At 73.2% G+C, this 226,955-nt stretch carries 202 protein-coding genes, 7 tRNA genes, 1 other RNA gene and 1 riboswitch (2 of these 211 cut by a window edge); of the genes, 113 read left to right on the plus strand and 97 right to left on the minus strand.

The genetic code is table 11. From position 1 onward, the window contains the following. Positions 1 to 172, plus strand: the 3' end of a protein-coding gene (locus SHK17_RS00210) for a 1-acyl-sn-glycerol-3-phosphate acyltransferase (protein WP_322920673.1). 851 nt of this gene lie to the left of the window's left edge; only the last 172 of its 1,023 coding nucleotides appear in the window; the start codon falls outside the window, past its left edge; its stop codon occupies positions 170 to 172. A gap of 100 nt (positions 173 to 272) precedes the next feature. Here the strand turns inward: SHK17_RS00210 and SHK17_RS00215 are convergent, their stop codons facing one another. Further along, complete coding sequence (locus SHK17_RS00215) at positions 273 to 1,121, minus strand: hypothetical protein (RefSeq protein WP_322920674.1); 849 nt, start codon at positions 1,119 to 1,121, stop codon at positions 273 to 275. A 241-nt stretch (positions 1,122 to 1,362) separates the two neighbouring features. On the opposite strand from SHK17_RS00215, the gene SHK17_RS00220 reads away from it, so the two are divergent. Together SHK17_RS00220 and SHK17_RS00225 are read left to right on the plus strand one after the other, a co-directional pair. Beyond that, a complete protein-coding gene (locus SHK17_RS00220) occupies positions 1,363 to 1,875 on the plus strand; it encodes a peptidylprolyl isomerase (RefSeq protein WP_322920675.1) in 513 nt (170 codons plus the stop codon). A gap of 48 nt (positions 1,876 to 1,923) precedes the next feature. Continuing rightward, positions 1,924 to 2,871, plus strand: coding sequence for a rhomboid family intramembrane serine protease (locus SHK17_RS00225; RefSeq protein WP_172268400.1), 948 nt, complete (start codon positions 1,924 to 1,926; stop codon positions 2,869 to 2,871). A gap of 411 nt (positions 2,872 to 3,282) precedes the next feature. Here SHK17_RS00225 and SHK17_RS00230 read toward each other — a convergent pair whose 3' ends face one another. Continuing rightward, entirely contained in the window at positions 3,283 to 3,894 is a 612-nt protein-coding gene (locus SHK17_RS00230; protein WP_322423702.1) for a cell division protein CrgA, read from the minus strand. On the opposite strand from SHK17_RS00230, the gene SHK17_RS00235 reads away from it, so the two are divergent. Next, positions 3,830 to 4,582 carry a DUF881 domain-containing protein gene (locus tag SHK17_RS00235; protein ID WP_172268406.1) on the plus strand — a complete coding sequence of 251 codons (753 nt, stop codon included), beginning with the start codon at positions 3,830 to 3,832 and terminating at the stop codon, positions 4,580 to 4,582. The genes SHK17_RS00230 and SHK17_RS00235 overlap by 65 nt on opposite strands. Here the strand turns inward: SHK17_RS00235 and pknB are convergent. From pknB to SHK17_RS00270, 7 genes are read right to left on the minus strand one after another with little or no spacing between them, the layout of a single operon-like run. After that, complete coding sequence (gene pknB, locus SHK17_RS00240; RefSeq protein ID WP_172268409.1) at positions 4,554 to 6,392, minus strand: Stk1 family PASTA domain-containing Ser/Thr kinase; 1,839 nt, start codon at positions 6,390 to 6,392, stop codon at positions 4,554 to 4,556. The two genes, SHK17_RS00235 and pknB, sit on opposite strands and share 29 nt — an antisense overlap. Next, positions 6,389 to 7,927 (minus strand): serine/threonine protein kinase, encoded by a 1,539-nt coding sequence (locus SHK17_RS00245; RefSeq protein ID WP_322920677.1) that lies wholly within the window; start codon positions 7,925 to 7,927, stop codon positions 6,389 to 6,391. Before SHK17_RS00245 ends, pknB begins: the two co-directional genes overlap by 4 nt. Beyond that, positions 7,924 to 9,384 carry a peptidoglycan D,D-transpeptidase FtsI family protein gene (locus SHK17_RS00250; RefSeq protein ID WP_322920679.1) on the minus strand — a complete coding sequence of 487 codons (1,461 nt, stop codon included), beginning with the start codon at positions 9,382 to 9,384 and terminating at the stop codon, positions 7,924 to 7,926. The genes SHK17_RS00245 and SHK17_RS00250 overlap by 4 nt, the downstream gene beginning before the upstream one ends. After that, positions 9,381 to 10,787 (minus strand): FtsW/RodA/SpoVE family cell cycle protein, encoded by a 1,407-nt coding sequence (locus tag SHK17_RS00255; RefSeq protein WP_322423707.1) that lies wholly within the window; start codon positions 10,785 to 10,787, stop codon positions 9,381 to 9,383. The genes SHK17_RS00250 and SHK17_RS00255 overlap by 4 nt, the downstream gene beginning before the upstream one ends. A 13-nt stretch (positions 10,788 to 10,800) precedes the next feature. Beyond that, on the minus strand, positions 10,801 to 12,048 hold the full coding sequence (locus SHK17_RS00260; RefSeq protein ID WP_322920680.1) for a PP2C family protein-serine/threonine phosphatase: 1,248 nt from the start codon (positions 12,046 to 12,048) through the stop codon (positions 10,801 to 10,803). Then, entirely contained in the window at positions 12,048 to 12,533 is a 486-nt protein-coding gene (locus SHK17_RS00265; protein ID WP_322920682.1) for an FHA domain-containing protein FhaB/FipA, read from the minus strand. The genes SHK17_RS00260 and SHK17_RS00265 overlap by 1 nt, the downstream gene beginning before the upstream one ends. Next, complete coding sequence (locus SHK17_RS00270) at positions 12,526 to 13,242, minus strand: FhaA domain-containing protein (RefSeq protein WP_172268427.1); 717 nt, start codon at positions 13,240 to 13,242, stop codon at positions 12,526 to 12,528. The genes SHK17_RS00265 and SHK17_RS00270 overlap by 8 nt, the downstream gene beginning before the upstream one ends. A 221-nt stretch (positions 13,243 to 13,463) precedes the next feature. On the opposite strand from SHK17_RS00270, the gene SHK17_RS00275 reads away from it, so the two are divergent. Both SHK17_RS00275 and SHK17_RS00280 read left to right on the plus strand, forming a co-directional pair. Continuing rightward, positions 13,464 to 13,549: transfer RNA gene (locus SHK17_RS00275), tRNA-Leu, on the plus strand. Positions 13,550 to 13,660: 111 nt separating this feature from the next. Next, positions 13,661 to 14,338, plus strand: a complete 678-nt coding sequence (locus SHK17_RS00280) for an NUDIX domain-containing protein (RefSeq protein WP_322920684.1) — start codon at positions 13,661 to 13,663, stop codon at positions 14,336 to 14,338. 24 nt (positions 14,339 to 14,362) lie between these two features. On the opposite strand, the gene SHK17_RS00285 is transcribed toward SHK17_RS00280, so the two are convergent. After that, entirely contained in the window at positions 14,363 to 15,133 is a 771-nt protein-coding gene (locus tag SHK17_RS00285) for a DeoR/GlpR family DNA-binding transcription regulator (protein ID WP_322920685.1), read from the minus strand. Between the two features lie 195 nt (positions 15,134 to 15,328). Continuing rightward, the gene (locus SHK17_RS00290) at positions 15,329 to 17,521 is read right to left on the minus strand and encodes a glycoside hydrolase family 15 protein (RefSeq protein WP_322920686.1); all 2,193 of its coding nucleotides are present in this window, start codon (positions 17,519 to 17,521) and stop codon (positions 15,329 to 15,331) included. Between the two features lie 106 nt (positions 17,522 to 17,627). On the opposite strand from SHK17_RS00290, the gene SHK17_RS00295 reads away from it, so the two are divergent. The 4 genes from SHK17_RS00295 to SHK17_RS00310 are packed head-to-tail and all read left to right on the plus strand — an operon-like array spanning position 17,628 to position 20,093. After that, a complete protein-coding gene (locus tag SHK17_RS00295; RefSeq protein ID WP_322920687.1) occupies positions 17,628 to 17,924 on the plus strand; it encodes a hypothetical protein in 297 nt (98 codons plus the stop codon). 26 nt (positions 17,925 to 17,950) lie between these two features. Further along, the gene (locus SHK17_RS00300) at positions 17,951 to 18,586 is read left to right on the plus strand and encodes a nitroreductase family protein (protein WP_322920688.1); all 636 of its coding nucleotides are present in this window, start codon (positions 17,951 to 17,953) and stop codon (positions 18,584 to 18,586) included. Beyond that, positions 18,583 to 19,071, plus strand: a complete 489-nt coding sequence (locus SHK17_RS00305; RefSeq protein ID WP_172268445.1) for a glutathione peroxidase — start codon at positions 18,583 to 18,585, stop codon at positions 19,069 to 19,071. Before SHK17_RS00300 ends, SHK17_RS00305 begins: the two co-directional genes overlap by 4 nt. Next, positions 19,068 to 20,093 (plus strand): hypothetical protein, encoded by a 1,026-nt coding sequence (locus SHK17_RS00310; protein WP_322920689.1) that lies wholly within the window; start codon positions 19,068 to 19,070, stop codon positions 20,091 to 20,093. Before SHK17_RS00305 ends, SHK17_RS00310 begins: the two co-directional genes overlap by 4 nt. Here SHK17_RS00310 and SHK17_RS00315 read toward each other — a convergent pair. From SHK17_RS00315 to SHK17_RS00330, 4 genes are all read right to left on the minus strand, one after another. Then, positions 20,090 to 21,367 carry a glutathionylspermidine synthase family protein gene (locus SHK17_RS00315; protein ID WP_322423716.1) on the minus strand — a complete coding sequence of 426 codons (1,278 nt, stop codon included), beginning with the start codon at positions 21,365 to 21,367 and terminating at the stop codon, positions 20,090 to 20,092. The two genes, SHK17_RS00310 and SHK17_RS00315, sit on opposite strands and share 4 nt — an antisense overlap. A 58-nt stretch (positions 21,368 to 21,425) precedes the next feature. Continuing rightward, positions 21,426 to 21,884, minus strand: a complete 459-nt coding sequence (locus SHK17_RS00320) for a DUF350 domain-containing protein (RefSeq protein WP_172268454.1) — start codon at positions 21,882 to 21,884, stop codon at positions 21,426 to 21,428. A 79-nt stretch (positions 21,885 to 21,963) separates the two neighbouring features. Next, positions 21,964 to 22,368, minus strand: coding sequence for a hypothetical protein (locus tag SHK17_RS00325; RefSeq protein ID WP_253943033.1), 405 nt, complete (start codon positions 22,366 to 22,368; stop codon positions 21,964 to 21,966). Further along, positions 22,365 to 22,931: a potassium channel family protein gene (locus tag SHK17_RS00330; RefSeq protein WP_322920690.1), complete on the minus strand. Its 567-nt coding sequence runs from the start codon at positions 22,929 to 22,931 to the stop codon at positions 22,365 to 22,367. The genes SHK17_RS00325 and SHK17_RS00330 overlap by 4 nt, the downstream gene beginning before the upstream one ends. Positions 22,932 to 23,070: 139 nt before the next feature. Between SHK17_RS00330 and SHK17_RS00335 the strand changes: the two genes are divergently transcribed. Continuing rightward, entirely contained in the window at positions 23,071 to 24,450 is a 1,380-nt protein-coding gene (locus tag SHK17_RS00335; protein ID WP_322423719.1) for an NAD-dependent malic enzyme, read from the plus strand. A 308-nt stretch (positions 24,451 to 24,758) separates the two neighbouring features. Here the strand turns inward: SHK17_RS00335 and SHK17_RS00340 are convergent, their stop codons facing one another. Continuing rightward, a complete protein-coding gene (locus SHK17_RS00340; protein WP_322920691.1) occupies positions 24,759 to 26,879 on the minus strand; it encodes an MMPL family transporter in 2,121 nt (706 codons plus the stop codon). Positions 26,880 to 26,984: 105 nt separating this feature from the next. Here SHK17_RS00340 and SHK17_RS00345 point away from each other — a divergent pair, with 105 nt between their 5' ends. Beyond that, the gene (locus tag SHK17_RS00345) at positions 26,985 to 27,443 is read left to right on the plus strand and encodes a MarR family winged helix-turn-helix transcriptional regulator (protein ID WP_322920692.1); all 459 of its coding nucleotides are present in this window, start codon (positions 26,985 to 26,987) and stop codon (positions 27,441 to 27,443) included. Positions 27,444 to 27,452: 9 nt separating this feature from the next. Here SHK17_RS00345 and ppgK read toward each other — a convergent pair whose 3' ends face one another. From ppgK to SHK17_RS00365, 4 genes are all read right to left on the minus strand, one after another. Further along, complete coding sequence (gene ppgK, locus SHK17_RS00350) at positions 27,453 to 28,208, minus strand: polyphosphate--glucose phosphotransferase (RefSeq protein ID WP_322920693.1); 756 nt, start codon at positions 28,206 to 28,208, stop codon at positions 27,453 to 27,455. A gap of 111 nt (positions 28,209 to 28,319) precedes the next feature. After that, positions 28,320 to 30,056 (minus strand): selenocysteine-specific translation elongation factor, encoded by a 1,737-nt coding sequence (gene selB, locus SHK17_RS00355; RefSeq protein WP_322920694.1) that lies wholly within the window; start codon positions 30,054 to 30,056, stop codon positions 28,320 to 28,322. Next, positions 30,056 to 31,357, minus strand: coding sequence for an L-seryl-tRNA(Sec) selenium transferase (gene selA, locus SHK17_RS00360; protein ID WP_322920696.1), 1,302 nt, complete (start codon positions 31,355 to 31,357; stop codon positions 30,056 to 30,058). Before selA ends, selB begins: the two co-directional genes overlap by 1 nt. 21 nt (positions 31,358 to 31,378) lie before the next feature. After that, a tRNA-Sec gene (locus tag SHK17_RS00365) sits at positions 31,379 to 31,473 on the minus strand. A gap of 83 nt (positions 31,474 to 31,556) precedes the next feature. On the opposite strand from SHK17_RS00365, the gene SHK17_RS00370 reads away from it, so the two are divergent. The 6 genes from SHK17_RS00370 to SHK17_RS00395 all read left to right on the plus strand — a co-directional run bounded on the left by SHK17_RS00370 (position 31,557) and on the right by SHK17_RS00395 (position 40,185). Further along, complete coding sequence (locus tag SHK17_RS00370; RefSeq protein ID WP_322920698.1) at positions 31,557 to 32,324, plus strand: SDR family NAD(P)-dependent oxidoreductase; 768 nt, start codon at positions 31,557 to 31,559, stop codon at positions 32,322 to 32,324. Between the two features lie 36 nt (positions 32,325 to 32,360). Further along, positions 32,361 to 33,401, plus strand: a complete 1,041-nt coding sequence (selD, locus tag SHK17_RS00375; RefSeq protein WP_322920700.1) for a selenide, water dikinase SelD — start codon at positions 32,361 to 32,363, stop codon at positions 33,399 to 33,401. Between the two features lie 85 nt (positions 33,402 to 33,486). Then, complete coding sequence (gene fdh / locus SHK17_RS00380) at positions 33,487 to 36,867, plus strand: formate dehydrogenase (RefSeq protein WP_322920702.1); 3,381 nt, start codon at positions 33,487 to 33,489, stop codon at positions 36,865 to 36,867. Further along, positions 36,864 to 37,793: a 4Fe-4S dicluster domain-containing protein gene (locus SHK17_RS00385; protein ID WP_322920704.1), complete on the plus strand. Its 930-nt coding sequence runs from the start codon at positions 36,864 to 36,866 to the stop codon at positions 37,791 to 37,793. Before fdh ends, SHK17_RS00385 begins: the two co-directional genes overlap by 4 nt. Further along, positions 37,790 to 38,851 (plus strand): NrfD/PsrC family molybdoenzyme membrane anchor subunit, encoded by a 1,062-nt coding sequence (gene nrfD, locus SHK17_RS00390; RefSeq protein ID WP_322423729.1) that lies wholly within the window; start codon positions 37,790 to 37,792, stop codon positions 38,849 to 38,851. The genes SHK17_RS00385 and nrfD overlap by 4 nt, the downstream gene beginning before the upstream one ends. Positions 38,852 to 38,892: 41 nt before the next feature. Continuing rightward, entirely contained in the window at positions 38,893 to 40,185 is a 1,293-nt protein-coding gene (locus SHK17_RS00395) for an L-lactate MFS transporter (protein ID WP_322920705.1), read from the plus strand. A 35-nt stretch (positions 40,186 to 40,220) separates the two neighbouring features. Here SHK17_RS00395 and SHK17_RS00400 read toward each other — a convergent pair whose 3' ends face one another. Continuing rightward, positions 40,221 to 41,153 (minus strand): GTP-binding protein LepA, encoded by a 933-nt coding sequence (locus SHK17_RS00400; RefSeq protein ID WP_322920706.1) that lies wholly within the window; start codon positions 41,151 to 41,153, stop codon positions 40,221 to 40,223. A gap of 57 nt (positions 41,154 to 41,210) precedes the next feature. Here SHK17_RS00400 and SHK17_RS00405 point away from each other — a divergent pair, with 57 nt between their 5' ends. The 3 genes from SHK17_RS00405 to SHK17_RS00415 all read left to right on the plus strand — a co-directional run bounded on the left by SHK17_RS00405 (position 41,211) and on the right by SHK17_RS00415 (position 45,074). Beyond that, a complete protein-coding gene (locus SHK17_RS00405; protein WP_322920707.1) occupies positions 41,211 to 42,611 on the plus strand; it encodes an MFS transporter in 1,401 nt (466 codons plus the stop codon). A gap of 9 nt (positions 42,612 to 42,620) precedes the next feature. Further along, positions 42,621 to 43,919, plus strand: a complete 1,299-nt coding sequence (locus tag SHK17_RS00410) for a M15 family metallopeptidase (RefSeq protein ID WP_322920709.1) — start codon at positions 42,621 to 42,623, stop codon at positions 43,917 to 43,919. Positions 43,920 to 44,096: 177 nt separating this feature from the next. Beyond that, the gene (locus SHK17_RS00415; RefSeq protein WP_322920710.1) at positions 44,097 to 45,074 is read left to right on the plus strand and encodes an NADPH:quinone oxidoreductase family protein; all 978 of its coding nucleotides are present in this window, start codon (positions 44,097 to 44,099) and stop codon (positions 45,072 to 45,074) included. A 23-nt stretch (positions 45,075 to 45,097) separates the two neighbouring features. Here SHK17_RS00415 and SHK17_RS00420 read toward each other — a convergent pair whose 3' ends face one another. After that, positions 45,098 to 46,579, minus strand: coding sequence for a hypothetical protein (locus SHK17_RS00420; protein WP_322920711.1), 1,482 nt, complete (start codon positions 46,577 to 46,579; stop codon positions 45,098 to 45,100). Between the two features lie 147 nt (positions 46,580 to 46,726). On the opposite strand from SHK17_RS00420, the gene SHK17_RS00425 reads away from it, so the two are divergent. From SHK17_RS00425 to SHK17_RS00440, 4 genes are all read left to right on the plus strand, one after another. Continuing rightward, the gene (locus tag SHK17_RS00425) at positions 46,727 to 48,670 is read left to right on the plus strand and encodes a M13 family metallopeptidase (RefSeq protein ID WP_322920712.1); all 1,944 of its coding nucleotides are present in this window, start codon (positions 46,727 to 46,729) and stop codon (positions 48,668 to 48,670) included. A 73-nt stretch (positions 48,671 to 48,743) separates the two neighbouring features. Beyond that, on the plus strand, positions 48,744 to 49,538 hold the full coding sequence (locus SHK17_RS00430) for a 2-phosphosulfolactate phosphatase (protein ID WP_322920713.1): 795 nt from the start codon (positions 48,744 to 48,746) through the stop codon (positions 49,536 to 49,538). 119 nt (positions 49,539 to 49,657) lie between these two features. Then, on the plus strand, positions 49,658 to 50,668 hold the full coding sequence (locus SHK17_RS00435; protein WP_322920714.1) for an SGNH/GDSL hydrolase family protein: 1,011 nt from the start codon (positions 49,658 to 49,660) through the stop codon (positions 50,666 to 50,668). A 65-nt stretch (positions 50,669 to 50,733) separates the two neighbouring features. Next, positions 50,734 to 52,881 carry a RecQ family ATP-dependent DNA helicase gene (locus tag SHK17_RS00440; protein ID WP_172268512.1) on the plus strand — a complete coding sequence of 716 codons (2,148 nt, stop codon included), beginning with the start codon at positions 50,734 to 50,736 and terminating at the stop codon, positions 52,879 to 52,881. Between the two features lie 191 nt (positions 52,882 to 53,072). Here the strand turns inward: SHK17_RS00440 and SHK17_RS00445 are convergent, their stop codons facing one another. Both SHK17_RS00445 and SHK17_RS00450 read right to left on the minus strand, forming a co-directional pair. Continuing rightward, positions 53,073 to 54,575: a DHA2 family efflux MFS transporter permease subunit gene (locus SHK17_RS00445; RefSeq protein WP_253943271.1), complete on the minus strand. Its 1,503-nt coding sequence runs from the start codon at positions 54,573 to 54,575 to the stop codon at positions 53,073 to 53,075. Between the two features lie 131 nt (positions 54,576 to 54,706). Then, positions 54,707 to 55,897: a dipeptidase gene (locus SHK17_RS00450; protein WP_322920715.1), complete on the minus strand. Its 1,191-nt coding sequence runs from the start codon at positions 55,895 to 55,897 to the stop codon at positions 54,707 to 54,709. Between the two features lie 87 nt (positions 55,898 to 55,984). On the opposite strand from SHK17_RS00450, the gene SHK17_RS00455 reads away from it, so the two are divergent. Together SHK17_RS00455 and SHK17_RS00460 are read left to right on the plus strand one after the other, a co-directional pair. Next, complete coding sequence (locus SHK17_RS00455; RefSeq protein ID WP_322920716.1) at positions 55,985 to 58,687, plus strand: DEAD/DEAH box helicase; 2,703 nt, start codon at positions 55,985 to 55,987, stop codon at positions 58,685 to 58,687. Next, a complete protein-coding gene (locus tag SHK17_RS00460; RefSeq protein ID WP_322920717.1) occupies positions 58,684 to 59,406 on the plus strand; it encodes an SWIM zinc finger family protein in 723 nt (240 codons plus the stop codon). The genes SHK17_RS00455 and SHK17_RS00460 overlap by 4 nt, the downstream gene beginning before the upstream one ends. 126 nt (positions 59,407 to 59,532) lie before the next feature. On the opposite strand, the gene SHK17_RS00465 is transcribed toward SHK17_RS00460, so the two are convergent. Together SHK17_RS00465 and SHK17_RS00470 are read right to left on the minus strand one after the other, a co-directional pair. Then, complete coding sequence (locus SHK17_RS00465) at positions 59,533 to 60,048, minus strand: ferritin (RefSeq protein ID WP_322920718.1); 516 nt, start codon at positions 60,046 to 60,048, stop codon at positions 59,533 to 59,535. Between the two features lie 114 nt (positions 60,049 to 60,162). Beyond that, positions 60,163 to 60,714 carry a TetR/AcrR family transcriptional regulator gene (locus SHK17_RS00470; RefSeq protein ID WP_322920719.1) on the minus strand — a complete coding sequence of 184 codons (552 nt, stop codon included), beginning with the start codon at positions 60,712 to 60,714 and terminating at the stop codon, positions 60,163 to 60,165. Between the two features lie 139 nt (positions 60,715 to 60,853). On the opposite strand from SHK17_RS00470, the gene SHK17_RS00475 reads away from it, so the two are divergent. The 7 genes from SHK17_RS00475 (at position 60,854) to SHK17_RS00505 (ending at position 69,267) form a co-directional block, all read left to right on the plus strand. Beyond that, positions 60,854 to 62,416 carry a carboxyl transferase domain-containing protein gene (locus tag SHK17_RS00475; RefSeq protein ID WP_322922064.1) on the plus strand — a complete coding sequence of 521 codons (1,563 nt, stop codon included), beginning with the start codon at positions 60,854 to 60,856 and terminating at the stop codon, positions 62,414 to 62,416. 5 nt (positions 62,417 to 62,421) lie between these two features. Then, positions 62,422 to 64,326, plus strand: a complete 1,905-nt coding sequence (locus SHK17_RS00480) for an ATP-binding protein (RefSeq protein ID WP_322920720.1) — start codon at positions 62,422 to 62,424, stop codon at positions 64,324 to 64,326. Beyond that, positions 64,323 to 65,255 (plus strand): hydroxymethylglutaryl-CoA lyase, encoded by a 933-nt coding sequence (locus SHK17_RS00485; protein WP_322920721.1) that lies wholly within the window; start codon positions 64,323 to 64,325, stop codon positions 65,253 to 65,255. The genes SHK17_RS00480 and SHK17_RS00485 overlap by 4 nt, the downstream gene beginning before the upstream one ends. Before the next feature lie 81 nt (positions 65,256 to 65,336). After that, on the plus strand, positions 65,337 to 66,422 hold the full coding sequence (locus tag SHK17_RS00490) for a hypothetical protein (protein ID WP_322920722.1): 1,086 nt from the start codon (positions 65,337 to 65,339) through the stop codon (positions 66,420 to 66,422). Continuing rightward, the gene (locus SHK17_RS00495; RefSeq protein ID WP_322920723.1) at positions 66,419 to 67,636 is read left to right on the plus strand and encodes a hypothetical protein; all 1,218 of its coding nucleotides are present in this window, start codon (positions 66,419 to 66,421) and stop codon (positions 67,634 to 67,636) included. Before SHK17_RS00490 ends, SHK17_RS00495 begins: the two co-directional genes overlap by 4 nt. Then, on the plus strand, positions 67,633 to 68,823 hold the full coding sequence (locus SHK17_RS00500; protein WP_172268537.1) for a hypothetical protein: 1,191 nt from the start codon (positions 67,633 to 67,635) through the stop codon (positions 68,821 to 68,823). Before SHK17_RS00495 ends, SHK17_RS00500 begins: the two co-directional genes overlap by 4 nt. Before the next feature lie 54 nt (positions 68,824 to 68,877). Next, positions 68,878 to 68,942, plus strand: a riboswitch (guanidine-III (ykkC-III) riboswitch). A gap of 10 nt (positions 68,943 to 68,952) precedes the next feature. Continuing rightward, positions 68,953 to 69,267: a DMT family transporter gene (locus SHK17_RS00505; RefSeq protein WP_172268540.1), complete on the plus strand. Its 315-nt coding sequence runs from the start codon at positions 68,953 to 68,955 to the stop codon at positions 69,265 to 69,267. Positions 69,268 to 69,277: 10 nt separating this feature from the next. On the opposite strand, the gene SHK17_RS00510 is transcribed toward SHK17_RS00505, so the two are convergent. Next, a complete protein-coding gene (locus SHK17_RS00510; RefSeq protein ID WP_172268543.1) occupies positions 69,278 to 69,955 on the minus strand; it encodes an EcsC family protein in 678 nt (225 codons plus the stop codon). Positions 69,956 to 70,019: 64 nt separating this feature from the next. Between SHK17_RS00510 and aat the strand changes: the two genes are divergently transcribed. The 3 genes from aat (at position 70,020) to SHK17_RS00525 (ending at position 71,808) form a co-directional block, all read left to right on the plus strand. Next, on the plus strand, positions 70,020 to 70,736 hold the full coding sequence (gene aat, locus SHK17_RS00515; protein ID WP_322423749.1) for a leucyl/phenylalanyl-tRNA--protein transferase: 717 nt from the start codon (positions 70,020 to 70,022) through the stop codon (positions 70,734 to 70,736). A 34-nt stretch (positions 70,737 to 70,770) separates the two neighbouring features. Further along, positions 70,771 to 71,325, plus strand: a complete 555-nt coding sequence (locus SHK17_RS00520) for a hypothetical protein (RefSeq protein WP_322920724.1) — start codon at positions 70,771 to 70,773, stop codon at positions 71,323 to 71,325. Between the two features lie 93 nt (positions 71,326 to 71,418). Further along, positions 71,419 to 71,808 (plus strand): hypothetical protein, encoded by a 390-nt coding sequence (locus SHK17_RS00525; protein ID WP_172268550.1) that lies wholly within the window; start codon positions 71,419 to 71,421, stop codon positions 71,806 to 71,808. Positions 71,809 to 71,916: 108 nt separating this feature from the next. On the opposite strand, the gene SHK17_RS00530 is transcribed toward SHK17_RS00525, so the two are convergent. Further along, complete coding sequence (locus SHK17_RS00530) at positions 71,917 to 72,798, minus strand: Fpg/Nei family DNA glycosylase (protein ID WP_322920725.1); 882 nt, start codon at positions 72,796 to 72,798, stop codon at positions 71,917 to 71,919. 61 nt (positions 72,799 to 72,859) lie between these two features. Here SHK17_RS00530 and SHK17_RS00535 point away from each other — a divergent pair, with 61 nt between their 5' ends. Next, positions 72,860 to 73,123 (plus strand): hypothetical protein, encoded by a 264-nt coding sequence (locus SHK17_RS00535; RefSeq protein ID WP_172268554.1) that lies wholly within the window; start codon positions 72,860 to 72,862, stop codon positions 73,121 to 73,123. A gap of 62 nt (positions 73,124 to 73,185) precedes the next feature. After that, positions 73,186 to 74,391, plus strand: coding sequence for an ATP-binding protein (locus SHK17_RS00540; RefSeq protein WP_322920726.1), 1,206 nt, complete (start codon positions 73,186 to 73,188; stop codon positions 74,389 to 74,391). Between the two features lie 307 nt (positions 74,392 to 74,698). Here SHK17_RS00540 and SHK17_RS00545 read toward each other — a convergent pair whose 3' ends face one another. Then, positions 74,699 to 76,111, minus strand: a complete 1,413-nt coding sequence (locus tag SHK17_RS00545; RefSeq protein WP_322920728.1) for a dihydrolipoyl dehydrogenase family protein — start codon at positions 76,109 to 76,111, stop codon at positions 74,699 to 74,701. 178 nt (positions 76,112 to 76,289) lie between these two features. Between SHK17_RS00545 and SHK17_RS00550 the strand changes: the two genes are divergently transcribed. Next, on the plus strand, positions 76,290 to 77,324 hold the full coding sequence (locus SHK17_RS00550; protein ID WP_322920729.1) for a TerC family protein: 1,035 nt from the start codon (positions 76,290 to 76,292) through the stop codon (positions 77,322 to 77,324). Positions 77,325 to 77,346: 22 nt separating this feature from the next. Here the strand turns inward: SHK17_RS00550 and SHK17_RS00555 are convergent, their stop codons facing one another. Further along, on the minus strand, positions 77,347 to 78,108 hold the full coding sequence (locus SHK17_RS00555) for an endo alpha-1,4 polygalactosaminidase (RefSeq protein ID WP_322920730.1): 762 nt from the start codon (positions 78,106 to 78,108) through the stop codon (positions 77,347 to 77,349). Then, entirely contained in the window at positions 78,105 to 78,728 is a 624-nt protein-coding gene (locus SHK17_RS00560; RefSeq protein ID WP_322920731.1) for a LysE family translocator, read from the minus strand. Before SHK17_RS00560 ends, SHK17_RS00555 begins: the two co-directional genes overlap by 4 nt. A gap of 250 nt (positions 78,729 to 78,978) precedes the next feature. Between SHK17_RS00560 and SHK17_RS00565 the strand changes: the two genes are divergently transcribed. The 4 genes from SHK17_RS00565 to SHK17_RS00580 all read left to right on the plus strand — a co-directional run bounded on the left by SHK17_RS00565 (position 78,979) and on the right by SHK17_RS00580 (position 81,927). Next, entirely contained in the window at positions 78,979 to 79,458 is a 480-nt protein-coding gene (locus tag SHK17_RS00565; RefSeq protein ID WP_322920732.1) for a DUF2087 domain-containing protein, read from the plus strand. Between the two features lie 17 nt (positions 79,459 to 79,475). Beyond that, a complete protein-coding gene (locus SHK17_RS00570) occupies positions 79,476 to 79,829 on the plus strand; it encodes a UBP-type zinc finger domain-containing protein (RefSeq protein WP_172268568.1) in 354 nt (117 codons plus the stop codon). A gap of 333 nt (positions 79,830 to 80,162) precedes the next feature. After that, positions 80,163 to 80,984 (plus strand): glycerophosphodiester phosphodiesterase family protein, encoded by an 822-nt coding sequence (locus SHK17_RS00575; RefSeq protein ID WP_322920733.1) that lies wholly within the window; start codon positions 80,163 to 80,165, stop codon positions 80,982 to 80,984. Between the two features lie 10 nt (positions 80,985 to 80,994). Further along, positions 80,995 to 81,927, plus strand: a complete 933-nt coding sequence (locus tag SHK17_RS00580) for a DUF5926 family protein (RefSeq protein ID WP_322920734.1) — start codon at positions 80,995 to 80,997, stop codon at positions 81,925 to 81,927. Positions 81,928 to 82,149: 222 nt separating this feature from the next. Here SHK17_RS00580 and SHK17_RS00585 read toward each other — a convergent pair whose 3' ends face one another. From SHK17_RS00585 to SHK17_RS00605, 5 genes are all read right to left on the minus strand, one after another. Next, the gene (locus SHK17_RS00585; protein WP_172268577.1) at positions 82,150 to 83,376 is read right to left on the minus strand and encodes an arginine deiminase; all 1,227 of its coding nucleotides are present in this window, start codon (positions 83,374 to 83,376) and stop codon (positions 82,150 to 82,152) included. A 154-nt stretch (positions 83,377 to 83,530) separates the two neighbouring features. Then, entirely contained in the window at positions 83,531 to 84,457 is a 927-nt protein-coding gene (locus tag SHK17_RS00590; RefSeq protein ID WP_322920735.1) for a hypothetical protein, read from the minus strand. A 167-nt stretch (positions 84,458 to 84,624) separates the two neighbouring features. Then, on the minus strand, positions 84,625 to 85,776 hold the full coding sequence (locus SHK17_RS00595; protein ID WP_322920736.1) for a GNAT family N-acetyltransferase: 1,152 nt from the start codon (positions 85,774 to 85,776) through the stop codon (positions 84,625 to 84,627). Further along, positions 85,758 to 86,363, minus strand: coding sequence for a TMEM165/GDT1 family protein (locus SHK17_RS00600; RefSeq protein ID WP_172268583.1), 606 nt, complete (start codon positions 86,361 to 86,363; stop codon positions 85,758 to 85,760). Before SHK17_RS00600 ends, SHK17_RS00595 begins: the two co-directional genes overlap by 19 nt. 119 nt (positions 86,364 to 86,482) lie before the next feature. Beyond that, positions 86,483 to 87,355: a prephenate dehydratase gene (locus tag SHK17_RS00605; RefSeq protein WP_322920737.1), complete on the minus strand. Its 873-nt coding sequence runs from the start codon at positions 87,353 to 87,355 to the stop codon at positions 86,483 to 86,485. Between the two features lie 69 nt (positions 87,356 to 87,424). On the opposite strand from SHK17_RS00605, the gene SHK17_RS00610 reads away from it, so the two are divergent. Both SHK17_RS00610 and SHK17_RS00615 read left to right on the plus strand, forming a co-directional pair. Further along, entirely contained in the window at positions 87,425 to 87,829 is a 405-nt protein-coding gene (locus tag SHK17_RS00610; RefSeq protein WP_322920738.1) for a DUF4446 family protein, read from the plus strand. An 82-nt stretch (positions 87,830 to 87,911) separates the two neighbouring features. Continuing rightward, positions 87,912 to 88,985 carry an NADH:flavin oxidoreductase/NADH oxidase gene (locus tag SHK17_RS00615; protein ID WP_405030387.1) on the plus strand — a complete coding sequence of 358 codons (1,074 nt, stop codon included), beginning with the start codon at positions 87,912 to 87,914 and terminating at the stop codon, positions 88,983 to 88,985. 33 nt (positions 88,986 to 89,018) lie between these two features. Here the strand turns inward: SHK17_RS00615 and SHK17_RS00620 are convergent, their stop codons facing one another. After that, positions 89,019 to 90,593 (minus strand): YegS/Rv2252/BmrU family lipid kinase, encoded by a 1,575-nt coding sequence (locus SHK17_RS00620; protein ID WP_322920739.1) that lies wholly within the window; start codon positions 90,591 to 90,593, stop codon positions 89,019 to 89,021. Between the two features lie 34 nt (positions 90,594 to 90,627). Between SHK17_RS00620 and serS the strand changes: the two genes are divergently transcribed. The 5 genes from serS to SHK17_RS00645 all read left to right on the plus strand — a co-directional run bounded on the left by serS (position 90,628) and on the right by SHK17_RS00645 (position 94,550). Next, positions 90,628 to 91,893, plus strand: coding sequence for a serine--tRNA ligase (gene serS / locus SHK17_RS00625; RefSeq protein ID WP_322920740.1), 1,266 nt, complete (start codon positions 90,628 to 90,630; stop codon positions 91,891 to 91,893). Further along, positions 91,886 to 92,725 (plus strand): HAD family hydrolase, encoded by an 840-nt coding sequence (locus tag SHK17_RS00630; RefSeq protein ID WP_322920741.1) that lies wholly within the window; start codon positions 91,886 to 91,888, stop codon positions 92,723 to 92,725. The genes serS and SHK17_RS00630 overlap by 8 nt, the downstream gene beginning before the upstream one ends. 3 nt (positions 92,726 to 92,728) lie before the next feature. After that, positions 92,729 to 93,058 (plus strand): DUF1905 domain-containing protein, encoded by a 330-nt coding sequence (locus SHK17_RS00635; RefSeq protein WP_322920742.1) that lies wholly within the window; start codon positions 92,729 to 92,731, stop codon positions 93,056 to 93,058. Further along, positions 93,051 to 93,854: a Cof-type HAD-IIB family hydrolase gene (locus SHK17_RS00640; protein ID WP_322920743.1), complete on the plus strand. Its 804-nt coding sequence runs from the start codon at positions 93,051 to 93,053 to the stop codon at positions 93,852 to 93,854. Before SHK17_RS00635 ends, SHK17_RS00640 begins: the two co-directional genes overlap by 8 nt. 90 nt (positions 93,855 to 93,944) lie before the next feature. Next, positions 93,945 to 94,550, plus strand: a complete 606-nt coding sequence (locus SHK17_RS00645; protein ID WP_322920744.1) for a hypothetical protein — start codon at positions 93,945 to 93,947, stop codon at positions 94,548 to 94,550. Positions 94,551 to 94,687: 137 nt separating this feature from the next. On the opposite strand, the gene SHK17_RS00650 is transcribed toward SHK17_RS00645, so the two are convergent. The 4 genes from SHK17_RS00650 to mobA form a co-directional block, all read right to left on the minus strand. Further along, positions 94,688 to 95,317 (minus strand): bacterial proteasome activator family protein, encoded by a 630-nt coding sequence (locus SHK17_RS00650; RefSeq protein ID WP_172268604.1) that lies wholly within the window; start codon positions 95,315 to 95,317, stop codon positions 94,688 to 94,690. 41 nt (positions 95,318 to 95,358) lie between these two features. After that, entirely contained in the window at positions 95,359 to 96,327 is a 969-nt protein-coding gene (locus SHK17_RS00655; protein ID WP_322920745.1) for an NAD(P)H-quinone oxidoreductase, read from the minus strand. Positions 96,328 to 96,331: 4 nt separating this feature from the next. Then, positions 96,332 to 96,655: a DUF6457 domain-containing protein gene (locus SHK17_RS00660; RefSeq protein ID WP_172268611.1), complete on the minus strand. Its 324-nt coding sequence runs from the start codon at positions 96,653 to 96,655 to the stop codon at positions 96,332 to 96,334. A 61-nt stretch (positions 96,656 to 96,716) separates the two neighbouring features. Continuing rightward, complete coding sequence (gene mobA / locus SHK17_RS00665) at positions 96,717 to 97,292, minus strand: molybdenum cofactor guanylyltransferase (protein ID WP_322920746.1); 576 nt, start codon at positions 97,290 to 97,292, stop codon at positions 96,717 to 96,719. Between the two features lie 68 nt (positions 97,293 to 97,360). Here mobA and SHK17_RS00670 point away from each other — a divergent pair, with 68 nt between their 5' ends. From SHK17_RS00670 to SHK17_RS00690, 5 genes are all read left to right on the plus strand, one after another. After that, positions 97,361 to 98,128 carry a carbon-nitrogen hydrolase family protein gene (locus SHK17_RS00670; protein WP_322423771.1) on the plus strand — a complete coding sequence of 256 codons (768 nt, stop codon included), beginning with the start codon at positions 97,361 to 97,363 and terminating at the stop codon, positions 98,126 to 98,128. Between the two features lie 11 nt (positions 98,129 to 98,139). Next, positions 98,140 to 99,345: a hypothetical protein gene (locus tag SHK17_RS00675; RefSeq protein ID WP_322920747.1), complete on the plus strand. Its 1,206-nt coding sequence runs from the start codon at positions 98,140 to 98,142 to the stop codon at positions 99,343 to 99,345. Positions 99,346 to 99,415: 70 nt separating this feature from the next. Further along, complete coding sequence (locus SHK17_RS00680; protein WP_172268623.1) at positions 99,416 to 99,643, plus strand: biotin/lipoyl-binding carrier protein; 228 nt, start codon at positions 99,416 to 99,418, stop codon at positions 99,641 to 99,643. A gap of 34 nt (positions 99,644 to 99,677) precedes the next feature. Continuing rightward, on the plus strand, positions 99,678 to 100,322 hold the full coding sequence (locus SHK17_RS00685) for a Pr6Pr family membrane protein (RefSeq protein ID WP_322920748.1): 645 nt from the start codon (positions 99,678 to 99,680) through the stop codon (positions 100,320 to 100,322). A 9-nt stretch (positions 100,323 to 100,331) separates the two neighbouring features. After that, positions 100,332 to 101,342, plus strand: a complete 1,011-nt coding sequence (locus SHK17_RS00690) for an aldo/keto reductase family protein (RefSeq protein ID WP_172268629.1) — start codon at positions 100,332 to 100,334, stop codon at positions 101,340 to 101,342. A gap of 305 nt (positions 101,343 to 101,647) precedes the next feature. Here the strand turns inward: SHK17_RS00690 and SHK17_RS00695 are convergent, their stop codons facing one another. Together SHK17_RS00695 and SHK17_RS00700 are read right to left on the minus strand one after the other, a co-directional pair. After that, on the minus strand, positions 101,648 to 102,505 hold the full coding sequence (locus SHK17_RS00695) for a hypothetical protein (protein ID WP_322920749.1): 858 nt from the start codon (positions 102,503 to 102,505) through the stop codon (positions 101,648 to 101,650). A 78-nt stretch (positions 102,506 to 102,583) separates the two neighbouring features. After that, the gene (locus SHK17_RS00700) at positions 102,584 to 103,849 is read right to left on the minus strand and encodes an MFS transporter (RefSeq protein ID WP_322423776.1); all 1,266 of its coding nucleotides are present in this window, start codon (positions 103,847 to 103,849) and stop codon (positions 102,584 to 102,586) included. A gap of 133 nt (positions 103,850 to 103,982) precedes the next feature. Here SHK17_RS00700 and SHK17_RS00705 point away from each other — a divergent pair, with 133 nt between their 5' ends. Further along, on the plus strand, positions 103,983 to 104,336 hold the full coding sequence (locus tag SHK17_RS00705; protein ID WP_172271449.1) for an ArsR/SmtB family transcription factor: 354 nt from the start codon (positions 103,983 to 103,985) through the stop codon (positions 104,334 to 104,336). Between the two features lie 37 nt (positions 104,337 to 104,373). Here SHK17_RS00705 and SHK17_RS00710 read toward each other — a convergent pair whose 3' ends face one another. Beyond that, complete coding sequence (locus SHK17_RS00710) at positions 104,374 to 104,985, minus strand: vitamin K epoxide reductase family protein (protein WP_322920750.1); 612 nt, start codon at positions 104,983 to 104,985, stop codon at positions 104,374 to 104,376. Between the two features lie 136 nt (positions 104,986 to 105,121). Here SHK17_RS00710 and SHK17_RS00715 point away from each other — a divergent pair, with 136 nt between their 5' ends. Together SHK17_RS00715 and SHK17_RS00720 are read left to right on the plus strand one after the other, a co-directional pair. After that, positions 105,122 to 106,021, plus strand: coding sequence for a cation diffusion facilitator family transporter (locus SHK17_RS00715; protein WP_322920751.1), 900 nt, complete (start codon positions 105,122 to 105,124; stop codon positions 106,019 to 106,021). Between the two features lie 148 nt (positions 106,022 to 106,169). Next, positions 106,170 to 107,663 carry a gamma-aminobutyraldehyde dehydrogenase gene (locus tag SHK17_RS00720; RefSeq protein WP_322920752.1) on the plus strand — a complete coding sequence of 498 codons (1,494 nt, stop codon included), beginning with the start codon at positions 106,170 to 106,172 and terminating at the stop codon, positions 107,661 to 107,663. Positions 107,664 to 107,682: 19 nt separating this feature from the next. On the opposite strand, the gene SHK17_RS00725 is transcribed toward SHK17_RS00720, so the two are convergent. Further along, positions 107,683 to 109,284, minus strand: coding sequence for a PucR family transcriptional regulator (locus tag SHK17_RS00725; RefSeq protein ID WP_322920753.1), 1,602 nt, complete (start codon positions 109,282 to 109,284; stop codon positions 107,683 to 107,685). Positions 109,285 to 109,392: 108 nt separating this feature from the next. Here SHK17_RS00725 and SHK17_RS00730 point away from each other — a divergent pair, with 108 nt between their 5' ends. The 4 genes from SHK17_RS00730 (at position 109,393) to SHK17_RS00745 (ending at position 114,513) form a co-directional block, all read left to right on the plus strand. Continuing rightward, on the plus strand, positions 109,393 to 110,919 hold the full coding sequence (locus tag SHK17_RS00730; RefSeq protein ID WP_322920754.1) for a CoA-acylating methylmalonate-semialdehyde dehydrogenase: 1,527 nt from the start codon (positions 109,393 to 109,395) through the stop codon (positions 110,917 to 110,919). After that, positions 110,912 to 112,279, plus strand: coding sequence for an aspartate aminotransferase family protein (locus tag SHK17_RS00735; protein WP_322920755.1), 1,368 nt, complete (start codon positions 110,912 to 110,914; stop codon positions 112,277 to 112,279). The genes SHK17_RS00730 and SHK17_RS00735 overlap by 8 nt, the downstream gene beginning before the upstream one ends. A gap of 78 nt (positions 112,280 to 112,357) precedes the next feature. Continuing rightward, complete coding sequence (chrA, locus tag SHK17_RS00740; RefSeq protein WP_322920756.1) at positions 112,358 to 113,722, plus strand: chromate efflux transporter; 1,365 nt, start codon at positions 112,358 to 112,360, stop codon at positions 113,720 to 113,722. A 221-nt stretch (positions 113,723 to 113,943) separates the two neighbouring features. Next, positions 113,944 to 114,513 (plus strand): hypothetical protein, encoded by a 570-nt coding sequence (locus SHK17_RS00745; RefSeq protein WP_322920757.1) that lies wholly within the window; start codon positions 113,944 to 113,946, stop codon positions 114,511 to 114,513. A gap of 68 nt (positions 114,514 to 114,581) precedes the next feature. On the opposite strand, the gene SHK17_RS00750 is transcribed toward SHK17_RS00745, so the two are convergent. The 3 genes from SHK17_RS00750 to SHK17_RS00760 all read right to left on the minus strand — a co-directional run bounded on the left by SHK17_RS00750 (position 114,582) and on the right by SHK17_RS00760 (position 118,705). Then, entirely contained in the window at positions 114,582 to 115,409 is an 828-nt protein-coding gene (locus SHK17_RS00750; RefSeq protein ID WP_322920758.1) for an HAD-IIA family hydrolase, read from the minus strand. A gap of 11 nt (positions 115,410 to 115,420) precedes the next feature. Next, positions 115,421 to 117,976: an MMPL family transporter gene (locus SHK17_RS00755; protein WP_322920759.1), complete on the minus strand. Its 2,556-nt coding sequence runs from the start codon at positions 117,974 to 117,976 to the stop codon at positions 115,421 to 115,423. A 63-nt stretch (positions 117,977 to 118,039) separates the two neighbouring features. Next, positions 118,040 to 118,705, minus strand: coding sequence for a TetR family transcriptional regulator (locus SHK17_RS00760; RefSeq protein ID WP_172268656.1), 666 nt, complete (start codon positions 118,703 to 118,705; stop codon positions 118,040 to 118,042). Positions 118,706 to 118,847: 142 nt separating this feature from the next. Here SHK17_RS00760 and SHK17_RS00765 point away from each other — a divergent pair, with 142 nt between their 5' ends. Next, complete coding sequence (locus SHK17_RS00765) at positions 118,848 to 120,338, plus strand: fused MFS/spermidine synthase (RefSeq protein WP_322920760.1); 1,491 nt, start codon at positions 118,848 to 118,850, stop codon at positions 120,336 to 120,338. 17 nt (positions 120,339 to 120,355) lie between these two features. Here SHK17_RS00765 and SHK17_RS00770 read toward each other — a convergent pair whose 3' ends face one another. Next, on the minus strand, positions 120,356 to 121,393 hold the full coding sequence (locus SHK17_RS00770; protein WP_172268661.1) for a zinc-binding dehydrogenase: 1,038 nt from the start codon (positions 121,391 to 121,393) through the stop codon (positions 120,356 to 120,358). Between the two features lie 108 nt (positions 121,394 to 121,501). Between SHK17_RS00770 and SHK17_RS00775 the strand changes: the two genes are divergently transcribed. Then, positions 121,502 to 122,191, plus strand: coding sequence for a DUF4396 domain-containing protein (locus SHK17_RS00775; protein ID WP_322920761.1), 690 nt, complete (start codon positions 121,502 to 121,504; stop codon positions 122,189 to 122,191). Positions 122,192 to 122,207: 16 nt separating this feature from the next. Here the strand turns inward: SHK17_RS00775 and SHK17_RS00780 are convergent, their stop codons facing one another. Next, on the minus strand, positions 122,208 to 123,011 hold the full coding sequence (locus SHK17_RS00780; RefSeq protein ID WP_216652084.1) for a class II glutamine amidotransferase: 804 nt from the start codon (positions 123,009 to 123,011) through the stop codon (positions 122,208 to 122,210). A 163-nt stretch (positions 123,012 to 123,174) separates the two neighbouring features. After that, positions 123,175 to 123,264 (minus strand) — tRNA-Ser (locus tag SHK17_RS00785). 162 nt (positions 123,265 to 123,426) lie between these two features. On the opposite strand from SHK17_RS00785, the gene SHK17_RS00790 reads away from it, so the two are divergent. From SHK17_RS00790 to SHK17_RS00800, 3 genes are read left to right on the plus strand one after another with little or no spacing between them, the layout of a single operon-like run. Next, positions 123,427 to 125,364 (plus strand): lysophospholipid acyltransferase, encoded by a 1,938-nt coding sequence (locus SHK17_RS00790; protein WP_322920762.1) that lies wholly within the window; start codon positions 123,427 to 123,429, stop codon positions 125,362 to 125,364. Continuing rightward, positions 125,361 to 126,806 (plus strand): HAD-IB family hydrolase, encoded by a 1,446-nt coding sequence (locus SHK17_RS00795; protein ID WP_322423789.1) that lies wholly within the window; start codon positions 125,361 to 125,363, stop codon positions 126,804 to 126,806. The genes SHK17_RS00790 and SHK17_RS00795 overlap by 4 nt, the downstream gene beginning before the upstream one ends. After that, positions 126,803 to 128,233 carry a wax ester/triacylglycerol synthase domain-containing protein gene (locus tag SHK17_RS00800; protein WP_322423790.1) on the plus strand — a complete coding sequence of 477 codons (1,431 nt, stop codon included), beginning with the start codon at positions 126,803 to 126,805 and terminating at the stop codon, positions 128,231 to 128,233. Before SHK17_RS00795 ends, SHK17_RS00800 begins: the two co-directional genes overlap by 4 nt. Here the strand turns inward: SHK17_RS00800 and SHK17_RS00805 are convergent. Genes SHK17_RS00805 through SHK17_RS00815 form a run of 3 tightly spaced genes read right to left on the minus strand, consistent with a single transcriptional unit; the run spans position 128,212 to position 129,667 of the window. Next, entirely contained in the window at positions 128,212 to 128,676 is a 465-nt protein-coding gene (locus SHK17_RS00805) for a GNAT family N-acetyltransferase (protein ID WP_322423791.1), read from the minus strand. The genes SHK17_RS00800 and SHK17_RS00805 overlap by 22 nt on opposite strands. Beyond that, positions 128,673 to 129,185, minus strand: a complete 513-nt coding sequence (locus tag SHK17_RS00810) for a nucleoside deaminase (RefSeq protein ID WP_322920763.1) — start codon at positions 129,183 to 129,185, stop codon at positions 128,673 to 128,675. Before SHK17_RS00810 ends, SHK17_RS00805 begins: the two co-directional genes overlap by 4 nt. Further along, positions 129,182 to 129,667, minus strand: a complete 486-nt coding sequence (locus tag SHK17_RS00815; protein WP_322423793.1) for a tRNA adenosine deaminase-associated protein — start codon at positions 129,665 to 129,667, stop codon at positions 129,182 to 129,184. Before SHK17_RS00815 ends, SHK17_RS00810 begins: the two co-directional genes overlap by 4 nt. Before the next feature lie 123 nt (positions 129,668 to 129,790). On the opposite strand from SHK17_RS00815, the gene upp reads away from it, so the two are divergent. After that, complete coding sequence (gene upp, locus SHK17_RS00820) at positions 129,791 to 130,432, plus strand: uracil phosphoribosyltransferase (RefSeq protein ID WP_172268682.1); 642 nt, start codon at positions 129,791 to 129,793, stop codon at positions 130,430 to 130,432. A gap of 197 nt (positions 130,433 to 130,629) precedes the next feature. Here the strand turns inward: upp and SHK17_RS00825 are convergent, their stop codons facing one another. The 12 genes from SHK17_RS00825 to SHK17_RS00880 form a co-directional block, all read right to left on the minus strand. Beyond that, the gene (locus SHK17_RS00825) at positions 130,630 to 131,214 is read right to left on the minus strand and encodes an LUD domain-containing protein (protein ID WP_172268685.1); all 585 of its coding nucleotides are present in this window, start codon (positions 131,212 to 131,214) and stop codon (positions 130,630 to 130,632) included. After that, complete coding sequence (locus SHK17_RS00830; protein WP_322920764.1) at positions 131,211 to 132,701, minus strand: lactate utilization protein B; 1,491 nt, start codon at positions 132,699 to 132,701, stop codon at positions 131,211 to 131,213. Before SHK17_RS00830 ends, SHK17_RS00825 begins: the two co-directional genes overlap by 4 nt. Beyond that, a complete protein-coding gene (locus tag SHK17_RS00835; protein WP_405030388.1) occupies positions 132,698 to 133,492 on the minus strand; it encodes a (Fe-S)-binding protein in 795 nt (264 codons plus the stop codon). The genes SHK17_RS00830 and SHK17_RS00835 overlap by 4 nt, the downstream gene beginning before the upstream one ends. A 56-nt stretch (positions 133,493 to 133,548) precedes the next feature. Beyond that, on the minus strand, positions 133,549 to 133,758 hold the full coding sequence (locus SHK17_RS00840; RefSeq protein ID WP_216652085.1) for a LuxR C-terminal-related transcriptional regulator: 210 nt from the start codon (positions 133,756 to 133,758) through the stop codon (positions 133,549 to 133,551). Next, positions 133,755 to 135,203 carry a rhamnulokinase gene (locus SHK17_RS00845; protein ID WP_322920765.1) on the minus strand — a complete coding sequence of 483 codons (1,449 nt, stop codon included), beginning with the start codon at positions 135,201 to 135,203 and terminating at the stop codon, positions 133,755 to 133,757. The genes SHK17_RS00840 and SHK17_RS00845 overlap by 4 nt, the downstream gene beginning before the upstream one ends. Before the next feature lie 21 nt (positions 135,204 to 135,224). Next, positions 135,225 to 137,267 carry a bifunctional aldolase/short-chain dehydrogenase gene (locus SHK17_RS00850; RefSeq protein WP_322920766.1) on the minus strand — a complete coding sequence of 681 codons (2,043 nt, stop codon included), beginning with the start codon at positions 137,265 to 137,267 and terminating at the stop codon, positions 135,225 to 135,227. A gap of 31 nt (positions 137,268 to 137,298) precedes the next feature. Further along, positions 137,299 to 138,477 (minus strand): L-rhamnose isomerase, encoded by a 1,179-nt coding sequence (gene rhaI / locus SHK17_RS00855; RefSeq protein WP_322920767.1) that lies wholly within the window; start codon positions 138,475 to 138,477, stop codon positions 137,299 to 137,301. Beyond that, positions 138,477 to 138,902 carry an L-rhamnose mutarotase gene (locus tag SHK17_RS00860; protein WP_322920768.1) on the minus strand — a complete coding sequence of 142 codons (426 nt, stop codon included), beginning with the start codon at positions 138,900 to 138,902 and terminating at the stop codon, positions 138,477 to 138,479. The genes rhaI and SHK17_RS00860 overlap by 1 nt, the downstream gene beginning before the upstream one ends. 137 nt (positions 138,903 to 139,039) lie before the next feature. Then, complete coding sequence (gene rhaS, locus SHK17_RS00865) at positions 139,040 to 140,083, minus strand: rhamnose ABC transporter substrate-binding protein (protein WP_322920769.1); 1,044 nt, start codon at positions 140,081 to 140,083, stop codon at positions 139,040 to 139,042. Further along, positions 140,080 to 141,189, minus strand: a complete 1,110-nt coding sequence (locus SHK17_RS00870) for an ABC transporter permease (RefSeq protein ID WP_322920770.1) — start codon at positions 141,187 to 141,189, stop codon at positions 140,080 to 140,082. The genes rhaS and SHK17_RS00870 overlap by 4 nt, the downstream gene beginning before the upstream one ends. Further along, positions 141,186 to 142,271 carry an ABC transporter permease gene (locus tag SHK17_RS00875; protein WP_322920771.1) on the minus strand — a complete coding sequence of 362 codons (1,086 nt, stop codon included), beginning with the start codon at positions 142,269 to 142,271 and terminating at the stop codon, positions 141,186 to 141,188. The genes SHK17_RS00870 and SHK17_RS00875 overlap by 4 nt, the downstream gene beginning before the upstream one ends. After that, entirely contained in the window at positions 142,268 to 143,785 is a 1,518-nt protein-coding gene (locus SHK17_RS00880; protein WP_322423803.1) for a sugar ABC transporter ATP-binding protein, read from the minus strand. Before SHK17_RS00880 ends, SHK17_RS00875 begins: the two co-directional genes overlap by 4 nt. A gap of 287 nt (positions 143,786 to 144,072) precedes the next feature. Between SHK17_RS00880 and SHK17_RS00885 the strand changes: the two genes are divergently transcribed. Continuing rightward, on the plus strand, positions 144,073 to 145,086 hold the full coding sequence (locus SHK17_RS00885; protein ID WP_322920773.1) for a LacI family DNA-binding transcriptional regulator: 1,014 nt from the start codon (positions 144,073 to 144,075) through the stop codon (positions 145,084 to 145,086). Between the two features lie 10 nt (positions 145,087 to 145,096). Here the strand turns inward: SHK17_RS00885 and SHK17_RS00890 are convergent, their stop codons facing one another. After that, positions 145,097 to 145,714 (minus strand): endonuclease/exonuclease/phosphatase family protein, encoded by a 618-nt coding sequence (locus SHK17_RS00890; RefSeq protein WP_322920774.1) that lies wholly within the window; start codon positions 145,712 to 145,714, stop codon positions 145,097 to 145,099. Here SHK17_RS00890 and SHK17_RS00895 point away from each other — a divergent pair. From SHK17_RS00895 to pntB, 3 genes are all read left to right on the plus strand, one after another. After that, entirely contained in the window at positions 145,708 to 146,286 is a 579-nt protein-coding gene (locus tag SHK17_RS00895) for a nucleotidyltransferase family protein (protein WP_322920775.1), read from the plus strand. The two genes, SHK17_RS00890 and SHK17_RS00895, sit on opposite strands and share 7 nt — an antisense overlap. 100 nt (positions 146,287 to 146,386) lie before the next feature. Further along, positions 146,387 to 147,916: a Re/Si-specific NAD(P)(+) transhydrogenase subunit alpha gene (locus SHK17_RS00900; protein WP_322423808.1), complete on the plus strand. Its 1,530-nt coding sequence runs from the start codon at positions 146,387 to 146,389 to the stop codon at positions 147,914 to 147,916. A gap of 1 nt (position 147,917) precedes the next feature. Continuing rightward, positions 147,918 to 149,357 (plus strand): Re/Si-specific NAD(P)(+) transhydrogenase subunit beta, encoded by a 1,440-nt coding sequence (gene pntB, locus SHK17_RS00905; RefSeq protein WP_322423809.1) that lies wholly within the window; start codon positions 147,918 to 147,920, stop codon positions 149,355 to 149,357. A gap of 27 nt (positions 149,358 to 149,384) precedes the next feature. Here the strand turns inward: pntB and SHK17_RS00910 are convergent, their stop codons facing one another. The 3 genes from SHK17_RS00910 to SHK17_RS00920 all read right to left on the minus strand — a co-directional run bounded on the left by SHK17_RS00910 (position 149,385) and on the right by SHK17_RS00920 (position 152,702). Further along, positions 149,385 to 150,305: a sugar ABC transporter permease gene (locus SHK17_RS00910; protein WP_172268721.1), complete on the minus strand. Its 921-nt coding sequence runs from the start codon at positions 150,303 to 150,305 to the stop codon at positions 149,385 to 149,387. Further along, positions 150,305 to 151,252, minus strand: coding sequence for a carbohydrate ABC transporter permease (locus SHK17_RS00915; protein ID WP_216652086.1), 948 nt, complete (start codon positions 151,250 to 151,252; stop codon positions 150,305 to 150,307). The genes SHK17_RS00910 and SHK17_RS00915 overlap by 1 nt, the downstream gene beginning before the upstream one ends. 142 nt (positions 151,253 to 151,394) lie before the next feature. Continuing rightward, the gene (locus SHK17_RS00920; protein ID WP_172268724.1) at positions 151,395 to 152,702 is read right to left on the minus strand and encodes an extracellular solute-binding protein; all 1,308 of its coding nucleotides are present in this window, start codon (positions 152,700 to 152,702) and stop codon (positions 151,395 to 151,397) included. A gap of 126 nt (positions 152,703 to 152,828) precedes the next feature. Here SHK17_RS00920 and SHK17_RS00925 point away from each other — a divergent pair, with 126 nt between their 5' ends. Then, positions 152,829 to 153,842 (plus strand): LacI family DNA-binding transcriptional regulator, encoded by a 1,014-nt coding sequence (locus SHK17_RS00925; RefSeq protein ID WP_172268727.1) that lies wholly within the window; start codon positions 152,829 to 152,831, stop codon positions 153,840 to 153,842. A gap of 21 nt (positions 153,843 to 153,863) precedes the next feature. Here the strand turns inward: SHK17_RS00925 and thpR are convergent, their stop codons facing one another. Both thpR and SHK17_RS00935 read right to left on the minus strand, forming a co-directional pair. Beyond that, complete coding sequence (gene thpR / locus SHK17_RS00930; RefSeq protein WP_322423810.1) at positions 153,864 to 154,427, minus strand: RNA 2',3'-cyclic phosphodiesterase; 564 nt, start codon at positions 154,425 to 154,427, stop codon at positions 153,864 to 153,866. A gap of 14 nt (positions 154,428 to 154,441) precedes the next feature. After that, the gene (locus tag SHK17_RS00935) at positions 154,442 to 155,587 is read right to left on the minus strand and encodes an acyl-CoA dehydrogenase family protein (protein WP_322423811.1); all 1,146 of its coding nucleotides are present in this window, start codon (positions 155,585 to 155,587) and stop codon (positions 154,442 to 154,444) included. 118 nt (positions 155,588 to 155,705) lie between these two features. On the opposite strand from SHK17_RS00935, the gene SHK17_RS00940 reads away from it, so the two are divergent. The 3 genes from SHK17_RS00940 to SHK17_RS00950 all read left to right on the plus strand — a co-directional run bounded on the left by SHK17_RS00940 (position 155,706) and on the right by SHK17_RS00950 (position 160,269). After that, positions 155,706 to 157,481 carry a sensor histidine kinase gene (locus SHK17_RS00940; protein ID WP_322423812.1) on the plus strand — a complete coding sequence of 592 codons (1,776 nt, stop codon included), beginning with the start codon at positions 155,706 to 155,708 and terminating at the stop codon, positions 157,479 to 157,481. A 4-nt stretch (positions 157,482 to 157,485) separates the two neighbouring features. Further along, positions 157,486 to 158,343, plus strand: a complete 858-nt coding sequence (locus SHK17_RS00945; protein WP_322920776.1) for a M15 family metallopeptidase — start codon at positions 157,486 to 157,488, stop codon at positions 158,341 to 158,343. Between the two features lie 177 nt (positions 158,344 to 158,520). Beyond that, a complete protein-coding gene (locus SHK17_RS00950; protein ID WP_322920777.1) occupies positions 158,521 to 160,269 on the plus strand; it encodes a sensor histidine kinase in 1,749 nt (582 codons plus the stop codon). Here SHK17_RS00950 and SHK17_RS00955 read toward each other — a convergent pair. Further along, positions 160,266 to 160,991 (minus strand): NAD-dependent deacylase, encoded by a 726-nt coding sequence (locus SHK17_RS00955; protein WP_322423815.1) that lies wholly within the window; start codon positions 160,989 to 160,991, stop codon positions 160,266 to 160,268. The two genes, SHK17_RS00950 and SHK17_RS00955, sit on opposite strands and share 4 nt — an antisense overlap. A gap of 79 nt (positions 160,992 to 161,070) precedes the next feature. Between SHK17_RS00955 and SHK17_RS00960 the strand changes: the two genes are divergently transcribed. Genes SHK17_RS00960 through SHK17_RS00970 form a run of 3 tightly spaced genes read left to right on the plus strand, consistent with a single transcriptional unit; the run spans position 161,071 to position 164,086 of the window. Further along, positions 161,071 to 161,874 carry an N-formylglutamate amidohydrolase gene (locus SHK17_RS00960; RefSeq protein WP_322423816.1) on the plus strand — a complete coding sequence of 268 codons (804 nt, stop codon included), beginning with the start codon at positions 161,071 to 161,073 and terminating at the stop codon, positions 161,872 to 161,874. Beyond that, positions 161,871 to 163,049: a flavohemoglobin expression-modulating QEGLA motif protein gene (locus SHK17_RS00965; protein WP_322920778.1), complete on the plus strand. Its 1,179-nt coding sequence runs from the start codon at positions 161,871 to 161,873 to the stop codon at positions 163,047 to 163,049. Before SHK17_RS00960 ends, SHK17_RS00965 begins: the two co-directional genes overlap by 4 nt. Next, positions 163,046 to 164,086: a glutathione synthetase gene (locus SHK17_RS00970; protein ID WP_172268748.1), complete on the plus strand. Its 1,041-nt coding sequence runs from the start codon at positions 163,046 to 163,048 to the stop codon at positions 164,084 to 164,086. Before SHK17_RS00965 ends, SHK17_RS00970 begins: the two co-directional genes overlap by 4 nt. Positions 164,087 to 164,134: 48 nt before the next feature. Here SHK17_RS00970 and SHK17_RS00975 read toward each other — a convergent pair whose 3' ends face one another. Further along, positions 164,135 to 164,827, minus strand: a complete 693-nt coding sequence (locus tag SHK17_RS00975) for an NUDIX hydrolase (RefSeq protein ID WP_322920780.1) — start codon at positions 164,825 to 164,827, stop codon at positions 164,135 to 164,137. Positions 164,828 to 164,919: 92 nt separating this feature from the next. Here SHK17_RS00975 and SHK17_RS00980 point away from each other — a divergent pair, with 92 nt between their 5' ends. Next, positions 164,920 to 165,930 (plus strand): SPFH domain-containing protein, encoded by a 1,011-nt coding sequence (locus SHK17_RS00980; RefSeq protein WP_322920781.1) that lies wholly within the window; start codon positions 164,920 to 164,922, stop codon positions 165,928 to 165,930. Beyond that, positions 165,927 to 166,805 (plus strand): diacylglycerol kinase catalytic domain-containing protein, encoded by an 879-nt coding sequence (locus SHK17_RS00985; RefSeq protein ID WP_322920782.1) that lies wholly within the window; start codon positions 165,927 to 165,929, stop codon positions 166,803 to 166,805. The genes SHK17_RS00980 and SHK17_RS00985 overlap by 4 nt, the downstream gene beginning before the upstream one ends. A 9-nt stretch (positions 166,806 to 166,814) precedes the next feature. On the opposite strand, the gene SHK17_RS00990 is transcribed toward SHK17_RS00985, so the two are convergent. Beyond that, positions 166,815 to 167,765 (minus strand): 1,4-dihydroxy-2-naphthoyl-CoA synthase, encoded by a 951-nt coding sequence (locus tag SHK17_RS00990; RefSeq protein ID WP_322423822.1) that lies wholly within the window; start codon positions 167,763 to 167,765, stop codon positions 166,815 to 166,817. A 59-nt stretch (positions 167,766 to 167,824) separates the two neighbouring features. Here SHK17_RS00990 and SHK17_RS00995 point away from each other — a divergent pair, with 59 nt between their 5' ends. Beyond that, positions 167,825 to 168,265 (plus strand): nitroreductase family deazaflavin-dependent oxidoreductase, encoded by a 441-nt coding sequence (locus tag SHK17_RS00995; protein ID WP_322920783.1) that lies wholly within the window; start codon positions 167,825 to 167,827, stop codon positions 168,263 to 168,265. Between the two features lie 4 nt (positions 168,266 to 168,269). On the opposite strand, the gene SHK17_RS01000 is transcribed toward SHK17_RS00995, so the two are convergent. The 7 genes from SHK17_RS01000 to SHK17_RS01030 form a co-directional block, all read right to left on the minus strand. Beyond that, positions 168,270 to 168,464 carry a hypothetical protein gene (locus SHK17_RS01000; protein WP_172268766.1) on the minus strand — a complete coding sequence of 65 codons (195 nt, stop codon included), beginning with the start codon at positions 168,462 to 168,464 and terminating at the stop codon, positions 168,270 to 168,272. Positions 168,465 to 168,644: 180 nt separating this feature from the next. Next, on the minus strand, positions 168,645 to 169,250 hold the full coding sequence (locus tag SHK17_RS01005) for an ACT domain-containing protein (RefSeq protein WP_322920784.1): 606 nt from the start codon (positions 169,248 to 169,250) through the stop codon (positions 168,645 to 168,647). Positions 169,251 to 169,286: 36 nt separating this feature from the next. Beyond that, positions 169,287 to 171,038 (minus strand): exodeoxyribonuclease V subunit alpha, encoded by a 1,752-nt coding sequence (gene recD / locus SHK17_RS01010; RefSeq protein ID WP_322920785.1) that lies wholly within the window; start codon positions 171,036 to 171,038, stop codon positions 169,287 to 169,289. Continuing rightward, positions 171,035 to 174,385: a UvrD-helicase domain-containing protein gene (locus SHK17_RS01015; protein ID WP_322920786.1), complete on the minus strand. Its 3,351-nt coding sequence runs from the start codon at positions 174,383 to 174,385 to the stop codon at positions 171,035 to 171,037. Before SHK17_RS01015 ends, recD begins: the two co-directional genes overlap by 4 nt. 2 nt (positions 174,386 to 174,387) lie before the next feature. Further along, the gene (gene recC / locus SHK17_RS01020) at positions 174,388 to 177,753 is read right to left on the minus strand and encodes an exodeoxyribonuclease V subunit gamma (RefSeq protein ID WP_322920787.1); all 3,366 of its coding nucleotides are present in this window, start codon (positions 177,751 to 177,753) and stop codon (positions 174,388 to 174,390) included. A 42-nt stretch (positions 177,754 to 177,795) separates the two neighbouring features. Continuing rightward, positions 177,796 to 182,181 (minus strand): LamG-like jellyroll fold domain-containing protein, encoded by a 4,386-nt coding sequence (locus tag SHK17_RS01025; RefSeq protein WP_322920788.1) that lies wholly within the window; start codon positions 182,179 to 182,181, stop codon positions 177,796 to 177,798. 136 nt (positions 182,182 to 182,317) lie between these two features. Further along, entirely contained in the window at positions 182,318 to 182,449 is a 132-nt protein-coding gene (locus tag SHK17_RS01030) for a hypothetical protein (RefSeq protein WP_301539406.1), read from the minus strand. A 97-nt stretch (positions 182,450 to 182,546) separates the two neighbouring features. On the opposite strand from SHK17_RS01030, the gene SHK17_RS01035 reads away from it, so the two are divergent. After that, on the plus strand, positions 182,547 to 183,728 hold the full coding sequence (locus SHK17_RS01035; protein WP_322920789.1) for a hypothetical protein: 1,182 nt from the start codon (positions 182,547 to 182,549) through the stop codon (positions 183,726 to 183,728). Here SHK17_RS01035 and SHK17_RS01040 read toward each other — a convergent pair. After that, positions 183,718 to 183,891 (minus strand): CsbD family protein, encoded by a 174-nt coding sequence (locus tag SHK17_RS01040; RefSeq protein WP_172268787.1) that lies wholly within the window; start codon positions 183,889 to 183,891, stop codon positions 183,718 to 183,720. The two genes, SHK17_RS01035 and SHK17_RS01040, sit on opposite strands and share 11 nt — an antisense overlap. A 145-nt stretch (positions 183,892 to 184,036) precedes the next feature. After that, a complete protein-coding gene (locus SHK17_RS01045; RefSeq protein ID WP_322920790.1) occupies positions 184,037 to 184,228 on the minus strand; it encodes a hypothetical protein in 192 nt (63 codons plus the stop codon). A 100-nt stretch (positions 184,229 to 184,328) separates the two neighbouring features. Between SHK17_RS01045 and SHK17_RS01050 the strand changes: the two genes are divergently transcribed. The 6 genes from SHK17_RS01050 (at position 184,329) to SHK17_RS01075 (ending at position 189,744) form a co-directional block, all read left to right on the plus strand. Beyond that, positions 184,329 to 185,174, plus strand: a complete 846-nt coding sequence (locus SHK17_RS01050; protein WP_172268793.1) for a DICT sensory domain-containing protein — start codon at positions 184,329 to 184,331, stop codon at positions 185,172 to 185,174. Between the two features lie 96 nt (positions 185,175 to 185,270). After that, positions 185,271 to 185,834: a TetR/AcrR family transcriptional regulator gene (locus SHK17_RS01055; RefSeq protein ID WP_322920791.1), complete on the plus strand. Its 564-nt coding sequence runs from the start codon at positions 185,271 to 185,273 to the stop codon at positions 185,832 to 185,834. Next, on the plus strand, positions 185,831 to 187,312 hold the full coding sequence (locus SHK17_RS01060; protein ID WP_322920792.1) for an MFS transporter: 1,482 nt from the start codon (positions 185,831 to 185,833) through the stop codon (positions 187,310 to 187,312). Before SHK17_RS01055 ends, SHK17_RS01060 begins: the two co-directional genes overlap by 4 nt. A 104-nt stretch (positions 187,313 to 187,416) precedes the next feature. Next, positions 187,417 to 188,427 (plus strand): agmatinase, encoded by a 1,011-nt coding sequence (speB, locus tag SHK17_RS01065; RefSeq protein ID WP_322423832.1) that lies wholly within the window; start codon positions 187,417 to 187,419, stop codon positions 188,425 to 188,427. A 103-nt stretch (positions 188,428 to 188,530) separates the two neighbouring features. Further along, positions 188,531 to 189,145 (plus strand): ClpP family protease, encoded by a 615-nt coding sequence (locus tag SHK17_RS01070; RefSeq protein WP_172268799.1) that lies wholly within the window; start codon positions 188,531 to 188,533, stop codon positions 189,143 to 189,145. Next, positions 189,142 to 189,744 (plus strand): ClpP family protease, encoded by a 603-nt coding sequence (locus SHK17_RS01075; RefSeq protein WP_172268801.1) that lies wholly within the window; start codon positions 189,142 to 189,144, stop codon positions 189,742 to 189,744. Before SHK17_RS01070 ends, SHK17_RS01075 begins: the two co-directional genes overlap by 4 nt. Positions 189,745 to 189,772: 28 nt before the next feature. Here the strand turns inward: SHK17_RS01075 and SHK17_RS01080 are convergent, their stop codons facing one another. The 4 genes from SHK17_RS01080 to SHK17_RS01095 all read right to left on the minus strand — a co-directional run bounded on the left by SHK17_RS01080 (position 189,773) and on the right by SHK17_RS01095 (position 191,730). Further along, complete coding sequence (locus SHK17_RS01080) at positions 189,773 to 190,072, minus strand: helix-turn-helix domain-containing protein (protein ID WP_172268803.1); 300 nt, start codon at positions 190,070 to 190,072, stop codon at positions 189,773 to 189,775. A 45-nt stretch (positions 190,073 to 190,117) separates the two neighbouring features. Next, positions 190,118 to 191,005 carry a nucleoside hydrolase gene (locus SHK17_RS01085; protein WP_322920794.1) on the minus strand — a complete coding sequence of 296 codons (888 nt, stop codon included), beginning with the start codon at positions 191,003 to 191,005 and terminating at the stop codon, positions 190,118 to 190,120. Positions 191,006 to 191,016: 11 nt separating this feature from the next. After that, on the minus strand, positions 191,017 to 191,556 hold the full coding sequence (locus SHK17_RS01090) for a hemerythrin domain-containing protein (protein WP_322920795.1): 540 nt from the start codon (positions 191,554 to 191,556) through the stop codon (positions 191,017 to 191,019). A gap of 101 nt (positions 191,557 to 191,657) precedes the next feature. Further along, a tRNA-Arg gene (locus SHK17_RS01095) sits at positions 191,658 to 191,730 on the minus strand. Positions 191,731 to 191,905: 175 nt separating this feature from the next. On the opposite strand from SHK17_RS01095, the gene SHK17_RS01100 reads away from it, so the two are divergent. From SHK17_RS01100 to SHK17_RS01115, 4 genes are all read left to right on the plus strand, one after another. Next, complete coding sequence (locus SHK17_RS01100; RefSeq protein WP_322920796.1) at positions 191,906 to 193,744, plus strand: phosphoenolpyruvate carboxykinase (GTP); 1,839 nt, start codon at positions 191,906 to 191,908, stop codon at positions 193,742 to 193,744. 218 nt (positions 193,745 to 193,962) lie between these two features. Beyond that, entirely contained in the window at positions 193,963 to 194,874 is a 912-nt protein-coding gene (locus tag SHK17_RS01105; protein ID WP_322423837.1) for a sulfite exporter TauE/SafE family protein, read from the plus strand. A gap of 209 nt (positions 194,875 to 195,083) precedes the next feature. Then, a complete protein-coding gene (locus tag SHK17_RS01110) occupies positions 195,084 to 196,943 on the plus strand; it encodes a phosphoenolpyruvate carboxykinase (GTP) (protein WP_322920797.1) in 1,860 nt (619 codons plus the stop codon). A 129-nt stretch (positions 196,944 to 197,072) separates the two neighbouring features. Further along, positions 197,073 to 198,077, plus strand: a complete 1,005-nt coding sequence (locus SHK17_RS01115) for a TrmB family transcriptional regulator (RefSeq protein ID WP_172268819.1) — start codon at positions 197,073 to 197,075, stop codon at positions 198,075 to 198,077. A 461-nt stretch (positions 198,078 to 198,538) separates the two neighbouring features. Here the strand turns inward: SHK17_RS01115 and SHK17_RS01120 are convergent. Then, positions 198,539 to 198,629 (minus strand) — tRNA-Ser (locus SHK17_RS01120). 63 nt (positions 198,630 to 198,692) lie between these two features. Continuing rightward, entirely contained in the window at positions 198,693 to 199,151 is a 459-nt protein-coding gene (locus SHK17_RS01125; protein WP_322920798.1) for a hypothetical protein, read from the minus strand. Between the two features lie 103 nt (positions 199,152 to 199,254). Here SHK17_RS01125 and SHK17_RS01130 point away from each other — a divergent pair. The 3 genes from SHK17_RS01130 to SHK17_RS01140 all read left to right on the plus strand — a co-directional run bounded on the left by SHK17_RS01130 (position 199,255) and on the right by SHK17_RS01140 (position 201,698). After that, positions 199,255 to 199,342, plus strand: a tRNA-Ser gene (locus SHK17_RS01130). An 86-nt stretch (positions 199,343 to 199,428) separates the two neighbouring features. Further along, the gene (locus tag SHK17_RS01135) at positions 199,429 to 200,310 is read left to right on the plus strand and encodes an AAA family ATPase (protein ID WP_322920799.1); all 882 of its coding nucleotides are present in this window, start codon (positions 199,429 to 199,431) and stop codon (positions 200,308 to 200,310) included. Next, positions 200,307 to 201,698, plus strand: coding sequence for a VWA domain-containing protein (locus SHK17_RS01140; protein WP_322920800.1), 1,392 nt, complete (start codon positions 200,307 to 200,309; stop codon positions 201,696 to 201,698). Before SHK17_RS01135 ends, SHK17_RS01140 begins: the two co-directional genes overlap by 4 nt. Here SHK17_RS01140 and SHK17_RS01145 read toward each other — a convergent pair. From SHK17_RS01145 to SHK17_RS01155, 3 genes are read right to left on the minus strand one after another with little or no spacing between them, the layout of a single operon-like run. Beyond that, positions 201,695 to 203,020: a hypothetical protein gene (locus SHK17_RS01145; protein ID WP_322920801.1), complete on the minus strand. Its 1,326-nt coding sequence runs from the start codon at positions 203,018 to 203,020 to the stop codon at positions 201,695 to 201,697. The genes SHK17_RS01140 and SHK17_RS01145 overlap by 4 nt on opposite strands. Then, on the minus strand, positions 203,020 to 203,967 hold the full coding sequence (locus SHK17_RS01150; protein WP_172268834.1) for a hypothetical protein: 948 nt from the start codon (positions 203,965 to 203,967) through the stop codon (positions 203,020 to 203,022). The genes SHK17_RS01145 and SHK17_RS01150 overlap by 1 nt, the downstream gene beginning before the upstream one ends. 1 nt (position 203,968) lies before the next feature. Further along, positions 203,969 to 204,406: a hypothetical protein gene (locus SHK17_RS01155; protein ID WP_322920802.1), complete on the minus strand. Its 438-nt coding sequence runs from the start codon at positions 204,404 to 204,406 to the stop codon at positions 203,969 to 203,971. A 256-nt stretch (positions 204,407 to 204,662) separates the two neighbouring features. Here SHK17_RS01155 and SHK17_RS01160 point away from each other — a divergent pair, with 256 nt between their 5' ends. After that, positions 204,663 to 206,186, plus strand: a complete 1,524-nt coding sequence (locus SHK17_RS01160) for a potassium/proton antiporter (protein WP_322920803.1) — start codon at positions 204,663 to 204,665, stop codon at positions 206,184 to 206,186. Positions 206,187 to 206,210: 24 nt separating this feature from the next. On the opposite strand, the gene SHK17_RS01165 is transcribed toward SHK17_RS01160, so the two are convergent. Then, on the minus strand, positions 206,211 to 206,714 hold the full coding sequence (locus tag SHK17_RS01165) for a LytR C-terminal domain-containing protein (protein ID WP_322423844.1): 504 nt from the start codon (positions 206,712 to 206,714) through the stop codon (positions 206,211 to 206,213). A 7-nt stretch (positions 206,715 to 206,721) separates the two neighbouring features. Then, positions 206,722 to 207,021 (minus strand): type II toxin-antitoxin system VapB family antitoxin, encoded by a 300-nt coding sequence (locus SHK17_RS01170; protein WP_322423845.1) that lies wholly within the window; start codon positions 207,019 to 207,021, stop codon positions 206,722 to 206,724. 57 nt (positions 207,022 to 207,078) lie between these two features. On the opposite strand from SHK17_RS01170, the gene SHK17_RS01175 reads away from it, so the two are divergent. Continuing rightward, positions 207,079 to 208,707: a helicase HerA-like domain-containing protein gene (locus SHK17_RS01175; RefSeq protein ID WP_322920804.1), complete on the plus strand. Its 1,629-nt coding sequence runs from the start codon at positions 207,079 to 207,081 to the stop codon at positions 208,705 to 208,707. 399 nt (positions 208,708 to 209,106) lie between these two features. Here SHK17_RS01175 and eccCa read toward each other — a convergent pair whose 3' ends face one another. After that, a complete protein-coding gene (gene eccCa / locus SHK17_RS01180) occupies positions 209,107 to 213,111 on the minus strand; it encodes a type VII secretion protein EccCa (protein ID WP_322920805.1) in 4,005 nt (1,334 codons plus the stop codon). A gap of 173 nt (positions 213,112 to 213,284) precedes the next feature. Between eccCa and SHK17_RS01185 the strand changes: the two genes are divergently transcribed. The 8 genes from SHK17_RS01185 to SHK17_RS01220 all read left to right on the plus strand — a co-directional run bounded on the left by SHK17_RS01185 (position 213,285) and on the right by SHK17_RS01220 (position 222,071). Beyond that, complete coding sequence (locus tag SHK17_RS01185; protein ID WP_322920806.1) at positions 213,285 to 214,664, plus strand: ubiquitin family protein; 1,380 nt, start codon at positions 213,285 to 213,287, stop codon at positions 214,662 to 214,664. A gap of 137 nt (positions 214,665 to 214,801) precedes the next feature. Further along, positions 214,802 to 215,113 (plus strand): WXG100 family type VII secretion target, encoded by a 312-nt coding sequence (locus SHK17_RS01190; protein WP_172268855.1) that lies wholly within the window; start codon positions 214,802 to 214,804, stop codon positions 215,111 to 215,113. A gap of 33 nt (positions 215,114 to 215,146) precedes the next feature. Next, positions 215,147 to 215,437, plus strand: a complete 291-nt coding sequence (locus SHK17_RS01195; protein WP_172257656.1) for a WXG100 family type VII secretion target — start codon at positions 215,147 to 215,149, stop codon at positions 215,435 to 215,437. Positions 215,438 to 215,582: 145 nt separating this feature from the next. Next, positions 215,583 to 216,965, plus strand: a complete 1,383-nt coding sequence (eccD, locus tag SHK17_RS01200) for a type VII secretion integral membrane protein EccD (protein ID WP_322920807.1) — start codon at positions 215,583 to 215,585, stop codon at positions 216,963 to 216,965. A 4-nt stretch (positions 216,966 to 216,969) separates the two neighbouring features. Next, a complete protein-coding gene (locus SHK17_RS01205; protein WP_172268861.1) occupies positions 216,970 to 218,394 on the plus strand; it encodes a type VII secretion protein EccB in 1,425 nt (474 codons plus the stop codon). Further along, positions 218,394 to 219,638, plus strand: a complete 1,245-nt coding sequence (locus SHK17_RS01210) for a S8 family serine peptidase (RefSeq protein WP_322920808.1) — start codon at positions 218,394 to 218,396, stop codon at positions 219,636 to 219,638. The genes SHK17_RS01205 and SHK17_RS01210 overlap by 1 nt, the downstream gene beginning before the upstream one ends. A 34-nt stretch (positions 219,639 to 219,672) precedes the next feature. Beyond that, on the plus strand, positions 219,673 to 220,740 hold the full coding sequence (locus SHK17_RS01215; protein WP_172268867.1) for a sugar phosphate nucleotidyltransferase: 1,068 nt from the start codon (positions 219,673 to 219,675) through the stop codon (positions 220,738 to 220,740). 29 nt (positions 220,741 to 220,769) lie between these two features. Further along, positions 220,770 to 222,071, plus strand: a complete 1,302-nt coding sequence (locus SHK17_RS01220; RefSeq protein ID WP_172268870.1) for a UDP-N-acetyl glucosamine 2-epimerase — start codon at positions 220,770 to 220,772, stop codon at positions 222,069 to 222,071. 51 nt (positions 222,072 to 222,122) lie between these two features. Here the strand turns inward: SHK17_RS01220 and SHK17_RS01225 are convergent. After that, positions 222,123 to 222,207 (minus strand) — tRNA-Ser (locus SHK17_RS01225). 104 nt (positions 222,208 to 222,311) lie between these two features. On the opposite strand from SHK17_RS01225, the gene ffs reads away from it, so the two are divergent. The 6 genes from ffs to SHK17_RS01255 all read left to right on the plus strand — a co-directional run. Continuing rightward, positions 222,312 to 222,401: signal recognition particle sRNA small type (gene ffs / locus SHK17_RS01230), an RNA gene on the plus strand. Positions 222,402 to 222,493: 92 nt separating this feature from the next. Beyond that, on the plus strand, positions 222,494 to 224,743 hold the full coding sequence (locus tag SHK17_RS01235; protein ID WP_322920809.1) for a DNA polymerase III subunit gamma and tau: 2,250 nt from the start codon (positions 222,494 to 222,496) through the stop codon (positions 224,741 to 224,743). A 64-nt stretch (positions 224,744 to 224,807) separates the two neighbouring features. Next, positions 224,808 to 225,194 (plus strand): YbaB/EbfC family nucleoid-associated protein, encoded by a 387-nt coding sequence (locus SHK17_RS01240; RefSeq protein ID WP_172268876.1) that lies wholly within the window; start codon positions 224,808 to 224,810, stop codon positions 225,192 to 225,194. 10 nt (positions 225,195 to 225,204) lie between these two features. Beyond that, complete coding sequence (gene recR / locus SHK17_RS01245) at positions 225,205 to 225,801, plus strand: recombination mediator RecR (RefSeq protein ID WP_172268879.1); 597 nt, start codon at positions 225,205 to 225,207, stop codon at positions 225,799 to 225,801. Next, complete coding sequence (locus SHK17_RS01250; protein ID WP_322920810.1) at positions 225,798 to 226,376, plus strand: DUF5063 domain-containing protein; 579 nt, start codon at positions 225,798 to 225,800, stop codon at positions 226,374 to 226,376. The genes recR and SHK17_RS01250 overlap by 4 nt, the downstream gene beginning before the upstream one ends. Positions 226,377 to 226,465: 89 nt before the next feature. Next, positions 226,466 to 226,955: the beginning of an aspartate kinase gene (locus tag SHK17_RS01255; RefSeq protein ID WP_322920811.1), read on the plus strand. It continues 809 nt past the right edge of the window; only the first 490 of its 1,299 coding nucleotides appear in the window; it begins with the start codon at positions 226,466 to 226,468; its stop codon lies beyond the right edge, outside the window.

Genomic DNA, 226,955 nt, shown 5'->3' on the forward strand with positions numbered 1-226,955 from the left:
CGACCTGTGGCGCGAGCTGCCGATGGACAAGCAGCTCACCATGCGCTGGTGGCAGGTGCCGCGCGCGGAGATCCCCGAGGACCGCGAGGCGCGGATCGAGTGGCTCTACGGCTGGTGGGAGCGGATCGACGACTGGGTCGAGGAGCACCGGCCGGTCGACCTCGCCCGCTGAGCGGTGCGACTCCTCCCGGAACGACCGCGGGCGGTGTCCCAGCCACGTCCCGAGGATCAGGAGCGTGGGTGGCACACCGCCCGGGGCGGGGCAAGCCGGACTACGTGTGGCGCGGCACGTCCTCGATGTCGATGATCTCCGCGGGGGCGTCGGGCGTGGTGGCGTCGTGCGCCTCCTCGGCCGAGTCGCTGATCGCCTCGCCGGGGGCGCCGCCGCCGACGTCCACCGACGCGGGGGGCTCCGCGGTGACGACGTCGTCCGCGGTGACCTCCCCGATCGGGTCGGTGAGGGGGTCGCCCACGGGGTCGGCCAGGGCGGTCGTCGCCGGGGTCACCGGGGTCACCGGGGTCACCGGCGCGGCCGCCGCGGCGGCCGTCGAGGTCGTCGAGGTCGACGAGGTCGAGGACGCGGGCGGTGCCGGGGGGACGTAGGTCGACTGCCAGTTGGCCTCCGCGTCCTGCTTGCCGCGCAGCTTGCTGAAGATCACGCCGCCGATGGCCAGCAGGCCGCCGAGGAGCAGCAGCTTCTTGAGCTTGCCGCCGCCCTGCGGCTCGGGCTCGATGCCGCGCAGCTCGTTGACCTTGGCGGTCGCGAGGTCGCGGCCCTCGGCGGCACGGGCCGCGGCGACGGCGGCGGCCAGGGACGCGGTCTCGGCGGCACGGGCGCGCGCCTCCTCGAGCAGCGGCGCTGCCTTCTCGCGGGCCTCCGCGGCGCGCTCGGCGGCGATCGCGGCTCCGGCGGCCGCCTTCTCGGCAGCGACGGTGCGACCCTCGGCGAGCAACGGCTGGGCCTTGTCACGCGCGTCGGCGATGGCGGGCCCGGCCTTGTCGACGGCCTGCTCCCACGCCTGCTCCAGCTGGGGGATGACGGACTCGGTGACGGTCTCCGAGAGCTGCTCGACGTAGTCGTGGGCGCGGTCCATGAGGGACTTCTTGCGGCCGAAAGGCATGCGTGACCTCCTCTGTCTGTGTCCGTCCATCTCACCATGCCCTCCCTGACGCGGCCAGCCCCGTCCGGGTGTGCGAGACGCGCGGCACGTGGGTGGCCGGGCGGGCAGGGCGCCGCGCGTGGGCCCAGGCGTGGGCTGCCGGTCCGGGCTGCGTGGGTCGGGCGTGGGACCCGCGTGGCAGGATCGGGTCGCACGCACGACAACGAGACGTCACACGTACCCACAGCTGAGAGGCACTCCCATGGCCGACCCCCAGGCGACCTTCACGACCAACCGGGGCGACATCGTCGTCAACCTGTTCCCGAACCACGCTCCCGAGACCGTCGACAACTTCGTCGGCCTCGCCGAGGGCACCAAGGACTACCGCGACGACGCCGGGCGCACCGGGGAGAAGTACTACGACGGCCTCGGCTTCCACCGGGTCATCGAGGGCTTCATGATCCAGGGCGGCTGCCCGCTCGGCACCGGCACCGGCGGCCCGGGCTACACGTTCAAGGACGAGATCCACCCCGAGCTCGTCTTCGACAAGCCCTACCTGCTCGCCATGGCCAACGCCGGCCCCGGCACCAACGGCTCGCAGTTCTTCATCACCCTCGGCGCCACCCCGTGGCTCAACGGTAAGCACACCATCTTCGGCGAGGTGGCCGACCAGGCCAGCCGCGACGTCGTCGACGCGATCGGCAGCACCAAGACGGGCGCGATGGACCGCCCGGTGGAGTCGGTCGTCATCGAGACGCTCGCGATCAAGCGCTGACGTCGACCTCACCACGTTCCTGATCACCCTGCCGAGCTCCACCTCCTGATGACCCAGCCGTCCGACGGCCCGGCCGCGACCGGGGTGCCCACCTGCTACCGGCACCCCGGTCGCGAGACCTGGATCCGCTGCCAGCGCTGCGACCGGCCGATCTGCCCCGACTGCATGCGCGACGCCGCCGTGGGCTTCCAGTGCCCCGACTGCGTCAAGGAGGCCGCCAAGGGCTCGCGCCAGAACCGCGCGCTCTACGGCGGCGAGCGCAGCGCCGACCCGCGCCTGACGTCGTACGTCCTCATCGCGATCAACGCGCTGGTCTGGCTGGCGATCACGGCGACCGGCGGCAGCGGCTCGCGGCTGACCGCGCTGCTGGCGCTCAGCCCGCGCGGCCGGTGCGAGCTCACGGACGGGTCGGGTCGCTACTACCCCTCCGTCGGCGATGCGGAGCTGTGCTCCACCCTGCCGATCACCGGCTGGCAGTCCGGCGTCTCCGACGGCGCCTGGTGGCAGATGGTCACCAGCATGTTCACCCACGTGGACGTGTGGCACATCGCGCTCAACATGATGGCGCTCTACATCCTCGGCCCGGCGCTGGAGCGGATCATGGGACGGGCGCGCTTCCTGCTCGTCTACCTCGTCGGGGGACTGGCCGGCAGCGTCATGGTGCTCTGGCTCTCCGACCCGACCGGCTACACCCTCGGCGCCTCGGGAGCGATCTACGCCCTGCTGGGCGGCCTGCTCGTGACGTTCCGCAAGGCCCGCCTCGACACCTCGTGGCTCATGCAGAACCTCGCCCTCGGTGTCGTGATCACCGTCGTCGGATGGCGCTACATCTCCTGGCAGGGTCACCTCGGCGGGCTGCTCGGCGGGATGGCGGTCGCGGCGATCATCGCGTACGCCCCGAAGGCCCACCGCTCGCTGTTCCAGTGGGGCGGCACCGCACTGCTGACGGTCGTGCTGCTCGCGCTTGCCGTCGTACGCGTGGGCGCGCTGGGCTGAGGGTCGGCGGCCCGCCGCTCACCTCTGGCGGGCTGCGTCATACGGACCGGCACGCATGCGTACGCCTTCGTCTGGCGCTGAGGGAGCACCCGGGGGTCAGGGCCCACTGTTCCCACAGGTGTGCACACACCTGTGGACAACTACACCGGTGTAATTCCTCCACAGGAGTTCTCCACAGTGTGGATATCTCTGCGCCGAGGAGCGGTGAGCCACGCAGGTTCGCCGTACCCCGAACCTGCCTCACTCACCGCTCCACAGCCGATCGATCCCGCGCGAGTCGACGGACGGCCCCCGAAATGACTCGAGCGGTGAGAGAGACGCCTTCCCTTCCCCAGGAAGGCGCCTCACTCACCGCTCGAGGCGCTGGTGCAGTCGTGCCGGCCGGTCAGTGACGACCAGCCGAGGGAGAACCTACTCCCACTTGGTGGCAAAGCTGAAGCCCACCGCCATGAAGGCGATGCCGACGACGAGGTTCCACTGCCCGAGGTCGTTGAAGACCCACAGGTTGGAGAGGTCGTCGGAGAAGACGTAGAAGGTGCAGATCCAGATCAGGCCGATCAGGAAGCAGGCCAGCATGCCCACCACGACGCCGCGGCCGCGGCCCAGCGGGGTGGAGGGGTGGGCGGACACGATCAGACCCAACATGAGCAGGCCGAAGCCGATGGCGTAGTTCCAGTCGCCGAGGTCGGAGACGGCCTTCGGGCTGCCGGGGACCGGCGGGACCGCCAGCGGGTTGCCGCGGCCCTGGACGTAGTAGAAGACCAGCCAGGCGATGCCGGCCACCATGAGCAGCAGGGCGATCATGAACCTGACGGTGAAGAGCGTGCTCCTCGCGTCGGGGGTGACCGTCTGGGACTTCGACACTGCTGCTCCTGTGGCTCGGCGGGAGGTTCTCCGGCGCTCGGCGGCACCGGTCGCAAGGCGGCGCGGCGCCCGACGGGGGGTTAGCGTAGTCGTCATGCCCCCTGAGTCCCACGATCGCCCCGGACGCCGCAGCGTCTGGCGCGTGGCGACGCCGGTCATCGTGCTGGTCAGCGGGGTGCTCTTCGGCGTCAGCGCCCAGCAGAGCGACGGCCTCGACCTCCGGGCCGGGCGGCTGACCGACCTCGCGTCGGTGGTGCGTGCCGAGCGCGACGAGGCCGGTGACCTCACCGCGCAGGCCGCTGCGCTCAACGCGGAGGTCGAGGCGCTCAGCGCCCAGCTCGGGGACCGCTCCGTCGGCCGGGTGCAGGACGAGATCGCGACCATCGTCGACCCCGCGGGCCTCACCGACATGGCCGGCCCGGCCGTGCAGGTGACCCTCGACGACGCCCCGCTCGAGGCCCGCCTGGCCTACGAGGGGGAGCCCAACGACCTCGTCGTGCACCAGCAGGACATCCAGGCCGTCGCCAACGCCATGTGGAACGCCGGCGCGGCGGCCGTCACCATCCAGGGCCAGCGACTCATCTCGACGACCGGCATCAAGTGCGAGGGCAACCAGGTGACGCTCAACGGGCTGCCGTACTCCCCGCCCTACGTCATCGTCGGCATCGGCGACCCGGACGCCATCCAGGCCGAGCTCACCACCGACCCGATCCTCGCGACCTACCGCGACTACACGCTCGTGCCGGGCGGCGGCGTCTCGTGGGACATGACCCCGCTCGAGACGGCGACGGCCCCGTCCTACACCGGCCTGCTCGACCTCACCTACGCGACGCCGATCCCGGAGTAGTCCCGGGAGCGACCCGCGGTGGCGTCGGCGTGGTCGGCGTCTCCGTCGGGAGCGTCGGCGTCTCGGTCGGCGTGGTGGGGGTCTCGGTCGGCGTCTCGGTCGGGGTGGTCGGCGTCTCGGTCGGTGTCTCGGTGGGCTCGACGAAGGCGGAGACGAAGATCGTCACCGTGCTGCCCTGGTCGGCGGTGCCGCCCACCGGGATCTGGTCCACGACCGTGCCCCGCGGCTCGACCGACGCCGCGTCGACGCGTACGTCGGGCACGAAGCCGGCCTCGCGGATGGTCCGCTCCGCCTCGCCCTGGCGCAGCCCGCGCACGTCCGGCACCTGCGCGGGGCCGTCGGAGTAGACGATCGTGATCGTGGTGCCGTCGGCGACGGAGGTGCCGGCGGGCGGCGCGGTGCTGAGCACCTGGTTGCGCGGCTCGTCGGAGTCCTCCTCCTCGAAGCGCACCTTGAGGCCCTGCTCGATCATCGCGGCGCGCGCGTCCTTGCGGAGGGTGCCGACGACGTAGGGCACCTCGACCTCGGGCCTGCCGAGCGAGAGCACGAAGTCGACTGACGAGTCCGGGTCGGCGAACACGTCGCGGTTGGGGTCCTGCGAGATCACCAGGTCGGCCTCGACCGTCTCCGACGGCTCGCGGTCGACCTCGCCGACCCGGAGTCCGGCGTCGACGATCTTCAGCCGCGCCTCCTGCTCGGTCAGCCCGACCAGGTTGGGCACCGGCAGGCGCTCCGGCGAGTCCTCGAACAGTAGCCCGTTGAGCGCCCACGCGCCCGCGCCGAGCAGCAGCACGGCCAGCAGTCCGCCGAGGATCCACCAGGCCGTACGACCGCGCGACTCCTGCGGCTCGCGCGGCGGCGGGCCGGAGGTCATCGTCGTGGTCGCGTCGGCCGGCGGGACCGCGGCGACGTACGCCGTCTCCGCCGCCGGCACGACCGCCGGCGCCTGGATCGGGTGGCCGGAGAGGTAGCGCTCGATGTCGGCCTTCATGGCTGCCGAGCTCTGGTAGCGGTCCTCGACGCGCTTGGCGAGGGACTTCATCACGATCGCGTCGATCTCGGGGTCGAGCTGGTCGTCGAGGTCGGACGGCGGGGCGGCCTGCTCGCGCACGTGCTGGTAGGCCACGGCGACCGGGCTGTCGCCGACGAAGGGCGGCCGGCCGGTCAGCAGCTCGTAGAGCATGCAGCCGGTCGAGTAGACGTCGGAGCGGGAGTCCACGGTCTCGCCGCGGGCCTGCTCGGGGGAGAGGTACTGCGCGGTGCCGACGACGGCCGCGGTCTGCGTCATCGTGGAGGACGCGTCGGAGATGGCGCGCGCGATGCCGAAGTCCATGACCTTGACGTCGCCCGTCGGCGTGAGCATCACGTTGCCGGGCTTGATGTCGCGGTGGATGATCCCGGCGCGGTGGCTGTAGTCGAGCGCGGACAGGACGCCGGCGGTGATCTCCAGGGCGCGCTCGGGCAGGATCTTGCGGCCCTCGCGGAGGATGTCGCGCAGCGTGCGGCCCTCGACGCACTCCATGACGATGTAGGGCTGGGCGACGCCGGACCCGTCGGTGGCCATCTCCTCACCGGTGTCGTAGGTCGACACGATGGCGGGGTGGTTGAGCGACGCCGAGGACTGGGCCTCGCGGCGGAACCGGGCCTGGAAGGTGGCGTCGCTCGCGAGGTCGGTGCGCAGCCGCTTGACCGCCACGGTGCGCCCGAGGCGCAGGTCCTTGCCCTTGCGGACCTCCGCCATCCCGCCCCGGCCGAGCAGCTCCCCGAGCTCGTAGCGGCCGCCGATCAGCGTCGGATCGGACTGCGTCATTCCTCGTCGCCCTCTTCCTCGTCCTTCTGCTGACCCGGTGGCACCTTGGCCCAGTAGCTCACCGTCACCGTGTCACCCTCCTGGAGCGCCCCACTGGGCTCGACCGACACGACGACGCCCTCCGGCTGGTCACCGGGATTCGCCACCTCCACGCGCTCGGGGGTCAGCCCGAGGTCGCGCAGCTCCTTCTCGACGTCCTTGGCGTCCCGCCCGACGAACGCGGCCGGGTCGACCTCGACGGTGGCCGGCTCGGTCTCGGTCGGCGTCTCCGTGGGTGTCTCTGTGGGTGTCTCGGTCGGTGTCTCGGTCGGTGTCTCGGTGGGCGTCTCGGTGGGCGTCTCGCTCGGGGTGTCCGACGGCGTGTCGGTCGGTGTCCCGGTGGGCGTCCCGCTCGGGGTGTTCCCGGGCGTCTGGGACGGAGCCGGGTCCTGCGACGCCGGGTCCGTGGGCTCGTCGGAGTCGCGCGTGCCGAGCCAGAAGGCCAGCAGCACGGCGGCCAGGACGGCCACGAGGCCGAGGACGAGCGGCCACGGCGTCGTACGCCGCTCGCGCTCGGGCGGCGGCGCGGCGACCGCCGCGGGCTCGGTCGCACCAGTGGCAGCGGCGGGGGCAGCGGCGGGGGCAGCGGCGGGGATGACCTGGGTGGCGGGGGCGACGGCGGGGGTCGCGGCGACGGTGGCCGTGCCGTCCACCGAGGCGGGGTCGCGCAGGGCGGCGGCGAAGGCGGAGCCGTCGGCGAACCGGTCCTCCGGCGCCTTGGCGAGCGAGCGGCGTACGACGCGCACGAGGTCGGCGGGCACCGTGTCGGGCAGCTCGGGCACCGGGTTGCGGAGGTGGGCGATCGCGGTGGCGACCGGGGTGTCGGCGACGAAGGGCTTGCGGCCGACGAGGCACTCGAAGGCGACGACGCCGAGGGAGTAGACGTCGGAGGCCGCGCTTGCGGTGCGGCCCTCGGCCTGCTCCGGTGAGATGTAGGCCGGGGTGCCGAGGACCTGGCCGGTCTCGGTGAGCGCCATCCCCTCGGCTGCCCGGGCGATGCCGAAGTCGGTCACCTTGACGCGCCGGTCCGGGGTGACGATGAGGTTGGCCGGCTTGACGTCGCGGTGCACGATGCCGGCGGCGTGGGCGACCCCGAGCGCGTCGGCGGCCTGGGCGAGGAGGTCCTGCGTGGCCGCGGCGTCGAGCGGCGCGCCCGGTCGCAGCAGCGCCGAGAGCGGCTGGCCCTCGACGAGCTCCATCACGAGGTAGGGACGCGGGGTGCCGGACCCGTCGGGGGCGGAGCCGGCGCCGTAGTCGAAGACGGCGGCGATGCCGGGGTGGTGGAGCGCGGCGGCGTGGCGGGCCTCGGTCTCGAAGCGCGTGCGGAACAGCGCGTCGTCGGCGTACTCCGGCTTGAGGACCTTGACCGCGACCGCGCGCCCGAGGACGGTGTCGCGCGCCGCCCAGACCTCGCCCATGCCGCCGGTGGCGATGCGGGACTCGAGGACGTAGCGGCCGGCGCCGTCGACGTGGCCGCCGGGGGAGAGGGTGCTCACTGGCTGATCACCGCCTCCATGACCGCCTTGGCGATCGGGCCGCCGAGCCGGCCGCCGGCGATCTCGCTGCGGGAGGTGTCGCTGGACTGCACCAGCACGGCGACGGCGACCTGCGGCTCGTCGGCCGGGGCGAAGGAGACGAACCAGGCGTACGGCGGGCGGTCCGGCGTGGACTGGGCGGTGCCGGTCTTGCCGGCGACCTCGACACCCGGGATCTGCGCCGGCGTGGCGGTGCCGGAGCTGACGGTCTCCACCATCATCCGGGTCAGCTCGTCGGCTGTCGTGCTGGAGATGGCCTTGCTGATCGTCTCGGGGTCGGTGCGGTCGAGCACCGAGAGGTTCGGCGCGCGCACCTCGTCGACGACGTAGGGGCGCATCACGTCGCCGTCGTTGGCGATGGCGGCGACGACCATCGCCATCTGCAGCGGGGTCGCCGTCACGTTGGACTGGCCGATGCCGGACAGCGCGGTCTGCGGCGGGTCCATGTCGCGGGGGTAGAGCGACGTGGCCTGGCCCCCGAGGTCCTCGAGCGAGGTGGAGTTGAAGCCGAACGCCTCCGCCTGGTCGGCCATCGCCTCGACGCCCAGCTCGTTGGCCAGGCTGAGGAAGGTCACGTTGCACGAGACCTGGAGGGCCTGGGTGAGGGTGATCCGGCGCCCGCCGCAGTCGCCGCCGTCGTAGTTGCCGACCGACGTGGTGGACTGCGGCAGCTGGAACCGGAACCCGCCGGGCACCATCGAGTCGGCGTCGTAGTCGCCCGACTCGATCGCGGCCGCGGCGGTGACCAGCTTGAACGTCGACCCCGGCGGCAGCGTCGTGCCGATGCCGCGGTTGATGAGCGGCTGCCGCGGGTCGTTGTTGAGCTCGACGCTCAGGTCGCGCACCGCCCCGAAGTCGTGCGAGGCGAGGTTGTTGGGGTCGAAGGTCGGAGTCGAGGCCATCGCCAGCACGCGTCCGGTCGTCGGCTCGAGCGCCACGACCGCGCCCTGGGCGTCGCCCGGCAGGTTCTCCAGGCCCTCCCACGCGGCGTCCTGCGCGGCGGCGTCGATCGTCAGCTGGACGTTGCCGCCCTGGGGGTCGCTGTTGCTGAGCATGTCGACCAGCCGCGTGACGAACAGCCGCGAGTCGTCGCCGGACAGCACGGCGTTCTGCGACCGCTCGATGCCGGTCTGGCCGTAGAAGGAGAAGTAGCCGGTGACGGGGGCGTACTTGAGCGGCTGGGTGTAGGTGCGCTGGAACTCGTACCTGTCGTCGGACGGCACGCTGCGCGCGATCGCGTCGTTGCCGACGAGGATCGCGCCGCGCTCGCGCGAGTAGGCCGCGGTGATGACCCGGCGGTTGCGCGGATCGTCGGACAGGTCGTCGGCGCGGACGTACATCAGGTAGGTCGAGTTGACCAGGAGTGCGAGGAAGAGCACCAGGCAGAAGACCGACACGACGCGGATGGGCTTGTTCACCGCAGCTTCACCACCTGGGTGCTCTCGCTGTCGGCCACCGAGTCGTCGACCGGGTCCAGGCGCGGAGCGGGGCGCCGGGCCTGGTCGGAGATGCGCAGCAGCAGGGCGACGACCACCCAGTTGGCCACCAGCGAGGAGCCGCCGTAGGAGAGGAACGGGGTGGTCAGGCCGGTCAGCGGGATGAGCCCGGTGACGCCGCCGATCACGACGAACACCTGCAGCGCGATGATCGCGCCCAGCCCCAGCGCCATCAGCTTGCCGAAGCCGTCGCGCGAGATCAGCGCGATGCGCAGCGCCCGCTCCACGATGAGGCCGTAGCAGAGCACGATCGCCATGACCGCGGTCAGCCCGAGCTCCTCGCCGACGGTGGAGAGGATGAAGTCGGAGTAGGCGAACGGCACCCGCTCCGGGAAGCCGTTGCCCAGACCGCGGCCGATCAGCCCGCCCCAGCCCATGCCGAACATCGCCTCGACGAGCTGGCCGCTGCCGGGGGACGCCTCGTAGTAGTCCATCGGGTGCAGCCAGAAGTTGAAGCGGTTCTGCACGTTGCCGACGAAGGTGTACGCCGCCAGCGCGCCGGCGGCGAACAGCAGTCCGCCGACGACCAGCCAGCCGGGCCGCTCGGTGGCGACGTAGAGCATGGCGAGGAACAGCCCGAAGAACAGCAGCGACGACCCGAGGTCGTTCTGCAGGACCAGGATCATCATCGAGACGCCGAACATCGCCAGGATCGGGCCGAGGTCGCGACCCCGGGGCAGGTCGACGAAGACCACCCGCCGCCCCGCGAGCGCCAGGGCGTCGCGGTGCAGCACGAGGTAGCCGGAGAAGGCGACGACGAGCAGCACCTTGGCGACCTCGCCGGGCTGGAAGCTGAAGCCGGCGACGTTGATCCAGATCCGGGCGCCGTTGATCTCGCCGCCGATGACGGGCAGGAACGGCAGGATGAGCAGCAGGATGCCGGCCAGGCCGGAGGTGTAGGTGAGCCGCTGCAGGGAGCGGTGGTCGCGCAGCAGGACGAGGGTGGCGACGAAGAGGATCACGCCGAGCGTCATCCACGTCAGCTGCTGGCGGGCGAACGTGTGCTGGTCGAGCCCGTTGGCCTCGTAGGTGAGGTCGAGGCGGCGCAGGATGGCGAGGCCGAGGCCGTTGAGCGCCGCGACGAGCGGCAGCAGCACGGGGTCGGCGTAGGGCGCGACGATGCGCACGGTCACGTGGGCCACCACGATGAGGGCGGTCAGCCACCCGCCGTAGCCGGCCAGGTCGGCCGGGACCACTCCCTCGACGCCGAGGCCGACGGCGGCGTACGCCCCGATCCCGACGGCCAGCGCCAGGACGAGCAGGAACAGCTCCGCGCCCCGGCGGCGCCGGTGCACGAAGCCCATGAGGGCACCGTTCTGGCTCATCGACTCACCCCCGTCACTCCGAGCTGACGTCCTGGCGCGCCGCGTAGTTGTCCACGGTCAGCCGGGCGTCGTCGAGGTCGTCGGACTCGATGCCGTCACGCACCGCTTCGGCGTCGATCTCGCTGAGCAGGTCGAGGTCGACGTCGGTGAGCTCGTAGGGGTGGGACAGCGAGAGGCCGGGCAGGTCGGCGTCGATGCCGCGGAAGATCGCGACCCGGCCGTCGTGCTCGGCGACGTAGAACTGCTGCTGGCTCCACGACCAGCCCGCTGCGAGGACGACCCAGGCCAGGCCGAGCAGGATGGCGGCGACCAGCAGCCGGCGCAGCCACGCGTAGCGGCCCGGGGGCCGCGGGGCGTAGCGGGCGGCCTCGGGGTCGATCGGGTCGGCGGCGAAGGCTCCAGCCGGCACGTCGGCCGGCACGGGCGGGATCTCGCCGGTGTCGCCGGAGCGGTGCCCGCGGAACAGGCCGCCGACGGCGCCGCCGAGCGGCATCCGCCGCGGCAGGTCGGCCGCCGCCCCCACCAGCAGCGGCTGGAGGTCCGCGTCGGGTGCCTCCTCGGCGACGTCGGCCACGATGCAGGTCACGTTGTCGGTGCTGCCGGCCTCGAGGCTGGCGCGCACCATCTCGACGGCGGCGAAGTCGGGGGTGCCGGTCGAGAGGATGTCAGCCATCCGCTCCGGGCTCAGCGTGCCGCAGGCGCCGTCGCTGCAGATGAAGATGCGGTCGCCGGGCTCGGCCGGGACCTCGAACAGGTCGGGCTCCTCGTGGCGGATGCCGTCGAGCGCCTTGAGGATGAGGTTGCGGTGCGGGTGGCTCCGCGACTGCTCCTCGGTGATGCGGCCCTCGTCGATGAGGGACTGGACGAAGGTGTGGTCGTGGGTGAGCTGGCGCAGCTCGCCGTGGCGGTAGAGGTAGGCCCGGCTGTCGCCGATGTGGCCGATCCCGAAGCGGCGGCCGTCGAAGAGCGCGATGGTCGCGGTGGTCGAGGTGCCGTTGAGGGCGGGGTCCTCCTCCACCAGCTCCGCGATCCGGTCGTCGGCACGGTGCACGCCGCCGGCGACCTGGCCGAGGATGTCGTCGTCGGGCTCCTGGTCGAGCTTGCGCAGCGCCTGGACGGCGGTGCTCGAGGCGAGGTCACCGCGTACGGCGCCGCCGACGCCGTCGCAGACGGTGAGGAGCCAGGGCCCGGCGTAGCCGCTGTCCTGGTTCTCGCGGCGTACGCGCCCGACGTCCGAGATCGCCGAGTAGTGGAGGTACATCACTTGCGCAGCTCCAGGATCGTCTTGCCGACGCGGACCTGGGTGCCGATGCCGATGGTGGTCGGCTGCGTGATCCGGACGGGGCCGACGTAGGTGCCGTTGGTCGAGCCGAGGTCCTCCACGAACCACTCGTCGCCGCTGGCCACCACCCGGGCGTGGCGGGTGGAGACGTAGTCGTCGTCGAGCTTGATCGCTGCATCGCTGCCCCGACCGATGAGGAGGGGCGCGTCGGCCAGCTCGGCGCGGATGCCGCTGTTCTCGCCGTCGACCACGAGGAGGTGGGTGGGGGCGCCGCGGCGGGGCTTCCGAACCTTGGGGGCCTTGCCGGACTTGCGACCGGAGGGCGCGGGCGCGCCACCGCGCGCGGTCTCGGGCACCCGGGCGCCGAACATGTCGGAGCGGATCACCGAGATCGCCGAGAGGACGAAGATCCAGAGGATGGCCAGGAAGGCCAGGCGGACGAGGAACAGGGTCAGCTCAGACATTCCATCCCCCGGCCTCGTCGCGTCCGCCGTCGATGCGAACCGTCATCTCGGTGTGCCCGATCTTGATCGTCGAGCCGTCGCGCAGGCGGGCGCGGGCGACCTTGGTGCCGTCGACCAGGATGCCGTTGGTCGAGCCGAGGTCGACCGCCTCGACGCCGTCGATGCTGACCTCCAGCTCGAGGTGGCGCCGGCTGACGCCAGGGTCGTTGATGCGCAGGTCGGCCTCGGTGCCGCGGCCGATCACCAGGCCGGGCGGGCGCAGCGGGTGGCGGGTCCCGTTGACCTCGAGCGTGGCGTGGGAGGACCGGGTGCGCGTGCGGTGGTCGTTGTCGGTCACGCTCGCCTGCGCCTTGCTGCGGATCCGGAAGCGACCGGTGGTGAGGTCCTCGGCGGGCTCGAAGGCGATCGAGATCGGGCCGGTGAAGACGTAGCCCTGGGCGTCCGCGTGGTCCTGCAGCTGGTCGACGAGGTCCTGCTCGAGCGCCCGGCCCAGGCCGACGATGCGCTCGAGGTCTGTGGCCGACAGCTCGACGTGGAAGTCGTTGGGCACCAGGCGTCGCTGGCGGCTGAGCACCTGGGCGTTGTTGTCGCACTCGCGCTGCAGCGCGGCGGCGATCTCCACCGGCTGCACGGCGCTGCGGAAGGCGCGGGCGAAGACCCCGGAGATGGCGGACTCCAGCCGCTGCTCGAAGCGTTGCAGGGGGTTCATCCTCAGGCCTCCTCTCCTCGCGGTGACGTCTCGTCGTGGTGGGCAGGCATCAGCCACCGCCCGGTCGGTGCGGCCAACCGTACCGGCCGCGTACGGGCAGGTGCGGGCACCGCCCCGCCGTGGGGATGGCCGTGTGGGCGGCCGTACGGGTGGCTCCGTCGACGCCCGCCAGCCGATTGGGAGCGTCCCGCGGGCTTGGGGTAACCTGAGCCCCGCTTCACGCGCGAGTGGCGGAACGGCAGACGCGCTGCGTTCAGGTCGCAGTGTCCGAAAGGGCGTGGGGGTTCAAATCCCCCCTCGCGCACCACCACGAAGGCCCCGGGTCACCCCGGGGCCTTCGTCGTTCTCCGGGGTGGTGCGCCGACATCGCCGATCAATGCTGATGCGCGTTTGTCCACGTTTCTGTACACTTCCGACCATGGAGCAGACAGACGTGAGGGGCCGGCCCGGGATCGACGTCCCCGACGCGCGTGGCCGCACCGGCCTCGACCAGGTCGGGCGCGACCTCGGCGGCAACCCCGACGTGGTGGTCCGCGACGTCGAGCTGCTGGCCGCCGGGTGGCACGTGCTGCGGCGCACGACGTTCGACTACCGCGACTCGCGCGGAGGATGGAGCACGCAGCAGCGGGAGACGTACGACCGGGGCAACGGCGCCACGATCCTCCTGCACGACCGCGACCGGCGCACGGTGCTGCTGACCCGGCAGTTCCGGTTCCCGGTCTACGTCAACGGGCACCCCGACGGCATGTTCGTCGAGACCGCGGCGGGCCTGCTCGACGACGACGACCCGCTGACGGCGATCCGCCGCGAGACCGCGGAGGAGCTCGGGGTCACGGTCGGGGAGGTGACACCCGTGTTCGACCTCTGGATGAGCCCCGGGTCGGTCACCGAGCGCCTGCACTTCTACGCCGCTCCCTACACGCCGGCCGACCGCACCGGCGCCGGCGGCGGGCTGGCCGACGAGGGGGAGGACATCGAGGTGCTCGAGCTCGACGTCGACGACGCGCTCGCCCGGCTGGGCGGCGAGATCGCCGACGCCAAGACCGTGCTGCTGCTGCAGTGGGCGGTCCTGTCGGGGCCCTTCGCTCGGCGCTGACCGCCCATTAGGCGGAACCGGCCATCAGCCGGAGCCGGCCCGGGCGTCGACCACCGGCACCCCGAGGGCCGCCAGCTCCCGCACGGTGCGGGAGTCCGCCGGCGCGTCGGTGATGACGCCGGCGACCCGGTCCAGGGCCAGCACGCCGAACGGGGAGGCGGCACCCATCTTCTCCACGCTCGCCAGCACGTAGGTCTCGGCCGCGCGGTCGGCGAGCAGCCGCTTCATCGCGGCCTCGTCGGCATCGCCCGTGGTCAGCCCGGCCTCGGGGTGCACGCCCGTGACGCCGAGGAAGAACAGGTCGGCGGACACCGCCGCCGCGGCCTCGGCAGCCGCGGCCCCGGACGTGACGGCGGAGTGCTTGAAGAGCCGGCCACCCAGCACGACCACCTCGGCGGTGGGGTGCTCGACCAGCGCCGCCGCGACGGTGACGCTGTGGGTCACCACGGTCACAGCGAGGTCCGCGGGGAGCGCCCGGGCCACCTCCAGCGCGGTCGTGCCGCCGTCGAGGAGCACGGTCGACCCGGACGGCACCAGGGCCACGGCGGCGGCCGCGACGCGCCGCTTGCTGTCGGTCGCCACGCTGCCCCGGGCGGCGTAGTCGCCGACCGCCGGCGAGACGGGCAGCGCGCCGCCGTAGACCCGCTGGCACAGCCCGGCCGCGGCCAGCTCGCGCAGGTCGCGTCGTACGGCGTCCTCGGTGACGCCGAGCTCCGCGGCGACGTCCTTGGCGACGACCCGCCCCTCGTCCCGCAGGCGGGCGAGCAGGAAGTCCCGCCGTTGTGCGACCAGCATGCGTTGCCTTCCATCCGTGCCCGGCGCCGTGCCTCGCGGGTCAGTCTCCCGCACGGGCGGCCGGTGGCGCGCGGTGGCGGGACGGGGCGGGGGCTCCGGTGTCTGGAGTCACCGGATATCCGGGGACCGCCGGGACAACACGGAAGATCCGAGCCACCGGGTGACTCGGATCTTCCGCGTTCCCGCGAACGGTCGTCAGCGCAGGTAGCGCCTCGCCACCACGTCCGGCTGGTCCACCGGCGTGCCGCGCTCCATCGTCCAGGCCAGCCGCACCAGCCCGGCGTGCGACCAGGTGAGCGGGGTCGCGGCGCGGGTGCCCTCGCCGGCGGGGCAGCACGCCTCGCCGGTGGGCGCCCGACCGTCCCAGACCTGCTCGGAGATCATGTCGCTGGTGCCGGCGGCCGCGGCCATGGCGGCGAGGTGGACCGTCGCGTCCTGGCCGGCGGTGACGGCGTACTCGCCGCGCTCGCCGTTGAGCAGCGGCCACGCGCGACCCAGCGTGGTGCCGGTGTCGTCCTCGGTGATCTCCCACTGCCCGCCGTCGAGGGTCTCGCCGTAGCCGTCGAAGCTGAAGCGGTGCCAGTAGGGGCCGTTGGGCGTCTCGACGCGCAGGTCGGCGTCGACGACGGCGAGGGTGGAGGCGACGTCGCGGTCGTCCGGAGGGAGCAGGCCCAGGCGCACCAGGTCGAGGAAGCTGGGGTCGACCACGCGGCGCTGGTCGACCTCGGACGGCCCGCCGTCGCCGATCGCGTACTCCGTGCCCCGGTCCGGGCGGCCGTCCTTGGTGATGCGCAGGAAGTACGGCGCCTCGCTCAGCGGGCCGGTCGTGGTGACCGTCCAGTCCTTGACCTTCGCGTGCCACCGGTCGGCGAGCCGGAGCCAGCGCCGCGCCGAGGCCCGGTCGCCGTTGCGGCGGGCGATGTCGGCGGCGCAGACGAGGCCGGCGACCTGGGTGGCGATCGAGTTGGGCGAGTAGCCCGACTGGTTCTCCCAGCGCTCCTGCGGGGAGTACGGCGCCCGGCGGCCGGTCTCCTCGTCGCGGAAGCGCACCAGGAAGTTCGCCGCCCTCTTGACGCCCCGGTAGGTGCGGGGGCCGTCGCGGCCGACGAGGTGGGCCAGCACGATCGGCAGCGCGACCTCGTCGAGCTGGAGCTCCGACCACACCGGCGTGCCCTCGACGTCGGAGTTCTGCGGGAAGGAGCCGTCGGGCTGCTGCTGGACGTCGAAGAGCCAGTCGACCGACCGACGCGCGGCCGCCGTGTCGCCCATCGCCCACAGCGCGGTGCCGAACTGGTAGGAGTCGCGCGACCAGACCAGGTGGTAGGCGCCCGACGGCGAGGAGAGGTCCTTGACCTCGTCGCCCCAGACCCACGGGGCCGACGGCGACGCGACCAGTGCGCCCGGGTTGAGCTTGTCCTCCGCCGCGGCGAGGACGAGCGCGGAGGCGAGGTACTGCGCCCGCACGCCGGCCGCGCTGTCGGGGATCCGCTTCAGCGAGCGGACGTAGCGGTGCCAGCCGCGGTCGTAGCGCGCGGCGGTCGCGCGGGCCCCGGAGCGCACGGTCGCCGTGGCGGTGCGCAGCGCGTCGCGCCCGTCGGTGCCGTAGCCGAGGACCAGCGTCGCGCGCTGCTCACCCGGCAGGCCGGTGATGCCGCTGACCCGGCCGGTCTGCACGACGTTGCCGGGACCGGCGCGGCGCCCGCCGTCGTCGAGGCGGTGGTCGCCCTCGAGGTCGGTCCAGCCGTCGTCGCGGCCGAGGACACCGGTGCTGGTGCGGCCGAACCGCGGCCGGGACACGAGGGCGGAGGCGACCGGCTCGGAGCGGTCCGTCGCCACCAGTCCGTCCCGCCCCGAGCGGCCCGAGTCGTTCATGCCGGAGTTGGCCAGCGCCGGGTCGTGGACGGCGTACAGGCGGTAGCGGCCGCCGTCGAGGGACTCCAGGCGGACGCGTACGACGAGCGCGTCCCGCCGCGGGTCGGTGACGAAGGTCTTCGTGATCCGGTAGCGGCCGGACGTCGCGGTGCCGACCTGCCGGAAGCGGAGGCTCCGCTCGTCGGGGCGGGTCGTGATGACGTCGACGTCCTCGGTCTCCAGGTCGGTGAACGAGCGCCCGTCGGTGACCACGAGCTCGAGGCTGCGGGTGCTCGGCGTGGAGAGGTCGGGGTGGAAGACCTCGCTCACCCGGCCGTCCTGGAGCGTGAACCAGACGTTGCTCCGCCGGGTCCGGGCGGTGCCGAACCCCGCCTTGTCGGCCTCCGTCCACTGGCTCTTCGCCCCGCGCGCCGGCGCGTCGTCCACGGCAGGACCAGCAGCAGCGGAGGACGGAGCGACCAGGGCGGTGGCCACCAGGGCGAGGGCGGTCGGGCCGGTGAGGATGCGCAGGGGCATGGGGGGCCTCCGGGAGTCGGTTCCTCCCGTCGTACTCGCCCCGGGACGCCGCAGCCACACCCCGGCGGGTGCCCAGCCGGACGCGGCGCGGCAGCAGACTGGTGGCGTGGAGGAGCCGACCGAGGACGAGAAGTGGCTGGTGGTCGACGGCCGGCGCTGGCGGCGCACGGATCCCTCGATCCCCGACGACGATCTGGCCCGGCTCAAGTCGCACCTCGGGCGCGGACGCTCAGGGGTCCGCACGGCCGCTGACGACGCGGAGCTGGCGGCCACCCGGCACCGCACCCAGCTGGCCAAGGTCGGCCTCGGCGAGCGCGGCACCGCCTGGTGGGAGCAGAGCGACGCCGAGCGCCGCGAGCGCTGGGAGTCCGCGCTGGCCGAGCTGGACGCCCTCGACGAGTGATCACGGGCGGCGGGGATACTCGCCGGGTGACCCCCCAAGCCCCCCAGCCCGGCGCCGAGAACCTCGCCGAGCCGCTGCGGTCGCGCTTCAGCGTGAGCGTGTACGACGACTCCCACCGGCTGACCCCGGAGGAGGTCGAGACCCTGCTGCGCGCCGCCCAGTGGGCGCCGAGCGCGGGCAACAGCCAGCCGTGGCTGTTCTTCGTGTGCGTGCCCGGCACGGCCAACCACGACCGGCTCGTCGCCGCGCTCAGCCGGGGCAACTCAGGCTGGGTGCCGCGGGCCTCGGTGGTCTTCGTGACGGCGGCCCACGTCCGCACCGGCGCCGAGCCGGACGCCCCGGCCTACAGCGACTACGCCCTGCACGACGTCGGCCAGGCCGCGGCCCACCTCACCCTCCAGGCACGCGCGATGGGGCTGCACGCCCACCAGTTCGCCGGCTTCGACCACGACGCGCTCGCCGACGCGCTCGGCGTACCCCCCACCCACCGGCTGCTCACCGGCATCGCCGTCGGCGTGCAGGGCGACCCCGCCGACGTCGACGAGCGCACCGCGGCGCGCGACCACCGCGACCGGGTGCGGCGCCCGCTGGGTGAGTGGGCCTTCCGCGGCCGCTTCGGCGAGCTGCCGATCCCGGACGGACTGGCAGACTCGGCGTCATGACTACTCTCTCCGACTTCTCGGCGGTCGCCATCGACGGGACTGACGCGGACCTCTCGCAGTACGCCGGCAAGGTCGTGCTGGTGGTCAACACCGCCTCGCAGTGCGGGTTCACCGGGCAGTACAAGGGGCTCCAGCAGCTCTGCGACACCTACGCGGAGCGCGGCCTGGTGGTCCTCGGCTTCCCGTGCGACCAGTTCGGCGGCCAGGAGCCCGGCGACGAGGCGGAGATCTCGGACTTCTGCGAGCGCAACTTCGGGGTCACCTTCCCGCTCTTCGCCAAGGTCGAGGTCAACGGCTCGGGCCAGCACCCCCTGTTCGGCTGGCTGAAGGACTCCAAGGGCGGCATGCTCGGCAGCAAGATCAAGTGGAACTTCACCAAGTTCCTCGTCGGTCGCGACGGGCAGGTCATCGAGCGCTACGCGCCGACGACGGAGCCGGAGAAGCTGGCCGACGACATCGAGAAGGCGCTCGGGGCGGGGCAGTGACCCGGGCCGGAGCCGTCGCCGCTGCGGTCCTGGCCGCGGTCGCGGGCCTGGTTGCTCCTGCGACGGCGAGCGCCGTCGAGACCCGTGTCGAGACCCGCGCCGGGGTCGACGCCCCGGCCACCCGGCGGGCCGACACGGTGGTCGGCTCCGGCACCCCCGCCTCCTGCACCTCGCGGGCCGTGGTCCGCGCCGTCGCGAAGGGCGGCGTGGTCGCCTTCGACTGCGGACCCCAGCCGGTCACGATCGCGATGAAGAAGACCGCGAAGGTGGTCAACACCTCCGCAAAGGTCGTGCTCGACGGCGGCGGCCTGGTCACCCTGAGCGGCCAGGGCCAGCGCCGCATCCTCTACATGAACACCTGCGACCGCGCGCAGGTGTGGACGACGTCGCACTGCAACGACCAGGCCGAGCCCCGGCTGGTGGTCAGGCGGATGCGCTTCGTCGACGGCGACGCGACCGGTGAGACCACCGACGGCGGGGGCGGCGGCGCGATCTTCGTCCGCGGCGGCCGGCTGCGCATCGTCGACTCGCAGTTCGCCGGCAACCGCTGCGACCCCACCGGCCCCGACCTCGGCGGCGGCGCCGTCCGGGTGCTCGACCAGCACCGCGACCGCCCCGTCGTCGTACGCCGCTCGAGCTTCACCGGCGGCCGGTGCAGCAACGGCTCCGCGCTGAGCAGCATCGGCGTCTCGTGGCGCGTCGTGTCCTCGACGTTCTCCGACAACCGCGCCGTCGGACGCGGGGCCAACCCGGCGCGACCCGGGACGCCCGGCGGCGGGTCGGGCGGTGCCATCTACCTCGACGGCGACGCCATCCACCTCACGGTCGAGGACTCCACGATCACCGGCAACCACGCCCGCGAGGGCGGCGGCGCGATCTTCTTCGTCTCCAACGACCGCACCGGCACCCTGACGGTGCGCGGCTCGATGCTGACCGACAACCCGAGCGAGGGCTTCGAGACGATCCCGGGGATCTTCTTCCTCGGCGCGAGCCGGACGATCACCGACTCGGTCGTGCGCTAGCGCCCCTGCCCAGGCAGGGTGGGTGCGTCCGGGCCGACCCGCTCGGCGAGCCACTGCGCGACCTGCGCCTCGGTGGGGGCGAGGCCGTCGCTGATGACGTGCGGTGCGACCCGGGAGAAGTAGTCGGTCACCATCCCGTCGGACTCGCGCACCAGCATCCCGGCCGCCTCGCCGTCGACGATCCACGACCCGAGCACCACGCGGTTGCCCTCGAAGCTCGGCAGGTCGGTGTACTGCTGGTAGACGAAGCCCTCGGCGCCGTAGTCGCCGGGCATCACCACGTCCTCGAGCATGTCGTCGAGGTGGATCCGGATGTTGTCGCCCTCGCGGCCGTGGAGCGGCTTGGCCACCCAGCGCTCGAGCTCGCGCGGCTCGTCGAAGTACGCCGGCAGCAGCAGGCGGTGGCGCGGGTAGAGCTCCCAGAGCACCGGCAGCAGCGCCTTGGTGCTGAGCAGCACCTTCCAGGCCGGCTCGATCCACTTCGTCGGGATCCGCTCGGCCCGGTCCACGATGAAGCGGCCGAACGGCTCGGCCAGCATCTGCTCCCAGGCGTAGAGCTTGAAGGCGGTGCGGACCGGGTCGTCGTGGACGTCGCGGTACTCGCGCGCGTCGGGGTTCCAGCCGACCTCCGCCATCGGGTGCGCGAGCGCGATCCACCCGGCCTGGACCGCGGTGTCCATGAGGTAGCCGACGGTCATCTCCATCTCGCCGCCGTCGTAGCTGTCCTCCTCGCCGAGGTCGTAGAGCAGGTGCAGCTGCTGGCCCGGGAAGTGGCCCGAGCGGCGCAGCTTGCGCCAGCCGGCGACGAGGCGGTCGTGGACGGAGTTCCACTGGTCCATCTCCGGCATCACGTCCTCCATCCAGCGCCACTGGATGACGCCGGTCTCCACGAGGCCGGTGGGGGTGTCGCCGTTGATCTCGAGCATCTTGACCGAGCCGTCAGCGCCGTAGGCGAGGTCGAAGCGCGCGTAGAGCGCGGGATCACCGTCGGCGATGGAGCGTCGCACCACGTCGAGCGTGCCGGCGGGCAGGCCGAGGCGCTGGTCGGTCATCGTCGTGGCCATGTGCGAGACGGCCTGGAGGCACATCTCCCACAGCTCCTCGGTGGCGGCCTCGAGGAGCTCGACCTCCTCCATCGTCAGCTCGTACCACGCCTCCTCGTTCCAGTAGGGCAGCTCCGAGCCGTCGGGCCGGGGCGTGGTCGGGAAGACCAGGCCCTGCTCGACGACGGTGGTGCGCCAGTCCGGGCGGGGGCGGGAGCGGTGCCGCCACATCAGGCGGCCCTCCGCACGCGGGACGTCATGGCGGGGGACCACATGGCGGGGGACCCGCTCACGCGATGCTGGCGCAGACGATGGCGCCGACCGACAGCGCGACGGACGCGGCGACGTAGGCCAGCGGACGGACCGGGCCGGGCTCGGTGACGATCCGGCGCAGGTTGCCCGGCGTGATCGCCTCGACGGCGAAGAACATCACCGTGTTGAGCACGATGCCCAGGACCGCGAAGGACACCGTCCAGCCCAGCGCCCACCCGAGCGAGGTCTCGCCATTGGTCCAGATCGCGGTGAAGATGACCAGCGCGTTGGAGACCAGCCAGGCAGACGTGACGACGCCCGCCGAGCGGGAGTGGGCGTGCACCGACTCGACACCGTTCTCGTCGACCCCGCGCAGGTGGGTGCCGAGGTGGCCGGGGGTGGCCAGGTCGAGCACGTAGTAGGCGACGACGAGCATCGCGCCGCCCACGAGGGCGTACGCGACGGCGTGCAGCAGGGCGGTGATCAGGTCGGACACGGGTTCTCCTGGTGGGCGGTGGTGGCCGGAGGGCGTACGTCGGGCGTGCGGGGCGTCGGGGTGGCTGGGCGGCGGCGGGTCAGCCGCCGAAGCCGCGGCTGCTGCCGCCGAACCCGCCCTTGGTGGTGCTGGACCTCACGGTCGAGCCGCCGGTCGTCGGGAGGCCGCCGCGCTGCACGGTCCCGTTGAGGGTGCTGCCGCGGAAGGTGCCGCCCGTCGCGGTCTGGCCGATCGACGGGACGAGCGCGCGGGCGCCGAGGTAGTACCAGAAGAAGCCGGTGCCGGCCCCGTTGTAGTCCCGGTCGTCGTCGCACTGGTCGTCGTCGACGCGCTCCTGGGTCTCCGGGTCGACGCACACCGCGGCGTAGTCGGCGCTGGAGGAGGAGCACCCGGTCAGGTTCGACGCCATCACCGCCGTGATCCCGAGCGCGACGCTCGTGGACCTCATGCGGCGGCGTACGGGCCGGCGTGCTGCGGTGGTCATCGTGGTCCTCCGGAAGGGTCCATGGGGTCGTTCTTGCGGGCGAACATGGCGAGCATCTCCTCGGCGACGTCGGTGCGTGCCGCGTCGGCGGCGTCGTAGGCCGCGAGCTGCTGCTCGAGCCACTCGCGGCCGTGCTGGGACTCCAGCGAGGCGAGGGTGAGGTGCTCGAGGCGGTCGATGCGCTCGTGCACGTCCTCGAGCACGGTCGCCACCGCGAGCGACTCCTTGTCGTGCACCAGGTTGGCGATGACGTGGCCGATGGCGATCGGCACGAAGACGAGCATCGACACGATGAGGACGGCGCCGACCGCGCGGCCCGCCGTGGTCGCGGGGTAGAAGTCGCCGTAGCCGACGGTCGAGCCGGTCACGATGCCCCACCACAGCCCCTCGACCGGGCCCTTGTCCTCGAGCGCGGAGTAGGTGAGCGAGCAGCCGACCCAGATCGCGAGGACCAGCACGACCAGCAGGTGCGGCGCGTTGACCAGCGCCCGCAGGGGTCGGGTGACGAAGCCCACGCGTCGCGCGACGACGGCGTCCGCCTCGTCGACGTCTGTCTCTGCCACGGCACCCTCCGTTCGCTTCCGGGCCGGACTACGGGTTCCCCGGAGGGAGCGTCGGCACACGTGCCGACTCCGAGCCTACTGACCGGCCGTGCGCGACGTGACTTGTGCGTAACCCCGCCGGAGGGGGAGGGTCTGGGGCATGGCAGCAACCGCATCGTCGTACTCGATCACCATGCGGTTGTACACCGCTCCCGACCACAGCGTCGTCGGCGCCGTCGCGACGACCATCGCGCGCAACGGCGGGGTGGTGACCGCGATCGACGTCGCCGACTCGCGCCACGACCGCCTGACCGTCGACGTGACCTGCTCCGCGGCGGACGCCACGCACAGCCAGGAGCTCGTCGCCTCGGTCGCCGAGGTGGAGGGCGTGACCGTCCACAAGGTCAGCGACCGGACGTTCCTGCTGCACCTCGGCGGCAAGATCGAGGTCACCTCCAAGGTGCCGCTGCGCACCCGTGACGACCTCTCGATGGCCTACACGCCGGGCGTCGGCCGGGTGTCCATGGCGATCCACGACAACCCCGAGGACGTCCGCAAGCTCACCATCAAGGGCAACTCCGTCGCCGTCGTCACCGACGGCTCGGCGGTGCTCGGCCTCGGCAACATCGGCCCGGGCGCCGCGATGCCGGTGATGGAGGGCAAGGCCGCGCTGTTCAAGCGCTTCGCCGACATCGACGCGTGGCCCATCTGCCTGGCCAGCCAGGACACCGACGAGATCGTCCGGGCGGTCGAGATGATCGCCCCGGGCTTCGGCGGCATCAACCTCGAGGACATCGCCGCGCCCCGTTGCTTCGAGATCGAGGCCCGGCTGCGCGAGTCGCTCGACATCCCGGTCTTCCACGACGACCAGCACGGCACCGCGATCGTGGTGCTGGCGGCCCTCACCAACGCGCTGCGCTGCGTCGACAAGCAGCTGACCGACGTGCGGATCGTGGTCTCGGGCGCCGGTGCCGCTGGTACGGCGATCGTGACGCTGCTGCTCGCCGCGGGCGCCCAGGACGTCGTGGTCGTCGACCGCGAGGGGGCGCTGGCCGAGGGCGACGGGTCGCTGTCCGCCGCCCACACCGAGCTGGCCTCCGCCACCAACCCGCGCCGCGCCACCGGCTCGCTGCAGGACGTGCTCGTCGGTGCCGACGTCTTCGTCGGCGTCTCCGCACCGGGCATCCTCGACCCCGAGTGGCTGCCGACGATGGCGGACAAGCCGGTGGTCTTCGCCCTGGCCAACCCCGACCCGGAGATCGACCCGGCCGAGGCCGACAAGTACGCCGCCGTCGTGGCCTCGGGGCGCTCGGACTACCCCAACCAGATCAACAACGTCCTCGCCTTCCCCGGCGTCTTCCGCGGCCTGCTCGACGCCGGCGCCGACGAGGTGACGATCGACATGCTGCTCCGCGCGGCCCAGGCCATCGCCGACACGGTGAAGCCCGAGGAGCTGCACCCGTCCTTCATCATCCCCAGCGTCTTCCACCCCGACGTGACCAAGCGGGTGGCGTCGGCGATCAGCGGCCGGGAGGGCTGAGGGCTCTCTGCTGAGGGCGCTTGCTGCTGAGCGACGTCATGGGCGGCGGTCGCCCGGGCCGCCGCCCGCCTTGACGTCGTACCGGGACGTCATGGGTGCTGGTCGCCGGGGCAGCCCTCCGCCATGACGTCCCCGCGGATCGCCGCAAGCGTGGTGGCTGGTCCGGGAGAGCCGCTGGGGCCGAACTCCTCGAGGCGTTTGCGAGCTTGTGGGGGTGTGTACGCCCCCAGAAGTTCGGGTTTCCCCGCATATGCGGGGAAACCGCAGCCGGTCGCCCGAGCCGCCCGCCGCCATGACGTCCGCGCGTCTCAGCCCGCCGTGTCGCTCCGTACCTTCCGGGGCCACCAGAACGTCTCGCCGAGGGTCAGCGCGAGCGCCGGGACGAGCACGGTGCGGACCACGAGGGTGTCGAGCAGCACGCCGACGAAGATGATCGCGCCGAGCTGGGCGAGCACGACGAGCGGCAGCACGCCGAGCACCGCGAAGACCGCCGCGAGCAGGATGCCGGCGCTGGTGATCACCCCGCCGGTGGCGGTCAGGGCGCGCAGCATGCCGGTGCGGGTGCCGTGCTCGGCCGCCTCCTCGCGGGCCCGGGTGACGAGGAAGATGTTGTAGTCGACGCCCAGCGCGACGAGGAACAGGAACGCCAGCAGCGGCACGCCGGTGTCCATCGCCTCGAAGCCGAACACCGTCTGGAACAGCCACCACGACGCGCCCATGCTCGCGGCGTACGTCCCGACGACGGTGGCGACCAGGAGCAGCGGCGCCACGATCGAGCGGAGCAGCAGCAGGAGCGCACCCAGCACCAGCAGCAGGATGAGCGGGAGGATCGTGAGCCGGTCGCTCGCGGCGTAGTCCTTGGCGTCGAGGGCCTCCGCGTCACCGCCGCCGACGTGGGTGTCGGTGAAGTCGGCCACGGCCGCGCGGACGTCCACGACGACGTCCTGCGCGGAGTCGCTGCCGGGCGCCGCGTCGGGTACGGCGTCGATGCGGGCGATGCCGTCGCCGCTGGTCGTCACGCGGGCGGAGTCGACGCCGTCGACGCCCTCGACAACGCCGAGCACCTGCTCGGGGTCGTCCCGGGTGACCACCTGGACCGGGTCGCTGGTGCCGGCGGGGAAGGACTCGCCGAGCCGCTCGGCCGCCGAGATGGCCTCGGGGCGCTGCAGGAACTGGTCGGCCGGGTCGAGGCCGGTCGTGATGGACGTCGTGCCGACGGCCAGCAGTGCCAGCCCGGCGACGGTGCCGACGACGAAGGTGCGCGGACGTCGTGCCACGGCGTCGCCCACCCGGCGCCACACGCCGCGCGAGTCGACGAGGACGGCGTCGCCGACGTGGGGCACGCGCGGCCAGAACACCCAGCGCCCGAAGAGCACGAGGGCGGCAGGCAGCACGACCAGGGCGAAGGTCGCCGCCACGACGATGCCGACCGCGCAGGCGGCGCCGAGCCCGCGGGTCGTCGGGATGGCCGAGAGGAGGAGCGTCAGCACGCCGAGCACGACCGTCGTGGCGCTCGAGAGGACCGCCTCGGTGGTGCGGGTGAGGGCGTGCGCCATCGCGACGTGGCGGGACTCGGTGGTCTTCAGCTCGTCGCGGTAGCGCGAGATGAGCAGCAGGGCGTAGTCGGTGCCCGCGCCGAACACCAGGACGCTGAGGATCCCGACCGTCGACTCGTCCCAGGCGAGGCCGGTCAGCTCCAGCACGTTGGTGGCGGCGATCGCGGCGAAGCGGTCGGCCACGGCGACGACGGTCAACGGCACCAGCCACAGCACCGGGCTGCGGTAGGTGATGATCAGCAGGATCGCCACCACGGCCGCCGTGGCGCCGAGCAGCCGGATGTCGGCACCGTCGAAGACCTGGCCGATGTCGGCCTGGATCCCGGCCGGCCCGGTGACCTCCACCGTGACACCCTCGGGCGCGTCGTCGCGCAGCTGCTCACGCAGCTCCTCGACCCGGTCGATGTTGTCGGTGGCCGAGGACGACGTGACCGGCACCGCGACGAAGGCGGCGGTGCCGTCCTCGGCGACGACGAGGGGGGACTGCTGGCCTGCGCCACCCTGCTGCCCGCCCGGTGCCTCGCCCTGGCCGCCGCCCTCGGGCGCGCCCTGGCCGCCGCCGGCCTCCGACAGCAGCCGGACCGCCTGCTGGGTCAGGTCTCCCTGCGCGCCCTGGTCGAGCTCACCGGAGTCGGCGGTCCAGAGCACGATGGCGACCTGGCCCTCGTCGTCCGGCAGCTGCTCGGCGAGCTCGACCGCCAGCGTGCTGTCGGCGCCGGCCGGCAGCGTGTCGGTGGCCGTGGTCTCGCGCTCGCCCTCGGGCACGAAGAGGATCGCGGCGATGGCCAGGAACAGCGGGACGAGGGCCACGACCCACGCCGTACGACGCCCCGCGATGACGCGGGCGGGAGCAGGGGACTGGTGACCGGGCACGAGAGGTCCTTACGATCAGGTGGTTCACGAGGTAGATTGCTAAGTAAGTTAGCGATCTTCCTGCGGACTCGCAAGCCCTGACGCATCGCCCGAGGAGGACCAGCCGTGACCGCACCCCAGGAGCCCCGCCCCGGCTGGGACGAGTCCGGTGCGCTCACCGCCCTGCGCGACCTGGTCAGCACGGGCGCCCGGGTCAACCACGTGGTCGCCCGGCGGGCCGGCATCACCGACACGGAGCTGGTGACGCTCGAGCACCTGAGCCGCGAGCAGATCGGGCCGGCCGAGGTCGCCCGCCGGCTCGAGGTGTCCACGGCCGCGGCGACCGGCATCGTGGACCGCCTGGTCTCGCGCGGGCACGTCGAGCGGCGCCCGCACGCCGCGGACCGCCGGCGCACGGAGCTGGTGCTGACCGACTCCGGCCGGCGCGAGGTGGTCTCCCACCTGCTGCCGATGTTCGTCTCCCTCGACCGGCTCGACCGGGGGTTCACCGACGAGGAGCGCGCGGTCGTCGAGCGCTACCTGCGGGGAGCCGTCAAGGCGTTCGAGCAGGTGCTGGAGGGCTGACCCGACCGGTCAGTCCTCCTGGCCGGCCTTGCGGTGCGCGACGAGCGCGGCGCCGACGATGCCGGCCCGGTTCTGCAGGGTGGCCGGCACCATCTCGGTGTCGACCTGGATGAGGTGGCCGAACTTCTCCCACGACTTGCTCACCCCACCGCCGACCACGAACAGGTCGGGGGTGAAGAGGCGCTCGAGGTGGCGGAAGTAGGTGGTGAGCCGCACGGACCAGTCCTGCCAGGACAGCCCCTCGCGCTCGCGGGCGCTCGTCGCGGCGCGGACCTCCGCGACCTCCCCGTCGATCTCGAGGTGGCCCATCTCGGAGTTGGGCACGAGCTGGCCGTCCCAGATCAGCGCGGAGCCGATGCCGGTGCCGAGCGTGATGACCATGACCAGGCCCTTGCGGCCCTTCGCGGCGCCGTACTCCGCCTCGGCCAGACCGGCGGCGTCCGCGTCGTTGACGACGTGGACCTCGCGGCCGAGGGCCTCGGTGAAGATCGCGTCGGCGTCCTCGCCGATCCAGGACTTGTCGATGTTGGCGGCCGACATCACCACGCCGCGGCGCACGATGCCCGGCACCGTCACCCCGACCGGGGTCGTCGCCGCCTCGAAGTTGCCGATGATCTGGCCGAACACCCCGGCCACGGCCTGCGGGGTGGCCGGCTTGGGCGTGTCGATGCGGACCCGGCCGTGTGCGAAGTCGCCGATCGCGAGGTCGACGGGCGCGCCCTTGATGCCGGTGCCGCCGAAGTCGATGCCGAAGGGGTGCTCCATGGCGCACAACCTATCGGCAGCCCAGCGCAGGTGTGACGGGGGCGACACGCCGGTGAGATCCGGCACCTGACCGAGAGAGCCTCCGTGTCGACCGACGCGGCCCGGTGCGGGTCAGCCGACGACCTCACGCCGGTCGTCCGGCAGCCGTCGGGTGCGGCCGGCGCGGTCGAGGTGCTCGAGCAGCGGCAGGACGACGCGGCGCGTGGTGCCCAGCCGCTCGCGTGCCGCGCTGGTGGTGAACGGCTGGTCGAGCGTCCCCAGCAGGTGCACCGCCCGGTCGGGGGCGTCCGGCAGCAGCACGATCCCGCTGCCGAGGCGCCGCAGGAGCCCGGCCCGCTCCGCCGCGCCGAGGACCCGCTCGTCGAGGCCGAGCTCGCGCAACCGGTCGGCGGTCGGCGCCGCGAACGCCGCGGACGCCAGGTCGCGTCGTACGGCGTCGACGCCGCGCTGCACGGCCTCGGGCAGGCCGCCGCCACCCGGGGCGACCACCCGCCCGTCGGTGATGCGCAGCGGCGCCCGCACCACCGCGCGGACGAGCTCGGGCGAGGGCAGCCGCAGCCGCGTGGCGAGCACGGCCAGCGGGACGCCGGGGTCGAGCGGGTGGGCGCGGGCGTGCTCCTCCACCAGCGACGGCACCCGCTCGGCGAGGGCCCGCGCCAGCGCGGGGGAGACCAGCCAGGGGCCGACCTCGAGCTGGCCGGCGTCCTCGCGGGCGATCCCCAGGCGACGCAGCCGGTCGGCGTGCACCAGCCCACGGCGCTCGAGCTCGCCGGCCAGCCCGGGCGAGCCGGTGGCCAGCTGCCGCGCGCGTCGTACGGCGGCCCCACGGCGCCGCAGCCGCGGCGGGTCGGGGTCCAGCACGTCGGCGCCCCACAGCAGCCGGCGGCCCGGGTCGCGCAGCACCGCCCGGTCGCCGACGCGGAGCGGCAGCGCGCGGTCGAGGGTGAGCCGCACGAAGGAGTCGCCGAGCGGGCGGCAGTGGGTCGTCACGTCGGCCGCTCCCACGTGCAGCATCGGGGCGGTGGGCGGCTCGCCGAAGCCGGTCAGGCGTACGTCGACCACGCGGGTGTGGTGCCAGGCGTCGGGCGTGACGAGCGCGCTGCCGCGCTCGAGCGCGTCGGTGCGGCCGGAGACGTTGAGGGCGACGCGGGCGACCCCGCTGACCTCGGCCCGGTCGCGGCCCAGCGCTTGCACGCCGCGGACCCGCAGCACCTCCTCGCCCACGGCCAGGGAGTCGCCGGGCCGGACCGTGCCGGCGGGCAGGGTGCCGGTGACCACGGTGCCGCTGCCGCGGACCGCGAACCGGCGGTCGACCCACAGCCGCACGTCGGAGGCCGGGTCGGGTGCGGGCAGCGCGGCCACCATCGCCGCGAGCGCGGAGCGGAGGTCGTCGAGGCCCTGGCCGGTGCGGGCGCTCACCGGCAGGACCGGCGCGCCCGCGAGCCCGGTCCGCGCGACCTCGGCGGACGCCCGCGCGAGCGCCGCGGTGGGGTCGGCGAGGTCGGAGCGGGTGACCGCCACGACGGCGTGCCGCACGCCCAGCGCGTCGAGCGCCGCGAGGTGCTCGGCCGCCTGCGGCATCCACGGGTCGTCCGCCGCGACGACGAGCAGCGCCGCCGGCACCGGGCCCACGCCCGCGAGCATGGTGGTGAGGAAGCGCTCGTGGCCGGGCACGTCGACGAAGGCCACCTCGCCGACGTCGGCCCACTCGGTCCAGCAGTAGCCCAGCTCGATCGTGAGGCCGCGGCGCCGCTCCTCGTCGAGGCGGTCGGGGTGGGTCCCGGTGAGCGCCTCGACCAGGGTGGACTTCCCGTGGTCGACGTGGCCGGCGGTGGCGACGACGTGCATCAGACCGGCTCGCCGGCCACGCGTCGCACGGCGTCGGCGAGGTCGTCGTCCTCCTCGGGCGGGACGGCGAGCAGGTCGAGGAGCAGCCGGCCGCGCTCGACCCGGCCCACCACGGGCGGCTCGCCGGTGCGCAGCGGCAGCGCGAGCTCCTCGGGGAGCGCGACCGCGACGCTGGGCAGCACCACGTCGGGGGCACCGCCGCCACCGACGGCGGCGCGGGTGTCGACGACCGCCGCTCCCAGCCCGGCAGGGAGCCCGGCCACGACCGCCTCCGCACGCTGCCGCAGGACCGCCACGTCCCGCGCCAGCGCGGCCGGGACGGGCGGCACCGGTCCGGCCAGCGTCGCCTCCAGCGCGGCGAGGGTCAGCTTGTCCACCCGCAGCGCGCGGGCGAACGGGTCGCGCCGGAGTCGCTCCACGAGGTCGGCGCGGCCCAGCAGCAGTCCGGCCTGCGGCCCGCCCAGGAGCTTGTCGCCCGAGGCGGTGACGAGGTCGGCGCCGGCCCGCAGCGCGGTGGCGGCGTCCGGCTCGTCGGGCAGGCGGGGGTGCGGCGCGAGCAGGCCGGAGCCGATGTCGGCGACCACGGTCGCCCCGAGGGTCGCCAGCTCGCGCACGTCCACCGACGAGGTGAAGCCCCGGACGGTGAAGTTGGACGGGTGCACTTTGAGCACGAACGCGGTGTCGTCGTCGACCGCGGCGGCGTAGTCGGCCAGGCGCACCCGGTTGGTGGTCCCGACCTCGCGCAGCCGGGCCCCGACGGACTCCATCAGCTCGGGGATCCGGAAGCCGTCGCCGATCTCGACCAGCTCGCCGCGCGCGATGACGACGCTGCCGCCGTCGCGGCACAGGACGCGGGTGACCAGCGCCAGTGCGGCCGCGCCGTTGTTGACCACGTGCACGCCACCGGCCGCCGGGACCCGGGCGGCCAGCGCCGCGAGAGCGCCGCGCCCCCGTCGCCCGCGCCGGCCGGTCGCCAGGTCGAGCTCGACGTCGGTGGGGCCGGCGGCCGTGCGCACCGCCTCGACCGCCGCCGCGGAGAGCGGTGCCCGGCCGAGGTTGGTGTGGACCAGGACGCCCGTCGCGTTGAGCACCCGGCGCATCGACGCGGCACCGGCCGGGAGGGACGCCACGGCCGCGTCGGCCACGTCGTCGGGAGCGACCTCACCGGCGCGGCACCGGTCCTGGGCGGCCACGACCGCGGCCTTGACGAGGTCGGGCCCGAGCCGGTCGGCCGCCTCGCGCAGCCGCGGATCGGCGAGGAGCAGGTCGGTGCGCGGAACGGCCCGTCTCGGATCCGCCACACACCCTCCCGTGCTCACGACTGGCGGAGGCGGACGGGAATCGAACCCGCCTGGCCCAGGTGCTGGGCCACAACGGTTTTGAGGACCGCGTCCGTCACCAGACGAGAACCGCCTCCACGCCCACCCTAACCATGGGGAGCCGAACGCGATGTCCGATGCCCGCCGGAACCCGGTGGCCGTTGCGCCCACGATGAGGGGCATGGACACCGAGCACGACCACACGCACCTGAGCCCCCGTCCCCTCGTCCTCGTCACCGGCGCCAACCGCGGTCTGGGTCGCGCCGTGGCGACCGCCCTGGCCCAGCGTGGGTATGGCGTGCTGGTCGCCGCCCGTCGGTCGCGCGACGCCGAGGACGCCTGCCGCGACCTCCGGGCGGCCGGTCACTGGGCCGACCCCGTCGTCCTCGACGTGACGTCGCAGGACAGCGTCACCGAGGCCGCGGAGGAGGTACGCCGCAGCCACGGGCGCCTCGACGTCCTCGTCAACAACGCCGGCATCCTGCCGGAGGCGACCGCGCCGGACGCGGCGCAGCCCATGGACGCGGACCTGTTCCGACACACGTTCGACGTGAACCTGTTCGGCGCCGTGCGCACGACGCAGGCGTTCCTGCCGCTGCTCCGCGTGTCGGCCGACGCCCGCATCGTCAACGTGTCGAGCAGGATGGGATCGCTCACGGACCAGGGCGATCCTCGATCGCCGTACCACTCGATGGTGCTGCCGGCCTACCAGACGTCGAAGGCCGCCCTGAACGGGGTCACCGTCGCGATGGCCAAGGCGCTGAGGGGCGACGGGATCCGCGTCAGCTCGGTGTGCCCCGGCTGGGTCCGCACCGACCTCGGCGGAGCGGCCAACAGGGCAGCCGCACCCACGTCCGCGGCAGAAGCCGCCGAGGTGGTCGCCGACGTCGTGACCGGCGACCTCGAGACGGGCGGGTTCCACGACGCCTCCGGGACGATCGCCTGGTAGCCGCCCACGCCCCAGCCGACACTGCGGCGTCGTACCGTGGCTCGCATGAACGCCACGGTCCGACTCACCCAGTACGCCGCGGGCGGCGGCTGCGCCTGCAAGGTCCCGCCCGGCGAGCTCGAGCGGGTCCTGGGCGGCCTGACCGGCGGCCGCGCGACCGGGCCCGTGCCGGACGCCGGCGAGCGGGAGGGCGATCTCGTCGTCGGCGTCGAGCACGGTGACGACGCCGCGGCCGTGCGCATCCACCCGGCTGCGGACGGCACGGGCCGGGTCGTCATCCTCACCACCGACTTCTTCACGCCGGTCGTCGACCACCCCTACGACTGGGGCAGGATCGCCGCGACCAACGCGCTGTCCGACGTCTACGCGATGGGTGGCACGCCGGTGGTCGCGGTCAACCTGCTCGGCTGGCCGCGTGACCGATTGCCGTTCGAGCTCGCCGCCGAGGTGATGCGGGGCGGCGCGGAGGCGTGCGCGGCGGCCGGCACCCACCTCGCCGGCGGTCACAGCATCGACGACCCGGAGCCGAAGTACGGCCTGGCGGTCACCGGCCTGGGCGACCCCGACAGGCTGCTCCGCAACGACGCGGCGCGTCCCGGGCTGCCGCTCACCCTCACCAAGCCGCTCGGGCTCGGTGTGCTCAACAACCGGCACAAGGCGACGGGAGAGCGCTTCGAGGAGGCGGTCGCCGTGATGAGCGCGCTCAACCGCGAGGCGTCGGAGCAGGCGCTCGCCGCCGGCGTCCGGGCCGCGACGGACGTGACCGGGTTCGGGCTGCTCGGCCACCTGATGAAGATGATGCGGGCCAGCGGCACCTCCGCCGTGGTGGACGCCGCGGCGGTTCCCTACGTCGCGGGGGCGCGTGAGTCGCTCGCCGAGGGCTTCGTGCCGGGCGGCAGCCGGCGCAACCTCGACTGGGTCCGCGAGCACCTCGACGCCTCCGTCGACGAGGACGAGCTGGTGCTCCTCGCCGACGCCCAGACGTCGGGCGGGCTCCTGGTGGTCGGGGAGCTCCCGGGTCATCCGGTGATCGGCGAGGTCGTGCCGGCGCGCGACGCGCTGCTCACGGTCCGCTGACCCACCCCGGGGGGCGGTGCACGGGGTCGCCGGCAGTCGTAGGGTCGGCCGCAGGCACCGGACGACGGTCCACCAGGAGGCTCGGGTGACGACGGAGAAGGCAGGACGCACCAAGCGGTCGCTGCTGCCGTGGCCGGTCCTGCGCCAGCTCGCCGACGGCGACATCCTCGGCCGCGGCCGCTCGGTGCGCTCGAAGCGCACCGACGAGGTGGTGCCGCGCACCACGAGCGCCGACCGGGTGGCGCACAGCGTGTGTCCCTACTGCGCCGTGGGCTGTGCCCAGAAGGTCTTCGTCAAGGACGAGAAGGTCGTCCAGATCGAGGGCAACCCCGACAGCCCGGTCAACCGCGGGCGGCTGTGCCCCAAGGGCTCGGCGAGCAAGAACCTCGTCACCAGCGACCTGCGGCAGACGACGGTCCGCTACCGGGCGCCGTACGCCACGGAGTGGCAGGACCTCGAGCTCCACACGGCGATGGAGATGGTCGCCGACCGCGTGCTGAGGTCGCGCAAGGACAGCTGGCAGGACATCGACGAGCACGGCCGCAAGGTCCGGCGCACGATGGGCATCGCCAGCCTCGGCGGCGCCACGCTGGACAACGAGGAGAACTACCTCATCAAGAAGCTCTTCACGGCGATGGGCGCCATCCAGATCGAGAACCAGGCGCGCATTTGACACTCCGCCACCGTCCCCGGTCTGGGGACCAGCTTCGGACGCGGCGGCGCCACCGGGTTCCAGCAGGACCTGGCGGAGGCTGACTGCATCGTCATCCAGGGCTCCAACATGGCCGAGGCCCACCCGGTGGGCTTCCAGTGGGTCATGGAGGCCAAGAAGCGCGGCGCGCGGATTATCCACGTCGACCCGCGGTTCACCCGGACCAGCGCCGTGGCGCACCAGCACGTCCCGATCCGGGTCGGCAGCGACATCGCGTTCCTCGGCGGGATCATCAACCACGTCCTGCAGAACGAGCTCGACTTCCGCGAGTACGTCGTCAGCTACACCAACGCGGCCAACATCGTCAGCGACGCGTTCGAGGACGTCGACGACCTCGACGGGCTGTTCTCCGGGTTCGACGCCGAGTCGCGCACCTACGACCCGACGAGCTGGCAGTTCGCGCAGGAGGACGAGGACGGCGAGCTGGGCCCGGCCCAGGCCGACGACGCCGGGGACACCGCAGAGCAGCGCAACACCGCCGCCGGCATGCAGAACGAGTCGCACGGCATGCAGGTCGGCAGCCACCCGCCCCGCGACGAGACGCTGCAGCACCCGATGTGCGTCTTCCAGGTGCTGAAGCGTCACTACGCCCGCTACACCCCCGAGGTCGTCGAGCAGATCTGCGGCGTCTCGCAGGAGGACTTCCTCGAGGTGTGCCGGGCCTGGACGGAGAACTCCGGCCGCGAGCGGACCACCGCGCTCGTCTACAGCGTCGGCTGGACGCAGCACAGCGTCGGCGTGCAGTACATCCGGGCGGGTGCGATCCTCCAGCTGCTCCTGGGCAACATGGGCCGCCCCGGCGGTGGGATCATGGCGCTCCGCGGCCACGCCAGCATCCAGGGCTCCACCGACATCCCGACGCTCTTCAACATCCTCCCCGGCTACCTGCCCATGCCGAACGCGGAGAGCCACCAGACGCTCACCGACTGGATCGACAGCGTCCGCAACCCCGGCAGCAAGGGCTTCTGGTCCAACGCGGGCGCCTACGGCGTCAACCTGCTCAAGGCCTACTGGGGGGACGCGGCGACGCCCGAGAACGACTTCTGCTTCGACTACGTCCCCAAGATCACCGGCGACCACGGCACCTACCGGACGGTGCTCGACATGATCGACGGCAAGGTGCAGGGCTACTTCCTCCTCGGGCAGAACCCGGCCGTCGGCTCGGCCCACGGCCGCGCGCAGCGACTCGGCATGGCCAACCTCGACTGGGTGGTGGTCCGCGACCTCTTCGAGATCGAGAGCGCGACGTTCTGGAAGGACTCGCCGGAGGTCGCCACCGGCGAGATCGTGCCGGAGGAGTGCCGCACCGAGGTGTTCCTCTTCCCCGCCGCCTCCCACGTGGAGAAGGAGGGCACCTTCACGCAGACCCAGCGGATGCTGCAGTGGCGGGAGAAGGCCGTCGAGCCGCCGGGCGACGCCCGCTCGGAGCTGTGGTTCTTCTACCACCTCGGCCGGATGATGCGGGAGCGGCTGGCGGAGTCCACCGACGAGCGCGACCGACCGCTGCTGGACCTCAACTGGGACTACCCCGTGCACGGCGAGGAGGCCTCGTCCGGCTGGGGCGAGCCCAGCGCCGAGGCCGTCCTCAAGGAGATCAACGGCTACGAGATCGCCACCGGTCGGCCGCTGTCGGGCTTCGCGGAGATGAAGGACGACGGCTCCACCATGGGTGGCTGCTGGATCTACAGCGGCGTCTACGCCGACGGCGTCAACCAGGCCGCGCGCCGCACGTCGCGCCACGACCAGTCCTACGTCGCCCCGGAGTGGGGCTGGGCCTGGCCGATGAACCGGCGGCTGCTCTACAACCGCGCCTCGGCCGACCCCGAGGGCAGGCCGTGGAGCGAGCGCAAGGCCTATGTCTGGTGGGACGAGGAGAACGGCGAGTGGACCGGCAAGGACGTGCCGGACTTCGAGAAGAAGAAGCCGCCGTCCTACCGCGCCCCGGAGGGATCCGACGGCGTCGCGGCCATCGAGGGCATCGACCCGTTCATCATGCAGGGCGACGGGAAGGGTGCGCTCTACGCGCCGCAGGGACTGATCGACGGGCCGATGCCCACCCACTACGAGCCGGTCGAGTCGCCGTTCCGCAACCTCCTCCACGGCCAGCAGGGCAACCCGACGCGCAAGGAGTACCGCCGCGCCGACAACCCGCTGAACCCGGACCCCCGGGAGCCGGGGGCGGCCGAGGTCTTCCCCTACGTCTTCACCACCAGCAGGCTCACCGAGCACCACACGGCCGGTGCGATGAGCCGCTACGTCCAGCACCTCGCCGAGCTGCAGCCGGAGATGTTCATCGAGGTGTCCCCGGAGCTGGCCCGCGAGCGCGGGCTCGAGCACATGGGCTGGTGCCACGTGGTGACGGCCCGTTCGGCGGTCGAGGGCCGGGTCATGGTCACCGAGCGGCTGCGGCCGCTGCGCGTGGAGGACCGGACCGTGCACCAGGTGTGGCTGCCCTACCACTGGGGTCAGGGCGGCCTGGTCAGCGGCGACTCGGCCAACGACCTGTTCGGCATCTCGCTCGACCCCAACGTGCTGATCCAGGAGAGCAAGGTCGGCACCTGCGACGTCCGTCCCGGACGTCGTCCCACCGGTCCCGAGCTGCGCGAGTACGTCGAGGGGTACGCCCGCCGGGCGGGCGTCCTCGACATCGGCGGCAACGTCGTGGTCACCGCCTCCGCCGACGCCCAGGAGCGGTCGGCGGCCGCCCAGGACGGCGAGGACCAGCACTCACCGCAGCAGCAGGAGGACCAGTGACCGGCCCCAACAGCCTCTTCGGCCCACTCGACCCCGCACCGGACGCCGGCTACGTCGACGCGCCGAAGCGCAAGGGCTTCTTCACCGACACCAGCGTGTGCATCGGCTGCAAGGCCTGCGAGGTCGCCTGCAAGGAGTGGAACGACGTCCCGGAGAACCTCTACGAGATGCTCGGGACGAGCTACGACAACAGCCACTCGCTCAACGCCAACCAGTGGCGGCACGTGGCGTTCATCGAGCAGCCCGCGGGCCGCCCGCAGCGCCCCGCCCGCGAGCAGGTCGACCTCGGCATGCCGACGGTCGGCGCCGCCCCGACCGGGGTGGCGGAGGAGGAGAAGCCGGACTTCCGCTGGCTGATGTCGTCGGACGTCTGCAAGCACTGCACCCACGCCGCCTGCCTGGACGTGTGCCCGACCGGCTCGCTGTTCCGCTCGGAGTTCGGCACCGTCGTGGTGCAGGACGACATCTGCAACGGCTGCGGCTACTGCGTGGCGGCCTGCCCCTACGGCGTGATCGACCGGCGCAGGGGACCGGAGGGGGACCCCAAGGTCGGGATCGCCCAGAAGTGCACCCTCTGCTACGACCGACTCACCGACGACCAGCGGCCGGCGTGCGCCCAGGCGTGCCCGACGGAGTCCATCCAGTACGGCGACGTGGAGGAGCTGCGGGAGCGGGCGAGCGCGCGGGTCGCGACGCTGCACGAGCAGGGCGTCATGGACGCGCGCCTCTACGGCAACGACCCCGACGACGGCGTCGGCGGCACGGGGGCGATGTTCCTGCTGCTCGACGAGCCGGAGGTCTACGGGCTCCCGCCGGACCCGGTCGTCACCACCAAGGACCTGCCCGCCATGTACAAGAAGGCCGGGATGGCCGCGGTCGCGATGATCGGCGGCGCCGCGCTGTCGTTCTTGGGGCGACGGCGATGACGCGGCCGACGTCCGAGCCGACGGTCGAGGTCACCCACGGTGGCAGCCCGGGGCGGGAGCGCGACCACCGGCGCGGGAAGCGTCGCGGACGCGGTGGCGGCGCGGAGCAGTCGATGGTGCCCGACGCCGACTTCACGTCCTACTACGGTCGACCGATCGTCAAGGCGGCTCCGTGGGAGCACGACATCGCCTACTACCTCTTCACCGGCGGCGTCGCGGCCGGCAGCTCGCTGCTCGCAGCCGGCGCGGACCTCACGGGCCGCCCGGGCCTGCGTCGCGTGGCCCGGCTCGGCTCGCTCGGCGGCCTGCTGGCCAGCATCGGCTTCCTCGTCCACGACCTGGGCCGGCCGAGCCGCTTCCTCAACATGCTGCGGGTCGCCAAGCTGACCTCCCCGATGTCGGTCGGCACCTGGATCCTCTCGATCCACGGGCCGTTCGCCGCGCTGGCGTCGGCGGCCGAGCTGGCCGGGATGCTGCCGAGCCGGTGGCAGGGCGGACCGGTCCGCCTGCTGCTGGCCGCCGGCCGACCGGCCGGCCTGGCGGGCGCGCTCACCGCGCCCCCGGTCGCGGCGTACACCGCGGTGCTGCTGGCCGACACCGCGACGCCGGCGTGGCACGCGGCCCACGAGGACCTGCCCTTCGTCTTCTGCGGGTCGGCCGCGGCGGCGTCGGGCGGCCTGGGCCTCCTCGGGTCGCCGCTCGCCGAGGCCGGACCGGCGCGCGCCTTCGCCGTCGGCGGCGCCCTCGTCGAGCTCGCGGCCGAGCGCCGGATGGAGCGGGCGATGGGCCTGTCGGCCGAGACCCTCCACCACGGGGTCGCCGGCCGCTGGGTCCGCGCCAGCATCACCCTGACCGTCGCCGGCGCCGTCGGCGCCGTGGCGGGCCGGCGCAGCCGCGCGCTGTCGGCCGTGTCGGGGGCGGCGCTGATGGCCGGCTCGCTGTGCACGCGGATGGGGGTCTTCGAGGCGGGCATCGCCTCGGCGCGCGACCCGAAGTACACCGTCGTACCCCAGCGTGAGCGGCTCGAGCGCGGGGAACCGGTGCGGCACCACGAGTGATCCCCTGGGGGAGAGCCGAGGGGACGGGCGAAGGAGACGACATGGCACACACCCACACGGCAGGGACCGGCGTGTCGGAGCCCTCCGCGCGCACGGGCAACCGCTGGCTGCTCGTCGCCGGCGCGCTGCTGCTGCAGCTGGCCATCGGCGGCGTCTACGCCTGGTCGGTGATCGGCGGGGCGCTCGGTGAGGCGGACTCCTGGCAGCTGGGGAAGGTGCAGGCGGCACTGCCCTTCACCGTCAGCGTCGGGATGATCTTCATCGGCAGCTTCCTCGGCGGCCGGATCCAGGACGACCACGGACCGCGGCTGGTCGCCCTCGCCGGCGGCACGATCTACGCCGGCGGGATCCTGCTCGCCTCCCTGGCCAACACCTCCGACGACTACTGGCTGCTCATCGTCGGCTACGGCGTGGTCAGCGGGTTCGGCCTCGGCTTCGCCTACATCGTGCCGATCGCCATGCTGCAGAAGTGGTTCCCCGACAAGAAGGGCCTCATCACCGGCCTCGCCGTCGGCGGGTTCGGCTTCGGCGCGGTGATCACCGCGCCCGTCGCGCAGTGGCTCATCGACCGCGACCCGCAGGACCCGACCAGCGCGTTCCTGCCACTGGGGCTGGCCTACCTCGTGATGGCGCTGGCCGGGGCGTCGGTCTTCCGCAACCCGCCCGAGGGCTACACCGTCCCGGGCCACGAGCCACCGGCCGCGACCGCGACCGGCGACGGCAGTGGGGACTACAGCACCAGCGAGGCGCTGCGCACGCCCCAGTGGTACCTCCTGACCGCCATCCTCACCCTCAGCGTCAGCGCCGGCATCTCGCTGATCTCGCAGGCCAAGGCCAGCGCCACGGACATCGCGGGCTTCAGCGTGACGGGCGCGGCCGCGGTGGTCGGCGTGCTCGCGATCTTCAACGGCGCCGGCCGCATCGTGTGGGCCGGCATCTCCGACCGGATCGGCCGGATGCGCACCTTCGCCGCGATCCTCGTCCTGCAGGGTGTGTGCCTCATCGCGCTGCCGCACGCCGGGAGCGCGCTGCTGTTCACCGTCCTGGCCGCGATCATCTACCTCTGCTACGGCGGCGCCTTCGGCACGATGCCCGCGACCGCGGGCGACTACTTCGGCCTCCGTGACGCCGGCGCCATCTACGGGCTGATGCTCATCGGGTGGAGCCTCGGCGGCATCCTCGGACCGGTCGTCGCGTCCGCCCTGATCGGCGAGGACAAGGCCTACACGGTGGCCTACACGACGGTGGGCGTCATCGCGCTGGCGTCGGTGGCGCTCACCTTCGTGACCAAGGTGCCCGCCGGACGCCGGGTGGGCGACGCGGGCCACGCGTAGGGCCCCGGCACACCGCTGGGGCCCGGCACGACGGGCTAGGCAGCGCGCCTGGCGTGCGCCGCCTCGACGGCCTCGCGGAAGGCGCGCACGACGTAGGCCGGCACCGGCATGCCCTGCCCGCGTGCCCACAGCAGCTCGCGCTCGACCCGGGCGATCGACTCGGTGAAGGCGTCGACGTCGCGGTCGATCCCGAGGGTGATCATCACCTCGCCGAAGTCGGCGCGCTGGGCGTCGTCGTTGACCCCGACCGGGCCGTAGCTCAGCGCGCGCAGGCGCCGCACCAGCCAGCGCTGCCACCCGGCCAGCTCGGTGGCCAGGCCCTGCGCGGACATCTTGTAGAACGCGTAGTGGCCGGGCTCCTGGCGCCGGATCGGCGCGATGACGGTGTCGGCGACCGCGTGCTCGCCCAGCTCGCGCACGCCGTCGTGCAGCAGGTTGTAGGCCAGGACCGCCGACCGCTCGGTGGACATGCCGGTCAGGTAGTAGAGCATCCGGCTCACGTCCTGCACCGCCTCGAGCCGGCCGAGCGCGCCCAGGACGCGCAGCTTCGCCGACACGTGGTCGCGCTCCGGCGCCGCCGGAGGCCGGCCGATGCGCACCTGCAGCTCGTCGAGGATCTGCCCGTGCCGCACCTCCTGGGGCTGCCACACGTCGGCGTAGAAGTGGCGGTCCACCTCCGGCGGGTCGGGCAGCAGGGTCAGCAGCTCGAGCACGTTGCGGTCGACCTCCAGCTCGACGCGCGCCATGTAGTCCAGGACGTGGCCGAAGCGCCGGGACAGGCCGGCCGGGTCGCGGACGGTGAAGTCGACGCTCGCCAGGTCGATCGGCGGGTGCTGGTCGCCGAGGCGCTCGACGTGCTCGGCCAGCCGCTGCGCGGGCGTCGTACGACGGGCGGACGGGCGCGCGGACAGGCTCGCGGACGGGCCGTCGCTGGGAGGGCGGAGGACGGTCACGGCGGTGTTCGGCACGGACGCCCGCACGGATGGTTCATGCGATGGGCTGTGCATGGGCCCTAGTCTCTCCTCGTGAGTGGAGTCGCGTGGGGCACGCCGAGCGCGCGGGGCATCGTGGCGGCCGCGACCCTCGGGTCCGGGCTCACCCTGCTGGACGGCACCGTCGTCAACGTCGCGCTGCGCTCGATGGGCGAGGACCTCGACGCCTCCCTGGAGCAGCTGCAGTGGATCACCAACGGCTACTTCCTCTCCCTCGCCTCGCTGATCCTGCTGGGCGGGGCGCTCGGCGACCGGCTCGGGCGCCGGCGGGTGTTCGTCATCGGCACGGTCTGGTTCGCGCTCGCCTCGCTGCTGTGCGGCATCGCCCCCACCGCGGAGGTGCTGATCATCGCGCGGGTGCTGCAGGGCGTCGGAGGCGCGCTGCTGACGCCCGGGAGCCTCGCGATGATCCAGGGCGCCTTCCGGGCCGAGGACCGCAGCCGCGCCATCGGCGCGTGGTCCGGCCTCGGCGGGATCGCCGCGGCCCTGGGCCCCCTGGTCGGCGGGCTGCTCATCGACCACGCGTCGTGGCGCTGGATCTTCCTCATCAACCTCCCCCTCGCGGCCCTGACCGTCTGGCTCGCGCAGACGTGGGTGCCCGAGACGCGCGACCCCCGCGCGCAGGGACGCTTCGACGTCACGGGCGCGGCGCTGGCGTCGCTCTCGCTGGCCGGCGTCACCTGGGCGCTCACCGACGCCGGCGGTCCCATGACGTGGTGGGCGGCCGCGGTCGGCCTGCTCGCGGCGGTGGCGTTCGTGGTCGTGGAGCGCCGGACGCGGGGACCGATGGTGCCGCTCGGGCTGTTCGGGGACCGCACCTTCAGCGCGGCCAACCTGATGACGCTGCTGGTCTACGCAGCGCTCGGCGCGATCCTGTTCTTCCTCGTGCTGCAGCTGCAGACCGTCGGGGGCTACAACGCCCTCGAGGCCGGCCTCGCGACCCTGCCGATCACCGCCTGCATGCTGCTGCTCGCCGCCCGCGGGGGCGCCCTCGCCGAGCGGATCGGCCCGCGGATCCCGATGACGTTCGGCCCGCTGGTGATGGCCGCCGGGACGCTCCTGCTCCTGTCCGTCGGCCCCGACGTGGTGTGGTGGCGCGACGTGGCGCCCGGCCTCACGGTGTTCGGCCTGGGCCTGGCGCTGATGGTCGCGCCGCTCACGGCCACGGTGCTGGCGGCGGCGCCCGACGAGGTGGCCGGCATCGCCAGCGGCATCAACAACGCCGTCGCGCGCGCCGGCTCCCTGCTCGCGGTCGCCGCGCTGCCGACGGCCGTCGGGCTCGCCGGTGACGACTACCGCGACGCGGCGCAGCTCGACCCGGCGTACGGCACGGCGATGGTGGCCTGCGCGGCGCTGCTCGCCATCGGCGGGGTGATCTCCTGGTTCGCGATCCCGCACCGGGTGCGACCGCTGCCCGCTTCGGAGACTGCCTAGGCTCGTCGCATGCGCGTACGACGCCGAGCCGGGCGGGCCGGGCGGGCCGGGCGGGCCGGGGTGGCAGCTGCTGCCCTGACCCTGCTGCTCGGCGCGTGCAGCGGGACCGGCGCCTCCGACGGGTCGGCCGGGTCCGACGGGTCCGACGGGTCGGACCCCGGCTCGGCGTCGGGGTCGGCGTCGGGCTCGGCGTCCCCGTCCCCGACGGGCGAGGCGACCGCGACCTCCTCGACGCCCGTGGTGCCCGTGGCCGACCCCGAGCACGCGGTCGACCCGCCGGGCGAGCGCGAGGGCCGGCTGTGGAGCGCCGACGTCCTGGTCCAGTGGGACAAGCCCCTCGACGACGCGCTCGTGAGGCGGATCAACCGGCTCCGGGGCGTGGCCCGCACCGAGCGCATCGGCCTCGGGCAGGTGAGCCTGGAGAACCGGGTGCTCACGGTGGCCGCGGTGGACCCCGGCGACTACCGTCACTTCACCCGCGCCGAGGTCGCCGACCTCCAGGAGGCGTGGGACCGCGTCGCCGGTGGCGAGATGGCGATCGACGAGTCGGTGGCCAAGCGGCTCGCCGACCGCGACGGGATGATCCGGCTGGGCACCGACGCCGACGCGCCCCGCCTGCACGTGGGCGCGTACACGCCGCAGATCCCCACCATCGACATGGTGGTCAACACCGCGTGGGCCGAGGACATCGAGATGGCCTCCGGCAACGGCCTGCTGATCTCCACCGACGGCGCCGCGCCGGCCACCATCCGGACGCCCCTGCAGCGGCTCGTGGGCAAGGACGCGTCGGTGCAGATGCTCGACGTGGCGTCGCGCATCGGGCTCGACCCCGACGCCCGGCTGACGGCGGTCCCGACCGGCGACACCCTCGGCAGCCTGGTCGGCACCTACCGCTACCGCGTGCTCGGCGGCGGTCGGATCGCGCCGGAGGAGTCGTGGGTGGCGGCCAACATCCGCACCGAGGCGGTGCCGATCCTCGGCACCGTGACCTGCCACAGGGACCTGTTCCCGCAGCTGCGCGCGGCGCTGCTCGAGGTGCAGCAGCGCGGGCTCGCCGACGAGATCGACCCCGGCCAGTACGCCGGCTGCTTCTACCCCCGCTTCATCGCCGACACCACGACGCTCTCCAACCACGCCTTCGGCCTCGCCCTCGACCTCAACGTGTCGGGCAACCAGCGCGGCTCCGTCGGCGAGATCGACCGCGACGTGGTGGCGATCTTCAAGACCTGGGGCTTCGCGTGGGGCGGCGACTGGCGCTGGACCGACCCCATGCACTTCGAGCTGAGCGAGGTCCGGGCCGTCCGCTGAGGCGGTGCTTCGCACCCGAGTTGCGTACTTCGAGGTGGAGATCTCCACCTGCAAGCCCGGTGGTCCCCGGATATCCGGTGACTCCAGCCACCCGCCAGCCGCCCGCCAGCCGCCCTCCAGCCACCCGCCAGCCGGACTCCAGCACCCCCGACCCCACCGCCTCACTACCCTCACCCCATGCGCGCAGTCCAGGTCGTCACGCCCACCGGTCCCGCCGACGTCGAGGTCCGCGAGGTCGACGCGCCCGTCCCCGGCCACGGCGACGTGCTCGTCGAGGTGCACAGCGTCGGGGTGGCGTTCCCCGACCTGCTGCTCAGCCGCGGGGAGTACCAGCTCAAGCCCGAGCCGCCCTTCACCCTCGGCGTCGACTTCGCCGGCGTGGTCCTCGACCCCGGCTCGCCGGAGTCGAGCGGCTTCACCGTCGGCCAGCGCGTGGCGGGCGTCAACCTCCACGGCGGCGCGGCCGAGCAGGTCGCCAACCCGGCGATCTTCACCTTCGCGCTGCCCGACGAGCTGTCGTACGACGAGGGCGCGGCGCTGCCGATGAACTACCTCACCGCCCTCTTCGCGCTCGAGGAGCGCGGGGGCCTGCGCAGTCGCGAGACGGTCCTCGTGCACGGCGCGGCGGGCGGTGTCGGGACCGCGACCCTCCAGGTGGCCAAGGGCCTCGGCGCGCGCACCATCGCCGTGGTCAGCACCGAGGAGAAGGCGGACTTCGCCCGGGCGGCCGGCGCCGACGAGACGATCGTCGGCCCCGACTTCAAGGACGCGGTCAAGGAGCTGACCGGCGGCAAGGGCGTCGACGTCGTGCTGGACGTGGTCGGCGGCGCCGCGTTCACCGACTCGCTGCGCTGCCTGGCCGAGCAGGGCCGCGTGCTCGTCGTCGGCTTCGCCGCCGGCCAGGGCATCCCCGAGGTCAAGGTCAACCGGCTGCTGCTGGGCAACACCGACGTCCGCGGCGTCGGCTGGGGTGCCTACGCGATGACCCGCCCCGGCTACATGCAGCGGCAGTGGCACCGCCTCGCGCCGATGATCGAGGCCGGCACGGTCCGGCCGCCGATCGGCGCGACGTACGAGCTCGCCGACTTCGGGCGGGCGCTCGTCGACATGGACGAGCGCCGCACCCTCGGCAAGTCGGTCGTGCGCGTGCGCTGAGCCCGGCCGGCCCGGGCGCCTGCCTACCGCTTGACCTTCACCACGTCCCTGCCGCTGCCGTAGCCGTCCTCGACGGCGACGAAGGACACCTTGCCCGCCCTGCGGGGCGTCACCCGCATGGTGCACCGGCCCCTGGCGTTCGTCGTGCACGAGTCCCCGCCGCCCGTCACCCTGGCACCCTTCACCGCGTCACCGGCGTCGGTCACCTTCACCCTGACCGATCCCGTCCGGCTCCGCCGGAGCCCGCCCGAGGCAGACAGCGAGAGGCCCGGCTCGACCGTCCGCAGCGAGACCCGCCGCGTGGTGACGTCGTTGACCAGCACGGTGCCCTGGTCCAACGAGGCGTCCACGGCGATCCGCCAGAGGTCCGCGCCCGAGCCGGGTCGGCCGAGGCTCTGCACCGCACCGAAGCCGAGGCCGCTGGGACCCGAGCGAGCGGCGTGGACCTCGTCGGACCCGTCCACCCACGCGAGCCAGAGGCGCCCGGTGCTTCCCGTGTCGAGCGCGACCTGGTCGACGTCGTCCGACCGGATCCTCCGGACGCCGCCACCGACCTGCCACACCGAGACAGCGTCGGCGGTGGGATAGCCGGTCTTGTAGGCGACGACGACGCCGCCACCGGGCCGGGCCACCGCCGCGACCGTCTGGTCGGGGTTGAGCGAGCTGCCGCCGGTCGTCGATCCCGGCGCCTTCAGCACCGGCCCGGGCGTGGGGTGGACCTGCTGGGCGAAGATCCCCTCGGACGCCTCGCTGGCACCGTCGACGTACGTCACCATCCACACGGTGTCGCCGCTGTTCACGAGCTGGGTGTGCCAGTAGTAGCCGCCCGCACCGGCGCTCGCGACGCCGTCCGGCGCCGCGGCCGAGGCGGTGGCCGGGTCGGTCGTGTCGATCGTGCCGACGCGGTAGTGGGTCTCTCTGTTGAGCGACGCCGCGGTCACCGCGGTGCCGTCGGACAGCGTCGTGGCGCCGGTGCCGTAGCCGGAGTAGGCGTAGTCGAAGCGGGTCAGCGCGCGCGGCTGCAGGCTCCAGGCGGACCCGGACGCGTCGCTCACCGTGTCGTAGGCGTGGCCCTGCGAGTAGAAGTTGGCGGTGTCGGTGTCCTGCAGGCCGCTGAACACCAGTCGCAGGCCCCCCGTCGGCGTCCGCAGCAGCTTGGGGTTGTGCACGAGCGTCGCCCAGGTACCCACCGGCTTGCTGCGGGCGAGGACCGACCCGGAGGCGGCGATCGCGGCGTGCTCGAGCTCGTCGGCCGACCCCACGTCCTGCTGGTAGACCGCGTGCAGCACCCCGTCCGCGGTGCGCGCGAGGGTGATCTCGGAGAGCGTGTCGACCGCGCCCGAGGAGACGGTCCGCCAGCCGCCCGTCACCCTCGCATCGGGCGTACGACGGTCGGCTGCCGCGTCGGCGGCCCCGAGGGCGGGTGACAGGGCGGCGGGTGACAGGGCGGCGGCTGCGAGCCCGCCGGAGGTGAGCAGCGCGAGCGCGCGGGTGCGTGTGGACATGGGTTCCTCCCCCGATGAGTGGTGGTCCTGAGTCCACCCTCGCCGCGCCGCTCGGGCTTGCCACGGGTGCAGGCTCCCGGTCTGGACGGGACACTGCCCCGGGTGCGTGGGTGAAGGGGCTGGGCGGACGGGGTTAGGGTCGGGCGCGTGACGATCCTCGACGCCGCCCGCGAGGGCATGAACCCCGACATCCGCCCCCAGGACGACCTCTTCGGCCACGTCAACGGCCACTGGCTGGACGAGACCGAGATTCCGTCCGACAAGTCGAGCTGGGGCGCGTTCATCGCGCTCGCGGACGCTGCCGAGGAGCACGTGCGCGACATCATCACCGAGCTCGCCGACCGTCCCGCCGACGGGCTCGACGAGGACGAGCGCAAGATCGGCGACCTGTTCGCCTCCTTCATGGACACCGAGACCATCGCCGCCAAGGGCCTGGACCCCGTCCGCGGCCTGCTCGACCGAGCGCACCGCATCAGCGACCTCACCGACCTCGCGGCCTTCTTCGGCATGTTCGAGCGCATCGGCGGCGGCGGCCTGTTCGGGTCCTACATCACCCCCGACCGCGTCGACGCCTCGCGCAACATCGTCTACCTCGCCCAGGGCGGGCTCGGGCTGCCCGACGAGTCCTACTACCGCGACGACAAGTTCGCCGACATCCGCGCCAAGTACGTCGACTACCTGACGACGCTGCTCACCCTCAGCGAGCACCCCGACCCGTCGACCGCGGCGGCCGCCGTCCTGGCCTACGAGACCCGGCTGGCCGAGGGCCACTGGGAGGCCGCCGAGACGCGCGACGTCCAGAAGACCACCAACCACAAGAGCCTCGACGAGCTCCGCGAGCTGTGCCCCGCCTTCGACTGGGTCACCTACGTCACCGGCCTCGGCGGCACCGAGGAGACGCTGCGGACCTCGATCGTGATGCAGCCCGACTTCTTCTCCCACCTGTCCACGGTGCTCGAGGAGACCCCGATCGAGACGTGGCGCGACATCGTCCACGTCCGCGTCGTGCGCAGCTCCGCGGCCTACCTCCCCGACGAGTTCGTGCAGGCCAACTTCGACTTCTACGGCCGCACCCTCAACGGCACCCCGGAGCTGCGCGCCCGCTGGAAGCGCGGCGTCGACTTCGTGGAGGGCGCCATCGGCGAGGCCGTCGGCCGCGTCTACGTCGAGCGCCACTTCCCGCCCCGCTCGAAGCAGATGATGGACGAGCTCGTCGCCAACCTCGTCACCGCCTACCGCCGCTCCATCGAGGCGCTGGACTGGATGGGCGAGGACACCAAGCAGAAGGCGTACGACAAGCTCGACCGCTTCTACCCCAAGATCGGCTACCCGACGGAGTTCCGCGACTACTCCGCCCTCGTGATCAGTGCCGACGACCTGCTCGGCAACGTGGCGTCCGCGTCGGCGTTCGAGACCGACCGGCAGCTCGAGAAGGTCGGCCAGCCCGTCGACCGCGACGAGTGGCTGATGCTGCCCCAGACGGTCAACGCCTACTACCACCCGGGCACCAACGAGATCTGCTTCCCCGCCGCGATCCTGCAGCCGCCGTTCTTCAGCCCCGACGCCGAGGAGGCCGAGAACTACGGCGGCATCGGCGCGGTCATCGGCCACGAGATCGGCCACGGTTTCGACGACCAGGGCGCGCAGTACGACGGCGACGGCAACCTGCACGACTGGTGGACCGCCGACGACAAGTCGGCCTTCGAGGCCAAGTCGCAGGCGCTGATCGCGCAGTACGACGCCTTCGAGCCGCGCAACCTGCCCGGCGAGCACGTCAACGGCAGCCTCACCGTCGGCGAGAACATCGGCGACCTCGGCGGCCTGACCATCGCCCACAAGGCGTTCATGATCAGCCGGGGCGGCGAGGCCTCGGTCGAGGACCGCCGCACGCTGTTCCTCAACTGGGCCCACGTGTGGCGCACCAAGCGCCGCAAGGAGCAGGAGCTGCAGTACCTCACCATCGACCCCCACAGCCCGGCCGAGTTCCGCGCCAACATCGTGCGCAACCTCGACGAGTACCACGAGGTGTTCGAGACCCAGCCCGGCGACGGGCTGTGGCTGGAGCCGGAGGGGCGCGTCCGGATCTGGTGACGGAGGGCGGCGCCACCGCCCGTCGCGGCGCCGATTTCCGCCAACCGGCGCCACAGGCGGTTGAATGGGCGCCGTGACGCTGCCGGGGCACGACCAGTCCAGCTATCGGCTCCGCCTGGAGTGGGGACCGACGGGCGCGGAGGCGGTCCCGGCCGACTATGCCGTCGTGGTCGACGTGCTGTCGTTCACCACCACGCTCAACGTCGCGGTCGAGCGGGGCATCGAGGTGTTCCCGTTCCGGTGGCGCGACTCCCGCGCCGCGGAGCACGCCGTACGACACGGCGCGACTCTCGCGGTCGGCCGGTTCGAGGCGCTGTCGCGCGGCGACGCGCGCCACGTCTCGCTCTCCCCGGCCAGCCTGTCGGAGGTCGAGGGCGTCCAGCGCCTGGTCCTGCCCTCGCCCAACGGCTCGAGCATCGCCTTCGCCCTCGCGGCCTCCGGTGCGCAGGTCGTGGGCGCGTGCCTGCGCAACGCCGGCGCGGTGGCCCGGTGGCTGGCGCCCAAGGTGTCCGACGGCGCCAGCGTGGTCGTCGTACCCGCGGGCGAGCGGTGGTACGACGACACGCTCCGGCCCGCGGTGGAGGACCTGTGGGGAGCGGGTGCGGTCCTCGCGGCGCTCGACGCGGAGGCCGAGGCCGGTGCCAGCCCCGAGGCGCGGATGGCCATGGCGGCCTGGGAGGCCGCGCTGCTGCCGCTGGACCTGCTGCAGTGCGCGAGCGGACGGGAGCTCGCCGAGGCCGGCTTCGAGGCCGACGTCGAGATCGCGGCGCAGCACGACGCCAGCGAGGTCGTGCCCGTGCTGGTCGGCGAGTCGTTCCGCGACGCCACCGAGCTGGACCCGCCCACCCCGCGCCTGCGCCGGATCTAGCCTCAGACGGCGCCTTCCCGTCACGGAGGGCCGCACGTCGGGAGGGTGTCGACCGTCGGTGGGGAGCCCTAGTGTGACGGTGACCACACTCGGGTGGTCACCTGTCTCGGAGGTCCTCGATGAAGCGCACGTCCTCCCGGCTCGCGGTGCTCGGTGCCGCACTCGCCGGTCTGCTCACCCCGCTCCTGGCCACACCCGCCCAAGCGGCGGCCCCCGTCTACGTCGCCCTCGGCGACTCCTACGCCTCGGGCACCGGCACCCGGTCCTACATCGGCGACGGCACCACCTGCCAGCGCTCCACCCGCGCCTACCCGAGCCTGATCGCCGCGGCCCGCGGCTACGCGCTCAACTTCCGTGCCTGCTCGGGCGCCCGGATCGCGGACGTCACCGCGACCCAGCTCAGCGCGCTCACCCCGGCGACGACCTACGTCACGATCTCCGTCGGCGGCAACGACGCGGGCTTCGCCGACGTGCTGACCACCTGCGCGCTGCCCGGCTGGATGAGCAACTGCACCGGTGCCATCAACACCGCGCAGTCCTACATCAGCTCCACGCTCCCGACGCAGCTCGCCGGCCTCTACGCCGACATCCGCGGCCGGGCGCCCGCCGCCAAGGTCGTCGTGGTCGGCTACCCCCGCGTGTTCATGGGGGAGGACTGCAACGCCTTCACGTGGTTCTCGCCCACCGAGCAGGCGCGGCTCAACCAGACCGCCGACCTGCTCAACAGCAGGACGGCGGCGGCCGCGGCCGCCAGTGGCTTCTCCTTCGCCGACCCGACCGTTGCCTTCACCGGGCACGCGGTCTGCGACGACCCGGAATACCTCAACGGTCTCTCCAGCCCGGTCACGGAGAGCTACCACCCCAACACGCTCGGGCACTCCGCCGGCTACACGCCCGTGGTCAGCTCCGTCGTCGGCCCGGCGCTCGCCGTGACCGGCCGGGTGCGCGCGGCGTCCGACGCCTCCGCCGCCGACCAGGCCGCCCTCCAGCGTCAGTACGCCGCCGCGGACCGTCGCATCGAGCCCGAGCGCTTCGTCCGTCCCGACCTCACCACCCCGGAGGCCCGTCGGGCCGCGCGCCGGGCCGGCATCGACCTCGACCGGTTCCTCGCTCGCAGCAGGGGTCGCTGACCCCGGCGGCACCCGCCTGTGGATGCGGCCCGCACGTCGTCGGTGCCGGTTGGTAGACAGGGGGCATGACCACCGCCCCTGCCGTCACCGACGACGTACGCCGCACCGCCCGCGAGGACGCCGAGCGCCACCTGCGTGCCCTGGTGGGCCGAGACGACGCGGTGCTCCGCGAGGACCAGTGGGACGCCATCGAGGCCCTCGCCGTCGACCGCCGTCGCGCGCTGGTCGTGCAGCGCACCGGCTGGGGCAAGTCGGCGGTCTACTTCGTGGCCACCAAGCTGCTGCGCCAGGGCGGCGCCGGCCCGACGGTCATCGTGAGCCCGCTCCTGGCGCTGATGCGCAACCAGATCGCCGCCGCCGAGCGCGCCGGCATCCGGGCGGTCACCATCAACTCGACCAACATCGACCAGTGGCAGCCGATCAACGACCAGATCAACGCCGGCGACGTCGACGTCCTGCTCGTCAGCCCGGAGCGGCTCAACAATCCCGGCTTCCGCGACGAGGTGCTGCCGCGCCTCGCCGCCACCTGCGGCCTGCTGGTGGTCGACGAGGCCCACTGCATCTCCGACTGGGGCCACGACTTCCGCCCCGACTACCGCCGCTTGCGCACGCTCCTGGCCGAGCTGCCGTCGGGCATCCCGGTGCTCGCCACGACCGCGACCGCCAACGCCCGCGTCACCGACGACGTCGCCGAGCAGCTGGGGGTGCACGCCGACGGCGTGGGTGACTCCGACGCCAGCGTGCTGGTCCAGCGCGGCACCCTCGACCGCGAGTCGCTGCGCCTCGGCGTCGTACGCCTCTCGGCGCCGCAGCAGCGCCTCGCCTGGCTCGCCGACCACCTCGCGGAGCAGCCCGGCTCCGGCATCGTCTACTGCCTCACCGTCGCCGCGACGCAGGAGGTCGCGGGCTACCTCCGCGACCGTGGCCTCGAGGTCGCGGCCTACTCCGGTCAGACCGAGGCCGACGAGCGGCACGCCCTCGAGCAGGCGCTGGTCGAGGGCCGGGTCAAGGCGCTCGTCGCGACCAGCGCCCTGGGCATGGGCTTCGACGCCAGCCTCGGCTTCGTGGTCAACCTCGGCGCACCGGCGTCGCCGGTGGCCTACTACCAGCAGGTCGGCCGAGCCGGTCGCGGCACCGACGAGGCGACTGTCGTCCTGCTGCCGCAGGTGGAGGACCGCGACATCTGGGCCTACTTCGCCTCCCTCGGCTTCCCCCGCGAGGAGCAGGTGCGCGAGACGCTGGCCGCCCTCGCCGAGTCCGACCGCCCGCTGTCGACGGCCACCATCGAGACCCGCGTCGAGCTCGGCCGCAACCGGCTCGAGTCGATGCTCAAGGTGCTCGACGTCGACGGGGCCGTGCAGCGCGTGCAGGGCGGCTGGGTGGCGACCGGCAGGCCCTGGGCCTACGACGCCGAGCGCTACGCCCGGGTGGCCGAGGCCCGCGAGCGCGAGCAGCAGGCGATGCTCGGCTACCTCTCGACCACCGAGTGCCGCATGCGCTACCTCCGCGAGCAGCTCGACGACCCCGACGCCGCCGACTGCGGGCGATGCGACAACTGCGGGGGCCTGTCCCTCTCGACCGAGGTCAGCGAGGCGGCCGTCGCCGAGGCGGACGCCCGCCTCGCGCGACCCGGGGTCGTCGTCGAGCCGCGGCGCATGTGGCCGACCGCCCTCGCCAACCTCGGCCTCGACCTCAAGGGCAAGATCGCCGCGGGTGCCGAGCCCGGCAGGGCCGTCGCCCGGCTGACCGACCTCGGTCACGGCCAGGCCCTCCGGGCGCTCTTCCGCGAGGACACCCCCGACGGGCCCGTGCCGCCGGGCCTCGCGCAGGCCGTCATGGACGTGATGAAGGACTGGTCGCCCGAGTGGCGCTCGCGCCCCGACGCGATCGTCGTCGTCGAGTCCGCGACCCGCCCCACGCTCACCCGCGACCTCGCCGACGGCCTCGCGCGCGTCATGCAGATCCCGGTCGTCGGCACGTGGGCGATCCGCGACGGCTCCGTCCCGCCGAGGGCAGGCCAGTCCAACTCCGCCCAGCGCGTGGCAGCCGTACGCCGTCGCGGCGGCCTCGACGCCCAGGTGCCGCCGGGCGCCACCGTGCTGCTCGTCGACGACCAGGTCGCCAGCGGGTGGACGCTGACGGTCGCCGCTGCCGCGATCCGCGACGCCGGCGCCGCCGCCGTGCTGCCGCTCGTCCTGGCGACGCAGGGCTGACCGCCGGGCGCTGGTCGGCTCCGCGGCGCGCGGGAGGGTCGTCGTACCAGGCTTCCGCCTGCTGCGTCATGCGCAGGAGCGGCGGCCGGGCAGCAGGGGGGCGGGAGCGGCACGACCCCGCCCCACGTACGACGACGGCCCGCCCCCCGGAAGGAGGACGGGCCGGTCGTACGACGGGTGGTGCCGGTGGCTCAGTGACCCATCATCGCGGTCGGGTCGACGGGCGCGACCTTCTTGCGGGGCAGGAAGGCGGCCGGGATGAGGCAGCACGCGACCAGGACCGTGGCGACGATGAAGACCGTCGCGAACGCGTCGGCCATGTCGGTCGGCACCTGGGCGAGCACGGCGTCGAGCTGGCCGGGCGTGAGCCCGAACTGCTCCAGCACCGCGGCGACCGCGGTCTGGTCCTCACCCGCCTCACGCACCGCGCCGGCGACGGCGACGGACTCCTTGCCTTTGAGCTCGTTGGTGAGGATCACCGAGAAGAGCGCGGTGCCCATCGAGGCGGCGACCTGCTGGGTGATGTTGAGCAGCGTCGAGCCGCGGGCCACGTTGTGCGCGGTCAGCGTCGCGAGCGCGGCGGTCATGATCGGCATCATCGTGCCGCCCATGCCGAGGCCCATGATGAAGAGGGCGCCGAGGATGAAGGTGTAGGACGTGTCGGCGCTGATCTGGGTGAACATCGCCATGCCGATGGTGATCACGGTGATGCCGGTCATCACGATCTTCCCGGGGCCGATCTTGTCGGCCAGGATGCCGGCGATCGGCATGGTGATCATCGCGCCGATGCCCTGCGGGGCGAGCAGCAGACCGGCGCCGAGGGCGTCCTCGCCGCGGACCTGGATGAAGTAGAGCGGGAAGAGCAGCGAGGCGCCGAAGAAGGCGATCGCGAACAGCATCATCGCCAGCACCGCGACCGTCATGTTGCGGTTCTTGAACAGGCGCAGCTCGACGAGCGGGTGGATGTTGCGGCGGTTGAGCGCCCACGGGACGAACGCGGCGATGAGCAGGATGCCGAGGACCATCGGGACGAGCACCCGGGCGGCCATGGCGGTGCCCTCCTCCGGGATGGAGCTGATGCCGTAGAGGAAGGCGGCGAGGCCGGGGGACAGCAGCAGCATGCCCAGCCAGTCGAACGTCTCGGACGGCTCGACCGAGTCCTTCGGCAGGACGATCCAGGCGTAGACGATCGCGGCGATGCCGATCGGCAGGTTGATGAGGAAGATCCAGTGCCACGAGGCGCTGTCGATCAGGGCGCCGCCGAGGATGGGACCGAAGATCGGGCCGAGCAGCATCGGGATGCCGAGGACGGCCATCACGCGACCGACCCGCTCGGGACCGGCGGCGCGGGTCAGGATCGTCATGCCGAGCGGCATCAGCATGCCGCCGCCGAGGCCCTGGAGGACGCGGTAGAGGACGAGCAGCTCGAGCGAGGTGGCCGTCGCGCACAGCACGGAGCCGGCGGTGAAGAGCAGCACGGCCAGCAGGTAGAGGCGCTTGGTGCCGAAGCGGTCGGCGGCCCAGCCGGTCAGCGGGATGACGCTGGCGAGGGCCAGGGTGTAGCCGGTCATCGTCCATGCGACCTCGGCCGCCGTGGCGTCGAACTCGCGCTGGAAGGTCTCCAGCGCGACCGAGACGACGGTGATGTCGAGGATCGACATGATGGCGCCGAGGACGACGACGCCGGCCACCATCAGCACGCTCTTGTCGAGCTTGTCGGAGCTGTCGGGCTGGATCCCGCCGGACTGGATCTGGGTGTCTGTCACGGGGACAACGGTATTGGTTGCGTGCGACAACGACGCAATTGTTTTCGCGGTGGCCTGCATCACCCCTGGGTGGGCGTGGCGGGGGTCCCGTCGAGGTCCTCGATGCGGGCGAGGCTGGGTCCGCGGCGCTCCTGGAGGTCGTCGGCGCGGTCCTCGACCTCGCGCATCACCCGCAGCGTGTTGCGGCACGTCAGCCGGGCCAGGTCGCCCTCCGACCAGCCGCGGTCGGCGAGCCCGGACAGCAGCGCGGGGTAGGTGGAGACGTCCTCCAGGCCGACCGGCAGCTCATCGCACCCGTCGTAGTCGCCGCCGAGGCCGACGTGGTCGATGCCGGCCACCTCGCGCACGTGCTCGCAGTGCGCCACGACGTCGGCGAGCGTGGCCGTCGGCCGCGGGTGCTCGAGGGCCCACCCGTCCTCGAAGGCGGTGAACCGGGTGCCGTCGGACTCCGGGATCCCCTCGGCCGCCGCCGCCGCGACGAGCTCCCGGTGGGCGTCCGCGCAGGCGGCGTTCACGAACCGCGGCACGAAGGTCACCATGCACACGCCGCCGCCGCGGGCCATCGCCTCGAGCACGTCGTCGGGGACGTTGCGCGGGCTGTCGGTGACCGCACGCGCCGAGCTGTGGCTGAACACGACCGGCGCCTCCGCCACCTCCAGCGCCGCGCGCATCGTGTCGGCCGAGACGTGGGAGAGGTCGACCATGATCCCGATCCGGTTCATCTCCCGCACGACCTCGCGGCCGAAGGCGGTCAGGCCTCCGGCGACCGGGGCGTCGGTGGCCGAGTCGGCCCACGGCGTGTTGGCGTTGTGGGTGAGCGTCAGGTAGCGCACGCCGAGCGTGTGCAGCGCCCGCAGGGTGCCGAGCGAGGAGGCGATCGAGTGCCCGCCCTCGACGCCGACCAGGGAGGCGATCCGGTCCGTCGCCCACGCCTGCTCGACCTCGTCGGCGGTCGTCGCCCACGCGAGCTGGTCGGCGTACGTGCTGGTGAGGAGGCGGGCGGCGTCGACCTGCTCGAGCGTGGCGCTGACGGCCGCGTCGCCGGTGAGCCGGCAGGGGACGTACGCCGACCAGAACTGCGCGCCGACGCCACCGGCGCGCATCCGCGGGAGGTCGGTGTGGGTGGGGGTGCCGCCGGCGCCGACGTCGAGGCGGGTGAAGTCGTACGCCGTCGCCTCGCGCGCCGCCCAGAGGAGGTCGTTGTGCCCGTCGATGACCGGGTGGGCGGCCAGCAGGCCCGAGACGTCCATGGGCCGACCGTAGCGGGAACTCCCTGTCGGTCCGGGGCGTTAGCCTGCTGACCGTCCTGCGAGAGGTGCCTGCATGAGGAACACCGGATGAGTGTCGTCCCGGTCACCGGCCCCGCCAGGCTGCTGGTGGGCGAGCCGCCCCGCGAGGGGTCGGTCGAGTTCACCGACGACCGCCGCACGATCGTCATGCCGATCCGCGGTGCGCTGCCGGTGCTGGGCAAGGTCCGCGACCGGGCCGACATCCACCCCTCGGTCGCGCTGCTGGCCGGCGCCGCGCTGATGGGCCTGCAGCTCGTCGCGTCCGGCCGCTTCGCACCGGACCCGGAGGGCCGGCACTGGCAGGTCGCCGGGCTCGACACCGCCGACGAGCGCCGCATCGGCGAGCTCGCCCGGGCCCGGGCCTCCGACGGCTTCGACGAGGCGACCGCCGAGGGCATGGTGCGCGGGCTCCTCGACGCCGTGGTCGACACGATGCCCCGCACGACTCCCGGCCGGTCGCGGCACCGGGCCCCGGCCGCGACCGTGCGCACCCCGCCGCCGTCGAGCCCCGACGACTTCAGCGACCGGCTCCAGCAGCGCATCGCCCGCATCCGGGCGCGCGGCCGCGACGACCGACCCCACCTCGTCTCGATCTCCTTCCGCATCGAGGCCGACGAGGAGGAGCTGGTCGCCGGCGCCGTGCGGCTGGTGATGCAGGTGCACGCGGTCGACAACGCCGCCCACGTCGCCGACGCCTCCGAGCTGTGGGCCGACGCCGGCCCCGACGCCGCCCACGGGTTCGGCGAGCGGGCCCGCACCCACGCCGCGATCGCGTTGCGCTCGGCGGCCGACGCGTGGTCGGTGCTCGACCGGCTGCTCGACCTCCGCATCCCCGACGAGATCACCCTCGACTCCGACGAGATCCTCTCCCTCCTCGACGGCGGCGCCGCTGCGCTGACCGAGGCGGGCCACCCGGTGATGTGGCCGAAGTACCTCGACCGCGAGGTGACCCAGCGCGTCGAGCTCGGGCACCAGAAGGCCGCCGGCCGACGCGAGGAGCCGCTGCAGGACGGGCTCTTCGGACCGCAGGCGCTCTTCGGGTTCGAGTGGCAGCTCTCCCTCCACGGCGAGGAGCTCACCGCCGACGAGATGGACGAGCTGGCGCGCACGACCAGCCCGATCATCAAGCTCCGCGACAACTGGGTCGCGGTCGACTCGGCGGTCATCAAGCGCGCCCGCAAGCGGCTGATCCGCACGGTGACGCCCGTGCAGGCCCTCGCCGCCACCCTCACCGGCGTCGTCGACATCGAGGACGCTCCCTACGAGGCCGTGGTCGGCGCGAGCCTGCTCGAGGTCCGCGACCGGGTCCGGGAGGCGGTGACCGGCGACCTCGTGGCCGTCCCGGCCGCGCTGGACGCCGAGCTCCGCGACTACCAGCGCCGTGGGCTGTCCTGGCTGGCCGAGCTCACCTCGCTCGGGCTCGGTGCCTGCCTGGCCGACGACATGGGGCTCGGCAAGACGATCACCCTCATCGCGCTGCACCTCCACCGGGCGGGGGAGGGCGGTGGCGCCCCGACGCTCGTGGTCTGCCCGGCGTCGCTGCTCGGCAACTGGGAGGCCGAGATCCGCCGCTTCGCGCCCGGGGTCGCCGTACGCCGCCACCACGGCAGCGCGCGCGACCTCGACGGCGTCAGCGGCGGTTTCGTCCTGACGACGTACGGCACGATGCGCAACGACGCCGAGCTGCTGGCGGAGGTGCCGTGGGACCTCGTCGTCGCCGACGAGGCACAGCACGTCAAGAACTCGCGGTCCGCCGCCGCCCGCGCGCTGCGCACCATCCCGAGCACCGCGCGGGTCGCCCTGACCGGCACGCCGGTCGAGAACGACCTCACCGAGCTGTGGTCGATCCTCGACTGGGCGATCCCGGGGCTGCTGGGCAGCCGCAACGCCTTCCGCAAGGTGTGGGCGGGGCCGATCGAGTCGGGCCTCGAGCCCACCAAGGCGCGCCAGTTCGCCGACCTCATCGGTCCCTTCCTGCTGCGGCGGCGCAAGTCCGACCCCGGCGTCGCCCCCGAGCTGCCGCCCAAGACCGAGACCGACCACCTGCTCGGGCTCACCCGCGAGCAGGTCGTCCTCTACGAGACGCTCGTGCGCGAGTCGATGCGCCGCATCGAGGAGGCCGACGAGGAGACCCGCCGCGGCCTCGTGCTCAAGCTGCTGACCGGCCTCAAGCAGATCTGCAACCACCCGGCCCACTTCTTGCGCCAGCCCAACCCCAAGATGCGCGGCCGCTCGGAGAAGATCGAGCTCCTGGACGAGCTGGTCGGCACCGTGATCGCCGAGGACGGGGCCGTGCTCGTCTTCACCCAGTACGTCGCGATGGCCCGGTTGCTCGAGCGCCACCTCGCCGCGGCCGGCGTGCCCCACCAGCTGCTCCACGGCGGCACGCCGGTGCGCGAGCGCGACGCGATGGTGGCAAGGTTCCAGGCCGGGGGCACGCCGGTCTTCCTGCTGTCGCTGAAGGCGGGCGGCACGGGCCTCAACCTCACCCGCGCCGACCACGTCATCCACCTCGACCGCTGGTGGAACCCGGCCGTCGAGGACCAGGCCACCGACCGGGCCTACCGCATCGGGCAGACCAAGCCGGTGCAGGTGCACCGCTTCATCACGCAGGGCACCATCGAGGAGAAGATCGCCGAGCTGCTGGCACGCAAGCGCTCGCTGGCCGACTCGGTGCTGGCCGGTGGCGAGACCGCGCTCACGGAGCTGTCCGACGCCGAGCTGCGCGAGCTCGTGGAGCTGCGCCGGTGACCACCCCGGCCAGCGGCACGACCTACCCCCGGCTGGCCGCGCGCCGCGGCGCCGGGGCCGGCACCTGGTGGAGCAAGGCGGTGCTGCGTGCCGTCGAGGAGGCGGCCTTCAGCGCCCAGGACCTGCGGAAGGGGCGCGCGCTGGCTCGCGCCGGCTCGGTCGGCTCCATCACCGTCGCCGAGGGCGGGGCGGTCGCCGCGGTCACCGACGGCCAGGACGCGTGGACCGTCGAGGTGACCGTCCCGGTGCTCGACGAGTCCGACGCGGCGGCGTTCACCGAGCTGGTGGCGGCGGAGTCCGGCCGCATCGGGGCCCTGATGACCGGCCAGCTGCCGCACTCCCTGGTCGAGGCGGTGGAGGAGGCGGGGGTCGAGCTGCTGCCCTACGGCGGCGAGCTGGGTTCGGCGTGCGCCTGCGACGCCTGGCTGGACCCGTGCCCCCACGCGCTCGCGGTGCTGACGCAGCTGGCCTGGCTCATCCAGGCGGATCCGTTCGTGCTGACCCACCTGCGCGGGCTCTCACGTGAGCGGGTGCTGCGCGACCTGCACCGGATCACGACGCCACACGTGGCCGTGGGCGACGACGGCGGTCCGGGCGGCGCGGACGCGACGGAGCCAGCCGGAGGGCCGGACCAGCTCGACGACCTCGTCGTGGCCGAGGACGCGGCGGTGCGGGCCGCTCGGCTGCTCCAGCTGGAGCACCCGTTCGACGCCTGGTGACGCGGGCTCCGGCTCAGCGGGGGGCGTACGGCGCGGGGTGGCGGCGGATCGCACGCTGGAGGGGCCCCGCGGTGCGATGTGCCGCCACCACGGGGGGTCGTACGGCAACAAACGAGCCCCGCGGCGTCAGCGCGGCTCGGCCGGCGCGACGGGCAGCCGGGCGCCGAGCTCCTCGTCGAGGCGGAGCAGGCCCGGGCCGTCCTCGTTGATCATCTTGACCCGGCCGACGATCTCGCTGACCGTCGCCTCCTCCTCGATCTGCTCCTCGAGGAACCAGTTGAGCAGCGGGCGGGAGTCGAGGTCGCCCTCGGCCTCGGCCTGGCGGTAGAGGCTGCGGATCGACTCCGAGACCTTCTGCTCGTGGGCGAACGCCGCCTCGAAGGCGTCGAGCACGCTCCCGACCTCGGCGACCGGGGCCTGGACGGCACCGATGCGCGGGTGGTTGTCGCGGTCGGAGACGTGGTCGATGAACTTGTGCGCGTGCAGGATCTCCTCGTCGGCCTGCGCGCGGAACCACCGCGCGATGCCGGACAGGTCCATCAGATCGAGCTCGATCGCGAGCTGGCGGTAGACCAGCGACGCCTGGAACTCCAGCGTGATCTGGGCGTTGAAGGCGTGCTCGAGGTTCTCGCTGAGCTTCATGACCTCACCCTATCGGGCGTGCTGGGCCCCATTCGCCACCTCACGGGACGCCGGACGAGACGCCGGACGAGACGCCGCACGGGGCGCCCGGACGGGATGCCGGGAGGGACCGGCTCAGCCGAGCCCGAGCGCGCCGTGGGCCATGTCGCGCAGCACGTCGTGCATCTGCGGGTCGGGCAACCGGCCGCTGTGCGGCGTGGAGTTGAGCAGCCCGAACAGCACGTGGGCCCGGGTGCGCGAAGCCTCCGGGCTGAGGTCGCCGTCGAAGCGGCGTACCTCGGTGGCCCACACGTCGACGTAGGCCCGCTGCAGCGCGCGCACGCGCTCGCGCGCCTCGTCGGGCAGGCTGCTCCAGTCGCGGTTGTGGACGACGATGAGGGCGCGGTGATCGAGCGCGAACTCGATGTGCCACTCGACGAGCGCGACGAGCGCCTCGCGGGCCCCGTCGGCCTTGGCCACCCGCGCCCGCCCCTCGGTGAGCAGCGTCTCGCTGATGCGGACCAGCATCTCGGCGAGCATCGCGTCCTTGGACTCGAAGTGCTTGTAGAGCGCGGGCCCCGAGATCCCGCAGGCCGAGCCGAGCTCGGCGACCGAGACGCCGTGGAACCCGCGCGCGGCGAAGAGCTCGGCCGCGATGTCGAGGATCTGCTGGCGACGGGGGGTCACGGAGGCGAGGTTAGTGGCTGCTAACCGGGAGGGGCGACGTAGGACGCCGGGGTGGACGCGTGAGGTTAACGATCGCTAACCTGACCGGGTGTCCGAGCCCCTGAGCGCCACCCCGGCCCCTCCACCGGTCCCCGCCACGATGCGTGAGCTCGTCGACGACCTGCGTGCCCGGCTCGCGCGGGTCCGCCTCGGCGGCTCGGAGAGCGCCCGCCGCAAGCACACCGACCGCGGCAAGCTGCTGGCCCGCGACCGGGTCGACCGGCTGCTCGACCCCGGCAGCCCGTTCCTCGAGCTGGCGCCGCTGGCGGCGTACGGCATGTACGGCGCCGGAGCGGGCGGCGAGGCCGAGGACCACGCCGTCCCGTCCGCCGGCGTGGTCGCTGGGATCGGCCGCGTGTCCGGCCGGGAGTGCGTCGTGGTCGCCAACGACGCCACCGTCAAGGGCGGCACCTACTACCCGATGACGGTCAAGAAGCACCTGCGCGCCCAGACCATCGCCGCGGAGAACCACCTGCCCTGCATCTACCTCGTCGACTCCGGCGGGGCCTTCCTGCCCATGCAGGACGAGGTGTTCCCCGACCGCGAGCACTTCGGCCGGATCTTCTTCAACCAGGCGAACCTGTCCGCGCAGGGGATCCCCCAGATCGCCAGCGTCATGGGCTCGTGCACGGCCGGCGGCGCCTACGTGCCGGCGATGTCGGACGAGACGGTCATCGTGCGCAACCAGGGCACGATCTTCCTCGGCGGCCCGCCGCTGGTGAAGGCTGCCACCGGCGAGGTCGTGACGGCCGAGGACCTCGGCGGCGGCGACGTGCACGCCCGGACGTCCGGGGTGGTCGACCACCTCGCCGAGGACGACGCCCACGCGCTCGCCATCGTCCGCTCGATCGTCGACACCCTGCCCGCCGTCCGCCCGGCCCGCGAGCCGGCCGCCGACGTCGAGGAGCCGCACGAGCCGCCGGAGTCGCTCTACGACGTCGTGCCGACCGACACCCGCACGCCGTACGACGTGCGCGAGGTCGTGCGGCGCGTGGTCGACGGCAGCCGGTTCCACGAGTTCAAGAAGCTCTACGGCGACACGCTGGTGTGCGGCTTCGCCCGGATCCACGGCTACGAGGTCGGCATCGTCGCCAACAACGGCATCCTGTTCAGCGAGTCGGCCCTCAAGGGCGCGCACTTCATCGAGCTGTGCAACCAGCGCGGGATCCCGCTGGTCTTCCTCCAGAACATCACCGGCTTCATGGTCGGGCGCGAGTACGAGAACAAGGGCATCGCCCGCGACGGCGCCAAGCTCGTCACCGCGGTCGCCTGCAGCGTCGTCCCGAAGTTCACCGTCGTCATCGGCGGCTCCTTCGGAGCCGGCAACTACGGCATGTGCGGGCGCGCCTACGACCCGCGCTTCCTGTGGATGTGGCCCAACGCGCGCATCTCGGTGATGGGCGGGGAGCAGGCCGCGTCTGTGCTGGCGACCGTCCGCAACGACACCCGCGGCGACCTCGAGGACGAGGCGGCCGTCGAGGCCTTCAAGGCCCCGATCCGCGAGCAGTACGAAACCCAGGGCTCGCCCTACTACGCCAGCGCGCGGCTGTGGGACGACGGGATCATCGACCCCGCCGACACCCGCCGGGTGCTGGGCATGGCGCTGGCGGCGACGTCGTACGTGCCCATCCCCGAGCCCCGCTACGGCATCTTCCGGATGTGAGGACCATGAACACCGTCCTGATCGCCAACCGCGGCGAGATCGCGCTGCGGGTCATGCGCACCGCGCGCCGCCTCGGGTGGCGCACCGTCGCCATCCACACCGACCTCGACGCCGGCGCTCCGCACGTGCGGGCCGCCGACCTCGCGGTGCGGGTGGGGTCCTACCTCGACGTCAACGCGGTCGTCGCCGCGGCGCGGGACAGCGGCGCCGGCTACGTCCACCCCGGCTACGGCTTCCTCTCCGAGCGGGCGCCGTTCGCCCGCGCGCTCGCCGAGGCCGGCATCACGCTGGTCGGCCCGTCCGCCGACGTGATGGACGCGATGGGCCGCAAGGACGCCGCCCGCGAGGTCGCGACCGCGGCCGGGGTGCCGGTCGTGCCGTCGTACGCGCTCGAGGACGACCCCGCGACGTTCACCTACCCCGTCCTGGTCAAGGCCGCGGCCGGCGGTGGCGGCAAGGGCATGCGGATCGTGCGGTCGGCGGCCGACTACGACGAGGCGTTCGCCGCCGCGCAGCGCGAGGCCCGCTCGTCCTTCGGCGACGACACCATCTTGGTGGAGACCTACGTCGAGTCCGGGCGCCACATCGAGGTGCAGGTGATGGGCGACGGCCACGGACACGTCCTTCACTTCTTCGAGCGCGACTGCTCGACCCAGCGCCGCCACCAGAAGGTGCTGGAGGAGGCGCCCGCACCGACCATCAGCGACGAGCAGCGGGCCGCCATCACGTCCTCGGCCGTCGCGCTCGCTGCGCAGTGCGGCTACACCGGCGCCGGCACGGTCGAGTTCCTGCTCGACGACGCGACCGGCGAGTTCTACTTCCTCGAGATGAACACCCGGCTCCAGGTCGAGCACCCGGTCACCGAGGAGGTCGTCAGGGTGGCGGGCGAGCGGGTGGACCTCGTCGAGCTCCAGCTGCTCGTGGCGACCGGCGAGCCGCTGCCCTTCGGGCAGGACGAGATCAGCCTCGACGGCCACGCCGTCGAGGCCCGCGTCTACGCCGAGGACTCCTTCCACGGCTTCCTGCCGCAGGCCGGGCGCACGTCGATCGTGCGGTGGGCGTCCGGCGAGGGCGTCCGCGTCGACCACGCCCTCGAGCCCGAGCAGGAGGTCAGCACCTCCTACGACCCGATGCTCGGCAAGGTGATCGCCTGGGGCGCCGACCGCGAGGCCGCCCGCTCCACCCTCGTCGCCGCCCTCGAGGACACCGCCGTCCTCGGCATCACCACCAACACCGGCTTCCTGCGCACGCTCGCCGCCTCCGACGAGTTCCGCGACGCCTCGATCGACACCGCCTGGCTCGACCGGCACGAGGTCCCAGCGCCCGACGACGAGCTCGCCGTGGTGTTCGCGGCCTTCACCGAGGTGCTGCTCGACACGATGGGGCAGCAGGGGCCGTGGCAGGCCGACGGCTGGCGGATGGGAGCCGACCCCGCACCCGACACGGTCGTCCTGGGCGACGAGCCGGTGCTGGTCGACCGGCACCGCGACCGGGTGACGCGCGCCGGTCGCGAGCACGACGTACGCCTGGTGTCGGCGGCCGACCACACCGTCCACCTGCTCGTCGACGGCCGCGCCGAGCGCGCCGTGCTCAACGTGCAGCGCGACGTCGTCGAGGTCGTGCACCGGGGCCAGCGCTGGGTGTGGGTGCGGCCCGACCCGTTCGGCGACCACGCCGCCGCGGCCGGGGACGGCACCCTGCTCGCGCCCATGCCCGGCACCGTCCTCGCGGTGGGCGTCGCCGAGGGCCAGGCCGTGGCGGAGGGTGAGACGCTGGGGGTGATGGAGGCGATGAAGATGGAGCTCGCGCTCAAGGCGCCCTTCGCCGGCACCGTGACCACGGTCGGCGCCTCCGCCGGAGACCTCGTGAAGCTCGGCGCCGTCCTCTTCACGGTCGAGGCGGACGCATGAGCGACCTCCCCATGACCGTGCGCGCCGACGGGCTCCCCGAGCGGGTCACGATCTACGAGGTCGGCCCCCGCGACGGCCTCCAGAACGAGCAGTCGGTCGTCCCGGTCGAGGTCAAGGCCGAGTTCGTACGACGCCTCGTCGCCGCCGGGCTGCCGATCGTCGAGGCCACCTCGTTCGTCCACCCGCGGTGGGTGCCGCAGCTCGCCGACGCCGCCGAGCTGATGGCCGACCTCGGCGAGGAGGGCCGGCACCTCCCCGTCCTCGTGCCCAACGAGCGTGGCCTCGACCGGGCCCTCGGGCTCGGGCTGGAGCACATCGCGATCTTCGGCAGCGCCACCGAGACCTTCGCGTCCAAGAACCTCAACCGCACCTTCGACGAGCAGTTCGCGATGTTCGAGCCGACGGTCGCGCGGGCCCGCGAGGCCGGGATGGACGTCCGGGCCTACGTCTCGATGTGCTTCGGCGACCCCTGGGAGGGCGCGGTGCCGATCGAGCAGGTCGTCACGGCCGGGACGCGGCTGCTCGACCTCGGCGCGAGCCAGCTCAGCCTCGGTGACACGATCGGCGTCGCGACCGCCGGGCACGTGCGGGCCCTCGTGGCCGCCTTCGCCGACGCCGGCGTCGGCACTGACCGGTTGGCGATGCACTTCCACGACACCTACGGCCAGGCGCTCGCCAACACGTTCTCGGCGCTGCAGGCCGGCATCACGACCTTCGACGCCAGCGCGGGCGGGCTCGGCGGCTGCCCCTACGCCAAGTCGGCCACCGGCAACCTCGCGACCGAGGACCTGGTGTGGATGCTCACCGGGCTCGGGATCGAGCACGGGGTCGACCTCGACGCCGTCGTCGCCACCAGCGTGTGGATGGCCGGCCGCCTGGGTCGCCCCAGCCCCAGCGCCGTCGTACGAGCCCTCGGGTCCGCGGGGTAGTCCGGTGGCGAACGGTCGCCCGAGGCGCCAGTCGACGACCGGTTCCCACTGGACGACCCCGACTCGGGCACAATCAGCGCCATGAGCCGCGTCGTCCACCTCCACATCGGCGCCCCCAAGACCGGCACGACCTACCTGCAGGACCGCCTGATGCTCAACGCGGCCTCGCTCGCGCGGCACGGCATCGTCATCCCGTCGCCGCGCGCCGGCCGGTCCGACATGTTCCACTTCCGCGCCGCGCTCGACCTGCTCGACCAGGACTGGGGCGGCGCCCCCGGGCACGCCAAGGGCTCGTGGGACGCGATGGTGAAGCGGGTCAACCGCTCCGACGGCAACGTGGTGATCAGCCACGAGATCCTGGCCGGCGCCAAGCCCGACAAGATCGCGAAGGCGATGAACGACCTGGCCGGCAACGAGGTCCACGTCGTCTACTCCGCGCGCGACCTGGGCCGCCAGCTGCCGGCGGCGTGGCAGGAGTCGATCAAGCAGGGCCGCAAGTGGCCCTTCCGCCGCTTCCTCACCAAGGTCGAGCGCGGGCAGACGTGGTTCTTCAACGCCATGGACCTGCCGCGGGTGCTGTCGCAGTGGGGCGCCAAGCTGCCGCCCGAGCGCCTCCACGTCGTCACCGTCCCCCACGACCGCGGCCCCAACGGCGACGAGCTCTGGCTGCGCTTCTGCCGGGCCTTCGGCATCGACCCGGCCTGGGCGCCGCTCGACTCCGAGCGCGACAACCGCTCCCTCGGCATCGCCGAGACCTCCCTGCTGCGCAAGCTCAACCGCCGCCTCGAGCTGGGCGTGTGGCGCGAGCCGGCCTACGACAACCTCATCCGCGAGGTCCTCGCGCAGGAGGTGCTGGTCTCCCGCACGGCCATCCCGGTGCGGCTGCCCCCCGAGCGCTACGACTTCGCCGAGGAGCGCGCCCAGGTGTGGATCGACTGGATCAAGGGCAGCGGCGTCGACGTGGTCGGCGACGTCGAGGACCTGCGCCCGCGCCGTCCCGATGAGGACGAGAAGTGGCGCAACCCCGATCGCGTGCGCGCCAAGCTCGAGCTCGGCGCGGCGCTCGACGCGCTCACCGTGATGACGCAGGAGGCCGCCAACCGCGCCTCCGCCGACACGGTGGGCGGCCGGCTCCGCGAGACCGCGCGTCGGCTGCGCGACCGTTGACCACGTCGACCGCGCCCGCACACGGCTGGGTCGCCCACCTGCGCGCCGGCGGTACGACGCCGTGGCTGGCGTGGCCCGGACGTGCGGACGCGGCCGGCCCGGACCGCGGCGGCCCGGAGGGGGCTCGGCTCCCGGGCGCCCAGCAGCTCGAGCTGCTGCGCCGCGTCAACCTCGCCGTGGCATCGGGCGTCCCGGCCCGGCGTGACGACGCCTTCCGCGCCCGCCTCGCGGACCGGGTCCTCACCACGACCGCGGCGGGCCGGGGCAAGGCGGACCTCCCGCTCGTCGGCCTCCCGGTGTCCTCGTTCGGCGCGCAGCCGGTCGACCCCGCGACGGTCAGCGCGCACGAGCTGCTCCGCGTCGCGAGCGTGCTGGTCGCCGACGACCTGGTGGCCCTCGGTCCCGACCCGGTCCGCACGCGGTGGGCGCGGCCGTGGCGGCGGAGGTTCCGGCTGGTCGGGGACCCCCTGGTCACCACGGCGGCCCGTGAGCACCTGGTGGGGCGAGGCCGCCCGGAGGGTGGGCCGCGACCGTTCGTCGTCGCGGTCGGCGCCCCCCTCGACGTGATGCTGGCGCACGCCTGGGCGCAACGGTGCTTCGAGCACGGCTCCCGGCCCTGGGGCGACTGGCTGCGCTACTGGCGGGAGCGCGACCAGCTCCCGCCGCGGGTGGACCTCGACGACTCCGTGCACCGCTGGGGCGGGCGCCGGCCCTACGTGCGGGTCGTCACCGACCTCGAGCAGCTGCCCCGCCAGCTCGGCGTACGCCACCTGCCCCAGGTCCGCGTGCCGGGGGCCGAGCAGGCCGAGCTCGGACGGCGGGTGGCCTCCGTGGTGGGACTGCGGGCGCCGGTCGCCGAGCGTCCCGCCCTCATGCGGACCCTCCAGCGCCGGATCCCGGACACCGGCGCCGCACCGGTCGGCCTGCCCGATCGTGAGCGCGCATGGGTCGCGTCGTCCGCGGCCCGGCTGACCCGCCGGCTGACCCGCGCTGGCTACCCTGTCGTCGGCGACCTCGCCGACCTCGCGCCCCGCGCGGTGCCGTCCGCCACCCCGAGCGGCGTCGTCGACGACGACCGGGTCCTCGACCTGGCGATCAGGATGGTCGTCGACCCGACGTGGCGCGAGCGGGCCGCACGACAGGCGACGAGCCAGGCAGAGGGCACGGCAGAGGACACGGCAGAGGGCACGGCAGAGAGGCAGGTGGAGCGGTGAGCAGGCGAGTGCTGCTGCACGTGGGCTGCCCCAAGACCGGCACGTCCTACCTGCAGGACGTGCTGTTCCGCAACCAGTCCGTGCTGCGCGAGCACGACATCCTCTATCCCGCCGACCGCTTCGACGCGCACTTCCTCGCCGCGCTGGACCTGATGACGCTGCCGTGGGGCGGCATCGAGACCGAGGCGGTCGGCGCGTGGGACCGGCTCGCCGACGAGGTGCGTGCGTGGCACGGCACCTCGATCATCAGCCACGAGATCTTCGCGCGGGCCACCCCGACGCAGGTCGAGCGCGCGCTCGCCTCGCTGGGGGACGCCGAGGTCCACCTCGTCCTGTCGGTGCGCGACCTGGTCCGCCAGATCCCCGCCGAGTGGCAGGAGAACGTCAAGCACCGCAGCCACATCACCTACGCCAAGTTCCTCCGCACCATCCGCGACCCGGCCCGCGAGTCCCGCATCGGGTCGTGGTTCTGGGCAGTGCAGGAGATCCCGGACATCCTGGAACGCTGGGGCGGCTCGCTCCCCCCGGAGCGGGTGCACCTGGTCACCCTGCCGCCCTCGGGCTCGGACCGCGGTGAGCTGTGGCGCCGCTTCTCGCGCACCTTCGGCCTCGACGACCTCCCGCTCGACCTCACCGCCGAGCGGGAGAACCCGTCCCTCGGCGTGCCGGAGATCTCGCTGCTGCGCAGCATCAACGAGCGGGTCACCTCGGTCATCGCGCCGCCGGACTACCGCCCGCTGGTGCGCGAGCTCCTCGCCCACCAGACCTTGTCCCGCAGCATGTCGTCGGCGCGGCTGGGTCTCTCGCCCGACGACCACGCGTGGGCCCAGCAGCTCTCGCGCGAGTGGGTGGCCGTGCTGGCGGAGCGGGGCTACGACGTCGTGGGCTCGCTCGACGACCTCGCCGGTCCCGACCCCGGCACGTTCGCCGACCCCGACACCGCGACGGCCGAGGAGCTGCTGGGGCCCGCCCTCGACGCCATCAGCGCCCTGCTGGTCGAGGGCGCGCGGCTGCGCGCGGTGGAGGAGCGCCTCCACGCCGAGGTCCGCGAGGCCCACGAGGAGCGCGACCGGGCCCGGATGACGCCGTCCTTCCGGGTCCGCCGCAAGGTCGTCACCACCCTCGAGGAGTCCCCGGCCGGCCGCGGGACGCTCGACGCCTACCGGCGCATGCGGGGCCGTACGTAGCGAGCGCCGTCCGTCCTCCGGCGGGCCGCTGACGGCGACTGGCTACGGTGGCCCCGTCAGCCGGGAACCCCGGCTGCCGGACGAGGGAGCCGTACCCGGACCGCGACAAGACGGCCACGAGGAGTCGTCATGGCATGGTTCGTGCTGGTCCTGGCAGGTGCGCTCGAGGCGGTGTGGGCGGTCGCGCTCGGCCGGAGCGAGGGGTTCAGCCGCCTCGCCCCGAGCCTGGTGTTCCTCGTCGCGATCGCGGCCAGCATGGCCGGGCTCGGCTACGCCATGCGCACGCTGCCCATCGGGACGGCGTACGCCGTCTGGGTCGGGATCGGTGCCGCGCTCACCGTGGCCTGGGGCATGGTCACCGGCGACGAGCCGGCCAGCCTGACCAGGGTGCTGCTGCTGTGCGGGCTCGTCGGCTGCGTCGTGGGCCTCAAGCTCGCCCACTGAGCCCGCCTGCTCAGCGCTTGCGGGGCAGCAGCTCCCGGTCGGCGTAGCGGCCGATCTTCCAGGTGAGGAAGCCGTCGGCCCCGGCGCCGACCACGCCGCCGACCACGGGCACGCGGCGCGCGACGGTCGTCGCGAGCCGCTTGCCGGCGATGCGGGCGATGATGTCGGTGGCGACGACGGCGGAGATCATGCCGTCGATCGACGGGTCGTGGGCCGGGGCGGTGGCCAGCGCCATCGGGGTGGTGGGGAGCTTCTTCTTCTTGACGAGGGTCTTGACCTGCTCCTCACCGAGCAGGAGCGCGAGGATCGCGTTGCGCACCCGCGGGTCCGAGAGGTCGTGACCGCGCAGGTGGGCGATCCCGGCGACCATGCGGCACTGGAGCAGCGCCAGGCCGGCGACGTTGGCTGGGATGGTGACGGCCATCGTCACGAGCCCGCCGACGTTGGTGACGAAGCCCTGCGCGCCGGCCATGCGGACGTTGTTCTCGATGACCTCGTGGATCGCCCGGTCGACGTCGCCCTTCTGCTCGGCGAGCTGCTTGTCGGCCGCCGCCGCGGCCGGGGCCAGCGGGCCGACACCCCGGATGGCGCGGTCGAGCGCGACGCGCACGAACGTGGTCGTGAGACCCGGGGCGAGCTCGGGGATCTTCGGCGCCAGCTGGCGGCTCACGGTCTGCTTGAGGCCCATGCCCCGATCGTACGGCGAGCGCGAAGGCGCTCGTCCTGCCGACCGGGTCGCTAGCGTGGGGACCGTGCCGATCGCCCCTGCTCCGACGCCGTGGGCGTTCCCGCCGCAGGCGAGCTGGGACCCCGACGACGACCTCGTCGCGCTGGGCGCGGACCTCGAGCCGGGCACGCTCGTCGCCGCCTACGCCCGGGGCCTGTTCCCGATGCCGGTCAGCCTCGCGGGCGAGGAGCACCTCGGCTGGTTCTCGCCCGTCGAGCGCGGGGTCCTGCCGCTCGACGGCGTCCGCGTCAGCCGTTCGCTGCGGCGCTCGGCCCGCGACTTCGAGATCCGCGTCGACACGGCCTTCGACGAGGTGCTGGCCGCCTGCGGCAGCCCGGACCGCGCCGACGGCTGGATCACCTCCGACTTCGTGCACGCCTACGGCCGGCTGCACCGGCTGGGCTGGGCGCACTCCGTGGAGGCGTGGCGCGACGGCCGGCTCGCTGGCGGGCTCTACGGCGTCGGCATCGGCGGCCTCTTCGCCGGCGAGTCGATGTTCCACCGCGAGACCGACGCCTCCAAGGTCGCCCTGCTCGGCCTCGTGGAGCTGATGCGCGACCACCACGCCGAGCACCGGCTCCTCGACGTGCAGTGGCAGACCCCCCACCTGGCCTCGCTGGGCGTCGTACGACGTCCGCGCGCGGAGTACCTCGAGCAGCTCGAGCGCACCCTGCGCGTCCCGCTGCCGGAGGCCCTCGGGTTGGACGACGGGTCCGATGGGCGCGAGGCTGGACCCCGTTGACGGGACGCGACCGCGTCCCAGCGAAGGGGAACCGATGACTGCCCGTGCCCGTGTCCGCCTCACCGTGACCAGCGCCGTGCTGCTCGTCGGCGTCGTCACCGCGTCCTGCGGGGGCGACGGCGGGAGCGACGGCGGCGCCGCGGGTGGCGGCGGGAACGGCGCCGAGGACAGGGGAGCCCCCACCGGCGCGACCACGACGGAGTTCTGCGCGACGCAGACCGACTTCCTCACCGGCCTCGTGCCCCGCGACACCACCCGTCCTGAGGTGCCGAGCGACGAGGAGATGGCGCAAGCGGTCAAGGCCTGGGGCGCCGACCTCGCGGAGGTCGGGACGCCCGAGGGCATCCCGGACGACGCGCGCGCCGGCTTCGAGGCGCTCGTCGAGCAGGCCGCGCAGGTCGACGCGTCGGACTTCTCGATCGAGGAGCTCGAGGAGCTCCAGGCGGGGGGCGCCGACGCGTCGGAGGAGGCGCGGAAGCAGGCCGACGCGTTCGCGACGTACCTCACCGAGACGTGCGGCAACCCCCTCGACGACATCGAGCTGCCCCAGCTGCCCCAGCTGCCGGAGACGTCCGGGTCCACCGGGTGACGACCCCCCACAGCCGTGTGTCGGCCCCCGGCCCGCGCGACGCGGCCACCCGGCCGGCGCGGGGCGAGTAGGATCTCGGCGGGAGGCAGGGACATGGCGATCACGCGCGCGGGGAGGATCTGCTCCTTCTGTGGCACGCCCGGCGGCCCCGGCACCGACCTCCCGCTGATCGGCGGGCTCGGTGCGCAGGTGTGCGGGGTCTGCATCGACGACTTCCACGCGACCATCCACGACGAGGAGGCGTTGGCCGCGGCTCGCGGCAGCTTCCCGTGGGACACCATGACCGACGCGGAGGTGCTGGCCACGCTGCCGCAGATCCTCGCCTCGGCGGAGCAGAACGTCGGCTTCGCCCAGGAGTGGGTCGACCTCCTGCGTGAGCGCAACGTCTCGTGGGCGGAGATCGGCCGCACCCTGGGCGTGTCCCGCCAGGCCGTCTGGGAGAGGTTCGCCCGCAAGTCCGGGGACAAGGGCGCGTCCGCGTGAGACGATCGGTGCGTCGTCAGGGTAACCTTGACGACGCGGGTGCCGGTCGGTCTTCACGGGGGTGAGTCCGACCGGCTCCCCCCCCTCGTCCTGACGGCCGCCCGTCGACTACTTGAGCAGCTTGGACAGCCGGCGGTCCGCGAGCGGCTTGCCGCCGGTCTGGCACGTCGGGCAGTACTGCAGGCTCGAGTCGGCGAAGGACACCTCGCGCACCACGTCGCCGCACACCGGGCACTTCTGGCCCGTCCGGCCGTGGACCGCGAGGTTCGACTTCTTCTCGCCCTTGAGCTCGCTCGCCGCGAGCCCGCTGGCACGGCGGACGGCGTCGCCCAACGTGCCGCGGATGGCGCCGTACAAGGTCTGGAGGTCGTCGTCCTCGAGGCTGTTGGCCGGCTTGAACGGCGACATCCGGGCCGCGTGCAGGATCTCGTCGGAGTAGGCGTTGCCGATCCCGGCCACGATGGACTGCATCCGCAGCACGCCCTTGATCTGCTTGCGGCCCTCCGCCTCGAGGATGCCCCGCAGCACGTCGATGGTGAAGGCGTCGTCGAGCGGGTCGGGCCCGAGGCGGGAGATGCCCTCGACCTCCTGCGGGTCGCGGACGACGTAGATCGCGAGGCCCTTGCGGGTGCCGGCCTCGGTGATGTCGAGGCCGGGCTGGACGTCGAGGTCGGGGTCGTCGATGACGACGCGCGCGGCGAGCGGGTTCTTGCTGTTGGGCCGCGCCGGCAGTGCGGGGACCTCGTCGCGCCAGCGGATCCACCCGGCGCGGGCGAGGTGGATCACCAGGTGCACGCCGCTGGCGTCGACGTCGAGGAACTTGCCGTGGCGGGTGACGTCGTCCACGAGCGTGCCGTGGAGGGCGTGGAGGGGCGGGTCGAAGGTCTTGAGGGCGCTGAACGCGGCCAGGTCGACGCGGCTGATCGCCCGCCCGACGAGGCGGCCGCGCAGGTCCTGGACGAGGGCTTCGACCTCGGGCAGCTCGGGCACGGCTCCGAGTCTAGGCAGGAACCGCTCTGGTGAAAGCCCGTGTCGCGGGTCACAATGTCCCATGGCCCCGCAGCGCACCCCCCGGACCGGGACGGTCTTCCTCGACCCCCGCGGTGACGGGCGCTCGCTGCGCGCGACCTGGCACCAGGAGCAGCAGGTCGTCGTGCTGTCGCTGTGGCGCGACAACGTCTGCGCCGGGACGTTCCGGCTTGCGGCCGACGAGGTGCCCGACCTCATCACCGTGCTGCGCCAGGGACTCGACGAGGCCTACGACGCCGCCCGCGAGCGGGTGGAGCGCCTCGAGCGGCCCTCGCAGGCGGGCTGACCCGACTCGCGCACTATCCGGACGTCTACGAATGATCGTAGACAGCCGGATACGGTGACATCGTGGACCCGATCCGGAACCCGTACGCCCCCGGCGCGGGCCAGCGCCCGCCCGAGCTCGCCGGCCGCGACGAGCAGCTCGCCGCTTTCGAGGTCGTCCTCGAGCGCGTCGCCAAGGGGCGCCCAGAGCGCAGCCTCGTGCTCACCGGTCTGCGCGGCGTCGGCAAGACCGTGCTCCTCAACGCGCTGCGCGGCGCGGCGGTGCGCAAGGGCTGGGGCACCGGCAAGCTCGAGGCCCGGCCGGGACAGGGGCTGCGGCGGCCGCTGAGCAGCGCGCTGCACCAGGCCGTGCGCGAGCTGGGTCGCTCGGACGAGGACTCCGTCGACCACGTCCTCGGCGTCATCAAGTCGTTCGCCCACCGCGACGCCGGGACGGGCGCGCGGCTCAAGGACCAGTGGAGCCCCGGCATCGACGCGCCGGCCGTGCGGGGGCGCGCCGACTCGGGCGACGTCGAGATCGACCTCGTCGAGCTGTTCACCGACGTGGGCGGACTCGCCGCCGACGCGGGCAAGGGCGTCGCCGTCTTCATCGACGAGATGCAGGACCTCGGCGCCGAGGACGTCTCCGCCCTCTGCGCGGCGTGCCACGAGCTGAGCCAGTCCGGCCTCCCGGTCATCGTGGTCGGCGCGGGCCTGCCGCACCTGCCGGCCGTGCTGAGCGCCAGCAAGTCCTACAGCGAGCGGCTCTTCCGCTACCAGCGCATCGACCGGCTGGCCCGCGACGCCGCCGACCGCGCGCTGGAGGCGCCCGCTGCCGACGAGGACGCGGCGTACGACCCTGACGCGCTCGCCGCGATGTACGACGCCACGGGCGGCTACCCCTACTTCATCCAGGCCTACGGCAAGGCGGTGTGGGACCTGGCGCCGGGCTCGCCCATCACCGCCGCGGACGTCGCGGTCGCCGCCCCCGAGGCGGAGTCCGAGCTCGCGGTCGGCTTCTTCGGCTCACGCTACGAGCGGGCCACGCCGGGGGAGCGCGACTACCTCATGGCCATGGCCGACGTGGCCGCCGACCAGGCCGCGGCCGGCGAGGTCGAGGGGGACGCCGTGCTGAGCTCCGACGTCGCCGCCCGGCTCGGCAAGAAGCCGCAGTCGCTCTCGCCGGCTCGCGACTCGCTGCTCAAGAAGGGGCTCGTCTACTCCGGCGAGCGGGGCCGGATCGCCTTCACGGTGCCCCACTTCGGGAGGTACCTGCGCGAGCGCGGGTGAAGGGCTGTGTGTGATGGCTCGCTACGCTCGCGTGTCCGCGGCTGGAGGCCCGCTCGTTCGTCGTCGCGCCCGCGGCCTCCGCCGCTTCGCTCCTCCGGCCTTGGCGCTCCTCCTGCACTCCCGGGCGCGCCGCGGACATGCCCCCGCCGGCCGATGGGGTTCTCAGCGGTGAGTGACGCAGGTTCTGACGCTCGAGAACCTGTCTCACTCACCGCTGCGGGCCGATGGGTGCGTCGAGCGGTGAGTGACGCAGGTTGTGACGCTCGAGAACCTGTCTCACTCACCGCTGCGGGCCGGGGATCACGGTCTATGCAGGCGGCTGGCGGAAGTCCCGCGGCAGCTCCTCCAGCAGCCTCAGCCAGAGCTCGGAGGCGGTCGGGTAGGACGCGACGGCGTGGCGGAGCACGTGGACGGGTACGTCGCCGGTGATAGCCACCGTCGCGGCGTGCACCAGCTCGCCGGCCTCCGGGCCCACGAAGGTCGCGCCGAGCAGCAGGCGGGTGCTCGCGTCGACCACGAGCTGCGACTCGCCGGCGACGTGGTCGCGCAGGAGCCCGGTGCCGGCGGCGGCGGAGGTGGGCACCCGGGTGACGACGACGTCGTGGCCCGCGTCGCGGGCCTCGGCCTCGGTCATCCCGACGCTGCCCACCTCGGGGTCGCTGAACACGACCTGCGGGACGGGTGCCTCGCGGTCGGGCTCCCAGGCGACCTCGCCGGAGGCGGCGGCAGCGATGCGCGCGCCCACGACGCGGGCCTGGTGCTTGCCCCAGTGGGTGAGCGGCGGCCCGCCGCTGGCGTCGCCGACGGCGTGCAGCCACTCGGGCAGCCGCCCGGAGGTGACGTCGTCCGCCGACAGCCCGACCGTGTCCAGCCCGAGGTCGTCGAGCCGCGGCATGCGGCCGATGGCGAGCAGCAGCTCGTCGGCCTCGAGCTCGCCGTCCGAGGTGGTGAGGGTGACCGCGCCGCCGTGGATGCGGCCGGTGCCGGTCGCGGCCGGGTCGGCGCGGCGTACGTCGTCCACGGACGTCCCGAGCCGCACGGTCACGCCGCGCTCGCGCAGGCCCTTCAGCACGGCCTCGCCGGCGAAGGGCTCGGTGCGGCCGAGCAGGCGGTGGTCGCGCACGACGAGGGTCACCTCGGAGCCGAGGGCGGCCATCCAGATCGCGGCCTCGCAGGCGACGACGCCACCGCCGACGACGACCAGCCGGTCGGGGACCTCGACCACGCCGGTGGCGTCGCGGGAGTCCCAGGGCAGGGCGTCGGCGTACATGTCCGGCACGTGGGCGGCGCTGCCGGTGGCGATCACCACCGCGTGGCGGGCCCGCACCAGGCGCTCGCCCTCGGCCGAGGTGACCACGACGGTGCGCTCGCCGGCCAGTCGGCCGTGGCCGCGCACGACCGCGAGGCCCGCACCCTCGGCCCAGCCGACCTGACCGGAGTCGTCGTAGCTCGAGACCCAGTAGTCGCGCCGCGCGAGGAGCTCGGAGGGGACGACCGTCGCGGTGGTGACGCCCTGCAGGTCGGCGGTGATGTCGGCGACGGCGACGGGTCGCAGCAGCGCCTTGCTCGGCATGCACGCCCAATAGCTGCACTCGCCGCCGAGGAGCTCGCGCTCGATGATCGCTGCCGTCATGTCAGTGCCCTCGACGGCGTACTGCGCCGCGTTCTCGCCGGCCGGCCCACCGCCGATGACCACCACGTCGTGCTCGAGCTCGTCCATGCAGGGGAGCCTACGCAGGCGGGTTGGCGTGGACCTTGGCGGTTCGCCTAGGATCGGACCCGAGGGGAGTACCCCACCAACGCTCGTCGGTCACTACGGCGCCTCCGCAGGCGCCCCGGCGAACGGCCGTCCTCCGGGCGGCGGGGGAGACCTCAGGACATCCATCCTGAGGAGACCCATGTCGTCCATCGCGTCCCCCACCCTGTGGCTCGTCACCATCGGCGTGGTGCTCGCCCTGCTCGTCGTCGACTTCATCGCCACCCGCCGACCGCACGAGGTCTCGATGAGGGAGGCCCTCGCCTGGTCGGCGTTCTACGTCGCGCTGCCGCTGGCGTTCGGCCTCTACGTCTGGAACGTCCACGGCGGCGACCGCGGGCTGGAGTACTACACCGGCTACCTCGTCGAGAAGACGTTGAGCGTCGACAACCTCTTCGTCTTCATGTTGCTCCTGGCGGCCTTCGCCGTGCCCGAGGTGCTCAAGCAGCGGGTGCTGCTCTACGGCATCATCGGCGCGCTCGTGCTGCGCGCGATCTTCATCGCGCTGGGCGCCGCCGCCCTGTCCCGCTTCGACTGGGTGTTCCTGGTCTTCGGCGCCGTCCTGCTCGTCACCGGCGTCAAGATGCTCCGCGACGCCGTGCGGGGCGAGGAGCACCACGTCGACGTCGGCGAGATGCGCCTGGTCAGGCTGATGCGCCGGGTCATGCCGGTGAGCGACGAGTACGACGGCGCGAGGCTCACCGTCGTGCGTGACGGCGTGCGGGCCCTGACGCCCTTCGCGCTGGTGACGGTCGCCGTGCTCGGCACCGACATCGTCTTCGCCGTCGACTCGGTGCCGGCCGTCTACGGCATCACCGGCGACCCCTACCTCGTGTTCGTCACCAACGCCTTCGCCCTCCTGGGCCTGCGCGCGCTCTACTTCGTGCTCGAGGGTGCGCTGAGCGCGCTGGTCCACCTCAGCTACGGCCTGGCGGCGATCCTGGGCTTCATCGGCTTCAAGCTGGTGCTGCACTGGGCGCACCTGGTGTGGCCGTCGGTCCCCGACGTGCCGACCCTCACCTCGCTGTTCGTCATCGTCGGGATCCTTGCCACGACCGTCACCACCAGCCTGCTCGCCAACCGGCGGCAGCGCTCGGCGGGAGGCACGAGTGGCGCAGGCAGCACGGGTGAGGTCGACGACGCGGACGGCGTGGAGGACGAGGTCGGCGTCCGCTGACCCTGCGCCCGGGCGGCGTGCGTCAGCACCAGCGGCGTACGCCGTCCGGCGTGACGTCCCGGTCGCGCAGCACCACGGGCAGCAGGTCGGCGTGGGCCGCGCAGGTGCGGGCGAAGTCGCGTGCGCGGTACTCGACGACGAGCACCTGGTCGCCGTAGGAGTCGACGTAGGCGCCGCACTCGTCGTAGCGGCCGCACTCCTCGGCGACCGCGAAGTCGAACCCGGCGGCGGTGCCGTCCCAGGTCGCCCAGTTCTTCTGCCCGGCGGCGAGGCCGACCCGGTGCGCGCGGTCGACGAGCAGGCGGGCGAAGGCCCGCGCGTGCCGGGGCTCGATGAGCCCCCGGCTGCGCGAGAACGAGTCGAGGTTGTCGAGCTCCACGGCGTCGAAGCCGTCCCGCGCGCAGCCCGCCACCCACCGGCCGACGATCCCGGCGAGGCGCTCGCGCCTGGCCGGCGTGCGGATGTCGAGGAGCCACTCGCCCCAGGCCTCGTCGACCACCAGCCCGTCGCGGTCGGCGAGCAGGAGATGGCGCTGCTGGAGCCAGGAGCGGCGGGCGTCCGGCTGGGTCTGGAAGCCGTTGACGTAGCAGACGTTGTAGCGCCCGGGCACGGGGTCCTCGGTGCGGTCGCGCACCACGATCCCGACCCGGTCCGGCACGTCCGCGGGACCGCCGAGCTGGTAGTCGAGGTCCGTCCCGGCCGGCAGGGGCGGCGGGTCGGCCGACGCCGGCGCCGCGAGCGCCAGCACGAGCAGGAGCGGGGCGAGCAGGCGCACCGGGCTCACTCGCTGGCCAGCATCGTGGCGCCGAGGCCGATCATCATCGTCCCGCCGGTCGCGCTCAGGGCGTCGAGCCGGGTCGGGCGGCGGGCGAACCAGGTGCGCGCGGTGCCGGCCGCGACCGCCCAGGCGCTGTCGGACGCGACCGCGAGCACGCCGAAGACCAGCCCGAGCAGCATCGTCTGGAGGGCGACCGGACCGGCCGGGTCGGTGAACTGCGGGAGGAAGGCGACGAAGAAGACGACGGTCTTGGGGTTGGTCGCACCGACGGTGAACCCGATGCGCACCGGGTGGCCGCGGCGCACCGGGGCGCCCGCGTCCATCGCCCGCCGGGCGTCGCCGCGGTGCCGGATCGCCTGCACGCCGAGCCAGATGACGTACGCCGCGCCGGCCACCTTGACGGCGGTGTAGGCCGTCGCGCTGGCGGCGACCACGGCGCCGAGGCCGACGGCCACGAGCACCACTTGGGCCACGAGCCCGAGCGCGTTGCCGACCACCGACAGGAGCGCCTCGCGGCGACCGACCGTCAGCGCGCGGCCGATGGTGAACAGCAGGCTCGGGCCCGGGACCTGGATGAACAGGATCGAGGCGACGAGGAAGGCGACCCACTGGCTGGACGACGGCATGGTCCCAGTGTGGCGCCCCGCCGCAGCCCGTGTCGCACCGTTTCGCGCCACGCAAAGGCGTTGCCCGGGCGCGCCGGGGTCTGGGAGACTCCGGCGCAGGGCGCCGTCCAACGCCCAGCCGACCGCGTGGCCCCAGTCCGCGCGAGGTGGCGAAGGGGAGCGGATCCTCGGGCGGTGGAGGTCCAGACCACGTCGTTCACGCCTGCTGCAGCGGCGCACTGGGGGCGCAGCGCAGTCGAAGGTGATGACGATGACCAAGGACAGTGACTTCAAACAGGTCGTGCGGGCCCGGATGGCCGAGACCGGTGAGGGCTACGCCGCCGCCCGCGCGGCGCTCGAGGCGACGCCGCCGCCCCGCGACCCGGCGTACGACCCGGCGTACGAGGCGGCGCGCGCCGAGCAGGAGCGCCTGGTCGGGCGGCTGTTCACCGCCGGGCGCATCGAGCGCGTGCCGGCCAGGCGCAAGGTCCGCGTGGCCGTGCTGCTCGAGGTGCTGGCACGGTTCGAGCCGGGGCGGGACTACTCCGAGCCCGAGGTCAACGAGGTGCTGCTCGCGGTGCACGAGGACTTCGCCTACCTGCGCCGCGAGCTGGTGAACTACCACTACCTGCAGCGGGAGTCGGGTCGCTACCGCACGGTCGGCGCGGCGCCGGTGCGGTCGGTCGTCGAGCAGCAGGAGATCCCAGCCTGGGAGGCGCACTGGCTGCCGGGCTTCCTTGCCGGGCGCTGACGCGGCAGGCTGGGCCCATGACCAGTGGCAGCCCAGAAGGCATCGATCCCGCAGTGGCACCGTCCGGCCCCGGGTGCGTGGAGTGCGACGCGGACGGCGGCTGGTGGGTGCATCTGCGCCGCTGCGCGCAGTGCGGCCACGTCGGGTGCTGCGACAGCAGCCCGGCACAGCACGCGACCGCGCACCACGAGGCGACCGGTCACCCGGTGATGCAGAGCTACGAGCCCGGTGAGGACTGGTTCTGGGACTTCACGCGCTCGATCGGTGTGACCGGTCCCCGCCTGGCCGACCCGCAGAGCCACCCCGACGACCAGCCGGCCCCCGGTCCGGCCGGCCGGGTGCCGGAGGACTGGCGGGAGCACATCCACTGACGCTGCCCCCCAGCAGCCGTTGGCAGCTCAGCACCGTGGCCCCCCGTGGGCCGCGGTGCTGACGACGTCGGTGCCCGCAGGCATGCCTGTGTCCATGGTTCTCCACTTCGAGCGGCACCCCGGCGCATCCCCACGCGCCGAGAGCGAGTACCGCTGCTTCCGTGGAGGCTAACCAGGTCGCCGACGGAAACGACAGTGGGATGACGCGATCTACGGGAAACCCACGGGATAGCGGGCGGCCGGTCCCGGCATCGGTCTGGACCAGTGCCCCGCCCGGGCGGGTGCTCGCGTGGGTGAGGCGCGCGTCGCCTGCGCCGTGCGATGCTTCCGCGCATGCGTCGTACGCCGCGCGGCCGCCGCGCTCGTGAGGACCGCACCGTGCCGCAGGTGGTCGCTCACCGCGGCAGCAGCCACGACGCCGCCGAGCACACGCTCGCGGCCTACGTCCGGGCCCTCGACGAGGGGGCCGAGGGCCTCGAGTGCGACGTCCGGCTCACCGCCGACGGGCACCTCGTCTGCGTGCACGACCGCGACCTCCGCCGTACGGCGTCCACCGCCGGACTGGTGTCCACGATGAACCTGGCCGAGCTGGACGAGCTCGACTTCTCGTCGTGGAAGAGCCCGTGGTCGGCCCTCGACGACGAGGCCCCCGACCGCGACCCCGAGGACGGCAAGGTGCTCACGCTGCGCAAGCTGCTCGAGACCGTCGCCGACTACGACCGGCGCGTCGACCTGGCGATCGAGACCAAGCACCCGACGCGCTTCGGCGGCCTGGTCGAGCGGCGGCTGGTGGAGACGCTCAGCGACTTCGGGTGGGACGGACCCGGGTCGCCGGCCCGGGTGATGAGCTTCTCTCTCAACGCCGTCACGCGCGTGCGCCGGCTCGCCCCCGACCTCGAGGTCGTGCTGCTCGTCGACAAGGCACACCACTGGCCGGTGCTCCGGCCGGTCGCCGGCGCCGACTGGGTGATCGGTCCAGGCATCCAGGCGCTGCGCGACCACCCCGGCCTCGGCAAGCACCTGGTCAAGGAGGGCCGGGAGATCCACGTGTGGACCGTTAACACCGCTGACGAGCTGCAGGTGTGCCTCGACCTCGGCGTCACCGCCGTCATCAGCGACCGGCCGGCCTACATGCTGGAGCTGCTCGGCGGATAGGTTGCCGGGTATGGCCAAGAAGTCCCGCAACCGCACCCCGTCCGCCGCCACCGCTCCCGGCGAGGTCGGCCCCCGTCAGCCCTGCCCCTGCGGGTCGGGCAAGCGCTACAAGGCCTGCCACGGTGCCGCCGGTGGCGCCGCGCCGACCTTCGTGGCCCGGCCCTTCGAGGGCATGCCGGGCGAGTGCGACGTGATCGCGCTGCGCGAGCTCGTGCCCGCGGCCACCGCCCCGCTCACGCTCAAGGAAAGCGACCGCACCGTCCGCCTGGCCACGCTCCTGCCTGGCGCGGCGCCCGCGATGGTCCGCGACTCCGGCGACATCTGGCTGGGCCTGCAGGTGCAGCACTCCTACGGCAACCCGGCGCGCGACCTCGGCGCCGTGCTCGAGGCGGCGCTGGCCACCGAGGAGGCCGGGATCGTCGGCCTGATGAGCGCCCCGGGCGAGGGTCCGACCCTGCAGGACCTGATCAGCGACGAGACCCTGGACATCACCGTCCACGACGGCTTCGACTACTGGATCGACGACATCCCCGAGCGCGACGCCACCATGGAGGCCGCCCTCGAGCAGGCCAACGGCGGGGTGATGCCCACCAGGCGGCTCACGTCGGTCGAGGCGGCCTACTGGACCAACGTCGGCACCAAGGAGCACCTGCGCTGGGTCATGCCGCACCCCGAGGACCGGCTCCTCGACGCGCTCGCCCGCCTCCACGCCGCCGGGCAGGACTCGGTGGCCGAGGGGTCGCGCTTCGTCGGCATGTTCCGCGCCCACGGCCTGCTCGCCCCGGTGTGGGACCTCCCGGTGGGCACGGGCGCCGAGGTCCTGGAGGAGCCCGCGAAGAAGTTCGCCGCCGACCTCGAGCAGGCCATGCAGGGCGACGAGCTCACTACCGCCGAGCGCTCCGCCCGCGCCGGGCTCGCCAACCGCCAGGTGACCATCCGGTAAGGATCGGCCCACGACTCCACCACGTGTCGAACACAACCGGGCCAACCATTGTGGATGCGCTCGCGAGCGGAGTAGTTTGGTCATTGCCCGGTCGTTGTTGTTTCCCCCGTCAACAACGACCGGGCTCTCACATGCCCGGACGCTGCCGGCTCGGCTCGAACGGCGGCGTCGACCGCAGCGCCGACCGGGCGGGCGCCCGGTGCGGCGCCCGACCGGCGGGGGTCAGTCCTCGGTGAGCGGCTCGCGGGCGACCGGGCAGCTCATGCAGCGCGGCCCGCCGCGACCGGAGCCGAGCTCGGAGCCGGCGATCCGGACGACCTCGATGCCGGCGTCCTCGAGCCGGTCGTTGGTCTCGTCGTTGCGCTCGTAGGCCACCGCGACGCGCGGGGCGAGGGCGAGGGTGTTGTTGCCGTCGTCCCACTGCTCGCGCTCGGCGGTCACCGGGTCGAGGCCGGTGTCGATCTGGTGCAGCGTGTCGATCTGCATCGCCTTGGCGGCCGCGACGAGGAAGGGCTCGGAGTCGCTCACGCTCAGCGTCAGGTCGGACTCGCCCGATCCGGGGTCGGCCATCGTCACGGTCACCGCGCGGAGCGTGTCGGCGACGTTGGGGTACATCACGACCTTGTCGACGTCGACCATCGTGCAGACGGTGTCGAGGTGCATGGTCGCCCGCTCCTGGGCGATCGGCACAGCCAGCACCGTGTGCGCGAGGTCGGCGTGGAAGACCTGGCGGGCCAGCCGCTCCACGCCCGCGGGCGTCGTACGCTCGCCGACGCCGACCGCGATCACGCCGGGGGCGAGCAGGAGGACGTCGCCGCCCTCGACGTGCTCGTTGTGCCAGCCGTGGATCTTGCGGGTGCCGGCGAAGCGCGGGTGCTCGGTGTAGATCAGCTCGGTCAGCTGCGTCTCGCGCTTGCGCGCGGGCATCGCGAGGCTGGTCACGGCGACGCGGTCGCGGACCCACACGCTGGAGTCGCGGGTGAAGAGCAGGTTGGGCAGCGGGTCGACGAGGAAGTCGTGCGGGTCGAGCAGGCTGGTGACCAGGCCGTGGCCGCCCCTGACCTCGTCGTTGCGGATGCCCGAGGTGAGCACGTCGGTCAGCTCGGCGGGGCTGAGGTCACGCAGGGCCTGGGCGAGGTAGCGGCGCATCGTGTCGCCGAGGTGCAGCCCGGACAGCGCGCTGGTGATGGCGTGGTTGCGGGCCAGCTCGCTCTCGAGGGTCTCGGTGAGCAGCTCGGTCAGGTAGAGGACCTCGACGCCGCGGTTGCGCAGCGTCTCGGCGAACGCGTCGTGCTCCTCCTGCGCTCGGCTGACCCACGGGATGCCGTCGAAGAGCAGCCGGTCGTTGTTGCGCGGGGTCAGGCGCTTGAGCTCGTTGCCGGGGCGGTGCAGCATCACGGTGGCCAGGCGGCCGACCTCGCTGTCCGCGCCGTGGGGGGTGGAGACCATAGGCCGGACTCTAGCGCTGCTCATCGGGACACGTGTCCGCGAACCTGCCCCGGGAGGTGGGGTGGCGGGGCGGCGCGCCGGACACGTGTCCGAGAAGCTGCCCTCGGCGGGCCGATGGCGGGGCAGCATCCCGGACACGGGTGCGTACGACGTCTCACGCGGCGTCCGAGAACCCCGGGAAGTGCGGCCGCCAGTCGTCCCTCAGCCGCAGCGGGACACCGGGCATGCGCCGGGCGAGCAGCGCGCGGTGCACCCGGCGCAGCGTCCGCAGCGGGTCCTGGAAGATGCCGGCACCGGTGACGACGACCAGCCGCCAGCCGTCCTCGTCCATGTCGGCCCGGCGCTCGAGGTCGTCGTCGTACTGGGCGACCAGCTCGGCGTGGAGCCTGCCGTTGTACTCCACCGCCACCCGTACGACGAGGTAGGACAGGTCGTAGCGACGGATCACCTCGCCGGTCGCGTCGCGCACGACGGCGTTGACCACGGGCTCCGGCAGGCCCGCGAGCACGAGCAACATCCGCAGGCGGGTCTCCATCGGCGAGTCGACGTCGGCGCGCACGAACCTGGCGGCGGCCAGCGCCTTGCGCGCGTCCTTGTGCCGGCTGCGCTCACAGGCCGCCACCAGCTTGTTCGTGTCGATCCCGCGCCGGCGGACCAACCAGTCACCGACCACGACCAGGTCGACCAGCCCGAGCTGTCCGCCGAGCTCGATGAACATCGGTACGTCGCCCGAGACCCGCACGCCGCGCTCGACGACCACCCCGGACGGGTCCCCGACGTGGCAGCGCAGCCCGCGGTGGTGTCGCCGCATCTTCTGGTGCGCGACGCTCACGTGCTCGTCGGCGATCGTCGGGATCGGCGCGCCCTTGAGGCGGGCGGCCGAGGCGTGGCTCGCCCAGGCGTCCTCGTGCTGGAGCGCGAGCGCGCCCTGCACGCGCTGCACGGCGGTGGGCGGTGTCGCCGCCGAGACCAGGACGTTGCGGAACAGCCGCCGGTAGCCGGGCCCGCGCATCACCTTCTCGGTGAGCCCGTTCTCCAGCCCGACGGCCCGGAGGAACGGCTGCTGCGGGTCGAAGGCCATGCCGCCAGCGTCGAGGATCCGGCGCTCGGGCGTCGGGCGTCGTCCACAGGCCCGCGCCGCGCGGCGTACACGTGTCCGAGATGTCGCCCTCGGAACGGGCGGCGGAGGGCAAGAACTCGGACACGTGTCCCCGGCCAGCCCCCGCCCCGACCAGCCCTGCGCCCCGGTCACCCCCGGGCGGCCGCCCACTCCTCGCGCAGCACCGCGTACTCGTACGAGCTCGTCCACCTGCCCTTGGACCAGAAGTCGCCGACCCGGTGCACCTCGCGGCGCATCCCGAGGCGCTCGCAGAGGGCGGCGGATCGGTCGTTGCGGGCGTCGAGGTTGGCCACGATGCGGCGCAGTCCGTAGTGCTCGAACCCGAGGCGCAGCACCGCCTCGGCCGCCTCGGTGGCGTAGCCCCGCCCGCCCTGCCCGGGGACGACCGTCCAGCCGATCTCGCCCTCGCTGAGGCCGGTGCCCTGCAGGTGCAGCATCGAGTCCCCGACGACCGTGCCCTCGTGCGTCACCACGGCCAGGCCGACGAACCGCCCGTCGCCGGGCTCGGTCCGGCGACGGACCATCTCCTCCACCTCGGCGCGGTTCATCGGACGGCTCAGCAGCAGGCTCGTCCACTCCTCTGAGGCCCACGCCTCCACGAAGCCGTCGGCGTCGCCGGGCTCGAACGGGCGCAGCACCAGGCGCTCGGTGACGAGCGGCCACACCGGCGGGACGGGCGTGAGGAACTCCGCGCGCGGCCCGTCGACCCAGGTGTCGCGCGACGTCGGGCCGCCGAAGCGGAGCCGGTCGTACGCCGTCATCGGCAGCAGCAGCGAGTCGAGGCCGGGCACGGCGAGGACCCCGTCGACGGCCTCGCCGATCATCCCGCGGGCGACCGGGTCGTGCGGGTCGCGCCGCAGCAGCTCGACCGCGGCCGCGGCCTCGGCGACGCGCTCGGTCTTCTGCTTCATCCGCACCGGGGTGACCTCGCGCAGGCAGACGTACTGCCCCGACAGGTAGCTCGCCCACTCCTGCTCGCCCGTGGCGGGGTCGTCCTCCCAGAACCTCACGAACCAGTCGTGCAGCCCGTCGAGCCCGCCGGCCACGTCGGCGAGCCGGCCGTGCGCCTCGGGCACCATCGGCGTGCCGTCGGAGAGGACGTACGACGGCAGCGGGAGGCGGCCCGCGACCATGTCGGTCATCGCCTCGGGGGTCGCCGGCACGAAGTGCTCGCGGACGTACGCGTCGTCCTCGGCGGTCATCAGGTGCTCGCCGTTGACGGCGACGTAGCGGTCCCGGAGCTCGGCCAGGACCCGGCCGCTCAGCGTGTCATCTCCCACACGGTCAACACTGCCATCAGGACGCAGACCGTCGCACCCACGTAGTGGAGGACCGAGAGGCGTACGCGCTGCAGCAGCAGCCGCCCGACGATGACCGCCAGTCCGGAGACCGCCAGCAGCGCGCCCCAGGCGCCGATGAAGACGGAGACCGGGTCGTCGTACTTCGCGACGAGGGAGATCGTGAGCAGCTGGGACAAGTCGCCCCACTCGGCGGCGAACAGCACGAGGAACGAGGTGACCACGACCCGCAGGCCGTGGGCGCCGGCATCGGCGCGGGCGGCGTACTCGTCCTCCTGCTCGGACTCCTCGGTGTCGGCGGAGCGGGCCGCGCGGAACAGGATGATCGCGCCGACCACGAACATCAGCGCAGCGACCGTGTGGATGAGCTGCTCGGGCAGGAAGGACGCGGCCTTGCCGACGCCGACCGCGACGCCGGTCTGGACGAGGAACGCCAGCCCGACGCCGATCCAGACGAGGAGCGGGCGCATCTTCGTCGACATCACCAGGGTGGCGATGAAGGTCTTGTCGGGGAGCTCGACGACGAAGATGGCGCCGAAGGCGAGGGCGACGACGAGCAGGTCGATCATGCGGGGAGTGTCGCACTGGCTGGGCGGTCACCGGATATCCGGGGACCGCCGGGGTTCCAGGTGGAGATCTCCACCACGAAGTACGGAACTCGGGTGCGAAGCACCCGCCGAGCCCGGGCTCACGCCCCCCGGAACGCGTCCGCGGGGTAGACCCCGAGCACCTTCACCTCGGTGGTGAAGAAGGCCAGCTCCTCGAGGGCGTTGCGCACGGGTGGGTCGTCGGGGTGGCCGTCGACCTCGGCGAGGAACTGGGTGGCGGTGAAGTGCCCGCCGACCATGTAGCTCTCGAGCTTGGTCATGTTGACGCCGTTGGTCGCGAACCCGCCGAGCGCCTTGTAGAGCGCGGCGGGGAGGTTGCGGACGTTGAAGATGAACGTCGTCACGACCGGGCCCTCGCCGTGCGGCGCCTTCTCGAAGTCGCGCGACAGCACCACGAAGCGGGTGGTGTTGTGGTCCTCGTCCTCGATCTCCTCGCGCAGCACCTGCAGGCCGTAGATGTCCGCGGCCAGCGGCGGGGCGATCGCGGCCTGGGTCGGGTCGCCGGACTCGGCCACCTCGCGCGCGGCGCCGGCGGTGTCGCCCGCCACGACCGGGGTCAGGCCGAGCTCACGGATCACGCCGCGGCACTGGCCGAGCGCGTGGACGTGGCTGTGCACGGTGCGCAGCGTGGAGATGCGCGCCTCCGGCAGCGCCATGAGGGAGAACTGGATGCGCAGGAAGCGCTCCCCCACGATCTTCAGCGACGACGTCGGCAGGAAGTGGTGGATGTCGGCGACCCGGCCGGCGATCGAGTTGTCGATGGGGATCATCGCGAGGTCGGCCTCGCCACCCTCGACGGCCGCGAAGGCGTCCTCGAACGACGCGCACGGCAGCGGCTCCCACCCGGGGTAGGCCTGCCGGCAGACGAGGTGGGAGTTGGCGCCCGGCTCGCCCTGGTAGGCGATCCGTCGGGTCGCCACCGGCACGTCGGGCTCCGTCACGTGGCGAGTCACGCCGGCGAGTCTGGCACGCCCGGCCGTGTCCGACCGGCCGTGCCCGGCACCCGAACATAGGGTGCGGGTGTGCTCGCCGAGATCCTCGCAGTGCTCACCGTCGTCCTCGCCGCCCTGGCCTGCGTCCTCGCCGGGCTAGCCCTCCGTCGTACGCCCTCGCGCTCCACCGGCGACGGGGTCGAGGCGCTGCCCGAGGACGTGCACGGCCTGCGGCAGGAGGTCGCGGCCCTCAAGGCGGAGAACGCCGACGCGCTGCGCCACCTCTCGGTCGTGCGCTACGACGCCTTCGGCGACGTCGGCGGCCACCTCAGCTGGAGCCTCGCCGTGCTCGACGACGCCGGCAACGGCGTCGTGCTGACCTCCATCCACGGTCGCAGCGAGGCCCGCACCTACGCCAAGTCGGTGGCCGGCTGGACCTGCGAGCAGCAGCTCTCCCCGGAGGAGGAGGAGGCGATCGAGCACGCCCGTCCCTGACGGGCGGGAGGAACAAAGCGCCACGCGCCCCGGTTGCGGACCACGGAACGTCCCCGACCAGCAGCACCCAGGAGCACCCACCGTGAGCCGTCTGTTCAGCCCCGTCACCCTCCGCGACCTGACCCTCCGCAACCGCGTCTGGGTCGCGCCGATGTGCCAGTACTCCGCGGCCGACGGGGTCCCCGACGAGTGGCACCTGGTGCACCTCGGCTCCTTCGCGCGCGGCGGCGCCGGGCTGGTGCTCACCGAGGCGACCGCAGTCGTGCCGGAGGGGCGGATCTCGCCCGAGGACACCGGGCTGTGGAACGACGAGCAGCAGGCCGCGTGGTCGCGGATCGTGGACTTCGTGCACGCCCAGGGCGCGGCGGCGGGCGTCCAGCTGGCCCACGCCGGCCGCAAGGCGTCGACCTACAGCGGCTTCACCGGCGAGCGCGGTGGCGTGCCCGACGCCGACGGCGGCTGGCGGCCCGTCGGCCCCTCGGCCGAGCCCTTCGAGGGGCTGCGCCCCGACCCGGAGCCGCTGGACGCAGCCGGGATCGCCCGCGTCGTGACCGCTTTCGGTGACGCGGCCGAGTGCGCCGTCGCGGCCGGCTTCGACGTCATCGAGCTGCACGGCGCCCACGGTTACCTCCTCCACGAGTTCCTCTCCCCGCTGTCCAACCACCGCGAGGACGGCTACGGCGGATCGTTCGAGGGCCGCGTACGCCTGGTGCTGGAGGTCGTGCGCGAGGTGCGGCGCCGCGTGCCTGCCGGGATGCCCCTGCTGCTGCGGGTGTCCGCGACCGACTGGGTCGAGGGCGGCTGGACCGCCGACGAGACCGTGCGGCTCGCCGAGCTCGTGCGCGAGGCGGGCGTCGACCTCGTCGACACCTCCACGGGCGGCAACGTGCCGCGCGCCGACATCCCCGTCGAGCCGGGCTACCAGGTGCCCTTCGCCCGGCGCCTCCGCACCGAGGCCGGTGTCCCGACCGGTGCCGTCGGCCTCATCACCGAGCCGAAGCAGGCCGAGGAGATCCTGGCCGACGGGTCCGCGGACGTCGTGCTCCTCGGCCGCGAGCTGCTGCGCGACCCGCACTGGCCGCTGCGGGCGGCGTACGAGCTGGGCGAGACCGGCACCGACCTGTGGCCGGTGCAGTACCGCCGCGCCGCCCCCTGACCCCCGGGCCACTCACAGCGGCCGGGCGGTGGCTCAGCGCGGGACGCGCACCAGCAGTCGCCCGTGCACGCACTCCATCCACAGCTCGCGGCCCTCGCCGATCGAGTCGCCGTCGAGCTGGCGCGGGGTGTCGGACGAGGCCTTGATCCGGACCCGCGTGCCGGTGCGGCGGTCGAGCGTCTCGTCGACGACCGGGCTCTTGCGCAGCACGCGCAGCGCGACGGTGATCCACGACAGGAACTGCCGCGGGTGGATGATCACCACGTCGAGGATGCCGTCGTCGATGGTGGCGTCCGGCAGCAGTGGCATCCCCGCCTGGAGGAAGCCGACGTTGCCGACGACGACGGTGCGCGCGCGGTGGACCGTGGGCTCCTGGTCGTCGATCTGGATCTCCACCTTGACCGCGGGGAACATCAGCGACCGCATGCCGGAGATGACGTAGGCCACCCAGCCGATCCTCTTCTTGATGTCCTCGTTGACGCCCTCCATGATCGCGGCGTCGAAGCCCATGCCGGCCATCACCATGAAGTGGGTGTCGTCGATGGCGTCCCCGCCGACCTTGACCAGGTCGATCGCCCGGTCCTGGCCGTTGAGCGCGACGTCGACGGCGGAGCGGAGGTAGAGCGGGATGCCGAGGTTGCGGGCCAGGAGGTTGCCCGTGCCCGCCGGGATGATGCCCACCGGGATGCCGGTGCCGGCCAGCTCGGCGCAGACCTCGCGGACGGTGCCGTCGCCGCCGCAGACCATGACGAGGTCGGCACCGCTGACGGCGGCCTGCTCGGCCATCCCCCTGCCCGGGTCCTCGACGGTCGTGTACTGCCAGGCGGGCTCGGACCAGCCGGACTCCTCGGCCATCGTGGCGACGAGCGAGCGGAACTGGCCGACGTCCTCGACCTTGATCGGGTTGAGGATCACCGCCAGCCGCCGCTGGGAGGCGTACACCTCGGGCAGCGGGTCGGCCTTGGCCGCGGTCGAGCGCGGTCGCGGGTTGATGACCGCGATGGTGAGGAGCACGACGGCGGCGCCCAGCAGCGTGCCGGCCGCCACGTCGGTGGGGTAGTGGCGGCCGAGGAAGACGCGGTCGGCGCAGACCAGCAGCCACCACGCGAGGGCGACGGCGACCGCGGCGCGCCGCAAGTTGGTCTTGCGGACGAACAGCGTCGACAGGGTGATGAGGATGCCGGCGAACGCGGCGGCGGAGGACGCGTGCCCCGACGGGAAGCTGTGCGTCTCGAGGAGTCCGAGGGTGTCCTGCCACTCCGGGCGGTCGCGGGCCAGCACGAGCTTGAGCCCGGTGGTGGCGAGCGCGGTGACGAGCATGACCACCACGGCGAAGAGCGCCGCCCGGCGCTGCCCGCGCAGGAAGAGCCACGCGGCCGCCACGGTGGTGAGGACCGTCATGCCGATCGTGTTGAACCCCAGCTCCACCACCCGCAGCACCTGCACGAACGGCCCGAAGTCGTCGGCCCAGTCCTCACCCGTCCGGCCCCACTGGTCGACCTGGTCGAGCGGGGACCGGTCCCCGGTGACCGCCCACGCGAGAGCGGCGAAGCCGAGCAGGCACACTGCCGCCCACGTCAGGGGAACTCGGGGAGGGGCGTCCAGCACGCTGTGCAGTATGCCTTCCCGATAGCCTGACCCCATGATCGATCCCCGCCTCCTCCGTGACGATCCCGACCGCGTCAGAGCCGGTCAGGTGAAGCGCGGACTGTCCACCGAACTGGTCGACCGGGCGCTCGAGGCCGACTCCGCCCGGCGGCAGGCGATCGCGGAGTTCGAGGCCAGGCGGGCCGAGCAGAAGTCCAGCGGCGCGCTCGTCGCGAAGGCACAGGGCGAGGAGAAGCAGGCGCTGCTCGCGCAGGTGAAGGAGCTCGCCGCCGGGGTCAAGCAGGCCGAGGCCGCCCGCAACGCGGCCGAGGCCGCGTGGGACGAGGCCATCAAGGCAATCCCCAACCCCGCGGCCGACGAGGCGCCCGCCGGTGGCGAGGACGACTTCGTCGTGCTCGAGCACGTCGGCACCCCGCGCGAGTTCGACTTCGAGCCGCGCGACCACATCGAGCTCGGCCGGATGCTCGGCGCGATCGACCTCGAGCGCGGCGCGAAGGTCAGCGGCTCACGCTTCTACTTCCTCACCGGCATCGGCGCGCAGCTGGAGCTGGCGCTGGTCAACATGGCGATGGACCAGGCCCGCAACGCCGGCTTCACGCAGGTGATCGCCCCGTCGCTCGTCAAGCCGCGCGCCATGGAGGGCACCGGGTTCCTCGGCCAGGCGGCCGACGACGTCTACCGCATCGAGGGCGAGGACCTCTACCTCGTCGGCACCAGCGAGGTCGCGATGGCGGCCTACCACTCCGACGAGATCCTCGACGGCGCCTCGCTGCCGCGACGCTACGCCGCCTTCAGCCCGTGCTTCCGCAAGGAGGCCGGCTCGCACGGCAAGGACACCAAGGGCATCATCCGGGTGCACTGGTTCGACAAGGTCGAGATGTTCGTCTACACGACCGTCGAGGAGTCGTACGCCGAGCACGCGCGGCTGCTGGCCTGGGAGAAGGAGTTCCTCGACAAGCTCGAGCTCGCCTACCGGGTCATCGACGTGGCCGCCGGCGACCTGGGGCTGAGCGCGCAGCGCAAGTTCGACTGCGAGGCCTGGATCCCGACCCAGGGCAAGTACCGCGAGCTGACGTCGGCCTCCAACTGCACCGACTTCCAGTCGCGGCGCCTCGACATCCGCACCCGCGAGGGCGACCGGACGGTGCCGGTCGCCACCCTCAACGGCACGCTGACCGCCATCACCCGTGCGATCGTCGCGATCCTCGAGACGCACCAGAACGCCGACGGCTCGGTCACCGTCCCGCAGGCGCTGCGCCCCTACCTGGGTGGCCTCGAGGTGATCAAGCCCCTTGGCTGACTGGACGCCCCGGGTCGTCGCGCTCGACATCGACGGCACGCTGCTCAAGTGGGTCGACGGGCAGAGCGAGGACTACGAGACCATCACCGCGCCGGTCCACGACGCGGTGCACCGCGCGCTGGACGCCGGCGCCCACATCGTGCTCAGCAGCGGCCGCTCGCCGCACGGCATGACCCGGATCGCTGACCTGCTGCACATCCCGCGCGAGGACGCCGACCAGCTGTGGGTCGTCGCGTCCAACGGCGCCGTGGTCTTCCGCTACCCGCCCATGGAGGTCGTCCACGAGGAGACCTTCGACGCCGCGCCGGCCGTGGCCGCGGTGCTCGAGCACCACCCCGACGCCCTGGTCGCGGTCGAGGAGCGCGGCGTGGGCGGCTACCGCGTCAACCGCGTCTTCCCCGAGGGCGAGCTCTCCGGCGAGCAGCTCATCACCGAGGTCGGCGACATCGTCGGCGAGCCGGTCAGCCGCGTGATCATCCGTGACCCCGCGGCCACCGCCGACGACTTCATCGAGCTCGCGGCCCGGCTCGGCCTGCACGGCACCGACTACGTCGTCGGGTGGACCGCCTGGATGGACCTGTCCCCGGTCGGCGTCTCGAAGGCGTCGGGCCTGCAGCACGTCTGCGACGCGCTCGGCCTCGGCGCCGCCGACGTCCTGGCGATCGGCGACGGGCGCAACGACATCGAGATGCTGCGGTGGGCCGGTCGCGGGGTGGCGATGGGCCAGTCCGTCGAGGAGGTGAAGGCCGCCGCCGACGACGTGACGGCCTCCGTCCACGACGAGGGCGCCGCCGTCGAGATGTCGCGGTGGTTCCCTCCCCGTGAGGACTGATCCGTGGCCGACCGGTTCACCTTCACCGCACCTCTGTGGCGGTGGACCGCGCGCGAGGACACCGGCGACACGGGGGGGTGGTGCTTCGTGACGCTGCCCCTCGACGTCGCCGACGAGGTCCGCCAGCGCGCGGGTGAGCCGCGGGGCTTCGGGTCCGTGCGCGTGCGCGTCGAGGTGGGCGACACCACCTGGGACACGAGCGTGTTCCCCGACGCGGCGAGCGGCAGCTTCGCGCTCCCGGTGAAGAAGGCCGTGCGTGCGGCTGCCGGCGTCGAGGAGGGCGACCTCCTCACGGTGACGCTGTCGGTGCGGGCGGACACCACCGGTGGCTGAGTCCCGACCGCGCTTGGTCGCCACCGACCTCGACGGCACCCTGCTGCACCCCGACGGGACCGTCACCGCGCGGACCCGGGCGGTGCTCGACGAGCTCGACGACCTCGGCGTGCCCGTCGTCTTCACGACCGGCCGGCCGGTGCGGTGGATGGAGGACCTCTGGGACGCGGTCGGCGGCCACGGGCTCGCGATCTGCAGCAACGGCGGCATCGTCTACGACGTCGCCGCCCGCAAGGTCCGCGACTTCAGCGCCGTGCCGCGCACGGTCGGGCTCGAGGTCGCCGAGCTGGTGCGCGCCGCCGTACCGGGGACGACGTTCGCCGTCGAGCACACCTCCGGCTGGGCGAGCGAGGCGGCGTTCCCGCGCCACCCGGACGACCAGGGATCGCACCAGGGGGAGTGGGAGTCGATCTACACCGACGACGTGGTGAAGGTCCTGGCCGTGCACCGCGAGCTCGACCCCGAGGACTTCTGGCACCGCGTCGCCGAGGCCGTCGGCGACCTGGTGACGACGACCTGGTCCTCGACCTTCGCGCTGGTGGAGATCAGCGCGGCGGGCGTCACCAAGGCCACCACGCTCGCGACGATCGCCGCCGAGATGGGCATCGACGCCGCCGAGGTCGTCGCCTTCGGCGACATGCCCAACGACCTGCCGATGCTCGAGTGGGCCGGCACGTCCTACGCGATGGCCAACGGCCACCAGTCGGTGCGCGACCTCGCGGAGCACCTCGCCCCCGCCAACCACGAGGACGGGGTGGCCACGGTGCTCGCCGACCTCTTCTCGCTGGAGGGCTGAGTGCCGGTCCGGGTGCGCCCACGGCAGCCGCCGCCACGGGCACGCGCGCTCGACTCGGGTCGCCGGCCGCGCATGGCTAGGCTGGCGCGCATGCTCGGTGCCGTACGTCCTGCTGCCACCATGCTGCTCGCGTGCCTCGGCCTGCTGGCCGGCCTCGTCGTGGGTGTCGCCGGCCCGGCCCTCGCGGCCGCCGCGCCAGCGCCCGCCGCCTGCACCTGCAAGCAGGGCCAGCTCGAGCAGCAGGTGCAGCGCGCCGACGTCGTCTTCATCGGCACGGTCGACAACGTCGAGCTCGCCGGCGACGACCACACCTACGACATCACCGCCTCCCGGGCCTACCAGGGCACCCCGGAGCGCTCGACCCAGATCGTGTCCGTCGGCGGCCGCAACGCGTGCGGCCTCGGCGAGCTCGGCGTCGGCACGACCTACGTCTTCCTCGCGACCGGCGACGCCGCGCCCTACGACGCCGACAGCTGCGGCGGCACCAGCGTCGCCAACCCCGCCAAGGTCGACAAGATCGAGGCGCTGCTCGGCGAGGGCACCTCGGTCGAGCCGCCCCCGCCGCCGACGGCGGAGCTGACCCGGGTCGAGGACTCGCCGCCCGCGGGGTTCGCGCGCACCGCCGCTCCCGGTGCCGCGGCCGCGCTGATCGGCCTGCTCGGCCTCGTCGTCGTACGCCGCCTCGCGCGCCGCTGAGCCCGGCGCCGGCGCTGAGCCCGGCGCCGGCGTAGTCCCCATCAATCGGGCGGTCGGAGCGGGTCCGCGGCAGCCCGTTTGATGGGGACTACCGGGCGGAACGGGCTCCGGAGTCCGATGAGCGGTGGCTCAGCGGGTCAGAGGTACATGCCGCCCGAGGGATTGCCGGACTCCTCGCCCGGCCCGCCCGTCGGCATGGTCGGCATGCCCGTGGGCTGCGGCTGCGGCTGGCCGCCCTGGCCCATCGGGAGGGCGCGGCGCATCTGCTCGAGCTGGGCGCGCGAGGCCATCTGCTGGGCGTAGATCGCGGTCTGGATGCCGTGGAAGAGCCCCTCGAGCCAGCCGACCAGCTGGGCCTGCGCGATGCGGAGCTCGCCCTCGGACGGCGTGCCCTCCTCGGTGAACGGCAGGGAGAGCCGCTCGAGCTCCTCGACCAGCTCGGGTGCGAGCCCGGACTCGAGCTCCTTGATCGACGCGGCGTGGATCTCCTTGAGCCGCTGGCGGCTCGCCTCGTCGAGCGGTGCGGCCTTCACCTCGTCGAGGAGCTGGCGGATCATGCTGCCGATCCGCATCACCTTGGCCGGCTGCTCGACCAGCTCGGTGATGTGGCGCTCGCCGTCACCGTCGCCGTCCGCGCCGGAGCGGGCCATCTCCGGCAGGGCGCTCGCGGGGATGGTGCCGATGGGCTGGCCGTCGGGACCGACGACCACGACCTGGTCCTCGCCTCCCGCGCTCGACTCGGGACGGGGCTCCTGGTGCTCGGTCATGGGCCCCAGACTATGACGCCGGGCATGACGGCCCGGACCCCTCAGAGGGTGAGCACGAGCTTGCCGGCGTGGCCGCCCGCCTCCATGAGCTCGTGCGCCCGGCCGGCCTCCTCCAGCGGCAGCGTCGCCTCGACGATCGGCCGGACCGCGCCGGAGGCGACCAGCGGCCACACGTTCTCCACCACGCCGCAGCAGATGGCCGCCTTCTCCGCGAGCGGCCGGGCCCGCAGCGACGTGGCGGTCACCGACGCGCGCTTGCGCAGCAGCGCGTTGATGTCGAGCTCGCCCTTGCTGCCGCCCTGCATGCCGATGATGACGAGGCGCCCGCCCGTGGCGAGGGCGGAGACGTTGCGGCCGAGGTACGACGCGCCCATGTTGTCGAGGATGACGTCGGCGCCGCCGGCGTCGGCCAGCACCTCGACGAAGTCGTCCTCGCGGTAGTCGATCGCGTGGGCCGCGCCCAGCGAGCGGCACAGCTCGAGCTTCTCCGGCGAGCCCGCGGTGGTGAAGACCTCCGCACCGCGGGCGGCGGCGAGCTGGATGGCCATGGTGCCGATGCCGCCGGCCCCGCCGTGGACGAGGAAGCGCTCGCCCTTCTGCAGGTGGGCGGTCATGAAGACGTTGGACCACACCGTGGCGGCCACCTCGGGGAGGCAGGCCGCCTCGACGAGGGGTACGCCGGCCGGCACCGGCATGACCTGTCCGACCGGCACCGCCACGCGGGCGGCGTACCCGCCACCGGCCAGGAGCGCGCAGACCTCGTCGCCGACCGACCAGCCCTCGACGCCCTCACCGAGGGCGGCGACGCGGCCGCTGCACTCGAGGCCGATCGTGTCGGACGCGCCGGGCGGGGGCGGGTAGAAGCCCTGCCGCTGCAGGGTGTCGGCGCGGTTGACGGCCGTCGCGACGACCTCGAGGAGCACCTCGCCGGCGCCCGGGCGCGGTTCCTCGACGTCGCCGACGGACAGGACCTCGGGGCCACCGGCGCCGGTGGTCACGACAGCGCGCACGCGATCAGTCCTCGTAGAGGTCGTCGGAGTGGTCGACGGTCGAGTCGTCCGGCACGTCGTCGTCGATGTCGTCGGGGTCGGCAGCGTCCGCAGGGCGGTCCCAGCTCTCCGCGAGCTGCTGCGCGCGGGCGGCCAGCCGCTCGACGGTCTCCGGGTCGGCGCTGCCGGACCCGGCGGCGAGGCCGAGGAGGTAGGTGGTGACCGGCGCCGCGGTCTTCTGCACGTTCTGGGCGGCTGTCCGCGCGAGGTCGAGGATCAGCCCCTCGTCGACCTCGGCCTCGACGTCGAGGACGTCGCTCAGCTCGTCGATCCAGTCGTGGAGGTTCACGAGCCCAATGTCTCGCAACGGACCCGGGCTGGGCAAGAGATCCCGACCCCGCGGGCGGTGCTCAGCCGCCGAGCTCGCGCAGGTCGGACCAGGAGTCCACGTCGAGCGCCTCGTCCCCCGTCGCCGGCACCTCCGCGAGGTCGAGCGGCGCGAGCAGCCGGTGCAGCGCCATGCCGTGCTGCCCGTCCGCGTCGGGGCGTACGCCGCCCAGCCGGGCCGCGTCCAGCACGCCCGCCAGCTGCCGACGACCGTCGGCGCCCACCAGGAACGCGCCGTCCCGGCCGGCCGCCGCCTCACGCAGGCGCCGCATCGTCACCGCGGTCACCCGCGGCATGTCGACCGCCAGGACCCCGACCAGCGTGGGCCGGTGGCGGAGGGCGTCGACGCCGGTGAGCAGCCCGGCGACCGGTCCGCCGCGCGGCGGGTCCTCGAGGACGGTGGTCACCGGGCGCTCGGTGGGGACGGCGGTGGGCGCGACGACCACGACCTCGACGGCGTCGACGAGGGCGTCGAGCGCGTGGGCGAGCAGCGTCCGGCCGTCGAGCTCGATGCTCGCCTTGTCGACCCCGTCCATGCGTGCGGCGGTCCCGCCCGCGAGGACCACGCCGCAGAAGCCGCCGGCCGGGTGGAGGTCCATGTCGCCATCCTCGCAGCGGCGGGGTCGTCGGCGGCTCGGAGAGCCCCCACCTCTGGCACTCTGGAGCCATGAGCACCCGGCTGCGCGTCCGCGTCCAGCAGTGGGCCAGCGGCCTCGACCCGGAGGCCAACCGGGTCCGCCTCGCGCAGGGCACCACGTCGGGCGCGGACCTGGTCGTCTTCCCCGAGGCGTTTGCCCGCGACTTCGGCGAGGCCGGCTCCGACGTGAGCGCGTACGCCGAGCCGCTCGACGGCCCGTTCGCCCACGAGCTGTCCCACGTCGCCGACGCGGCGGCGTGCACCGTGGTGGCGGGGATGTTCGAGTCCTCGGCGGACCCCGACCGGCCCTACAACACGCTCGTGGTCGGCGGCGCGAGCCGGGCGGCGTACCGCAAGATCCACCTCTACGACTCCTTCGGCTACCGCGAGTCCGACCGGCTGACCGGCGGCCCGCTCGAGCCGGTCGTCGTCGACGTCGCGGGGTGGGCGGTCGGGCTGATGACCTGCTACGACCTGCGGTTCCCCGAGCTGGCCCGCCGGCTCGTCGATGCCGGCGCCGAGGTGATCGTCGTCCCCGCCGCGTGGCTGCCGGGGGAGCGCAAGGTCGAGCACTGGCGCACGCTCCTCGCGGCGCGCGCGATCGAGAACACCTGCTTCGTCGTCGGCGCCGCCCAGCCCGGACCGCGCTACTGCGGCCACTCCGCGGTCGTCGGGCCGCTCGGCGACACCCTCGCGGCGGCCGGCGCGGAGGAGGAGACGCTCGAGGCGGTCCTCGACCGGGCGGACCTCGACGCAGCCCGGCGCACCAATCCGTCCCTGGCCAATCGACGGCTGTAACCTCCTCCGACGTGCCTGCCCCCTCCTCCGACAGCCCCCGCGGGACCCCCCGTGGCAAGCGGGCTGCCGAGCGGCCGCCGTCGCGGCTGCGGCGGGTCGACCGGCCTCGCCGGACCGCAGGCGCCGGGTCCACGGCGGCACCGACGCCTGCTCCGCAGCGGGCCGGGACCGACGAGTCGGCCGCGCTCCCGGACGCGTCCCCGGCCGCTGCCGGACCGCGCCGCTCGCTGCTCGCCCTGTGCTTCGGCCTGCTCGCCGTCGGCACCGCCGCCCTCGCGTGGTCGGCGGCGCAGGGGATCTTCGCCGACAGCCAGCTGCTGAGGGACCTCGGGCCGGGGCCGTCGTGGCTCGACGGCGCGGGAGCGGTGGCGGTGGTGACCGCGCTGGCGTGGCTGCTGGCGACCCGCACCGCGGGCCGTCCCCTGATCTCCGCCGGGCTGGCGCTCGCGCTGGGGGTGGCGAGCCTGCTCGTGGGCGGACGCGTGCTGCCCACCGGTGCCGCGGTGATGACCTGCGTCGTCGGGAGCGTCTACGCCGTGATGGTGACCGTGCCGGCGGTCACGTGGTGGAAGGCCGGTCGCGAGGCGGTGATCGCCACCCTCGTCGCCGCGGTGACCGCGTTCGCGGCCGTCGGCTTCGAGCCCACGGTCGCGACGGAGCGCTTCGACCTCGCCGCGCTGTTCCTGGCGCTCGTCCTCGCGTTCGGGATCGTGTACCGGCTGGGCGCGGGGCTCCACGGCCTCGGCCGGCGCGGCCTCATCGTCGTCTCGATCGGGCTGGCCGTCCTCGCGCTGACCCTGGCGTACGCCGAGCTGCTGCGCCGCTACGGCGCCCAGACCTTCGTGTCGTCCGTCCTCTACTTCGCCGACTGGACCGCCGCCCGGATCGGCGCCTTCCCGCGTCCGCTCGTGGTCCTCCTCGGCATCCCCGCGATCGTGTGGGGCACGCACGTGCGCGCCCGCCGCCGGCAGGGCTGGTGGGTGTGCGCCTTCGGCGTCGCGGCGACGGTGCCGCTGGCGACCGCCCTGGTCGCGCCGGAGAGCTCGTACGCCGAGGCCGGCCTGCGGGCGGTCTACTCCCTCGTGCTCGGGCTGCCCCTCGGCTACCTGGTGATCCGCGCCGACCTCGCCCTCACCGGGCCGAAGGGCCGCCGCGGCCGCCGCGCCGAGGAGGCCGGGCCGCACCGCCCCGAGCCGCGCCGCTTCGCCGAGCTCTGAGCCGCGCGGCACGCTGCACCGGGTCGACCCGGTCCGGCGGTACGCCCGAGTAACCGCTAGCGTCGGCCGCATGGCCCGCCCCACGTCCCTCGAGATCGTCTCCGAGCTGGTCGCCAACGTCCTCACCATCGAGGTCGCCGAGGGCGACCGCGTCGAGGCCGGCGACACCGTCGTCCTGCTGGAGTCGATGAAGATGGAGATCCCGATGCTCGCCGAGCGCGGCGGCACCGTGACCTCCATCAAGGTCACCGAGGGCGACGTCGTGCAGGACGGCGACGTCCTCGTCGTGCTCGACTGATCCCACGCGGCGGGCAGGGCCCTACGCTCCTGCCATGGCCCCCGCGCGCGCCCGGAGCGTGCACCTCGTCGTCGCCGCCGTCGCGTGGTTCTCCCTGGCCTTCCAGCTCGTGCTGACGCTCACCGGCGAGGCCGTCCTCGTCGACACGGACCCACCGGGCCTGGCGGCTCGGGTCTACCGCTTCCTCGCCTACTTCACCATCCAGAGCAACCTCCTCGTTGCGGTCACGTCGACGGCGCTGGCCCTCGACCCCTCGCTGGACCGCCGCGGGTGGCGGGTGGCGCGGGTGGCGGCGCTGGTGGGGATCACGGTGACGGGGCTGGTGCACTTCTTCCTGCTGCGACCGCTCCTCGACCTCGAGGGCCCGAGCTGGGCCGTCGACAAGCTGCTGCACATGGTGGTGCCGGCGCTCGCCGTCGCCGCCTGGGCCTGGGCCGGGCCCCGTCCGCGGATCACCGCGCGCGAGGCGGCGTACGCCCTCGTCTGGCCGGTGCTCTGGCTGGCGTGGACGCTGGTGGTCGGCCGGGTCGACGGCTGGGTGCCCTACCCGTTCCTCGACCCGGACGAGGACGGCTGGGGGGCGGTCGGCTCCGCATGCGTGGGGATCACGATTCTCTTCATCCTGCTGTTCGCGCTGTACGGGTGGCTCGACCGCAGGCTGCGACCGACCCCTCGCTAGGTTGGAGGCATGGAGTTTCGATACCTCGGCAACAGCGGACTGAAGATCTCTGAGATCACCTACGGCAACTGGTTGACCCACGGCTCCCAGGTCGAGAACGACGTCGCCACGCAGTGCGTGCGCGCCGCGCTCGACGAGGGCATCTCGACGTTCGACACCGCCGACGTCTACGCCAACACGGCCGCGGAGACGGTGCTCGGCGAGGCCCTCAAGGGCGAGCGTCGCGAGTCGCTGGAGATCTTCACCAAGGTCTACTGGCCCACCGGCCCCAAGGGCAAGAACGACACCGGCCTCTCGCGCAAGCACATCATGGAGGCGATCGACGGGTCGCTGCAGCGGCTGCAGACCGACTACGTCGACCTCTACCAGGCCCACCGCTACGACACCGAGACGCCGCTCGAGGAGACGATGCAGGCCTTCGCCGACGTCGTACGGCAGGGCAAGGCGCTCTACATCGGCGTCAGCGAGTGGACCGCCGACCAGATCCGCGCCGGCGTGGAGCTGTCGAAGGAGCTCGGCTTCCAGCTCATCTCGAGCCAGCCGCAGTACTCCATGCTCTGGCGCGTCATCGAGGACGAGGTCGTCCCGACCTCCCGCGAGCTCGGCGTCTCCCAGATCGTGTGGAGCCCCATCGCGCAGGGCGTCCTCTCGGGCAAGTACCTCCCCGGCCAGGCGCCGCCGGAGGGCACCCGCGCCACCGACACCAAGGGCGGCTCGGACATGATCGCGCGCTGGATGAAGGACGACGTGCTCACCGCGGTGCAGGACCTCAAGCCGGTCGCGGACGACCTCGGCCTGACGATGGCCCAGCTCGCCATCGCGTGGGTGCTGCAGAACGACAACGTCGCCGCCGCCCTCGTCGGTGCCTCGCGCCCCGAGCAGGTCGCCGACAACGTCAAGGCCGCCGGCGTGACGCTCGACGCCGACGTCATGAAGCGCATCGACGACGCCCTCGGCTCGGTGGTCGTCCGCGACCCCGCGAAGACCGCCGAGGGTGCGCCGAAGACCCGCGTCGTCTGAGGCTCGCGGCCGGCGTGCCCGGCTTGTGCCCGCCCGCCGCTCGGGCGGTGGGTGAGGCAGGTTCTGGAGGTGCGGAACCTGCGTCACTCACCGCTGGTGCGCGGGCGGCGTACGCGGGCTCGACACGTGTCCGAGCACCTGCCCCCGGCCGGCCCGAATGGGGGCAGCATCTCGGACACGTGTCCCCGACCGCACTCCGCCGTAGTCCAGTGTCGCGTCGTTCCCACGACGCACGTCTGACGACGGCTCGTCACTGGACTACCCAGGGTGGGGGCAGCATCTCGGACACGTGTCCGACCGGCGGGTCAGTCCTCGATGCCGGTGCAGTAGAACGCGCCGTCGGCCACCATCGGGTAGGACCTGACCTTGTCGGCCGAGGTGTTCGTCGCCGACATGCCGAACCGGTACGGCGCGGCCAGGTCGAGCGCGACGGGCACGGTCATGCCCGGGACGAGCGACGGGGACTGGTAGACGGTCGTGGCCTCGTCGGAGGTGAAGGACACGACCCCGGACGACCCGTCGTCGGAGCCGTCCGACAGGCCGAGGACCGCGCGGAACTTCGTGCAGTTGCGCCCGGGCGTCACCCGGGCCTCCCAGGACCGGGCCGTGCTCCCGTAGCCGCCCCAGACGGCGTAGCTCGTGCCGTTGATGTCCGCCTCGGTGTAGGTCGCGGTCGACGACTGGAGGTAGGGCTCGAACTCCTGCAGGGCGATCCACCGCCACACGGTGACCGTGACGGGGCGTGACGCGACCGGCTTCTCGCGGCCGCGGTAGGTGACGGTCACCCGGTAGGTCGCCTCGTTCTGCGCCGTGACCGTCGTCGCGAACGCCAGCCGCGCCTTGGCCCGCGTGCCGTCGATCCGGTCCCACGTGGGGTCGCCGAAGACGTCGTCGCGGCGCTCCTCGAGCACCACCTTCTTCGCATCCTTGGACGTCGGCACCTTTACCCGCAGCGTGAGGCTGTCGCCCTCCGTCACCTGCTCGGCCGACGCGGTGACGACCGCCTTGGCGGCGGCGGCGGCCCGGTCAGCGGCCCGGTCAGCGGCCCGGTCAGCGGCCCGGTCAGCTGATCGGCCGGGGACCCCGGCGTCGGTGGGTACGGCGGCGGCGGGCACGGAGGTGAGCGCGACCACGGTCGCGGCGAGCGAGATGACGAGCTTCACGGGGACTCCGATGCGCGGTGGGGGTGACATCGGAACGCTAGGGGTCGGGCCCCGGCTCCACACGACGTTCGGGGAATCTCACCCCCGGCGCGTCACCCGGTAGCGCACGAAGGCGGGCACGGCGAGCGCGGCGACGACCGTCAGCACCACGACCAGCACGCCGCCTCCCGCCGCCGCGACGGCGGCACCGGTGACGGCCGCGGTGGCGCCGTGGGCCACGTCCGCGACGCGCGGCCCGCCGGCGACCACGACGATGAAGATGCCCTGGAGCCGGCCGCGCACCGAGTCGTCCGTGGCCGCCTGGAGCATCGACATCCGGAAGGCCGACGACGCCATGTCGGCGGCACCGCCGATCGCGAGCATCAGCACGGCCACGCCCAGCATGGCCGCCGGCGCCCGGGGCGCCAGCATCGCCGAGACGCCGAAGCCGACCATCGCGAAGCCCCAGACCAGGATCGCGACGACGACGGCGAGTCCCTGGCGCTCGACCCGCGAGACCCACCCGGACAGCACGCCGCCGACGACCGCGCCGGCCGGGATGGCGGCGAAGAGCAGCGCGAAGGCGAGCCCGCCCTCGCTGGGACCGCCGAAGTCGAGGTGCGCCATCTCGGGGAACAGCGCCCGGGGCATCCCGAACACCATCGCGATGATGTCGACGACGAAGGACATCATCAGCACCGGCTGCTGCCGCAGGTAGCGGAAGCCGTCGACGACGGCGCGGATGCCCGGCGTCACCGTCGCGCCGATGACCGGCAGCGGGGGCAGGCGTACGACGGCACCGAGGGTCGCGAAGAGGGTGATCGTGTCCAGCAGGTAGAGCCACGAGTAGCCGATCAACGGGATCAGCGCGCCGCCGACGAGCGGCCCGGCGATGCCACCGGCCTGCATGACGGTGGTGTTGAGGGAGTTCGCCGCGGGCAGCAGGTCGTCGTCGAGCAGCCGCGGGAGCAGCGCGGACCGCGTCGGCTGGTTGACGGCGAAGAAGGCCTGCTGCACCGCGAAGAGGGTCAGCAGCAGCCACACGTCCTCCCCGCCGAACGCCGCCTGCAGCCAGAAGCAGGCGCTGGTGGCGATCAGCCCGGTGGTCGTGACGAGGAGGAGCGTCCGTCGGTCGAAGGCGTCGGCCAGCGCGCCGCCCCACAGGCCGAACACCACGAGCGGGACGAGACCGAAGACGCCGGTCAGCCCGACGTACGCCGACGAGCCGGTCATCGCGTAGATCTGCGCGGGCACCGCCACGACGGTCAGCTGCGCGCCGATGACCGTGACGATGTTGGCGCGCCAGAGCCGTCGGAAGTGTGGGTTGGCGAGCGGGCGGGTGTCCGCCAGCAGTCGCCTCTCCACGTCGGCAGGCTAGGTCACCGGATGGGCGCCTCCGTCGGCAGCCCGGCTCGTCCGGCGTCGTCACCTCAGTCGTCACCCCAGTCGTCACCTCGGGTCGTCACCTCGGGTCGTCGCCTAGCATCGTCGTGTGGCGATGCGGGAGAGCGGGACCGACGAGCGCGCCGAGGACCTCGCGGTGACGGCGGCCCTGTTCCACGGGCTGTCGGACCCGTCGCGGCTGCTCATCGTGCGGCACCTCGCGCTCGGCGAGCACCGCGTCGTCGACCTGACCGCCCACCTCGGACTCGCGCAGAGCACGGTGTCGAAGCACCTGGCGTGCCTCAAGGACTGCGGGCTGGTGACGTCGCGCCCCGAGGGCCGGGCCTCGATGTGGTCGCTCAACCACCGCGAGCCCGTGCTGGAGGTCCTCGCCACCGCCGAGCGGCTGCTCGCGCTGACCGGCGACGACGTCACCCCCGGCCACGACTACGAGGAGCGGCATCCCTGACGGCTGCACCCCCGACGGGTGCACCGCCTGACGCGGGTCAGAGCAGGGTCGACCAGTAGTACCAGAACCGCTCGAGGATCAGCAGCACGACGACGAGGTAGGCGCCGAAGAGCAGCGGTGCCTGCCAGTCCCGCAGGACGGCCGTCGCCCGGCTGTCCGCGGCGCCTGCGCCGAGGACGCCGGCGGCGAGGTTGCGGAGCGTGACGTACCAGAACAGCGGGATCACCACCGCCCACACGACCATGCAGTAGGGGCAGAGCGCGCCGATCCGGTAGAGGCTCTGGAAGACCAGCCACGAGACCAGCACCAGCGCGACGCTGACGCCGACCTGCAGGCCGAGCCAGTACCACCGTGCGAGCCGGCCGCCCGCCAGCAGCGCCATCCCGGTCGCGATGACGACCGGGAACGCCGCCACGCCGATGATCGGGTTGGGGAAGCCGAGGAGCGCGGCCTGGGCGGACTCCATCACGTTGCCGCAGCTCAGGACCGGGTTGATGCTGCACGAGGGGACGTAGCTGCTGTCCTCGGCCAGCCGGATCCGCTCGATCAGCAGCACGGCCGACGCGACCAGGCCGACCAGTCCGCCGACGACCAGGCCGATGGCCAGCGGACGCTCCTGCGGCTCACCGTCGACGGCGCGCTGGCTCATGGTGGAGGGATCTCCTCGTCGGACGGGGGCGGGACGCGTACATCCTGCGGCATGGGACAACCGTCGACCAAGCGGGACGCATCGGCTAGCATCGACGTACGGCGATGACACAGGCGTCCGGCGATGGAGGAGTGACATGGGATCGGGGCACGGCCACACCCACGCCGGCGCGCGCCACCGCTGGCGCCTCGCCGTGGCCTTCGGCCTGGTCGCTGCCTTCTTCGTGGTCGAGCTCGTCGCCGGCCTGCTGAGCGGCTCCCTCGCGCTGCTCTCCGACGCCGGCCACATGGCGGCGGACGTCGTGGCCCTGGGCGCTGCGCTGGTGGCGACGTCGATCGCCACCCGGCCCGACACCACCGGCCGGCGGACCTACGGCTCCTACCGGGCCGAGGTCCTCGCCTCCGGCTTCACCGTCCTGCTCATGCTGGGGGTCTCCGCCTACGTCGTGGTCGAGGCCGTACGCCGCGCCGGCACGGCCGTCGAGGTGTCGTCCGGGCCGATGCTGGTCGTCGGTGCCGTCGGGCTGCTGGTCAACCTCGTCTGCCTCGGGCTGCTCCGCGGGGGCGCGCAGGAGTCGATCAACGTCCGCGGCGCCTACCTGGAGGTCGTCGCCGACGCCGCCGGCAGCGTCGGCGTGCTGGCGGCCGGGATGCTGGTCGCCCTCACCGGGGCGAGCTGGTGGGACACGGCCGTCGCGGTCGCGATCGGCGCGTTCGTCGCCGTGCGCGCGCTGGTGCTCGGCCGCGAGGTGCTCGCCGTCCTGGGCCAGCACGCTCCGCACGACGTCGACCTCGCGGCGGTGGTGCGCGACCTGGAGCGCGTCCCCGGCGTCGCCGAGGTCCACGACCTCCACGCCTGGACGCTGACGTCGGGGATGAACGTCGCCACCGCGCACCTCGTCGTGTGCGTGGGCGCCGAGCCCCAGGCGGTCCTCACCGCGGCGCAGGCCACGCTCCGCGAGGGCCACGGCATGGAGCACGCGACGCTCCAGGTCGAGGCGCACCCGGCGCGGGAGTGCCACGCGGCGACCTGGTGACCGGAGCGGACCGACGCTCCGACGTCGCCGCGCCGCCCTCCCGACGGTCCGTCGGTTGTCCCGGGCCGCGCCGGACGCGACGATGGACCTCCGGTCCGCCCCCGCCCCGCGGGGGAGACCACCCGGACCCGACACCGGAGGAGCCACCGTGAGCAGCGACCGCACGACCAGCAACGTGATCGGTGGCGTCGCCGGCACCGGGACCGGGCCCGAGCAGTCGGTGATCGACCCCTCGACGGGCGAGGAGATCTGGCGCTACCGGGCGGACGAGCCGGCCCAGGTCGACGCGGCGGTCACCGCGGCCGCAGCGGCGTACGCCGAGTGGTCGCGTGCGACGCCGGCGGAGCGGTCGGGCGTGCTGGTCGCCCTCGCGGCCCACCTCGAGGGCATGGCCGAGGAGCTCGCGCAGGCCGAGACGGCCCAGACGGGCAAGCCCATCCGGCTCAGCCGGGAGTTCGACGTCCCGGGGTCGATCGACAACGTCGCCTTCTTCGCCGGCGCCGCCCGTCGGCTCGACGGTCACGCGTCGGGGGAGTACTCCGCCGACCACACCTCGACGATCCGCCGGCAGCCGATCGGCGTCGTCGGGTCGATCGCACCGTGGAACTACCCGCTGCAGATGGCGATGTGGAAGGTGCTGCCGGCCATCGCCGCGGGCAACACGATCGTGCTCAAGGCGGCCGAGAACACCCCGCTGACCACCCTGATGCTGGCCGAGGCCTGCGCCGCCGTCGGGATGCCGGCCGGGGTCCTCAACCTCGTCAACGGACCCGGACCGCTGACCGGCGAGGCACTCGTGACCCACCCGGGCATCGCGATGACGTCGTTCACCGGCTCGACCGCCGTCGGTCGCCACATCGCCGCGCTGGCGGCGGGCAACGGCACCCGCCTGCACCTCGAGCTCGGCGGCAAGGCGCCCTTCGTGGTGTTCGACGACGCCGACCTGCCGGCCGCGATCCGCGGCGCGGTCGCCGCGAGCCTGATCAACACCGGCCAGGACTGCACCGCGGCGACCCGGGCCTACGTCCACCGCTCGGTGCTGGACGACTTCGTCGACGGGGTCACCGACCTGATGGGCCGCGTCCGCCTCGGTGCCCCGACCGATGCGGCCACCGACCAGGGCCCGCTGGTCTCGTTCCGGCAGCGCGACAAGGTGGCATCGATGGTGGACCGGGCCGTCGACGCCGGGGCCAAGGCGGTCACCGGTGGCAGCGCGCCCGGCGGCGACCTGGCCCGCGGCGCCTACTACGAGCCCACGCTGCTCGTCGGCGCCGCGCAGGACAGCGAGATCGTCCAGGCCGAGACGTTCGGCCCCGTCCTCGCGGTGCTGCCCTTCGACTCCGACGAGGAGGCGATCCGGCTGGCCAACGACGTGCCGTTCGGGCTGGCCGCGTCGGCCTGGACCCGCGACGTCTACCGCGCCCAGACGGCGTCACGCGAGATCGACGCCGGCACCGTGTGGATCAACGACCACATCCCGATCATCTCGGAGATGCCGCACGGCGGCATCAAGGCCTCGGGCTACGGCAAGGACATGTCGTCGTACTCCTTCGACGACTACACCCAGGTCAAGCACGTGATGGCCGACATCACCGGCGTGGCCGCCAAGCCGTGGCACAGCACGATCTTCGACGTCGACTGAGCGACCGCGGGCCCCGCCGTCAGGTCCGACCGGGACGCGGCCCCGCCTCGACCTCGTCGGCCAGCAGCGCGACGTGGAGCGACACCCGGACGTCGGGGTCGTCGAGGTCGGCGCCGAGCACGCGCGACGCCTTCGCCAGCCGGTCGTAGAACACCGGTCGGGAGAGGTGCAGGCTCGCCGCCGCGTCCGACTTGCTCGTCGGGTGGGTCACCAGCGCGCGGACCGCGTCGAGCAGCCGGCTCCCGGTGCGCTCGTCGTGCTCGCGCAGCGGGTCGAGCTCGCGATCGACGAAGAGCCGCAGCCGGTCGTCGTCACCGATCATCGCCAGCAGCCCCCGCAGGTGGACGTCCTCGAGACGGTGCACGCCGTCGGCCGCCCCGCCGGGGACGGAACGCACCACCTGTTGCGCCTCGCGCAGGGTCCGGTCGATCGCGGCGGCGCGGCCCACCGGCCGGCCCACGCCGACGACGAGCGGCTGGTGCCGGCGTACGCGGGCGGCGAGGTCGTCGACGACCGTCCGCACCCGCGCGGACGGCGGGAACGACAGCAGCACCCGCACGTCGCGCTCCATCTCGCAGACCAGGGCGGGGACCCGCAGCTCGTGGGTGGCGTGGACCGTCGCGGCGATCACGTCCTCGACGAGCGCGGCGGCCGATCCGGGTCCGGCGTCCTCGAAGCGGGGGCGGAGGGTCACGCCAACGAGCTGGCGGTCGCTGGTCGGCAGCCCGGCCAGCTCGCACCGCCGCAGCAGGTCGGGGGACGGCGCCTCGGTGAGCAGCCGGAGGACCAGCTCGTGATGCGTACGACGCACCGCGCCGTCGCGCTGCCGGTCGTGCAGCCGGTGCAGGGCGAGCGCCGCGGCGCCGCGCTCGACCACCGCGACCAGCCGCTCGGACGGCTCGTCGGCGGAGTGGACGACCAGCCGCCCCCACCGGCGGTCCCGCCGGCCGACCCGGGTGACCAGCCAGCCGTGCGACTCCTCCCACGTGGTCCGGTCCTCCTGCGGCACCTCGCGGGACCGGGCCGCCCAGTCGGTGAGGAAGCCGTCGGCGTCCCGCGGCCCGGGCCGGTAGTCGAGCACCTGGTGCTCCTCGCTCTCGAGGACCACCGCGGTGCCGGCCAGCCGCTGCACGGCATCGAGGATCTCGCTCGGTCCGGCCTCGGCGATCCCGAGCTCGGTGAAGGTCTCGTGCACCCGCTGGGCCTCGCGGAGCTCGGCGACCTGCCGGTCGACGATGCGCTCGCCCACGGCCTGCGCCACCGCCGCGAACCGGACCTCGCGGTGCAGCGCCACCAGCGGCAGGCCGAGGTCCTCGCACGCCGCCACCAGCGCCTGCGGCAGCTCGGTCCAGCGCCGGCCGAGCTCGACGACCAGCCCGGCGGCCGCTGTGCCGGCCAGGCTGGCGGCGTACGCCTCGAGCTCGGGCCCGCCGTCGGGCATCGCGATGCCGGTGCTGAGCAGCAGGTCGCCCGCGCGCAGCAGCGGGGCGATGTCGGCCAGCTCGGTGGTGTGCACCCAGCGCACCGGCCGGTCGAGACCCGACGCACCGGCGACGACGCGCGGCCGCGCGCCCCGCAGCGGCGGCATGGCGAGCACCTCGCCGACGGTCAGCACCGCCACAGCACACCTCCGCCCCACCGGTGCGGGAGCCGACAGGTCGTCGCTCCTCCTCGGCGTATCCTACGGATCGTCGGGCGGCCAGCACGGCGCGTCGGCCGATGATGCAGCATGACCACCTCCCTCATGCACTGGGCCGACGGCCGCCGCCTCGACGGCGCCTCCGACCGGTGGGCCGACGTCACCAACCCCGCGACCGGCGAGGTCACCGGTCGCGTCGCCCTGGCCGACGCGGCCGACGCCGCTGCCGTCATCGCCTCCGCCGCCCGCGCCGCGAAGGCGTGGGGCGAGACCTCGCTCGCCGGTCGCACGCAGGTGCTCTTCACGTTCCGCGAGCTGCTCAACAGCCGCAAGGACGAGCTTGCGCACCTCATCACCGCCGAGCACGGCAAGGTCCACTCGGACGCCCTCGGCGAGATCGCCCGCGGCCAGGAGGTCGTCGAGTTCGCGTGCGGCATGTCGCACCTGCTCAAGGGCGGACACAGCGACAACGCCTCCACCGGCGTCGACGTGCACTCCAAGCGGGCCCCGCTGGGTGTGGTGGGCATCATCAGCCCGTTCAACTTCCCGGCCATGGTGCCGATGTGGTTCTTCCCGGTCGCCATCGCCGCCGGCAACGCGGTGGTGCTCAAGCCGAGCGAGAAGGATCCCTCGGCCTCACTGTGGATCGCCGAGCTCTGGAAGGAGGCCGGCCTGCCCGACGGCGTGTTCAACGTGCTGCAGGGTGACAAGGTCGCCGTCGACGCGCTGCTGGAGTCGCCCGAGGTGGCGGCGATCAGCTTCGTCGGCTCCACGCCGATCGCGCAGTACGTCTACGAGCAGGCCAGCCGGCACGGCAAGCGGGTGCAGGCCCTCGGCGGCGCGAAGAACCACATGGTGGTGCTGCCCGACGCCGACCTCGACCTCGCGGCGGACGCAGCGGTCAACGCGGGCTACGGCTCGGCCGGCGAGCGGTGCATGGCGATCAGCGTGCTGGTCGCCGTCGACCCCGTCGCGGACGACCTGGTCGCGCGCATCGCCGAGCGCACCCGGACCCTGCTCGTCGGTGACGGCGGCGCGGGCCGGACCTCCGAGGAGGGGACCGAGGCCGACATGGGTCCCCTCGTCACCGCGGCCCACCGCGACCGGGTGGCGGGCTTCATCTCCTCGGGCGAGGAGGCCGGCGCCAAGCTGGTCGTCGACGGCCGCGACGTGCAGGCCCGCGGCGCCGGCGGGGGCTTCTGGCTGGGCCCGACCCTCTTCGACCACGTCACCCCCGACATGGAGATCTACCGCGAGGAGATCTTCGGCCCGGTGCTCTCGGTGGTCCGCGTCGCGTCGTACGACGAGGCGGTGGCGCTGGTCAACGCCAACGACCACGGCAACGGCACGGCCGTCTTCACCAACGACGGCGGGGCGGCCCGGCGCTTCGAGAACGACGTCGAGGTCGGGATGATCGGCGTCAACGTGCCGATCCCGGTGCCCGTGGCCTACTACTCGTTCGGCGGGTGGAAGCGCTCGCTGTTCGGCGACACCCACGCCCACGGCACCGAGGGTGTGCACTTCTTCACCCGCGCCAAGGTCGTCACCACCCGCTGGATCAACCCGGCCGCCCGCCCCGAGGGCGGCCTCGAGCTGGGGTTCCCGCGCAATGTCTGACCGCGCCCACCCCGCCCGCGCCCACGACGACCCGGAGGTCGCCCTCGAGCTCGACCGCCGGCACGTCTTCCACTCCTGGTCCGCCCAGGAGGGCCGCCGGCCCATGGTGGTCACCAAGGCCGAGGGCTCCCACGTCTGGGACCAGGACGGCAACCGGCTCCTCGACTTCACCTCGCAGCTGGTGTTCACCAACCTCGGCCACCAGCACCCGCGCATCGTCGAGGCCATCCAGCAGCAGGCCGCCACGCTCTGCACCGTCGCGCCGGCGCACGTCAACGGCGCCCGGTCCGAGGCGGCCCGGCTGATCGCGAGCCACACCCCGGGGGACCTCGACCGGGTGTTCTTCACCAACGGCGGCGCGGACGCCAACGAGCACGCGATCCGGATGGCCCGCCTCCACACCGGCCGGCACAAGGTGCTGTCGACCTACCGGTCCTACCACGGCGGCACACAGCTGGCGGTCAACGTGACCGGCGACCCGAGGCGGTGGGCCAACGACCTCGGCTCGGACGGCACGGTCCACTTCTTCGGGCCCTACCTCTACCGCAGCGCCTTCCACGCCACGACCGAGGCCGAGGAGTGCCAGCGCGCCCTCGAGCACCTCGAGCAGGTGGTCGCGATGGAAGGCCCCGCCACCATCGCCGCGGTCGTCCTCGAGTCGATCCCGGGGACCGCCGGGATCATGGTCCCGCCGCCGGGCTACCTCGCCGGCGTGCGGGAGGTATGCGACCGGCACGGGATCCTGCTCGTCGCCGACGAGGTCATGTCGGGGTTCGGCCGCGCCGGCAGGTGGTTCGCCGTCGAGCACGCCTCCGACGGCACCGTCGTGCCCGACCTCCTCACCTTCGCCAAGGGGGTGAACTCCGGCTACGTGCCCCTGGGCGGCGTCGCCATCTCCGACGCCGTGCACCGGACCTTCGCCGACCGCGTCTACCCCGGCGGGCTGACGTACTCCGGGCACCCGCTGGCGTGCGCGGCGGCGGTCGCCACGATCGAGACCATGGAGGACGAGGGCATCGTCGAGCAGGCGGCGGCGCTCGGCGCCGAGGTGATCGGACCCGCCCTCGCCGCGATGGCCGAGCGGCACGCGTGGGTGGGCGAGGTCCGCGGCACGGGGGCGTTCTGGGCGCTCGAGCTCGTCGCCGACCGCGCGACCCGCGAGCCGCTGGCGCCCTACGGCGCGAGCAGCCCGGCGATGGACGCCGTCCTCGCCGCCTGCCGTCGGGGCGGGATGATCCCGTTCGCGAACTTCAACCGCATCCACGTGGTGCCCCCGCTGACGATCACGCACGAGGAGGCCCGTCGCGGCCTGGCGATCCTCGACGCCGCGCTCGGCGAGGCGGCGTCACAGGCGGGGTGAGTGCCGCCCGTCCGGGGCGCCGAGCGTCAGTGCACCGGACGACTTGACTGAGCCCCGGCGAGGCGGTTCGGTGCAGCCATGACCGCACCTCCGACGTCGACGCGCGACGTCATCCCGCTTCGCCAGGCCGCGCGGGCGTGGTTCGCCATCTCGCTGCAGACCTTCGGCGGCCCGGCCGGCCAGATCGCGGTCATGCAGCGCGCGCTGGTCGAGGAGAAGCGCTGGATCGGCCAGCAGCGGTTCCTCTTCGCGCTGTCCTACTGCACGCTCCTGCCGGGGCCCGAGGCGCAGCAGCTGGCGACGTACGTCGGGTGGCTGCTCAACGGCGTCCGCGGCGCGCTGGTCGCGGGCATCTTGTTCATCCTCCCAGGCGTGGTCGCGCTGCTGGTGCTCTCGGGCGTCTACGTCGCCTACGGCGACACCACGCTCGTCGAGTCGCTGTTCCTCGGCCTCGCGCCGGCCGTCATCGCCATCGTCCTCCAGGCGGTCATCCGGGTGGGGCGCAAGGGGCTGGGCCACCCCGCGCTCGTGGCGCTCGCCGTGCTGTCCTTCCTCGCCCTCACCTTCTTCGGCGTCCCGTTCCCGGTCGTCGTGCTGGTCGCGGCGCTGCTCGGCTGGCTGCTCGGCCGCAGGATCCCCACGCTGACCGCGCCCGCCCGGGCGGCCGTCGACGACGGACCGCCCCCGCTCATCAGCGACGACGCGCTGCACACCGAACGCCCCTCCGGCCGGCACGCCGCCAAGGTCCTCGTCATCGGGCTCGTCGTGTGGTTCGCCCCGGTCGCCCTCGCCGCGGTGGTGTTCGGTCGGTCGAGCATCTTCGTCGACCAGGGACTGTTCTTCTCCGGCGCGGCGGTGGTGACCTTCGGCGGGGCGTACGCCGTCCTGGCCTACGTCGCCCAGCAGGCCGTCGAGGTCTACGGCTGGCTCGCGCCCGGGGAGATGGTCCGCGGCCTCGCGCTCGCCGAGACCACGCCGGGCCCGCTCATCATGGTCGTGCAGTTCGTGGCCCTCGTCGGTGCCTACCGCGCCCCCGGCGACCTCGACCCGTGGGTGGCGGCGGTCGTCGCGGCGCTGCTGACGACCTGGGTGACGTTCGTCCCGTGCTTCCTCTTCATCCTCCTCGGGGCGCCGTACGTCGAGCGCCTCCGCGGCAACCGCGACCTGGCCGCCGCGCTGGCGGGCATCACCGCCGCCGTGGTGGGCGTCATCGCCAGCCTCGCGGTCTTCTTCGCGCTCCACACGCTCTTCGGCGAGACCGGCCGCGTCACCGCCGGGCCGCTCGACCTGGAGTACCCGCGGCTCGCCTCGGTCGACTGGGCGGCGCTCGCGATCACGGTGCTGGGGTGCGCGCTGATCTTCTGGCGGCGCTGGTCGGTGCTGCGCACCCTGGGCGCGTGCGCGGCGACGGGCGTCGTCCTGGGTCTGGCCCTGGCCGCCTGAGACCGCCCCGTAGGGGTGGTAACTCGGCGTTCGACCCGCTGTTCGACCACCGGTCGCCGCCCCACGGGTAGTGCGGTCCCCGGGGGCCGTCCTTAGCGTCGGGGTTGCTGGGCGGCGGATGCCGCTCCCGCGGGAGGCACTTCACCACCTCTGGAGGGGAAATGTCAGAAGTCGCACGAACAGCACGAGGAATCGTCGTCGGAGCCGTGGCAGCACTGGCCATGGTCGTCGGACTGACGTCCGTGGGCGTCGGGGCCGCGTCCGCCGCGGACTCGGCCAGGGCGGGCTCCGGCACGTCGGTGGTCGGCAAGTCCGAGGCCGGCAAGATCACCAGCAAGGTGGTGGGACGCACGTCGACCGGTGACAAGGTGAAGGGCAAGTTCACGCCCACCCAGGTCGTCACGAGCAACGGCGTGCTCTACATGGAGGGCTTCCTCCAGGGCGTCATCAAGGACAAGGGCCCCGACACCCGCTTCTCCGGTGTCCAGCTCATCCCGATCAAGAAGATCAACGGCTCGCCGGTCACCAGCGCTCGCGCTGCGTCGTCCGTCGCGGCCTGCGACATCCTCAACCTGGTGCTCGGGCCGCTCGACCTGAACGTGCTCGGCCTGCAGATCAACCTCAACCAGGTGGTGCTCGACATCACCGCCGTACCGGGTGCGGGCAACCTGCTCGGCAACCTGCTGTGCGCGGTGGCCGGCCTGCTCGACGGCACACCGCTCGCCGGCCTGCTCGGCCAGCTGCAGACCCTGCTCAACCAGATCCTGGGGCTGCTGAACCTCGGCACCTGACACAGGGCCGTTCCGTGGGGGCGTCGCGGCGGAGGACCGGGAGGGAACCTCCGGCCCTCCGCCGCGACTCACGAGTCCTCGGGCAGGCACATCTGGCCCACGAAGGGCACCACGTCGGCGATCGAGTCGACGACCTTCGTCGGTCGGTAGGGGAAGAGCTGCACCTGGTGCCGCTCGGTGGCGCCGGTGGCGACGAGGACGGTGCGCATCCCGGCCTCGAGGCCGCTGATGATGTCGGTGTCCATCCGGTCGCCGATCATCACGGTCGTCTCGGAGTGCGCCTCTAGCCGGTTGAGGGCGCTGCGCATCATCAGCGGGTTGGGCTTGCCGATGAAGTAGGGCGAGCGTCCGGTCGCGGTGCTGATCAGCGCGGCGACCGAGCCCGTGGCCGGGAGCATTCCCTGCGCGCTCGGCCCGCTGGGGTCCGGGTTGGTCGCGATGAAGCGAGCGCCGTCGTTGATGAGCCGGATGGCCCGGGTGATCGCCTCGAACGAGTAGGTCCGGGTCTCACCGAGCACGACGTAGTCGGGGTCCTGGTCGGTCATCACGTAGCCGATGTCGTGCACGGCGGCGGTCAGCCCCGTCTCGCCCACGACGTACGCCGACCCGCCCGGGCGCTGGTCGTCGAGGAACTGCGCGGTCGCCAGGGCCGACGTCCAGATGGAGTCCTCCGGCACGTCGATGCCGCTGCTGCGCAGCAGGCGCACCCGCAGGTCGCGCGGGGTGAAGATCGAGTTGTTGGTCAGGACCAGGAAGGGGACGTCGTGCTCGCGGAGCGCGGCGATGAACTCCTTCGCCCCCGGGATCGGGTCCTCCTCGCGCACGAGGACGCCGTCCATGTCGGTCAGCCAGGTGCGCACGGGTCGGGATTCGCTCACCAGGCCATTGTCGACCATGGACGGGTCGGTCACTCTCGCGCCGGGGCGCGGTGCCGGGCGAGCGGCTGGCCGCCCTCGTCCGAGCCGACGTCCGAGCGCGCCGTGCCGTCCGCGGCACGCGTCGGGTGGCTGCGCTCCAGGCCGGCGCCCTCGACGTCGACGTCCGGCAGGATCCGGTCCAGCCAGCGCGGGAGCCACCAGGCCTTCTCGCCGAGCAGGTGCATCGCCGCGGGGATGATGAGCATCCGCACGACGAACGCGTCGAGCAGCACCCCGAACGCCAGGCCGAAGCCGATCGGCTTGATGGTGGCGTCGTGGGAGAACACGAAGCCCGCGAAGACCGAGATCATGATGATCGCCGCCGCGGTCACCACCGCCCGGCCCGCGTGGAGTCCGTGCTGCACCGCGACGCGCGCCGGCGCGCCGTGGGCGTACGCCTCCCGCATCCCCGACACCAGGAACAGCTGGTAGTCCATGGCGAGGCCGAAGAGGATTCCGGTCGCGATGATCGGCAGGAAGCTGAGCACCGGGCCGGGGGCGTGCACGCCGAAGGCGTCGGCGAACCACCCGAGCTGGAAGATCGCGGTGATGCCGCCGAACGCGGCCAGCAGCGACAGCACGAAGCCCAGCGTCGCCGTCAGCGGCACGAGGATCGAGCGGAAGACCAGCACGAGGATCAGCAGCGACAGCCCGACGACCAGCACCAGGTAGAGCGGCAGCGCGTCGGAGAGCTGCTCGGAGATGTCGATGTTGGCGCTGGCGTTGCCGGCCACGCCGAGGCTGGCCTCGCCACCGCCGACCGTCTCGGGGGTGAGGTCGCGCAGGCCGTGGACGAGCGCCTCGGTGGACTCGCTGGACGGCCAGAAGTCCGGGACGACCTGGAACGCGAGCGCCGTACGGTCCCGCGACGCGCCGATCGGCACCACCGCGGCGACGTCGCCGAGCTCGTCGATCGCCTCGCCGAGGTTGGCCTGCTCCCGGGCGACCTCGTCCTCGCCGATGGCCTCCGGCAGGTCGGCCACGACGAGCAGCGGGCCGTTGAAGCCCTCACCGAACTTCTCCGCCTGGACGTCGTAGGCCCGGAAGCCCGAGGACTCGGGCGGCTGCGTCGAGCCGTCCGGCAGGCCGAGGCGCATCTGGGTCGCCGGCGCCGCGACGAGCAGCAGGCCGACCACGCCGAGGGCCAGCACGGCCCAGGCACGACCGGTGCCCATCGGCTTGTCGCGGTCGGTGATCGCGTCGTCGTCGTCGCGCTCGCCGGCGGCGAGGCGCTCGCGCTCGCGGCGCCGGAGGATGCGCGGACCGACGAGCGACAGGATCGCCGGCGTGAGGGTGACGGCCATGAGGATGGCGACGAGGACCGCGACGGCGCCGACGGTGCCCATCAGGCCGAGGAAGCCGACGCCGGTGACGTTGAGCGCGAGCAGCGCGACGATGACGGTCACCCCGGCGAACACCACGGCGTTGCCGGACGTGCCGTTGGCCAGCCCGATGGACTCGTGCAGGTCGGCGCCCTGCTTCAGCTGGCGGCGGTGGCGGTTGATGATGAAGAGGGAGTAGTCGATGCCCACCGCGAGCCCCAGCATCACCCCGAGCACGGGGGTGACCGAGACGAACTGGACGACGCCGGAGAAGGACAGGGAGGCCAGCGACGCCACCCCGACACCCAGCAGCGCGGTGACGAGCGGCAGGGCGGCGCCGAGCAGGGTGCCGAGCATGACGGTCAGCACGATGGCGGCGACGACCACGCCGGCGATCTCGCCGGGGCCGAGGATGGAGGGGACGGTCTGGGCGATGTCCTGCGAGGGGTGGAGCTCGACGCCGTCGATGTCGGCGTCGGCGGCCAGGTCCTCGATCTCGGTCTTCACCTCGGTGCTGACCTCGTTGATGGCGACGTCGAAGGTCACGTTGGCCACCGCGGCGCTGCCGTCCTCGGAGACGCTCCGGTAGGCCACGGACAGCCGCGTCAGGCTCTTGCCCACCTCGAGCTGCTCCGACTGCTCCTCGACCTTCGCCCGCTGCCGGTCCAGCTCGGCCTGGCCCTCGTCGAGCTGTCGCTCGGCGGCCGCCAGCTGCTCGCGCACCGACGCGAGCGTGCCGTCCTCGCGAGCCTGCGCGCGCTGCTCGGCGAGCGCCTCGCGGCCCGCGTCGATCTGCGCCTGCGCCCCGTCGAGCTGTGCCACTCCCGCGGCGAGCTGCTGCTCACCCTCGCTCACCTCGTCCCACGACTCGTCGAGCCGCTGCTGCGTGGCGAAGGGGTCGGTGACGTCCGCGACGTCGTCGACCTCCGCGACCCGGTCGAAGAGGTCGGCCAGCTCGCGCTCCTGCTCCTCGGTGAAGGCCGAGCCGTCGGTCGTCTCCGCGACGATCGCGCCGTTGCCGCCGCCCGTGCCCTCGAAGTCCCGCTCCAGCTGCTGCGAGACGCGGGTGGTGGGGGTGTCGGGCAGGGTGATGTTGGACGACAGCGTCCCAGCGAAGGCGACGTACGTCGTCGCGGTGACGGCCAGCACCGCCAGCCAGGCGCCGACGACGGTCCAGTGGCGGCGCGCGGCGAAGCGACCGATGCGGTAGAGGAGCTCAGCCATGTCGGTGGCGGGCCTTTCGTGGGTGCGGTCGTCGTCTGGCGTGGGTGGGTGCGGACCGGTCGGTCAGCCGGAGTGGCCGGAGTGGCCGGACCGGAGGCGGTCGAGCAGGCGGTCGAGGAGGCGGTCCCAGTCGGCGCGCGCCTCGCGAGGTACGTCGCGGTCGAGGTCGGGGTGGCGCTCGAGCCAGTGCCGGGCCAGCAGCGCGAGGCCGCTGGTCAGCAGCGCGAGGGACAGCTCGACGTCGAAGGGGTCGAGGCTCGGGGCGCGAGTCAGCAGCCGCTCGCGGAGCCGGCCGACGACGTGCTCGAAGGCGGAGCGGGAGATCGCCTCGGCGCGCTCGTCCTCGCCCTCGGGACGGCCGAGGACGTGGTGGATGACCACGATCGCGGAGGGCAGGTCGGCGCCGCGGGTGACGTCGTGCACCGCGTCCAGCGCCAGCCGGCCGCCCTCCTCGCCGTCGGGGAGGTCGGCGAGGCTGCGGTCCACGCGCTCGAGCAGCTCGGCGATGACCTCGGCGAGGATCTGCTGGCACACCGCGACGAGCAGCTGGTCGAGGCCGGTGAAGTGGTTGAACACGGTGCGCCGCGAGACGCCGGCCGCGGCCGCGACCTGCTCGACGGTGAACCCCTGCGCGCCACGCCCGGTCGCCAGCGCGCGCGCCGCGTCGACGATGGCGTCGTGCCGCTGGTCGCGCAGGCTCGGGCCGCGGGGCCGGGTCGTCGTACTCACCGTGCCAGTGTTGCACTCAGTGCAAATATCTGGGCTCCCACCCGGATAGTCCCTATCGAACGGGTCGTCGCGGGGCGCCAGCAAGGACCCATTTGATACGGACTATCGGGGTGGGGTGGGGGCGGCTGACAGGATCGGCGGCATGGCGGACGCAGCGGACGAGTCGCGCGCCGGACTGCGGGCGTGGGCCGCCGCGGCACTCGTCTTCGGCTCCTCGGCCGCCGTGCTCGTCGTGGAGCTGGTGGCGCTGCGGCTGCTGGCGCCGCACTACGGGCTGACCCTGGAGACCAACACGCTGGTCATCGGCCTCGCCCTCACCGCCATCGCGGCCGGCACCTGGGTCGGTGGCTGGACGGCGGACCGCGCCGCGCCGCGGCTGCTGCTCGGTCCGCTCCTCGGGATCTCGGGCGCCGCGGTGGCGCTCACGCCGGCGCTGGTGCGCGGTGCCGCCGCGACCGACAGCCCCGGGCTGCTGCTCCTCGCCTCGACCGCGACCATCCTGGTTCCCGGCGCGCTCCTGTCCGCCGTGACGCCGGTGGTCATCACGCTGCGGCTGACCACGCTGCGCGAGACCGGCACCGTCGTCGGTCACCTCTCGGGCATCGGGACGGTCGGCGCCATCTTCGGGACGGTGCTGACCGGCTTCGTCCTCATCGCCCGCGTGCCGGTCAGCGGGATCCTGGTGGGCCTCGGCGTCCTGCTGCTGGCGACGTCGGTCGTCGTCCAGGCGTCCGGGCGCCGGGGCCGCGGCGACGTCGTGCTGGCGCTCGTCGTGGTCGGCGCCGGCCTCGGCGCCTGGGCGGCCCCGAGCGGCTGCGACGAGGAGACGACCTACCACTGCCTGGCGGTCGTGGAGGACCCCGAGCGCCCGACCGGGCGGGTGCTCGTGCTCGACGGCCTGCGGCACTCGTACGTCGACCTGGCCGACGCGACCTACCTCGACTTCGCGTACGTCGAGGCGATGGCGTCGGTGGTCGACACCGCCTTCCCCACCGGCGAGCCGCTCGACGCCTACCACCTGGGCGCCGGCGGACTGACGCTGCCGCGCTACCTCGCCGAGACCCGTCCGGGCACGACGAGCCGGGTCTCGGAGATCGACGCGGGCGTCGTGGACGCCGACGTCCGGCTGCTCGGGGCGGCGTTCCCGGAGCGCACCGAGGTCGTCGTGGAGGACGGCCGGCTCGCCGTCGACGACCTCGAGCCGCGGAGCCTCGACCTCGTGGTCGGGGACGCGTTCGGCGGGGTCAGCGTCCCCTGGCACCTCGCGACGGTCGACGCCGTCGAGGGGCTGGGCCGCGCGCTCGACCAGGACGGCGTCTACGTCGCCAACCTCATCGACAACCCGCCGCTGGCCTTCGCCCGGGCGGCGGTCGGCACCATCGGTGAGGTCTTCGACCACGTGGCCCTCCTCGCCGACCCCGAGGTGCTCGCGGGCGACGACGGCGGCAACCTCGTCGTGGTGGCGTCCCACTCCCCGCTGGAGGTGGAGGCCGTGCTCGGGCGGATCGCCGAGCGCGACCTCGGGTGGAGCGCGCTCACCGGCGACGACCTCGCCGCGTGGGTCGGCGACGCCCCGGTCCTCACCGACGACCACGCGCCCGTCGACCAGCTCCTCACGCCGTACGACAGCTGACCTCCGCGGTCAGCCGCTCAGCGCGTGGGGTCCACCACCGTGATGCCGGCCACGGGCGCCCGGTCGAAGACCGGCAGCAGCGACGCGGCCTCCTGGAGGCCGATGGTGCGCTCGACCAGGAGCTGCGGCCGCAGCTCGCCCGACTCGACCAGCGCCATCATCGCGGGGTAGTCGGACGCCGCCATCCCGTGGCTGCCGAGGACGTCGAGCTCGCACGCGATGACGCGGTCCATCGGGACCCGCGGGTGGCCGTCGACCGCCGGCAGCAGGCCGACCTGCGCCAGCCGACCTCGCCGACGGAGGCTCAGCAGCGCGTCCGCGCAGGTCTGCTCGCTCCCCACCGCGTCGACCGCGACGTGGCTGCCGCCGCCGGTCAGGTCCGCGACGGCGGCCGGCACGTCGGTCCCGTCGGCCAGTACGACGCGCTCGGCGCCGAGGTCGGTGGCGACGGCGAGCGCCTCGGGGTTGCGGTCGACGGCCACCACGCGGGCGCCGAGGGACCGCGCGATCATCACCGTGCTGAGCCCTACGCCGCCGGCGCCGACGACCGCCACCCACTCGCCGGGGGCGACGCGGGCGCGGCCCACGAGGGCGCGGTAGGCGGTGGCGAACCGGCAGCCCAGGCCGGCAGCGGTCGCGAGGTCCACCGTCCCGGGGACGGCGACGAGGTTGGTGTCCGCGCCGTGCAGGGCGACGAGCTCGGCGAAGGACCCCCAGTGGGTGAAGCCCGGCTGCTCCTGGTCGGGGCACACCTGCGCGTCGCCACCGAGGCACCACTCGCAGCGACCGCACCCGCAGACGAACGGCACCGTGACCCGCTGGCCGACCCGCCACCGGACGACGCCGGTGCCCACCTCGACCACCTCGCCCGCGAGCTCGTGGCCCGGGACGTGCGGGAAGGCGATGTCGTCGTGGCCCGCCCACGCGTGCCAGTCGCTGCGGCACATCCCCGTCGCCGCGACGCGTACGACGACGCCTCCCGCGGGTGCCGACGGCTCGGGCACGTCACGCACCTCGGGCCGGGAGCGGACGGCATCGACGACGACTGCACGCATGGGTCGATCCTGCCGTAGGCGGGTGCCGGTGAGCCTGGACTGATACCCCCCGGGGGTATACGGTGGCGGGGTATCCACCCGCTTTCGAGACATCGAGGGGTCGAACCGATGGACCAGCACCACCAGCACACGGACCACGACGCCCACCACGACGCGCATCACGAGCCGCACTCCGGGCACGGGACGGGCGGCGTCGACACGATGGCACTGTCGGCCACGCTGCACTGCCTGACCGGCTGCGCCATCGGAGAGATCGCCGGCCTCATGATCGGCACCGCCGTCGGGCTCAGCACCGGCTGGACCGTCGTGCTGGCCGTCGGCCTGGCCTTCCTGTTCGGCTACACGCTCTCCACGCTGCCGCTGCTCCGGGCGGGACTCGGCGTCGGCGCCGCCCTGTCCGTGGTCCTCGCCGCGGACACCCTGTCGATCGCCACGATGGAGGTCGTGGACAACGCGGTGATGGCCCTCATCCCGGGCGCGATGGACGCCGGGCTGGTGAACTGGGTGTTCTGGGTGTCGATGATGATCGCCCTCACCGCCGCCTTCCTCGCCGCCTACCCCGTCAACCGCCACCTGCTGCGCCGCGGCAAGGGACACGCGCTGACCCACGAGTACCACCACGCCGCCTCGAGCCCCACGGGTACGCGTCGCCTCATCCCCGCCTTCGCCACCTCGACACTGGCGGCCGCGATCGTGGCGTTCATGCTGGGTGGCCTGGTCGTCTCCATCGCCGACGAGATCGGGGGCGGGGCGGGCGCCGAGCCCGGCGGCGACCCGGGCCACGCCGTCGCCCGCTGAGCTCGGCCGACCCGGTTCAGGCCGGCACGAGTGCGGGCGCGAAGTCGCGCAGCTCCTCGTGCCCGCCGTGCACGACCAGGCACGTCGACTCCGGCACCTCGCGCCACGCGCCGTGCAGGTCGCCGAGGGGCTCCGACACGACGACCCGGGTGTCGTCGGACAGCCCGTGCAGCAGCGGGTGGTCGGGGTACTGGGCGCGGAGCGTCGAGATGTCGGTGCTGTGGAACAGCGAGCGCGAGGCGCCCATGCTCGAGTAGCGGAACGCCCAGGTGGTCTCGCCGTCGGTCACCGCCACGGTCATCTGGATCGGGTGCTCCACCCCGTGGCGACGTCCGGTCTCCTCGATGAGGCCGACGGCGCGGGCCACGGCGGCGGGCGGATCCTCCTCGAGGCCGAACGTCAGGGCGAGGTGGAAGAACAGCTCGGAGTCCGTCGATCCCTCGATGTGGGGGAACAGGGCCGGGTCGACGGCCACGGTCAGGTCCCGCTTCACGGTCGGGAACTCCGCGATGGAGCCGTTGTGCATCCACAGCCAGCGCCCGTGGCGGAAGGGGTGGCAGTTCGTCTGCTGCACGGGCGTGCCGGTGGTCGCGCGGATGTGGGCGAACACCCGGTCGGCGCGTGCGTGTCCTGCGAGCTCACGGAGGTTGCGGTCGTTCCACGCCGGCTCGGTGCTGCTGTAGATGCCCGGACGGTCCTGGGCGTCGTACCAGCCCACCCCGAAGCCGTCACCGTTCACGGCCTCCGCCCCCAGCCGGGAGTGCATGCTCTGCACCACCAGCGAGTTCTCCGGCTTGAAGAGCAGGTCCTCCAGCAGCACGGGCGAACCCGAGTACGCGAGCCATCGGCACATCTCGTCTCCCGTCGTCGGCTCCCATTGGAGGCCGGGGACGATGCGGCCGCATCACCCGGGTCGTGTGAGGGCGACGCGCCGGGAACGACGATCGGGCCGGCCCCGTGAGGGTCCGGCCCGATCGGTTGTCTGGCGGTGGCGGTGGGATTTGAACCCACGGTGGGTTTGACCCCACACATCATTTCGAGTGATGCACCTTCGGCCGCTCGGACACGCCACCGCGCGGAACATTACCGGAGGGTGAGCGCGAGCCGGAAACCGGCGACCCGGCTGCCATCACGGGGGAACTTCTCCGTTGCCGTGGCCAGCGGACGCGTGCGGGAGGTAGTTTGCGCGCACGCAGGGTCCGCGCGCAGCGCGGGGGAGAGGAGCGGTGCCGACCGTGACTGCCGTCCGACGCATCCGTGAGCTCGCCACGTCGTCCCTGCCCCGCGCGGTGGGCGAGCGGCTGCCGGCCGCCCCGCCGCAGGAGGTCACCGAGCTGCTGCAGGACGAGCGCTTCCGCGCGGCCGTCGCCGAGGCGGCGGCCGAGCAGGGCCGGTCCGAGGACGAGGTGTGGTCGGAGGTCGAGGGCTACCTCCACGAGATGTCGGCGGCGCACGACGACCGCGCCTCGCAGGGCTGGGCGCGGATGGGCGACTGGTTCCTCCGGGCCTACGACGTCCTGGTCGACGAGGACCAGATGCACCAGCTGCGGCGGGTCGACCGCACGCACAGCCTCGCGCTCGCCTTCAGCCACCGGTCCTACCTCGACGGCATGGTCATCCCCAACGTGCTGATGGCGCGGCGGTTCTCGCCGACCTACACGTTCGGCGGCGCCAACCTCAACCTGCCGCTGATCGGCTCGGTCGCCAGCCGCACGGGCCTCATCTTCATCCGGCGCTCGACGCAGGAGATCCCGGTCTACCGGCTCGCCCTGCGCTCCTACATCCGCCAGATGGTGACCAACAAGCGCAACCTCGCCTGGTCGATCGAGGGCGGCCGGACCCGCACCGGCAAGCTGCGGCCCCCCGTCCACGGGATCCTCAAGTACCTCACCGACACCGTGCAGAGCCGCGGGAAGGGCGACGAGGCCCCCGACGTGCAGGTCGTGCCGGTCTCGGTGGTCTACGACCAGCTGCACGAGGTCTCGCTGATGACCGAGGAGTCGCGCGGCGCGAGCAAGACGCCGGAGGACTGGCGCTGGCTGGTGCGGTTCGCGCGGCTCCAGCGCAACCGGCTCGGGCGGGCCTACCTCACCGTCGGCGAGCCGTTCTCGCTGCGAGCGCGGATGGAGGAGCTCGCCGCCGAGGGGGTCACCGGCCACCAGGCCGTCGAGCGCGTCGCCCTCGACATCTCCCACCGGCTCAACCGCGCCACCCCGGTGACGGTGACCGCGATCGTCTCGCTGGCGATCCTCGGCGCCGACCGCGCCCTGACCGTGGACGAGGTCCTCGACACCGTCGAGCCGCTCGCGTCCTACATCGACGCCCGCCACTGGCCGGTCGCCGGGGCCGCCGACCTGCGGGACCGCTCGACCATCCGCCGCGCGCTCGCCGAGCTGTCGCGCAGCGGCGTGCTGACGGCGTACGACGGCGGCACCGAGCCGGTCTGGAAGATCGGGGACGACCAGCACCTGGTCGCCGCGTTCTACCGCAACACGGTCATCCACATCCTCGTCGAGCGCGCCATCGGTGAGCTCGCGCTGCTGACCGTCAGCGAGCTCGAGCCGGACGCCGAGCTCCCGCCGGGCGGCGAGCTCGAGGTGGCCTGGGAGGAGGCCAAGCGGATGCGCGACCTGCTGAAGTTCGAGTTCTTCTTCCCCAGCCGCGCGGGCTTCGAGGACGACCTGCGCACCGAGCTGCACCTGCTCGTCGGCGAGGGCGTCACTGAGATGACTCCGACCACGGCACGCGAGCTGCTCGTCACCGCCCGCCCGCATCTCGCCCACCTCGTCCTCCGGCCCTTCCTCGACGCCTACCTCGTGGTGGCCGACCGGCTCGCCGACCGCGGTGACGGCCCCGTCGACGAGGACGACCTGCTCGCCGACTCCCTGGCCGTCGGTCAGCAGTGGGCGTTGCAGCGGCGGGTCGCGAGTGCCGAGTCGATCTCGCTGGAGCTCTTCCGCACCGCCCTGTCGCTGGCGCGGCACAAGGGCCTGCTCGAGGCCGGCGAGGGCGTCGGCACCGCCCGGGAGGCGTTCGCCGCCGAGCTGCGCGACTCGGTGCGCCGGGTCAACATCATCGGTGAGATCGCGGGTGACATCGTGCCCGTCCGGCACCCCGACCCGCGTCCGGAGCCGCAGGCCCAACCGCAGCCGCAGCCGCAGGAGACCAGGTGAGCGGACTCTCGGCCGAGGTCGAGCAGGCGATCGAGGCGATCGGTGCCGGGCCGCAGGGCCCGACGGTCGGTGCCTTCTTCGACCTCGACGGCACCCTGGTCGCCGGCTACACGGCGGCGACCTTCTACGGCGACCGGCTCAGGGGCCGCGCCGTCTCGCCGGCCGAGTTCGTCCGCACCGTGGTGACGGCGGTCGACGGCGAGCTCGGCGGCGACCCCACGCGCATCGCCCACGTCGCCTTCTCCGCGATGCGCGGCGAGTCCGAGGAGGCCTTCGCCGACCTCGGCGAGCGGCTGTTCCGCTCCAAGATCGCCGGCACCATCCGCCGCGAGTCACGCGCCCTCGTCCACGCTCACCAGCGCGCCGGCCACACCGTCGCCGTCGCGTCCGCCGCCACGGCCTACCAGATCGCGCCGGTCGCCCGGGACCTCGGCGTCGAGCACCTGGTCTGCACCCGGCTGGTCGTCGAGGACGGCCAGTTCACCGGCGCCACCGACGGCCCGATGCTGTGGGGCCGGCACAAGGCGAGCGGCGTGCGCGCCTTCGCCCGCGAGCACGACGTCGACCTGACCGCGTCGTACGCCTACGGCAACGGCTACGAGGACGTCGCCTTCCTCTCCTCCGTGGGCCACCCCACCGCCCTCAACCCGCACCGCGACCTGCGCGCAGCCGCGGCCCGCCTGGGGTGGCCGGTGCTCGACCTGAGCGACCCGGTCGGCGGCTCGCTGCTCGCCGCGGGACGCACCGTCGCCGCCCTCGCCGGGATGAACGCCGGCGTGGGGGCCGGCCTGGCCTACGGGCTCGCGCGCGGCGACCTCCGCCGCGGGCGCAACGCGGCGATCAGCCTCGCCACCCGGCTGCCGATGGCGCTGGCCGGTGTCTCGCTCGACGTGCTCCACCCCGAGCGGCTGTGGTCGCACCGGCCGGCGATCTTCATCGCCAACCACCAGAGCTCGCTCGACATCCCGGTGCTGGGCAGGCTGCTCGAGCGCGACTTCACAATTGTCGCCAAGAAGGAGGCGCGCTGGGACCCGCGCGCCGTGGTGGGGTCGGTGGTGATCGACCCGGCCTGGATCGACCGCTCCGACTCCGAGTCGGCCCGCGCCACGCTGGCCGGGGTCGTCGAGCGGGTCCGGGGCGGCACCTCGCTGATGATCTTCCCCGAGGGCACGCGGTCGCCGACACCGGTGCTGGGCCCGTTCCGCAAGGGCGCGTTCCACCTCGCCGCGCAGGCCGGGGTGCCGGTCGTGCCGGTGGTGCTGCGCAACACGGGTGAGCTGATGGGCCGCAGCTCCCTCGTGCTCAACCCCGGCGTGGTCGACGTGTGCGTGCTGGAGCCCGAGACCGACTGGAGGGTGGAGGACATGAGCGAGCGGATCGCCGCCCTGCACACGACGTTCGAGCAGACCCTCGCCCACTGGCCCTCGGGGGAGCACCGATGAGCGAGGAGGACGTCGAGCGCTGGACGGCGGCCGCCACCTGGACCGCCTCGGCCGAGCTGACCCCCGTGCAGACCCTGCTGTGGCGCGCCGAGCGCCACCCGGTGCAGTCGTCCACGTCGACGGTGGTCGTCGACCTCGACCGGGCGCCCGACTGGGAGCGCCTCGTCGCCGCCGCCGAGTGGGGCACCCGCCTCGTCCGCCGGCTGCGCCAGCGCGTCGTCGACCCGCTCGTGCCGACGGCACCTCCCACGTGGGCCGACGACCCGACGTTCGATCTCGGCTACCACCTGCGCCGTGAGCGGGTCTCGAGCCGCGACGAGGTCCTCGCGCAGGCCACTCAGGTCGCCCTGCGCCCCTTCGACCGCTCGCGGCCGCTGTGGGAGGGCGTGCTGTTCGAGGGGCTGCCCGACGGTGCGGCGGCGTACGTCCTCAAGATCCACCACGCCCTGGCCGACCCGCTCGGCACCGTGCAGCTGCTCTCGATGCTCCAGTCCGGCCGGCGCGAGCACACGCCGCGCAAGCCGCTGGGCGCCGAGCCGGCCACGTCGGTGGACGCCGATCCGGTCGAGCTCGCGGTGGCCGGCCTGCGCGTCGACGTCTCGACGCTGCCCGAGGCCGCGGTCGCGACCGCGCGCACGCTGGCCCACGCGGCGACCCGGCCGCAGGTGGTCGTCGCCTCCGCGCTGCGCTACGGCGCGTCGGTGCGCCGGCTGATGACCCAGGCGGCGCCGCCCTCGCCGGAGCTGTCGCCGCGGACCGGCAAACGGTGGTCCTTCCTCACCCTCGACGCCCCCCTCGACCCGCTGCGCGCGGTGGCGCGGCAGGGCGGCGGCACGCTCGACGACGCCGCCGTCGCGCTGGTGCTCGGCGGGCTGCGCCGCTACCACGAGCGACGCGGCAGCGCCGTGCCGGAGATCCCCGTCGGCGTACGCGTCTCGCTCGACCGCGCCGACGACCTCGGCAACCGGTTCGCCGGCGCCGTCATCTCGGGTCCGCTAGCGGTCGAGGACCCGGTCGACCGGGTGGCGGCCGTGCGCGGCGAGGTGCTGTCGTTGCACACCGAGCGCGCGCTGGAGGTGCTCGACGTGGCCGCCCCGGTGGTCAACCGGCTGCCGTCCTTCGTCGGCGCGGCGGCGCTGCGCACGGCCGTACCTCCCGACGCGTTCGTCCTCACGCTGCCCGGCCCACCGCGCCGGCGCTACATGGCGGGCGCGCAGGTCCAGGGGATGTACGTCCTGGGGCCGCTGCCGGGCGCCGCGCTCACCGTGAGCCTGGTGACGTGCGGCGACACCGCCTGCATCGGCGTCAACGTCGACGCGAGCGCGGTCGCCGACCTCGAGGCGCTGGCCGAGTGCCTGGCCGAGGGGGTCGAGGAGATGGTGTCCGCCGCGCCCGCGGCGGACGGTCAGTCGGTGGGGCCGACGTAGTAGAGCATGCGGTAGTCGACGCCGTCCTCGATGTTGACGTAGCCGTGCCGCTCGTAGAAGCGCCGGGTGTCGACGTCCACCTCGTCGACGCCGATGTGCATCTCCGGGGAGCCGTGCTCGCGGGCCAGCCGCTTGCAGAGGTCGAGCACGCGGGTGCCGATGCCGTGGGAGCGGAGCCCGGGCACGACGTAGAGCTCCTCGAGCTGCGACACCGGGCCGTCGAACCAGATCGCCGGGCGCAGGGTCATGAGGGCGAACCCGACGGGCCGGTCGCCGTCCTCCGCGAGCACCGCGACGACGTCGTCGAGGCTCAGCAGCCGGGTGAAGCGCTCCTCGAGGACGTCGGCGTCGTCGGTCTCGGTGTCGAACTCGGTGTTGAAGTCCCACAGCAGCCGGGCGAGCACGGCTGCGTCGGCGGTGGAGGCGCGGCGGACGTCGATCACGTGGGCTCCCGGGTGGTGTGGGCGGCTCCGGGGACGGCATCGGTGACGGGCCCGGCGCCGTTCCGGTGACGGGCGAAGAAGTCGTCGAGCAGGGCCGAGGACTCGGCCGCCAGCACGCCGCCGAGGACCTCCGGGCGGTGGTTGAGCCGGCGGTCGCGGACGACGTCCCACAGGGAGCCGACCGCGCCGAGCTGGTCGTCGTAGGCCCCGAAGACGAGGCGGTCCACCCGGGCGAGCACCAGCGCGCCGGCGCACATGGTGCAGGGCTCGAGGGTGACGACGAGCGTGCAGCCGGTGAGCCGCCACTGGCCGCGCGTCGCGGCCGCCGCCCGCAGCGCGACCACCTCGGCATGGCCGGTGGGGTCGCCGTGCGACTCGCGCGTGTTGCGGCCGGCGCCGATGACCGCCCCGGAGGCGTCGAGGACCACGGCCCCCACCGGTACGTCGTCGCCCGCGAGCGCCGCCTGCGCCTCGGCGAGGGCCAGGCGCATCGGGTCGTCCCAGCTCATGCAGACGTCAGCCCGACGGCGTCGTCGAACAGCTCGCCGAAGCCGAGCTGGCGCGCGATCTCCGACAGCATCTCGTCGGGGTAGAGCTCGACGTCGTCGAGCAGGGCGCCCAGGTCGGTGGCGTGCAGGCCGAGGTCGTCGAGCAGCCCCAGGTCGCCGGCCGGCACCTCGACGTCGTCGTCCTCGGGCGGCGGGAGGCCGAGGAAGTCGATCACGGACTGGGCGAGCTCCCACTCGTCGGCCGCGGTGACGTCGGACAGCAGCACGCGGGTCTTGGCGCCGTCGACGCGCACCAGCACGAAGAAGTCCTCGTCGACCGCGACCATCGCGACGGCGCCGTCCTCGCGCGCCACCTGTCGCAGCGCGTGGCTGAGCGACTCGACGGTCTCGTAGGCGGGGGAGGCGATGTCCTGCACCTCCCACACGCCCTCGTGGCGGAACGCGACCAGCGCGAAGTCCACCCCACCGGTCTGCTCTGACATGACCGACCTCCCCAGGACAGCTGTCCGTCCAATGTCGCAGAAACACCGAGGCGCGCCAACCCTCTTTCGTGCCGCCCTGCAGCGTCTCGTGGGCCGAGCACGGTCACCACTAGGGTGAGGCCCATGCGCCTGCACGTGGTGAACCACCCTCTCGTCTCCCACAAGCTCACCGTCCTCCGCGACGAGCACACCGACTCGCCGACGTTCCGGCGGCTGACCGACGAGCTGGTCACCCTCCTGGCCTACGAGGCCACCCGCGAGGTGCGGGTCGAGCCGGTCGACATCACCACGCCGGTCGGCCCGACGACGGGCGTACGCCTCGCCGCGCCCAAGCCGATGGTCGTGCCGATCCTCCGGGCCGGCCTCGGCATGCTCGACGGCATGATGCGCCTGCTGCCCACCGCGGAGGTCGGCTTCCTCGGCATGGTGCGCAACGAGGAGACGCTCGCCGCGTCGACGTACGCCGAACGGCTGCCCGAGGACCTGTCCGGGCGCCAGTGCTACGTCCTCGACCCGATGCTCGCGACCGGCGGCACCCTCGCGGCCGCGATCCAGTTCCTCACCCACCGCGGCGCCGACGACATCACCGCGATCTGCCTCCTGGCCGCGCCGGAGGGCGTGGAGAACCTCGAGGCGGGCCTGAAGGACCTCGACGTGCCCGTCACCGTCGTGACCGCGGCGCTCGACGAGATGCTCAACGACAAGGGCTACATCGTGCCCGGCCTCGGCGACGCCGGCGACCGGCTGTACGGCGTCGCGCACTGACGTACGCCTCCGCCGCCGTCCGAGCGGTGAGTGAGGCAGGTTCTGCGCGCCGAGAAGGTGCGTCACGCACCGCTGGTCGGCGTGTCCCGGCCGACACGCCGCAGCGGCGGTGAGTGAGGCAGGTTCTGCGCGGCGAGAAGGTGACTCACTCACCGCTCGGGCGGACGAGGGCGGGCGGACGGGCGAGCGGGGAGACCTCAGCCCACCAGCACCACGTGGAGGGTCCGGGGGCCGTGGACACCCTCGACCCGGTCGAGCTCGATGTCACTGGTGGCGGACGGGCCGCTGATCCAGGTGAGCGGGCGGGCGGGGTCGAGGACGGCGATCGCGTCCGGCACGTCGGCCACGACCTGGTCGGCGGCCACGATGCAGACGTGCAGGTCGGGCACCAGGCTGATCGCCCGGCGGCCCTGGTCGGGAGCATGGTCGAGGACGATCGTGCCGGTCTCCGCGATGCCCACCCGGGCGCGGGTGACGACGGCGTCGACGCGGTCGAGCTCGGCGGAGGTCAGGCCGTCGTCGACCACCGCGCCGGGGACGTCGAGGCCGAGCGCGGGAGGTACGACGCTGCTGGCGCCACCGAGGACGCCGGCGACGACGCCGGCCAGCTCGTCGGCGGTGCACCGGGTGACCACCGCGCGGTAGTCCTCGACGCGCTCGACGAAGAGCGCCGCGAGGTCGCCGCGGTCGGGGACGCGCGGCGCGGCGGGCACGGACACGGCGGGCGAGACGTCGGCCAGGGCCGCGCGCACGCGGCCGAGGATCTCGTCGCGGGCGCTCACGAGCCGCCCCCGTCCCGGCCGCCGTCGGTGCGGTCCCACCACTCGCGGAAGGACTCCGCGGGAGGGGCCGGCAGGTCGCGCGCGCCGGTCCAGCACGCGGCCGGGCCGGGGAGGCGCCCGGCGGCGGGACGGCCGCCGGGCAGCGACGTGCGCGAGAAGCGGCCGATCACGCGGCCCGCCAGACCCGACGCGCGCTCCGCCCACCGCAGCCGGCGGGAGTCGGAGAACGTCCAGGCCGCTGCCCTCATCGCCACCGCCTCCGCCTTCGGCACCCGGTCGCCGCGGTGCGAGTCGACCACCGCCGCGCGCTGGTCCACCAGCACCGAGGGGATGTCGATGCGCACCGGGCAGACCTCGAAGCAGGCGCCGCACAGCGAGGAGGCGTAGGGCAGCGAGGCGGTCTGCTCGTCGGACACCCCGCGCAGCAGCGGGTTGAGGATGGCGCCGATCGGGCCGGGGTAGACCGAGCCGTAGGCGTGGCCGCCGACGCGCTCGTAGACCGGGCACACGTTGAGGCAGGCCGAGCAGCGGATGCAGCGCAGCGCCTGGCGGCCGACGTCGTCGGCGAGCGCGCGGGTGCGGCCGTTGTCGAGCAGGACCACGTGCACCTCCTGCGGCCCGTCGCCGGGCGTCACGCCCGACCACGTGGACGTGTAGGGGTTCATCCGCTCGCCGGTCGACGACCGGGGCAGCAGGCGCAGCATCGGGTCGAGGTCGGACCAGGTCGCGACGACCTTCTCGATCCCGACGACGCTGACGAGCACGTCGGGCAGCGTGAGGCACATCCGGCCGTTGCCCTCCGACTCCACCACGACGAGCGTGCCGGTGTCGGCGACGGCGAAGTTGGCGCCGCTGACCGCCACCCGCGCGCGCAGGAACTTCTCGCGCAGGTGCTCGCGCGCCGCGCCGGCCAGGACGGCCGGCTCGTCGGTGAGGTCGTCGGGGGCTGCGCGGCCGACGTCGGCCATGCGGCGCATGAAGATCTCCCGGATCTCGGCGCGGTTGCGGTGGATCGCGGGCACGAGGATGTGGGACGGCAGGTCCTCGCCGAGCTGGACGATGAGCTCGGCGAGGTCGGTCTCCCAGGCGGCGATGCCCTCGGCCTCGAGCGCCTCGTTGAGGCCGATCTCCTGCGTCGCCATCGACTTGACCTTGACCACCTCGTCGGCGCCGTGGCTGCGGGCGACGGACGCGACGATCGCGCACGCCTCCTCGGCGTCGCGGGCCCAGTGGACGGTCGCGCCGGCCCGGACGAGGGAGGCCTCGAGCGTCTCGAGGTGGGTGGCGAGGTCGCGCAGGGCGGCCTCCTTGACCCCGGCGCCGCTGAGCCGCAGGTCCTCCCAGTCCTCCACCTCGGCGACGACGCGGGCGCGCTTGTCGCGGATCGTGTGGGTGGCGTGGGCCAGGTTGCGGCGCAGCTGCGTGTCGCCCAGCGCCTCGCGCGCGGCGGTCGGGAAGGCCGGCATGCCGACAAAGGTCCCGCTCACGGCAGGTCCTCCGCCCGGGCGCCGACGACCGGGCCGGGCGCCTTGCTCTCGGAGTCCTCGGTGGCGGCGAGCACCTCGGCGAGGTGCATGACGCGTACGCCGGCCCGCTGGCGCGACAGCATGCCGCCGATGTGCATGAGGCAGGAGTTGTCGCCGGCGACGAGGACCTCGGCGCCGGTGTCCTGGACGTGGCGCGCCTTGTCGCCGCCCATCGCCACCGACGTGTCCGCGTTCTTGAGGGCGAAGGTGCCGCCGAAGCCGCAGCACTCGGTGGCGTTCGGCAGCTCGACGAGGTCGATGCCGCGCACGTTCTCGAGCAGCCGGAGTGGCCGGTCGCCGACGCCGAGCATCCGCAGGCTGTGGCACGTCGGGTGGTAGGTCACCCGGTGCGGGAAGTAGGCGCCGACGTCGGTCACCCCGAGCACGTCGACGAGGAGCTCCGAGAGCTCGTAGGTGCGCGGGGCGGTCTCCGCGACCGCCGCGGCGAGGCGCGGGTCGCCGGACCGGTCGGCGACGATCGAGTGCTGGTGCCGGGCCGACCCGGCGCACGAGCCCGACGGCGTGACGATGGCGTCGTAGCCGGCGAACGCGTCGACGAACGCGCGCACCACCGGGACCGCCTCGTCGAGGTAGCCGGTGTTGACCATCGGCTGTCCGCAGCACGTCTGCGCGGACGGGAAGTCGACGTCCACGCCGAGACGGCGCAGCAGCCGGACGACGGCCTTCCCGGTGTCGGGGAACATGGCGTCGTTGACGCAGGTGACTTGGAGGGCAACCCTCACGGTCGGCATCCTTCCACGGGCAGCAGGGGCGGGTCGGGTGGGTCGGGTGGGTCGGGGGGTGGTGATCAGATGAGGCGGCGGCGCACGGCCCAGACGATCGCCTCGACGGGGGTGTCGACGCCGACGGTGGCGCAGACGGCGCGGGCCTTGCGGCGCACGGTCCGCTCCGACACCTCGAGGCGGCGGGCGACGGCCTCCACGGTCTGGCCCTCGGCCATCAGGCGCAGCACGGCGAGCTCGTCCTCGGACAGCACGGGCTCATCGGTCGCGTTCACGGCACGCTCACCTCGCGGGGCTCGTGCCGGCGGAGGTCCTGGGTGCGGGCGACGAGCGCCCGCAGGTCGTCGAGGCCGCCGCTGATCGCGCCCGCGGCGCGACCTTGCACGAGCACGTTGCCCAGGGCGGTCGCCTCGACGGGCCCTGCCACGACCGGGAGGCCGGTCCGGTCGGCGAGGGCCTGGCACAGCAGCGCGTTCTGGCTGCCGCCGCCCACCACGTGCACCTGCCGGACCGTGCGTCCCGTCAGCGAGGCCGCGGTCGCCAGCGCGTCGGCGTACGCCACGGCGAGGCTCTCGACCACCGAGCGCACCAGGCTCGCGGCGTCGACCGGTGGGGCGACGTCGTGCTCGGCGCACCACGCGGCGATGCGCGCGGGCATGTCGCCGGGCGGGACGAACCGCGGGTCCTGGACGTCGAAGAGCGGGACCTCGCCCGTGACGTCCGCCGCGGCGGCCAGCAGCGCGCCGAGGTCGTCGCGGCCCCAGGTGCGCAGGGTCTCGCTGAGCAACCACGTGCCCATCACGTTGGTGAGGAACCGGATGGTGCCGTCCACGCCGCCCTCGTGGGTGAAGTTGGCGGCGCGCGCCTCCTCGGTGAGGATCGGCTCGGTCAGCTCGAGGCCGACCAGGCCCCAGGTGCCGAGGGAGACGTACGCCGCCTCGTCGCCCGCCATCGGCACGCCGACGACGGCCGAGGCGGTGTCGTGCGAGCCGACGGCCACGACCGGCAGGCCGGGCGCGCCGACCGCCTCGCCCACCTCGGGCAGGAGGGTGCCGATCGTCGTGCCGGGCTCGACCAGGTCGGCGAGGAGCGAGCGGGAGATCCCCAGGCGGGAGAGCACGTCGTCGTCCCACGCGCCGGTGCGGAGGTCGAGCAGCCCGGTGGTGGAGGCGTTGGTCCGCTCGGCGACTCCGACCCCGGTCAGCCAGTGGGCGAGGAGGTCGGGCACCAGCAGCAGCCGGTCGGCGCCGGGGTGCGCGTGGTCGGCGGCGAGCTGGTAGACGGTGTTGAAGGGCAGGAACTGCAGGCCGTTGCGGGCGTAGAGCTCCTCGGGGGGCACCACGGCGTGCACGAGGCCGGGCCCGACGGCGCCGCGCTCCTCGTCGCGGTAGTGGAACGGCTCGTCGAGCAGGCGCCCGTCCCGGAGCAGGCCGTAGTCCACCGCCCACGAGTCGATGCCGACGCTCGCCAGCGCCGACGGCGCCGCCGCCGCGGCGGAGCGGAGGCCGTCGAGCGCGTGGCGGTGCAGCGCCGAGACGTCCCAGTGCAGGCCGTCGTCGCGGCGCACCGGGCCGTTGGCGAAGCGCGCGGCCGCCGTGAGGCGCAGGCGGTCGGCGCCCACCTCGCCGAGCATCACCCGGCCGCTCGACGCCCCCAGGTCGATCGCGGCGACGGACACCGGGGAGTGCCCCCGGAGCCGCTGCGCTCCCACCTCACCCACTGACGTGTCCTCCCGTCCCGGTCAGCGGAGGAACGCCGCGGCGACGCCGGCGTCGACGGGGACGTGCAGGCCGGTGGTGTGGCTGAGCTCGTCCGAGCAGAGCACGTAGACGGCGTTGGCGATGTTCTCCGGCAGCACCTCGCGCTTGAGCAGCGTGCGCTGGGCGTAGAACTTGCCGAGGTCCTTCTCCTCCACCCCGTAGACGGCGGCGCGCGAGGCGCCCCAGCCGCCGGCAAAGATCCCCGAGCCCTGGACGACGCCGTCCGGGTTGACGCCGTTGACCTTGATGCCGTGCTCGCCGAGCTCGGCCGCGAGCAGCCGCACCTGGTGGGCCTGGTCGGCCTTGGCGGCGCCATATGCCACGTTGTTGGGGCCGGCGAAGATCGAGTTCTTCGAGGAGATGTAGACGATGTCGCCGCCCATGCCCTGCTCGATCATGGCCTTGGCGGCGGCGCGGGAGACGAGGAACGAGCCCTTCGCCATCACGTCGTGCTGGAGGTCCCAGTCCTGCTCGGTCGTCTCCAGCAGCGAGCGCGACAGCGAGAGGCCGGCGTTGTTGACCACGAGGTCGACGCCACCGAAGGCCAGCACGGTCGCGTCGAGCGCGGCCTGCACGGCCGCGGCGTCCGACACGTCGACCTGCACGCCGACGGCGACGTCACCCGAGCCGATCTCCGCGGCGGCGGCCGCTGCCTTCTCCAGCGACAGGTCGGCGATGACGACGCACGCGCCCTCGCCCGCCAGCTTCTTCGCGGTGGCCAGGCCGATGCCCGACGCCGCGCCGGTGACCAGCGCGACCCGCGTGGCGAGCGGCTTGGGCTTCGGCATCCGCTGGAGCTTGGCCTCCTCGAGCGCCCAGTACTCGATCCGGAACTTCTCCGACTCGTCGATGGGGGCGTACGTCGAGATGCCCTCGGCGCCGCGCATGACGTTGATCGCGTTGACGTAGAACTCACCGGCGACGCGGGCGGTCTGCTTGTCCTTGCCGTAGCTGAACATCCCGACGCCCGGGACCAGCACGACGAGCGGGTCCTTGCCGCGGATCGCCGGGCTCTCGGGGGTCGCGTGGCGGTCGTAGTAGCCCTGGTAGTCCTCGCGGTAGGAGACCGCGAGCTCCTGCAGGCGGGCGATGCTGTCCTCGACCGAGGCCGACGCGGGCAGGTCGAGGACGAGCGGCTTCACCTTCGTGCGGAGGAAGTGGTCCGGGCACGACGTGCCGAGCTCGCCGAGGCGGGGGTGCTCGGCGTGGGCGAGGAAGTCCAGGACGACGTCGGAGTCGGTGAAGTGGCCGACCATGGGGCGGTCGGCCGAGGCGATGCCGCGGATCGTGGGCGCGAGGGCTGCGGCCCTGGCGCGGCGCTCGTCCTCCGGCAGGGCGGCGTACCCCTCGAGCGCGGGGCCGAACGGCTCCGCCTTCGAGTGCTCGGCGATGTAGGTGGAGGCGACGTCGATGATCCAGAGGCTGTTGGCCTCGGCCTCCTCGGAGGTGTCGCCCCAGGCGGTGATGCCGTGCCCGCCGAGGATGCACCCGCGCGCCTGCGGGCTCTTCTCCTTGATCTCGGCGATGTCGAGCCCGAGCTGGAAGCCGGGCCGGCGCCACGGCACCCAGACGACCTCGTCGCCGAAGATCGTGCGGGTGAGCTCCTCGCCGTCGGCGGCCGTGGCGATCGCGATGCCGGAGTCGGGGTGCAGGTGGTCGACGTGCGCGGCGTCGACGAGGCCGTGCATCGCGGTGTCGATCGACGGTGCGGCACCGCCCTTGCCGTGCAGGCAGTAGTCGAAGGCCGCGACCATCTCGTCCTCGCGGTCCACGCCGGGGTAGACGTCGACGAGGGCGCGCATCCGGTCCAGCCGCAGGACCGCGAGGCCCGACGCGGTCAGGGTGCCGAGGTCGCCGCCGGAGCCCTTGACCCAGAGCAGCTCGACGTCCTCGCCGGTGACCGGGTCGGTCCCGGTGCCCTTGGCCGAGGTGTTGCCGCCGGCGTAGTTGGTGTTGCGGGGGTCGGCGCCCAGCCGGTTCGAGCGCTCGACGAGCTCGGCGACGGTGGGGTTGGTGTCAGTCACGGTCGTGTTCCTTCGACGTTCGTAGGGGGTGTCAGTTCCAGCCGGCCTGGGAGCCGCCGACGCGGTCCGCCTCGATCTGCTGCTGGTAGCCGGAGTCGAGGTAGGCGCGCATCGGGTCGCCCGGCAGGCCGCGCTCCTCGCGCCAGGCGGCCAGGTCGCGGCGCACGTCGGTGTAGAAGGCGTCCATGAACACCTCGTTGGCGAGCAGCACGTCACCGGCGCTGCGCGCCTCGTCGAGCGCTTCGGTGTCGAGGAGGAGGGCGCGGGCCGTCATCTCCTGGACGTTGAGCACCGAGCGGATCTGCCCGGGGATCTTGTCCTCGATGTTGTGGCACTGGTCGAGCATCAGCGCGACGTCGTTGGGGGTGCCGTCGGCCTGGTGGCCGAAGCCGCCGCCGCGGATGACCTCGACCATGATGCGGAAGAGCTGGAACGGGTCGGCGGCGCCGACGATCAGGTCGTCGTCGGCGTAGAAGCGGCTGTTGAAGTCGAACGAGCCGAGCTTCCCGAGCCGCAGCAGCTGGGCGACGATGAACTCGATGTTGGTGCCCGGGGCGTGGTGGCCGGTGTCGAGGCACACCTTCGCGCGGTCGCCGAGGGCGGCGACGTGGACGTACGACGTGCCCCAGTCCGGGACGTCCGTGTGGTAGAACGCCGGCTCGAAGAACTTGTACTCGAGCACGAGCCGCTGGTCCTCGGAGAGCTGGTCGTAGATCGTGCGGAGGCCCTCGGCGAGCCGGTCCTGGCGGGCGCGCATGTCGCCTTGGCCGGGGTAGTTGGTGCCCTCGGCGAGCCAGATCTTCAGGTCGCGCGAGCCGGTCCGGTTCATCACGTCGATGCACGCGAGGTGGTGGTCGATGGCCTTCTGCCGCACCCGCGGGTCGGTGTGGGTGAGCGCCCCGAGCTTGTAGTCGTCGTCCTGGAAGGTGTTGGAGTTGATCGTGCCGAGGGCGACGCCCTGCTCCTTCGCGTACGCCGACAGCGCGCCGAAGTCGTCGACCACGTCCCACGGGATGTGGAGCGCGACCGTCGGGGCGAGGCCGGTGAAGCGGTGCACGGCGGCGGCGTCGGCGACCTTCTCCTCCACGGTGCGGGGGGTGCCGGGGGTGCCGAAGACCTTGAAGCGGGTGCCGGAGTTTCCGTAGGCCCAGGACGGCACCTCGATGGCGAGGTCGCCGAGCCGGTCGCTGATGTCGGAGAAGGTGGTCATCACTGGTCCTGAGCTGTCTGGGTGGGAGCGTCGGTGGGTGCAGGGGTGCCTGCGGGCGTTGCCGGAGAGCTGTCCGGGGTGGTGTCCGGGGGCAGGGCCGCGAGCTGGTCCTCGAGGTGGAACACCTCGGTCAGCTGCCAGAAGCCCTGGTCGGGTGGGAGGTCGAGGTCCTCGAAGAACTCGGCCATCTCGGCCTGCCACCGCGCGTTGACGTCGGTGCGGGCCATGCCCTCCTGCGCGGCTGCCAGGTCGGGCGTCTCGAGGTAGCCCACGAGCAGGCCGTCGTCGCGCAGGAAGAGGGAGTAGTCGTGCCAGCCGGTGTCGTGGAGCGCGCGGAGCATCTCGGGCCACACCGCGGCGTGGCGCTCGGCGTACTCCTCCATCCGGTCCCGGCGGACCTGGAGGGTGAAGCAGACGCGGTGCACGAGACGTTCCTTCCAGGGGGTGGGGGGTTGGTCTCGATACGCCGCCTCGTTCCTCGGCGGCCACTCGACCAGCGATCTCGCTGGTCGAGTAGCCCCGCGAGGCACGAGCGGGGCGTATCGAGACCCCGGGACGCGACTCAGAAGTCGAAGTCGCCGATGTTCTCCGCGTCGAAGGTGAACGGCTCGCCCAGCAGGACGACGCCGTCGGCGCCGACCTCGAACTCGCCGAGCTCGCCGGCCTCGAAGGTGTCGCCCTCCTCGCCGGTGATGTCACCGTTGGCCAGGGCCGCCGCGGCGTACGCCGCCAGGAAGCCGAGGTCCTCGGGGTTCCACAGGGCGAACGACTCGACGGTGCCGTTCTCGACGTACTCCCGCATCTGGTTGGGGGTGCCGAGACCGGTCAGCGCGACCTTGCCCTTGGCGTCGGAGTCCGACAGGTAGCGGGCGGCGGCGGCGATGCCGACGGTGGTCGGGGAGATGATGCCCTTGAGGTCGGGGTGGTTCTGCAGGAGCGCCTCGGTCTGGTCGAAGGACTTCTGGTCCTCGTCGTCGCCGTAGACGGTGTCGACCAGCTCGATGTCCGCGTAGTCGGGGTTGTCCGCGAGCTCGGTCTCCATCATCTCGATCCACGCGTTCTGGTTGGTCGCGTTGGCGCTGGCCGAGAGGATCGCGATCTCGCCCTCGCCGCCGATCTGCTCGGAGATGAGCTCGAGCTGCTTGGCAGCGATGCCCTCGGCGGTGGCCTGGTTGACGAACAGGTCGCGGCACTCGGGGTTGGTGTCGGCGTCGAAGGTGACGACCTTGACGTCGGCGCTGCGCGCCTCTTCGATGGCGTCGCAGAGGGCCTCGGGGTCGTTGGCGGAGAGGATCAGGGCGTCCTGGCCCTGCTGCGCGACGGTGTTGATGTAGGAGACCTGGGCGTCGGGGCTGGCGGTCTCGGGACCGACCTCCTCCATGTCAGCGCCGAGCTCCTCGGCGGCCTTCTCCGCACCGGCGGTGCTGGTGTCGAAGTAGGGGTTGCCGAGGTTCTTCGGGAGCATGGTCAGGCTGAGGTCGCCGCCGCCCTCGCTCCCGGACCCGCCGCCGTCACCGCTGTCGTCGCCACCGCAGCCGGCGAAGGCGAAGGTCGCGGTGAGCAGGAGCGCGGCCAGCGCGGTCGGGCGCTTCGTGTGGAGCTTCATGAGTCACTGCCTTTCGTGGTTCCGACGCCGGCGGGTGCCGCGTCCTGGTGGGGGCGCGGCTCCGGGGGAGCCGCCGGCTTGCGCGAGAACCTCGAGGAGGTCGCGGCAAGGACGTTGGGGAGGATCACCGAGGCCACGAGGAGCAGGCCGACGATGATGTTGGTGACGTTGACCGTCACGCTCTCCAGGCGCAGCGCGCTGGAGATGACGCCGATCAGCACGACGCCGGCGAGCACGCCGTGCAGCCGGCCGCGGCCGCCGAAGATCGAGACCCCGCCGAGCAGGACGGCGGCGATCACCTGGAGCTCGTAGCCGGTCGCGTTGTCGCCGCGGGCCGAGCCGAAGCGCAGGGTGAAGTAGATGCCGGCCAGCGCGGACACGACGCCCGAGAGGACGAAGAGCACCAGCTTGGTGCGGGCGACGTCGACGCCGGTGAAGTGGGCGGCCTCGTCGTTGAGGCCGATGTCGTAGACGCCGCGGCCGAACGTCGAGAAGTGCAGCAGGACGACGAAGCCGACCGCGAGCACCGCGAACGGGATCATCACCAGCGGGACCTGGGTCTCGCCGATCGTGTCGGTGGCGAGGTCGGTCCACTTCTCGGTGAAGTCGGTGATGGCCTTGGTGCCGAGCAGCCCGACCGCGATGCCGCGGAACAGCGCGAGCGTCCCGATCGTGACCGCGAGCGAGGGCAGCCCGACGTAGGCGATGAGGAAGCCGTTGAGGGCGCCGCAGGCCAGGCCAGCGAGCAGCGCGAGCATCGCGGCCGCCGAGACCGACATGCCGTTCTCGTGCAGGACGCCGAGCAGCACGCTGCTCAGCCCCATGATGCTGGCCACGGACAGGTCGATCTCGCCGGTGATGATCACCAGCGTCATCGGCAGGGCGATCAGCAGGATCGGGGCGATGTCCTGCAGCAGGAACTTGAGGGTCAGCGGCCCGTCGAAGTTGGGCACGTTGGCGATCGAGTAGAGGATCACCGCCGCGGTGAGCGCGATCACGGCGGTCTCGCGGGTGAGCAGCAGGCGCCGCCACAGCGGCGCGGAGTACGCGTCGTACGTGCGGGCGGGGGCGGCGGTGCCGGCGCCGGTGCTGGTGGAGGTGCTCATGCGTGGTCCCTCGATTCGGCGAGCCGGCGGGCCTGTCTGGTGGCGAGGACCCGGTCGAGCACGATCGCGCCGAGGATCAGGACGCCGACGACGGCGCGCTGCCAGAAGTCCTCGATGCCGAGGCTGGGCAGGGCCCGGTTGATGGTGACGAGCAGGAAGGCGCCGATGGCTGCGCCCCACACGGTGCCGCTGCCGCCGAAGATCGCGATGCCGCCGATGACGGCCGCGGCGACGGCCTGCAGCTCGATGCCGAGGCCCACGTTGGAGCTGACCGTGCCGTAGCGGGCGGTGTAGAGCGCGCCGGCCAGGCCCGCCAGCGCACCGCTGAGGACGAACGCGGCGAGGAGGCGGCGGCGTACGGACAAGCCGTAGAGGACTGCGGCGTCGGGGTCGGAGCCGATGGCGTAGAGCTCGCGTCCGCCGCGCGCGGTGTGGAGGTAGTAGCCGACGGCGGCGAGCACGACGATCGCGACGATGGTGAGAAGCGGGATGGTGAGGAACGTCTGGGTGCCGAGCGACAGGAAGCCCGACGGCAGGTCGCCGGCGTTGATCCGGTCGCTGCCGGCCCAGGTCAGCATGATCCCGCGGTAGATGTAGAGCGTTCCGAGCGTGATGACGAGCGCGGGTACGTTGCCGTAGGCGACGAGCACGCCGTTGACGAGCCCGAGCACGGCGCCCAGCGCGAGGCAGGCGGCGATCACCGCGACCACCGGGATACCGGGCTGGTCGATGAAGAGGCGACCGGTGAGGTAGGCGGTCAGCGCCATCACGGAGCCGACCGACAGGTCGACGTTGCGGGTGATGATGACGACGGCCTGGCCGACCGCGAGCAGCAGCAGGATCGAGGGGTTGAGCAGGAAGTTGCGCCAGCCGTCGGCACTGAAGAGGAAGCTGTTGTTCTTCGAGGTAGCGAGCACGACCACCGCGACCAGGACGAGGAAGATCGAGAGCTCGCGCGAGCGGAGCACGGTGGTGAGCGCGCGGCGGGTCGGGGAGAGCCGGCTGGGCTCCACGAGCAGCGCCTCGCCGGCGGAGACCTCGCTCGACCCCGCGTCCGGGCGCTCGACGTCGGTGTGGCTCATCGGGTCGTCTCCAGGTGGTGGGTGGCCGCGTGCATCACGGCCTCGGGGGTGGCGTCGGCGCGGTCGAGCTCGGCGGTGATCCGGCCCTCGCACAGGACCAGCACGCGGTCGGCCATGCCGAGCACCTCGGGCAGCTCGGAGGAGATCATCAGGATGCCGAGGCCCTGCCCGGCCAGCTCGGAGAGCAGCCGGTGGACCTCGGCCTTGGTGCCGACGTCGATGCCGCGGGTGGGCTCGTCGATGATCAGCAGCCGGGGGTTGGTGGCCAGCCACTTGGCGATGACGACCTTCTGCTGGTTGCCGCCGCTCATCGTCGCGGCGTTCATGTCGAGCGCGCTGGTCTTCACCTCGAGCCGGGCGGCCCAGGGGCCGGCGGCGCGGTTCTCCATCGACGCGGTGAGCAGGCCCGCCTTCGCGATGCCGCGCCGGATCACGCCGGCGACGTTGCGGCTGACGGAGGAGTCGATGACCAGGCCCTGCTTGCGGCGGTCCTCGGGGATGAAGGCCATGCCGGCGCGGATGGCCGCGCGCGGGTCGTGCGCGCGGACGTCGCGGCCGGCCACCGACACGGAGCCGGAGTCGTAGGGGTCGACGCCGAAGACCGCCCGGGCCACCTCGCTGCGACCGGCGCCGACGAGGCCCGCGAGCCCGACGATCTCGCCGGCGCGCACCTCGAGGTCGATGTCGTGGAAGACGCCGGCCCGGTTGAGGCCGCGGACCGTGAGCACCGGCTCGCCGATCGTGGCGGCGACCTTGGGGAAGAGGTCGTCGACGTCGCGCCCGACCATCAGGGACACCAGCTCCGAGGGGGAGGTCTCGTCGGTGCGGCGGGTGTCTATGTAGGCGCCGTCGCGCATGACCGTCACGGTGTCGGCGAGCTCGAAGACCTCGTCGAAGCGGTGGGAGATGAACACCAGCGCGCGGCCCTCGTCGCGCAGGCTGCGTGCGACGGAGAAGAGCCGCTCGACCTCGACGCCGCTGAGCGCCGCCGTCGGCTCGTCCATGACGAGGAGGCGGGCGTCGAGGGAGATGGCCTTGGCGATCTCGATGATCTGCTGGTCGGCGATGGACAGGCCCGCGGCGGGGCGGCGCGGGTCGATCCGCACGCCGAGCCGGGTGAAGAGCCGCTCGGCCTCGGCGTACATCGCCGCGCGGTCGATGCGCCGGCCGCGGGCCAGGAGCTGGCGGCCCATGAAGATGTTCTCGGTCACCGAGAGGTCGGGGAAGAGCGTCGGCTCCTGGTAGATCACCGCGACGCCGGCCTGCTTGGACTCGGCGGTCGAGGAGAAGTCGACCGCCTCGCCGCCGAGCTCGAAGACGCCCGCGTCGCGGCGGTGCACCCCGGCGACGACCTTCACGAGCGTGGACTTGCCGGCGCCGTTCTCGCCGATGAGGGCGTGGATCGAGCCGGCGTCGACGCTGAGGCTGCCGGACCGGAGCGCGACCACGGGGCCGAACGACTTGGTCACCTCGCGCAGCACGAGCACCGGTGCGGCGGTGTTCCTGGCGGACATGGAGCTCCTCGGTTGAAAGGTTTCAACGAAACGTAAGTGAGGGTCGTCACAGGTGTCAAGAGTCGCTCCCGGTGTTTTTCGGACAGCTCGTCCGGCCGCGCCGGACGTCATGGCGGGCGGTCATCGCGGCGACCGCTCGCCAGGACGTCGTCGTCGTACGTCATGGGCGGCGGCCGGCGGAGCGACCACGCACCATGACGTCCTCCGGTGGCGTACGCTCCGGTCCACATCGTTTCAACGGCGGCGGCAGCACGTGCGCGCGATCGGCACGGGAGGGGGTGCGGCGGGTGGTCAGGGCCTCCTCGGTCAAGGACGTCGCCGCGCGCGCGGGCGTCTCCCTCGGCACCGTCAGCAACGTGCTCAACCGGCCCGACCGCGTCTCGCCGCAGACCCGCGCCAAGGTCGAGCAGGCGATGCACGACCTCGGATTCGTGCGCAACGAGTCGGCGCGCCAGCTGCGCGCCGGCCGCAGCCGCACGCTCGCCTACGTCCTGCTCGACGCCCGCAACCCCTTCTTCACCGACGTGGCCGAGGGCGCGGAGCGGGCCGCGGAGACCGCCGGGCTGTCCCTCTTCCTCTGCCACTCCGACAACCGCGCGTCCCGCGAGGGCGACTACCTCGCCCACCTCGTCGAGCAGCGGGTGCAGGGGATCCTCGTGACGCCGGTCGACCCGCAGGCGGCGGTCCTCGACGACGTACGCCGCAACGGCACGCCGCTCGTCATCGTCGACCGCACCCGCAGCGACGACGCGTTCTGCTCCGTGGCCGTCGACGACGAGCTCGGGGGCCGGCTGGCCGTCGAGCACCTCATCGAGCGCGGCCACACCCGCGTCGCGTTCATCGGCGGCCCGGACACGATCGGCCAGGTCCGCGACCGGCTGGCCGGCGCCCGCCGCGCCTGGGCCGAGGCCGGCCTGCCCAACGACCAGCTCACGGTCGTCCCCACCAGCGGGCTGACGGTCGTCGAGGGCCGCTCGGCCGGCGAGCGGGTGATGGGCGTGGCCCGGCGCCGCCGCCCGACGGCCGCCTTCTGCGCCAACGACCTGCTCGCGCTGGGGCTGCTCCAGCAGCTGAGCACCTCCGGCTTCGCCGTCCCCGGCGACCTCGCCATCGTGGGCTACGACGACATCGAGTACGCCAGCGCCGCCGCCGTGCCGCTGACCTCCGTGCGGCAGCCCCGCCAGGAGCTCGGTCAGCGGGCCGCGGAGCTGGTGCTGGACGAGGCCGACAACCCCGCGCACCTGCACCAGCAGGTGGTGTTCACCCCGGAGCTGGTGGCGCGCCGCTCGACCCTCGGCTGAGGAGGACCGGCTAGAGGTCGACCACGAGGGCGCGGTGGTCGGAGAGCGGCAGCTCGACCGCCCGCCCGGTCGCGGGCGGCAGCTCGCCGTCCAGCAGCACGTGGTCGAGCTGGCTCCGCGGCGCGTCGGCGGGGAAGGTCAGCTCGGAGACCAGCGGCCGCATGCCGGTGATGCGCACGGCGCGGTCAGGCTCCATGTTGAGGTCGCCCATCAGCACGAGCGGTCGGTCGGCGGTGGCCAGCGAGTCACGGACCCGCGCCAGCTGTCGGCCGTTCCACCACTCCACGAAGGTGAGGTGGACGTCGACGACCGTCATGAGGCCGTGCGGACCCTCGATGGTGGCCGCGACCGCCACCCGCGGCTCGTCGCGCACCAGCTCGGGCCGGCGTGAGCCCGTGAACCACATCGGCACCCGCACCGGGACGGGCGCGAGCCGGACGGTGTGCCAGGCCCGCACCGGGTAGCGCGACAGCAGGGCGATGCCGTACGCCGCGCTGTCCGGCTGCTCGTTGCCGTCGGCGGCCATAAACGTCGCGCCGGGCACCCCCGAGAGCGCCGCGACGAAGCGGTGCTCCTGAGCGCCCATCGCCTCGGCGGCGAGTGCGGTCAGGTCCGCCTCGGATGCCACGCTCCGCCGAGCCCGAGTCGCAGGAGGCGCTGCGCGAGGCGCTCAAGCGCGTCGCCGTCGTCCTCAAGGAGGCGGGTGTGCCGTTCGCGCTGACCGGCGGCTATGCCGTGTGGGCGCGCGGCGGGCCGGAGTCGGTCCACGACGTCGACTTCCTCGTGGCCGCCGAGGACGCCGCGCAGGCCGCGGAGGCGCTCGAGAAGCGAGGGGTCGAGGTCGTGCAGCCGCCGGAGGACTGGCTGTTCAAGGCCTACACCGACGGTGCGATGGTCGACCTCATCCACCGCCACTCGGGCGGGCCGGCCCCGCGGTCGCTCGTCGAGGACGCCGACGAGCTCGAGGTGCTCTCGGTGCAGATGCCGGTGCTGTCGGCCACGGAGGTGGTGGTGCAGAAGATGCTGGCCCTCGACGAGCACTCCTGCGACTTCGGCCCGATGATCCCGGTCGTCCGTGCCCTGCGCGAGCAGGTCGACCTCGCCCGCGTGCGCGAGGAGACCGCGCAGAGCCCGTTCGCCGCCGCGCTGCTGTTCCTGCTCGAGCGCCTGGACGTGGTCGAGCCGCCTGCCCCGGCCTGAGACACGGGTGACACGGGCGTCCGGTTCGGTACCTTGTGCCCCGGCCCGCACGCCGCCCAGGTCCCGACCCGACCCGGGCCCCCACCCAGGAGGCAACGCAGTGCGCATCGGCATCCCACGCGAGTCACGACCCGGCGAGACGCTCGTCGCCGCCACGGCGAAGACGGCCGCGCAGCTCGCCGCCCTCGGCTACGACGTGGTGGTCGAGCAGGGCGCCGGTGCGGCGGCGGACCAGCCGGACGCGACGTACGCCGACGCGGGCGTGCGCCTCGGCACGGGCGAGGAGGTCTGGGCGAGCGACGTCGTGGTCAAGGTCAACGCGCCGGCCGACGACGAGGTCGCCCGGCTGCGCCCGGGGGCGACGGTCATCAGCCTCATGGCGCCGGCCCGCAGCCCCGAGCTGGTCGAGCGGCTCGCCGCCGCGGGCGTCACCGCGCTGGCGATGGACGCCGTGCCCCGCATCTCGCGGGCCCAGTCGATGGACGTGCTGTCCTCGATGGCCAACGTCGCCGGCTACCGCGCCGTCATCGAGGCGGCCCACGAGTTCGGCCGGCTCTTCACCGGCCAGGTCACCGCGGCCGGCAAGGTGCCCCCCGCGCGCGTCTTCGTCGTCGGCGCCGGCGTCGCCGGACTCGCCGCCATCGGCGCGGCGGGGTCGCTGGGCGCGGTCGTGCGCGCCTTCGACGTACGCCCCGAGGTGGCCGAGCAGGTCCGGTCGATGGGCGCGGACTTCGTGACCGTCGAGATGGAGCAGGAGGTCTCGACCGACGGCTACGCCAAGGAGATGACCGCCGAGCAGGAGGCCGCGACGGCCGCGATGTACGACGAGGAGGCGCGCGCCGCCGACATCGTCATCACCACCGCGCTCATCCCGGGCCGCCCCGCGCCGCAGCTCGTCACCGCCGAGACCGTCGCCGCGATGCGGCCCGGGTCGGTGGTCGTCGACATGGCCGCGGCCAACGGTGGCAACGTCTCCGCGACGGTCCCCGACCAGCGCGTCGTCACCGCCAACGGCGTCACCGTGCTCGGCTACACCGACCTCGCAGGGCGGCTCGCCGCGCAGACCAGCCAGCTCTACGGCACCAACGTCGCCAACCTCCTCAAGCTGCTCACGCCCGAGAAGGACGGCCGGCTCGTCCTCGACATGGACGACGTGGTCCAGCGCGGCATCGCGGTCACCCGCGACGGCGCCGTCATGTGGCCACCGCCGCCCGTCCAGGTCTCCGCCGCCACCACCACGCAGGTGCTGCCGGCCGCCGCCGCGGCACCCCCACCGACGCCGGTCGACCCGAGGCGGAAGTGGTACGCCGCCGGGCTGGGCGCGGTCGCGTTCGCGGTGCTCGCGTCGCTGGCGCCGGCCAGCTTCCTCGGCCACTTCACCGTCTTCGCGCTGGCCGTCGTCGTCGGCTACTACGTCATCTCCAACGTCTCGCACGCGCTGCACACGCCGCTGATGGCCGAGACCAACGCCATCTCGGGGATCATCCTGGTCGGCGGCATCCTCCAGGTGGGCAGCGACAACGTCGCGGTGATGCTGCTCGCGCTCGTCGCGGTCTTCGTCGCGAGCATCAACATCTTCGGTGGCTTCCTCGTGACGCTGCGCATGCTCGAGATGTTCAGGAAGGACTGACGTGAGCGACTTCCTGACCTCGGACAACCTCTACGGGCTGGTCACCGGGGCCTACATCATCGCCGGCCTGCTCTTCATCGGCGCGCTCGCCGGCCTGTCGCGCCACGAGACGGCCAAGCTCGGCAACCTCGCCGGCATGGCCGGCATGGGGCTGGCGCTCGTCGCCACCCTGCTGCTCGCCGCCCAGAAGGCCGAGCTCCTCGGCGAGCGCAGCTTCGCCGTCACCCTGCTGCTCGTCCTCGTCATGATGGGCGCCGGCGCCGCCGTCGGTGCCTGGCGGGCCCGCACGGTCGAGATGACCGGGATGCCGGAGCTGGTCGCCATGCTGCACAGCTTCGTCGGCCTCGCCGCGGTGCTGGTCGGCATCAACTCCTACCTCGAGCTCGACGGGTTCGGCGACGCCGCGCACGACGTCGAGGTCTTCATCGGGGTGTTCATCGGTGCGGTGACCCTGACCGGCTCGATCGTCGCGTGGGCCAAGCTCAGCGGGCGGATGTCGTCCTCGCCGCTCACCCTGCCCCGGCGCCACCTGCTCAACCTGGCCGGGATCGTGGTCTCGGTCCTGCTGATGGTCTGGTTCGTCGCCCTCGACGGCGAGCTCGAGCTGGGCCTGGTGCCGCTGCTGCTGATGACGGCCCTGGCCCTGTTCCTCGGCTTCCACCTCGTGGCGGCCATCGGCGGCGGCGACATGCCGGTCGTCGTGTCGATGCTCAACAGCTACTCCGGCTGGGCGGCGGCCGCGGCCGGCTTCATGCTCGGCAACGACCTGCTGATCATCACCGGCGCCCTGGTCGGCTCCTCGGGTGCGATCCTCAGCTACATCATGTGCAAGGCGATGAACCGCTCGTTCATCAGCGTCATCGCCGGCGGCTTCGGCTCCGACGGTGCGAGCAGCGGCGAGGACCGCGACTACGGCGAGCACCGCGAGATCCAGGCCGACGAGGTCGCCGCCCTCCTCGCCGACGCGTCGTCGGTCGTCATCACGCCGGGCTACGGCATGGCGGTCGCCCAGGCGCAGTACCCCGTCGCCGAGATGACCCGCAAGCTCCGCGAGAAGGGGGTCGACGTCCGCTTCGGCATCCACCCCGTCGCGGGACGCCTGCCCGGCCACATGAACGTCCTGCTCGCCGAGGCCAAGGTCCCCTACGACATCGTGCTCGAGATGGACGAGATCAACGACGACCTGCCCGCCACGGACGTCGTGCTGGTGATCGGCGCCAACGACACCGTCAACCCCGCCGCCCTCGAGGAGCCGGGCTCACCCATCGCCGGCATGCCGGTGCTCGAGGTGTGGAACGCCCGGGACGTGGTGGTCTTCAAGCGGTCGATGGCCACCGGCTACGCCGGGGTGCAGAACCCGCTGTTCTTCAAGGACAACACCCAGATGCTGTTCGGTGACGCCAAGGACCGGGTCAGCGAGATCGTCGCCGCCCTCGGCTGACCGGAGCGTCGGCGGCGTTCGCCCCGGTCAGCCCTTGGTGCCTCCGGCGGTCAGCCCCGCCACCAGGTGCTTCTGGGCGAAGAAGAACACGATCGCGGCCGGGACGGTGATGAGCACCGCGCCCGCGGTGAGCAGGTCCCAGCGGGGGCTGAACTGCGGCACGAACGTCTGCAGGCCGGCGCCGAGCGTGTAGTGGTCGCTGCCCTGCATGAACGCGATGGCGTACGCCACCTCGCCCCACGCGGTGAGGAACGTGTAGAACGCCGTGACCGCGAGGCCCGGCCGGGCCAGGGGGAGGACGACCCGCCAGAAGGTGCCGAACGGACCCAGGCCGTCGAGGGCCGCCGCCTCGTCGAGCTCGCGCGGGATCGTGTCGAAGTAGCCGCGCAGCATCCAGGCGCAGAACGGCACCGCCACGGTGAGGTAGGCGATGACCAGCGACGGCTTGGTGTCGATGAGCCCGAGGTTGGCCATGATCGTGTAGATCGGGACGATGAGGATCGCGACGGGGAACATCTGGGTCAGCAGGAACACCCACATCAGCCCGCGCTTGCCCGGGAAGTTGAACCGGCTCAGCGCGTAGCCGGCCGTGGCGGACATCGCGATGCCGATGACCATGGTGAAGGCCGCGACGATCACCGAGTTGAGGAACCAGACCGGGAAGTCCGTGCTGGTGAGCAGGCGCCGGTAGTTGTCGAGGGTGGGGCTGGAGAACAGCTGGATCTCGGTGCGGCGGATCTCGCTGGGCGGCTTGATCGAGCTCAGCACCACCCACAGGATCGGGAACAGCGCGCAGAACGTCGCCACGATGAGCGTGGCGTGCAGTCCGACGCTGGCGAGCACCGAGCGCTCGCTGCGGCGCCGAGGACTGCGCGTCCGGGTGGTGGCGACGGACTCCACCGGGTCGGCGGCCACGGCGGCCGGGGGCATGGCGGACATGCCGGTCATCAGAACACCTCTCCCTGCTTGGCGAGCATCCGCTTGTAGACGCTGGCGTAGACGACGAGGATCGAGAGGATCAGCACGCCGTAGGTCGCAGCGAGCGAGTAGTCACGGATGCCCTCGAAGGCCGCCCGGTAGGCGCCGGTCACGAGGATCTCGGTCGAACCCGCCGGCTGCCCGCGGGTGACGAAGTAGATGATCGGGAACATGTTGAAGGTCCAGATCGTGCCGAGCAGGATCACCGTCGAGCTGACCGGGCGCAGGCCCGGCAGCGTGATGTTGACGAAGCGCTGCCACGGGGTGGCCCCGTCCATCTCGGCCGCCTCGTAGAGGTCGCCGTTGATCGACTGGAGGCCGCCGAGCAGCGCGACCATCATGAACGGCACGCCGAGCCAGACGTTGGCGACGATCGCGGTGAACAACGACGTCCAGCGCTGCTCGAACCACGCCACCGGGTCGAGGCCGACCGCCCGGAGGACGCCGTTGATGATCCCGAAGCGCTCGTCGAAGATGAAGCGCCACGCGAAGGCCGCGACGAACGACGGCACGGCCCACGGCAGGATGAGGGCGACCCGGTAGAAGCCGCGGCCGCGGAAGTTGCGGTTGAGCATCACGGCGAGGGTCAGCCCGATGCCGTAGTGCAGGACGACACAGGCGATCGTCCACACCAGGGTGTTGGAGAGCTGGAGCCAGAAGTGGCCCTGCTGACCGGTGAGGACGTCGACGTAGTTCTCGAGGCCGACGAAGCGCGCCCCGTCGGGGTTGGGCTCGCACGTCTCGGCGCCGCCGAGGACCTTCGTGCAGATCTCCTCGCGCTGGTTGGACTCGTTGAGGTTGGTGAACGACTGCCACACGCCCTGGACGAGCGGGTAGAAGACGAGGACACCGAGCACGATGACGGTGGGCAGCACCATCGCCCACGCGTACCAGTGCCGGTCGAAGCTCTTGCGCATCCGAGGTCGTCCTTGGGGGTGTCGGAGAGGTGCGGGGCCATGCAGGGACCGGGCTGCCGCGGGGGCCGGGCCGGCGTGGCCCGGCCCCCGCGGTCAGCGGGGTCCGGCGGGGTGCAGCGGGTCGAGCAGGGTCAGCGCTGCGTCACTGGAGCGAGTAGTCGGGGACGACGTCGCTCTTGTAGGTGTCGGCTGCCTTGTCGAGCGCACCCTGGACGGGCTTGTCCTGGATGAGCACCTCGGTGGCCATGGTGTCGAGCGCGGCGAAGAACTGGCCGCCCTCGGGGATCCACGGCCGCGGCTGGGCGACCTCCATCGCGTCGGCCCACAGGGCGACGCGCTCGTTGGAGACCATGTCGTACGAGTCGGCGTTGCCGGGCAGCAGGCCGAGCTCGTCGGCGATGAAGGCCTCGGACTCCGCGGAGCTCATGAAGGCGATGAAGGCCGCGGCGGCCTCCGCCTTCTGGTCGTCCATGCCGGAGTAGACGACGTAGTTGTGGCCGCCGACCGGGGCGCCCTGGCCGGCGCCGCCGGCGGGGACGGGCGCCACGCCGAGGTTCTCGATGCCGCCGAACTTCGGGTCGTCGGAGATGCCGGCGACCTCCCAGGGACCGTTGATGATCATGCCGACCTTCTGCTCCTTGAACAGCGTCATCATCGTGCCGTAGGGGTCGTTGGCGGTCGGCTTCACGGCCGAGCCGTCCTCGACGAGGCTCTGCGCGGTCTCGATGCCCGTGACGGCCTCGGGGCTGTTGACGGTGATCGTCTGCGACTCGGTGTCGACGATGTCGGCGCCCTCGCCGTACATGAACGGCAGGAGGAAGTAGCCGCCGGAGTTGAGGTAGATGCCGTCGACGCCGGCCTCGCTCTTGAGCGCCGCGGCGGCCTCGCGGACCTCGTCCCACGTGGTCGGCGGGGCCTCGGGGTCGAGGCCGGCCTTCTCGAAGAGCTCCTTGTTGTACATGAGGCCGAGGGTGTCGGTGACCTGCGGGACGCCGTAGGTCTTGCCGTCGAACTCGTTGCTCGAGAGGGGGGTCTCCAGGAAGTTGTTCTCCAGGGCGGCGGTGCCGTCGAGGGCGTAGAGGTAGCCCAGGGAGGCGAACTCCGGGGTCCAGGCGACCTCGGCGCGCAGGATGTCGGGCGCGCCCGAGTCGGCCTCGGCCGCGGTCTTGAACTTGTTCTGCGTCTGGTCGAACGGCACGATCTGGTGGTCGATCGTGATGTCGGGGTACTCCTCGTTGAACTTGGCGATCAGCTCGTCGTACGCCGGGGCCTCGTTGTCGGGGTCGGAGGTGTCCCACCAGGTGAGCTCGGCGGAGAGCTCGGTCGAGCCACTGTCCGCCTCGCTGTCGTTGTTGCTGTCGGAGTCCCCGCCGTCGCTGCCGCACGCCGCAAGCGTGAGGGCGAGGGCGGCGACGGCGATCCCGGCGGAGCCGGCCTTGAGTCGACGCATCGAATTTCTCCCAGATGTCCGCGCCCGGGGGGAGGGCGCTGTGATGACGGTCACCGGAGGCTAGCAAGAAGTGTGCAAGAAATGAAAGACCTTGCAGGGCTGCTGCAACGGTGCTTTCATTCCGGCATGGCCACCCTCGCGCAGATCGCCGTCGAAGCCGGTGTCAGCGAAGCCACCGTTAGCCGGGTGCTCAACTCCAAGCCGGGGGTCAGCGAGGGCACCCGCCAGTCGGTGATCACCGCCCTCGACGTGCTGGGCTACGAGCGCCCGACGCACCTGCGCCAGCGCAGCGCCGGCCTCGTGGGCCTGGTCGTCCCCGAGCTCGAGAACCCGATCTTCCCGGCCTTCGCGCAGGTGATCGAGGACGCGCTCGCGCGCCGCCGGTTCACGCCGGTGCTCTGCACCCAATCCCCGGGCAGCCTGTCGGAGGACGAGTACGTCGAGTCGCTGCTCGACCACGGCGTCGCCGGCATCATCTTCGTCTCCGGCAAGCACGCCGACACCCGGGCCGACCACGAGCGCTACCAGGCGCTGCTCGAGCGCCAGCTGCCCGTCGTGTTCATCAACGGCTTCGTCGACGGCCTCGACGCGCCCTTCCTGTCGGCCGACGACCGCGTGGCGATGGACATCGCCGTCGCGCACCTCGCCGACGTCGGCCACCGGCGCATCGGCCTGGCCATCGGCCCGGCGCGCTTCATGCCGTCGGCGCGCAAGCACGAGGGCTTCGTCGCCGCCCTCGGGCGCCACTTCGGCACCGGCGAGGCGGAGGCGAGGGGCTGGATCGCGGAGACGATCTTCTCGGTCGAGGGCGGTGCCGCCGCCACGCAGCAGCTCCTCGAGCAGGGTGCGACCGCGATCGTCTGCGGCTCCGACATGATGGCCATCGGCGCCATCCGGGCGGCCCGCGCCGCCGGCCTCGACGTGCCCGGCGACGTGTCCGTCGTCGGCTTCGACGACTCGCCGCTGGTGGCCTTCCTCGACCCCCCGCTCACCACCGTGCGGCAGCCGGTCGCCCAGATGGGCGGCACCGCCGTGGCCGCCCTCGCGGACGCGATCGGCGGCGACCCCGTCGCCTCGCGGGAGTACCTCTTCGCCCCCGAGCTGGTGCTGAGGAGCTCGACCGGCCCCGCCCCGGCCTGACGCCTGACGTCGGTCGTCGCGTCAGGCGAGGGCGTACGTCTCCACGACCTCGTGCCGCGGGCGCCGGCGCCGGCCCTCGCCGAGGTGCGAGGCCACCAGGGCCAGCTCGTCGACGTGCCAGGCCGGGCCGTCGTACGCGTCGAGCAGGCGCACCCACGACGTGACGTTGTCCGGCCGGCCGAGCCGACCCAGGGTGAGGTGCGGGCGGAAGCGCTGGCCGTCGACGCGCGCTCCCGCACCCGACATCGCCGCGCGGCAGCCCGAGGCGAGCGCCTCGAGGGCGCTCGCCGCGTCGTCGTCGACGGCGAGCCGGGCGAAGAGGACCCGCGCCCGGTCGGGGTCCGGGAAGGCGCCGCCCCCGGCCACCCGCAGGTCGAAGGCGGGCCGCCTGGCGGCGACCTGCGCCAGTCGCTCGCCGAGCTCGTCGAGGCCCCGCTCGGGGACCGACTCCGAGAACGCCAGGGTGAGGTGCCACTGCTCGGGGTCGGACCAGCGGAACGCCGCGGCCTCGCGGCGCGGGGACAGGAACTCGTCGAGGTGCTCGACGGCCTCGGCAGGCGGCTGCACCGCCACGAACATGCGCATCGCCGCTCCGCCCCTCACAGCCCCAGGTCGCGCCCGATCAGCATCTTCATGATCTCGTTGGACCCGGCCCAGATCTTGGTGACGCGGGCGTCGCGCCAGGCGCGGGCCACGCGGTACTCGTTCATGTAGCCGTAGCCGCCGTGCACCTGCACGCAGTGGTCGAGGACGTCGTTCTGGACCTGGGAGGTCCACCACTTCGCCTTCGCCGCGTCGACGGGGGTGAGCTCCTTCCTCGTGTGCGCGACGACGCACTGGTCGACGAAGGCCTGGGTCACGTCGACGCGGGTGACGAGGTCGGCGAGCAGGAACTGGGTGTTCTGGAAGGCGCCGATCGGCTGGCCGAAGGCCTGGCGGTCCTTGGCGTACTGGACTGTCTCCTCGAGGATCTGCTTGGCGTGGGCCAGGTTGGTGATGGCCGAGCCGAGGCGCTCCTGCGGCAGGAACTGCATCATCGAGATGAAGCCGGTGTCGAGCGGGCCGACCAGGTCGTCGTTGCTCACCCGCACGTTGTCGAACGCGAGCTCGGCGGTGTCGGACTCGTCCTGGCCCACCTTGTCGAGCACCCGGCCGACGCTGAAGCCGTCGAGGCTGGTGTCGACGGCGAAGAGCGAGATGCCCTTGGCCTTCTTCTCCGGGCTGGTGCGGGCCGCGACGAGCACGAGGTCGGCCGAGCCGCCGTTGGTGATGAAGGTCTTGGAGCCGTTGATGATCCAGTCGTCGCCGTCGCGGACCGCCGTCGTGCGGAGGTTGGCGAGGTCGGAGCCGCCGCCCGGCTCCGTCATCCCGATCGCCGTGACCAGCTCGCCGGTCGCGGCGGCCGGCAGCCAGCGCGCCTTCTGGGCGTCGTCGGTCAGGTGCACGAGGTAGGGCACGGTGATGTCGGCGTGGATGCCGAGGCAGCTCGGCAGGGTCATGTTGACCTTCGCCAGCTCCTCGGTGAGCACGGCGTTGAAGCGGTAGTCGCCGGCCTCGGAGCCGCCGTACTCCTCGGGGATCTCGAGGCCGAGGAAGCCCTGCTTGCCGGCGGAGAGCCAGAAGTCGCGGTCGAGCCCGTGGCCCTCGGCGTACGTCTCGAGGTGCGGGACCACCTCGCGGTCCAGGAACTGCTTGACCGAGGCGCGGAAGGCCTCGTGGTCCTCGTCGTAGATGTCACGCTTCATGGCCGCTATGTTACCCGCGGGTCACCTGGGCGACGAGTCATCCTGAAGATCGATCCCGCACGACCGGGGACCCGCGTAACGTCACCCCGGCTGACTCGTTGTCGGCGCGGGAGCATCGGTGAGCAATGACGGCGGGGCGTACGTGCGCCCGCGAGGACAGGCGTGGGGCAACGAGGCCCAACGCGCGGTCCTGCATGCCATCGCCGAGGACGTCGCCCGGCGCTCGCGGCACCGGGTGGCGGCCATCGAGGTCCTCCGCTCGGACGGCAACCTCGAGTTCGTCGCGATCGCGGGCGACGACGACGCGCGGGACCAGCTGCTGGGACGTGCCGCGCCGCTGGCGCTGGACAAGATCATCGCGTTCGGCACGCACATCGGCGGCTGGGTCCACGTGCCGGAGGAGCGGGTCGACGAGGAGACCCGGGCCTGGATGGCGCAGTACGGCCACACCCCCGACCTGCCCCCGTCCGACGTGCCGGACGGCTGGCGCGCCGAGGACCGGCTGGTGCGGCTGCTGCAGAACGAGGACGGCGACCTGCGGGCGACCCTCTACCTCGACGAGCCGCTCTCCGGGCTGCGTCCGACGGCCGAGGTGGTCGACGCCATCAACGCCGAGGTCGAGGTGATGTACGAGGCCGTCGTCAGCATCGTCGAGCGCGAGCTCTACGGCGAGCAGGTCCGCATGGTCACCCAGGCCCGCACCGCGATCCAGAGCATCCGGCCCGGCCTGGGGGTCGACGACCTCCTGGCCGAGATGGCCGACGCCATGGTCGCCGTCATGGCGCTCGACAGCGTCGACGTCCTGCTGGCGGGCGCGGGCGCGCCGGAGCTCGAGCCGCACACGGCGTCGCTGGAGGCCGACATGCGCGAGGTCTGGCTGCGGGGCGGTCACGTGGTGCTGGAGCCGGCGCTGGCGTGGGGCGTCGCCGACGACGCGATCCCGACGCCCGAGGTGATGCGGCGGCTCATGGAGCGGCGCGGGCTGGGCTCCTGGCTGCTGGTGCCCATCGGGATGGGGGAGGAGTACCTCGGGACGATGGGCCTGGGTCGCACGGTGGGCGGCGCCCGCTGGATCGACTCCGAGATCAACGCCGCCGCCGCGGTGGCCAGCGACCTCGCGCAGGTCGTCCTCGACGCCCGGCTGATGGAGCGCGAGCGCACGCTCAACGCCGAGCTGCGCGCCATCAGCGACTACCGCCGCGACATGGTCAACACCCTGGCGCACGAGCTCCGCAACCCCGTCAGCGTGCTGTGGACCCACATCGAGATGCTCGGCCAGCTGGGCATGGTCTTCGGCCCGATGCGTGAGTCGATGGCGGCGATGGACCGCGCCACCCGCCGGATCGAGGACATGATCGAGGACCTCCTGGCGCTCGCGGCGGCCAGCGACCCGACGCGTGCGACCGAGCCGGTCCCGGTGGACTTCTCGGCCATGGTCGACGAGGTCTGCGACTTCATGGCGTCCACGGCCGAGCGGGCCGGGGTGGAGCTGCGCACGACCGTCGCCGACGGCCTGGTCGTGACGGGTGAGGAGAAGGGCCTGCACCGGCTGGTCACCAACCTGCTGTCCAACGCGGTGAAGTACACCGGACCCGGTGGCAGCGTGACGGTCACCCTGGCGCCCGACACCCAGCAGGGGCGCGACGTCGTCCGGCTCACCTGCTCGGACACGGGCATCGGCATCGACGCCGCCGAGCTCGCGCACGTGTTCACGCCCTTCTTCCGCTCGGCGAGCCCCGACGCGCGCCGGCGTCCGGGCACCGGTCTGGGCCTGGCGATCACCGAGCGGGTGGCCGACCGCCACGACGGCACGGTCGAGGTCGAGTCCGTGCTCGGCGCCGGCACGACGTTCACCGTGACGCTGCCGCTCGCGGGACCCGTCGGCGTACGTTGAGCGGGTGCTCCCCGATGCCCTCGTCGCCGCGCTGGTCCAGGCCGTGCTCGCGGTCACCGCGCTGCCCGTGGCCCCGGTCGAGCCGGCGGCCGCCCCAGTCGCGGTCCAGCGCAGCACCGACGGGACCCAGCCCGCACCGGCCACCGGCCCCGGCAGCGTGCCGCCGGCGTGGCTCGGCACCCGCGTGCTGCCCGAGGACCCGGCGACCGGCTACGGCGAGGTCCGTCCGACCCCGCCGGTGATGCGCGAGCGCCGCTGGACGCTGCCCGACGACGTCCGCATGCTGCCGGGCTCGGGGTTCGCGAGCAGGGTGGTCTCGCCGGCGCCGGCCCACGTCGTCCGGCGCTCGACGTGGAAGCCGGGGTGCCCCGTGGCGGCGAGCGACCTGGCCTGGCTGCGGCTGGCGTTCTGGGGCTTCGACGGCCGCCGGCACACCGGCGAGCTGCTGGTGCACGCCTCGGTGGCCGCCGACGTCGTGCAGGTCTTCCGCGCGCTCTACCGCGTGCGCTTCCCGCAGGAGCAGGTCGGCATCCTCCGGTCCTACGACCCCGACGCCCCGAGCACCGGCGACGGCAACGGCACGGGCGCGTTCGTCTGCCGGCCCTCGACCGGGGCGACGTACTTCTCCCAGCACGCCTACGGCCTCGCGCTCGACCTCAACTCCTTCCAGAACCCCTACGCCAAGGGCGAGGTCGTGCTGCCCGAGCTCGCCTCCTCCTACCTCGACCGCCGCCGGGTGCGGTCGGGGATGGTCACCGCCGACGGCCCGGTGGTGCGCGCCTTCGCGCGGATCGGGTGGGGGTGGGGCGGCGCGTGGCGCTGGTCGAAGGACTACATGCACTTCAGCCAGAACGGCCGCTAGGGCACCTCTGCCGGCTCCCGGTGGCGTCGGGGCGACCGCTCGCCCACCGCGGCGACGGTGCTGCGAAGGTCAAGACCTGTCGAAAGCGCCCCGGGACGCTTCGGGCCGCCCCTACCATCGCAGTGGCGGGCCGAGGGGGACGTCCGCCGGTCGACACGCCCGGGAGGGGGGTGCACCATGCGAGACCTGAGCTGGGGCGGACCCCGGGCGCGCGCACTGCTGCACGACATCGCGGCGGACGCCGCGGCGCGGGCCGGGTTCAGGGTCGCCGCCATCGAGGTCGTGCGCCCGCAGGGCCTGCTCGAGTTCGTCGCGATCACCGGCGAGCCCGAGGGCTCGCGCCAGCTGCTCGGCACCGGCTCGCGCCTCGAGGACATGGTCGCCGCCATCGGTGGCGGCGAGGCCTTCGGCTCCGTCACCTTCGTCGCGGAGGAGTCCTACGCGCCCGGGCTCGAGGAGCGCCTGCGGGACGGCTCCTGGATCCCGGACATCCCCCGCACCGACGACGACGGCGACTGGCAGCCGCTCGACATGCTCGTCGCCGAGGTCCGCGACGAGCGCGGCAGCCTGCGCGCGCTGTTCTACCTCGACGAGCCGTTCGGTCTCAAGCGCCCCTCCCGCGCCGAGCTCGAGGCCTTGTCGCCGTCCCTGTCGCTCACCCTCAGCACGGTCGTGACCGTGATCGAGCGCGAGGAGTTCGCCCACCTCGTGCGCAGCATCCGCGCGGCCCGCCGGGTCGTGCAGTCCAGCCCCGCGCGCCACGACGTCAACCACCTGCTGCGCGAGGCGCGCGAGACGCTCCTCGACGCGCTGGCCGTCGACGAGCTGGAGATCCACGTCTTCCTCGACGAGGAGGTGGACCAACCCGACAGCCTCGGCCTCGAGATCGACGGCAACGTGTGCCGGGCGCTGCACCAGGCGGCGGCCCGGGCGTGGACCGAGCAGCGGGTGGTGATCATCGAGCCGGGCCAGGTGTGGGGCGACACCGCCCTTGCCGCCGAGCACGCCGACTGGTTCACCGAGCCGCTGCTGCAGCTCGGCTACGAGGCGCTCGTCATCGCGCCGATGGGTGTCGACGACGACGTCCTGGGCATGCTGCTGTGCGCGCGGCGCACCGGCTCCCGGCGCTGGACCGACGGGGAGGGGCTCGCGGCGCTCGAGCTCGGGCACGACCTCGGCCGCGCCGTCGCCAACGCCCACGCCACCCAGCGCGAGCGGCGCCTGCTCGAGGAGCTGCGCGAGCTCGAGGCGGCCCGCCACTGGTTCCTGCGCGAGCTGACCCACGAGATCAACAACCCGATGACCGTCATCGCGGCCAACGCCGAGTTCCTCGCCACCAACCCGGCCGCCGACGACCGCGACGTACGCCGTGCGCAGGCGATCCTGCGGGGCACCGAGCGCCTCGGCGACCTGCTCCAGGGGCTCTCGATGCTGTCGCGGGTGAGCGACCCGCACCGCCCGCCGACGATGGAGCGCTTCGACCTCGTCGGCGTCGTCGAGGAGACCATCTCGTCGATGGCGGCCGTCGCCGAGAAGGCCGGCATCACCCTCCACGTCGTCGGCGACACCACGGGAGCCTTCGTGCTCGGCGACGTGCGCGAGATCGCCGGCGCGGTCACGAACCTCGTCGACAACGCGGTGAAGTACTCCGACCCCGACCACGAGATCTGGCTGGGGGTCGAGCGTCGGGAGGACGGCGGCCTCACGTTCAGCTGCCGCGACGAGGGGATCGGTATCTCCGAGGCCGACCAGGCCAACCTCTTCGCCCCGCTCTTCCGCTCGACCAACGACCAGGCGCTCCTCCGCCCCGGCACCGGGCTCGGCCTCGGCATCGTGCGCGAGATCATGCAGCGCCACGGCGGCTCGGTGGAGATCAGCTCGGCGCTGGGCCACGGCACGACCGTGCGCCTGCACTTCCGGCCCTAGCGCGGCCCCCGAGCCCGGCCCCGGCCCGACGACCCGGTGAGCACCTCGCCGACCCAGGCCGGCACCAGCCGCGTCGCGGGACCGGTGCGCGACTCCGCGAAATCGGTCGCGCCCGCACTCGGCTCGAGGTTGAGCTCGAGGGTCGCGCCGCGGGCCCAGTGCACGAACGCGGCCGCCGGGTAGACCAGGCCCGAGGTGCCGATCGAGACGAAGAGGTCACAGTGCTCCAGCGCCTCCTCGACGACGTCCATGCCGTAGGGGAGCTCGCCGAACCACACGATGTCGGGGCGCAGCGTCGCCGCGCCGCACGCCGGGCACGGAGGCCGGTCGGCCAGCGGGCCCGACCAGTCGTGCCGCTCGTCGCAGGTCGTGCACCACGCCGAGCGCAGCCGCCCGTGGACGTGGTGGACCCGTCGCGAGCCGGCCCGCTCGTGGAGGTCGTCGACGTTCTGGGTGACGACCAGCAGGTCGTCCCCGAGCTCCGCCTCGAGCCGCGCGAGGGCCCGGTGGGCGGCGTTGGGCTCGACCCGGGAGAGCGCCGCCCGCCGCTCGTCGTAGAAGCGCTGCACGAGGTCCGGGTCGTCGGCGTACGCCTCGGGGGTCGCCACCTGCATGGGGTCGTGGCCCTCCCACAGCCCGTTGGCATCACGGAACGTCGGCAGCCCGCTCTCGGCGGAGATCCCGGCTCCGGTGAGGACGACGATGCGCGTGTGGCGAGCCATGCCCCAGTCCTACCAGCCGTTCACCCTCAGGGGTGCCGCCGCGTGGAGCGCGCCTCCGCACTCCGGTAGACAGACCGCCATGACGGACTTGGGAGGGACGTCGGACGCTGTCGCGTTCGAGGGAGAGTGGCACGGTCCGGTGGTGGCGACGTCGGTGCACGCCGGCCACGGGCTGAGGCAAGAGATCGCCGAGGCGATGGTGCTCGAGGAGTCCGAGCGGCTGCGCGAGGAGGACCCGTACACCGACCGCATCGCGGCCGTCGTCCCCGACCGGGTGGTGACGTCGCGGTCCCGCTTCGAGGCCGACCTCAACCGGCCGCGCCGCGAGGCGGTCTACCGCAAGCCCGACGACTGCTGGGGGCTCGAGGTGTGGCGCGACGGCGTGCTCTCCGACGAGCTCTTCGAGGGCAGCCTGGCGACCTACGACGCCTTCTACGACGCCCTCGCGCCGCGCCTCGACGCTCTGGCCGAGCGCGGCCCGTTCGTGCTGCTCGACGTGCACTCCTACAACCACCGCCGCGACGGGGCCGACGGCCCGCCGGCCCCGGCGGTCGACAACCCGGAGGTCAACGTCGGCACCGGCAGCCTCGACCACGACCTGTTCGGTCCGCTGGTCGAGCGCTTCACCGCCGACCTCCGTGACGCGTCGGTGGGCTGCGGTCCGCTCGACGCGCGCGAGAACGTCGCCTTCGAGGGCCGCAACCTCGCGTGGTGGGTGCACGACCGCTACCCGCGCGTGGGCTGCGTGCTGGCGCTCGAGTTCAAGAAGACGTTCATGGACGAGTGGTCGGGCGAGGTGGACGAGGATCGCCTCGAGGCCGTCCGGAAGGGCCTCGCCGCCGCCCTGCCCGGGCTCCACGACGAGCTGGAGAGGCTGAGGTGAGCGACGAGGATGAGCATCCGTCGCTGAGCGCCGCCGACCTCGCCGTCGACCACCGCCTCTCGCTGCTCGCCCAGAGCTTCCGCTTCCTCCTCGACGTGACGCCCGTCGACGCCGACGACCTGCGCGACGACTTCCTCGAGGGCCGGGACCGCGACCCGGTCTTCACCTACCGCGAGCTCGAGACCGACCCGGCCGTGGTGCGTGCCGAGCTGGACGGGATCACCCCGGGCGAGGTGGAGGACCCGGTGCTCGCGCAGCTCCTGCGCGCCAAGCACCGGGAGATGGAGCTCCAGCTCGACATGCTGGAGGCGCGCGACACCGACGACTTCCTGCCGCTCAGCGTCGAGCTGTACGGCGCTGTGTCCCCCGCGCTGCGCACCCGGGCCGAGGCGCTGCTGACGGACATCACCCGCACCGAGCCGAGCGACGACCCGCTGGACGCCGACGAGTTCCTGGCGCTGGCCGAGGAGGAGATCGCCCGCTACCGCGCCGAGGACCCGGACCTCGACATGCACGCCGAGGTCCGCTCGGACGTCAACGGCGTGATGGTCTCCGGCGACGTGCTGCTCATCGGTCCGGAGACCACGGTGCAGCGGGCGCGGGCCCAGGCCCTGCTGCACCACGAGGTCGGCACGCACCTCGTGACGCAGGCCAACGGCAGCCACCAGCCGGTCAAGGTCCTCGGCGTCGGGCTCGCCGGCTACGACGAGACGCAGGAGGGCCTGGCCGTCCTCGCCGAGATCGCGTGCGGCGGGCTGACGGCGTTCCGGCTGCGCCAGCTGGCCAGCCGCGTCGTGACCGTCCACCGGATGATCGGCGGGGCGAGCTTCGCCGAGGCGCACGAGGCGCTCGTCGCGGACGACTTCCCCGCCGGCAGTGCCTGGACCACGGTGATGCGGGTCTACCGCTCCGGCGGGATGACCAAGGACGCGATCTACCTCCGCGGCCTCGTCGAGCTGCTCGACCACCTCGGGTCGGGCGGCTCGCTCGACCGGCTGTGGCTCGGGAAGTTCTCGCTGCGCGACCTGCCCCTCATCGGCGACCTCGAGGACCGCGGGCTGCTCCGGCCGCCGCGCGTCCTGCCCCGATACCTGCACGACCCGGACGCCCACGCCCACCTCGCGCGGGCGGCCGGGACCGAAGACCTCAGCACACTCCTGGAGGAGCACGCATGAAGATCGGGTTCGTCGTCAACGACATCGAGACGGAGAAGGCGGAGTACACCACCAACCGCCTCGCCATGGCGGCCAAGGAGATGGGCCACGAGGCTTGGTACATGGGCATCGGCGACTTCGCCTACGAGCCGGACGGGTCGCTGAGCACCCGGGCCCGGGCGGGTGACGCCAAGACGTACCGCTCCCTCGAGCGCCACCTCGCTGACGTGCAGAAGCCCGACGTCGAGCAGCTCCTCGGGCTCGACGAGTTCGACGTCGTCATGCTGCGCAACGACCCGGCCGACGACGCCGAGTCGGACCCGTGGCGCAACAACGCGGGCGTCGCCTTCGGCCAGCTGATCGCCTCGAGCGGCGTGCTCGTGGTCAACGACCCGACCAGCCTCGCCAACGCGCTGTCCAAGGCGTACTTCCAGCACTTCCCCGAGGTGGTGCGGCCCCGGACCCTCATCTCGCGCGACCAGGGGATGATCGAGGCCTTCATCAAGGAGCTCGGCGGCAAGGCCGTCCTCAAGCCCCTGCAGGGATCCGGCGGCGCGGGCGTGTTCCTCGTCGACCGCAAGGAGGCGCCCAACCTCACGCAGATCATCGAGGCGATCTCCCGCGACGGCTACGTCGTGGCCCAGGAGTACCTCCCCGAGGCGGTCAACGGCGACGTCCGCCTGTTCGTGATGAACGGCGAGCCGCTGGTGCACCAGGGCGAGTACGCCGCCTTCCGCCGCAGCAACAAGACCAAGGACATCCGCTCCAACATGTCCGCCGGCGGCACGGCCGAGAAGGTCACCGTCACTGACGAGATGCTCGCGATGGTCGAGGTGGTGCGCCCCAAGCTGGTCGCCGACGGCATGTTCCTCGTCGGACTCGACATCGTCGGCGACAAGCTGATGGAGATCAACGTCTTCAGCCCGGGCGGCCTCGGCAGCGCCCAGGCGCTCTACGACGTGAACTTCGCCCCGGCGGTCATCGGCGAGCTCGAGCGCAAGATCAACATCCGGCGGCACTACCCGGAGATCGACAACCACAGCCTCGCGACGAGCTGAGGCTCGCGCCGGCAGCTCCCGGGTGGCACCGGGTGGCACCGGGACCGGTCACCGCAGCAGCGGCGGGTGGAGGTGCCTGGTCGTCCCGGCCCGGAAGAGCTGGGCCGGTCGCCCTCCGTCACGGGTGGTGGTCGCCCCGGTCGGCTCCAGGAACCCCGCCGTCCCGGTGACCTTGCGGTGGAAGTTCCGCGGGTCCAGGGACGTGCCCCACACGACCTCGTAGACGTGCCGCAGCTCCGTGACCGTGAACTCCTCGCCGCAGAACGCCGTCGCCAGGGGCGTGTACTCGAGCTTCGCGCGTGCCCGCTCCACGCCGTCGGCCAGGATCGCCGAGTGGTCGAAGGCCAGTGCGTCGTCGGTCCCGAGCAGCCGGCTGACCGGCTGCCACCGGGCGTCCGCCGCGTCCGTCCCCGCAGTGGGCGTGGGCAGGTCGGCGGCCAGGGCGATGTAGGCCACGGTCACGGTGCGCATCCGCGGGTCCCGGTCGGGTGCGCCGTACGAACCGAGCTGCTCGAGGTGGAAGCGGTCGGCCGAGAGACCGGTCTCCTCCCGGAGCTCGCGCTCCGCGGCGTCCGGCAGGTCCTCGTCCGGCCGGAGGAAGCCGCCCGGCAGGGCCCACCGGCCCCGGTGCGGCTCCTCCCCTCGACGGATGGTCAGCGCCTGCAGCTGGTCCTCCCGCACCGTGAGGACCACGAGGTCGACGGTGACGGCGACGGGGGCGTGCTCGTCGGGGTCGGTCATGACGGCAGCCTACCCACTTAATGTCGACTTGACGAGAACTGGCCAGGAGGGTTATCGTCATAGTGACATTAATGCCGGACAAGGAGCACCTGATGGCTGACATCGCCCGCTACCCCTTCGCTCGCCACCTCCGCGGCTCGAGCACCACGCACGTCGGTCACGTCCGCAACGGCAGGACGATCCACGCCGGTGTCGGCGCCTCGTTCTGGTTCCGGCCGCTCAGCGCGGTCCTGCACGAGGTGCCCGTCGACGACCGGGAGCTGCCGCTGCTGTTCCACGCCCGCACCAGCGACTTCCAGGACGTCACGGTCCAGGCCACCATCACCTACCGCGTGACCGACCCCTCCACGGCGGCCGGTCGCATCGACTTCTCCATCGACCCGGAGACCGGCGCCTGGCGCGGCACCCCGCTGGACCAGGTGGCGGGGCTGCTGACGGAGTCGGCCCAGCAGTACGCGATCGACATGCTGGCCACCGTCGACCTGACCGACGCGATGGCCGGCGGTGTCGGGCCCGTGCGCTCGGTCATCACCGACGGCCTGAGGGCCGACGAGCGACTGGCCGAGACCGGCATCGCCGTGGTCGGCGTACGAGTGGTCGCGGTCCGCCCCGAGCCCGAGGTCGAGAAGGCCCTGCGCACCCCGACCCGCGAGCGCGTGCAGCAGGAGTCGGACCGGGCGACGTTCGAACGACGGGCGATCGCCGTGGAGCGCGAGCGCGCGATCGGTGAGAACGAGCTGCAGACGCAGATCGAGCTGGCGCGCCGGGAGGAGCAGCTGGTGAGCCAGCGCGGTGCGAACACGCGCCGGGAGGCCGAGGAGGCCGCCGCGGCAGGCGCGATCGCGGCGGAGGGAGAGGCGAGGCGCACGGTCACCCTCGCCGAGGCGCGGGCCGAGGGCGCCCGCCTGGCCGGCGCTGCGGAGGGCGACGCCGAGGCGGCCCGGATGGCGGCCTACCGGGACGTGCCGGAGGCGGTCCTGCTGGCGCTCGCCGCCAAGGAGCTCGCGGCCCACCTGCCCGCGATCGACACCCTCGTGCTGAGCCCCGACCTGGTGAGCACCGCGCTGGCCCAGCTGGCCGGCGGGCGGACGGCGGCGTCGTGAGCCTCGCGCCCCGCGTCGTCGTGGTCCACCGGCGCACCGAGCTCGACGAGCTCGTGGCCACCCATGGGACGCGCGGTCAGGCGGCCTTCTTCCTCAGCACCCGCGGACGCGACATCGCCGAGCTGGAGGAACGTCACCGGCTGACCCGCGAGGCGCTCGACACGGTGGCCGCCGCGATCCCGGTGGACTGGCGCCGGGGCAGCGTGGAGCGCGGTGACGTGTCCCGGTTCCTGTTCTCACCCGACGACGTCATCGTCGTCGTCGGTCAGGACGGGCTCGTGGCCAACGTCGCCAAGTACCTCGACGGCCAGCCGGTCATCGGCATCGACCCGGACCCGGCACGCAACGCCGGCGTGCTGGTCGCGCACGCCGCCGGCGACCTGCCTCGCCTGCTGCGGAGCACCGACCGCGTCACCCGGCACACCATGGTCCGTGCCACCCTCGACGACGGCCAGGAGCTGCTCGCCCTCAACGAGGTCTTCGTGGGCCACCCCAGCCACCAGACGGCTCGCTACGACCTGCTGACACCCGAGGCGGCGGGGGAGTCGCAGGCGTCGTCCGGGGTGATCGTCTCGAGCGGCACGGGTGCCACCGGGTGGTGCCGCTCGGTGGCTCTGGAGCGCCGCAGCCCGATCACGCTCCCGGGTCCGGAGGACCCGCGCCTCGTCTGGTTCGTGCGCGAGGCGTGGCCCTCGCCCGCCACGGGGACCGTGCTGACCGAGGGGGAGCTCGCGGCCGGCGAGCTGGAGCTGACGGTCAGGTCCGACCGGCTGGTCGCCTTCGGGGACGGCATCGAGGCGGACGCCCTGACCCTGACCTGGGGCCAGACGGTGCGGATCGGACGTGCGGCCACCGTGCTGCGACTGGTCGCCTGATCGGACCGATCAGTAGTACCAGGGGTACGGCGACCAGTCGGGCTCCCGCTTCTCGAGGAACTGGTCGCGGCCCTCCTGCGCCTCGTCGGTCATGTAGGCCAGCCGCGTCGTCTCGCCGGCGAAGAGCTGCTGGCCGACGAGGCCGTCGTCGAGGAGGTTGAAGGAGTACTTCAGCATCCGCTGGGCGGTGGGCGACTTGCCGTTGATCTTCCGGCCCCAGTCGAGGGCCATCTTCTCGAGGTCGGCGTGGTCGACGACGCGGTTGACCGCGCCCATGCGGTGCATCTCCTCGGCGTCGTACTCGTCGCCGAGGAAGAAGATCTCGCGGGCGCGCTTCTGGCCGACCTGCCGGGCGAGGTAGGCCGAGCCGTAGCCGCCGTCGAACGAGCCGACGTCGGCGTCGGTCTGCTTGAACCGCGCGTGCTCGCGGCTGGCGAGCGTCAGGTCGGCGACGACGTGCAGGCTGTGCCCGCCGCCCGCGGCCCAGCCGGGGACGACGCAGATGACCACCTTGGGCATGAAGCGGATGAGCCTCTGGCACTCGAGGATGTGGAGGCGGGCGAGCCGCGCCTTGTCGATGGGGTTGGGCTCGGACCCGGCGTCGCCCCCGGTGCGCGGCTCGGTGCCCGCGGTCTCGTACTGGTAGCCGGCCCGGCCGCGGATCCGCTGGTCGCCACCGGTGCAGAATGCCCACTTGCCGTTCTTGGCGCTCGGACCGTTGCCGGTGAGGATCACGCAGCCGACGTCGGCGGACGTACGAGCGTGCTCGAGGGTGCGCAGCAGCTCGTCGACGGTGTGCGGCCGGAACGCGTTGAGGACGTCGGGGCGGTCGAACGCGATGCGGACGGTGCCGTGCTCGCGGGCCCGGTGGTAGGTGAGGTCGGTGAGGTCCTCGAAGCCGGGCACGGCGTCCCAGGACTCGGGGTCGAAGATCTCGCTCACGCCCTCGATCGCACTCATGGCGCGAGGGTAGTGGGGAGGCGCTGGAAGTTCGCCGCCGCCCGTGGTGTTGTGGGGGCATGGCACTGACTGGAACCTATGTCCCGAGCTCGGCCGAGTGGGTCCGCAACCAGGTCGCGGAGTACGAGGCGTCCGACGGCGAGCGGGCCGGCACGCTGCCCGGCACGAAGTACCCGATCGTCGTCATCACGTCGGTCGGATCGTCGTCCGGCAACCTGCGCAAGAACCCCGTCATGCGGGTCGAGCGCGACGGCGCCTACCTCGCGGTGGCGTCCAAGGGTGGGGCCCCCGAGGACCCGGCGTGGGCCGACAACTTCCGCAAGCACCCGGAGGTGGAGCTGCAGGACAAGGCGGAGAAGCACGTCTACCGGGTCCGGGAGCTCAGCGGGGACGAGCGCGCCGAGTGGTGGAAGCTGGCCGTCGAGACCTGGTCGACCTACGCGTCCTACCAGGAGAAGACGGACCGCCAGATCCCGCTGTTCCTCCTCGAGCGCGCCTGACGGATCAGCTCGGCTGGGGCGGAGTCGGGTCCGCGCCCTCGACGACGGCCTCGTCGTCGCGGTCCCCGTCGTGCACCACCGCCTCCGGGTCGGGATCGACGTGGGCGGGGGCCTCCGGCTCCAGCCGCTCCGTCGACTCGTCCTCGGCGTCGATGTCGACGTCCGTGGGAGCCTGCTGGTCACCGTCGTTGATGCTCATGGCGCGGTCCTTCCGTGTCGGATCACCGGACCGCTCGCGTACCCGCTCCACCGCGGCGCATGCGTCGGGCGACCTGCGGCGCGGGCGTACCCGCGTCAGCGGTGAGTGAGACAGTTTCTCGAGCCGCAGAACCTGCGCCACTCACCGCTCGACAGGAGCCGGAGCCGTACGACGCCCGCGTCAGGCGTGGCTGATCGTCATGGCCAGCCCCAGCAGGTGCTCGAGGCGGGCGAGCTCGGAGTCGAGGAACTCCGGGCCGCCGCGGCGGCCGATGAGCACGAGGTCGCGGCCGAAGGGGGCCGCGCACTCGACGTAGATCTCGTGGTCGGGCAGCCGCGTCGGGGCGGCCACCTCGTCGAGGTCGAACTCGGTGGGTGCGGCGTCGGTGGCGTGGGCGACCGCCCAGCCGTCGCCGTCACGGCGCAGGCGCGCGGCCCAGTCGACGCGGAAGGTGATGGGCAGCAGGTCGATGAGCCGGTCCTGCGCGTTGGCCGGGTCCTCGGTGAGCGCCTCGACGACCTCGAGGTCGAGGAAGAGGTTGCCGCCGGCGGCGTAGCGGTTGACCCACAGCACGCTGACGCCGTCGAGCACGCTGCACGCCGAGACGATGGAGTCGGGCATGGTGCCCGGCGCGATCTCCAGCAGGACGTCGTCGACCGCGAAGCCGTCGCGCTTCTCGACGATCTCGATCGCCTCGATGTCGCCGCCCGCCTCACCGATCGCGCTCGCCACGCGACCGAGCGAGCCCGGGACGTCGGGCAGCTCCACGCGGATCAGGTAGGGCATGCGTGGAGGCTATCGGGGATCTGTGTCTGCGACGTCTCAGCCATCCGACAGCCGGGCACGCAGGCCGCTGGCTCGCAGCGCCTGCCGCGCGATCGCCGCGCGCACCGCCGACTCGGAGCCGATCACCCGCACCTTGCGCTGCGCGCGCGTCACCGCGGTGTAGAAGAGCTCGCGGGTCAGCAGCCGTGACTCCTCGTCGGGGAGGAGGACGGTGATCTCGTCGGCCTGGCTGCCCTGTGACTTGTGGATCGTCATCGCGTGCATGGTGTCGACCTCGCCCAGCCGTGACGGCGCCAGCTCGAGGTGGCCGACGCCCGTGGCGATCGCGGCCCGCGGACCCGCCGCGCCGGCCACGACCACGCCGGTGTCGCCGTTGTAGATGCCGAGGGAGTAGTCGTTGGACGACACGAGGACCGGACGACCGAGGTAGGCCGCGTCGTGCACCGAGACGCCGGTCTCGACGGTGAACCACTGCTCGATGCGGCGGTTCCAGTGGCGTACGCCGAACGGGCCGTCGCGGTGGGCGCACAGCAGGCGGTGCCGGTCGAGGGCGGCGAGCGCCCGCTGCGCGTCACCGGCCACGGCGGCGTCGTGCACCGCGAGGGCGTGGGGGAGCACGGCGGAGCGGATCGTCGACGCGGGGTCGCCCTCGGGCACCCACTCGACGGCCCCGCCACCGGCCCGCAGGGCCGCGACGGCCGCGTCGGCGTCGCCGAGCCGCAGCGCCTCGGCGAGCCGGCCGATGTCCTCGCCGTAGCGGTGCGCCGTGGTGAGGGCCGCCACGGGGCTGTCGGGGCGGTGCTCGTAGCCGCGGACGAGGTCGGTGAGCACGGCGCCCGCGTCGACCGAGCTGAGCTGGTCGGGGTCGCCCACGAGCACCAGCCGGGCCTCGGGACGCACGGCCTCGAGCAGCCGCGCCATCATCGTCAGGGAGACCATCGAGGCCTCGTCGACGACGACGAGGTCGTGGGGCAGCCGGTTGCCGCGGTGGTGGCGGAAGCGGGTGCTGTTGCCGGGGTGCTGGCGCAGGAGGCGGTGCAGCGTCATCGCGCCGACGTCGGCGAGGCGGGCCTGGTCGGCCCCGCCGAACCGGGTCGCGGAGTCGCGCACGGACTGCTCGAGCCGCGCCGCGGCCTTGCCGGTCGGGGCGGCCAGCGCGATGCGCAGCGTCTGGCCCCGCGCCTCCGCCTGCTCGACCAGGACCGCCAGCAGGCCGGCGACAGCGGTCGTCTTGCCCGTGCCGGGACCGCCGGTCACGACAGTCGTCGCCTGCGTCGCCGCCCGGCGACAGGCCTCCCGCTGCTCGTCGGACTCGGCGCTCGGGAACACCCGTGCCAGCGACCGGTCGAGGAGCGAGGTGTCGACGGCGTGCGCCACGCGGCTGCGGTCGCGCAGGTCGTGCAGGACCTGCGTCTCCTGCTCGTGGTAGCGGTCGAGGTAGACCAGGCCGTGCTCGAGGTGGACGACACCCGAGGCGACCGCCCGGCTGGACGAGACGGCGTCCGTCCACGCCGACGGCTCGGGCCACGGCACGTCGAGGTCCGGCAGCGTCGCCGGGACGGCCGGGAGGTCGAGGCAGACCGAGCCGTGGCGGACGGCCCGGACCGCGAGGGCGACGGCGAGGAGCACCGCCTCGTCGCGCTCGCCCGTGACCCGCCCCAGGTTGGTGGCGACGTGGACGTCGGCGACGGTCAGCACCCCGGCGAGGTTGAAGGTGCGGAGCAGGCCGGTGGCGTTGACGGCCAGGTCGCGGTCGTGGGCGTCGACCGGCTCGAAGGTCTCGCTCATCGGCGCACGACCCCGTCGAGCAGGTCGGACAGCTCCTCGACCAGCGGGACGGGCGGCCGCCACGAGAACACGCCGCACGGCATCCCGTCGACCACCGGGGTCTCCGGGCCGCACATGCCCCGGAGGTAGAGGTAGAGCACGCCGCCGAGGTGGGTGGCCGGGGCGTAGCCGGGCAGCCGCCACCGCAGGTAGCGGTGGAGCACGACGGTGTAGAGCAGTGCCTGGAGGGGGTAGTCGGAGTGGGCCATCGCCTCGTCGAGCATCGCGGGGCGGTAGTCGTGCGCCGTCAGCGGCTGGTCGATCGGCCCCAGCCAGTTGGTCTTGTAGTCGACGGTGAGGAAGCGCTGGGCGCCGTCCACGTCGAGGCGCAGCACGACGTCGATCGAGCCGGTGAGGTAGCCGCGCAGCGACTGGGCGGCGAGGTCGGGGTCGCCGTCGAGGGCGTCGGCGTAGACCCGCACGGCGTCGCCGTCGGGCAGGTGTCGGCGCAGCAGCGGTGCGAGGTCGCCGAGGCGTACGTCGGCGGGCGCGGCCACCGTGTCGCCACCGGCCAGCGGCACCTCGAAGTCGAGCTCGCGCAGCCGGTCGGGCAGGCCCAGCGACAGGAGGGTCCGGTCGCCCGCGAGCGGCCCGAGCGGGCTGCTGCACACCGCGACCAGCGCGTCGGCCAGCCCGCCCGGGTCGAGCTCGACCGGCCACCAGACCAGCTGCTCCTCGACCAGCCGCAGCAGCTCGGCGCGGAAGTCGTCCGCGGCTGGGTCGGCGTGCTCGAGCACCGCGTGGACCAGCGACCCGAAGGTCGCGCCGACCGGCAGGTCCGCCATCGGCGACGGCACCGAGGCGGCGTCCGCGTCGCTGCCTTCGACGACCAGGCCGCCCAGGTCGGCGGTCACGTCGTCGAGGGTGGTGTCGGAGTCCTCGTCGGGCACCAGCTCGGGCTCGGACAGCGACGCCGCCGCGGCGTGGGCGGCGCTGGCCGCCGACAGCGAGGAGTAGGAGGTGCGGCGCCACGACGTGTCGACCGATCGGGCGAACGACCGCACCGACAGCGCCTCGGTGGAGCGCTCGAGCGGCGTGGGGTCCGGTGGCGTGAGGGCCGCGAGCTCGACGCTGGGCCCGCCGGCGTCCTGCCACGCCGCGAGGATCGCGAGCAACCGGTCCTCGTCGACGAGGGCCTGGCTGTCGGGCACGGGCGCCATGCCGGGGCGACGCCCGAAGAGCATCCGGTGCAGCGGCGAGTCGGGGGTGTTGCGGTCCGCGGCGGCGTACCAGGCCACCACCTGCGACTGCGCCCGTGTCATGGCGACGTAGAGCAGGCGGAGCGACTCGCCGGCGTCCTCGCGCCAGTGGCGCCCCACCGCCTCCCGGTGGAACGCGCTCGGGCCGCCGACGTCGCGGCAGCGCCGGCCCTCGTCGTCGTGGAAGAGCGGGATGGCGGGGTCGCGGCCGGTGTAGCGGTTCCACAGCGTCGGCAGGTAGACGACGGGGTACTGGAGGCCCTTGCTGCCGTGGATGGTGACGAGCTGGACCGCGTCGGCGTCGGAGTCGAGGCGGCGGGTGCGCTCGGAGGCCACCTCGAGCTTGTCGTCGGCCACCTGCTCGCGCAGCCAGGCGAGCAGCCCGACGAGGCCGAGCCGCTCCTCGGTGGACACTCGCAGCAGCGACTCGCCGACGTGGCGCAGGTCGGTCAGCGTGCGCTCGCCACCGACGCGGGCGAGCACCCGGGCGGTGAGGCCGTCGACGGCGGCGACCTCGACCACGGCGGCCACGCCGCGGTGCGTGAAGACGTCGGCGAGCGTGCGGACGCGCGCGGTGAGCTCGTCGGTCAGGTCGTCGCCGCCCGCGTCGAGGGACTGCGCGGTGTGCCCGAAGAACGACGTCAGTGCCGCGGCGCGCACCCGGTCGGCGCGGTGCGGCTGCTCGAGCGCCTCCAGCAGCGTCAGCCACTCACCCGCCGCGGGCGTGTGGAACACCGAGCCGCCCGCGTTGACCACCGACGGGACGCCGACGAGCGCCAGGGCGTGCTGCACCGCCTCGAGCTCGTTGCGCCGAGGCGCCAGCACCGCCACGTCGCCGGGCTCGAGCGGTCGGCCCTCGAAGGTGGGTCCCGACTCGAGGAGGCGCTTGATGTCGTGGGCGGTGTCGGTGACCACGTGGTCGCGCCACACGGCGACCGGTGGTCGGGAGCGGGGTCCCTTGCCGAGCTCGGCCCGGCGCACGACCCGCAGCCGGAACGGAGCGCCCGCCCCCTGGAGGCGGGACTCGTCGAGGTGGGCCTCCACCGGGTGCACCACGATGCGCTCGTCACCGAGCTGCGCGCCCTGCAGGACGGCGTGGACGGACCGCAGGAGGGGGCGGTCGGAGCGCCAGTTGACCCCGAGCGTCTGGGTCGTCGTGGCGGTCTCGGCCGCCTGGAGGTAGGTGACGACGTCACCACCGCGGAACGCGTAGATCGCCTGCTTGGGGTCGCCGATGAGCACCATGGTGGTCGTCTCGGAGAACGCGCGCTGGAAGACCTGCCACTGGACCGGGTCGGTGTCCTGGAACTCGTCGATCAGCACGAACTTCCACCGGTGCCGCATGCGTCGGCGCGCAGCGGCGGAGGTGTCCTCGAGGGCGTCGGCGAGCTGGCTGAGCAGGTCGTCGTAGCTGAGGATCCCGAGGCGTCGCTTGCGCCGCTCGACCTCCTCGAGCACGTCGCACGCGAACCGCACGCGCATCGCGGCGGTCGAGTCGGGAGCGTCGGTGAGCACCGCCGCCGGCTCGACGCGCGCCCGCGGGTCGCTGGTGACGGACCGGGCGAGCTCCAGGGCGTCGGCGCGGCTCCACGGCGGGTCGGCCTCCGCGCCGAAGCGCGCGAGGTAGAGGTCGTCGACCGCCTCCGTGGTCAGCTCCTCGAGGTCCTCGACCAACGTCGCCGCCGCGTCGGTGTCGCCGGCGACGCCGAGGCTGCGCAGCACGAGCTGGCAGAACTGGTGGATGGTCGCGATGGTCGCGGCGTCGAAGGACACCAGTGCCGAGGTCAGCCGTTCGAGGCGCGCGCCGACCTCGCCGGCGGAGGCGTCGAGCAGCCAGTCGTGGAGCCGGTTGTCGGGGTGGCGGGTGGACGGGTCGGTGAGGAGCTGGACGGCCTCGTCGAGCTGTCGGCGTACGCGCTCACGCAGCTCCTGGCTGGCGGCCCGGGTGAAGGTGACCACGAGCATCTCGTCGAGGCGCACCTGCCCCGAGGCGATGTGCTTGGTGACGAGGGCGGCGATGGCCCAGGTCTTGCCGGTGCCGGCGCTGGCCTCGAGGAGCGTGGTGCCCGGCCGGAGCTCGGCGGCGATGTCGAAGGTGTCGATCGGCATGCTCACAACCCCCGCACCTGCTCGTGGCCGGTGTCGATCAGCGGACCCCACAGGCGCCAGGCGACGTGGCCCAGCCGGTGCGGTCCGTCCTCGCCGGCGCCCGCGGGCCCGGCGAGCAGCGTGTAGTCGGCGTGCTTGCCGAAGGCGCGCACGTGCCACGGGTCGGCGTCCTCCTTGGCGAAGCCGGAGTCGTTGAAGCGGGGCGTCTCCCACTCGGCGCGCCCCTTGAGGTCCGGGTCGCCGTCACTCCCGGCCCGCACGCGCCGCCACTCCTCGGCCCACGCCAGCGACGTCCTCACCGGCAGGGGGAGCGGCTCGCGCTGTCCGGCGTCGAAGAGGGCGACGAGGTCGCGCAGCCACTGCACGGCCTCGTGCTGGGCGAGGGGGCCGATCTGCTGCACCTGCCCGCCCGAGCGGTGCTTGCCGATGGTGTGGACGGTCCAGTTCTCGTCGGGGAGCCCGGCCGCGAGCGCCAGTGCGTTGATCCAGGCGGCCAGCCGGTGCTTCGCGCCGAGGTTGGAGAAGGAGACGGTGACGGCGTTGTTGCCCCACACGTCGCCGACCGTCCCGGAGAGCCGGCGGCCGGCACCGAGGTCGACGTCGACGTCGAGCGTGCGGTGGGCGCCGCGCCGGAGGGACTGTGCGGTCTCGACCAGCGGCCGGGCGTTCTTGACGATGTCGGTCAGGACGCCGACCCCGAGGCCGAGCGGCGGCAGCGTGCCGCTGAGCTGCTCGGCCGTCATCGCGGACTGCGGGTCCGCTCCCGCCATCACGTTGGTGACGATCCGGTCGCCGACCGCCCACTTCTCCAGCGCGTCGAGGGTGATGGGGATGGCGTCCTTGACCTCGTCGGCGGCGTAGGGGCGCGCGATCCGCAGCCGGCGGAAGAAGCCGCGCACCGGGTGGGCGAAGAAGTCCTGGAGGTCCGCGAGCGAGACGTCGGGCGCCACCGGCCCCGGGGCGGGCAGCGGCGACGGCACGAGCACGCCCACCGGCGCCCGCTCGCCGCGCGCCGCGCGGGCGCCGGCCAGGGCGAAGCGGTCGAACGTGAAGGCGCCGCGCTCGCGCAGGGACCCGTCGATGAAGTTGGCCTCGTCGAACGGCTGGAGGGGGTGGTGGGTGACCACGTGGGAGCGGACGGGAGCGGCGGCGGTGCGGTCGAGCGCGTCGAGCAGCTCGCCCAGCGGGACCGCGGGCGGGCGCTCGGCGCCGGTGTGCTCGCCGCGACCGGTGTAGGTGATCACCAGCGTGTCGGTCGCTGCGGTGATCGCGTCGAGGAAGAGCTGCCGGTCCTCCGCGCGGAGGTCGCGCTCACCGGTGCGCGGTCGGCGGGCCAGGACGTCGTCGCCGTCCACCGTGGAGACGCGGGGGAAGACGCCGTCGTCCAGCCCGACCAGGCAGACCACCCGGTGCGGGACGGAGCGCATCGGCACCATCGTGCAGACCGTCAGCGTGCCGGTGCGGAAGTTGGCGCGGGTGGGCCGCCCGCGCAGCCGCTGCTGCAGCAGCGCGCGTACGTCGGCCTGCCGCAGCGTGGTGCCGCTGTCGCCGGCGCCGGCCGCGATCCGGGCCACCTCGCGGTCGAACTGGGCCACCTGCCACACCTCGGTGAGCGGCGTGGAGGTCAGGCGGTGCACCGCGTCGGACAGCGCCGTCGTCCAGTCGGTGACGGTCCGCGCCCGCTCGGCGCTCTCGACGAAGTCGTGCAGCCGCTCGACGAGCTCGGCGAAGCGGCCGACCAGGTCGAGGTCGCCGTCGCTCACGTCGTCCACGGGGACCGTGCCGGAGACCTGGCGGTGGTCGAGGCCCGACATCGCCGCACCGAGCAGCACCCGCCTCAGCCCGGTCACCCACGTGTTGGCCTCGAGCCCGTCGAGCCCGAAGGTGCCGCGGTGCTGCGCGTCGTAGCCCCAGCGGACGCCGCTGACGCCGACCCAGTGGGTGATCCGCTCGAGCTCCTCGTCGCCCAGCCCGAAGCGCGCCCGCACCGGGTCGGCGCCGGCCACGTCGAGCACCTGGCTGGCGGTCATCCGGCCCCGCACCAGCTCGACGAGCTGCGCCGCGAGCGCCAGCAGCGGGTTGGTGGCCACGAGCGACCGGTCCGCCAGCCGGACCCGCAGCTGGTGGCCGGGGTGCCCGGCCCCCTCGCCCGCCACGTCGGCCATGCCGAACGCCGCGGAGATCAGGGGGGCGTAGGTCTCGATGTCGGGGACCATCACGAGGATGTCGCGCGGCTCGAGCGGCTCCTGCCGCGGGTCGTCGACGCTGTCCTGGAGCAGCCCGACGAGCACCTCGCGCAGCACGTCGACCTGGCGCGCGGCGCCGTGGCAGGCGTGGACCTGCACGGAGTCGTCCAGCCCGGTGCGGCCGGCGCGCTCCTGCGCCGTCGGCGCGGAGTTGGCGCGGAGGTCGTGCTGCAGCCAGCCGAGCAGCGTGCCCTTCGCCGGCGGCGCGGTGGCCGCCGGGGTGCTGGGCAGGTCGCCGAGGGTGCGGCGCAGCTCGCGCGCGTCGCGGCCGAGCGACCCGAGGAGGGGGTGGCCCACCACGGCCGCGGACGTGTCGGCCGTGCGCGGCACCTGCTCCTCGCGGGCCGCGGGGGCCAACGCCTCCCACAGCGCGGTCGAGGCCTGCGGCAGCCAGAGGTGCACCTCGCGCAGCTCGCCGAGGGCGGACAGGAGCGACACCTCCGTCTCCGGGATCCGGGTGTGCCCGAACAGCGACAGCCGCGGCGGGAGGTCGAGCGTGTCGCCGCCCGAGCGGAGCCGCTCGACGGTGTCGGCGTGGCGGACGTGGGGAGGAGGAGCGGGCACCACGTCGACCAGGCGGCGCCAGAGGGCGGCCTGCCAGAGCAGGTCCTGGTCGAGCTCGCCCCCGGCGCCGTCGGTGCGGCGGCCCTCGCGCCACTCGCTGAGCAGGGCCGGGCGCTGCACGGCGTAGGAGGAGAAGAGCCCCGCGATCCGGCGCGCGACGGCGTAGCGGCGGGCGGAGCGGTCGTCGTCGGGATCGCCGCCGCCGAGGTGGTGGGTGAGGTCCTCGAAGCCCGTGGTGCCCATCACCTCGTCGATGACCTCGAGCAACGGCCACGCCAGGCGGTCGGGGCTCCACGGGTCCTCCGTGTCGCGGTCGAGCAGCATCGACACCAGCGAGTGCGGCGTCACGAAGTCGACGCCCGCGCAGACGCCGTCGCCCCCGCGCGTCCCGATGCCGAGCCGGTGGGAGAGCCGCTGGGTGAGCCAGCGCTCGACCCCGCGGGCGGGGACCACCACGACCTCGCGGGCGAAGGGGTCCGCCAGCGGGGTGACCAGCAGGTCCGCGAGCCCGTCGGCGAGCGCGTCGGTGCGCTCGGCGGTGTGCAGGTGGAGGGTCACGGGCGCCACCCTATGAGCGGCGACCGACAACCGTGGGTCGGGTCAGAGTCCGCTGCCGCGCACCGCCCCGATCTCCGCGGCCGTGAGGGCCCGGTCGTAGACACGCACGTCGTCGATGGTGCCGGCGAACCACTCGCCCCACACCGTGTTGCCCCCGATGCGCAGCGCGCCGGTGCTGGTGGTCAGGGACCCGGCCTGCGTGCGGGTCGCCACCTGCGTCCCGTCGACGAAGAGCCGGACGACGGCGCCGTCGTAGGTCACCGCGAGGTGGGTCCACGTCGCGGCGGCAAGCGCGGCCGGGGCGTTGACCTCGCGCTCGACGTTGGCGATCGCGAGCGTGGTGTTGGGCCGGTTGCCGGCCCCGCCGGTCGCGTAGAGGCCGTAGGTGAGGCCCGACGGACGCTCCTTGAGCACGACCTGGCGCCACGCGCCGAGCGTCGTGGGACGGACCCACGCCGACAGCGTCATCCCGGTCGTCAGGTCGAGGCTGGCGGCGTCGGGCACCGTCACGAGGTCGTTGACCCCGTCGAAGACCAGCGCGCCGCCGTACCTGCCCTGGGCGGTCCACGTCGGGCCGCCGGCCAGGGTGCCGGTGTTGCCGCGCCCCGAGCTGTCCGCGGCCGTGGTGCCGGTGCCGTCGTCGAAGGACCAGCCGCCGACGAGGCCGGGCACGCCGGCGTTGGCGACCGTGACGGTCACCGGCGCCGAGGTGGTGGTGCGACCGGAGGCGTCGCGGGCCACGGCCGTGATCGCGTGCTGACCGTTGGCGACGGTCGTCGACGACCAGGTCGCGGTGTAGGGGGCGGCGGTGTCCTCGGCGCCCACGGCGACGCCGTCGACCCGGAGCTGGACGCCCACCACGGCGACGTCGTCGGTGGCGGTCGCCGACAGCGCCACCTGGCCGGAGACGGTGGCCCCGTTGGCGGGTGCGGTCACGGTCACCGTCGGCGCGGCCTGGTCGACGACCACCTGGGCCGTCGCCGGTGAGGACCAGCCCGACCAGTTGCCGGCGGCGTCGCGGGCCCGCACCTCGTAGGAGTAGGTGCCACCGGCGAGTCCAGCGTCGACGAGCGTCGTCGTGGGCGCCGTCACCGAGAAGGTCACGGCGCCGCCGGGTCCGCCGCTGCGCTGCACCTGGTAGGCCGTCACCGCGCGGTCGTCGGTCGAGGCCGACCAGGTCAGCGTCGCCGTGCCGCCGGAGACCTGCGCCGTGACGCCGGCGGGCACCGTCGGTGCCGCCGTGTCGGCGGTGACCACCGCCTGCGCCTGCGCGGACGGGGCGCTGGCGTTGGTGCCGTCGGAGGCGACCACGCGGTAGTAGTGGGTGCCGGGCGCCGCCGCGGTGTCGACGTACGACGTCGCGGTGAGGCCGGTGACGACGAGGGTCGAGGCCGAGGGGCTGAAGCCGCTCACGCCGCTGCGGTGCACCTCGTAGGTCGGGGTGGCGACGTCGTCCGTCGACGCGGTCCAGCTGAGCGAGACGCTCCCCGGCCCGGCGGTGGCCTGCAGCGCGGTGGGAGCCGTCGGCGGCACGGTGTCACCGCCGGTGCCCGGGTCGGAGGTCGAGTCGGTCACGACCTCGGCGGCACCCAGGGCACGGTCGTAGATGCGCACCTCGTCGAGGAGCCCCGCGAACCACTCGCCCCAGATCGCGTTGCCGCCGATGCGCAGCAGCCCGCTGCTGGTGGCCACGGGCCCGGTCTGGGCGCGGCTCGCCACCTGCGTGCCGTTGACGTAGAGCCGCATGGTGGCGCCGTCGTAGGTGAGGGCGAGGTGCGACCACGCGTTGAGCGCGAGGGCCGAGGGTGCGTCGACGTAGCGGTCGCCACCGATGAAGGCGGACCCGTTGGGGCGGCCCGCCAGCTCGCCGCTGGCGTAGAGCGCGTACGTCAGTCCGTTGGGCTGCTCCTTGAGCACGACCTGGTCCCAGGTGCGGGCGGCGCTGGGTCGGGCCCAGGCGGTGAGCGAGAAGCTCGTGGTGAGGTCGAAGGCGTTGCGGTCGGGGATCGAGACCCGGTCGTTGACCCCGTCGAAGGAGAGGGCGCCGCCGCGCCGGCCGTTGGCCACCCACGTGGGTCCGCCCTCGAGCGTGCCGTTCGCGCCGGTGGCCGACGAGTCGCGGGCCACCGTGCCGGCGCCGTCGCCGAAGCTCCAGGCACCCACCAGCCCGGGCACCGCGGGCGGCGCCGAGGTCTCGGTGAAGGTGGCGGTGTAGGTCGCCGAGGCGTTGGCGGTGACGGTGTGGGACCGGGCCCCGCCGTCGGACCAGGAGGCGAACTCGTAGGTCCCGCCGCGGGTCTGCGGTGAGGCGACCGCGACGGTGTTGACCGAGCGTTGGATCACCGGGACGGAGAAGGGCGTGGTCTGCTCCTCCGAGCCGACGGTCGCGCGCAGTCCCGAGGGGACGGTCTGCACGGTGAGGTTGACGACCGCCGGGTCCAGCCGCAGCGTCGTGGTGCCCACCAGGCCGTCGGAGTCGGTCGCGGTGGCCTGCAGCTCCAGCCAGGCGGGGTACTCGTGGTCCGGGCCCACGAACGACCCGGTGCCCACCCCGTCGAACCTGGCCTGGGTGTGCTCGTGGCACTCGCTGCCGTTGGGGCAGTGCTTGACCACGAGCTGGGTGCTGAGCGAGGCGGCCGGCAGGGCGCCGTCCTCGGGGTCGGTGGCCGACGCGGTGAAGGTGATGGTGTCGCCCACCCGCCACGGCGTGGTTGAGGCGGTGGAGTTGAGGACGACGGTGGGGGCGTCGCTGCCGGCGGTGATGCTCACCGTGTCGACGTCGGTCGCGCCCAGGTTGTCGGTCACCCGCAGGCGGGCGGTGAAGGTCCCGCCGGTGGTGTAGGTCCACGACGGGCTCACCGCGGTCGAGTCGTCGAAGGCGCCGTCGCCGTCGAGGTCCCAGGCGTACGAGATGCTGCTGCCGGCGTCGGGGTCGGCCGAGCCGCTGCCGTCGAGCTGGACGACGAGCGGCGTCTGCCCGCTGGACGGGTTGGCGCGCGCGACCGCGATCGGCGGCGTGTTGCCACCGGCGTTGTAGCGGATCCGCTTGACCTGGCCCGTCGCGATGTCGACGGCGTAGAGGTCGCCGCCGGGGCCCGCCTCGAGCTCGGCGGCGAACATGCTGCTGTCGAAGACGGTCGTGCTGCCGGCCACGACGTCACCCCCGTTGAGCTGGGCGAACCACAGGCAGCGGCGGGAGTAGTCGGCGAAGAACACGCCGCTGCGGTACGACGCCGGGTAGGCCAGCGACTGGCTGCCGAACGCGACGGCGGACACCGACGAGCCACCGGAGCCGCAGCCGGTCCCGAGCGCGGTGCCGTGGGCGTACGAGAGCGCCGGGGCGGTGACCGCGGAGGCGCCCTGGGCGTAGAGCGACTCGCACGCGGGCGCGTCGGCGGAGTCGTAGCCGGGCTGGCGGCCGCTGCCCTCGTAGCAGGGCCAGCCGAAGTTCTCCGCCGTGCCGTCGACGACGATCTTGTTGAGCTCCTCGAAGCGGGTCCAGCCGACGTCGCCGACCCAGATCTCGGACGTGCCGGGACGGGCGGCGAACCGGAACGGGTTGCGCATGCCGTGGGCCACGATCCGCTTGCGCATCGGGTCGGGGTCGGAGATGAACGGGTTGCCCGGCGCCGGGGCGCCGGTGTCGGGGTCGATGCGGAGGATGGAGCCGTGCGGGACGACCGCCGTGCCGGCGGGCTGCCGGGCCGACTGCGCGCGGAGGGCACCTCCCCAGCCCGAGACGTCCGCGCAGCGCTGCGAGCCGAGGTTGCCGACGTCGACCTGGTTGTAGCTGGCGGCGTCGCCGGAGCCGACGTAGAGGTAGCCGTCGGTGCCGAACTCGACGGTGCCGATCGTGTGGCTGCCGTACTGCTGGCACCAGCCGCCGCCGAGCAGCACCGCCTCCTGGCCGGTCCACGCGCCCGTGACGGGGTCGAGCGTGAGCCGGGTCAGCTCGGCGGAGACGCGACAGTCGTTGGCGCCGCCGTCGGTGGGGCACGGGTCGGTGTCGGAGGTGGCGTTGCCGTACTTGGGGACGGTGCCGCCGGGGTCGGCGTCCTTGGTGTAGAGCGCCCACAGGTAGGGCCGCTGGGGGTAGGCCGGGTCGAGCACCATGCCCAGCAGGCCGCGGTCACCGTTGTTGTAGACGCGCAGCCGCAGGTCCGCCGCCTGGCGGCTGGTGGCGTCGTCGAGGTTGTCGAAGACCTTGATCACGCCGCGCCGCTCGGCGACGAACACCTGCCCGGTGGCGGCGAACTCGACGTTGCCGGGCTGGGCGAGGCCGGTGAAGGGCAGGTCCTCGATCGTGAACCCGGCCGGCGCCGCCTGGGCCGCCGGAGCGGTCGTCGCGACCAGCGCCACCGATGGCAGGAGCGGGACGAGGAGCGCGAGGAGGACCCACCTGGCGGCGTGACGTGCTGAGCTGACCATGGACCTCGCCCCTCGACCGAACGTGGCCGTGCCGCCGGTGACGGCGCGGCGCCGATTCCGTCGAGTGTGTGGCGGTTGTCACACCTCGGGGGCGCTGCGGTGGCGCGTTACCCCCAATGGGGGACGGCCGGGCGGGTCAGCTCGCGAACTGGTAGACCACCACGAGGATCGCCAGGGCGACGAGGATGCCGATGAGGGCGCCGGTGACCATGAAGGGGCGACCGCTCTGCTGGGTCGGGTCGACGTCGTCCGGGTCGCGAGGGCTCATGGCGTGCCCGTACCCGCCCCGGTCCCGCGCATGCGCCGTACGCCCCGACGCTCCCGCGGCTCTGGCGGGGCGTGGCGCCGTCGGCGAGGATCTGTGCGTGCACCGACGGACACCTGCCGCGCTGGCCGCGATCGGCGTGCTCGCGCTGGCCGGGTGCACCGACGAGCCGCGCGAGCCGGCCCGGCCCGAGCCGGTCCGGGTCACCTGGGTCGAGAAGCAGCTGCCTCCCCCCGACGGCGCGCCCGGTCGCACGGTCGTGCGCGACGCGGTGCAGTGCGGCGACGGCTGGTGGGTCGTGGGCGCCGTCTTCCTCGACCGCCCGAGCGAGACCCGCGACACCCGGCCGGCGGCGTGGTTCTCGGCGGACCGTGGGACGTGGCGCTCCGTCCCCGTCGAGGCCCGCACCTACTGGGGTCGCCGGGCGATCCTCAACTCGGTCGCCTGCTCGCGCGGCCGGGTGGCGGTCGTCGGAGCCCGCTCCGGCGGCGCCCACGGCAACCCGCGGGTGACCACCTTCCATGCCGAGGGCGAGAGCCTGGTCGACGTGCGCGCCGTCTTCACCCAGTACGGCGGCGTCAGCGCGACCAACGTCGGACCGATCGCCGGTGGCCCCACCGGCTGGCTGATCACGGGCAACCGGACGTCAGGACCCGGCGTGTGGTGGACCGACGACCCCCGAGGATTCACCCGGGTCGAGGCGGAGCCCGGCCTCACCGACGACGGCGACCTCGAGTCGCTCGCGCAGGGCGCCGGCTGGGCGGGTGAGGAGTGGGTCGTGGTCGGCGCGGGTGCCCGGACGGGCCGGCACCTCGACCCGGACCCTCTGGCCTGGACGTCACCGGACGGGCTCACCTGGACACCCGAGGAGATGCCGGCCGCCGAGGGCGCCGAGGACGTCCACCGGGTGACGCTCCTCGACGACGGGCGGCTGCTCGCCGTCGGCCTGCACGAGGGCCGGTACGCCGCCTGGGTGCGGGACGACGACGGGTGGGGCGACGCGGTGTCGTTCGGGGAGGTGGCGCAGGAGTGGCGCGGCGCCCCCTACGTGGCGTCGCTGGTCACGACTCCGGCCGGGGCGCTCGCGAGCGTGAGCACCGGCGACCACTACGAGCTCTGGCAGACCGGGGACGGTCGCGACTGGCGGCGGGTTGACGTACCCCTCGAACCGCAGACCGCCGGCGACCACACCTTGGTGGTGGCCGCCGGCGAGGACCTGCTGCTCGTCGCCGACGCGGGCGACGGAGGGCACGTCTGGGTGGGGGAGCCGATCAGCCCTTGAAGGCGTCCTTGATCTTCTCGCCGGCCTGCTTGAGGTTGGCGCCCGTCTGGTCGCCCTTGCCCTCGGCCTCGAGCTTCTCGTCGTCGGTCGCCTTGCCCGTGGCTTCCTTGGCCTTGCCCTTGAGCTCCTCGGACTTGTTGTCGAACTTGTCGTCCAGACCCATCGTCGTTCCTCCTGTGAGGTGCGGTGCGGACCGGGGTGGCCCACTGCCAACCTGCCATGCAGGTGGGTGCCGAGCGACACCCGTGCGGGTGGAGGTGCGACCCGCGATCGGTGGCGTCGACGAGAGGGAGGAGCGGCGGTCCCGGTCAGGAGTCGAGGGACCGCGGTCGCTCGGGGGCGCGGGCGGCGTCGAGGCGGCCGCGCGGTTCGGCCGGGGGCGGCGGCGGGGTCTGGTGCTCGACCTCCTCGGCCCGGGAGGCGTCGAATCGCCAGATGACGGCACAACCCACGATCGCGACGACGATCGCGACCGTGCCGATCAGGATGACTGTTCCCATGGGATTCTCCTGGTGCACTGGTAGGACGAGGCGAATACCTCTACAGTCCTGTATAAGTTATTTCGGCACTATGTACAAGACCTGCACGGGAAGGTTTCACATGACCGTCGGCGCCTCCGAGGGATTCAGCATCGGCGTGCTGGCGGCGCGCACCGGGCTCACCCCGGCCGTCCTGCGCACGTGGGAGAACCGCTACGGCTTCCCGGCCGGTCAGCGCTCCCCGACGGGGCACCGCCGCTTCACCGAGGCCGACGTCCGCCAGGTCCGCGAGGTGCTCGACGTGCGCGCCTCGGGAGTCCCGCTGCAGGTCGCCATCGACTCCGTGGCTCGTCGGTCGTCGCTCGGCCACGACTCCGTCCACGCCGCCCTGTCGGCCGACTTCCCCGAGCTGCGTCCCCAGCGACTGGGCCGTCGCGCGCTGATCGCGGCCTCCCACGCGGTCGAGGACGAGTCGCTGGCTCGGGCCGACCGCCCGGTGGTGCTCGGCTCCTTCCAGGAGGGCCACCGCTACTCCCGGTCCCGGCACCGCTGGGACGAGCTGGCGCGCACGGCGTCCTGGGCTGCCGTCGTCGCCGACTTCGACGAGGCGCTGCCCGCCGACCCGGCGGCGCGCCCGGCCCGGTGCCAGCTCCCGGAGGACTCCGCGCTGCGCCGCGAGTGGACGGTGGTGACCGTGAGCGCGACCCGGGCAGCGGTCGTCTCGGCGTGGGAGGTGCCGGGCGCGCCCGACCGCGACCCGGTCTTCGAGTCGGTGATCAGCACCCACCGGCCGGCCGCCCTCGCGGCCGCCCGCGTGCTGGTGGGTGCCGCCCGCGCGAGCGGCGCCACACCTCCCGGCAGCGTCGACGACCTGCTCGACGACCCGGCACCCGCGCCGGCCACACCGCCGGCCGACGTCGACCGCATGTGGCTGCGCGCACTGGCGAGGCTCGACCCGCCCCGCTGACTCCTGCTCGCGGGGACGTACGGCGCGAGGCGACGCCTCGAGTTGAGACACTGACGTCTCACGTGAGACACTGACGTCTCACTACGAAGGGGCGTCATGGCGACCGATCGCGACGACGTGCTGCGCGCCGCGCAGCGCGTGCTCAACGCCGACCCGGCCGCGCCGATGTCGGCCGTGGCCGAGGCCGCCGGCATCAGCCGGGCCACGCTGCACCGTCACGTCGACTCCCGCGAGTCGCTGCTGGTCGAGCTCGGCACCCGGTCCCTCGACCGGTGGGAGCGGCGGCTCGACGACGTCGACGTCGAGGCCCTGGCGGCGGAGGCCGCCCCGGCCAGCCTGCGCGCCTCCCTCGAGACGCTGGTGCTCGGCTACGTCGACGACTCCGACGCGTTCGGCTTCGCCCTCACCGATCAGGTGATCCTCGCCAACGCCGAGCTCGTGGAGCGCACCCAGGCGCTCGCCGGTCGCGAGGCGGTCCTCTTCGCCGCCGCACAGCGAGCCGGCGTGCTGCGCACCGACCTTCCGCTGCGGTGGCTCGGGCACGCGGTCTACGGGCTGCTCGTGGCGGCGCGCGAGGCCGTGCGCATCGGCGACGTCGCCCGCCGCGACGTCGGCCACCTCGTCCTCTCGTCGCTGCTCACCGGGGTCGGCACGCCGTGACCGACCTCCAGCAAGCCGTGCCGCGGACCTCCGCCGACCCCCGCCGCTGGTGGGCCCTGGTCGTGCTGGCCGCCAGCCTCCTGGTGGTCGTCATGGACATGACCATCCTCAACGTCGCGCTGCCCGAGATGGCCGCCGACCTCGGCCTCGGCTCGGTCGCGCAGCTGTGGGTCGTGGACGCGTACGCCCTCGCCCTCGCCGGCCTCCTCGTGCCGGTCACCGCCCTCGGCGACCGGTGGGGCCGCAAGCGGATGCTGCTGACCGGCTATGCCGCCTTCGCCGTCGGCTCGGTCGCGATCCTGTGGGCCGACAGCGCCGCCTCCGTCATCGCGATCCGAGCGCTGCTCGGCGTCGGCGGGGCCATGGTGATGCCGTCGACCCTGTCCCTCATCCGCTCCGTCTTCGCGGACCCGCGCGAGCGCACCCTGGCGCTCAGCATCTGGGGCGCGACGGCCGCGCTCGGCGTCGCGGTCGGACCCGTCGTCGGCGGAGCGCTGCTGCAGTCGTTCAGCTGGCACGCCGCCTTCCTCGTCAACGTGCCGCTCATGGTGGTGGCGATCGCCGCCGCCGCGTGGCTGCTGCGCGAGAACCGCTCGCGCGTGCCGGGCCGGATCGACGCCCCCGGCGTCCTGCTGTCCGCCGGCGGGCTCACCGCCGTCGTCTACGCGGCCAAGCAGCTCGGCAAGCACGGCCCGAGCCTGCCCACCCTGGTGCTGCTCGCGGCGGGCGTGGCCGCTCTCGCCGCCTTCGTGCGGATCGCGCTGGCCTCGGACCGGCCGATGCTCGACGTGCGGCTGTTCGGCGGCCGGGTGCTGCGCGCGGGCGTCGTCGCCGCGCTGGCCAGCAGCGCCGCGATGGCCGCGGTCCTCTTCGTCGGCAGCCAGTGGCTGCAGCTCGTCGAGGGCTGGAGCCCGCTGGAGTCCGGTCTCGGCCTGCTGCCGCTCGCGGTCGGGGCCATGGTGGCCTCGCCGTTCGCCCCCGCGGCTGCCGCTCGGACGAGCCCCCGCGCCGTGCTGGCCGGTGGCCTGCTCGTGCTGTCGGCCGGCCTCGCGCTGCTGGCGGTCGTGCCGGCGACCTACCCCTGGATCGCCGTGGCGTTCGCCGTGGTGGGGCTCGGCACGTCGGCACTCGGTCTCGGCTCCGCGCTCATCATGGGCGCGGCGACCGACGACCAGGCCGGCTCGGCCGCCGCCGTCGAGGAGATCACCTACGAGCTCGGTGCCGTCCTCGGCATCACCTTCCTCGGCAGCCTCGTCGGCGCCGTCTACCGCGCGAGCCTCTCCGACGGCGTCGGCGCCGCCGCGCGCGAGTCGGTCGCCGGAGCGGCGGGCGGACCGTGGGCTGCGGAGGCGGGCGACGCGTTCCTGACCGCCTTCGCCGCCGTCGGTGCGGTGGGGGCGCTGCTGACCGCGCTCGCGGCGTACGCCGTCTGGCGGCTGGTCCCCGCCGACCTCACCCTGGACGACGCGCAGCACTGAGGGCCGCCGCTGCCTCACTTCCCTCGGGGGTGGCGGCAGATCACACCCGAGGAAGGCTGGACGATGCGATGTGCCGCCACCCTCCGCGCCCCTAGAGTCGGCCCATGGCTCGCTACGGCGCTCAGTTCGGTCCCGACATCACCTTCCTCGGGGTTCCCGCCTGCGACCTCGATGACGAGGCGACGTACGCCGGTGCCGACGTGGTCGTGATCGGCGCGCCCTTCGACGGAGGGACCTCGCACCGGCCCGGGACGCGCTTCGGCCCGCAGGCCATCCGGATGACCGACTACCTCCCCCACGACGGCTCGCGGCCGTCGCTCGCCCTGCGCACCGACGGGCTGCAGGACCTGCGGGTCGTCGACGCCGGTGACGTCGAGCTCCCGCCGGGCGACATCGAGGTCGCGCTCCCGCGGCTCGAGGCGGCGGTCGAGAAGGTGGCCCGCGCGGGCGCCATCCCGGTCGTGCTCGGCGGCGACCACTCCATCGCCTACCCCGACGCGAAGGGCGTCGCCAACGTGCTGGGCCACGGCCGGGTGTCGATGATCCACTTCGACGCGCACGCCGACACCGGCGACATCGAGTTCGGCTCGCTGTGGGGCCACGGCCAGCCGATGCGGCGCCTCATCGAGTCGGGCGCCCTGCGCGGCGACCGGTTCCTGCAGATGGGCCTGCGCGGCTACTGGCCGGGGCCGGAGACGCTCGACTGGATGGCCGCCGAGCGGATGCGGTCCTACGAGATGACCGAGATCGTGCACCGCGGGCTCGACGACTGCCTCACCGAGGCGTTCGCGATCGCCACCGACGAGTGCGACGGCGTCTTCCTCTCCGTCGACATCGACGTGTGCGACCCGGGCCACGCCCCCGGCACCGGCACCCCGGAGCCCGGCGGCCTCTCGGCCCGCCAGCTGCTCGACTCCGTACGCCGCATCTGCCTCGAGCTGCCCGTCGTCGGGGTCGACGTGGTCGAGGTGAGCCCGCCCTACGACCACGCCGACATCACGGCGGCGCTCGCCAACCGCGTCGTCCTCGAGGCGCTCTCCGCGATCGCCCGCCGGCGCCAGGACGAGCGCGACGGCACGACGTGGGACCCGGCGCGGCCGCTGCTCGACCGCTGACCGCGGGCCGCGCGCGTACGGCTGTCGGCCGCCCTGCCGGGAGCGGATCCGCCCCGGGCGGAACACCCTGTGGTCCGCCCCCACCCGGCGGCAGGCTGGCGGCATGAGCCTGAACCCGACATCCGAACGCATCGAGGACGAGCTGGTCCGCCGCCTCATGCACCAACGCATCATCGTGCTGGGGGAGGAGCTGCAGGAGCGCAACGGCAACCGGTTGATGCACCAGCTGCTCCTGCTGTCGGCCGAGGACCCCCGCGCCGACATCACCCTCTGGATCAACTCGCCGGGCGGGTCGGTCTCGGCGATGCTCGCCATCCACGACGTCATGCAGCTCATCCCCAACGACGTCAGCACGGTCGCCATGGGCATGGCCGCGAGCGCCGGCCAGTTCCTCCTGTCCGCCGGTACGCCCGGCAAGCGCTACGCCCTGCCCCACGCCCGGGTGCTGCTGCACCAGGGCTCGGCCGGCATCGGCGGGACGGCGGTCGACATCGAGATCCAGGCCGACGACCTGCGCCACACCCGCGACACGGTGCTCGGGTTGATCGCCGCGCACACGGGCCAGGACCGCGACACCGTCGAGCGCGACTCCCGGCGCGACCGGTGGTTCAGTGCCGAGCAGGCCCTCGACTACGGCTTCGTCGACCAGCTGATCAGCAGCATCGACCACGTCACCCCGGCGCGACCGCAGGGCATCGGCCTGGCGGGTGTGCGATGAGCACCTACACGATCCCGTACGTCGTCCAGCAGACGCCGCGGGGCGAGCGCACGCTCGACCTCTACTCGCGGCTGCTCTCCGAGCGGATCATCTACCTCGGCACCGAGATCGACGACGGCGTCGCCAACGCGGTCATCGCCCAGCTGCTCCACCTCGCCTCGGAGAACCCGGACCTCCCCGTCAGCCTCTACATCAACTCACCCGGCGGCTCGATCTCGGCGATGCTGGCGGTCTACGACGCCATGCAGTTCGTGCGGCCGGCCGTCGAGACGGTGTGCGTGGGCCAGGCGGCCTGGACCGCCGCCGTGCTGCTCGCCGGGGGCGCGCCGGGCAAGCGGGCGATCCTGCCGCACGGCCGGGTGGTGCTCCACCAGCCGGCCACGCAGGGCCGCGGCACCGTCCCCGACCTCATCCTGGAGGCCGACGAGGTGGCGCGGGTGCGCCTGCTGCTCGAGGAGGTCCTGGCGCAGCACACCGGGCGCACGGCCGATCAGATCCGTCAGGACACCGACCGCACGCTGGTGCTTCCCGGCTCGGCGGCCGTCGACTACGGCATCGTCGACACGGTCCTGCACGAGCAGGGCCCGGCGTACGTCTGAGCCGCGGGCGGTCGCTCGGCGCGTGGGCTCAGGCGGCGAGGCAGGAGGCGTCGGACCGGTTGACCCGTCCGGCCAGCTCGCGGACACCCAGCTCGAGCGCGCCGGCGACGGCGTGGAGCATCTCCGAGGAGGGGTCCTTGAGCCCGCGCTCGATCTCGGAGAGGTACTGCACGGACACGCCGGCGCGCTGCGCGACGTCCACGAGCCGCTCGCCGCGACGGGTGCGCTCGCGGTGCAGCTCGCGGCCCACCAGCTCGCGCCACAGCGGCTCGGGTGCCTCGGCCGACCGGTCGGCCGCACGCTCGGGGAACTCCAGGATCTCGCCCATGGATCGACGGTAGCGAGGCCGGGCGCCGGGTCCTACGGGTTCCGCTCAGAGCGGAACGGCCGGGCCCAGGAGCGCGTCGACGTACGCGGTCGCCGCGGCCGCGGCGTCGACGTCGACCACCACGTCGGTCCACCGGCCGTCCGGCGTCTCGGTGAGGCGGTCGCCGACCAGGCCGATCCGTCGCGGCTCGACCCGGAACAGCCCGGGGTGGGTGAGCAGCACGAGCGCGCCCGCGTCACCGATCAGTCGACCCCGTCGCACGGCGAGGAGCTCCCCGGCCAGGCGTGCGGCCGGGCGGTTGGACGACCGGAGCCGGGCGACGTCCTCCGCACGCACCGAGACCCGCTCGAACACGTCGATCACATAGAGCGTGAAGGACCGGTCTCCCGCCAGGAGCCGAGCGGTGGCGACGGGGTCGTGGGCCGCGTTGAGCTCGGGCGGGTCGCCCGCCGCCAGCTCGCCACCCAGCACGACGACCTCGTCGGCCAGGGGTGCGAGCGCGGTGAGGTTGGTCATCGGGGCGAGCCCGACCAGGGTGACCGGTCCACCCGCGCCGGCTGCCTCCACGACGTCCGCGACGCCGAGCCCGGTGGTCTCGGGTCCGGTGGTCTCGGGTCCGGTGGTCTCGGGCCCGGTGGTCTCGGGCCCGGTGGTCTCGGGCACGGGTGGCACCGGGACCCCGCCGAGCCCGTCGGGTCCGTGGTTGGTGGGACCGGTCCGCGGCCCGGCGCCGGAGGTCGTCCGAGCGGCCCCGGTCACCACTGGTACGTCGTGGGCGCCGGCGTGCGCGAGGACGGCCGCCGAGTTGCGGGCCGCGACCCCTGCCGGGACGTTGCCCACCACGGTCGTCACCCCGCACAGGTCGAGCGCGGGGCTCGCGGCGGCGTAGAGCAGAGCCAGGGCGTCGTCGATGCCGGTGTCGACGTCGAGCACGACCCGCCGCGTCACACGCCCAGGCCGAGCAGGCCGAGCGGCTCGGCCATCTCGGTCTCCTCGTAGGTGAAGTGCGACTCGAGGTCGGCGCGCAGCGCGGCGACGGCCGCGACCAACTCGTCGACGCGGGAGGGGTCGGACCGGACGGCCAGGGCCAGGTCGTCGACCAGCTCGAGGTGGGCGTGGACGACGAGGTGCTCCTCGGCCAGCCGCTGCGCGACGGGGGCGTAGGCCTCCAGCGTCGCGACCGCGGGGAACATGCTCTGGTCCTCGATCGAGTGGTGCATCGTGAGGAAGCGACACACCTGCCCGCACATCCCGGCGACCTGCTGGGCCGTCAGCGACGGCGCCAGCCCGTGGACCCCGGCCCGTACGGCGTCGGCGTCCCCCGCCCCGTCCTGCAGGGACTGCACGGCCCGGGTGAGCGCCTCGAGCTCGTGGCGGAAGTGGTCGTGGATCATCCGGAGGTGGTCGCCGCCCGCGCGCTGCCGCGGCGTCAGCTCGACGGAGCCCGACACGCGGGGACGGCTGGCGTCGTCGATGGGCGGCACGGGAGCGAGCCTACGGCCCGGGGCCGACAGCGGGCGGCGAGTGGCCTGCGGGCCCGGGACGCAGAACAGCCCGGTCGTGACGACCGGGCTGCACTGTCCTGCGCGCCTGTAGGGATTCGAACCCCAAACCTTCTGATCCGTAGTCAGATGCTCTATCCGTTGAGCTACAGGCGCCCGTCCGTGCACCGCTTGCGCGCCGCGTGGACTGGTCGAGGATAGCCGACATGGTCCGGACGGGCGAAATCAGGCCCACCCCGTCAGTCGGTTGACGGCCCTCGGCGGTGCCCTATGGTGCCTAGCACCCGCACACGCGGCGGTCCGCACCCGCCGCAGGATGAGAGGCAGCGTGATGGCAGATCTCGAGGCAGTCATGGACGAGGCCGGACTGACCAACCCCCAGGTCCGTGAGTTCGTGAAGGAGTACGCCGAGCTCACCGGCGCCGAGCGCATCGAGGTGGTCAACGCCTCCGACGACGCGCGGCTCCTCGAGGAGGCCGTGGCGGCCGGGGAGCTCCAGCGCGCCGGCGAGGGGCGCTACTACTCGCGCAGCTACCACAAGGACACCGCCCGCTCCGAGGAGCGCACCATCGTCGCGACCAACGACGAGAAGGACCGCGGCGTCTACAACAACTGGCGGCCGGCCTCGGAGATGAAGCCGATGCTGCACGAGCGGATGCGCGGCGCCTCGCAGGGCAGGACGATGTACGTCATCCCCTACCTGATGGCCCCGGCCGGCAACGCCCTCGAGCCGTGGGCGGCCGGCGTCGAGCTCACCGACACGCGCACCGTGGTGCTGCACATGATCCGGATGGCCCGCGTCGGCGTGCGCTACGTCAACGACCTCGAGGACCAGGGCTCGTTCGTCCGCGCGGTGCACGTCACCGGCGACCTGGAGCATCTCGGCCAGGGCACCCCCGACGACCAGCGCTACTTCGTCACCGTCGCCGACGAGCGCACCATTCTCCACTTCGGCTCGTCCTACGGCGGCAACGCGCTGCTCGGCAAGATCGCCCACGGCCTGCGGCAGGGGGCGTACGACGGCTGGGCGAGCCGGAAGTTCCTCGCCGAGCAGTACATGCTCATCGGCATCCACGACAAGGAGACCGGGAAGACGTACCACGTCTGTGGCGGCTTCCCGAGCGCCTCCGGCAAGACCAACCTGGCGATGATGGCCGCCCCCGACGCCCTCGGCGACCGCTACCACGTGTCGTTCTACGGCGACGACATCGCGTGGCTCTGGGTCGACGAGGAGACCGGCCGGCTCATGGGGATGAACCCGGAGTACGGCGTGTTCGGGGTCGCCAAGGACACCAACGAGACCACCAACCCCAACGCGCTGCACTCCATCGACGAGGGCTCGCAGGCGATCTTCACCAACGTCGCCTACAACCCGAGCACCGGCGAGGTCTGGTGGGAGGGCAAGACGCCGAAGCCGCCGAGCAACGTCCGCGGCTGGCTCGACTGGACCGGGTCGCCGCTCGCCGACCGCAAGAGCAACGACACCGCAGCGTGGGCGCACCCCAACAGCCGGTTCACCACGACGCTCGACAACGTCCCCAACATCGCCCCCGACTACGACGAGCCGGCGGGCGTGCCGATCGACGCGATCATCTTCGGCGGCCGCACGAGCGACCGCGAGCCGCTGATCCGGGCGATCACCGACCTCGCCGAGGGCGTCTACGACGGTCTGACGCTCGGCGCGGAGGCGACCTTCGCGGCCGAGGGCGTCGACGGCCAGCTGCGCTACGACCCGATGTCGAACCGGCCGTTCATGGCCTACGGCGAGGGTGACTACGCCCGCCACTACCTCGACATCGTCGGCGCGGCGAAGGAGCAGCCGATCTTCGCGCACGTCAACTGGTTCCAGAAGGACCCCGACGACGGCCACTTCCTGTGGCCCGGCTACCGCGACAACCTGCGCCCGCTGCTGTGGCTGCTGCAGCTCAAGAACGGTGAGGTCGAGGGTCGGCGCACCGCGGTCGGCATCATCCCGACCGAGGAGGAGCTCGACCTGTCCGGCATGGACGTGCCGGACCGGGACCTCGAGCGCATCCTCACCATCGACAAGGAGCGGTGGCAGCAGGAGATGGGCTTCCGCGAGGAGCACCTCGCCCAGTTCGACCGGATGCCCGAGGAGATCTGGGAGGCCCACCGCCGGGTCGCCGCCGACCTCGAGGGCGAGGCCTGACCCCTCCTCCCTGCCGCTCGTCCCTGTCGAAGTCCCCGCCCAGGCGGGGACTTCGTCACGTCCAGGCCGTTGCAGAAGCCGAGACGAGCGCGACTCGCGCAGGGAGTGCCGCCACCGAGGCATAGAGGTGAAAGGACACGCCAACCACTGATTAGGTATTGCCTATCAACACACTGTAGTTTGGCGACAACGTCCTGATCCGTGCTCGAGGAGTCCCCGTGCAGAAGCTCGTCATGTTCGCCCTCGTGGGCGTCGCCGCCCAGCTCGTCGACGGCAGCCTGGGGATGGCGTACGGCGTCACCTCCACGACGCTGCTGCTGATGATCGGCACCAACCCGGCCATGGCCTCCGCGATGGTCCAGCTCGCGCAGCTCGGCACGACGGCCGCCTCGGGCATCGCGCACCACTCCTTCGGCAACGTCGACTGGCGCGTCGTGCGCAACATCGCTGTCCCCGGCGCCGTCGGCGCGTTCGTCGGCGCCACGCTGCTGGTCAACATGCCCGTCGACCTGGCGAAGGTCGTCATGTCGGTGCTGCTGCTGGCGCTCGGCTCCTACCTCCTCGTGCGCTTCACCGTGAAGGGCTTCGACTCCACCCGGGTCGGCCAGCCGGTGAGCCGCCGCTTCCTCGTCCCGCTCGGCGGGATCGCCGGCTTCGTCGACGCGACCGCCGGCGGCGGCTGGGGCCCGATCGGCACCCCTGCCCTCCTCGCCAACGGCCGGATGGAGCCGCGCAAGGTCATCGGGTCGGTCAGCACCTCCGAGTTCGTCGTCACCCTCGCCGCCTCGATCGGCTTCCTCACCGCGCTCGGCTTCGCCGGCATCCAGTGGCAGATCGTCCTCGGCCTGCTCATCGGCGGCGTGATCGTCGCCCCGTTCGCCGCGATGCTGGTCAAGGTCATCCCCGCCCGGATGCTCGGCTCGCTGGTCGGTGGCCTGATCGTGCTGACCAACACCCGCACCCTCGTCAACGCCGACCTGGTCGCCGTGCCGGGCAACGTCGCGGTCGTCCTCTACGTCGCGATCGCCGCGGTGTGGGGCTTCGCGGTGAACCACTCGTGGCGCGCCCACAAGGCCGACGTGGCCCGCGAGGCGGAGCTCGAGGCGATGCGCGCGCCGGTCGAGGCCTGAGCCTCTCCGGACCGTCCTCCGGCCTCCCGACAGGGGTCGGTACACCGGTCACCGGCCTCCGGGAATGATGCGCCGGAGCACCGAGATCCACGTCACACCCCTGTGATCGATCCAATAGGGGGGAGCTGATCGACGGGCTAGCGTCCCGCGCAAGTCGCCGACAACGACGCCGCGCGAACCACCCGCGACGCTTCCCGAAGGAACCGGTCATGACCGCCACCATCGACACCCAGACGACTCCTCCCACCGAGCAGCCGACCACCCACCAGGGCATCCTCGCCTGGGTCACCGAGGTGGCCGAGCTGACGCAGCCCGACGCCATCCACTGGTGCACCGGGTCCGACGAGGAGTGGCAGCAGCTCACCGCCGCCCTCGAGGCGACGGGCACCTTCACCCGGCTCGACCCGGACCTGATGCCCAACTCCTTCCACGCCGCCTCGGACCCGACCGACGTCGCCCGCGTCGAGGACCGCACCTACATCTGCTCGGTGCGCGAGCGTGACGCCGGCCCCACCAACAACTGGATGGACCCGGCCGAGATGAAGGACCTCATGCGCGGGCTCTACGCCGGCTGCATGCGGGGCCGCACGATGTACGTCGTCCCGTTCGTCATGGGTCACCTCGAGGCCGACCACCCGATGTTCGGCATCGAGGTCACCGACTCGGCCTACGTCACGGTGTCGATGCGCGTCATGGCCCGCATGGGCACCGACGTCCTGCGCCGGATCGAGGAGCTCGCCGACGCCGGTGAGGACCCGCAGTGGGTGCCCGCCCTCCACTCGGTCGGCATGCCGCTCGAGCCGGGCCAGGACGACGTGTCGTGGCCGTGCAACGACACCAAGTACATCGTCCAGTTCCCCGAGGAGCGGATGATCTGGAGCTTCGGCTCGGGCTACGGCGGCAACGCCCTGCTCGGCAAGAAGTGCTACGCCCTGCGCATCGCCTCCGTCATGGCGCGCGACGAGGGCTGGCTGGCCGAGCACATGCTGATCCTCAAGCTCACCTCGCCGCAGGGCGTCACCAAGTACGTCGCCGCGGCCTTCCCGAGCGCGTGCGGCAAGACCAACCTCGCGATGCTCAAGCCGACCATCCCGGGCTGGACGGTCGAGGCCATCGGCGACGACATCGCCTGGATGCGCGTCGGCGAGGACGGCCGCCTGTGGGCGGTCAACCCGGAGTTCGGCTTCTTCGGCGTCGCGCCGGGCACCAACGAGGACACCAACCCCTACGCGATGGAGACCATCCGCAAGGGCAACTCGGTCTTCACCAACGTCGCCCTCACCGCCGACGGCGACGTGTGGTGGGAGGGCCTGGAGAACCCGCCGGCCGTGGCCACGAGCTGGAAGGGCGAGCCCTGGACGCCGGAGATCGCCGCCGAGACCGGCGAGCTGTCCAGCCACGCCAACAGCCGCTACTGCACCCCGATCAAGCAGTGCTCGATCCTCGCCGACGAGTACGACGACCCGCGTGGCGTGCCGATCGACGCGATCCTCTTCGGCGGCCGCCGCAAGACGACCATCCCGCTGGTCACCGAGGCCCGCGACTGGAACCACGGCACCTTCATGGGCGCGACGCTCTCCTCGGAGACCACCGCGGCCGCCGTCGGCGCCGTCGGCGTGGTGCGACGCGACCCGATGGCGATGCTGCCGTTCATCGGCTACAACGCCGGCGACTACTTCGGTCACTGGGTCGGCATCGGCAAGGACAACGACGCCGCCAAGCTGCCGAAGATCTTCTACGTCAACTGGTTCCGTCGCGATGACGACGGTGGCTTCCTCTGGCCGGGCTTCGGCGAGAACAGCCGCGTGCTCAAGTGGGTCATCGAGCGCATCGACGGCCAGGCAGCGGCCGTCGAGACGCCCATCGGCCACGTCCCGGCGCCCGGCTCGCTGGACATCGACGGGCTCGACGTGACCGAGGAGCAGCTGGCGCAGGCGCTCGCCGTCGACACCGAGGAGTGGAGGGCCGAGCTCCCGCAGATCGAGGAGTGGTTCGAGAAGTTCGGCGACGACCTCCCGGCCGTGCTGTGGAGCGAGCTCGACACGCTGAAGGCCCGGCTCGAGGCCTGAGCCACCGTCGTACGCCGCCGACCCGCCTCCCGCGCCACCGGGGGGCGGGTCGACGCCGTCCGGGGCGTCGGCGTTGTGTCGGTGTGGCACCATCGCCCCACTGGGTACGGGGTCGAGCGGAGGTCAGTCATGCCCCTGGGGCAGCAGGAGCGCGGGATCTTCGAGGAGCAGGCCACGCCGCTCTACGAGGAGATCGTGACCTCGGGGGGCATCAGCACCACCGACCGTCGCATCGTCGACCGGGGTGAGCTCCAGCAGGCCTTCGAGCTCCTCGTCGAGGTCGGCCTGGTCGTGAGGAGCGACGACGGCACGCAGTGGCGCGCGGTGGACCCCGCCGCGGTGCAGGCGCAGGTGGTCGCCCCGCTGGGGCAGCAGGGTGCCGAGCTCATCGCCGAGTCGGCTCACTGGGCGCAGGCGTTCTCGACGCTGTCGCACGCCTGGCGTCGTTCGCCGAGCGCCGTCGGGGGTCCGTTCGCCGAGATCCGCGGCCTCAGCACCATCGCCAGCTTCCTCGCGTCGCTCGTGGGCGACGCCGAGCTCGAGCTGCTGACGGCGCAGCCGCAGGACCGCCGGGGTGTCAAGCAGCTCGGCGAGGCCGGTGCCCGCGAGATCGCGGCGCTCAAGCGGGGCGTCAAGATGCGCACCCTCTACCAGCACGCCGCCCGACGAGGTGCCGACACCCGCAAGTACGTCGCCGCGGTGACCGCCGCCGGCGCCGAGGTCCGCACCCTCGACGAGTTCTTCAACCGCCTCATCGTGGTGGACCGCCGGATCGCGATCATCCCCAGCCACGAGGGGCTCAGCGCGGCGATGGTCATCAGCGACCTGTCGATGGTCGGCTACCTCGTCGACATGTTCGAGCGCCACTGGGAGCGGGCACGCCCCTTCACCAGCAGCGAGACCTCCCTCATGCGCGACATCGCCGCCGAGCAGCGCGCGATGACGATCCGGATGCTGCTGGAGGGCCGTGCCGACCCGGCGGGCGCCAAGCGCCTCGGCGTCAGCCCGCGGACGTACGCCGGCTACGTCGCCGACCTCAAGAACGAGTTCGAGGTCGAGACGAGGTTCCAGCTCGGCTACGAGATGGGCAAGCGGGGCATCTCCGGCCGGGAGACGGACGAGCCGACGCCCTGACGGGTTCTCGGGAAAAGACAAGGGCAGCAGCTCTGGGAGCTGCTGCCCTTGCTGCCGGGACGGGCCTGTGGGGGAGGCCGTCGGACCAGAACTCGTGGGGGGTTGAGGGGTCCGTGTCCCAGCTCTTCACTGCGTGCACATCATGGCACGTGTGGCTCAGAAGTTTGCCTTGACCTTGCCGCCCCACGTGGTGTCGGTTGCGGCGCTGGCGGGGCCTGCGTTCACTCCGACGAAACCGAGTCCGAGCGCGGCCACGAGAGCGGCTGCGGCGATACGGCGAACTGGGGTCATTGCTTTCACCTCGAAGTCACGTTGTCACAGGGGATGACGTGGTCCATCTTCACCCATGGCCCGTCGTGGCGTCCCACCCCTGTCGCTGCAGGTCTGTGCAATGCAGGATCCTGCAAACGACGCGGGCAGCGCGGCGTCGGCCCCCTTCGGAGGAAGGGGGCCGACCACTGCGGAGGCGGAGGGATTTGAACCCTCGATGGGGTTGTAGCCCCAAACCCGCTTAGCAGGCGGGCGCCATAGACCGGACTAGGCGACGCCTCCATGCCCGACCGCGGCCGGGCGCACAGAAGGTTACAAGGCTCGGCGCGCCTGCGCCGAATCAGGTCACCACTTGCGCAGGCCGTGTCCGCGCTGGAGGTGGTCCTGGACGTCGCGGACGAACGCCTCGCGGTCCGTCGCGAGCATCTCGACCGGGATCGTGGTCGTCCGCCCGTCACGCAGGCGGAGCACGACGACGGGCGAGCCGGCGACGGTCGTGGTCACGGCGTCCTCGACGTCCTTCCACCGGCCCGACGCGGCGCCGACACCGCGCACCCACTGGATGCGGTAGCCCGCCGGGGTCAGCCGCGCGACCCAGCCCTTCTGCCGCCACGCCCACCAGGTGGCGACCAGCAGAGCGATCGTCAGCGTCACCGGCACCAGCAGGAAGAGGGTGTGCAGGTCGAGCACCGCGATGGCCAGCGTGCCGAGCAGGATGAGCACCGCGACCGTGCACAGGACCACACCGAGCAGTCGCGCCGCGACGGCGGGAGCGAGGCGGTGGACAGTGGCGGTGTCGGTCACGCCGCCGATTTCACCACGTGTGCCGCCACCGCCCCGCGCGCGGGTCGCGGCGGGCGCCGTTCGGTAGAGTCCCGCGGTGTGCGGCGCCCTCGGCGCGGCACGAGGAGGGGTGCCGGAGCGGCCGATCGGAACCGCCTTGAAAGCGGTCGTAGGGAGACCTACCGCGGGTTCGAATCCCGCCCCCTCTGCCACGGCGAAGCGGAGCGAGGCGCCGGCTGAGGGGGCGTCGGCCCGCGCTCCGCCGCTCCCGCAGTCGGCCGCGGCTAGGCTCCGTCCGGTGACGACCTGGTTCGAGTCCGCCGACGACGCGGCCGAGCGCCTGCGCGCGGCCGGCTACCTCACCGACGACGCGACCGCCCTGACGACGTACCTCGCGGGAGCGCTGGAGAAGCCGTTGCTCGTCGAGGGCCCGGCCGGCGTGGGCAAGACCGAGCTGGCCAAGGCCGTCGCCCGGGCGACGGGCGCCGAGCTGGTGCGGCTGCAGTGCTACGAGGGCCTCGACGAGGCGCGGGCCCTCTACGAGTGGAACTACAAGAAGCAGCTGCTCCGGATCCAGGCCAGCGGCGGCCGCGACGCCGGTCCGGACTCGTGGAGCGAGACCCACGACGACATCTTCACCGAGGAGTTCCTCCTCACCCGGCCGTTGCTCACCGCGATCCGGCGCGACGAGCCGACCGTGCTGCTCGTCGACGAGGTCGACAAGACCGACGTGGAGGTGGAGGGGCTCCTGCTCGAGGTGCTGAGCGACTTCCAGGTGACGATCCCCGAGCTGGGCACGGTCGCGGCGACCCGGCGTCCCTTCGTGGTCCTCACGTCCAACGCCAGCCGAGAGCTGTCCGAGGCGGTGAAGCGACGGTGCCTGTTCCTGCACCTGGGCTACCCCGACGCCGAGCGCGAGCGGCAGATCGTCACCAGCCAGGTGCCCGGGCTCGACGACCGGGTCGCCGCCCAGCTCGTCGACGTCGTCGTACGCCTGCGCGAGCTCGAGCTCAAGAAGGCGCCGTCCATCGCGGAGTCCGTCGACTGGGCCCGCACGCTGATCGCGCTGCAGATCGGCGACCTCGACGAGGCGACGGTCGCCCGGACGCTCGGTGTGGTCCTCAAGCACGCCTCGGACCAGCGACGGGCCGTCACCGAGCTCAAGCTGGCCGTGAGGTGACCCTGCTCGACACCCACATCGGCTTCGTGGAGGCGCTGCGCTCCGCGGGCCTGTCGGTGTCGCTGGCCGAGGGGCTCGACGCCATCAGCGCCTTGGAGAAGGTGCGCTGGGACGACCGCGAGACCGTCCGGGCCGCGTACGCCGCCACGCTGGTGAAGCGGCAGCCGCAGCGCGTCACGTTCGACGCGGTCTTCGACATCTACTACCCGCGCCTGGTCGGCGACGGGGTGCGCGCCGGCGACACGACCGACGAGGAAGCGGAGGGGGACTCCGCCCCGGCCGGTGGCCCCCGCGACACGGGTGCGGACCTCGAGCGCTTCCGGGAGGCGCTGGCCGACGCGCTGGCGGCGGGCGACCAGCAGGCCCTGCAGGACCTCGCGGCGGAGGCGGTGGGGCGGTTCGGCGCCATGCCCGGTCGCGGGCCGGGCCTGTCCAGCTGGTCGGCGTACACGTCGTTGCAGCGCGTCTCGCCCTCCGAGCTGCTGGACCGGCTGGTCCAGGGCCTGCTGGCCGAGGGACTCGACGGCGAGCGGGCGCAGCGCACCGCCGGCCGGCGCATCGGCGACTTCACCCGCCTGGTCGAGGGTGACGCCCGGCGGCGCATCGCCGAGGAGAAGGGACCGCGGCACGTCGCGGACGTGACGGTGCGGCCCACCATCGACCGGCTCGACTTCACCGCCGCCCGCCGCTCCGACCTCGAGGAGATGCGCCGCGAGATCTACCCCCTCGCCCGGCGGCTGGCCGCGCGGCTGACCAAGGAGCAGCACGCGCGGCGGCGCGGTCCGCTCGACGTACGCCGCACGGTGCGGGCGTCGATCGCCACCGGCGGCGTGCCGCTGACGACGCACCACCGTCCGCGCCGGCCGCACCGCACCGACCTGGTGGTGCTGTGCGACGTGAGCGGCTCGGTGGCCAACTTCGCGCAGTTCACGCTGATGCTGGTGTTCGCGCTGCGCGAGGCCTTCGGCGGCGTGCGGGCGTTCACGTTCGTCGACGACGTCGTCGAGGTCACCGACGCCTTCCGCCCGGGCGCCGACGTGGTCGAGGTGATGGACTCGCTCGCCGCGAGCATCTCGCACGCCGCCCTCTTCGGGCGGACCAGCTATGGCCGGGCGCTCACGCGCTTCGCCGAGGCCCACCCCGACGCGATCGGTCCGCGGTCCTCGCTGCTGGTCCTGGGCGACGCGCGCTCCAACTACAGCGACCTGGCGCTGCCGGTGCTGGCGGACCTCGCCGGCCGGGCCCGTCACGCGTGGTGGCTCAACCCCGAGCACCCGCGGCACTGGGGCACCGGGGACAGCGCGGCGGACCGGTACGGCGAGGTGGTGCCCATGGTGGAGTGCCGCAACCTCGCCCAGCTGGGCGAGTTCGTGCACGAGATCGTCTAGCCGGCGAGGTAGCCGAGGTCCTGCATCCGGGTGATCTCCGCGCGCACCTCGGGGTGCCCGGCGCTGTCGGCGGCCTTGGCGCCTGCGACGTAGATGTCGGTGCCGTCGGCGGTGCTGCCGTCGAAGACCACGGTGAGCCGGTTGGTCGTCGCCGCGTTGATCAGCGAGCCGAGCAGCGCGACCGGGTCGGAGCGGTCCTCCAGCGACAGGACGCGGGTGCCCTCCGGGATCCGCGGCACCTGCGCCGACGGTGAGCCCGCCGTCACGACCTGGTCGACGACGAAGCGCGGCGATGCCGCGGTGGCGGCGATCTCGGCGGCCACGGTGCCGCCGGCCGCGGAGCCGACGAGCATCACGCGGGCGTCGTCGTCGGTGACCGCCTTCTCGATCGCGCGGATCACCTGCGTGGCGGTCGTCGTCGGGTCGGCGCCGACGAGCCGGAGCCGTCCGGACTCCACGCCGAGCGTGCCGGGCAGGTAGGCGATGTAGCGGCCGGTGCCGACGCGCTGGACGCTGATCCGCCGGTCCTCCGCGAGCAGGTTGGCCATCAGCTCCTCGAGCGAGCGCGGCGCCGCGGCGGCGCTGGTGCCGACCTCGGGGTCGGGCTGCTCGATCTCGACGAAGGAGCCGGCGGAGTCGCGGAACGCCGAGATCGCGTCGGTCGGGAACGGCTCGACGCCGATCGCCCGCAGGCCGCCGCGCGCGGCGGCCACGCCCTGGTCGGAGGCCAGCACGCCGGCGGTGAGCAGCGAGCGCATGTGGAGGCCGTCGAGCAGCCCGCCGCCACCCGACAGGTGGTCCATGAGGTCGGGGTTGTTGTCGGCGAGCTCGCTGAGGTAGGCGGTGACGCCGTCGCGGTCGAGCGTGTCGGTCTCGATGAGGCCGGCGCTCACGATCGCGCCGCCGAGGGCGACCTCCGGGGCGAGGTAGCCGATGGCACGGCCCGCGATGGAGCCGAGCGTCTTGTAGGCCGCCTCCTGGAGCTCGTCGATCCAGCGGTAGGTCAGCACCGTGGCACGTACGACGAGCGCGTCGGCGTCGAGCTCGACCGACCGGGTCAGCAGGCCGTGCTTGCCCGTCGTCGCGGCCCGGATGTCCTCCCCGGCCTGCGCCCAGGTGGCCTTCGAGAGCTCGCCGGAGTCGACGACGTCGTCGTCGGAGAGGATCACGCCGCCGAGGCGGGCGCGGGTGCGCATCTCGCCGCCCGTGGCGTCGAAGAGGTCGGCGAGCGCCAGCATCTGGTCGTACTTGTCGGCGGCCACGGCGGCCGACGACTCGGGGGCCCCGGCCTCGTGGGTGCGGGGGATGTCGAGGTCGCCCATCAGGAGACCGCCTCTCGGAGGGCGACCTGCGCCAGGACCGGGGCCAGCTCGGTGGGCAGGTCGTCGGGGTCGACGCGGGCGACGGCGACCCGGGCGCCGTCGTCGTGGCGCGGCGTGAGCGAGTGCCAGCCGTCGCGGAGCAGCACCCACGACACCACGCCGACCGCGGTGGTGGCGCGCTCGGAGACCTCGGCGGCCAGGATGCGGAGGCGTCCGCGTCCCTCCGTGTGCACTGCGGAGACGGCGGCGGCCGCCTCGGCGTCGCCGAGCTCGTCACCGTCGGCGAGGACGGCGCCGTCGGCCTGGCCGATGAGGACCGGGACGAGGTCGGAGCGACCGGAGCGCAGGGCCTCGCCGATCGTGTCGGCGAGGGCGTAGGGCACGTCGAGGTGGGCCGGGACGTGGGACTCCGAGAGCGGCATGTCCTCGGGGACCTCGGTGACGCGGGACAGCTCGCTGGTCCACTGGTCGACGGGGAACCAGGCCAGCTCGAAGACGATGCCGTCGCAGGTCGACAGGCTCGCCACGGCCCCGCCGTCCTGGCGGTGCCACGCCTTGACCTGGGTGGTGCCGGCGGCGACGTCGATGTCGAGCGCGAGCCGCGGTGTCGCGAGGAGGCCCACGGCCCCGACGATGCCGGGGTCGGCGCCGTGGTCGCCCACCAGCCCGCGGCGGCGCAGCGAGTCCTCGGGGTCGTGGAGGGTGCCGAGTGCGTCGGTGTAGGCGGAGTCCTCGGCGGATCCCCGGCTCTGGCCGAGGCGTCCGGACAGCGAGCCCGCACCCGGGGCGGCGCCGCGCGGGTCCTGCACGTCGAAGGGGAGAGGTGCGCCACCGGCGAGGTCGGCGACCAGCCGCAGCTCCGGCAGGGTCAGCGCGATCCGGCGGGCCATCCCCTCGAGGAAGGTCGTGGGCACCGGGGGCGGGGTGGTCAGGTCGATGGTCACCATGTCAGAGCCCCGGGAGGTCGACGGTGAGCCAGTCGCGGTGACCGGCGGGCGGGGGATCGAAGGCGAGCAGGGCGGCCTCGGCGCCGTCAGGCTCGGCCGCGGCGCCGCCGTCGGCGGGAGCCGCCTCGCTGGCGCGGGTGCTGGCGTCCTCGACGAGCGTGCGGGCCTTGTGAGTCCGGACCTCGATCGCCTCCTTGAGCGTGTCGACCTCGACGAGGTGCTTGGCCAGCGAGTCGGCGGCGGTCTCGTGCTGGGCGGCTGCCGTGCGGAGGTGGTCGGCACGGTCCTTGATCCGCTCGCGCATCGCCTCGGCTGCCTTGCCGTGCCACGGCACCGCCTCGGCCTGGGAGACCAGGCGCGCGGCCAGCGCGCGGATGTCACCACCCTGCTCGCGCAGCTGGGCGACGCGCTTGCGGCCCGCGGCGGTGTCGCCGTACATCGATCACACCCCTTCGTCCGAGGACGCCTACCCGCTGCCCGCACGGTCCAAACGTCGTCCCGCGCCGGATTGTCCACCACCGGGGCACGCTCGGTACACCCCGGCCGATGCCGCGGACCGGTCGCCGCGGACCGCTGGTGGGCCGCGTCCGCGGGCACGAGCGACGTCAACCGCAAGGGTGTTCGGCCGATAGGATCAGCATGCCGACCCGCGGCGAGCCGGCTCCGGCTCGCCCAGCCGACCTGCACGAGGTGCAATGACCTTCGACGTCCACCAGCTCGACGAGTTCGTGCTGGTCGGCGCGGTCGTGACCCTGGCGGCGATCCTCGCCGTACGCGTCTCGGCGGGCGTCGGCCTGCCGTCGCTGCTGATCTACCTGCTCATCGGCGTGGTGCTCGGCGAGGGCGGTCCGTTCGGCATCCCGTTCGACGACGCGCAGCTCGCCCACGCGCTGGGCTTCGGCGCTCTCGCGATCATCCTGGCCGAGGGTGGTCTCACCACCGACTGGCGCCAGATGCGGTCGAGCGTGCGGCTGGGATTGTCGCTGGCGACCGTCGGCGTCGCGGTGTCCGTCGCGGTGGTCGCGGTCGGCACCCACTACCTCCTCGGGCTGCCGTGGGAGCTCGCCATCCTGCTCGGCGCGATCTGCTCGCCCACCGACGCCGCGGCCGTGTTCTCGGTGCTGCGGGCCCTGCCGCTGCCCAAGCGCCTGACCGGCGCCCTCGAGGCCGAGTCGGGGCTCAACGACGCCCCGACCGTCGTGCTCGTCGGCATCATCTCCACCGGCGCGGCCGCGGACTCGGGGGTGCTCGAGACCGCGGGCATCATCGTCTTCGAGCTGATCGCCGGCGGCCTCGTCGGCGTGGTGTGCGGCGTCGCCGGGGCGTGGATCATGCGGCGGGTCGCGCTGCCGTCCTCGGGCCTCTACCCGCTCGCGGTCCTGTGCCTGGCGTTCACGGCGTACGGCGCCGCGGCCGCGCTGCACGCCTCCGGGTTCGCCGCCATCTACGTCGCGGCGCTCATCCTGGGCAACAGCGAGCTGCCGCACCGGATGACGACGCGGTCGTTCGCCGAGGGCATCGCGTGGCTGGCCCAGATCGGGCTGTTCGTCATGCTCGGCCTGCTGCTCTCGCCGGGGCGCATCGACGTCGACACGGTCGTCCACGCGCTGGTGACCGGCCTCGTCCTGACCGTCGTCGCCCGGCCGCTCTCGGTGCTGGTGAGCAGCGTCGTGCAGCCGATGGCAGCGCGCGACCTCGCCTTCATCTCGTGGGCCGGGCTGCGCGGCGCCGTGCCGATCGTGCTCGCCACCATCCCGCTCTCCGAGGGCGTCGACGGTGCAGACGACCTGTTCGACATCGTCTTCGTGATGGTGGTCGTCTACACCCTGCTCACCGGCCCGACCCTGCCCTGGGTCGCGCGGCGGCTGGGGGTGGCGCACCGGCTCCAGCCCCGCGGGCTCGACGTCGAGGCGGCTCCGCTCGACCGGGTCGCGGCGGACCTGCTGCAGGTCACGATCGCCGCCACCTCGAAGATGCACGGCGTCGAGGTCGGTGAGCTGCGGCTGCCCAAGGGCGCCTCGGTGTCGCTGGTCATCCGATCAGGGGAGGTGCTGGTGCCCGAGCGTCGTACGGTCCTGCGCGCGGGCGACGACCTGCTCGTGGTCACCCCGCGCAAGCTGCGCGAGGTCACCGAGGGCCGGCTGCGGCAGGTCTCGCAGAACGGTCGTCTCGCCCAGTGGCTGGGCGACCCGACGCGCCGCGACCGCGACCGCGGCTGACGGACCTGACGCCGATCGGCGGTCCTACTCCGAGCCGGTGGCCCGGCAGTACGTCGCGTCCTGCGCGGCGACGACCGACTCGACCTGCTTCTTGCGCAGGGCCGTGAACTTCTCGCCCAGCACGACCACCACGCCGGGACCGAGGGCGTCGCCGCCCACGATCCGGGCGCCCTTGAACTGCTTGCGGACCAGGGCGACCGCCGGGTTGGTCGGGTCGGCGGCCCAGATCTGGGTGCTCGCCGCCGGCTGGGGCGAGTCCCCGACGTCGCCGGCGACGAAGCCGCGCTCGGTCAGCTGGGCGCTCGTCGAGCTGGCCAGGCCGCTGCGCCCGCTGCCGTTGAAGACGCTGACCACGACCTGGTCGCGGCGCACCTCGCTGCCGGCGGTGACATCCGTGTCCTCGCAGATGGCCACCGGCTCGTCCTGGGGGAACGGCTCGGTGAACGCCGCCCAGCCCCACACCGCGGCCAGGAGGACGAGGACCGCCAGCACGGCCAGGGTCAGGGCCGACTTCAGGGCGCCGGTCATGGGGTCCTCACTGGTCGGCCGCCTGGTGGACGCGGGCATGCAGGACGCTGCGCTGCTGGAGGGCCGCGCGCAGCGCGCGGTGCAGGCCGTCCTCGAGGTAGAGGTCGCCGCGCCACTGCACGACGTGAGCGAACAGGTCGCCGTAGAACGTCGAGTCCTCGTCGAGCAGCGTGTCGAGGTGGAGCGTGTCCTTGGTGGTCACGAGCTCGTCGAGCCGGACCTGGCGCGGGGGCAGGTCGGCCCAGGCGCGCGAGCTCAGCCCGTGGTCGGGGTAGGGCCGGCCGAGGCCCACCCGCTTGAAGATCACGCCGGTGATCATAACGACGCCCTCGTCGGCGCCCACCGCGCTGACTAGGCTCCGGGCATGACCGAGACTCCCGCCGCCGAGCCGACGCCGCCCCCGGCCGCACCCGCCGAGGACGCACCGGCGCCGAGCGACCCGATCGCGGAGGCCGTCGCGGCGGGCTACAGCTTCGAGGGCGCGGCCCTCGAGCTGGGCGGGCTGATGCTCGACGCGGACCGCCTCGCCGACGTGCACGTGCGGATCCCGCTCGCGATGCTCAACCGGCACGGCCTCGTGGCCGGCGCGACCGGCACCGGCAAGACCAAGACCCTCCAGCTGCTGGCCGAGCAGCTCAGCGCCAACGGCGTACCCGTCTTCGCCGCCGACATCAAGGGCGACCTCTCCGGTCTCGGCGTGCCCGGCGAGGCGAGCGACAAGCTCACGGCGCGCACCGCGAGCGTCGGCCAGGAGTGGACGGCGACCGGCTTCCCGACCGAGCTCTACGCGATCGGCGGGGAGGGCGTCGGCGTACCCGTGCGGGTCACGATGAGCGCCTTCGGGCCGACCCTGCTGGCCAAGGTGCTGGGCCTCAACGAGACCCAGGAGTCGTCCCTCGGCCTGGTGTTCTACTACTGCGACAAGCAGGGGCTGCCGCTGCTCGACCTGGCGGACCTGCGCGCGGTGCTGCAGTACCTCACGGGTGACGCCGCCGGGACGGCCGAGCTCAAGACGATCGGCGGCCTGTCGCCGCAGACCGCCGGCGTGATCCTGCGCGAGCTGGTGGCGTTCGAGGCGCAGGGTGCGGACGTCTTCTTCGGCGAGCCGGAGCTCGAGACCAAGGAGTTCCTCCGCACCACCGACGACGGGCGCGGCGTGATCAGCCTGCTCGAGCTGCCGAACCTGCAGGACCGGCCGGCGCTGTTCTCCACCTTCCTCATGTGGATGCTGGCCGACCTCTTCCACGACCTGCCGGAGGAGGGCGACCTCGACAAGCCCAAGCTGGTCTTCTTCTTCGACGAGGCGCACCTGCTCTTCAACGACGCCTCCGACGCCTTCCTCGACCAGATCGCCCAGACGGTGCGGCTGATCCGGTCGAAGGGGGTCGGCGTCTTCTTCGTGACCCAGTCGCCCACCGACGTGCCCGACGAGGTGCTGGCCCAGCTCGGCTCGCGCATCCAGCACCAGCTCCGCGCGCACACGCCCAACGACGCGAAGGCGCTCAAGGCGACCGTCAACACCTACCCGAACAGCGACTACGAGGACCTCGGCGAGGTCATCACGTCGCTCGGCATCGGCGAGGCCGTCGTGACCGTGATGAACGAGCGCGGCGCGCCGACCCCCGTGGCGTGGACCCGCCTGCGCGCCCCGGAGTCGCTGATGGACCCGGCGCCGACGGCCCAGATGGAGGCGGCGGTGGCGGCGTCGCCGCTGACCGCGAAGTACGCCGAGGCGATCGACCGCGAGTCCGCCCGCGAGCTGCTCGCCAAGAAGCTCGAGGAGGGCGCGCGCAAGGCCGCCGAGGACGCCCGGGTCAAGGAGATGGCCCGTGAGCAGAAGAACGAGCGGGTCACGAAGAAGTCGACGCCGAAGGCGGCCAAGGAGGACGACGGCCTGGTCATGGACGTCGTGAAGTCGCGGGCCTTCAAGGACTTCATGAGCACCGCCGCCCGGGAGATCGCGCGGGGGATGTTCAAGAGCGGGCGGCGGTAGGTGCTGCTCCCGGGGTCTGGAGTCCCCGGATATCCGGTGACCGCCGTGCTTATAGGTGGAGATCTCCACCTGTAGGTACGGAACTCGGGTGCAAAGCCCGGCTCGAGCGACGTACGACGGCCCTCCCGCAGCCGAGCGTCATACGGACCGTCAGCCATGGGCGCGGTTCGTATGACGTACACAGGGCCCCTGGGAGCTGCTGCCGTCTGGAGTCCCCGGATATCCGGTGACCGCCGTGCTGACAGGTCGAGATCTCCACCTGTAGGTACGGAACTCGGGTGCAAAGCCCCGGCTCGAGCAGGCGTACGACGACCCTCCCGCAGCCGAGCGTCAGACGAACCGGAACGCATGGGCGCGGCTTCGTCTGACGCAGCGGGGGATCACAAGCAACACCCCGGGTCACATCGTCGCGTCGAGCCAGGCCAGCTGCGCTGTCTGGGTCCCCCCGTCGCGGGTGACCACGCGCGCCCGGCCCTCGGGGGCGGGCTGGGGGCGCAGGTTGCCGATGAGGATGCCCTCGTCGCGCGGGCCGGAGAGCATCACGCCGGGCATGGCGAGGTCGCGCAGCGACTGGATCACCGGCTCGTAGAGGGCGCGGGACGCACCACCGGTGCGTCGCGCCACCACCACGTGGAGGCCGACGTCGCGGGCCTGCGCCATCAGCGGCTGGAGCGAGGAGACGGGCGAGGACTGCTGGGTGGCGACGAGGTCGTAGTCGTCGACCACCACGAAGACCTCGGCGCCGGTCCACCACGACCGGTTGCGCAGCTGGTCCGGGGTGACGTCGGGCCCGGGGATGCGGCCCTCGAGGTAGCTCGCGATGTCCTTGAGCGTCGGTGTCGCCTGGGTGGCGGACGTGAGGTAGTTGAGGAGGTACTCGTCGGGGACCTCGCCGAGCAGCGAGCGCCGGTAGTCGACGAGGACGATCTGCGCCTCCTTGGGCGTGCGGGTGCGCATGATCTCGTGGACGTACGTCCGCAGCAGGGCGCTCTTGCCCGACTGGCCGTCGCCGAAGATGAGCATGTGCGGCTCGGCGTCGACGTCGAGGCCGATGGGGGCGAGCTCTTTCTCGTTGATCCCGAGCAGGACGTGCCGCTCGGGCACCTGGCGCCGCACGGCGTCCTCGCGGATGGCCTCGAGCGTGACCATCTCTGGCAGCAGTCGCAGCTTGGGTCCCTCGGGGCCCTTCCAGGCAGCGGCCATCTTGTCGATGAGGTCGTCGACGCCGTCGCCGAGCGTGTCGGCGCTGCCGTCTCCGTCGATGCGGGGGAGTGCGCCGAGGAAGTGCAGCTTGGAGGGCACGAGGCCGCGGCCGGGGCGGCCGACGGGCACGAGCGCGGCGACCTTGCGGTCGACCTCCGAGTCGAGCGGGTCGCCGAGGCGCAGCTCGAGCTTGGAGCCGAAGACGTCGCGCATCGCGGCGCGGTAGTCGGCCCACCGCGTGGACGCGGTGACGATGTGGAGTCCGAACGTCAGGCCGCGCGCGGCCAGCTGCTGGATCTCCATCTCGAGGTCGTCGAACTCGGCGCGCAGCGTGCTCCAGCCGTCGATGACGAGGAAGACGTCGCCCCACCCGTCGTCGGCGCGGCCCTGAGCGCGGCGCGAGCGGTAGGTCTCGATGGAGTCGATGCCGTTCTGGCGGAAGTAGGCCTCGCGCCGGTCGACGATGCCCTCGACCTCCGCCATCACGCGGCGTACGACGTCGGGCTCGGAGCGCGTCGCGACGCCGGAGACGTGCGGCAGCCGGGTCAGCGGGGCGAACGTGCCGCCGCCGAAGTCGAGCACGAAGAACTGCGACTCCCGCGGCGTCGTCACCAGCGCCATGCTCGTCACGATGCTGCGCAGCAGGGTGCTCTTGCCCGAGCGGGGACCGCCGACGACGGCCACGTGGCCGGCGGCTCCGGTGAGGTTGAGCGTCATCGTGTCGCGACGCTGCTCGCGCGGGCGGTCGACCGTGCCGAGGGGGATGACCAGGCCCGGCACGTTGCGCCACTGCTGGGAGGTGAGGCCCAGCTCGGGGTGCTCGGCCAGGTCGGGCATCAGCTCGTCAAGGGTGTCGGGGACGTCGAGCGGCGGCAGCCACACCTGGTGCGCCTCGGGGCCCTTGCCGATCATCCGGGTGACGGCGACGTCGAGGAGCGAGGGCTGCTCGCCCTGCTGCTGCGGCTGCGGCGCCGGCATGTCGGCCCGCTCCTCGGCGGTCGGCGCGAGCGCCTGCACCTCGGAGATCGTGAAGGGCAGGATGCCGCGGATGGCGCCGCCCTCGTCGCGGGTGACGCGGGTGCGGCTCGACGGCGGCCCCGAGACGTACGCCGCCTTGAACCGCAGCAGCGTGGACTGGTCGGGCTTGAGGTAGCCCAGGCCCGGGACGGCGGGGAGCTCGTAGGCGTCCGGGACGCCGAGGACCGCGCGCGACTCACCGGCCGAGAAGGTGCGGAGCCCGACCCGGTAGGACAGGTGGGACTCCAGGCCGCGCAGGCGGCCCTCCTCGAGGCGCTGCGAGGCGAGCAGCAGGTGCAGGCCGAGCGAGCGGCCGAGCCGGCCGATGGCGACGAACAGGTCGATGAACTCCGGCTTGGCCGACAGCATCTCGGAGAACTCGTCGACCACGATGAACAGAGAGGGCATCGGCTCCAGCGGCTCGCCGTTGGCGCGGGCCTTCTCGTAGTCGCGCACCGACGCGTAGTTGCCGGCGTCGCGCAGCAGCTCCTGGCGACGCGTCATCTCGCCCGAGAGCGCGTCCTGCATGCGGTCGACGAGGGTGAGCTCGTTGGCCAGGTTGGTGATGACGGCCGAGACGTGCGGCATGTCGGCCATGCCGGCGAACGTCGCCCCGCCCTTGAAGTCCACCAGGACCAGGTTGAGCTGCTCGGAGGAGTGCGTCATGACCAGGCCGAGGACGAGGGTGCGGAGGAACTCCGACTTGCCCGACCCGGTCGCGCCGATCACCAGGCCGTGCGGGCCCATGCCCTGCTGGGCGGACTCCTTGATGTCGAGGTGGATCAGTCCGCCGGAGTCGCCGATGCCGATCGGCACCCGCAGGCGGTCGCGCGCCGGGCGCGGGCGCCACGCCGTCGCGGGGTCGTAGGTGAAGATGTCGCCGAGACCGAGCAGGTCCATGTGGTCGGGCGTGGTCGAGGTGATGTCGACGGCGCCGCCCGCCGAGGCGGACTCGGCGCTGGCGGTCTTGAGCGGGGCGATGCGCCGGGCGAAGGCCTCCGCGGTGGCGATGTCGCACTGGTCGGCGAGGGCCTTGACCGGCTCGCCGCGCAGTCGGAGCGCGCTCACCGGGCGCTTGCCAAGCTCGTCGGGGCCGCCGGCGAACTCCAGCCGCAGCCGGGTGGAGTCCTCGAGCTCGTCCCACCGCGCCGGCAGGTCGAGCAGCGTCACGCCGTGGAGGCCGTCGGGCGGGACGATGTGGTTGCCGGGCGGCAGGTGGCCCCCGTCGATCACCAGCAGGATGTGGGGCGTCGCCGCCCGCTCGTCGGCGCCGAAGCGCGGGCGGTCGCTGAGGTCGGGCGGCAGCAGGTTGCCCAGGTCGTCGAGCGAGGTCGAGACCAGCCGCATCGGCCCCACCGCGTCCGCCTCGCGGCTGCTCTGGGCGTGGGGCAGCCACTTGATCCAGTCCCAGTGCGTGAGGTTCTGCTCCGAGCTCAGCACCGCGACGATGAGCTGGTCGGGGTTCTGGAACGCCGTGGCCGAGCAGAGCATCGCCCGGGCGGTCGAGCGGACCTCCTCGGCGTCGCCGCACAGCTCGATGCGGTCGAAGGCGCGCAGGTCAATGGAGGCGGGCAGGTTGGGCTGGAGCCGGTGCACGACGAGCAGCCGGTGCAGGGCCGACGCCGCGGCCGGGTCGACCTGGTCGACGGGCGCGCTCTCGGGCGGCACCAGCTCGAGCGACAGCGGCTGCGAGCACAGGCCGTAGCGCACGTGGAGGAAGTTGTCGTCGGAGCCGGTGTGCTCCCACAGCCGGGTGCGGTCCTCGGCCAGCGAGGGGAGCGCGGCCGGCTCGGGGTGGTGCCAGTTCAGGGCACGGCGCTGCTGGTCGGCCGCCTCACGCGCCACCTTGCGGATGTTGGAGAGGTAGCGGAGGTACTCGGTGCGCGAGCCCGTGACCTGCTGTGCGCGCTGCTTCCGCTGCCGGTCGATCTGCACCACGATGAAGCCGAGCGTGGCGAAGAGGAACATGCCGGCGGCGAGGAAGCTGCGGCCGCGGTTGGAGCCGCTGCCCATGGTCGCCACGAGGACGATGGAGCCCAGGCTGCCGAGCATCGGGATGGCGTTCATCAGCACGCCGCTGGCGCCCTCGCCCTCCTGCAGCTCCGGCGGAGGCTGCAGGACGATCTGGCCGCCCGGCATCTCCGGCTCGTCGAGCCGCTGGCCGCCACGCAGTGTCGTGCTCACGCATCCCCCGTTGCCTCACCTGATGGAGTCGCGATGATGATAGGTGCGCGCACCACCGCCCGCGACCGGGAGCACGCCGCGCTGTCCGCAGGTCGGGGCGGGACCCGGGGCGGGCGGGTCGACGATGGCCTACCCTGCACCGGGAAGCGCCCGCTGCCGCGAAGGGGGATCCGTTGTCGGAGGTCGCGATGCCCGGCTCCGCCGAGGCGACCATCGCCGTGAGCGTCCACGGCCCCGCCGGGGTGCTCGACCTCGTCGTCCCGGCCGGCGCGACCTCGGTGGACGTCGCCCGGGAGTACGCCAAGCAGGCCGAGCTCGCGGGCGCCGGCGGCGGGATCCCGCTGCTGCAGACGTCGCTCGGCCAACGGCTCAACGCCGCGCAGCCGCTCAGCGAGGCGGGCATCCAGGCCGGTGACGTGCTGGTGGCGACCACCGGCGTGCACCGCCCGCGCAAGGTGACCCTGCTCGAGGCCGCCAAGAACGCCCCGGAGAGCCCGGCGCTCGCCTCGATGATGGCCACGATCGCCGCCCTCGCCGCCGTCCTCTCCTCCTGGTACGCCGCCCGCGCGACGGACGAGACCGTCCGCACGACGGCCGTCGGGGTGCTGCTGGCCTGTGCGCTCGTCGGTGTGCTGCCGGTCGGGCGCCACGCTCGTCAGCGCGCCGCCGCCGCTCCGGCCTTCGCCGCGGCCGCCGCGTTCGCCGCGCTCCACGAGCCCGGCGTGCACCTGCTCCCCGCGATCCTGGGGGCGGCCGGCATCTCAGCCGCCGTGGTCGCCGGCATCGGTCGCGCCCTGTCGGTCGGCAGCGACGAGACCAGCACCGTGTGGATCGCGTCCGGGCTGACCGTGTTCGCCTGCTGCGCCGTCCCGGCGCTGCTGGGCTGGGACGCCCGGGTCGCCTGGACCCTGCTGGTCTTCCTCTCCATGATGGCGGCGCGGTTCGCCCCGTCGCTCGCGATCGACGTGCCCGACGAGGCGCTGCTCGACCTTGACCGGCTCGCGGTCACCGCCTGGTCGGCGCGCGACAGCACCCGCCGGGGACGACGCGGTCGGATCGTCGTGGCCGCCGACGCGATGGAGCGGCTGGTGCACCGGGCCTCGCGGATCGTGACCGGCGCCGCGGCAGCGATCCTGGTGACGGTGGTGGTCGCCAGCCCCCTGCTGCTCCACGCCGCCTCCACCGACCTCGACCGCATCGGCGCGCGCTGCCTGGTGTTCTTCGCCGGCTGCTCGCTGCTGCTGGCCGCCCGGTCCTACCGCCACGCCGCCGCCCGGGCGCTGCTGCGGATGGCCGGCCTCGGCGCGCTGACCGCCCTCACCGTGCACCTCGTCGCGGGCGCCGGCGCCGGGCACGTCGACACCTTCTTCTACGTCGCTGTCGGCCTCGGTGCGATCGCCCTCGCGGCGGCCGTCGCCACCGGCCGCGGGTGGCGCTCGGTGTGGTGGTCGCGCCGGGCGGAGGTGGCCGAGTCCCTGTGCGGCAGCCTCGCGTTCGCCTCGGCCGTCGTGGCGGCCGGCGTGTTCCGCCGCCTGTGGGAAATGACTTCCTAGGTTTAGCCCCGATTTCGTCGGGTAGATGCACGTCAGCGCGGGGGGTCGGGACGTCTCCCCGGGCACCGGATCACCACCAGTGGATCACCAACACAACACTCGGTTCGGTTCGACCGCCGAGGGAGAAGGAAACTTCCATGAGCGACATGTACGGCCAGACAGAGAAGGCCCTCTCCAAGGGCGCTGACTTCGTCGACCAGGCCCGCGGTGACGTCAAGAACAAGTGCGGCGTCCTCTCCGGCAACATCCAGACGATGATGGGCGGATGGGGCGGCCAGGGTGCCACCGCGTTCAACAACCTCATGATCGCCTGGGACCAGAAGCAGGAGACGATCCTCAAGGCCCTCGACCAGCTGTCGGCGTCGATGAAGGAGACCGAGCGCGACAACGTCTCGACCGACGAGAACCAGTCCGCCACCCACGCCAACCTCCAGGGCCGTCTCGGCTGACGCCGACACCCTTCTGAGATCTAGGAGATCGACATGACTTTCGACGGAATCAAGGTCCAGCACGGCTCCCTCGACGCCGGTGCGGCCGACGTGATGAAGGCGGCCAAGGACATCGAGGCCCGCCTCGACCAGCTCGAGAACGAGCTCAACCCCCTCAAGTCGGACTGGAACGGTAACGCCAAGATGGCCTACGACCAGGCCAAGGCCAAGTGGGACCAGGCCATGACCGAGATGACCCTCCTGCTCCAGCAGGCCAGCCAGGGTGTCGACGCGTCCAACGCCGAGTACAAGGCCGCCGACGCGCGGGGCGCCAACCGCTTCTGAGCGCAGGCCACCGGCCGAGGCCGGTCGTCCCTCCGGGGATGGCCGGCCTCGGCCCATTTCCGCGCCGCAGTCGCCTAGGCTGCTCTCCGTTCAGCGCCCGGCCCCGCCGGCCGGCGCAGGTGATGCACGTTCAGGGGGAACATCGATGAGTCAGGGGTCCTCGGTCGCCTCGGGCCTGGTCCGGGTCACCATCGCCTCGGGGTCTCGACGGGTCGATCTCGTGCTGCCCGGGTCGATCCCGGTCGCCGAGCTGGTGCCGGAGCTCGCCCGCTCGGTGGGCCTGCTCGACGCCTCCACCGTCTACGGCGGCTACCGCCTGGTGACGCAGGAGGGGCGGATCCTCGCCGCCGACGCCGGACTCACCATGCAGGGGATCGAGGACGGCGGCCTGCTCACCGTCTCCGCCGGCGTCGACGAGAAGGCGCCCCGCGTCTACGACGACGTCGTCGAGGCGATGGCCGACGTTGTGGAGAACGAGCTCAAGCCGTGGGAGCCGGCCGCCGGACGGCGTACGGCGCTCGGCGCGGGCAGCATCCTCCTCGGCCTGGGCGCGCTGGCGCTGCTGCTCCAGGGCGAGAGCCTGCTGGGCGGCGTGGCCGCCGCGGTGATCGCGGGCCTGCTGGTGGTGGGTGGCATCGTGCTGGCCCGCGCCCAGGGCGAGCCCGAGGCCGGCGTGGTCGTCTCCCTGCTCGCCGCGCTCTACGCCGGCGTCGCTGGGCTCCTGCTGGCGCCGGGCGACCTGCCCGCGTGGAGCTGGCCGCTGGACGACGCCTTCTTCACCGACCCGCTGCTCTTCGCCGGGCTGGGCGTGCTCGCCGTGGGTCTCGCTGCCGTGGTGGGCCTCCAGGACGGCCGGCCCCTGGTCATCCCGGCCGTGGTCGTGGGTGCCGTCCTGGTGGCCGGGTCCGTGGTGATCCGGGTCTTCGACCTCGACCCCGGGCCGGTGTTCACCGTGCTGATGACGCTCGTGGTGCTCGCCGGCAGTGTCCTGCCGTGGCTGGCCCTCGGGGTGACCGGCACCACCGTCGACCAGCTCTACTCCCTGCACGACATCACCGCCGACCCCGACGAGATCGACCCCGACGAGGTCGCCGACGACGCCCGGGTGGGCCACGAGATCCTGCTCGCGGTGTCGGCGACGGTCGGCACGCTGCTCGTCCTCCTCGCGCCGTTCGCGGTGGACCGGGGCGTCTACGGCACCGTCCTGGCCGCGGTCTGCTGCCTCGCGGTCATGTTCCGCACCCGGCAGTACCGCACCAGCGCCGAGGTGCTGGCGGGCCTCGCGTCCGGCATCCTCGGCCTGGTCTCGGTCGCCGTGTCGATGCTGCTCATCCACGACGGCTGGCGCTCCGGTGCCGCGATGGGCCTGGCCGCCCTCGGTGCCCTGCTGCTGGCGCTCACCCTCGTCCCCGCCTCGGCCTCCGTGCGGCGCGGCCGGCTGGGCGACGTGGTGGAGACGATGACCCTGCTCGCACTGCTGCCGCTCATGGTGCTGGCGGCCGGCTTCGTCGCGGCCGTGGCGGGCTGAGCCGATGGCCACCAAGAAGGACCTCGTCGAGGCGCACGCCTTCAGCCGCCGCCGTCTGGTGACGGCGTTCGTCTCCGGGGCGCCCGGCGGCCGCGAGGTCGAGCCCGTGCGACCCGGCCGGGTGCTCATCGGCGGCGTGGCCCTGTCAGTGCTGCTGCTCGCCGGCGCGGCGATCGCCGGCTTCCTGCTCGGGCGCCCGCCGGCGCAGTGGCTCGACGAGGGCAGCTTCATCATCTCCAAGGACACCGGCGAGCAGTACGTCGTCCTGCGCGGCGGCGACGACCCGATGATCCAACGCGTGCCCAACTACGTCTCGGCCCAGCTGCTGCTCGAGCAGGCCGAGCTCACCCCCTACACCGTGCGCGACAAGTACATCCGCACCGTCCAGCTCGGCGAGGACCTGGGCATCGAGGGCGCCCCCGCGGGTCTCCCCGCGGCCGACGAGCTGGTCGACGACGGGTGGACCGCCTGCACCGCCGACGGCTTCGGCATCAAGGTCGCCGTCCAGCAGGAGCCGGGTGTCGAGGACCTGACCGGGTCGGCGTTCCTCGTCTCCACCAAGGGCAAGGAGTGGCTGATCGCGACCGCGCCGCCCGTCGGCTCCACCCAGGGCCGCGCCTACCGGTTCCCGATGCCCGCCGACGACACCAGCGCCTCGACCATCGGTGACCGGCTCGACTTCACGTCGGCGCCCGTCGAGGTCGACCAGGACTGGCTCAACCTCTTCCCGCTCGGTGACGCGCTGGAGAAGGACGCCTTCGGGGTCACCCGCGACGGCGAGCCGGTGCCCTACGGCGACACCCGCACAGACCTCTCGGCCTACCAGGTCGGCGACCTGCTCCGCTCGGCCAGCGGCCGCTACTACCTCCTCGGTGACGAGGGTCCCGAGCGGCTGTCGGCCTTCGCCGGGGAGGTCTACTCCGTGGTCGGCCGCCAGGCCACCGAGCTGTCGGAGGACCTCGTCGTCGACTTCGCCATGACCAGCTCCCCCGCCGAGTGGCCCTCGGAGCTGCCGACCGCGGTCAGCACCGGCGCGCTCTGCGCGGTGCTCCACCCCGGCACCGACGGCGACCCGGCCGTCACCCTCGCCACCAACCCCACCGGTGCCGCCGACCCCGCCGAGACCGACGCCGCGGTCCGCGCCGGTCGCCACGACGTCGACGTCGAGCCCAGCGCCGGCGCCTACGTCCTGTCCGGGTCCGACACCGCCGCCCCCGGCGGGACGCCCTACGTCATCGACACCAAGGGCGCGCGCTACACGCTCGGCCCCCGCGTGCCCGAGTTCATCGGCTACGCCGAGGTGGAGCCGCCGCTCGTGCCGAGCGCCTGGCTGCAGTTCTTCGACACCGGGGTGGCGCTCTCGACCAACAGCGCACGTCGGGTCTCCGAGGACGCACCGCCACCGGAGTCCGAGGCGGACGCCGGGTGATGGGACCGGCACGCCTGCGTACGACGCTCGCGGCCGGCGTGGTCGCAGCGTCGGTCGTCCCGGTGTGGGCCGGATCGCCGGCCCACGCCGACCACGACGCCCCGTGCTCGGTCGGCGAGGTGCCCGGCTCCGAGCGGCTGGCCGACACCCACGAGAAGGACAACCCGGTCTTCGACCGGATGCACGTCGAGCAGGCGCAGGAGCTCGCCATGGGCCGCGGGGTCGACGTCGCCGTCATCGACAGCGGCGTCATGCGGGTCGACGGCATCACGGTGGGGGGTGCCCGCGCCCTCGCCGGCGCCTCCGGCACCGGCCTGCTGTCGGGCCACGGCACGATCGTCGCCGGGCTCATCGCCGGTCCCCGGGGCGTGGCGCCCGGCGCGACGGTCTTCGACTACAAGGTCTACGACTCCGACACCGCCGACGTGTCGCAGGGCCAGAAGCAGCCGACCTCCGCCGGGATCGTGGCCGGGATCGAGGCGGTCATCGCCGACGACCGCCAGGTCGGCTTCGACGTGGTCAACATCTCGCTCGCCGTCGACTCGTCCGACCCCGCGCTGAAGGCCGCGGTCGCCCGTCTGGTCGCCCTCGACGTCGTCGTGGTCGCGTCCGCAGGCAACGTGGAGGAGGGTGACGGGTCCGACGACGAGGGGTCCCGGGGCACACCGGGCAACGACGCCGAGGTGTTCCCCGCCGACTACCCCGGCGTGCTCGCCGTGAGCGCCACCCCGCCCCAGGGCGAGGACCCCAGTGCCTACGTCGTGCCCAACCTCGACACCGACGTCGCGGCACCGACGGTCGGAGCGATCTCGGCCAACGCCACCGGACAGGTGTGCGTGGTCGGCGAGGTCGCCACGTCCTGGGCCGCCGCCGAGGTGAGCGGCATCCTGGCGCTGCTGCGCGAGCGCTTCCCCCGCGAGACCCCGCGGCAGCTCGTCGCGCGGCTGCAGGCCACGACCGAGGGCGCCGGGGCGCCGCAGGGTCCGGACGCCGTGGTCGAGAACCCCTGGACGGGAGCGGGCGTGGTCCAGGCCCACGACGCGCTGACGCGCGAGATCCAGCCCAGCCGCCGTGGCACGGTGAAGACGACCGTCGCCGAGACGCGCGCCGACGCCCAGGCGCCGCCGGCCCCGGAGCGCGTCGACCTCTTCAGCACCCCGCGCGCCATCCTGCTGTGGGCCGGCCTGGTCGCGGGGTCGCTGCTGGCGCTCGCCTTCATGCTGCGCCCGTTGCTGCGACGCTGAGTCAGGCGGTGGTGCGGCGTGATGGAATCGCCCCATGACCGACACCTCGGACGAGCCCGTTGCCGTCATCCTGGCCGGCGGGCAGGGCTCGCGCCTGTGGCCGATCAGCCGTGACCGCGCCCCGAAGCAGTTCCAGCCCGTCGTGCGCGACCGGCCGCTGCTCACCGGCACGATCGAGCGGCTCAGCGAGATCGTCGACCCCCGCCGCATCCACGTCTCCACCCGCGCCCGCTTCGCCGACGCGGCCCGCGCCAACCTCGGGCCGGTGCCCGCGGAGAACCTGATCCTCGAGGAGGACCCGGCCGGTCCGGCGACCGCCTTCGCGCTGAGCGTCGCGACCCTGACGCACCTCTACGGCAACGCGCCGGCCCTCATCGCCCCCTCCGACCACCTGATCAACGAGGAGGAGGCCTTCAACGCCGCGTCCCGCGACATGCTCGCGCAGCTGGAGAAGACCCCCGAGTCGATGGTGGTGCTCGGCGCCGAGCCCAGCAGGTACGACCCGAGCCTGGGCTACATCCACACCAAGGACGGCGACGGCAGCGTCGAGGTCATCGACTCCTTCCACGAGAAGCCCGACCAGGAGCTCGTCGACGAGCTGTCCGGCACGGGGTCGCTCTACTGGAACACCGCCTGCTACGGCGTACGCGTGGGGCAGGCGTGCGAGGCCTACCGCACCGCCCTCCCGCTGATCTTCGACTCGATCGAGCGGTTCGCCCGCAGCCAGGGCACCGACCAGGCCTACCGCGGCGCCACCATCGGCGGCCACGAGATCTACCCCCTGATGTGGGCCGGGATGGAGTGCCTGGTGGTCCCGCGCCGGCTCGGCTGGACCGACGTCGGCACCTGGACGCGCCTCGAGCGCGTGCTGCACGACCAGCGGGTCACCTCGATCGGCCCGGCGCTCCAGCTCGACGCCGAGGACGTCCTGGTCGCCAGCATGGACGGCCGGCCGGTCGTGACCCTCGGGGCGAGGGGGCTCATCGTGGTGACCCACGAGGACGCCGTCTACGTCCTCGACAAGAAGAAGGCCCTCGACACCCCCACCCTGGAGCGGCTGCGTTCGCTCCTCGCGGCCAGCACCCGCGAAGATCTCCTCTGACCTCCCACCGCTCCCCAGCGAAGGAACCCATGTCGCACGAGAACAGCCAGCACATCGTCGTCGTCGGCACCAAGCCCGACATCATCAAGCAGGCGCCGATCTACCACGAGCTGCGCAACCGCGGGCACGACGTGGTGCTGTGCCACACCGGCCAGCACTACGACCACAACCTCTCGCAGTCGATGCTCGACGAGTTCGGCGTGCGCGAGGACGTCAACCTCGAGGTCCGCGGCGGGGTCAACGACCTCGTGTCGGGGATCACCGCCAAGCTGGCGCTCTACCTGCGCGGCTTCGCCGAGCGCGGCGGCTTCCCGATCACCTACGTGCACGGTGACACGACCACCGCCATGGCCGGCGCGCTGGCCACCTTCGGCGAGCGGCAGGCGCTCGTGCACGTGGAGGCCGGCCTGCGCACGCTCTCGCCGAAGCCCGAGGTCCTGCGCGGCTGGATGGAGCAGGGCGCCGACCTGGACTGGGCGTCGTTCCGCGAGCAGTCGATCGACCGCGCCAGCTGGTCCAAGGGCAGCCGGGAGCCCTCGCCGGAGCAGTTCAACACCCGCGTCGCCGACGCCGGCTCCGACCTGCACGCCGCGCCCGTCGAGCTCAACCGCGAGTTCCTGCTCGAGGAGGGCTTCGCCCCGGCCGCCATCGACGTGGTCGGCAACTCGGTGGTCGACGCGCTGCAGCAGGCGGTCGCCGGTAGCGACAAGAACCAGGTCCTGCAGAAGTACCCGCAGATGGGCGACGGGTCGTTCCTGCGCTTCTGCGTGCACCGCCGCGAGAACACCACCAACCGTGACCGCTTCAACCTGCTGATGGACGCGATGGAGGAGCTGCTCGAGCAGGGCCACCACGTCCTGTTCATCCGCCTCCTCGGCACCGAGGCCGCCATCGACAACTTCGGCCGCCGCCAGTGGCTCGAGGACCTCGAGGCCAGGTACGGCGACGCGCTGATCTCGACGCCCGTGTGGGACAGCTACCTCGACGTGGTCGCCGCGATGTCGATGTGCGCGGTGATCGTCACCGACTCCGGCAGCATCGTGGAGGAGGCCAACGTCCTCGAGGTGCCCTGCGTGACGCTGCGGTTCGGCTCGGACCGGTCCGAGACCTTCCTGGCCGGCAGCAACTTCCTCGCGCCGCCGATCCACAAGGACCTCATGGTCAGCGTCATCCACCACGTCTTCGAGCACCGCGCCGAGCTGTCGTGGGAACGGGTCTACCCGGAGAAGGCGTCGGCGATGCTGGTCGACGCCGTCGAGCGGCGCCTCGACGACAACAGCCTGCTCATCTCGGAGGAGTGGCGCTACGGCCTGCGCGCCCAGCTGCGCTGAGCCGAGGACGACGACGGCCCCGCACCAGCAGGTGCGGGGCCGTCGTGTCGGCGGAGGTAGGGGGATTCGAACCCCCGAGGGCGTTAACCCAACCCGCTTTCCAAGCGAGCGCCATAGGCCACTAGGCGATACCTCCGCCGAGGAGAGTACCGGTCGCCCCGGTGCCGGTGAAATCGCGTACGCCGACGCCGCCGGTCCCCGGGTTTGGGCGCCCGACATCGGCTCGCCTAGACTCCCGGCAACCCCCCACGCGGCGTCACCTCGCCCAATCCCCCAGGGCCGGAAGGCAGCAAGGGTCAGTGAGCTCTGACGGGTGCGTGGGGGGCCTCTTCATGTCCGGGGCTCGCACGGGGACGGACCGGGGACGGACCGGGGGCCACGCCCGGTGTGCACTGTGGGTCCGCCCGGTTAGGGTTCACGACGTGGAGTCACCGCTCGCGCTCTATCGCCGCTACCGGCCCGAGACCTTCCAGCAGGTCATCGGGCAGGACCACGTGACGGAGCCCCTGCGCGCGGCCCTCGCCGCCAACCGCGTCAACCACGCCTACCTCTTCTCCGGGCCCCGCGGCTGCGGCAAGACCACCTCGGCGCGCATCCTGGCCCGCGCGCTCAACTGCGCCCAGGCGCCGGTCTCCGACCCGTGCGGCGAGTGCGACAGCTGCCGCGAGCTCGCGCGCGGCGGCACCGGCTCGCTCGACGTGATCGAGATCGACGCGGCGAGCCACAACGGCGTGGACGATGCCCGCGACCTGCGCGAGAAGGCGTTCTTCGCGCCGGTGCGCGACCGCTACAAGGTCTACATCATCGACGAGGCCCACATGGTCACGCCGCAGGCCTTCAACGCGCTGCTCAAGCTCGTCGAGGAGCCGCCGCCGCACCTCCGGTTCATCTTCGCCACCACCGAGCCCGACAAGGTGCTGCCGACCATCCGCTCGCGCACCCACCACTACCCCTTCCGGCTCATCCCGCCGCGCCTGCTCAGCGACTACCTCTCCCAGCTCGCCACCGAGGAGGGCGTGGCCATCGAGCCGGCCGCCCTGCCGCTCGTCGTGCGCGCCGGTGCCGGCTCGGCCCGCGACACCCTGTCGGTGCTCGACCAGCTGCTCGGCGGCGCCGGCCCCGACGGCGTCACCCACAAGCTGACGACCGACCTGCTCGGCTTCACCCCCGACTCGCTGCTCGACGAGGTCGTCGAGGCCTTCGCGACGCGCGACGGTGCCTCGGTGTTCTCCGTGGTCGACAAGGTCGTCGAGACCGGGCAGGACCCCCGCCGCTTCACCGAGGACCTGCTGCGCCGGCTGCGTGACCTCGTCATCGTCACCGCCGTGCCCGGCGCCCCGGCCACCGGGCTCATCGACGTCCCCGAGGACGCGGGCGAGCGGCTCGTCGCGCAGGCCGCCCGGTTCGGCGCGATCGAGCTCAGCCGTGCCGCCGACATCGTGGCCGCCGGCCTCACCGAGATGCGCGGCGCGACGGCTCCGCGGCTCCTGCTCGAGCTGCTGTGCGCCCGGGTGCTCCTGCCCGGGGCCGACCACACCTCCGAGGGCGTGATGGCCCGCCTCGAGCGCCTCGAGCGCCGTCTCGACGTCACCGGCGCGCCGACCCCGGCCGCCCAGGCCCGCGCGGCGGCCGTCCCCGCCGCGGCCGCGCCCGCGACGGACCTCCCGCAGCCCGTCGCCCCGGCGGCGCCCACCCACGCGGCGCCTCCCGCAGCGACCCCGACGGCACCTGCAGTAACGCCCGCGGCAGTGCCCGCACAGTCACGGCCCGCCCCGGCCCGGTCCGACGAGCCCGCACCCCCGCCGCCGGTCCCCACCGCGGCGCCGGCGGAGGGCCGGGACGACGGCCCGCCGCCGCCCCCGCCGATGCCGTCGGCGGTGCCGGCTGACGGTCACGCCCCGTCCCCCGCGACCTCGTCGGAGCCCGGTCCGCAGGCGCCGCCGGTGGTCGCCGAGCCGGCCCCGGTCGCCGCGGCCCCGGCCGCCCCGGGTGACCCGGTGGCCGAGCAGCCCGCCGGTCCGCGCGGCGGCCTCAGCCTCGTCGACGTACGCCGCCTGTGGCCCGACATCCTCGAGCAGACCAAGAACCGTCGCCGCCTCGCGTGGATGGTGCTCTCCCAGCACGCCCACGTGGTCGACGTCGACGGCACCCGCCTGACCGTGGGCTTCGCCAACGCCGGTGCCCGCGACTCGTTCGTCAACGGCGGCTGCGACGAGATCCTGCGGCAGGCCGCCATCGACATCGTCGGCATGGACTGGCGCGTCGAGTCGATCGTCGACCCCTCGGGCGCCGCCGCGGAGGCCCCGGTCGTGCGCCAGTCGGCCACCGCGCCGTCCCCCGACCCGACCTCGCCGTCCGTGGCCGACCTCGCCGGCCGCCCGCCCGGCGGCGCGGCCCAGGAGGCCCCCGACGGCCCGCCCTCCTGGGTGACGGGCGACGCCGCCCCGCCCCCCGTGGCCGCGCCCCAGCCCTCGGTCTCGGCGGCGCCGGCCCGCGAGGCGCTCCAGGCCGCCCGCGCCGGGGGTGCGCCCGAGCCGTCGGAGCCCGTGCGGTCGGCCGACGACGACGTCGACCCCGACGACCCGGACGCCGAGTCGGGCGCCCTCGACACCGAGTCGCTGCTCAGCCAGACCCTCGGTGCCAAGCTGATCGAGGAGATCAGGAACGACTGACCGGCACCGTCCTGCTCGCCCGCACCATCCCCGTCCGCGCACCCGATCCCCCGTGGGAGACCCGATGACCCAGAACCCGTTCGACGCCCTCGGCGGCGGCTTCGACATGAACGCCCTCCTCCAGCAGGCGCAGCAGATGCAGCAGCAGCTCGAGGAGGCCCAGGCCGCCCTCGCCCAGCAGACCGTCGAGGGCACCGTCGCCGGCGGCGCCGTCACGGTGACGGCCAACGGCGTCGGCGAGCTGGTGGGCGTCACGATCCGCTCCGGGGAATTCGACGGCACCGACCCCGACGACCTGTCGGACCTCTCCGACCTCATCGTGGCCGCCTACCGCGACGCGCGGGCCAAGTCCGAGGCGCTCGCCGGTGACTCCCTGGGCCCGCTGACCGACGGCCTCGGGGGCGGCGCGGGCGGCGGCGGCCTCGGCTTCCAGCCGCCCAGCCTGGGCTGAGGCGACGTCGTTGTACGAAGGTGTCGTCCAGGACCTGATCGACGAGCTCGGTCGGCTTCCCGGCGTCGGGCCCAAGAGCGCCCAGCGCATCGCGTTCCACCTGCTCCAGGCCGAGCCCGTCGACGTGCGCCGCCTCGCCGACGTCCTGATCGAGGTCAAGGCCAGGGTCAAGTTCTGCTCGACGTGCTTCAACGTCAGCGAGGACGAGCGGTGCCGGATCTGCCGTGACGAGCGCCGCGACCCCAGCGTGTTGTGCGTCGTGGAGGAGTACAAGGACGTCGTGGCCATCGAGCGCACCCGCGAGTTCCGCGGCCGCTACCACGTCCTCGGAGGGGCGATCTCGCCCATCGACGGCATCGGACCCGACCAGCTCCACGTCAAGGAGCTGATGCCGCGGCTCGCCGACGGCACCGTCACCGAGGTCATCCTCGCGACCGACCCCAACCTCGAGGGCGAGGCCACCGCGACCTATCTCACGCGACTGCTCCTCCCGATGGGGTTGCGCGTGACCCGCTTGGCGAGTGGACTGCCGGTGGGTGGTGACCTCGAGTACGCCGACGAGGTCACGCTCGGGCGGGCTTTCGCCGGAAGGAGATCAGCCGAATGAGCGTCGAGAAGATCAGGTTCGAGGAGCAGATCGCCGACTCGGTGACGAGCTTCCTGCTCGCGCTGCGCGCGATCGCCCGCGAGGGCAACGGCGCGGAGGCGGTCTCGCTGCTGCTCCTCGAGATCAGCCAGGTGCTGCTCGCCGGCGCGCGGCTCGGGGCGCAGACCGACTTCACGCCCCGCGAGGAGTTCCAGCCCGACGTCGGCCCGGAGGCCGACATCGACGAGCTGCGGCTGCGGCTCGCCGAGATGCTCGACAGCATCGATCCCTACACGTTCGTCTTCGACCCCTACGTCCCGGAGGTCGTCGAGAGCCGGCTCTCCGACGACCTCGCCTCGATCGCCATCGACCTCGAGAACGGCCTGCGCCACTACCGCGCCGGCGACGTCGACGAGGCCCTGTGGTGGTGGCAGTTCTCCTACGTCAACAGCTGGGGCAACCTCGCCGGGGCGGCGCTCAACGCACTGCTGACGGTCGTCGCGCACGACCGCTTCGACACCGACTTCGAGGCCAACGCCGAGGCCGTCGCGGTCGCCGATGAGATGCTCGAGGTCGAGCCGGGGACGCAGCCGTAGAATCGGGGTCGGCCTGCCGGCAACGGCGCCGCGGGCCCGCCATCCCGACGCGGCCCGAGAGCCGCACCCCGATCCCCGAGGACCACACCGTGGGCATTGTCGTGCAGAAGTACGGCGGCTCCTCGCTCGCCGACGCCGACGCCATCAAGCGCGTCGCCCGGCGCATCGTGGAGGTCAAGAAGTCCGGCCACGACGTCGTCGTCGCCGTCTCCGCCATGGGCGACACGACCGACGACCTGGTCGACCTCGCCACCGGCGTCTCGCCGCTGCCGCCGGCGCGCGAGATGGACATGCTGCTCACCGCCGGCGAGCGCATCGCCATGGCGCTGGTCGCGATGGCCATCAGCGACCTCGGGTTCACCGCCCGGTCGTTCACCGGCTCCCAGGCCGGCGTCATCACCGACTCGGTGCACGGCAAGGCCAAGATCATCGACGTCACGCCGGGCCGGATCACCCAGGCGATCGGCGAAGGCCACATCGTGATCGTCGCCGGGTTCCAGGGCGTGTCGGCGGACACCAAGGAGATCACCACGCTGGGTCGTGGCGGCACCGACACGACTGCCGTGGCCCTGGCAGCGG

Source organism: Nocardioides renjunii, from assembly GCF_034661175.1.
GTDB classification, from domain to species: domain Bacteria; phylum Actinomycetota; class Actinomycetes; order Propionibacteriales; family Nocardioidaceae; genus Nocardioides; species Nocardioides renjunii.

Excerpts from the sequence above, each read along its gene's own strand:
- SHK17_RS00215 (WP_322920674.1), bottom strand. The coding sequence starts at position 1,121 with ATGCCTTTCGGCCGCAAGAAGTCCCTCATGGACCGCGCCCACGACTAC.
- SHK17_RS00220 (WP_322920675.1), top strand. The coding sequence starts at position 1,363 with ATGGCCGACCCCCAGGCGACCTTCACGACCAACCGGGGCGACATCGTC.
- SHK17_RS00225 (WP_172268400.1), top strand. The coding sequence starts at position 1,924 with ATGACCCAGCCGTCCGACGGCCCGGCCGCGACCGGGGTGCCCACCTGC.
- SHK17_RS00235 (WP_172268406.1), top strand. The coding sequence starts at position 3,830 with ATGCCCCCTGAGTCCCACGATCGCCCCGGACGCCGCAGCGTCTGGCGC.
- SHK17_RS00230 (WP_322423702.1), bottom strand. The coding sequence starts at position 3,894 with ATGACCGGCGTCGCCACGCGCCAGACGCTGCGGCGTCCGGGGCGATCG.
- pknB (WP_172268409.1), bottom strand. The coding sequence starts at position 6,392 with ATGACGCAGTCCGATCCGACGCTGATCGGCGGCCGCTACGAGCTCGGG.
- SHK17_RS00255 (WP_322423707.1), bottom strand. The coding sequence starts at position 10,787 with ATGAGCCAGAACGGTGCCCTCATGGGCTTCGTGCACCGGCGCCGCCGG.
- SHK17_RS00260 (WP_322920680.1), bottom strand. The coding sequence starts at position 12,048 with ATGTACCTCCACTACTCGGCGATCTCGGACGTCGGGCGCGTACGCCGC.
- SHK17_RS00265 (WP_322920682.1), bottom strand. The coding sequence starts at position 12,533 with ATGTCTGAGCTGACCCTGTTCCTCGTCCGCCTGGCCTTCCTGGCCATC.
- SHK17_RS00270 (WP_172268427.1), bottom strand. The coding sequence starts at position 13,242 with ATGAACCCCCTGCAACGCTTCGAGCAGCGGCTGGAGTCCGCCATCTCC.
- SHK17_RS00280 (WP_322920684.1), top strand. The coding sequence starts at position 13,661 with ATGGAGCAGACAGACGTGAGGGGCCGGCCCGGGATCGACGTCCCCGAC.
- SHK17_RS00285 (WP_322920685.1), bottom strand. The coding sequence starts at position 15,133 with ATGCTGGTCGCACAACGGCGGGACTTCCTGCTCGCCCGCCTGCGGGAC.
- SHK17_RS00290 (WP_322920686.1), bottom strand. The coding sequence starts at position 17,521 with ATGCCCCTGCGCATCCTCACCGGCCCGACCGCCCTCGCCCTGGTGGCC.
- SHK17_RS00305 (WP_172268445.1), top strand. The coding sequence starts at position 18,583 with ATGACTACTCTCTCCGACTTCTCGGCGGTCGCCATCGACGGGACTGAC.
- SHK17_RS00315 (WP_322423716.1), bottom strand. The coding sequence starts at position 21,367 with ATGTGGCGGCACCGCTCCCGCCCCCGCCCGGACTGGCGCACCACCGTC.
- SHK17_RS00325 (WP_253943033.1), bottom strand. The coding sequence starts at position 22,368 with ATGACCACCGCAGCACGCCGGCCCGTACGCCGCCGCATGAGGTCCACG.
- SHK17_RS00335 (WP_322423719.1), top strand. The coding sequence starts at position 23,071 with ATGGCAGCAACCGCATCGTCGTACTCGATCACCATGCGGTTGTACACC.
- ppgK (WP_322920693.1), bottom strand. The coding sequence starts at position 28,208 with ATGGAGCACCCCTTCGGCATCGACTTCGGCGGCACCGGCATCAAGGGC.
- selB (WP_322920694.1), bottom strand. The coding sequence starts at position 30,056 with ATGCACGTCGTCGCCACCGCCGGCCACGTCGACCACGGGAAGTCCACC.
- SHK17_RS00370 (WP_322920698.1), top strand. The coding sequence starts at position 31,557 with ATGGACACCGAGCACGACCACACGCACCTGAGCCCCCGTCCCCTCGTC.
- nrfD (WP_322423729.1), top strand. The coding sequence starts at position 37,790 with ATGACGCGGCCGACGTCCGAGCCGACGGTCGAGGTCACCCACGGTGGC.
- SHK17_RS00395 (WP_322920705.1), top strand. The coding sequence starts at position 38,893 with ATGGCACACACCCACACGGCAGGGACCGGCGTGTCGGAGCCCTCCGCG.
- SHK17_RS00410 (WP_322920709.1), top strand. The coding sequence starts at position 42,621 with ATGCGCGTACGACGCCGAGCCGGGCGGGCCGGGCGGGCCGGGCGGGCC.
- SHK17_RS00415 (WP_322920710.1), top strand. The coding sequence starts at position 44,097 with ATGCGCGCAGTCCAGGTCGTCACGCCCACCGGTCCCGCCGACGTCGAG.
- SHK17_RS00420 (WP_322920711.1), bottom strand. The coding sequence starts at position 46,579 with ATGTCCACACGCACCCGCGCGCTCGCGCTGCTCACCTCCGGCGGGCTC.
- SHK17_RS00435 (WP_322920714.1), top strand. The coding sequence starts at position 49,658 with ATGAAGCGCACGTCCTCCCGGCTCGCGGTGCTCGGTGCCGCACTCGCC.
- SHK17_RS00440 (WP_172268512.1), top strand. The coding sequence starts at position 50,734 with ATGACCACCGCCCCTGCCGTCACCGACGACGTACGCCGCACCGCCCGC.
- SHK17_RS00445 (WP_253943271.1), bottom strand. The coding sequence starts at position 54,575 with ATGGTGGCCGGCGTCGTCGTCCTCGGCGCCATCATGTCGATCCTCGAC.
- SHK17_RS00450 (WP_322920715.1), bottom strand. The coding sequence starts at position 55,897 with ATGGACGTCTCGGGCCTGCTGGCCGCCCACCCGGTCATCGACGGGCAC.
- SHK17_RS00455 (WP_322920716.1), top strand. The coding sequence starts at position 55,985 with ATGAGTGTCGTCCCGGTCACCGGCCCCGCCAGGCTGCTGGTGGGCGAG.
- SHK17_RS00465 (WP_322920718.1), bottom strand. The coding sequence starts at position 60,048 with ATGAAGCTCAGCGAGAACCTCGAGCACGCCTTCAACGCCCAGATCACG.
- SHK17_RS00475 (WP_322922064.1), top strand. The coding sequence starts at position 60,854 with ATGCGTGAGCTCGTCGACGACCTGCGTGCCCGGCTCGCGCGGGTCCGC.
- SHK17_RS00480 (WP_322920720.1), top strand. The coding sequence starts at position 62,422 with ATGAACACCGTCCTGATCGCCAACCGCGGCGAGATCGCGCTGCGGGTC.
- SHK17_RS00485 (WP_322920721.1), top strand. The coding sequence starts at position 64,323 with ATGAGCGACCTCCCCATGACCGTGCGCGCCGACGGGCTCCCCGAGCGG.
- SHK17_RS00490 (WP_322920722.1), top strand. The coding sequence starts at position 65,337 with ATGAGCCGCGTCGTCCACCTCCACATCGGCGCCCCCAAGACCGGCACG.
- SHK17_RS00505 (WP_172268540.1), top strand. The coding sequence starts at position 68,953 with ATGGCATGGTTCGTGCTGGTCCTGGCAGGTGCGCTCGAGGCGGTGTGG.
- SHK17_RS00510 (WP_172268543.1), bottom strand. The coding sequence starts at position 69,955 with ATGGGCCTCAAGCAGACCGTGAGCCGCCAGCTGGCGCCGAAGATCCCC.
- SHK17_RS00520 (WP_322920724.1), top strand. The coding sequence starts at position 70,771 with ATGACTGCCCGTGCCCGTGTCCGCCTCACCGTGACCAGCGCCGTGCTG.
- SHK17_RS00525 (WP_172268550.1), top strand. The coding sequence starts at position 71,419 with ATGGCGATCACGCGCGCGGGGAGGATCTGCTCCTTCTGTGGCACGCCC.
- SHK17_RS00535 (WP_172268554.1), top strand. The coding sequence starts at position 72,860 with ATGGCCCCGCAGCGCACCCCCCGGACCGGGACGGTCTTCCTCGACCCC.
- SHK17_RS00545 (WP_322920728.1), bottom strand. The coding sequence starts at position 76,111 with ATGGACGAGCTCGAGCACGACGTGGTGGTCATCGGCGGTGGGCCGGCC.
- SHK17_RS00550 (WP_322920729.1), top strand. The coding sequence starts at position 76,290 with ATGTCGTCCATCGCGTCCCCCACCCTGTGGCTCGTCACCATCGGCGTG.
- SHK17_RS00560 (WP_322920731.1), bottom strand. The coding sequence starts at position 78,728 with ATGCCGTCGTCCAGCCAGTGGGTCGCCTTCCTCGTCGCCTCGATCCTG.
- SHK17_RS00565 (WP_322920732.1), top strand. The coding sequence starts at position 78,979 with ATGACCAAGGACAGTGACTTCAAACAGGTCGTGCGGGCCCGGATGGCC.
- SHK17_RS00570 (WP_172268568.1), top strand. The coding sequence starts at position 79,476 with ATGACCAGTGGCAGCCCAGAAGGCATCGATCCCGCAGTGGCACCGTCC.
- SHK17_RS00575 (WP_322920733.1), top strand. The coding sequence starts at position 80,163 with ATGCGTCGTACGCCGCGCGGCCGCCGCGCTCGTGAGGACCGCACCGTG.
- SHK17_RS00580 (WP_322920734.1), top strand. The coding sequence starts at position 80,995 with ATGGCCAAGAAGTCCCGCAACCGCACCCCGTCCGCCGCCACCGCTCCC.
- SHK17_RS00585 (WP_172268577.1), bottom strand. The coding sequence starts at position 83,376 with ATGGTCTCCACCCCCCACGGCGCGGACAGCGAGGTCGGCCGCCTGGCC.
- SHK17_RS00590 (WP_322920735.1), bottom strand. The coding sequence starts at position 84,457 with ATGGCCTTCGACCCGCAGCAGCCGTTCCTCCGGGCCGTCGGGCTGGAG.
- SHK17_RS00600 (WP_172268583.1), bottom strand. The coding sequence starts at position 86,363 with ATGATCGACCTGCTCGTCGTCGCCCTCGCCTTCGGCGCCATCTTCGTC.
- serS (WP_322920740.1), top strand. The coding sequence starts at position 90,628 with ATGATCGATCCCCGCCTCCTCCGTGACGATCCCGACCGCGTCAGAGCC.
- SHK17_RS00645 (WP_322920744.1), top strand. The coding sequence starts at position 93,945 with ATGCTCGGTGCCGTACGTCCTGCTGCCACCATGCTGCTCGCGTGCCTC.
- SHK17_RS00650 (WP_172268604.1), bottom strand. The coding sequence starts at position 95,317 with ATGACCGAGCACCAGGAGCCCCGTCCCGAGTCGAGCGCGGGAGGCGAG.
- mobA (WP_322920746.1), bottom strand. The coding sequence starts at position 97,292 with ATGGACCTCCACCCGGCCGGCGGCTTCTGCGGCGTGGTCCTCGCGGGC.
- SHK17_RS00670 (WP_322423771.1), top strand. The coding sequence starts at position 97,361 with ATGAGCACCCGGCTGCGCGTCCGCGTCCAGCAGTGGGCCAGCGGCCTC.
- SHK17_RS00680 (WP_172268623.1), top strand. The coding sequence starts at position 99,416 with ATGGCCCGCCCCACGTCCCTCGAGATCGTCTCCGAGCTGGTCGCCAAC.
- SHK17_RS00685 (WP_322920748.1), top strand. The coding sequence starts at position 99,678 with ATGGCCCCCGCGCGCGCCCGGAGCGTGCACCTCGTCGTCGCCGCCGTC.
- SHK17_RS00690 (WP_172268629.1), top strand. The coding sequence starts at position 100,332 with ATGGAGTTTCGATACCTCGGCAACAGCGGACTGAAGATCTCTGAGATC.
- SHK17_RS00705 (WP_172271449.1), top strand. The coding sequence starts at position 103,983 with ATGCGGGAGAGCGGGACCGACGAGCGCGCCGAGGACCTCGCGGTGACG.
- SHK17_RS00710 (WP_322920750.1), bottom strand. The coding sequence starts at position 104,985 with ATGAGCCAGCGCGCCGTCGACGGTGAGCCGCAGGAGCGTCCGCTGGCC.
- SHK17_RS00715 (WP_322920751.1), top strand. The coding sequence starts at position 105,122 with ATGGGATCGGGGCACGGCCACACCCACGCCGGCGCGCGCCACCGCTGG.
- SHK17_RS00730 (WP_322920754.1), top strand. The coding sequence starts at position 109,393 with ATGACCACCTCCCTCATGCACTGGGCCGACGGCCGCCGCCTCGACGGC.
- SHK17_RS00735 (WP_322920755.1), top strand. The coding sequence starts at position 110,912 with ATGTCTGACCGCGCCCACCCCGCCCGCGCCCACGACGACCCGGAGGTC.
- chrA (WP_322920756.1), top strand. The coding sequence starts at position 112,358 with ATGACCGCACCTCCGACGTCGACGCGCGACGTCATCCCGCTTCGCCAG.
- SHK17_RS00745 (WP_322920757.1), top strand. The coding sequence starts at position 113,944 with ATGGTCGTCGGACTGACGTCCGTGGGCGTCGGGGCCGCGTCCGCCGCG.
- SHK17_RS00750 (WP_322920758.1), bottom strand. The coding sequence starts at position 115,409 with ATGGTCGACAATGGCCTGGTGAGCGAATCCCGACCCGTGCGCACCTGG.
- SHK17_RS00755 (WP_322920759.1), bottom strand. The coding sequence starts at position 117,976 with ATGGCTGAGCTCCTCTACCGCATCGGTCGCTTCGCCGCGCGCCGCCAC.
- SHK17_RS00765 (WP_322920760.1), top strand. The coding sequence starts at position 118,848 with ATGGCGGACGCAGCGGACGAGTCGCGCGCCGGACTGCGGGCGTGGGCC.
- SHK17_RS00770 (WP_172268661.1), bottom strand. The coding sequence starts at position 121,393 with ATGCGTGCAGTCGTCGTCGATGCCGTCCGCTCCCGGCCCGAGGTGCGT.
- SHK17_RS00775 (WP_322920761.1), top strand. The coding sequence starts at position 121,502 with ATGGACCAGCACCACCAGCACACGGACCACGACGCCCACCACGACGCG.
- SHK17_RS00800 (WP_322423790.1), top strand. The coding sequence starts at position 126,803 with ATGAGCGAGGAGGACGTCGAGCGCTGGACGGCGGCCGCCACCTGGACC.
- SHK17_RS00810 (WP_322920763.1), bottom strand. The coding sequence starts at position 129,185 with ATGAGCTGGGACGACCCGATGCGCCTGGCCCTCGCCGAGGCGCAGGCG.
- SHK17_RS00815 (WP_322423793.1), bottom strand. The coding sequence starts at position 129,667 with ATGTCAGAGCAGACCGGTGGGGTGGACTTCGCGCTGGTCGCGTTCCGC.
- upp (WP_172268682.1), top strand. The coding sequence starts at position 129,791 with ATGCGCCTGCACGTGGTGAACCACCCTCTCGTCTCCCACAAGCTCACC.
- SHK17_RS00835 (WP_405030388.1), bottom strand. The coding sequence starts at position 133,492 with ATGCCGACCGTGAGGGTTGCCCTCCAAGTCACCTGCGTCAACGACGCC.
- rhaI (WP_322920767.1), bottom strand. The coding sequence starts at position 138,477 with ATGACCACCTTCTCCGACATCAGCGACCGGCTCGGCGACCTCGCCATC.
- rhaS (WP_322920769.1), bottom strand. The coding sequence starts at position 140,083 with ATGAAGCTCCACACGAAGCGCCCGACCGCGCTGGCCGCGCTCCTGCTC.
- SHK17_RS00870 (WP_322920770.1), bottom strand. The coding sequence starts at position 141,189 with ATGAGCACCTCCACCAGCACCGGCGCCGGCACCGCCGCCCCCGCCCGC.
- SHK17_RS00875 (WP_322920771.1), bottom strand. The coding sequence starts at position 142,271 with ATGAGCCACACCGACGTCGAGCGCCCGGACGCGGGGTCGAGCGAGGTC.
- SHK17_RS00880 (WP_322423803.1), bottom strand. The coding sequence starts at position 143,785 with ATGTCCGCCAGGAACACCGCCGCACCGGTGCTCGTGCTGCGCGAGGTG.
- SHK17_RS00895 (WP_322920775.1), top strand. The coding sequence starts at position 145,708 with ATGCCACGCTCCGCCGAGCCCGAGTCGCAGGAGGCGCTGCGCGAGGCG.
- SHK17_RS00910 (WP_172268721.1), bottom strand. The coding sequence starts at position 150,305 with ATGACCGGCATGTCCGCCATGCCCCCGGCCGCCGTGGCCGCCGACCCG.
- SHK17_RS00915 (WP_216652086.1), bottom strand. The coding sequence starts at position 151,252 with ATGCGCAAGAGCTTCGACCGGCACTGGTACGCGTGGGCGATGGTGCTG.
- SHK17_RS00920 (WP_172268724.1), bottom strand. The coding sequence starts at position 152,702 with ATGCGTCGACTCAAGGCCGGCTCCGCCGGGATCGCCGTCGCCGCCCTC.
- SHK17_RS00925 (WP_172268727.1), top strand. The coding sequence starts at position 152,829 with ATGGCCACCCTCGCGCAGATCGCCGTCGAAGCCGGTGTCAGCGAAGCC.
- thpR (WP_322423810.1), bottom strand. The coding sequence starts at position 154,427 with ATGCGCATGTTCGTGGCGGTGCAGCCGCCTGCCGAGGCCGTCGAGCAC.
- SHK17_RS00935 (WP_322423811.1), bottom strand. The coding sequence starts at position 155,587 with ATGAAGCGTGACATCTACGACGAGGACCACGAGGCCTTCCGCGCCTCG.
- SHK17_RS00950 (WP_322920777.1), top strand. The coding sequence starts at position 158,521 with ATGCGAGACCTGAGCTGGGGCGGACCCCGGGCGCGCGCACTGCTGCAC.
- SHK17_RS00955 (WP_322423815.1), bottom strand. The coding sequence starts at position 160,991 with ATGGCTCGCCACACGCGCATCGTCGTCCTCACCGGAGCCGGGATCTCC.
- SHK17_RS00960 (WP_322423816.1), top strand. The coding sequence starts at position 161,071 with ATGACGGACTTGGGAGGGACGTCGGACGCTGTCGCGTTCGAGGGAGAG.
- SHK17_RS00970 (WP_172268748.1), top strand. The coding sequence starts at position 163,046 with ATGAAGATCGGGTTCGTCGTCAACGACATCGAGACGGAGAAGGCGGAG.
- SHK17_RS00975 (WP_322920780.1), bottom strand. The coding sequence starts at position 164,827 with ATGACCGACCCCGACGAGCACGCCCCCGTCGCCGTCACCGTCGACCTC.
- SHK17_RS00980 (WP_322920781.1), top strand. The coding sequence starts at position 164,920 with ATGGCTGACATCGCCCGCTACCCCTTCGCTCGCCACCTCCGCGGCTCG.
- SHK17_RS00990 (WP_322423822.1), bottom strand. The coding sequence starts at position 167,765 with ATGAGTGCGATCGAGGGCGTGAGCGAGATCTTCGACCCCGAGTCCTGG.
- SHK17_RS00995 (WP_322920783.1), top strand. The coding sequence starts at position 167,825 with ATGGCACTGACTGGAACCTATGTCCCGAGCTCGGCCGAGTGGGTCCGC.
- SHK17_RS01000 (WP_172268766.1), bottom strand. The coding sequence starts at position 168,464 with ATGAGCATCAACGACGGTGACCAGCAGGCTCCCACGGACGTCGACATC.
- SHK17_RS01005 (WP_322920784.1), bottom strand. The coding sequence starts at position 169,250 with ATGCCCTACCTGATCCGCGTGGAGCTGCCCGACGTCCCGGGCTCGCTC.
- recD (WP_322920785.1), bottom strand. The coding sequence starts at position 171,038 with ATGAGCGAGACCTTCGAGCCGGTCGACGCCCACGACCGCGACCTGGCC.
- SHK17_RS01015 (WP_322920786.1), bottom strand. The coding sequence starts at position 174,385 with ATGCCGATCGACACCTTCGACATCGCCGCCGAGCTCCGGCCGGGCACC.
- SHK17_RS01025 (WP_322920788.1), bottom strand. The coding sequence starts at position 182,181 with ATGGTCAGCTCAGCACGTCACGCCGCCAGGTGGGTCCTCCTCGCGCTC.
- SHK17_RS01030 (WP_301539406.1), bottom strand. The coding sequence starts at position 182,449 with ATGAGCCCTCGCGACCCGGACGACGTCGACCCGACCCAGCAGAGCGGT.
- SHK17_RS01040 (WP_172268787.1), bottom strand. The coding sequence starts at position 183,891 with ATGGGTCTGGACGACAAGTTCGACAACAAGTCCGAGGAGCTCAAGGGC.
- SHK17_RS01045 (WP_322920790.1), bottom strand. The coding sequence starts at position 184,228 with ATGGGAACAGTCATCCTGATCGGCACGGTCGCGATCGTCGTCGCGATC.
- SHK17_RS01050 (WP_172268793.1), top strand. The coding sequence starts at position 184,329 with ATGACCGTCGGCGCCTCCGAGGGATTCAGCATCGGCGTGCTGGCGGCG.
- SHK17_RS01055 (WP_322920791.1), top strand. The coding sequence starts at position 185,271 with ATGGCGACCGATCGCGACGACGTGCTGCGCGCCGCGCAGCGCGTGCTC.
- speB (WP_322423832.1), top strand. The coding sequence starts at position 187,417 with ATGGCTCGCTACGGCGCTCAGTTCGGTCCCGACATCACCTTCCTCGGG.
- SHK17_RS01070 (WP_172268799.1), top strand. The coding sequence starts at position 188,531 with ATGAGCCTGAACCCGACATCCGAACGCATCGAGGACGAGCTGGTCCGC.
- SHK17_RS01075 (WP_172268801.1), top strand. The coding sequence starts at position 189,142 with ATGAGCACCTACACGATCCCGTACGTCGTCCAGCAGACGCCGCGGGGC.
- SHK17_RS01080 (WP_172268803.1), bottom strand. The coding sequence starts at position 190,072 with ATGGGCGAGATCCTGGAGTTCCCCGAGCGTGCGGCCGACCGGTCGGCC.
- SHK17_RS01100 (WP_322920796.1), top strand. The coding sequence starts at position 191,906 with ATGGCAGATCTCGAGGCAGTCATGGACGAGGCCGGACTGACCAACCCC.
- SHK17_RS01110 (WP_322920797.1), top strand. The coding sequence starts at position 195,084 with ATGACCGCCACCATCGACACCCAGACGACTCCTCCCACCGAGCAGCCG.
- SHK17_RS01115 (WP_172268819.1), top strand. The coding sequence starts at position 197,073 with ATGCCCCTGGGGCAGCAGGAGCGCGGGATCTTCGAGGAGCAGGCCACG.
- SHK17_RS01145 (WP_322920801.1), bottom strand. The coding sequence starts at position 203,020 with ATGGGCGACCTCGACATCCCCCGCACCCACGAGGCCGGGGCCCCCGAG.
- SHK17_RS01150 (WP_172268834.1), bottom strand. The coding sequence starts at position 203,967 with ATGGTGACCATCGACCTGACCACCCCGCCCCCGGTGCCCACGACCTTC.
- SHK17_RS01155 (WP_322920802.1), bottom strand. The coding sequence starts at position 204,406 with ATGTACGGCGACACCGCCGCGGGCCGCAAGCGCGTCGCCCAGCTGCGC.
- SHK17_RS01160 (WP_322920803.1), top strand. The coding sequence starts at position 204,663 with ATGACCTTCGACGTCCACCAGCTCGACGAGTTCGTGCTGGTCGGCGCG.
- SHK17_RS01165 (WP_322423844.1), bottom strand. The coding sequence starts at position 206,714 with ATGACCGGCGCCCTGAAGTCGGCCCTGACCCTGGCCGTGCTGGCGGTC.
- SHK17_RS01175 (WP_322920804.1), top strand. The coding sequence starts at position 207,079 with ATGACCGAGACTCCCGCCGCCGAGCCGACGCCGCCCCCGGCCGCACCC.
- SHK17_RS01190 (WP_172268855.1), top strand. The coding sequence starts at position 214,802 with ATGAGCGACATGTACGGCCAGACAGAGAAGGCCCTCTCCAAGGGCGCT.
- SHK17_RS01195 (WP_172257656.1), top strand. The coding sequence starts at position 215,147 with ATGACTTTCGACGGAATCAAGGTCCAGCACGGCTCCCTCGACGCCGGT.
- eccD (WP_322920807.1), top strand. The coding sequence starts at position 215,583 with ATGAGTCAGGGGTCCTCGGTCGCCTCGGGCCTGGTCCGGGTCACCATC.
- SHK17_RS01205 (WP_172268861.1), top strand. The coding sequence starts at position 216,970 with ATGGCCACCAAGAAGGACCTCGTCGAGGCGCACGCCTTCAGCCGCCGC.
- SHK17_RS01210 (WP_322920808.1), top strand. The coding sequence starts at position 218,394 with ATGGGACCGGCACGCCTGCGTACGACGCTCGCGGCCGGCGTGGTCGCA.
- SHK17_RS01215 (WP_172268867.1), top strand. The coding sequence starts at position 219,673 with ATGACCGACACCTCGGACGAGCCCGTTGCCGTCATCCTGGCCGGCGGG.
- SHK17_RS01220 (WP_172268870.1), top strand. The coding sequence starts at position 220,770 with ATGTCGCACGAGAACAGCCAGCACATCGTCGTCGTCGGCACCAAGCCC.
- SHK17_RS01240 (WP_172268876.1), top strand. The coding sequence starts at position 224,808 with ATGACCCAGAACCCGTTCGACGCCCTCGGCGGCGGCTTCGACATGAAC.
- SHK17_RS01250 (WP_322920810.1), top strand. The coding sequence starts at position 225,798 with ATGAGCGTCGAGAAGATCAGGTTCGAGGAGCAGATCGCCGACTCGGTG.